222 protein-coding genes, 5 pseudogenes and 1 riboswitch (1 of these 228 running past the window's edge) are annotated in these 228440 nt (G+C 68.5%); of the genes and pseudogenes, 114 read left to right on the top strand and 113 right to left on the bottom strand.

All coding sequences use genetic code 11. The annotated features are described in order from the left end of the window. A protein-coding gene (locus H7K45_RS04820; protein ID WP_263994632.1) for an MmpS family transport accessory protein crosses the window boundary here: on the bottom strand, positions 1 to 410 show its 5' portion. The gene continues 34 nt to the left of window position 1, outside the view; only the first 410 of its 444 coding nucleotides appear in the window; it begins with the start codon at positions 408 to 410; its stop codon lies beyond the left edge, outside the window. Positions 411 to 694: 284 nt separating this feature from the next. Here H7K45_RS04820 and H7K45_RS04815 point away from each other — a divergent pair, with 284 nt between their 5' ends. Then, entirely contained in the window at positions 695 to 1174 is a 480-nt protein-coding gene (locus tag H7K45_RS04815; protein WP_263994631.1) for a MarR family winged helix-turn-helix transcriptional regulator, read from the top strand. Positions 1175 to 1266: 92 nt separating this feature from the next. Here the strand turns inward: H7K45_RS04815 and hchA are convergent, their stop codons facing one another. Then, positions 1267 to 2148, bottom strand: coding sequence for a glyoxalase III HchA (gene hchA, locus H7K45_RS04810; RefSeq protein WP_263994630.1), 882 nt, complete (start codon positions 2146 to 2148; stop codon positions 1267 to 1269). A 173-nt stretch (positions 2149 to 2321) separates the two neighbouring features. On the opposite strand from hchA, the gene H7K45_RS04805 reads away from it, so the two are divergent. Together H7K45_RS04805 and H7K45_RS04800 are read left to right on the top strand one after the other, a co-directional pair. Continuing rightward, positions 2322 to 2483, top strand: coding sequence for a hypothetical protein (locus H7K45_RS04805; protein ID WP_263994629.1), 162 nt, complete (start codon positions 2322 to 2324; stop codon positions 2481 to 2483). Between the two features lie 147 nt (positions 2484 to 2630). Beyond that, positions 2631 to 3851, top strand: a complete 1221-nt coding sequence (locus H7K45_RS04800) for an adenylate/guanylate cyclase domain-containing protein (RefSeq protein WP_263994628.1) — start codon at positions 2631 to 2633, stop codon at positions 3849 to 3851. Positions 3852 to 3902: 51 nt separating this feature from the next. Here H7K45_RS04800 and H7K45_RS04795 read toward each other — a convergent pair whose 3' ends face one another. Beyond that, a complete protein-coding gene (locus H7K45_RS04795) occupies positions 3903 to 4919 on the bottom strand; it encodes a helix-turn-helix transcriptional regulator (protein WP_263994627.1) in 1017 nt (338 codons plus the stop codon). Between the two features lie 78 nt (positions 4920 to 4997). Here H7K45_RS04795 and H7K45_RS04790 point away from each other — a divergent pair, with 78 nt between their 5' ends. Beyond that, a complete protein-coding gene (locus H7K45_RS04790; RefSeq protein WP_263994739.1) occupies positions 4998 to 5414 on the top strand; it encodes a VOC family protein in 417 nt (138 codons plus the stop codon). A 142-nt stretch (positions 5415 to 5556) separates the two neighbouring features. After that, positions 5557 to 6714, top strand: a complete 1158-nt coding sequence (locus tag H7K45_RS04785) for an AI-2E family transporter (RefSeq protein ID WP_263994626.1) — start codon at positions 5557 to 5559, stop codon at positions 6712 to 6714. On the opposite strand, the gene H7K45_RS04780 is transcribed toward H7K45_RS04785, so the two are convergent. Continuing rightward, the gene (locus tag H7K45_RS04780; protein WP_263994625.1) at positions 6715 to 7863 is read right to left on the bottom strand and encodes a hypothetical protein; all 1149 of its coding nucleotides are present in this window, start codon (positions 7861 to 7863) and stop codon (positions 6715 to 6717) included. Between the two features lie 407 nt (positions 7864 to 8270). Here H7K45_RS04780 and H7K45_RS04775 point away from each other — a divergent pair, with 407 nt between their 5' ends. Both H7K45_RS04775 and H7K45_RS04770 read left to right on the top strand, forming a co-directional pair. Next, on the top strand, positions 8271 to 8912 hold the full coding sequence (locus H7K45_RS04775) for a GAF and ANTAR domain-containing protein (protein ID WP_263994624.1): 642 nt from the start codon (positions 8271 to 8273) through the stop codon (positions 8910 to 8912). A 54-nt stretch (positions 8913 to 8966) separates the two neighbouring features. Further along, the gene (locus H7K45_RS04770) at positions 8967 to 10922 is read left to right on the top strand and encodes a SpoIIE family protein phosphatase (RefSeq protein ID WP_263994623.1); all 1956 of its coding nucleotides are present in this window, start codon (positions 8967 to 8969) and stop codon (positions 10920 to 10922) included. 11 nt (positions 10923 to 10933) lie between these two features. On the opposite strand, the gene H7K45_RS04765 is transcribed toward H7K45_RS04770, so the two are convergent. Beyond that, on the bottom strand, positions 10934 to 11203 hold the full coding sequence (locus tag H7K45_RS04765; RefSeq protein WP_263994622.1) for a hypothetical protein: 270 nt from the start codon (positions 11201 to 11203) through the stop codon (positions 10934 to 10936). Between the two features lie 96 nt (positions 11204 to 11299). On the opposite strand from H7K45_RS04765, the gene H7K45_RS04760 reads away from it, so the two are divergent. Next, positions 11300 to 12538: a cytochrome P450 gene (locus tag H7K45_RS04760; RefSeq protein WP_263994621.1), complete on the top strand. Its 1239-nt coding sequence runs from the start codon at positions 11300 to 11302 to the stop codon at positions 12536 to 12538. Beyond that, on the top strand, positions 12538 to 13149 hold the full coding sequence (locus H7K45_RS04755; protein WP_263994620.1) for a TetR/AcrR family transcriptional regulator: 612 nt from the start codon (positions 12538 to 12540) through the stop codon (positions 13147 to 13149). Before H7K45_RS04760 ends, H7K45_RS04755 begins: the two co-directional genes overlap by 1 nt. Here the strand turns inward: H7K45_RS04755 and H7K45_RS04750 are convergent. Beyond that, positions 13097 to 14239 (bottom strand): acyltransferase family protein, encoded by a 1143-nt coding sequence (locus tag H7K45_RS04750; protein WP_263994619.1) that lies wholly within the window; start codon positions 14237 to 14239, stop codon positions 13097 to 13099. The genes H7K45_RS04755 and H7K45_RS04750 overlap by 53 nt on opposite strands. After that, on the bottom strand, positions 14236 to 15906 hold the full coding sequence (locus H7K45_RS04745) for a DEAD/DEAH box helicase (protein ID WP_263994618.1): 1671 nt from the start codon (positions 15904 to 15906) through the stop codon (positions 14236 to 14238). The genes H7K45_RS04750 and H7K45_RS04745 overlap by 4 nt, the downstream gene beginning before the upstream one ends. 84 nt (positions 15907 to 15990) lie before the next feature. On the opposite strand from H7K45_RS04745, the gene H7K45_RS04740 reads away from it, so the two are divergent. The 3 genes from H7K45_RS04740 to H7K45_RS04730 are packed head-to-tail and all read left to right on the top strand — an operon-like array spanning position 15991 to position 21431. After that, complete coding sequence (locus H7K45_RS04740) at positions 15991 to 16557, top strand: LppP/LprE family lipoprotein (protein ID WP_263994617.1); 567 nt, start codon at positions 15991 to 15993, stop codon at positions 16555 to 16557. Between the two features lie 42 nt (positions 16558 to 16599). Beyond that, positions 16600 to 20070 (top strand): TM0106 family RecB-like putative nuclease, encoded by a 3471-nt coding sequence (locus tag H7K45_RS04735; protein WP_263994616.1) that lies wholly within the window; start codon positions 16600 to 16602, stop codon positions 20068 to 20070. Beyond that, positions 20067 to 21431: an FAD-binding oxidoreductase gene (locus tag H7K45_RS04730; protein ID WP_263994615.1), complete on the top strand. Its 1365-nt coding sequence runs from the start codon at positions 20067 to 20069 to the stop codon at positions 21429 to 21431. The genes H7K45_RS04735 and H7K45_RS04730 overlap by 4 nt, the downstream gene beginning before the upstream one ends. Here the strand turns inward: H7K45_RS04730 and H7K45_RS04725 are convergent. Beyond that, positions 21428 to 23419 (bottom strand): MFS transporter, encoded by a 1992-nt coding sequence (locus H7K45_RS04725; protein WP_263994614.1) that lies wholly within the window; start codon positions 23417 to 23419, stop codon positions 21428 to 21430. The two genes, H7K45_RS04730 and H7K45_RS04725, sit on opposite strands and share 4 nt — an antisense overlap. A gap of 142 nt (positions 23420 to 23561) precedes the next feature. Continuing rightward, positions 23562 to 24854 carry a multidrug effflux MFS transporter gene (locus H7K45_RS04720; RefSeq protein ID WP_263994613.1) on the bottom strand — a complete coding sequence of 431 codons (1293 nt, stop codon included), beginning with the start codon at positions 24852 to 24854 and terminating at the stop codon, positions 23562 to 23564. Positions 24855 to 25006: 152 nt separating this feature from the next. Here H7K45_RS04720 and H7K45_RS04715 point away from each other — a divergent pair, with 152 nt between their 5' ends. The 3 genes from H7K45_RS04715 (at position 25007) to H7K45_RS04705 (ending at position 30610) form a co-directional block, all read left to right on the top strand. Continuing rightward, a complete protein-coding gene (locus H7K45_RS04715) occupies positions 25007 to 25750 on the top strand; it encodes a hypothetical protein (protein WP_263994612.1) in 744 nt (247 codons plus the stop codon). A gap of 220 nt (positions 25751 to 25970) precedes the next feature. Beyond that, positions 25971 to 29702: a multifunctional oxoglutarate decarboxylase/oxoglutarate dehydrogenase thiamine pyrophosphate-binding subunit/dihydrolipoyllysine-residue succinyltransferase subunit gene (locus H7K45_RS04710; protein WP_372512509.1), complete on the top strand. Its 3732-nt coding sequence runs from the start codon at positions 25971 to 25973 to the stop codon at positions 29700 to 29702. A 77-nt stretch (positions 29703 to 29779) separates the two neighbouring features. Further along, positions 29780 to 30610, top strand: coding sequence for an SDR family NAD(P)-dependent oxidoreductase (locus tag H7K45_RS04705; RefSeq protein WP_263994610.1), 831 nt, complete (start codon positions 29780 to 29782; stop codon positions 30608 to 30610). 3 nt (positions 30611 to 30613) lie between these two features. Here H7K45_RS04705 and H7K45_RS04700 read toward each other — a convergent pair whose 3' ends face one another. Further along, complete coding sequence (locus tag H7K45_RS04700) at positions 30614 to 31450, bottom strand: glycine betaine ABC transporter substrate-binding protein (protein WP_263994609.1); 837 nt, start codon at positions 31448 to 31450, stop codon at positions 30614 to 30616. A gap of 134 nt (positions 31451 to 31584) precedes the next feature. On the opposite strand from H7K45_RS04700, the gene corA reads away from it, so the two are divergent. After that, a complete protein-coding gene (corA, locus tag H7K45_RS04695) occupies positions 31585 to 32688 on the top strand; it encodes a magnesium/cobalt transporter CorA (RefSeq protein WP_263994608.1) in 1104 nt (367 codons plus the stop codon). A 58-nt stretch (positions 32689 to 32746) separates the two neighbouring features. Here corA and H7K45_RS04690 read toward each other — a convergent pair whose 3' ends face one another. The 6 genes from H7K45_RS04690 to H7K45_RS04665 form a co-directional block, all read right to left on the bottom strand. Continuing rightward, positions 32747 to 33340 (bottom strand): suppressor of fused domain protein, encoded by a 594-nt coding sequence (locus tag H7K45_RS04690; RefSeq protein WP_263994607.1) that lies wholly within the window; start codon positions 33338 to 33340, stop codon positions 32747 to 32749. Next, on the bottom strand, positions 33337 to 34509 hold the full coding sequence (locus tag H7K45_RS04685; protein WP_263994606.1) for an ABC transporter ATP-binding protein: 1173 nt from the start codon (positions 34507 to 34509) through the stop codon (positions 33337 to 33339). Before H7K45_RS04685 ends, H7K45_RS04690 begins: the two co-directional genes overlap by 4 nt. A gap of 3 nt (positions 34510 to 34512) precedes the next feature. After that, positions 34513 to 35337, bottom strand: coding sequence for a carbohydrate ABC transporter permease (locus H7K45_RS04680; RefSeq protein ID WP_263994605.1), 825 nt, complete (start codon positions 35335 to 35337; stop codon positions 34513 to 34515). 4 nt (positions 35338 to 35341) lie between these two features. Beyond that, entirely contained in the window at positions 35342 to 36229 is an 888-nt protein-coding gene (locus tag H7K45_RS04675; RefSeq protein WP_263994604.1) for a carbohydrate ABC transporter permease, read from the bottom strand. Next, a complete protein-coding gene (locus H7K45_RS04670) occupies positions 36226 to 37623 on the bottom strand; it encodes an ABC transporter substrate-binding protein (RefSeq protein ID WP_263994603.1) in 1398 nt (465 codons plus the stop codon). Before H7K45_RS04670 ends, H7K45_RS04675 begins: the two co-directional genes overlap by 4 nt. Positions 37624 to 37733: 110 nt before the next feature. Next, positions 37734 to 38246 (bottom strand): general stress protein, encoded by a 513-nt coding sequence (locus tag H7K45_RS04665; RefSeq protein ID WP_263994602.1) that lies wholly within the window; start codon positions 38244 to 38246, stop codon positions 37734 to 37736. A 136-nt stretch (positions 38247 to 38382) separates the two neighbouring features. On the opposite strand from H7K45_RS04665, the gene H7K45_RS04660 reads away from it, so the two are divergent. Beyond that, positions 38383 to 38628, top strand: coding sequence for a DUF4190 domain-containing protein (locus tag H7K45_RS04660; protein ID WP_263994601.1), 246 nt, complete (start codon positions 38383 to 38385; stop codon positions 38626 to 38628). Next, positions 38625 to 39260, top strand: coding sequence for a DUF4190 domain-containing protein (locus tag H7K45_RS04655; RefSeq protein ID WP_263994600.1), 636 nt, complete (start codon positions 38625 to 38627; stop codon positions 39258 to 39260). Before H7K45_RS04660 ends, H7K45_RS04655 begins: the two co-directional genes overlap by 4 nt. Here H7K45_RS04655 and H7K45_RS04650 read toward each other — a convergent pair. Further along, on the bottom strand, positions 39254 to 40213 hold the full coding sequence (locus H7K45_RS04650; RefSeq protein WP_263994599.1) for an HpcH/HpaI aldolase/citrate lyase family protein: 960 nt from the start codon (positions 40211 to 40213) through the stop codon (positions 39254 to 39256). The genes H7K45_RS04655 and H7K45_RS04650 overlap by 7 nt on opposite strands. Before the next feature lie 25 nt (positions 40214 to 40238). Between H7K45_RS04650 and H7K45_RS04645 the strand changes: the two genes are divergently transcribed. The 4 genes from H7K45_RS04645 (at position 40239) to H7K45_RS04630 (ending at position 44650) form a co-directional block, all read left to right on the top strand. Beyond that, entirely contained in the window at positions 40239 to 41567 is a 1329-nt protein-coding gene (locus tag H7K45_RS04645; RefSeq protein ID WP_263994598.1) for a magnesium transporter MgtE N-terminal domain-containing protein, read from the top strand. Further along, entirely contained in the window at positions 41564 to 42103 is a 540-nt protein-coding gene (locus H7K45_RS04640; RefSeq protein WP_263994597.1) for a DUF1003 domain-containing protein, read from the top strand. Before H7K45_RS04645 ends, H7K45_RS04640 begins: the two co-directional genes overlap by 4 nt. A 108-nt stretch (positions 42104 to 42211) precedes the next feature. Then, a complete protein-coding gene (locus H7K45_RS04635; RefSeq protein ID WP_372512502.1) occupies positions 42212 to 43468 on the top strand; it encodes a lytic transglycosylase domain-containing protein in 1257 nt (418 codons plus the stop codon). Between the two features lie 24 nt (positions 43469 to 43492). After that, positions 43493 to 44650: an Mrp/NBP35 family ATP-binding protein gene (locus H7K45_RS04630; RefSeq protein ID WP_263994595.1), complete on the top strand. Its 1158-nt coding sequence runs from the start codon at positions 43493 to 43495 to the stop codon at positions 44648 to 44650. On the opposite strand, the gene tatB is transcribed toward H7K45_RS04630, so the two are convergent. The 4 genes from tatB to sigE form a co-directional block, all read right to left on the bottom strand. Continuing rightward, positions 44647 to 45051: a Sec-independent protein translocase protein TatB gene (gene tatB, locus H7K45_RS04625; RefSeq protein ID WP_263994594.1), complete on the bottom strand. Its 405-nt coding sequence runs from the start codon at positions 45049 to 45051 to the stop codon at positions 44647 to 44649. The two genes, H7K45_RS04630 and tatB, sit on opposite strands and share 4 nt — an antisense overlap. A gap of 4 nt (positions 45052 to 45055) precedes the next feature. Beyond that, a complete protein-coding gene (gene htrA / locus H7K45_RS04620) occupies positions 45056 to 46555 on the bottom strand; it encodes a serine protease HtrA (RefSeq protein WP_308206383.1) in 1500 nt (499 codons plus the stop codon). A gap of 68 nt (positions 46556 to 46623) precedes the next feature. Next, positions 46624 to 47019 carry an anti-sigma E factor RseA gene (gene rseA, locus H7K45_RS04615; RefSeq protein WP_263994593.1) on the bottom strand — a complete coding sequence of 132 codons (396 nt, stop codon included), beginning with the start codon at positions 47017 to 47019 and terminating at the stop codon, positions 46624 to 46626. Positions 47020 to 47108: 89 nt separating this feature from the next. Beyond that, positions 47109 to 47879, bottom strand: a complete 771-nt coding sequence (gene sigE / locus H7K45_RS04610; protein ID WP_263994592.1) for an RNA polymerase sigma factor SigE — start codon at positions 47877 to 47879, stop codon at positions 47109 to 47111. Between the two features lie 176 nt (positions 47880 to 48055). Here sigE and H7K45_RS04605 point away from each other — a divergent pair, with 176 nt between their 5' ends. The 7 genes and pseudogenes from H7K45_RS04605 (at position 48056) to H7K45_RS04575 (ending at position 54256) form a co-directional block, all read left to right on the top strand. Beyond that, entirely contained in the window at positions 48056 to 48736 is a 681-nt protein-coding gene (locus H7K45_RS04605) for an O-methyltransferase (protein WP_263994591.1), read from the top strand. A gap of 71 nt (positions 48737 to 48807) precedes the next feature. Further along, positions 48808 to 49431: a TetR/AcrR family transcriptional regulator gene (locus H7K45_RS04600; protein ID WP_263994590.1), complete on the top strand. Its 624-nt coding sequence runs from the start codon at positions 48808 to 48810 to the stop codon at positions 49429 to 49431. A gap of 3 nt (positions 49432 to 49434) precedes the next feature. Further along, on the top strand, positions 49435 to 50361 hold the full coding sequence (locus H7K45_RS04595) for an ABC transporter ATP-binding protein (RefSeq protein ID WP_263994589.1): 927 nt from the start codon (positions 49435 to 49437) through the stop codon (positions 50359 to 50361). Next, positions 50358 to 52001, top strand: a complete 1644-nt coding sequence (locus H7K45_RS04590) for an ABC transporter permease (protein ID WP_263994588.1) — start codon at positions 50358 to 50360, stop codon at positions 51999 to 52001. The genes H7K45_RS04595 and H7K45_RS04590 overlap by 4 nt, the downstream gene beginning before the upstream one ends. Before the next feature lie 8 nt (positions 52002 to 52009). Next, the gene (locus tag H7K45_RS04585; protein WP_263994587.1) at positions 52010 to 52684 is read left to right on the top strand and encodes a methyltransferase family protein; all 675 of its coding nucleotides are present in this window, start codon (positions 52010 to 52012) and stop codon (positions 52682 to 52684) included. A gap of 36 nt (positions 52685 to 52720) precedes the next feature. Beyond that, positions 52721 to 54059: pseudogene (locus tag H7K45_RS04580) on the top strand (HNH endonuclease). 20 nt (positions 54060 to 54079) lie between these two features. After that, the gene (locus tag H7K45_RS04575; protein ID WP_263994586.1) at positions 54080 to 54256 is read left to right on the top strand and encodes a hypothetical protein; all 177 of its coding nucleotides are present in this window, start codon (positions 54080 to 54082) and stop codon (positions 54254 to 54256) included. On the opposite strand, the gene glgC is transcribed toward H7K45_RS04575, so the two are convergent. After that, positions 54253 to 55467 (bottom strand): glucose-1-phosphate adenylyltransferase, encoded by a 1215-nt coding sequence (glgC, locus tag H7K45_RS04570; protein ID WP_263994585.1) that lies wholly within the window; start codon positions 55465 to 55467, stop codon positions 54253 to 54255. The genes H7K45_RS04575 and glgC overlap by 4 nt on opposite strands. A 145-nt stretch (positions 55468 to 55612) precedes the next feature. Here glgC and glgA point away from each other — a divergent pair, with 145 nt between their 5' ends. Next, entirely contained in the window at positions 55613 to 56782 is a 1170-nt protein-coding gene (gene glgA / locus H7K45_RS04565) for a glycogen synthase (RefSeq protein ID WP_263994584.1), read from the top strand. A gap of 18 nt (positions 56783 to 56800) precedes the next feature. Here glgA and H7K45_RS04560 read toward each other — a convergent pair whose 3' ends face one another. From H7K45_RS04560 to log, 7 genes are all read right to left on the bottom strand, one after another. Continuing rightward, the gene (locus H7K45_RS04560) at positions 56801 to 56968 is read right to left on the bottom strand and encodes a DUF3117 domain-containing protein (RefSeq protein ID WP_069392118.1); all 168 of its coding nucleotides are present in this window, start codon (positions 56966 to 56968) and stop codon (positions 56801 to 56803) included. 144 nt (positions 56969 to 57112) lie between these two features. Continuing rightward, the gene (locus H7K45_RS04555; protein ID WP_263994583.1) at positions 57113 to 57730 is read right to left on the bottom strand and encodes a DNA-3-methyladenine glycosylase I; all 618 of its coding nucleotides are present in this window, start codon (positions 57728 to 57730) and stop codon (positions 57113 to 57115) included. Beyond that, the gene (locus tag H7K45_RS04550) at positions 57727 to 58101 is read right to left on the bottom strand and encodes a DivIVA domain-containing protein (RefSeq protein ID WP_263994582.1); all 375 of its coding nucleotides are present in this window, start codon (positions 58099 to 58101) and stop codon (positions 57727 to 57729) included. The genes H7K45_RS04555 and H7K45_RS04550 overlap by 4 nt, the downstream gene beginning before the upstream one ends. A gap of 51 nt (positions 58102 to 58152) precedes the next feature. Further along, positions 58153 to 59103, bottom strand: coding sequence for a glucosyl-3-phosphoglycerate synthase (locus tag H7K45_RS04545; RefSeq protein WP_263994581.1), 951 nt, complete (start codon positions 59101 to 59103; stop codon positions 58153 to 58155). Continuing rightward, the gene (gene folP / locus H7K45_RS04540) at positions 59100 to 59975 is read right to left on the bottom strand and encodes a dihydropteroate synthase (RefSeq protein ID WP_263994580.1); all 876 of its coding nucleotides are present in this window, start codon (positions 59973 to 59975) and stop codon (positions 59100 to 59102) included. The genes H7K45_RS04545 and folP overlap by 4 nt, the downstream gene beginning before the upstream one ends. 72 nt (positions 59976 to 60047) lie before the next feature. After that, complete coding sequence (fadD6, locus tag H7K45_RS04535) at positions 60048 to 61868, bottom strand: long-chain-acyl-CoA synthetase FadD6 (RefSeq protein ID WP_263994579.1); 1821 nt, start codon at positions 61866 to 61868, stop codon at positions 60048 to 60050. A 30-nt stretch (positions 61869 to 61898) separates the two neighbouring features. Continuing rightward, positions 61899 to 62498, bottom strand: a complete 600-nt coding sequence (log, locus tag H7K45_RS04530; protein ID WP_263994578.1) for a cytokinin riboside 5'-monophosphate phosphoribohydrolase — start codon at positions 62496 to 62498, stop codon at positions 61899 to 61901. Between the two features lie 94 nt (positions 62499 to 62592). Between log and H7K45_RS04525 the strand changes: the two are divergent. The 3 genes and pseudogenes from H7K45_RS04525 to H7K45_RS04515 all read left to right on the top strand — a co-directional run. Beyond that, positions 62593 to 63831, top strand: a pseudogene (locus H7K45_RS04525) (AAA family ATPase); the annotation flags it as partial. Positions 63832 to 63878: 47 nt separating this feature from the next. Further along, entirely contained in the window at positions 63879 to 66182 is a 2304-nt protein-coding gene (locus tag H7K45_RS04520) for a TPR repeat domain-containing protein (protein ID WP_263994577.1), read from the top strand. Positions 66183 to 66187: 5 nt separating this feature from the next. Continuing rightward, positions 66188 to 67099 (top strand): hypothetical protein, encoded by a 912-nt coding sequence (locus tag H7K45_RS04515; RefSeq protein ID WP_263994576.1) that lies wholly within the window; start codon positions 66188 to 66190, stop codon positions 67097 to 67099. Positions 67100 to 67315: 216 nt separating this feature from the next. Here the strand turns inward: H7K45_RS04515 and H7K45_RS04510 are convergent, their stop codons facing one another. Then, a complete protein-coding gene (locus H7K45_RS04510) occupies positions 67316 to 68542 on the bottom strand; it encodes a sensor histidine kinase (protein ID WP_263994575.1) in 1227 nt (408 codons plus the stop codon). Positions 68543 to 68754: 212 nt separating this feature from the next. On the opposite strand from H7K45_RS04510, the gene H7K45_RS04505 reads away from it, so the two are divergent. Beyond that, entirely contained in the window at positions 68755 to 69561 is an 807-nt protein-coding gene (locus H7K45_RS04505; RefSeq protein ID WP_263994574.1) for a type VII secretion target, read from the top strand. On the opposite strand, the gene H7K45_RS04500 is transcribed toward H7K45_RS04505, so the two are convergent. Next, positions 69558 to 71165, bottom strand: a complete 1608-nt coding sequence (locus H7K45_RS04500; protein WP_263994573.1) for an ABC-F family ATP-binding cassette domain-containing protein — start codon at positions 71163 to 71165, stop codon at positions 69558 to 69560. The two genes, H7K45_RS04505 and H7K45_RS04500, sit on opposite strands and share 4 nt — an antisense overlap. 111 nt (positions 71166 to 71276) lie before the next feature. Next, a complete protein-coding gene (gene dapE / locus H7K45_RS04495) occupies positions 71277 to 72338 on the bottom strand; it encodes a succinyl-diaminopimelate desuccinylase (RefSeq protein ID WP_263994737.1) in 1062 nt (353 codons plus the stop codon). A 65-nt stretch (positions 72339 to 72403) separates the two neighbouring features. Here dapE and dapD point away from each other — a divergent pair, with 65 nt between their 5' ends. Continuing rightward, entirely contained in the window at positions 72404 to 73354 is a 951-nt protein-coding gene (gene dapD / locus H7K45_RS04490) for a 2,3,4,5-tetrahydropyridine-2,6-dicarboxylate N-succinyltransferase (protein ID WP_263994736.1), read from the top strand. 3 nt (positions 73355 to 73357) lie between these two features. Here dapD and H7K45_RS04485 read toward each other — a convergent pair whose 3' ends face one another. Then, positions 73358 to 74608, bottom strand: a complete 1251-nt coding sequence (locus tag H7K45_RS04485) for a glycoside hydrolase family 27 protein (protein WP_263994572.1) — start codon at positions 74606 to 74608, stop codon at positions 73358 to 73360. A 526-nt stretch (positions 74609 to 75134) separates the two neighbouring features. Between H7K45_RS04485 and H7K45_RS04480 the strand changes: the two genes are divergently transcribed. Next, positions 75135 to 78458, top strand: a complete 3324-nt coding sequence (locus tag H7K45_RS04480; protein ID WP_263994571.1) for an Ig-like domain-containing protein — start codon at positions 75135 to 75137, stop codon at positions 78456 to 78458. Between the two features lie 6 nt (positions 78459 to 78464). Here H7K45_RS04480 and H7K45_RS04475 read toward each other — a convergent pair whose 3' ends face one another. Then, complete coding sequence (locus H7K45_RS04475) at positions 78465 to 78809, bottom strand: VOC family protein (RefSeq protein ID WP_263994570.1); 345 nt, start codon at positions 78807 to 78809, stop codon at positions 78465 to 78467. A 2-nt stretch (positions 78810 to 78811) separates the two neighbouring features. Beyond that, positions 78812 to 80218, bottom strand: coding sequence for an acyl-CoA synthetase (locus tag H7K45_RS04470; protein WP_263994569.1), 1407 nt, complete (start codon positions 80216 to 80218; stop codon positions 78812 to 78814). 37 nt (positions 80219 to 80255) lie between these two features. On the opposite strand from H7K45_RS04470, the gene H7K45_RS04465 reads away from it, so the two are divergent. Then, positions 80256 to 80810, top strand: coding sequence for an NUDIX domain-containing protein (locus tag H7K45_RS04465; RefSeq protein ID WP_263994568.1), 555 nt, complete (start codon positions 80256 to 80258; stop codon positions 80808 to 80810). Next, positions 80777 to 81607 carry an endo alpha-1,4 polygalactosaminidase gene (locus tag H7K45_RS04460; RefSeq protein WP_263994567.1) on the top strand — a complete coding sequence of 277 codons (831 nt, stop codon included), beginning with the start codon at positions 80777 to 80779 and terminating at the stop codon, positions 81605 to 81607. Before H7K45_RS04465 ends, H7K45_RS04460 begins: the two co-directional genes overlap by 34 nt. A 7-nt stretch (positions 81608 to 81614) precedes the next feature. Here H7K45_RS04460 and H7K45_RS04455 read toward each other — a convergent pair whose 3' ends face one another. Together H7K45_RS04455 and pruA are read right to left on the bottom strand one after the other, a co-directional pair. Further along, positions 81615 to 82610, bottom strand: a complete 996-nt coding sequence (locus tag H7K45_RS04455; protein WP_263994566.1) for a proline dehydrogenase family protein — start codon at positions 82608 to 82610, stop codon at positions 81615 to 81617. A 3-nt stretch (positions 82611 to 82613) separates the two neighbouring features. Further along, the gene (pruA, locus tag H7K45_RS04450; protein ID WP_263994565.1) at positions 82614 to 84254 is read right to left on the bottom strand and encodes an L-glutamate gamma-semialdehyde dehydrogenase; all 1641 of its coding nucleotides are present in this window, start codon (positions 84252 to 84254) and stop codon (positions 82614 to 82616) included. Positions 84255 to 84391: 137 nt separating this feature from the next. Between pruA and H7K45_RS04445 the strand changes: the two genes are divergently transcribed. Further along, positions 84392 to 85924 (top strand): PucR family transcriptional regulator, encoded by a 1533-nt coding sequence (locus H7K45_RS04445; protein WP_276069569.1) that lies wholly within the window; start codon positions 84392 to 84394, stop codon positions 85922 to 85924. Between the two features lie 203 nt (positions 85925 to 86127). Further along, complete coding sequence (locus H7K45_RS04440) at positions 86128 to 86988, top strand: PDDEXK-like endonuclease domain-containing protein (RefSeq protein ID WP_263994563.1); 861 nt, start codon at positions 86128 to 86130, stop codon at positions 86986 to 86988. Between the two features lie 49 nt (positions 86989 to 87037). Here H7K45_RS04440 and dapC read toward each other — a convergent pair whose 3' ends face one another. From dapC to H7K45_RS04400, 8 genes are all read right to left on the bottom strand, one after another. Next, positions 87038 to 88144 carry a succinyldiaminopimelate transaminase gene (gene dapC, locus H7K45_RS04435; RefSeq protein ID WP_263994735.1) on the bottom strand — a complete coding sequence of 369 codons (1107 nt, stop codon included), beginning with the start codon at positions 88142 to 88144 and terminating at the stop codon, positions 87038 to 87040. Next, entirely contained in the window at positions 88141 to 88467 is a 327-nt protein-coding gene (gene fdxA, locus H7K45_RS04430; protein ID WP_263994562.1) for a ferredoxin, read from the bottom strand. The genes dapC and fdxA overlap by 4 nt, the downstream gene beginning before the upstream one ends. A 205-nt stretch (positions 88468 to 88672) precedes the next feature. Beyond that, positions 88673 to 89326 carry a class I SAM-dependent methyltransferase gene (locus H7K45_RS04425; protein ID WP_263994561.1) on the bottom strand — a complete coding sequence of 218 codons (654 nt, stop codon included), beginning with the start codon at positions 89324 to 89326 and terminating at the stop codon, positions 88673 to 88675. Between the two features lie 35 nt (positions 89327 to 89361). After that, on the bottom strand, positions 89362 to 90447 hold the full coding sequence (locus H7K45_RS04420) for an alpha/beta fold hydrolase (RefSeq protein WP_263994560.1): 1086 nt from the start codon (positions 90445 to 90447) through the stop codon (positions 89362 to 89364). Between the two features lie 98 nt (positions 90448 to 90545). Further along, a complete protein-coding gene (locus H7K45_RS04415; RefSeq protein ID WP_263994559.1) occupies positions 90546 to 91094 on the bottom strand; it encodes a YceI family protein in 549 nt (182 codons plus the stop codon). A 70-nt stretch (positions 91095 to 91164) separates the two neighbouring features. Next, the gene (locus tag H7K45_RS04410) at positions 91165 to 92334 is read right to left on the bottom strand and encodes a DmpA family aminopeptidase (protein ID WP_263994558.1); all 1170 of its coding nucleotides are present in this window, start codon (positions 92332 to 92334) and stop codon (positions 91165 to 91167) included. Between the two features lie 38 nt (positions 92335 to 92372). Further along, on the bottom strand, positions 92373 to 92834 hold the full coding sequence (locus tag H7K45_RS04405; protein ID WP_263994557.1) for a DUF2231 domain-containing protein: 462 nt from the start codon (positions 92832 to 92834) through the stop codon (positions 92373 to 92375). Positions 92835 to 92922: 88 nt separating this feature from the next. Continuing rightward, positions 92923 to 95514, bottom strand: coding sequence for a bifunctional FO biosynthesis protein CofGH (locus H7K45_RS04400; protein ID WP_372512501.1), 2592 nt, complete (start codon positions 95512 to 95514; stop codon positions 92923 to 92925). 189 nt (positions 95515 to 95703) lie between these two features. Here H7K45_RS04400 and H7K45_RS04395 point away from each other — a divergent pair, with 189 nt between their 5' ends. Then, positions 95704 to 96891 carry a hypothetical protein gene (locus H7K45_RS04395; protein ID WP_263994556.1) on the top strand — a complete coding sequence of 396 codons (1188 nt, stop codon included), beginning with the start codon at positions 95704 to 95706 and terminating at the stop codon, positions 96889 to 96891. On the opposite strand, the gene H7K45_RS04390 is transcribed toward H7K45_RS04395, so the two are convergent. Beyond that, positions 96888 to 97319, bottom strand: a complete 432-nt coding sequence (locus H7K45_RS04390; RefSeq protein WP_372512500.1) for a hypothetical protein — start codon at positions 97317 to 97319, stop codon at positions 96888 to 96890. The two genes, H7K45_RS04395 and H7K45_RS04390, sit on opposite strands and share 4 nt — an antisense overlap. A gap of 117 nt (positions 97320 to 97436) precedes the next feature. Then, positions 97437 to 98318: an N-acetyl-1-D-myo-inositol-2-amino-2-deoxy-alpha-D-glucopyranoside deacetylase gene (gene mshB, locus H7K45_RS04385; RefSeq protein WP_263994554.1), complete on the bottom strand. Its 882-nt coding sequence runs from the start codon at positions 98316 to 98318 to the stop codon at positions 97437 to 97439. A gap of 22 nt (positions 98319 to 98340) precedes the next feature. Here mshB and H7K45_RS04380 point away from each other — a divergent pair, with 22 nt between their 5' ends. Next, the gene (locus H7K45_RS04380) at positions 98341 to 99570 is read left to right on the top strand and encodes a chloride channel protein (RefSeq protein WP_263994553.1); all 1230 of its coding nucleotides are present in this window, start codon (positions 98341 to 98343) and stop codon (positions 99568 to 99570) included. Here H7K45_RS04380 and H7K45_RS04375 read toward each other — a convergent pair. After that, entirely contained in the window at positions 99557 to 101455 is a 1899-nt protein-coding gene (locus H7K45_RS04375; RefSeq protein ID WP_372512508.1) for an ABC transporter family substrate-binding protein, read from the bottom strand. The genes H7K45_RS04380 and H7K45_RS04375 overlap by 14 nt on opposite strands. A gap of 37 nt (positions 101456 to 101492) precedes the next feature. Further along, positions 101493 to 103394, bottom strand: coding sequence for a translational GTPase TypA (gene typA / locus H7K45_RS04370; RefSeq protein ID WP_263994552.1), 1902 nt, complete (start codon positions 103392 to 103394; stop codon positions 101493 to 101495). Positions 103395 to 103467: 73 nt separating this feature from the next. Here typA and H7K45_RS04365 point away from each other — a divergent pair, with 73 nt between their 5' ends. Next, a complete protein-coding gene (locus H7K45_RS04365) occupies positions 103468 to 103635 on the top strand; it encodes a hypothetical protein (protein WP_263994551.1) in 168 nt (55 codons plus the stop codon). A 166-nt stretch (positions 103636 to 103801) separates the two neighbouring features. Here the strand turns inward: H7K45_RS04365 and H7K45_RS04360 are convergent, their stop codons facing one another. Then, on the bottom strand, positions 103802 to 104209 hold the full coding sequence (locus H7K45_RS04360) for a (deoxy)nucleoside triphosphate pyrophosphohydrolase (protein ID WP_263994550.1): 408 nt from the start codon (positions 104207 to 104209) through the stop codon (positions 103802 to 103804). A 25-nt stretch (positions 104210 to 104234) separates the two neighbouring features. Here H7K45_RS04360 and H7K45_RS04355 point away from each other — a divergent pair, with 25 nt between their 5' ends. After that, positions 104235 to 104516 (top strand): 4a-hydroxytetrahydrobiopterin dehydratase, encoded by a 282-nt coding sequence (locus tag H7K45_RS04355; RefSeq protein WP_263994549.1) that lies wholly within the window; start codon positions 104235 to 104237, stop codon positions 104514 to 104516. Here the strand turns inward: H7K45_RS04355 and H7K45_RS04350 are convergent. Beyond that, positions 104497 to 105654, bottom strand: a complete 1158-nt coding sequence (locus tag H7K45_RS04350) for a mannosyltransferase (RefSeq protein WP_372512507.1) — start codon at positions 105652 to 105654, stop codon at positions 104497 to 104499. The two genes, H7K45_RS04355 and H7K45_RS04350, sit on opposite strands and share 20 nt — an antisense overlap. A gap of 212 nt (positions 105655 to 105866) precedes the next feature. Here H7K45_RS04350 and H7K45_RS04345 point away from each other — a divergent pair, with 212 nt between their 5' ends. Further along, a complete protein-coding gene (locus tag H7K45_RS04345; RefSeq protein WP_308206382.1) occupies positions 105867 to 106463 on the top strand; it encodes a hypothetical protein in 597 nt (198 codons plus the stop codon). 47 nt (positions 106464 to 106510) lie between these two features. Continuing rightward, positions 106511 to 107542, top strand: coding sequence for an Rv1157c family protein (locus H7K45_RS04340; protein ID WP_263994547.1), 1032 nt, complete (start codon positions 106511 to 106513; stop codon positions 107540 to 107542). Between the two features lie 81 nt (positions 107543 to 107623). Here H7K45_RS04340 and H7K45_RS04335 read toward each other — a convergent pair whose 3' ends face one another. Both H7K45_RS04335 and H7K45_RS04330 read right to left on the bottom strand, forming a co-directional pair. Continuing rightward, positions 107624 to 107773: a DUF1059 domain-containing protein gene (locus tag H7K45_RS04335; protein ID WP_079922554.1), complete on the bottom strand. Its 150-nt coding sequence runs from the start codon at positions 107771 to 107773 to the stop codon at positions 107624 to 107626. Between the two features lie 4 nt (positions 107774 to 107777). After that, on the bottom strand, positions 107778 to 108362 hold the full coding sequence (locus H7K45_RS04330; RefSeq protein WP_263994546.1) for an HhH-GPD-type base excision DNA repair protein: 585 nt from the start codon (positions 108360 to 108362) through the stop codon (positions 107778 to 107780). A gap of 56 nt (positions 108363 to 108418) precedes the next feature. Between H7K45_RS04330 and H7K45_RS04325 the strand changes: the two genes are divergently transcribed. The 7 genes from H7K45_RS04325 to H7K45_RS04295 all read left to right on the top strand — a co-directional run bounded on the left by H7K45_RS04325 (position 108419) and on the right by H7K45_RS04295 (position 115899). Beyond that, positions 108419 to 109618, top strand: a complete 1200-nt coding sequence (locus H7K45_RS04325; protein WP_263994545.1) for a sensor histidine kinase — start codon at positions 108419 to 108421, stop codon at positions 109616 to 109618. Continuing rightward, entirely contained in the window at positions 109615 to 110412 is a 798-nt protein-coding gene (locus H7K45_RS04320) for a LytR/AlgR family response regulator transcription factor (protein ID WP_263994544.1), read from the top strand. Before H7K45_RS04325 ends, H7K45_RS04320 begins: the two co-directional genes overlap by 4 nt. Beyond that, positions 110405 to 110770, top strand: coding sequence for a hypothetical protein (locus H7K45_RS04315; protein ID WP_263994543.1), 366 nt, complete (start codon positions 110405 to 110407; stop codon positions 110768 to 110770). The genes H7K45_RS04320 and H7K45_RS04315 overlap by 8 nt, the downstream gene beginning before the upstream one ends. Then, positions 110767 to 112533, top strand: coding sequence for a sodium/solute symporter (locus H7K45_RS04310; protein ID WP_263994542.1), 1767 nt, complete (start codon positions 110767 to 110769; stop codon positions 112531 to 112533). The genes H7K45_RS04315 and H7K45_RS04310 overlap by 4 nt, the downstream gene beginning before the upstream one ends. A 143-nt stretch (positions 112534 to 112676) precedes the next feature. Next, positions 112677 to 113018 carry a DUF485 domain-containing protein gene (locus H7K45_RS04305; RefSeq protein ID WP_263994541.1) on the top strand — a complete coding sequence of 114 codons (342 nt, stop codon included), beginning with the start codon at positions 112677 to 112679 and terminating at the stop codon, positions 113016 to 113018. Continuing rightward, the gene (locus tag H7K45_RS04300; protein ID WP_263994540.1) at positions 113015 to 114643 is read left to right on the top strand and encodes a monocarboxylic acid transporter; all 1629 of its coding nucleotides are present in this window, start codon (positions 113015 to 113017) and stop codon (positions 114641 to 114643) included. Before H7K45_RS04305 ends, H7K45_RS04300 begins: the two co-directional genes overlap by 4 nt. Positions 114644 to 114699: 56 nt before the next feature. Further along, positions 114700 to 115899 (top strand): MFS transporter, encoded by a 1200-nt coding sequence (locus H7K45_RS04295; protein ID WP_263994539.1) that lies wholly within the window; start codon positions 114700 to 114702, stop codon positions 115897 to 115899. A gap of 10 nt (positions 115900 to 115909) precedes the next feature. Here the strand turns inward: H7K45_RS04295 and H7K45_RS04290 are convergent, their stop codons facing one another. Next, positions 115910 to 116683, bottom strand: a complete 774-nt coding sequence (locus H7K45_RS04290) for an IclR family transcriptional regulator (RefSeq protein WP_263994538.1) — start codon at positions 116681 to 116683, stop codon at positions 115910 to 115912. Between the two features lie 143 nt (positions 116684 to 116826). Between H7K45_RS04290 and H7K45_RS04285 the strand changes: the two genes are divergently transcribed. The 9 genes from H7K45_RS04285 (at position 116827) to H7K45_RS04245 (ending at position 127272) form a co-directional block, all read left to right on the top strand. Next, positions 116827 to 117789, top strand: coding sequence for a hypothetical protein (locus H7K45_RS04285; RefSeq protein ID WP_263994537.1), 963 nt, complete (start codon positions 116827 to 116829; stop codon positions 117787 to 117789). 23 nt (positions 117790 to 117812) lie between these two features. After that, positions 117813 to 118754, top strand: coding sequence for an acetaldehyde dehydrogenase (acetylating) (locus tag H7K45_RS04280; RefSeq protein WP_263994536.1), 942 nt, complete (start codon positions 117813 to 117815; stop codon positions 118752 to 118754). Then, on the top strand, positions 118751 to 119755 hold the full coding sequence (gene dmpG, locus H7K45_RS04275; protein ID WP_263994535.1) for a 4-hydroxy-2-oxovalerate aldolase: 1005 nt from the start codon (positions 118751 to 118753) through the stop codon (positions 119753 to 119755). Before H7K45_RS04280 ends, dmpG begins: the two co-directional genes overlap by 4 nt. Before the next feature lie 69 nt (positions 119756 to 119824). Continuing rightward, the gene (locus H7K45_RS04270) at positions 119825 to 121375 is read left to right on the top strand and encodes an APC family permease (protein ID WP_263994534.1); all 1551 of its coding nucleotides are present in this window, start codon (positions 119825 to 119827) and stop codon (positions 121373 to 121375) included. 97 nt (positions 121376 to 121472) lie between these two features. Next, the gene (locus tag H7K45_RS04265) at positions 121473 to 122048 is read left to right on the top strand and encodes a TetR/AcrR family transcriptional regulator (protein WP_263994533.1); all 576 of its coding nucleotides are present in this window, start codon (positions 121473 to 121475) and stop codon (positions 122046 to 122048) included. 2 nt (positions 122049 to 122050) lie between these two features. Next, positions 122051 to 123487, top strand: a complete 1437-nt coding sequence (locus tag H7K45_RS04260) for an aminobutyraldehyde dehydrogenase (protein ID WP_263994532.1) — start codon at positions 122051 to 122053, stop codon at positions 123485 to 123487. Continuing rightward, entirely contained in the window at positions 123487 to 123807 is a 321-nt protein-coding gene (locus H7K45_RS04255) for a RedY/HapK family protein (RefSeq protein ID WP_263994531.1), read from the top strand. Before H7K45_RS04260 ends, H7K45_RS04255 begins: the two co-directional genes overlap by 1 nt. Then, positions 123800 to 125518, top strand: coding sequence for a phytoene desaturase family protein (locus H7K45_RS04250; RefSeq protein ID WP_263994530.1), 1719 nt, complete (start codon positions 123800 to 123802; stop codon positions 125516 to 125518). Before H7K45_RS04255 ends, H7K45_RS04250 begins: the two co-directional genes overlap by 8 nt. 2 nt (positions 125519 to 125520) lie before the next feature. Continuing rightward, a complete protein-coding gene (locus H7K45_RS04245) occupies positions 125521 to 127272 on the top strand; it encodes a dihydroxy-acid dehydratase (RefSeq protein ID WP_263994529.1) in 1752 nt (583 codons plus the stop codon). Between the two features lie 7 nt (positions 127273 to 127279). On the opposite strand, the gene H7K45_RS04240 is transcribed toward H7K45_RS04245, so the two are convergent. Together H7K45_RS04240 and H7K45_RS04235 are read right to left on the bottom strand one after the other, a co-directional pair. Next, entirely contained in the window at positions 127280 to 127450 is a 171-nt protein-coding gene (locus H7K45_RS04240) for a DUF5302 domain-containing protein (RefSeq protein ID WP_263994528.1), read from the bottom strand. Positions 127451 to 127469: 19 nt separating this feature from the next. Further along, complete coding sequence (locus H7K45_RS04235) at positions 127470 to 127916, bottom strand: PPOX class F420-dependent oxidoreductase (protein ID WP_263994527.1); 447 nt, start codon at positions 127914 to 127916, stop codon at positions 127470 to 127472. Positions 127917 to 127986: 70 nt separating this feature from the next. On the opposite strand from H7K45_RS04235, the gene H7K45_RS04230 reads away from it, so the two are divergent. From H7K45_RS04230 to H7K45_RS04220, 3 genes are read left to right on the top strand one after another with little or no spacing between them, the layout of a single operon-like run. Further along, entirely contained in the window at positions 127987 to 128838 is an 852-nt protein-coding gene (locus H7K45_RS04230) for a class I SAM-dependent methyltransferase (protein ID WP_263994526.1), read from the top strand. Further along, positions 128835 to 129359: a DUF1697 domain-containing protein gene (locus H7K45_RS04225; RefSeq protein ID WP_263994525.1), complete on the top strand. Its 525-nt coding sequence runs from the start codon at positions 128835 to 128837 to the stop codon at positions 129357 to 129359. Before H7K45_RS04230 ends, H7K45_RS04225 begins: the two co-directional genes overlap by 4 nt. Then, positions 129356 to 130177 (top strand): class I SAM-dependent methyltransferase, encoded by an 822-nt coding sequence (locus tag H7K45_RS04220; protein ID WP_263994524.1) that lies wholly within the window; start codon positions 129356 to 129358, stop codon positions 130175 to 130177. Before H7K45_RS04225 ends, H7K45_RS04220 begins: the two co-directional genes overlap by 4 nt. Here the strand turns inward: H7K45_RS04220 and H7K45_RS04215 are convergent. Next, positions 130174 to 130539, bottom strand: a complete 366-nt coding sequence (locus H7K45_RS04215; protein ID WP_263994523.1) for an Rv1152 family transcriptional regulator — start codon at positions 130537 to 130539, stop codon at positions 130174 to 130176. The genes H7K45_RS04220 and H7K45_RS04215 overlap by 4 nt on opposite strands. A gap of 36 nt (positions 130540 to 130575) precedes the next feature. Here H7K45_RS04215 and H7K45_RS04210 point away from each other — a divergent pair, with 36 nt between their 5' ends. Beyond that, complete coding sequence (locus H7K45_RS04210; RefSeq protein ID WP_263994522.1) at positions 130576 to 131289, top strand: NAD-dependent deacylase; 714 nt, start codon at positions 130576 to 130578, stop codon at positions 131287 to 131289. A 4-nt stretch (positions 131290 to 131293) separates the two neighbouring features. On the opposite strand, the gene H7K45_RS04205 is transcribed toward H7K45_RS04210, so the two are convergent. Continuing rightward, positions 131294 to 131602, bottom strand: a complete 309-nt coding sequence (locus H7K45_RS04205; RefSeq protein WP_263994521.1) for a hypothetical protein — start codon at positions 131600 to 131602, stop codon at positions 131294 to 131296. 315 nt (positions 131603 to 131917) lie between these two features. Between H7K45_RS04205 and H7K45_RS04200 the strand changes: the two genes are divergently transcribed. After that, complete coding sequence (locus H7K45_RS04200) at positions 131918 to 132355, top strand: hypothetical protein (RefSeq protein WP_263994520.1); 438 nt, start codon at positions 131918 to 131920, stop codon at positions 132353 to 132355. Here the strand turns inward: H7K45_RS04200 and H7K45_RS04195 are convergent. Together H7K45_RS04195 and H7K45_RS04190 are read right to left on the bottom strand one after the other, a co-directional pair. After that, a complete protein-coding gene (locus H7K45_RS04195) occupies positions 132352 to 133026 on the bottom strand; it encodes a TetR/AcrR family transcriptional regulator (RefSeq protein WP_263994519.1) in 675 nt (224 codons plus the stop codon). The two genes, H7K45_RS04200 and H7K45_RS04195, sit on opposite strands and share 4 nt — an antisense overlap. Position 133027: 1 nt before the next feature. Next, positions 133028 to 135352, bottom strand: coding sequence for an MMPL family transporter (locus H7K45_RS04190; RefSeq protein ID WP_263994518.1), 2325 nt, complete (start codon positions 135350 to 135352; stop codon positions 133028 to 133030). 125 nt (positions 135353 to 135477) lie between these two features. Here H7K45_RS04190 and H7K45_RS04185 point away from each other — a divergent pair, with 125 nt between their 5' ends. The 3 genes from H7K45_RS04185 (at position 135478) to H7K45_RS04175 (ending at position 136584) form a co-directional block, all read left to right on the top strand. Next, positions 135478 to 136026: a DoxX family protein gene (locus H7K45_RS04185; protein WP_263994517.1), complete on the top strand. Its 549-nt coding sequence runs from the start codon at positions 135478 to 135480 to the stop codon at positions 136024 to 136026. Positions 136027 to 136110: 84 nt separating this feature from the next. After that, positions 136111 to 136233 (top strand): hypothetical protein, encoded by a 123-nt coding sequence (locus tag H7K45_RS04180; RefSeq protein ID WP_142271112.1) that lies wholly within the window; start codon positions 136111 to 136113, stop codon positions 136231 to 136233. Positions 136234 to 136461: 228 nt separating this feature from the next. After that, positions 136462 to 136584 carry a hypothetical protein gene (locus H7K45_RS04175; protein WP_263994516.1) on the top strand — a complete coding sequence of 41 codons (123 nt, stop codon included), beginning with the start codon at positions 136462 to 136464 and terminating at the stop codon, positions 136582 to 136584. 70 nt (positions 136585 to 136654) lie between these two features. Here H7K45_RS04175 and H7K45_RS04170 read toward each other — a convergent pair whose 3' ends face one another. From H7K45_RS04170 to H7K45_RS04160, 3 genes are read right to left on the bottom strand one after another with little or no spacing between them, the layout of a single operon-like run. Continuing rightward, positions 136655 to 137644, bottom strand: a complete 990-nt coding sequence (locus H7K45_RS04170; RefSeq protein WP_263994515.1) for an NAD(P)H-dependent flavin oxidoreductase — start codon at positions 137642 to 137644, stop codon at positions 136655 to 136657. A 9-nt stretch (positions 137645 to 137653) separates the two neighbouring features. Then, positions 137654 to 138418, bottom strand: coding sequence for a 3-hydroxyacyl-CoA dehydrogenase (locus H7K45_RS04165; protein ID WP_263994514.1), 765 nt, complete (start codon positions 138416 to 138418; stop codon positions 137654 to 137656). A 44-nt stretch (positions 138419 to 138462) separates the two neighbouring features. Then, positions 138463 to 139554, bottom strand: coding sequence for a CaiB/BaiF CoA transferase family protein (locus tag H7K45_RS04160; protein ID WP_263994513.1), 1092 nt, complete (start codon positions 139552 to 139554; stop codon positions 138463 to 138465). Between the two features lie 105 nt (positions 139555 to 139659). Between H7K45_RS04160 and H7K45_RS04155 the strand changes: the two genes are divergently transcribed. Together H7K45_RS04155 and tet(V) are read left to right on the top strand one after the other, a co-directional pair. Further along, the gene (locus H7K45_RS04155) at positions 139660 to 140469 is read left to right on the top strand and encodes an enoyl-CoA hydratase (RefSeq protein ID WP_263994512.1); all 810 of its coding nucleotides are present in this window, start codon (positions 139660 to 139662) and stop codon (positions 140467 to 140469) included. Between the two features lie 67 nt (positions 140470 to 140536). Beyond that, positions 140537 to 141814: a tetracycline efflux MFS transporter Tet(V) gene (gene tet(V) / locus H7K45_RS04150; protein ID WP_263994511.1), complete on the top strand. Its 1278-nt coding sequence runs from the start codon at positions 140537 to 140539 to the stop codon at positions 141812 to 141814. An 8-nt stretch (positions 141815 to 141822) separates the two neighbouring features. Here tet(V) and H7K45_RS04145 read toward each other — a convergent pair whose 3' ends face one another. The 4 genes from H7K45_RS04145 to H7K45_RS04130 are packed head-to-tail and all read right to left on the bottom strand — an operon-like array spanning position 141823 to position 145193. Beyond that, a complete protein-coding gene (locus tag H7K45_RS04145; RefSeq protein ID WP_263994510.1) occupies positions 141823 to 142521 on the bottom strand; it encodes a CPBP family intramembrane glutamic endopeptidase in 699 nt (232 codons plus the stop codon). Next, entirely contained in the window at positions 142518 to 143654 is a 1137-nt protein-coding gene (locus H7K45_RS04140) for an NAD(P)H-binding protein (RefSeq protein WP_263994509.1), read from the bottom strand. Before H7K45_RS04140 ends, H7K45_RS04145 begins: the two co-directional genes overlap by 4 nt. Before the next feature lie 34 nt (positions 143655 to 143688). After that, positions 143689 to 144213: a gamma carbonic anhydrase family protein gene (locus H7K45_RS04135; RefSeq protein ID WP_263994508.1), complete on the bottom strand. Its 525-nt coding sequence runs from the start codon at positions 144211 to 144213 to the stop codon at positions 143689 to 143691. A gap of 23 nt (positions 144214 to 144236) precedes the next feature. Then, positions 144237 to 145193, bottom strand: coding sequence for a GlxA family transcriptional regulator (locus H7K45_RS04130; RefSeq protein WP_263994507.1), 957 nt, complete (start codon positions 145191 to 145193; stop codon positions 144237 to 144239). Positions 145194 to 145232: 39 nt separating this feature from the next. On the opposite strand from H7K45_RS04130, the gene H7K45_RS04125 reads away from it, so the two are divergent. Further along, a complete protein-coding gene (locus tag H7K45_RS04125; RefSeq protein ID WP_372512499.1) occupies positions 145233 to 146654 on the top strand; it encodes an MFS transporter in 1422 nt (473 codons plus the stop codon). Positions 146655 to 146738: 84 nt separating this feature from the next. Continuing rightward, the gene (locus H7K45_RS04120; RefSeq protein WP_263994505.1) at positions 146739 to 147467 is read left to right on the top strand and encodes a fasciclin domain-containing protein; all 729 of its coding nucleotides are present in this window, start codon (positions 146739 to 146741) and stop codon (positions 147465 to 147467) included. 84 nt (positions 147468 to 147551) lie between these two features. On the opposite strand, the gene H7K45_RS04115 is transcribed toward H7K45_RS04120, so the two are convergent. From H7K45_RS04115 to H7K45_RS04105, 3 genes are read right to left on the bottom strand one after another with little or no spacing between them, the layout of a single operon-like run. Then, the gene (locus H7K45_RS04115) at positions 147552 to 148694 is read right to left on the bottom strand and encodes an acyl-CoA dehydrogenase family protein (RefSeq protein WP_263994504.1); all 1143 of its coding nucleotides are present in this window, start codon (positions 148692 to 148694) and stop codon (positions 147552 to 147554) included. Between the two features lie 19 nt (positions 148695 to 148713). Further along, positions 148714 to 149514 (bottom strand): crotonase/enoyl-CoA hydratase family protein, encoded by an 801-nt coding sequence (locus tag H7K45_RS04110; protein WP_263994503.1) that lies wholly within the window; start codon positions 149512 to 149514, stop codon positions 148714 to 148716. Continuing rightward, positions 149511 to 150656: a thiolase family protein gene (locus tag H7K45_RS04105; RefSeq protein WP_263994502.1), complete on the bottom strand. Its 1146-nt coding sequence runs from the start codon at positions 150654 to 150656 to the stop codon at positions 149511 to 149513. The genes H7K45_RS04110 and H7K45_RS04105 overlap by 4 nt, the downstream gene beginning before the upstream one ends. A 165-nt stretch (positions 150657 to 150821) precedes the next feature. On the opposite strand from H7K45_RS04105, the gene H7K45_RS04100 reads away from it, so the two are divergent. Further along, complete coding sequence (locus H7K45_RS04100; RefSeq protein ID WP_263994501.1) at positions 150822 to 151622, top strand: FadR/GntR family transcriptional regulator; 801 nt, start codon at positions 150822 to 150824, stop codon at positions 151620 to 151622. Here the strand turns inward: H7K45_RS04100 and H7K45_RS04095 are convergent. Next, positions 151612 to 153351, bottom strand: coding sequence for a DUF3556 domain-containing protein (locus H7K45_RS04095; RefSeq protein ID WP_263994500.1), 1740 nt, complete (start codon positions 153349 to 153351; stop codon positions 151612 to 151614). The two genes, H7K45_RS04100 and H7K45_RS04095, sit on opposite strands and share 11 nt — an antisense overlap. A gap of 73 nt (positions 153352 to 153424) precedes the next feature. Between H7K45_RS04095 and H7K45_RS04090 the strand changes: the two genes are divergently transcribed. Then, positions 153425 to 154024 (top strand): TetR/AcrR family transcriptional regulator, encoded by a 600-nt coding sequence (locus tag H7K45_RS04090; RefSeq protein ID WP_263994499.1) that lies wholly within the window; start codon positions 153425 to 153427, stop codon positions 154022 to 154024. Here H7K45_RS04090 and H7K45_RS04085 read toward each other — a convergent pair. After that, a complete protein-coding gene (locus H7K45_RS04085) occupies positions 154021 to 155295 on the bottom strand; it encodes a WSD1 family O-acyltransferase (RefSeq protein WP_263994498.1) in 1275 nt (424 codons plus the stop codon). The two genes, H7K45_RS04090 and H7K45_RS04085, sit on opposite strands and share 4 nt — an antisense overlap. A gap of 23 nt (positions 155296 to 155318) precedes the next feature. On the opposite strand from H7K45_RS04085, the gene H7K45_RS04080 reads away from it, so the two are divergent. Beyond that, the gene (locus H7K45_RS04080; RefSeq protein WP_263994497.1) at positions 155319 to 156122 is read left to right on the top strand and encodes an SDR family NAD(P)-dependent oxidoreductase; all 804 of its coding nucleotides are present in this window, start codon (positions 155319 to 155321) and stop codon (positions 156120 to 156122) included. On the opposite strand, the gene H7K45_RS04075 is transcribed toward H7K45_RS04080, so the two are convergent. Together H7K45_RS04075 and H7K45_RS04070 are read right to left on the bottom strand one after the other, a co-directional pair. Next, on the bottom strand, positions 156119 to 157024 hold the full coding sequence (locus H7K45_RS04075) for an alpha/beta fold hydrolase (RefSeq protein WP_263994496.1): 906 nt from the start codon (positions 157022 to 157024) through the stop codon (positions 156119 to 156121). The genes H7K45_RS04080 and H7K45_RS04075 overlap by 4 nt on opposite strands. Before the next feature lie 45 nt (positions 157025 to 157069). Further along, positions 157070 to 157543: a VOC family protein gene (locus H7K45_RS04070; RefSeq protein WP_263994495.1), complete on the bottom strand. Its 474-nt coding sequence runs from the start codon at positions 157541 to 157543 to the stop codon at positions 157070 to 157072. An 89-nt stretch (positions 157544 to 157632) separates the two neighbouring features. Between H7K45_RS04070 and H7K45_RS04065 the strand changes: the two genes are divergently transcribed. The 4 genes and pseudogenes from H7K45_RS04065 (at position 157633) to H7K45_RS04050 (ending at position 161446) form a co-directional block, all read left to right on the top strand. After that, entirely contained in the window at positions 157633 to 158502 is an 870-nt protein-coding gene (locus tag H7K45_RS04065; protein ID WP_263994494.1) for an alpha/beta fold hydrolase, read from the top strand. 5 nt (positions 158503 to 158507) lie between these two features. Next, positions 158508 to 158881 (top strand): annotated as a pseudogene (locus H7K45_RS04060) (limonene-1,2-epoxide hydrolase family protein). 264 nt (positions 158882 to 159145) lie between these two features. Beyond that, positions 159146 to 160507, top strand: coding sequence for an HNH endonuclease signature motif containing protein (locus tag H7K45_RS04055; RefSeq protein WP_263994493.1), 1362 nt, complete (start codon positions 159146 to 159148; stop codon positions 160505 to 160507). Between the two features lie 171 nt (positions 160508 to 160678). Beyond that, positions 160679 to 161446 carry an adenylate/guanylate cyclase domain-containing protein gene (locus H7K45_RS04050; protein WP_263994731.1) on the top strand — a complete coding sequence of 256 codons (768 nt, stop codon included), beginning with the start codon at positions 160679 to 160681 and terminating at the stop codon, positions 161444 to 161446. Between the two features lie 5 nt (positions 161447 to 161451). Here the strand turns inward: H7K45_RS04050 and H7K45_RS04045 are convergent, their stop codons facing one another. Further along, positions 161452 to 161613 (bottom strand): hypothetical protein, encoded by a 162-nt coding sequence (locus H7K45_RS04045; RefSeq protein ID WP_263994492.1) that lies wholly within the window; start codon positions 161611 to 161613, stop codon positions 161452 to 161454. 36 nt (positions 161614 to 161649) lie between these two features. Between H7K45_RS04045 and H7K45_RS04040 the strand changes: the two genes are divergently transcribed. Beyond that, positions 161650 to 162342, top strand: coding sequence for a guanylate cyclase (locus tag H7K45_RS04040; protein WP_263994491.1), 693 nt, complete (start codon positions 161650 to 161652; stop codon positions 162340 to 162342). A gap of 29 nt (positions 162343 to 162371) precedes the next feature. Then, positions 162372 to 162629, top strand: coding sequence for a hypothetical protein (locus H7K45_RS04035; RefSeq protein WP_263994490.1), 258 nt, complete (start codon positions 162372 to 162374; stop codon positions 162627 to 162629). Here H7K45_RS04035 and H7K45_RS04030 read toward each other — a convergent pair. The 5 genes from H7K45_RS04030 to H7K45_RS04010 form a co-directional block, all read right to left on the bottom strand. After that, positions 162622 to 163608: an FAD binding domain-containing protein gene (locus H7K45_RS04030; protein WP_263994489.1), complete on the bottom strand. Its 987-nt coding sequence runs from the start codon at positions 163606 to 163608 to the stop codon at positions 162622 to 162624. The two genes, H7K45_RS04035 and H7K45_RS04030, sit on opposite strands and share 8 nt — an antisense overlap. Continuing rightward, entirely contained in the window at positions 163605 to 164132 is a 528-nt protein-coding gene (locus tag H7K45_RS04025; RefSeq protein WP_263994488.1) for a (2Fe-2S)-binding protein, read from the bottom strand. The genes H7K45_RS04030 and H7K45_RS04025 overlap by 4 nt, the downstream gene beginning before the upstream one ends. Further along, positions 164129 to 166330, bottom strand: coding sequence for a xanthine dehydrogenase family protein molybdopterin-binding subunit (locus H7K45_RS04020; protein WP_263994487.1), 2202 nt, complete (start codon positions 166328 to 166330; stop codon positions 164129 to 164131). Before H7K45_RS04020 ends, H7K45_RS04025 begins: the two co-directional genes overlap by 4 nt. Before the next feature lie 65 nt (positions 166331 to 166395). Then, positions 166396 to 167574 (bottom strand): FAD binding domain-containing protein, encoded by a 1179-nt coding sequence (locus H7K45_RS04015; RefSeq protein ID WP_263994486.1) that lies wholly within the window; start codon positions 167572 to 167574, stop codon positions 166396 to 166398. Positions 167575 to 167650: 76 nt separating this feature from the next. Continuing rightward, complete coding sequence (locus H7K45_RS04010) at positions 167651 to 169426, bottom strand: helix-turn-helix domain-containing protein (RefSeq protein WP_263994485.1); 1776 nt, start codon at positions 169424 to 169426, stop codon at positions 167651 to 167653. A 103-nt stretch (positions 169427 to 169529) separates the two neighbouring features. On the opposite strand from H7K45_RS04010, the gene H7K45_RS04005 reads away from it, so the two are divergent. From H7K45_RS04005 to H7K45_RS03985, 5 genes are read left to right on the top strand one after another with little or no spacing between them, the layout of a single operon-like run. Further along, on the top strand, positions 169530 to 171008 hold the full coding sequence (locus H7K45_RS04005) for an aldehyde dehydrogenase (RefSeq protein ID WP_263994484.1): 1479 nt from the start codon (positions 169530 to 169532) through the stop codon (positions 171006 to 171008). Positions 171009 to 171046: 38 nt separating this feature from the next. After that, positions 171047 to 172414 carry an MFS transporter gene (locus H7K45_RS04000; RefSeq protein WP_263994483.1) on the top strand — a complete coding sequence of 456 codons (1368 nt, stop codon included), beginning with the start codon at positions 171047 to 171049 and terminating at the stop codon, positions 172412 to 172414. Continuing rightward, complete coding sequence (locus H7K45_RS03995; RefSeq protein ID WP_263994482.1) at positions 172411 to 173601, top strand: FAD binding domain-containing protein; 1191 nt, start codon at positions 172411 to 172413, stop codon at positions 173599 to 173601. Before H7K45_RS04000 ends, H7K45_RS03995 begins: the two co-directional genes overlap by 4 nt. 28 nt (positions 173602 to 173629) lie before the next feature. Continuing rightward, positions 173630 to 174076, top strand: a complete 447-nt coding sequence (locus H7K45_RS03990) for a cupin domain-containing protein (protein WP_263994481.1) — start codon at positions 173630 to 173632, stop codon at positions 174074 to 174076. Positions 174077 to 174084: 8 nt separating this feature from the next. Next, positions 174085 to 175173, top strand: coding sequence for an NADH:flavin oxidoreductase/NADH oxidase (locus tag H7K45_RS03985; protein ID WP_263994480.1), 1089 nt, complete (start codon positions 174085 to 174087; stop codon positions 175171 to 175173). Here the strand turns inward: H7K45_RS03985 and H7K45_RS03980 are convergent. Then, positions 175170 to 175358, bottom strand: coding sequence for an Rv3202a family protein (locus tag H7K45_RS03980; protein ID WP_263994479.1), 189 nt, complete (start codon positions 175356 to 175358; stop codon positions 175170 to 175172). The two genes, H7K45_RS03985 and H7K45_RS03980, sit on opposite strands and share 4 nt — an antisense overlap. A 116-nt stretch (positions 175359 to 175474) precedes the next feature. On the opposite strand from H7K45_RS03980, the gene H7K45_RS03975 reads away from it, so the two are divergent. Together H7K45_RS03975 and H7K45_RS03970 are read left to right on the top strand one after the other, a co-directional pair. Next, positions 175475 to 175825 (top strand): hypothetical protein, encoded by a 351-nt coding sequence (locus tag H7K45_RS03975; RefSeq protein ID WP_263994478.1) that lies wholly within the window; start codon positions 175475 to 175477, stop codon positions 175823 to 175825. Positions 175826 to 176149: 324 nt separating this feature from the next. Continuing rightward, positions 176150 to 176407, top strand: a complete 258-nt coding sequence (locus tag H7K45_RS03970) for a hypothetical protein (protein ID WP_263994477.1) — start codon at positions 176150 to 176152, stop codon at positions 176405 to 176407. Between the two features lie 25 nt (positions 176408 to 176432). Here the strand turns inward: H7K45_RS03970 and H7K45_RS03965 are convergent, their stop codons facing one another. After that, positions 176433 to 177458 (bottom strand): cation diffusion facilitator family transporter, encoded by a 1026-nt coding sequence (locus tag H7K45_RS03965; RefSeq protein WP_263994476.1) that lies wholly within the window; start codon positions 177456 to 177458, stop codon positions 176433 to 176435. Beyond that, entirely contained in the window at positions 177458 to 177850 is a 393-nt protein-coding gene (locus H7K45_RS03960) for an ArsR/SmtB family transcription factor (protein WP_263994475.1), read from the bottom strand. Before H7K45_RS03960 ends, H7K45_RS03965 begins: the two co-directional genes overlap by 1 nt. Before the next feature lie 151 nt (positions 177851 to 178001). On the opposite strand from H7K45_RS03960, the gene H7K45_RS03955 reads away from it, so the two are divergent. Beyond that, complete coding sequence (locus tag H7K45_RS03955) at positions 178002 to 178808, top strand: class I SAM-dependent methyltransferase (RefSeq protein ID WP_263994474.1); 807 nt, start codon at positions 178002 to 178004, stop codon at positions 178806 to 178808. On the opposite strand, the gene H7K45_RS03950 is transcribed toward H7K45_RS03955, so the two are convergent. Beyond that, positions 178805 to 179206 carry an ester cyclase gene (locus tag H7K45_RS03950; RefSeq protein WP_263994473.1) on the bottom strand — a complete coding sequence of 134 codons (402 nt, stop codon included), beginning with the start codon at positions 179204 to 179206 and terminating at the stop codon, positions 178805 to 178807. The two genes, H7K45_RS03955 and H7K45_RS03950, sit on opposite strands and share 4 nt — an antisense overlap. 23 nt (positions 179207 to 179229) lie before the next feature. Then, positions 179230 to 179544, bottom strand: coding sequence for a DMT family transporter (locus H7K45_RS03945; RefSeq protein ID WP_263994472.1), 315 nt, complete (start codon positions 179542 to 179544; stop codon positions 179230 to 179232). A 9-nt stretch (positions 179545 to 179553) separates the two neighbouring features. Continuing rightward, positions 179554 to 179619, bottom strand: a riboswitch (guanidine-III (ykkC-III) riboswitch). A 453-nt stretch (positions 179620 to 180072) separates the two neighbouring features. On the opposite strand from H7K45_RS03945, the gene H7K45_RS03940 reads away from it, so the two are divergent. Continuing rightward, positions 180073 to 180282: a hypothetical protein gene (locus H7K45_RS03940; protein WP_263994471.1), complete on the top strand. Its 210-nt coding sequence runs from the start codon at positions 180073 to 180075 to the stop codon at positions 180280 to 180282. A 257-nt stretch (positions 180283 to 180539) separates the two neighbouring features. On the opposite strand, the gene H7K45_RS03935 is transcribed toward H7K45_RS03940, so the two are convergent. From H7K45_RS03935 to ychF, 4 genes and pseudogenes are all read right to left on the bottom strand, one after another. Further along, on the bottom strand, positions 180540 to 181328 hold the full coding sequence (locus tag H7K45_RS03935) for a hypothetical protein (protein ID WP_263994470.1): 789 nt from the start codon (positions 181326 to 181328) through the stop codon (positions 180540 to 180542). Beyond that, a complete protein-coding gene (locus H7K45_RS03930; protein ID WP_263994469.1) occupies positions 181325 to 181945 on the bottom strand; it encodes a TetR/AcrR family transcriptional regulator in 621 nt (206 codons plus the stop codon). Before H7K45_RS03930 ends, H7K45_RS03935 begins: the two co-directional genes overlap by 4 nt. 99 nt (positions 181946 to 182044) lie before the next feature. Continuing rightward, positions 182045 to 182335: pseudogene (locus H7K45_RS03925) on the bottom strand (helix-turn-helix domain-containing protein); the annotation flags it as partial. Between the two features lie 168 nt (positions 182336 to 182503). Next, on the bottom strand, positions 182504 to 183577 hold the full coding sequence (ychF, locus tag H7K45_RS03920; protein ID WP_263994468.1) for a redox-regulated ATPase YchF: 1074 nt from the start codon (positions 183575 to 183577) through the stop codon (positions 182504 to 182506). A 95-nt stretch (positions 183578 to 183672) separates the two neighbouring features. On the opposite strand from ychF, the gene H7K45_RS03915 reads away from it, so the two are divergent. Beyond that, positions 183673 to 184872 (top strand): DUF6542 domain-containing protein, encoded by a 1200-nt coding sequence (locus H7K45_RS03915; RefSeq protein WP_263994467.1) that lies wholly within the window; start codon positions 183673 to 183675, stop codon positions 184870 to 184872. Here the strand turns inward: H7K45_RS03915 and H7K45_RS03910 are convergent. Next, complete coding sequence (locus tag H7K45_RS03910) at positions 184869 to 185879, bottom strand: 4-hydroxy-3-methylbut-2-enyl diphosphate reductase (RefSeq protein ID WP_263994466.1); 1011 nt, start codon at positions 185877 to 185879, stop codon at positions 184869 to 184871. The two genes, H7K45_RS03915 and H7K45_RS03910, sit on opposite strands and share 4 nt — an antisense overlap. 65 nt (positions 185880 to 185944) lie before the next feature. Between H7K45_RS03910 and H7K45_RS03905 the strand changes: the two genes are divergently transcribed. The 10 genes from H7K45_RS03905 (at position 185945) to H7K45_RS03860 (ending at position 195700) form a co-directional block, all read left to right on the top strand. Continuing rightward, the gene (locus H7K45_RS03905) at positions 185945 to 186535 is read left to right on the top strand and encodes a lipid droplet-associated protein (protein ID WP_263994465.1); all 591 of its coding nucleotides are present in this window, start codon (positions 185945 to 185947) and stop codon (positions 186533 to 186535) included. A 56-nt stretch (positions 186536 to 186591) separates the two neighbouring features. Continuing rightward, on the top strand, positions 186592 to 187770 hold the full coding sequence (gene xseA, locus H7K45_RS03900; RefSeq protein WP_372512506.1) for an exodeoxyribonuclease VII large subunit: 1179 nt from the start codon (positions 186592 to 186594) through the stop codon (positions 187768 to 187770). Next, entirely contained in the window at positions 187757 to 187969 is a 213-nt protein-coding gene (locus tag H7K45_RS03895; protein WP_263994463.1) for an exodeoxyribonuclease VII small subunit, read from the top strand. The genes xseA and H7K45_RS03895 overlap by 14 nt, the downstream gene beginning before the upstream one ends. Before the next feature lie 62 nt (positions 187970 to 188031). Next, positions 188032 to 189114, top strand: coding sequence for a 3-beta-hydroxysteroid dehydrogenase (locus H7K45_RS03890; protein WP_263994462.1), 1083 nt, complete (start codon positions 188032 to 188034; stop codon positions 189112 to 189114). An 84-nt stretch (positions 189115 to 189198) separates the two neighbouring features. After that, positions 189199 to 190740, top strand: coding sequence for an arylsulfatase (locus tag H7K45_RS03885; RefSeq protein WP_263994461.1), 1542 nt, complete (start codon positions 189199 to 189201; stop codon positions 190738 to 190740). Continuing rightward, positions 190741 to 191625: an HAD family hydrolase gene (locus H7K45_RS03880; protein ID WP_263994460.1), complete on the top strand. Its 885-nt coding sequence runs from the start codon at positions 190741 to 190743 to the stop codon at positions 191623 to 191625. A 36-nt stretch (positions 191626 to 191661) separates the two neighbouring features. After that, a complete protein-coding gene (locus H7K45_RS03875) occupies positions 191662 to 192573 on the top strand; it encodes a formylglycine-generating enzyme family protein (protein WP_372512498.1) in 912 nt (303 codons plus the stop codon). A 79-nt stretch (positions 192574 to 192652) separates the two neighbouring features. Continuing rightward, positions 192653 to 193729 (top strand): NAD-dependent epimerase/dehydratase family protein, encoded by a 1077-nt coding sequence (locus tag H7K45_RS03870; RefSeq protein ID WP_263994459.1) that lies wholly within the window; start codon positions 192653 to 192655, stop codon positions 193727 to 193729. Continuing rightward, positions 193726 to 194475, top strand: a complete 750-nt coding sequence (locus H7K45_RS03865; RefSeq protein WP_263994458.1) for an SDR family NAD(P)-dependent oxidoreductase — start codon at positions 193726 to 193728, stop codon at positions 194473 to 194475. Before H7K45_RS03870 ends, H7K45_RS03865 begins: the two co-directional genes overlap by 4 nt. A gap of 16 nt (positions 194476 to 194491) precedes the next feature. After that, positions 194492 to 195700, top strand: coding sequence for an AI-2E family transporter (locus tag H7K45_RS03860; protein ID WP_263994729.1), 1209 nt, complete (start codon positions 194492 to 194494; stop codon positions 195698 to 195700). A 1-nt stretch (position 195701) separates the two neighbouring features. On the opposite strand, the gene H7K45_RS03855 is transcribed toward H7K45_RS03860, so the two are convergent. Next, the gene (locus tag H7K45_RS03855; protein ID WP_263994457.1) at positions 195702 to 196505 is read right to left on the bottom strand and encodes a dienelactone hydrolase family protein; all 804 of its coding nucleotides are present in this window, start codon (positions 196503 to 196505) and stop codon (positions 195702 to 195704) included. An 11-nt stretch (positions 196506 to 196516) separates the two neighbouring features. After that, positions 196517 to 197149 (bottom strand): DUF4245 domain-containing protein, encoded by a 633-nt coding sequence (locus H7K45_RS03850; protein ID WP_263994456.1) that lies wholly within the window; start codon positions 197147 to 197149, stop codon positions 196517 to 196519. A gap of 53 nt (positions 197150 to 197202) precedes the next feature. On the opposite strand from H7K45_RS03850, the gene glpX reads away from it, so the two are divergent. The 3 genes from glpX (at position 197203) to H7K45_RS03835 (ending at position 200299) form a co-directional block, all read left to right on the top strand. Further along, positions 197203 to 198255, top strand: a complete 1053-nt coding sequence (gene glpX, locus H7K45_RS03845; RefSeq protein ID WP_263994455.1) for a class II fructose-bisphosphatase — start codon at positions 197203 to 197205, stop codon at positions 198253 to 198255. A gap of 41 nt (positions 198256 to 198296) precedes the next feature. Continuing rightward, entirely contained in the window at positions 198297 to 199712 is a 1416-nt protein-coding gene (locus tag H7K45_RS03840) for a class II fumarate hydratase (protein ID WP_263994454.1), read from the top strand. Positions 199713 to 199786: 74 nt separating this feature from the next. After that, a complete protein-coding gene (locus tag H7K45_RS03835; RefSeq protein ID WP_263994453.1) occupies positions 199787 to 200299 on the top strand; it encodes an EspA/EspE family type VII secretion system effector in 513 nt (170 codons plus the stop codon). Here the strand turns inward: H7K45_RS03835 and H7K45_RS03830 are convergent. From H7K45_RS03830 to H7K45_RS03805, 6 genes are all read right to left on the bottom strand, one after another. Continuing rightward, positions 200271 to 201464, bottom strand: a complete 1194-nt coding sequence (locus tag H7K45_RS03830; RefSeq protein ID WP_263994452.1) for a cation:proton antiporter — start codon at positions 201462 to 201464, stop codon at positions 200271 to 200273. The genes H7K45_RS03835 and H7K45_RS03830 overlap by 29 nt on opposite strands. A 10-nt stretch (positions 201465 to 201474) precedes the next feature. After that, entirely contained in the window at positions 201475 to 202350 is an 876-nt protein-coding gene (locus H7K45_RS03825; protein ID WP_263994451.1) for a polysaccharide deacetylase family protein, read from the bottom strand. Positions 202351 to 202445: 95 nt separating this feature from the next. Beyond that, positions 202446 to 203759: an RNA 5'-3' helicase PhoH2 gene (gene phoH2 / locus H7K45_RS03820; protein WP_263994450.1), complete on the bottom strand. Its 1314-nt coding sequence runs from the start codon at positions 203757 to 203759 to the stop codon at positions 202446 to 202448. Between the two features lie 201 nt (positions 203760 to 203960). Continuing rightward, positions 203961 to 204788 carry an acyl-ACP desaturase gene (locus H7K45_RS03815; protein WP_263994449.1) on the bottom strand — a complete coding sequence of 276 codons (828 nt, stop codon included), beginning with the start codon at positions 204786 to 204788 and terminating at the stop codon, positions 203961 to 203963. Positions 204789 to 204845: 57 nt separating this feature from the next. Next, positions 204846 to 206309, bottom strand: coding sequence for a glycine hydroxymethyltransferase (locus H7K45_RS03810; RefSeq protein ID WP_263994448.1), 1464 nt, complete (start codon positions 206307 to 206309; stop codon positions 204846 to 204848). A 32-nt stretch (positions 206310 to 206341) separates the two neighbouring features. Beyond that, positions 206342 to 207544 (bottom strand): DUF885 domain-containing protein, encoded by a 1203-nt coding sequence (locus H7K45_RS03805; protein WP_263994447.1) that lies wholly within the window; start codon positions 207542 to 207544, stop codon positions 206342 to 206344. A 30-nt stretch (positions 207545 to 207574) separates the two neighbouring features. On the opposite strand from H7K45_RS03805, the gene coaA reads away from it, so the two are divergent. Then, a complete protein-coding gene (gene coaA, locus H7K45_RS03800) occupies positions 207575 to 208513 on the top strand; it encodes a type I pantothenate kinase (RefSeq protein WP_263994446.1) in 939 nt (312 codons plus the stop codon). Here coaA and H7K45_RS03795 read toward each other — a convergent pair. The 4 genes from H7K45_RS03795 to H7K45_RS03780 form a co-directional block, all read right to left on the bottom strand. Beyond that, on the bottom strand, positions 208510 to 208914 hold the full coding sequence (locus H7K45_RS03795) for a hypothetical protein (RefSeq protein WP_263994445.1): 405 nt from the start codon (positions 208912 to 208914) through the stop codon (positions 208510 to 208512). The genes coaA and H7K45_RS03795 overlap by 4 nt on opposite strands. A 104-nt stretch (positions 208915 to 209018) precedes the next feature. After that, positions 209019 to 209429: a hypothetical protein gene (locus H7K45_RS03790; protein ID WP_263994444.1), complete on the bottom strand. Its 411-nt coding sequence runs from the start codon at positions 209427 to 209429 to the stop codon at positions 209019 to 209021. A 100-nt stretch (positions 209430 to 209529) separates the two neighbouring features. Then, positions 209530 to 210897 carry a hypothetical protein gene (locus H7K45_RS03785; protein ID WP_263994443.1) on the bottom strand — a complete coding sequence of 456 codons (1368 nt, stop codon included), beginning with the start codon at positions 210895 to 210897 and terminating at the stop codon, positions 209530 to 209532. Between the two features lie 19 nt (positions 210898 to 210916). Further along, positions 210917 to 211714: a (2Z,6E)-farnesyl diphosphate synthase gene (locus tag H7K45_RS03780; RefSeq protein WP_263994442.1), complete on the bottom strand. Its 798-nt coding sequence runs from the start codon at positions 211712 to 211714 to the stop codon at positions 210917 to 210919. A 56-nt stretch (positions 211715 to 211770) separates the two neighbouring features. Between H7K45_RS03780 and trhA the strand changes: the two genes are divergently transcribed. Then, on the top strand, positions 211771 to 212502 hold the full coding sequence (trhA, locus tag H7K45_RS03775; protein WP_263994441.1) for a PAQR family membrane homeostasis protein TrhA: 732 nt from the start codon (positions 211771 to 211773) through the stop codon (positions 212500 to 212502). On the opposite strand, the gene H7K45_RS03770 is transcribed toward trhA, so the two are convergent. The 4 genes from H7K45_RS03770 to mca are packed head-to-tail and all read right to left on the bottom strand — an operon-like array spanning position 212499 to position 216036. After that, positions 212499 to 212873: a nuclear transport factor 2 family protein gene (locus H7K45_RS03770; RefSeq protein WP_263994440.1), complete on the bottom strand. Its 375-nt coding sequence runs from the start codon at positions 212871 to 212873 to the stop codon at positions 212499 to 212501. The genes trhA and H7K45_RS03770 overlap by 4 nt on opposite strands. A 10-nt stretch (positions 212874 to 212883) precedes the next feature. Continuing rightward, on the bottom strand, positions 212884 to 214899 hold the full coding sequence (locus H7K45_RS03765; protein ID WP_263994439.1) for a thioredoxin domain-containing protein: 2016 nt from the start codon (positions 214897 to 214899) through the stop codon (positions 212884 to 212886). Beyond that, a complete protein-coding gene (locus H7K45_RS03760) occupies positions 214889 to 215173 on the bottom strand; it encodes a hypothetical protein (protein ID WP_263994438.1) in 285 nt (94 codons plus the stop codon). The genes H7K45_RS03765 and H7K45_RS03760 overlap by 11 nt, the downstream gene beginning before the upstream one ends. Beyond that, positions 215170 to 216036, bottom strand: a complete 867-nt coding sequence (gene mca / locus H7K45_RS03755) for a mycothiol conjugate amidase Mca (protein ID WP_263994437.1) — start codon at positions 216034 to 216036, stop codon at positions 215170 to 215172. Before mca ends, H7K45_RS03760 begins: the two co-directional genes overlap by 4 nt. A 132-nt stretch (positions 216037 to 216168) precedes the next feature. Here mca and H7K45_RS03750 point away from each other — a divergent pair, with 132 nt between their 5' ends. From H7K45_RS03750 to H7K45_RS03740, 3 genes are all read left to right on the top strand, one after another. Beyond that, positions 216169 to 216591: a DUF4307 domain-containing protein gene (locus tag H7K45_RS03750; protein WP_263994436.1), complete on the top strand. Its 423-nt coding sequence runs from the start codon at positions 216169 to 216171 to the stop codon at positions 216589 to 216591. 217 nt (positions 216592 to 216808) lie between these two features. Further along, on the top strand, positions 216809 to 217300 hold the full coding sequence (gene greA / locus H7K45_RS03745; RefSeq protein ID WP_263994435.1) for a transcription elongation factor GreA: 492 nt from the start codon (positions 216809 to 216811) through the stop codon (positions 217298 to 217300). Between the two features lie 6 nt (positions 217301 to 217306). Then, on the top strand, positions 217307 to 217969 hold the full coding sequence (locus H7K45_RS03740) for a GOLPH3/VPS74 family protein (protein WP_263994434.1): 663 nt from the start codon (positions 217307 to 217309) through the stop codon (positions 217967 to 217969). Here the strand turns inward: H7K45_RS03740 and H7K45_RS03735 are convergent. Beyond that, on the bottom strand, positions 217955 to 219133 hold the full coding sequence (locus H7K45_RS03735; RefSeq protein WP_263994433.1) for a cystathionine gamma-synthase: 1179 nt from the start codon (positions 219131 to 219133) through the stop codon (positions 217955 to 217957). The genes H7K45_RS03740 and H7K45_RS03735 overlap by 15 nt on opposite strands. A gap of 49 nt (positions 219134 to 219182) precedes the next feature. On the opposite strand from H7K45_RS03735, the gene H7K45_RS03730 reads away from it, so the two are divergent. Next, positions 219183 to 220349 carry an acyl-CoA dehydrogenase family protein gene (locus tag H7K45_RS03730; protein WP_263994432.1) on the top strand — a complete coding sequence of 389 codons (1167 nt, stop codon included), beginning with the start codon at positions 219183 to 219185 and terminating at the stop codon, positions 220347 to 220349. On the opposite strand, the gene H7K45_RS03725 is transcribed toward H7K45_RS03730, so the two are convergent. From H7K45_RS03725 to H7K45_RS03705, 5 genes and pseudogenes are all read right to left on the bottom strand, one after another. After that, positions 220301 to 220831 (bottom strand): RDD family protein, encoded by a 531-nt coding sequence (locus H7K45_RS03725; protein ID WP_263994431.1) that lies wholly within the window; start codon positions 220829 to 220831, stop codon positions 220301 to 220303. The two genes, H7K45_RS03730 and H7K45_RS03725, sit on opposite strands and share 49 nt — an antisense overlap. A 51-nt stretch (positions 220832 to 220882) precedes the next feature. Continuing rightward, positions 220883 to 221926, bottom strand: coding sequence for a DUF2189 domain-containing protein (locus H7K45_RS03720; RefSeq protein WP_263994430.1), 1044 nt, complete (start codon positions 221924 to 221926; stop codon positions 220883 to 220885). Between the two features lie 70 nt (positions 221927 to 221996). Continuing rightward, positions 221997 to 222320 (bottom strand): annotated as a pseudogene (locus tag H7K45_RS03715) (DUF4190 domain-containing protein); the annotation flags it as partial. 118 nt (positions 222321 to 222438) lie between these two features. Continuing rightward, complete coding sequence (locus H7K45_RS03710; protein ID WP_263994429.1) at positions 222439 to 223833, bottom strand: cystathionine beta-synthase; 1395 nt, start codon at positions 223831 to 223833, stop codon at positions 222439 to 222441. Between the two features lie 29 nt (positions 223834 to 223862). Continuing rightward, positions 223863 to 224915: an alpha/beta hydrolase gene (locus H7K45_RS03705; RefSeq protein ID WP_263994428.1), complete on the bottom strand. Its 1053-nt coding sequence runs from the start codon at positions 224913 to 224915 to the stop codon at positions 223863 to 223865. A gap of 195 nt (positions 224916 to 225110) precedes the next feature. Between H7K45_RS03705 and H7K45_RS03700 the strand changes: the two genes are divergently transcribed. Continuing rightward, positions 225111 to 226070: an SGNH/GDSL hydrolase family protein gene (locus H7K45_RS03700; protein ID WP_263994427.1), complete on the top strand. Its 960-nt coding sequence runs from the start codon at positions 225111 to 225113 to the stop codon at positions 226068 to 226070. 35 nt (positions 226071 to 226105) lie between these two features. Continuing rightward, on the top strand, positions 226106 to 227323 hold the full coding sequence (locus H7K45_RS03695; protein ID WP_263994426.1) for an acetyl-CoA C-acetyltransferase: 1218 nt from the start codon (positions 226106 to 226108) through the stop codon (positions 227321 to 227323). Positions 227324 to 227373: 50 nt separating this feature from the next. Here the strand turns inward: H7K45_RS03695 and H7K45_RS03690 are convergent, their stop codons facing one another. Beyond that, entirely contained in the window at positions 227374 to 228246 is an 873-nt protein-coding gene (locus H7K45_RS03690) for a hypothetical protein (RefSeq protein WP_263994425.1), read from the bottom strand. Positions 228247 to 228440 lie beyond the last annotated feature (194 nt).

The raw sequence follows: 228440 nt of genomic DNA, 5'->3' as shown, positions 1-228440 counted from the left end.
TCTTGCCGGGTGGTGGTCTGCTCGTCGCGGACGACGTCGTCGACCAAGATTCGGCACCCGACCTGGCCGCCGTGAACTTGGGCGGAGACGCTACCCGACACCACGCTGAGGTTGGTGGTCTCCACGTGGGACCACGGAAGCTCGGTGAGGTCCACGGTGTGGGGGTAACCGTCGACGTCGATGTAGGACAAGATGCCGCCGCTGCCGACGTCACCGGACAACTCGTAGGTCATCCGCTTGGGCGTGAATTCCTCCGGCGCCTGCGGCGGGTTGACGGCCAGTACCGGGCCGGGTGCTGAAGCCTGATGCGCCTTGTACATGCCCAGGCCCCCGACGGTGAGCGCCACGACGACCACCAGGGGCAGCCAAGTCCTTGCCAGTACCGCCCTGGCGGTCGGTCGTTGACTCATTGACTGACTCCTCGGGTTCGCTGCCAGGGCCTGGTACCGGGGCACTCGACGCGATGCTCGATCCGAACCGTTTGCCAGATTTTTATATCCCATACACGATAGATAGTTCAACCGCTAAGCCAATCGACGGCCGTTTCACAGCAGATCTCAAGGTTCAAAACGTAGTGCCCATCCACGAAATCGGTTGACCGGTAGCGCATGACGTCGCCAAGCCGAAGGAGGCGGAGAACGGTTCTGCGTCTCCGTTTATTCCCTAACCATCACGTGACTGATATAAATCAGTCATGGAACAACCGGTCGACTGCAGCGTCGAGTCCATCGCCGAGATGATCGAGCTGAGCACCGACCTGATGTGGCGATACCTGATCGACCGCGGAGAGCTCAGTGCGAGCGCCGCGCTCGTGGTCAACCGGCTGTACCGAGAAGGCCCGATGCGGTTGACCGCCCTCGCCGAGGCCGAGGGAGCCAGCCAGTCCGGTATGACGCAGCTCGTGCAACGACTCGAGCGCCAGGGACTGTTGGAGAAGCGAAGCGACCCCGATGACGGTCGTGCGTCGTTGGTGGTGCTCGGTGCAGCGGGAAGGCAGAACTGGAGCAGCAGGGCCACGGTGCGTCGGCAGCGAATCGCAGCGCTGTTACCCGAAGTGTCGCACGACGACGAGGTCGCACTGTGGCTTGCCGCCCAGGTAGTCAATCGCGTTCTCGGCCAGCTGCGCGAAAGCGCCGGGGCTCGCGACTGGCCCCCCGTCGACGGGTCGGAGTAAAGGGCCTCTCACGGTCGCCGAAAGTCCAACTCCTCCAAGGTCTCACGGCGGTTGACGACGGGCTCCGTCCGGAGCAACGTCCACCGCTTCGGTCAAGAACCGCCCTGCAGAGCGCCCACCAGCACGTCGGCAGCGAGGAGGCCGAGATCGTTGGCCGCCAACGGGCTGTCGCCGGTGAGCAACCTGCGGTCCTGGTGCACCCGACCGGTCATGTCGTCGTTGAGAACTGTCACGCCCTGGGCTTCGAGCGCCTCGGCCAGCAGCCACTGCAAGTGGCCGGGGAGATAACCCATGTCGACGTTTGCGCCCTTGTCGAGAGCGTCTGGGAACACGCAGATCGAGTAACCCCTGAACGGGGACTGCCGACCGTTCTGCCCGACCGACAGCAATGCGGCCGGGCCGTGGCACAGGGTGATGATGAACTTGTCGTTGGCCATCGCCCAATCCAAGGTCTGGGCCACCGCCTCGGCCACTGGCAGCCCGACGAGCGCGCCGTGGCCGCCGGGAACGAACACCGCCAGATAGTCCGAATCTGGGCCGAGGTCCTCGGCGACGACGTCGGCGAGCTTCTTGGGCTGCTTGAGTTTGGACTTCAAGGCGGCGTAGGTCTCGAGCACGGCCTGGTCCTCACCCGGCAGCGCCCATAGCTCGAATTTGGCCGGATAACCGGCGATCGTCGCGACGTCGACGTCGAAACCCGCCTGCATCAGGTGGTGCAGCGGCAGCAGCGTCTCGACTGGATGGTTGCCGGTGGAGAACATCTTCCCGTTCTGGCACAGCACATATCGTTCCTCGGTGGCGATTGCCAGGATCTTCCACCGACCCTCGGTGTAGGCGCCCTGATGCTTCACCCCGGCGAAGTCGGTCTTGGGCTTGGTGTATTGGGTCAGCGAATACGGGGAGGGGAAGTACGCGTTGTCCTCGGCCTCGTCCGGACGGGGGTCTCGGCTCAAGTCGTCGGTGGTCGTGCTCATCGGTGATCCCCTGTCGATCGGCTGCCATGGCGACCGTGGATACATGCCGTCGAACACGAGTATGAACCGACCTGCGCGGTACGTGTGGCTCTTCACCCCGGGCCCATCGGGAACGTGGGGACTGCGAGGCCGCGGTGGGGGCGTTGGGGAGCCCGCTCCCCCTACGAATCTTCGTGACGGCGACGTTCGGAGTCGACGACCTCGCGTTCGTGTTGGGTTCGCTGCTCGAGTTCGTCCTCGCTGAGGTGCTTGGGCTCCTTGGCATGCTCGCGGCGATCGGGATGCGCCTGCTCGGTGGGCACCATTACCTCGTTCAGGTCAGTTGCGTCGTCTGAAGTCATCCGGAGCCCATACCCACTCCCCCGTCCCGCAATCCCCGCCGCCGAGGCACGGCACGTCTAGCGGATGCCATGCCGGGTAGATGATGGACATCGGGGGTCGACGCCCCCGGAGGTACCAACGCTCGTGGCGGAAGGGCAAGCATGGACGTACTGTCTGGTGTCCGCGCGCCGTTGCGCGGAACGGTGCAGGTCGTCCCGAAGATGCTCGACGCCGGCAACACCGCACTGACACGGGATCGTGCCCGGCTCGGCGGGGACAGCCTTCTGGCTACCGTGTTGACCGCTTTGGGCGACACGTATGGCGACGACGTCGCGGTCGACGACGAGAGCGACGCCGGCGACATGACGTCTGCGGCGATTACTCGCGGCCTGTTGGCTGGGACGGGACGCTTCACTCGCACGGAGGTGCTCGACGCCGCGGGCATCCCCTTGGACGTGGGTCGCCGGTTGTGGCGGGCATTGGGATTCGCGGAGGTCGCCGATGATCAGCGCGTGTTCACCAGCGCCGACGCGGCCGCCTTGAGCGACGTCAGCGGAATGATCACCGCTGGCATCGTCGACGCCGACGGGGCGGTCGCCATGGCCCGCCCATTCGGCCAACTGCTCTCACGACTGGCGGCGGCTCACACCAGCTTCATCTCCGAGGTGATGGGCAAGCGCCTCGGCGAGGATTACTCCGCCACGGAACCCCCGTCGCCCGAACAGCTCTCAGCTCAAGCCGTGCAAATCACCCACGAGTTGCTTCCCGTGCTCGAGCGAACCACGCTCTACGTATGGCGGCGCCACATGGCTACCGCGGCCGGCCGGGCGGTGCTGTTGCCTTCTGCCGAGGAGATCGTCAACGGTGAGGACAGCCGGCCGATGGCAGTGGGTTTCGTCGACCTCTCGGGCTTCACACAACTGTCCCGAACCCTGTCGGTCGCCGAATTGTCCACCCTCCTCAGTGAATTCGAGGCGCAGGTCTCCGATACCGTCGTAAGTCACCACGGGCGCGTGATCAAGAACGTGGGCGACGAGGTCATGTTCATCAGCGACGACCCAGCCGCGGCGGCGGCAATCGCGATGGAGCTGGTGGAGCACATCGGCGCCGACGAACGGTTACCTGCGGCGCATGCCGGGCTAGCCTACGGCCCGGTACTGCAGCGCAACGGCGACGTCTTCGGCCCGGTCGTCAACATTGCCGCACGGATCACCAGCCTGGCGCGACGCGGGACGGTGCGCGTCGACGAGTCGATGACCGAGAGCCTCTCCAGCGCAATGCAATTCCAGGTGTCGCGACGAGCGCCGCGCCGGGTCACCGGCTACCCGCAGCTGCGCAGCTACCGCCTGCGGCGACGCACTTCACCCGCGGCGCGACGATAGAGCTCGTAGTCGCCCACCACCTCGCCACGCCGGATGGCCTTCGCAGCGCCGTCAGTCAAACCTTGGCCCCGATGAAGTCGACGCCTCGATCAGACGTTGCGTCAACGCAATGACTTCGTCCCTCAAGTCTGGTGGGGATTCGACGACGAACGGACGGTCGATGGCCGCCAGTCTGCCCGCGACCCATTCGAGGCGTTCAGCGTGCAGGGACACCCGGTGCCATCCGTCGCCGTCTTCGGCGGCGGGCAGTGGCGTGATCGAGGCAACCGTCTCGGGGATGAGGGTTCGCACGTGCGCGGCGTCGGCGCGGATGCGCACCGACACGGCATGTCGGTCCGGTGCCGCGGATAGCGGACCGAGGACCTGGTTTCGTGGGTCGGCGTCGGCTGGCCGCGTGAAAGTGCCTTCGAGCAGCCGCAGATCAGTCATTCGGTCGAGACGGAACGTGCGCGCCGACTGACGCATCACGTCGAACCCGGTGAGGTAGAGCAGGCCTCGGTGGGCGACCACACCATGCGGCTCGACCGTGCGTTCCTGATTTCGGCCTTGCCGTGTGGTGTATTCGAAGGCCACCGGACGCCGGCCTCGCACCGCCTTGGTCAGCTCGAGCAGCATGCGCACCGCGGAGCCGTCGTCACGGCGGCTCGTGTCGCGGGCATCCTCACCTGAGGATGGGAGGAAGTCGACGGTGTCCACCACGGTGTCGATCCGCGTACTCAGCGCTGTGGGCAGCACACGCCGCACCTTGGCCGTAGCCGTCTCCACCGCCAGCGGGGATGCCGGCCCGGTCCCCGAGGGGCCCGTGAGCAGCAGCCCCCAGATGACCGCGAGTGCCTCTTCGTCGCTCAACATCAGCGGGGGCATGCGCGAGTGGCGAGCCAATCGGTAGCCCCCGTAGCGGCCGCGTACGGATTCCACCGGAATGCCGAGCTCGCGAAGGTGTTCGACGTAGCGGCGCACGGTGCGCTCGTCCACGGTCAGACGACGCGCGAGGTCGGCCACGGTGCGCGTCCCACCTCCCTGCAGTAAGGCCAGAAGCGTCAACACTTGCGCGGTCGGACGTGCCACCTCACGAACCTAGACCGTCATACCGGGCGGATATCGCCCGGTATCACGGTTAACGTCTCCGCCATGACGACCAACACCATTCGCCTTGCCTCCGTACGCGTGATCACCCGCAACGTCCCACGCGCGGTGGCCTTCTACGAGGTGCTCACCGGGGCGACACCGAATTACCTGACCGAGGACTTCGCAGAGCTGGTGACGCCATCGGCGACACTCGCCGTCAGCGATGCCAGCCGGGTCCCGCTCATCGCCGGCGACACCCCAACCCCGGCGGCCAACGGCTCCATCGTCGAATTCTGGGTCGACGACGCCGAGGCCCTGTTCGAGACTCTGAAGAGTACGTATGGCGACGAGCTCGACGTCGTACAACCTCCGACCATGATGCCGTGGGGCAACCTGTCGGTTTTGATTCGCGACCCCGACGGCGTACTCGTCAACCTCTACACGCCCGTCACAGCCGATGCGCGGCGGCTACAGCAGAACCGCACCCCACGGTAGCCGCCGTGGGCCCGACGGGTCGACGTTCGGACGCCCCGTTCGTCACCAGAGTGCACATCGACGATCCCGACGACTAGTGGTTCGGAGCGCGGGTACGACCGTGCTCGAGGCGGCGACGCCGACGATCAGAGGTGGGAACACGATGACGAACACTCACACGGGCCATCATCACCTGGTAGCTCAGCCCCATACCGACGCCGAAGGGCCGATCGCCGACGCCGAGGTACGTGCTGCCCAGATGCGTTCCGAGGATCGACCACTCGGCCCTTCTGGCCCGCGGGCTGATTGGCGGTCACCGTTCTTCATCGGTCTGACCGGCGCAGCCGGTGTGGCCGTGACCTATGCGGCTGTGCGTGCCTTGATGTCGGTCTCGTCGATGTTGTTGCTCATCAGTGCCGCGTTGTTCATCGCGCTCGGCTTGGAGCCTGCCGTCTCCTGGCTGGTCCGCCGGCGCGCGCCTCGGTGGGCAGCGGTGACCGTCGTGCTAATCGCTTTGTTCGCGTTGGTGGTTGGGGCCATCGCCGCGGTCATCACACCGCTTCTCCAGCAGGCACGGCAATTCGTCGACCGGGCTCCGCAGTACGTCCAGTCGATACAGAATCATTCATCGTGGATCGGCAGCCTCAACGATCGGTTTGGCCTGCAGCAACGCGTCACCGACGCCGTTCACGGATCGGGGGGTTCGGCTGTCGGTGAAGTGGTCAAGGCGGGAAGCACCGTCGTCGGCGGAATCGCCGACATCTTCATCCTCGCCGTGTTGACGGTGTACTTCCTGATCTCCGTCCCGCGCATCCGTGCGACTGCGTACCGCCTCGCGCCCAACTCCCGCCGCCCGCGCGTCATCTTGATCGGTGACCAGATATGCGCGAAGGTCGGCGCCTATCTCCTTGGCAACGTGGTCATTTCGGTGATCACCGGGCTTGCCACCTTCGTCTGGCTCGTCGCCTTCGGGATCCCGTACCCGGTGCTCCTCTCCATCTTCGTGGCGCTTCTCGACCTCGTGCCGTTCGGGTCCACCGTGGCGGGGTTCATCGTCGCAGCGGTGGCGCTGACGGTGTCGTTTCCACTGGCGCTGGCCACGGTCGCGTTCTACGTGGTGCTGCGGGTGATCGAGGACTATCTACTGGTTCCCAAGATCGTCGGTCGTGCCGTCGACGTCCCCGCCGTCACCACGGTGGTGGCGGTACTGATCGGCGGGGGACTTCTCGGAATCGTGGGCGCGCTGGTCGCGATACCGGTGGCGGCCGCAATTCAGCTGATCGTGCGCGAGGTGCTGTTCCCGCGGTTGGACGAGCTGTGACTACCCGTGTCCAGCCGAGAAGGGGTCGGACGCGCCAGGTGTACCACTCTGACACTGCTTGCGTCGCTCCGTTTCCCGCCTGCCGTAAGCCGCCTGCCGGACGTCTTCCTCGGTCTCGAATCCCGTTCCCAACGCTCCCACCACGGAGGCGCCCACAGTGGCCATCCAGCTCAGCTTGAGGTACTCGACCACCCCGGGCGGCGATCCAAAGTGCTTGGCCAGCACGTTGTCCGACAGGACGAGATGTGACGCCACAAAGGTCACGACCAACAAGCCCAGGAAGGCGACGCTCAAGCCGATGGCAAACGTGATCACGGTGGATGCGTTGAACAAGAAGAGCTGCTGACGGTTCCCGACGTCCTTCGACACCCACAGGTGGTGATAGAAGATCAGCCACACCACCATCGCGGCGACGACACACAGCGAGATGCCCAGCAGGTCGTACCACGTGTGGTCGATCCCGAGATCCCACACCGTCGGATTGATCAGCAGCAGCAGCCCGAACGCCAGGGCCGCGACGACACCTCGCCGCAAGCCGCGCCACAGCCGCCATGGCCGGTTCACTCGAACCATGCCCGCCAATTGACGCCACAGTCCCCGAGTGGCTACCACCTGGGCGTCGATGCCGTCGTCATTCGGTACGACCAGTCGGAACGGCCCGGGAAGCCTGCGGCCGGTCAAGGAGGGAGTCGCCAGGTCGGTCGGCCTGGAATCACGCACTGGCGGCAGCAGTTCTTGCAGGATGTGCACCATCACCTCGGTGACCCGGCTGCGCAATCGAGGAGCGCCGAAGGCCGGCAGCGACAACACCGCGACGCCGCTGGCAAGGCTCACGTCGGCCACCAAGGGCTCGTCGTCTTCGCCGCACAACGGCAGGTCCGTGACGCACACCGCGGCGTCCCAGCCACGTCGGCTCTTCATCCGCCCCGCGTGATCGATCAACGAACGATGATTTCCCTGCGGGTCGATCGGAAGCCGCTCTCGGTGCAGCCGCAGGTCGAACCCTGCCGAACCACCACACGCCTCGTCGAGCAGCGTCGGAAGCACTCGGCAGAGATGTCCGGCGATCTCTGCGGGCGCGGCCTCGGGATCGCAGATGACGGCGATCGTGTGAACGGATGACTCGTGACGTGTCTGGTTTCGTCCCACACCCTCGATCCTCCCCATCGCCGCTCCCGATGGCATCGACTCAGTGGCACAACCCATCTGGCGTTTCTTGGCCCTCACGGGTCGAGACCCGTCGAGGCCACGGCTTGCCTGTCGCCAACACGGTTCAGTTTTGGTTTCATCTCCAAACTACCTGCCAACTCAGTGCGTTTGGCAGAGGATGAGGAGCATCATGGGCGGGTGTTCCCCGTCCGTTGGGGGCCCGCTCGATCATCGAGTCGTCGCGGGTGGTTTGGAGCGGGCGACGATGCACGTGTCGCCGACTCGGCAGGATGTAGAGGGGGAACGCCATGGGTCCCACGGACACCAGACGGTCATCTGAACGGCCGCGACGATATCTGGCGGACGAGTCCGTGCATTTGCAGGTGGTGCTGGACAGAGTCGAACGCATGCGAGAGCACGGACCGGACGATCTCGAGCCGGTGTTGCGCGAGGTCAACGAGTCCAACGTGGCGTTCGTGCCAGGGGCTCGGTATGCCGGCATCACGATCATGGACAGCTCGGGAACGGTGTCCACGCTGGGTGGCACCGCCCCCTGCGCCCGAGTACTCGACGACGTGCAACGCGACTTCGGCGAGGGTCCGTGCCTCTCTGCGGCCTGGCAGCAACACATCATCTTCGTCGACGACCTGACCGCCGAGCACCGCTGGCCCCGCTTCCGCGACGCGGCGCTCCATCGAACCCCAGTGCGCTCGACGATGTCGTTTCGTCTCGTCGCCGACGACCGGCAGATCGCGACGTTGAACTTCTACGCCGACACGGCGGGGGTGTTCGACGACGAGTCGATCGAACTGGGGTTACTGGCCGCAACGCACACGGCGGTGGCGTGGAACATGCTCCAGCGCGATCGTCAGTTTCGAAGCGCGTTGAGCAGTCGAGACGTCATCGGGCAAGCCAAGGGCATGCTGATGGAGCGTTACGGCATCGACGCGGTCGCCGCGTTCGAGCTGCTCAAGCAGCTTTCGCAGCAGACGAACGTCAAACTCACCGACGTCGTGGCACGACTGGTTGGCGATGACCGCCCGAGCTGACCGCGCAGCCAGGACTGAAACCGGCCATGGCGCACGTCGGATGAGGCGGCTGCCGTGAGTGTGCGCGATCCCCTCGATCATCTGATCGGTGATGCCGAGACCGTCCGCAGCGTCTTCGAGCAGGCGCCGGTGATGTTGACGGCCCTCGACGGGCCGAAATTGCGGTTCGCGGCAGCCAATGCCGCCTACCGTGCGGTCTACCCCAATCTCGAGTTGGGCGCCTCGGTGTGGGATCTGTTGCCCGATCTCGTCGACCAGCACCTCTATGAGCAGTTCGTGCGGGTGTACGAAACCGGTGAGCCGCTATCCGCCCGAGAGTGGCGCATGCACGTCGACCTCGACGGCGCGGGCACCAAGGAATTGTTCTTCGACATGGTCGTCACGCCGCGGCGTGACGCTGGCGGGACGATCATCGGTGTCCTGATCTCGTTGGACGAGGTCACCGGACGGGTCAGGGCTCGCCGTGCCGTCGAAGTCCGCGCCGAACGGTTGCAGGACCGCTACGAGGCGGTGCGCGACGCGGCGACGGTGATGCAGCAGGCATTGCTCTCCCCTGCCATTCCGGTGTTGCCCCACCTCGACGTGGCGGCGGCCTATCTGGTGGCCACCGAGGACACCGGGGCGGGCGGCGATTGGTTCGACGTCCTGCCCGGAGCCGACGGTGGCGTCCATCTGGTCGTGGGGGACGTCGTGGGCCACGGGGTCCGCGCCGCGGCGGTCATGGCCCAGTTGCGCACCGCAGTGCGCATGCAGCTGCACGCCGGCGCGGGAATCGTCGAGGCGTTGGATGCCGTCGACGACTTCGCCGCCGAGATACCGGGTGCGGCCTCGGCGACGCTCTGCCTGGCCCGCGTCGACCCCGACAGCGGCGACGTAGAGTACTGCACCGCGGGACACCCCCCACCGCTGGTCGTCGGCGTCGACGGGTCCGCCAGGTACCTGGAACCGACCAATGCCCGACCGCTGCGCTCCGGTAGCGAATACCTAACGCGGTCAACGCATTTGGAAGACGGCGACGTCATCGCGCTGTACAGCGACGGGCTCATCGAACGCCCCGGCCTGCGCCTGCCGGCGAGCACCGCCGAGGTGGCCGACGTCGCCGCGCGGGTACTGCACGGAACGGCCGGATTCGTCCTCGACGCGCAGCGAGCCCCCGTGCAGCGGTTGTGTTCTCAGGCCGTGGAAGTACTAGTCCGCGCTACCGGCTATGCCGACGACATCACCTTGCTCGCCGCGCAACGCCGTCCCGCCTCGCCGGCGCTGAACCTCGACGTGGCGGCTGACGAGCATGCCGAGCCCCAGGTGCGCGCACGGCTGCGCGCATGGTTCGACACCCTCGGCGCGGACTTCGTCAGCGGCCAGATCCTCGAGCACGCGGTCACCGAGTTCGTCGCCAACGCCGTCGAACATGCCTACGGGTCAACGGATTCGGGAACGGTGGCGGTTCGCGGGGTTCTCGACGACGGCGGCTTTGCCCGGGTGAGCGTGTCCGATCACGGACGGTGGCGCGATGCGAACGGCAACGATCCCCGTCGGGGTCGCGGTCTGTCCCTGGCCCAGGCAATGGTGGCCGACACCTCCGTCGTCAGGTCCCCCACCGGCACCACCGTGACCGCGGTTCACCGGTTGACCCGCGACGCCCACATCGTCGTCGACCCGCGCGCCGCCCGCACCGCCCCGCCGAACCCTGCCACCACATTCAACGCCGTCGTCGAGGACGACGGCGTGGTCATCGTCGCCGGAGACGTCGACAGCAGCGCCGCCGCGGCTCTAGACGGGATACTGTCCATCCACAGCCACGCCGGCACCGCACCCGTGACCGTCGACCTCAGCGCCGTCACTCATTTCGGATCAGCAGCAGTTGGCGTGCTGATCCAGACCAGCCGACGGGCCCACATCCACGGCAGCAGTTGCACGCTGCTCGCACCGCCCGGCGGGACCGCACACCACGTGCTGTCCCTTGCCGGACTCCCCACCGGCCCTGCAGAGACGTCCCCCGTCGACGACTGACGACACCCTCATCAGGCTGGGTTGATCAGCGTGTCCATCACCCGGTCCGCCAGATCACGTGGATCGATGTCTTGGGTGGCGATTCGATGCACCTGGTCGTCGGTGGCCATCCATCGGACGTCGGCGTGGTCGACGTCGGTTCCGAAGTAGATGCTGACCGGGATGTCGTTGATCTCGGTGTTGCAGGCGTACTCGTCGGCGCCGGCGCTCACGTTGGCGCGGATGTCGCGTCGTGCAAGCTCAGCGACGAGTGCGCTGGCAAGTTCCTTGGCTGAGGACATCATTGAAGGGTAGGGGTGAGTGCCGGGGACGCCGTGCCGAGGCCTCGACGCGGCGCATCCGTTGACATATTCGCCGTCATGTCGTACTCATGAGACATGACGACGCAGGTGTCTCACGCAGACGGGGTGCGGTTCCAGCTGGCCACCGCCGAGACCTGGGCGAACCCCTGGCCCGCGTACCGCGCCCTGCGCGACCACGACCCGGTGCACCACGTCATCCCCGAGGACGCACCGGAGCACGATTACTACGTACTGTCCCGGCATGCCGACGTCTTCGCTGCGGCGCGCGACCACCAGACCTTCTCCTCCGCGAAGGGCCTGACCGTCAACTACGGGGAGCTCGACCTCATTGGCATGGCGGACAACCCGCCGATGGTGATGCAGGACCCGCCCGCGCACACCGCGTTTCGCAAGCTGGTGTCCCGAGGATTCACGCCGCGACAGGTGCAGGCCGTCGAGCCCGAGGTCCGCCGCTACGTCCGCGAACGCGTCGACGCGTTGCGCGCCAACGGCGGTGGCGACGTGGTCGCCGAATTGTTCAAGCCACTGCCCTCGATGGTGGTGGCGCACTACCTCGGCGTGCCGGAGGCCGACCGCGACCGGTTCGACGGCTGGACCGACGCCATCGTCGCCGCCAACACCTCTGCCGACGGTATCGCCGGCGCCCTTGACACACTCGGCGACGCCCTCGGCGAGATGACGGCCTACTTCACCGCCCTTGTCGAACGCCGCCGTGACGACCCCGGCGACGACACCATCTCCCACCTCGTCGACGCCGGCATCGGGGTAAACGGCGACGTCTCGGGATTGCTGTCGATCCTCGCGTTCACCTTCACGATGGTGACCGGCGGCAACGACACCACCACCGGAATGCTCGGCGGCACAGTGCAATTGCTACACCAACGCCCCGATCAACGCCAGCTGCTGACCGCCGACCGCGAGCTGATCGGTGACGCCGTCGACGAGTTCTTGCGCCTGACCTCACCGGTGCAGATGCTGGGCCGCACCGCGACCCGCGACGTGACGGTCGGCGACACCACGATCCCCACCGGGCGGCGCGTCATGCTGCTCTACGGGTCGGCCAACCGCGACGATCGCCAGTACGGCCCCGACGCGGGTGACCTCGACGTCACCCGCCGACCACGAAACATCCTGACGTTCAGCCACGGTGCGCATCACTGCCTCGGCGCGGCCGCCGCTCGGATGCAGTCCCGCGTCGCACTGGAGGAACTGCTGGCCGGCATCCCGAACTTCGAGGTGGCCGAGGACGACGTCGTGTGGGCCGACGGGGCCTACGTGCGGCGGCCGCTCTCGATGTCGCTGCGGGTGGCGTGATGGCCGGCGACTGGCTGGCCGACAGTCGCACGGAGGTCGCCGCGGACCGCATCCTCGACGCCGCCGAGCACCTGTTCACCCGGCACGGCGCCGCGAACGTCGCGATGGCCGACGTCGCCACGGCGGCAGGCTGTTCGCGCGCCACGCTGTACCGCTACTTCGAGAATCGGGACGCCCTGTACACCGCCTACGTGCACCGCGAGACGCACCGGGTGTTTCGTGACGTCGGTGACCGCGTAAGCGGCGTCGCCGACACCGGCCGGCGACTGGTCGAGGCCGTGCTCGCCGCGCTGGCGATGGTGCGCGACAGTCCCGCCCTGGCATCGTGGTTCGCACCGAGCCAGCGCCCCATCGGCGGGGAGATGGCCGAACGATCCGAGGTGATCACGACGCTGACCGCGGCCTTCCTGCGAACCCTCGACGTCGACGACGCCGACCGCCGGGCGCGCTGGCTGGTGCGAACGATGGTGTCGCTGTTGACGTTTCCCGGTGGCGACGAGGACGACGAACGCGCGATGCTTTACGAATTCGTCGTCCCGGTCGTATTGCCGCGTCGAGCTACGTCCGCACTCTCGTCACCCGATGCAGCAGCCAGGCCAACGGAACGGTGACCATCAACGTCACCAGGAACAGCCACCACGTCGAGCCCGTGTAGATCGGAAACCGCAGGATTTCGACCATCACCAGTTCCATCGTGACCAGGTGGATCAGGAAGATCTCATAGGAGATCTCGCCAAGGAACACCATCGGCCGGCTCGCCATGAATCGCAGGTACCACCCCCGGACGTCATGGCCTCCGCGCAGCGCCACCGGCGCCACCACCAGCGTCGAGATCACGGCGTAGAACACCGTCTTGACCAAGCCCTCCCGCAATTCCGCGGGCGACGTCGTCGGCGCACCGGCGATCGGCGTCGAGACGATGAAGTAGCAGGCCAGTGCCAGCGGCAGGCACACCGCCGCATACGCCCGCACCCCCAGCGGCAGCAGGGCCGCGAGCAGCATGCCGCCGAGGAACCACGTCAGATAGGTCGGCAGCCACAACGGCGCGCCGTCGGGCAAGGCGTCGGTGGTGTGCACCAGTGTCAACCATGCCGGGCTGACGAGCGTCAACGCGAACAACCCGACGATCAGCCGGGCCGGATGCCACTGCCTGCGACACACCACCACCAGCAACAGGTAGGCCAGGAACGGCAGTGCGACGTAGAACGCAGCCTCCACAGCCAGGCTCCACATCTGCGTAAGGCCTTGGTGCAGGTACGAATACAGGTAGTCGTCGGTGTAGATCTGGGTCAGCGTGAGGTTGCGGAACAGCCCGATCCACGTGTGGCCGGGATTGGGCCCCGCCGTGCGGAAGTGGTACACCGCATACGCGGCCAACACGGTCACCACGTACGCCGGCATGATGCGTCGGACCCGGTGCCACGCGTAACGACGGACCGACGGCGGGGCAGTTCCGTCCGCAGCCGCCCGCACCCACGGCGCGAACAGCAGGAACCCCGACAGCACGAAGAAGATCGGCACGCCAATCTCCATGCGGGAGTAGATCAATCCCACGTAGCCGTGGGTGTACTTGCCCGTCGTATACGCCGCGTGGGTCAGCATGACGAGCAGCGCGGCCACCGCGCGGATACCGGTCAGTGCGGCGACTCTGCCCCGGCTCGCCGACTCCAGGCCGCCGACGTCGGTGTCGCGCTGGGTCACTTGTGCTTGTGGTGGCTCGGTCCGCGATCAGGGGTGAGGTCGATGAGCACACCCGAGATCCGGGTGTGCTCGAGCTTCTTGATCGTTTCGCGCGACAGCTTCGCCGGCAACTCGACCAGCGAGTGGTCCATCTTGATGGTGATGTGGCCGAAGTCGCTGCGGTGCAACCCACCCTCGTTGGCAATCGCGCCGACGATGGACCCCGGGCCGACCTTGTGCCGCTTGCCAACTGCAATGCGATAGGTCGCCAGATCGCTGCGCACGTTGTCCCGGCGCTTGCGGGGCGGCCCGTCCTCGCGGTCGGGGCGCTCGCGCCGCTTCTCCGGCGGCGGCTCGGTCATCAGGAATTCGCCGCCACCTCGGCTCTGCACGGCCAGCGCCGCGGCGATCTCCGCGGTCGGCACGTCGTGGTCGCGCTCGTAGTCCTCGATCAGCTTGCGGAACAACTCGATTCCCGGTGCGCTCAGCGCCTCGGTGATCGATTCGCGGAACTTCTCCACCCGCTTGTCGTTGACGTCGTCGACCGACGGCAGCTTGGCCTCGACGAGCTTCTGCCGCGAGACCCGTTCGATGGAGTTGAGCAGATGCTTCTCCCGCGGTGTGACGAACAGCACCGCTGCCCCGGAGCGGCCAGCCCGGCCGGTACGACCGATGCGGTGCACGTAGGACTCGGGATCGTGCGGGATGTCGTAGTTCAGGACGTGGGAGATGCGCTCCACGTCCAACCCGCGGGCCGCCACGTCGGTGGCGATCAGGATGTCGATCGTCCCGTCCTTGAGCTGGGAGATGGTGCGCTCCCGGACGGCCTGGGGGATGTCACCGTTGATCGCCGCGGCCGCGAACCCCCTGGCGCGGAGCTTTTCGGCGACTTCCTCGGTGGCCTGCTTGGTGCGGACGAAGACGATCATCGCCTCGAACGGCTCCACCTCGAGCAGCCGGGTCAGGGCGTCCATCTTGCGCGGCCCGGCCACCTGGATGTAGCGCTGCGTGATGTTCTCCGCCGTCGCCGTCTTCGACTTCACGGTGACCTGTACGGGATCGTGCAGGTACTTCGAGGTGATCTTGCGGATGGCCGGCGGCATGGTGGCCGAGAACAGGGCCACCTGCTTGTACTCCGGGGTGTCGGCGAGGATGCGTTCGACGTCCTCGGCGAAGCCCATCTGCAGCATCTCGTCGGCCTCGTCGAGCACCATGTAGTCCAGGTGCGAGACGTCCAGGCTGCCCTTCTCCAGGTGGTCGATCACGCGACCGGGCGTACCCACGACCACCTGAGCGCCGCGCTTGAGACCGGCCAGCTGCGGACCGTAGGAGGAGCCGCCGTAGACCGGCAGGACGTTGACGTTGAGATGCGCGCCATAGCGACCGAAGGCCTCGGCCACCTGCAGGGCCAGCTCGCGCGTCGGCGCGAGCACCAGGGCTTGCGTGGTGCGGCTAGAGGTGTCGATGCGGGACAGGATCGGCAGTGCGAACGCCGCGGTCTTGCCGGTGCCGGTCTGCGCGAGTCCGACGACGTCGGAGCCTGCCAGCATCGGAGGAATGGTCTCGGCTTGAATGGCCGACGGCGACTCGTAGCCGACGTCGGCGAGGGCCTGCAGCACCTTCGGGTGAAGCTGCAGGTCAGCAAAGGTCAATTCGGCGTTCGTCGCGCCGGGTTCTTCAGAGGTCATCGAGTTGGCAGTCTACGGGTAATCCCAGCTCCCTCCCCCATGTCGCACCGGGGATGACGCCGGGAGCCGGTACGGTGGCCCGGCGTGAGGGTGAAGCGACGGTTCCAGTGGTGGTTCGCGGTTCTGTGGGCGGTCGCGGCGCTGGCCGGCTGCGGGGCGAGCGACTCGACGGTGTCCAAGACTCCGCAGGCCACGGTGCCCCCGGCACGGACTGCCCCGCCGGCTCCGGCGCCCACCGTCGCCGCCGGACCGTCGCAGACCCCGGCGCCCGCCGACCCCTGCGCGGTCAACCTCGCCGCCCCGGAGATCGCCAAAGCCGTCTCGGAGCTGCCGCGTGACCCCCGCAGCGGCCAGCCGTGGAGCCCCGAGCCGCTGGCCGGCAACTACAACGAATGCGCGCCGCTGTCGGCCGTCGTCATCAAGGCCAACACCAACGCCGACAATCCGAACACCCGCGCGGTGCTGTTCCACCTCGGCAAGGTCATCCCCACCGGCGTACCGGACACCTACGGTTTCAACGGCATCGACGAGACCGCCACCACCGGCGACACGGTGGCGCTGGCGTACGTCAACGAGACCAGCAAGCTCAAGAGCGTCGTACGGTTCCGCTGGAACGGCAACGGCGTCGAATTGATCGGCAACACCGGATAGTTCGGCGCTTCGGCGTCGTAGCCCTGACCTACAGTCGACTCCGTGTTCGTCCTAGCCGATGCAGGCGTCGACCGCGTCGTCTACAGCGCCTCCGACCTCGCCGCCGCCGCCCGCTGCGAGTACGCGTTGCTGCGCGCCTTCGACCAGAAGCTGGGGCGCAGTCCCAAGACCGTCGTCGACGACGACCTGCTCGCCCGTACCTCCGCCCTGGGCGACGACCACGAGCGCCGTCAGCTGGAGGACTTACGGGCCGAGTTCGGCGACGTCACCGTCATCGGTCGTCCGTCCTACTCCGCCGCCGGGTTGCGCGCTGCGGCCGAGCAGACGATGCGCGCGGTCGCCGACCGCGCGCCGGTCGTCTACCAGGCCGCGATGTTCGACGGCCGCTTCGTGGGTTTCGCCGACTTCCTGATCCTCGAAGACGGTCTGGCCGGCGACCGATACGTCCTGCGGGACACGAAGCTGGCCCGCTCGGTCAAGGTGGAGGCGCTGTTGCAACTCGCCGCCTACGCCGACACTCTGACCCGTACCGGCGTTCCGGTGGCCGACGAGGTCGAGCTGGTGCTTGGCGACGGCACCGTGTCGGCCTACCGGGTCGACGAACTGCTGCCCGTCTACGTTCCGAGGCGCGCGGCGCTGCAGCGGCTGCTCGACGACCACCTCGCCCGCGACCGTCCGGTCAGCTGGGACGACGTCGACGTCCGCGCCTGCTTCCGCTGCCCGGAGTGCAGCGTCGAGGTGCGCGCCCGCGACGACTTGCTGCTCGTCGCCGGCATGCGGATCAGCCAGCGGGCCCGACTGCTCGACGCGGGCGTCACCACGGTGCACGACCTCGCCGAGCTCGACGCCTCGGTGCCCGAGCTGTCCCCACGGGCGACCAGGGCGCTGGTGGCCCAGGCGCGGCTGCAGGTCGCCGACAGGATCGTCGAGAACGGAAGTCTCAAACCGCCCTTCGAGGTGGTCGACGCCCAGCCCCTGATGGTGCTGCCCGACCCGAACAAGGGCGATCTGTTCTTCGACTTCGAGGGCGACCCGCTCTGGACTCTCGACGGCCGGGAGTGGGGCCTCGAGTACCTGTGGGGCGTGCTGACCGCCCAGGACGAGTTCACGCCCTACTGGGCGCACGACCGCCGCAGCGAGCGCACGGCGCTGGCGGACTTCCTGGCCATGGTCGCCAAGCGCCGCAAGCGCTACCCCGGGATGCACGTCTACCACTACGCCGCGTACGAGAAGAGCACGCTGCTGCGACTGGCCGGGCGGTACGGCGTCGGCGAGAACGACGTCGACGATCTGCTGCGCAACGGTGTGCTCGTCGACCTGTATCCGTTGGTGCGCAAGAGCATTCGCGTTGGCACCGAGAGCTACTCCATCAAGTATCTCGAGCCGCTGTACATGGGCAACGAACTGCGCGACGGTGAGGTGACCACCGCGACCGACTCCATCACGCAGTACGCCCGGTACTGCGAGCTCCGCGACGAGGGGCGGACCGACGACGCCGCGGTCGTACTCAAGGAGATCGAGGACTACAACCGGTACGACTGCCGCTCCACGCACCGACTGCGGGACTGGCTTGTGGCCCGCGCGATCGAGTCCGAGGTCCCACCCCGCGGTCCACAACCCGTCCGCGACAAGGCCGCCGAGGAAGCCGTCGACGTGGCCGACGCCCTCGAGCGCCGGCTGATGCGGTTCGCCGGGGAGGGCGTCGAGCCGCGCACCCCCGAGCAGACGGCCGTCGCCATGGTGGCTGCCGCCCGCGGCTATCACAAGCGCGAGGACAAGCCGTTCTGGTGGGCGCACTTCGACCGCGTCAACAGTCCCGTCGACGAATGGGCTTCCGACGGTGACGTATTCGTCGCCGACCGGCACGAGATCGTCGCCGACTGGCATCAACCGCCCCGGGCGCGTAAACCGCAACGTCACGTGCGTTTGTTCGGCGAGCTCGCCACCGGCGACCTGGCCCGCACCATGTACGCCCTCTACGAGCCGCCGGCTCCGGCCGGGTTCGCCGACGATCCCGACCGCCGTGGGTTCGCCAGCGTCGAGGTGATCGAATGCGACGACCCCGAGGCGCCCACCGAGGCACTGATCGTGGAGAAACAGCCCAAGGACGGCGAGACCTTCGACCAGGTGCCGTTCGCGCTGACACCGGGGCCGCCGATCAACACCAAGCCCATGCAGGAGTCCATCGAGGCAACGGCGTCCCTGATGGGTGCTGGCCTGCCCAACCTGCCCGCCGACCCCGTCGTCGACGTGCTGCTGCGCCGCCCGCCGCGCACGACGAGCGGCCGCCCGCTCCCCCGCACCGGCGACGTCGCCGCCGACATCACCGCCGCCGTGCTCGACCTCGACTCCTCCTACCTGGCCGTGCACGGGCCGCCGGGCACCGGGAAGACGTTCACCTCGGCCCAGGTGATCAGTCGACTGGTCGAGCAGCACCACTGGCGCGTCGGGGTGGTCGCCCAGTCGCACGCGGTGGTGGAGAATCTGCTGGGATGCGTCGTCGACGCGGGCGTCGACCCCGACCGGGTCGGCAAGAAGAAGAGCCCGAACGCGCCGTGGCGCGACGTCCCCGAGAAGGACTATGCGGCGTTCGTCGCCGACCCGGTCGGCGGCGTCATCGGCGGCACCGCATGGGATTTCGCCAACGCCACCCGCATCCCGCGCGGCGCGCTCGACCTGCTGGTCGTCGAAGAGGCCGGCCAGTACAGCTTGGCCAACACCATCGCGGTCGCCAGCGCCGCGCGCAATCTGCTGCTGCTCGGCGACCCGCAGCAGCTGCCACAGGTCAGCCAGGGCACCCACCCGGCACCCGTGGACCGCTCCGCGCTGGGCTGGCTGGTGGACGGTCACCACACGTTGCCGCCCGAACGGGGCTACTTCCTCGAGTTCTCCTACCGCATGCATCCCGACGTCTGCGGTCCGGTGTCGCGGCTGTCCTACGACGGCCGCCTCCGTGCGATGGAATCGGTCAGCGCGGCGCGCCACCTGGACGGCGTGACCCCCGGCGTCCGGGTGCTCGACGTCGACCACGACGGCAATTCCACCGACAGTCCGGAGGAGGCCGACGCCATCGTCAGCGAGATCCGCGGGCTGCTCGGCCGGTCGTGGACCGACGGATCGCAGACCACAGCGCTGGGCCAGGAACACGTGCTGGTCGTCACCCCGTACAACGCGCAGGTGGTCATGCTGCGACGCCGTCTGGACGCCGCCGACCTTGGCGACGTTCGGGTCGGCACGGTCGACAAGTTCCAGGGCAGGCAGGCCCCCGTGGTGTTCGTCTCGATGACGGCATCCTCGGCCGAGGACGTGCCGCGCGGAATCTCGTTCCTGCTCAACCGTAATCGCCTCAACGTCGCCGTGAGCCGGGCCAAGTACGCGGCGGTGATCGTGCGGTCTCGGCTGCTGACTGACTACCTGCCGCCCACCCCCGCCGGGCTGATCGAGCTCGGGGCGTTCCTGTCGCTCACCGCGTCGGCGGGCGCACCGTCCATCTGTGGTACACCCAGCCCGTGAGTGACGACCTGACCGACCTGCTCGCGGCGATCGTCGGCGCCAAGTACGTCAGCACCGATGCCGACGTGCTGGCCGGCCGCTGCGTCGACTACACGGGCCGCTACCGGGGCCAGGCGAGCGCACTGGTCCGGCCGGGAACCGACGAGGAGGTCGCGGCGGTCCTTCGGACCTGTCGCGACGCCGGGGCCTACGTGACGATTCAGGGTGGGCGCACGTCGCTGGTCGCGGGCACCGTGCCCGAGCACGGCGACGTGCTGCTCTCCACCGAGCGCCTCACCTCCGTCGGCGAGGTCGACGTGGTCGAGCGCCGCGTCCGCGTCGGTGCGGGCGTCCCCCTGGCGGTGGTGCAGCGCGCCGCCACCGACGCCGGTCTGGTCTTCGGCGTCGACCTCGCGGCACGGGATTCGGCCACCGTGGGCGGCATGGCGTCGACGAATGCCGGCGGGCTGCGCACGGTTCGTTACGGCAACATGGGCGAGCAGGTGCTGGGCCTTGAGGTGGCCCTCGCCGACGGGTCGGTGGTGCGCCGCCACAGCGAGGTGCGCAGCGACAACACGGGTTACGACCTCGCCTCGCTCTTCGTCGGCGCCGAAGGAACCCTCGGGGTGATCACTAGTCTGGACCTGCGCCTGCGCCCCACCCCCGCCCACCGGGTGACGGCCGTCGTGGGGTTCGACGACCTCGACGCGCTGATCGCCGTCGGGCGCGAGTTCCGCGACGTCGACGGGATCGCCGCCCTCGAGCTCGTCGACGCCAGGGCCAGCGCGTTGACCGCCGAACACGCCGGCGTCGGCCCCGCCGTCGACGGGGCATGGCAGCTGTTGATCGAGCTCGCAGGCGACGTAGACCCCACCGAGCGGCTGGCCGAGTTGCTCGAGAACGCCGAACTGACGGGCGAGCCCGCGGTGGGCGTCGACGCCGCGACGCAGTTCCGGCTGTGGCAGGTCCGCGAGGCCATTGCCGACGTGCTCGGCGTCTACGGGCCGCCGCTGAAGTTCGACGTGTCCCTGCCCCTGTCGTCGATCGGCGAATTTGCCTCTGCGGCAACGGCATTGGTGTCCGAACATGCACCTGAGGCCATCCCCGTGTTGTTCGGCCACCTCGGCGAGGGCAACCTGCATCTGAACCTGGTGCGCTGCGTGCTCGACGCCGACCGCGAACGGGCGCTCTACGCGGCGATGATGGCGTTGATCGCCGAGCATCACGGCAACGTCAGCAGCGAGCACGGCGTCGGCACCCGCAAGCGGGATTACCTGACGATGTCTCGAACCGATGCGGACGTCGCGGCGATGCGAGCCCTCAAGCGGGCCTTCGACCCCGACGGCAGGCTGAACCCCGCGGTGCTCTTCGGCGAGAGTTAGTCGCGGAAGCGCATCGAATGCTTGCCGTAGGTGCCGGCGTCCTCACCCGGCTGCTCCTGGCGGCGTGAATGCCGACCGGCCGACCCGCCGGTCGACGGTGCGACGAACCCGTCGAGCGGATCGTCGAGCAGATCGATCCACGGGGAATGCCCGTTGCGCGCGGGAATCGGTTCCGGAGCCCGGTACCGCGCGCCAAGGTCGATCAGTTCGGGCACCGTGTCGGGGTCGTCGTCGACGGCGGTCTCGTCAGAAGGCTCACCCATCGGGCCGTGTCCCACTGCCCACGTCTCGGGCGGGGCCGGCATTCGCGGCGCGGCGTGGACCGCGAGCGGCGAGGTGGCGCTGTCGTCGGCGGCGGGTGCGTCGCGCTCCAGCACCTCGGCGTGGCGCCGCACCGCGCGGTCGGAGTCGTCCCACTCCTCGTGGTCGTCGTCGGCGGACCATTCGACGGTGTACTCCACGTAGTCGTCGTCGTCGGGGAAGTAGTCGGGTTCGACCGCCCGAGCGGCATCCGGCTGCGGCTCGTCCAGTGCGGAGGGATCGCCGAAGCCGCGGAGGAATAGCGCGGCGATCACACCGAACAAAGCGATGAACGCGGGCAGCAGCAGCGACCGGGACAACGCCTCGGAGAACGGCTCGTGTAGGAAGCCCGGCAGTTGGGTGACCGCGCCCTGACCCGCCCCGGGATCGGACTGATCGGGCAGCGCCGCGCTGATCTGCGACGTCATCAGGGCGGCGATGCCCGCGCTGCCCAGCACGCTGCCGACCTGCCGGGTGGTGTTGTAGACACCCGAGCCCGCACCAGCCAACCGCGGCGGCAGGTTGCGGGTGGCGGTGGCCGCCAGCGGTGACCAGATGAAGGCCATCCCCACGCCCATCAGGGTCAACGGCAGCGCGAGCCGCCAGATCGGCGTCGTCGGCGTCATCTCGAACGACAGCCAGGTCAGCGCGATGGCCACCGCCGAGAACCCGAAACCGATGAGCGGTCGTGGGTGGGACCGGTCGACGAGCTTGCCGGCGAAGGGGGCGAGCGCTCCCGATGCGATCGCCATCGGCGCGGTCAACAGAGCCGACCGGGTGGGCGAGAGACCGCACACCGCCTGGGCGTAGAACATGACCGGCACGATCATCGCCGTCACGACGAAGCCGATCACCGCGATTCCGAGGTTGGACAGGCTGAAGTCGTTGTCCCGGAAGATCCGCAGCGGAATCAGCGGCTCGCCGGTGTGGATCGACTGCCAGTAGACGAAGGCGCCCATCGCGACGACGCCCGCCACCAACGTGCCCCAGACCCATGGGGCCCAGTGGTGCGACTGTCCCTCCTGCAGCGCGAACACGATCAGGAAGAGGGCCACCCCGGACAGGAGCACGCCGATGACGTCGTACCCGTGTTTCTCGGTCGGCAGCACCGGAACGAAGATCAGCGCCAGCACCAGACCCAGCACGCCGATTGGCACGTTGACGATGAAGATCCACTGCCAGCCGAGGCCGTCGACGAGGACGCCGCCGGCCAGCGGACCGACGAGGGTCGCCACCCCCGCCGTCGCGCCCCACACGGCCAGTGCGACGCCGCGCCGCTCCGGTGGGAACACCCGGGTGATCGTGGACAGCGTTTGCGGGGTCAGCAGGGCCGCGCCGACGCCCTGGACCACGCGCGCGGCCACCAGCGTCTCGATGCTGCCTGCCAATCCACACCACAGTGACGCCGCGGTGAACACCGCCAGCCCGACCAGGTAGAGGTTGCGGGGGCCGAACTGGTCGCCGAGGCGGCCGGCGAGCAGTAGGGGCACCGCGTAGGCCAGCAGGTAGGCGCTCGTCACCCAGATGACCGCGTCGTAGTCGGCGTGCAGGGCGTCCATGATCGACGGATTGGCGACCGAGACGATCGTCGCGTCGAGCAGGATCATGAAGAACCCGACCAGCAGTGCCCACAGGGCGTGCCACGGGTTTCCGGTGCGGGGCCTGAGCAGTTGGAGCGCAGCCGTCATCGGCGTGCCTCCGGCGCCATGACGGCGTGGGACATCGGCGGGGGGTTCGTCATTTGCGGCTTCTGTTCGACCAGGCGGTGCGCGGCTAGACCGCCGACGCTACGGATCAGCCGGATGGACGACAAGTCGCCTGGAAGGCGCCTCAGGCGGCGTCTGGCACGGCGCCCGCGGGCAACGCGCCGTCGTCGGCCGGCGTCGTCGACCCCACCGCGAGCAGGGCCAGCAGTGCGATCACCGAACCGGCGGTCATGACTGCGGCGAGGGCGAGTTCGTCGTTGCCGAGCACGCCGACCAGCGGCGCCACGGCCGCCCCGAGCCCGAACTGGCCCGCACCGAGCAGCGCCGCCGCGGTGCCTGCTGCGTCGGGATGCCGCGACAGAGCGACCGCCGGTGCGTTGGGGATGACGAAGCCCATCGCGGCCAAGATCGCCCATACGGGAAGGACGAACGCGTAGATGCCGCCGACACCGGTAGCGGCCAGCGCGACGAACACCGTTCCGGCGGCCACCGACGCGCCGAGCGCCCATACCGTGATGGTCTGCGGCGTGAACCGGCGCAGGAGTACGACGTTGAACTGGGTGGCTCCGATCAGCGCCACGGCACCGGCGCCGAACACCAGGGCAAAGCTCTGCTGGTCGAGACCGTGACGACCCTGCAGCACGAACGACGCGCCCGCGATGTAGGCGAACAGTCCGGACATGCCCAGCGCCGCCACCAGCACCAGGATCACGAAGCGTCGGTCGCCCAGCAGCTCGCCGTAGGTGCCGAGGATGCCGCGCACGCGCAGCGGGCGGCGGTGGCCAACCGGCAGGGTCTCGGGCAGGGCGAGTGCGGCCAGCAGCAGGAGCAGCCCGGCCAGCACCACGAGGACGGCGAACACCCAGTGCCAGGAGAAGCGCAGCAGCACCGCCGCGCCGAGGGACGGCGCGATGACCGGGGCGACGCCGAGGACCAGCATCAGCCGCGACATCACGGTGGCGGCGGTGTTGCCCGCGAAGAGGTCGCCAACGATGGCCAGGGCGACGACCATGGTGGCCGCCGCGCCGACGCCCTGCAGACCGCGCGCGACGCCCAGGACGGCGACGTTGGGCGCGACGAGGCAGATGAGCGACGCCAGCATGTGCAGGACGATGCCCGCCATCAGCGGGCGGCGGCGGCCTAGCGAATCCGACAGCGGACCGATCACCAGCTGGCCGAGTGCCAAGCCCGCCAGCGTGCCGGTGAGCGTCAACTGCACCACCGACGACGACACCGAGAGGTCCTCGGCGATCTGCGGGAGCGCGGGCAGGTACATGTCGATCGTGAGCGGCCCGAGGGCCACCAGCAGCCCGAGCACCACGATCACCCGGAGGCGGCTCGGCGTCTTGCCCTCACGAGACACCTCAGGTGCCTTGGATGCGGTGTTCTCGAGGTCCACGTATCCAAATGCTGCCATGGAAGTGGTTAGCAAGGGTCACGACGATTTTCTTCCCTGGGCGAATGGTGACCGCCGTCACCGCCGGGCACGCTGGTGCCCCACAGTGCGTTGGAGTAGCAGGACGACGGACTAACCTGGACGAGGAAGTCCGCGAATGGGGAGGCCCACGAATGAGCGCTCGCTCCGGTGCCAAGAGCCAGGTGCCCGCCAAGGTCGACGACGATCCCAGCGTGGCCGCGCGAGCGCTGTCGCAGATCATCGAACGCGGCGCACGGGTACAGGCGCCGGCGGTGAAGGCCTACGTCGACCGCCTCCGCGAGAGCAGCCCGGGCGCGACCCCCGCCCAGATCGTCGACAAGCTGGAGAGTCACTACCTCGCCGCCGTCATGGCTAGTGGTGCGGCCGTCGGCTCGGCGGCGGCGTTCCCCGGCATCGGCACGCTGGTCGCGATGTCGGCGGTCGCCGGTGAGACGGTGGTGTTCCTCGAAGCGACGGCGGTCTTCGTGCTCGCGGTCGCCGAAGTGCACGGCATCCCGGCCGATCACCGCGAGCGGCGGCGGGCGTTGGTGTTGGCGGTGCTCGTCGGTGACGACGGCAAGCGGGCGGTGGCGGACCTCATCGGCGCGGGCCGCACGGGGGGCGGCTGGTTGGCAGACGGTGCGGCGTCGCTGCCGCTGCCCGCGGTGTCGCAGCTCAACGGCCGGCTGCTGAAGTTCTTCGTCAAGAAGTACGCGCTCAAGCGCGGTGCCATCGCGTTCGGAAAGCTGCTCCCCGTCGGCATCGGTGCCGTCATCGGAGGCGTCGGCAACCGGGCGATGGGCAAGAAGATCATCTCCAATGCGCGCGGCGCGTTCGGCACTCCACCCCAGAGGTGGCCTGCGACGCTGCACGTTCTGCCGGGGTTGGAGAAGTAGGGCGCGCGTCCCCCATGGACGCGCGCAGGCCGCCACCGACGTCGGCTCCAGTTGAGTAGGGGCGTTGACCGTCGCCGGTCACCGGCGAAGCGTTAGCCTTCATAAGGCGATAGCGAGCGGCAAACGGCGCGCCCGCGGAGTTAGTAAGGAATCGAGGCGAGTAGCTGCCGTGAGCAGTTCACCTTCACCATTTGGACAGAACGAGTGGCTCGTTGAAGAGATGTATCGCAAGTTTCGCGATGACCCCTCGTCAGTCGACTCGAGTTGGCACGAGTTCCTAGTCGACTACTCCCCGGAGGCGTCGACCGAGTCGAGCTCTCCACCGTCGGCGAGTACGAACGGCAACGGGTCGGCCGCCACGAAGACCCAGCCCACGGCCGAGCCGAAGACCGAAGCCAAGGCCGAACCCAAGCCCGAGGCCAAGACGGACGCCACGCCGGAGGCCAAGACTCCGGCCAAGCCAGAGCCGAAGACCGAAGCCAAGAGCACGACCAAGCCCGCCTCGAAGCCCGAGCCGACGACGACCGAGCCCGCCAAGCCGGAAGCCGAGAAGGCCTCCGACGAGGACCAGGTGTCCGTCATCCGCGGCGCGTCCGCCGCCGTGGTGAAGAACATGAACGCCTCGCTCGCGGTGCCCACCGCCACCAGCGTGCGGGCCATCCCCGCCAAGCTGATGATCGACAACCGCGTCGTCATCAACAACCACCTCAAGCGCACCCGCGGCGGAAAGATCAGCTTCACCCACCTGTTGGGCTACGCGATCGTCCAGGCCATCAAGAGCTTTCCGAACCTCAACCGCCACTTCACCGAAGTCGACGGCAAGCCCAACGTCGTCACACCGGCGCACACGAACCTCGGCCTCGCGATCGACCTGCAGACCAAGAACGGTCGCCAGCTCGTCGTCGCCGCCATCAAGCGCTGCGAGACCATGCGCTTCGGTCAGTTCATCGCCGCCTACGAGGACATCGTGCGCCGCGCGCGCGACGGCAAGCTCACCGCCGAGGACTTCTCGGGCGTCACGATCTCGCTGACCAACCCCGGCACGATCGGCACCGTGCACTCCGTGCCGCGGCTGATGAGCGGCCAGGGCGCCATCATCGGCGCGGGCGCGATGGAGTACCCCGCCGAATTCCAGGGCGCCAGCGAAGAGCGAATCGCGGAGATGGGTCTCGGCAAGCTCATCACCCTGACCTCGACCTACGACCACCGCATCATCCAGGGTGCGGAGTCCGGCGACTTCCTCCGCAAGATCCACGAGCTGCTGCTCTCCGACGACTTCTTCGACGAGATCTTCCGTGAGCTGGGCATCCCGTACGAGCCCGTCCGGTGGCGCACCGACAATCCCGACTCGATCTTCGACAAGAACGCACGCATCATCGAATTGATTGCGGCATACCGCAATCGGGGCCATCTGATGGCCGACATCGACCCGCTGCGATTGGACAAGACGCGCTTCCGCAGCCACCCCGACCTCGACGTACTTACCCACGGGCTGACGCTGTGGGACCTCGACCGCGTGTTCAAGGTCGACGGTTTCGCCGGCGCCGAGTACAAGAAGCTGCGCGACGTGCTGTCGGTCCTGCGTGACGCGTACTGCCGCCACGTCGGCGTGGAGTACACCCACATCCTCGAACCCGAGCAGCAGAAGTGGATCCAGGAACGGGTCGAGGTCAAGCACGACAAGTTCACCGTTGCCGAGCAGAAGTACATCCTGAGCAAGCTCAACGCCGCCGAGGCGTTCGAGACGTTCCTGCAGACGAAGTACGTTGGGCAGAAGCGCTTCTCGCTGGAGGGCGCCGAGACCGTCATCCCGATGATGGACGCCGTGCTCGACCAGGCCGCCGAACACGGCCTCGACGAGGTGGTCATCGGCATGCCCCACCGCGGCCGGCTCAACGTGCTGGCCAACATCGTCGGCAAGCCCGCCTCCCAGATCTTCTCCGAGTTCGAGGGCAACCTGAACCCGAGCCAGGCACACGGCTCCGGTGACGTGAAGTACCACCTCGGCGCGACCGGCAACTACCTACAGATGTTCGGCGACAACGACATCGACGTCTCGCTGGTGGCCAACCCCAGCCACCTCGAGGCCGTCGACCCGGTCCTGGAAGGACTGGTGCGCGCCAAGCAGGACCTCGTCGAGCCGGCGGCCGGGCCCGACGGGCCCGAGAAGTTCACCGTGGTCCCGCTCATGCTGCACGGCGACGCGGCGTTCGCCGGGCAGGGCGTGGTGGCCGAGACGCTGAACCTCGCCCTGCTGCGCGGTTACCGCACCGGCGGCACGATCCACATCATCGTCAACAACCAGATCGGCTTCACCACCTCACCGCAGGACTCGCGCTCCTCGGAGTACTGCACCGACGTGGCGAAGATGGTGGGCGCGCCCATCTTCCACGTCAACGGTGACGACCCCGAGGCCGCGTCGTGGGTGGCGAGGCTGGCCGTCGACTTCCGGCAGAAGTTCAACAAGGACGTCATCATCGACATGCTGTGCTACCGCCGCCGCGGGCACAACGAGGGCGACGACCCGTCGATGACGCAACCGGAGATGTACGACGTCATCGACACCAAGCGCGGGGTCCGCAAGACCTACACCGAGGCGCTGATCGGCCGTGGCGACATCTCCATCAAGGAGGCCGAAGACGCCCTGCGCGACTACCAAGGCCAACTCGAGCGCGTCTTCAACGAGGTCCGCGACCTGGAGAAGCACGCCATCGAGCCCAGTGAGTCCGTCGAGTCCGATCAGCAGCTGCCCGCGAAACTCAGTACGGCCGTGGATAAGTCACTGCTCGCCAGGATCGGTGACGCGCACCTCGCCATCCCGGAGGGGTTCACCGTCCACCCCCGTGTCAAGCCCGTGCTCGAGAAGCGCCGCGAAATGGCCTACGAGGGCAAGATCGACTGGGCGTTCGGCGAGCTGCTTGCGCTCGGCAGCCTGCTCTCGGAGGGCAAGCTCATCAGGCTCACCGGTCAGGACACCCGCCGCGGCACGTTCACGCAGCGGCACTCGGTGGTCATCGACCGCAAGACCGGTGCGGAGTTCACCCCGCTGGAGCTGCTGACGCTCGACGAGAAGGGCGCACCGACCGGCGGCCGGTTCATGGTCTACGACTCGGCGCTCTCGGAGTACGCCGCGGTGGGCTTCGAATACGGCTACTCCGTCGGCAATCCCGACGCAATGGTGTTGTGGGAGGCGCAGTTCGGCGACTTCGTCAACGGGGCGCAGTCGATCATCGACGAATTCATCAGCTCCGGTGAGGCCAAGTGGGGCCAGCTCTCCGACGTGGTGCTGCTGCTGCCGCACGGCCACGAGGGCCAGGGCCCCGACCACACGTCGGGCCGCATCGAGCGGTTCCTGCAGGTGTGCGCCGAGGGTTCCATGACCGTGGCGATGCCGTCGACGCCGGCGAACTACTTCCACCTGCTGCGCCGCCATTCGCTCGACGGCATCCATCGACCGCTGATCGTCTTCACCCCGAAGTCGATGCTGCGCAAGAAGGAAGCCGTCAGCGACATCCGCGACTTCACCGAGCAGAAGTTCCGCTCGGTGATGGAGGAGCCGACGTATACCGACGGTGACGGCGACCGCGCGAAGGTCAAGCGCATCCTGTTGACCAGCGGCAAGATCTACTACGACCTGGCCGCCCGCAAGACCAAGGACGGCCGCGACGACGTCGGCATCGTGCGCATCGAGCAGCTCTATCCGCTGGCCAAGCGGCGGCTGCGGAACACCCTCGACCAGTATCCGAATGCCGAGGAGTTCTTCTGGGTGCAGGAGGAGCCGGCCAACCAGGGTGCGTGGCCGACCTTGGGCCTCGCGCTGCCCGAGCAGGTACCCGACAAGCTGACCGGCATCAAGCGCATCTCGCGGCGCGCGATGTCGGCGCCGTCGTCGGGTTCGTCGAAGGTGCACGCCGTCGAACAGCAGGAGATCATCGACGAAGCGTTCTCCTGACCCCTTTAGTCGGGACCAGCGGTACCGGTTAGGCTTCACGCCAAAGACACGCTCGTCGTCGAGAAGAGGGAGTGTTCATGGAAGGCTTCGCCGGTAAGGTCGCCGTCGTCACGGGCGCCGGGTCGGGCATCGGTCAGGCACTGGCCGTCGAGTTGGCACGCTCGGGGGCCAAGGTCGCGATCAGCGACGTCGACCTCGAGGGTCTGGCCGTCACCGAGGCCCGACTGAAGGCCATCGGAGCCCCGGTCAAGGCCGACCGCCTCGACGTCACCGAGCGGGAGGCGTTCGAGCTGTACGCCGACGCCGTGAAGGCGCACTTCGGCAAGGTCAACCAGATCTACAACAACGCGGGCATCGCCTTCACCGGAGACGTCGAGGCCAGCTCCTACAAGGACATCGAGCGCGTGATGGACGTCGACTTCTGGGGCGTCGTCAACGGCACGAAGGCGTTCCTGCCGCACCTCATCGAGTCCGGCGACGGGCACGTGGTCAACGTCTCGAGCCTGTTCGGCATCTTCTCGGTGCCCGGCCAGGCCGCCTACAACGCCGCGAAGTTCGCGGTGCGTGGATTCACCGAGGCGCTGCGCCAGGAGATGATCGCCGCCAAGCGTCCGGTCAAGGTGACGACGGTGCACCCCGGCGGCATCAAGACCGCGATCGCGCGCAACGCGGCGGCGGCCGAGGGCGTCGACGCCGAGAAACTGGCCCAGACGTTCGACAAGAAGCTGGCCAAGACCACCCCCGAGCGGGCCGCGGTGATCATCCTCGACGCCGTCCGCAAGAACAAGGCGCGCGTGCTCGTCGGCGCCGACGCCAAGGCCCTCGACGTCATCGTGCGCCTCACCGGGTCGGGCTACCAGCGGCTGTTCGCCTCGGTCATCGCCCGCACGATGCCGGGCGTGCACTAGCGGCTAGTGCCCCAGCGGGTGCGCCGACAGCCAATCGTCGGCCACCGCACCGGGATCCGCGCCCGTGGCGACCTTGCCCAGCATGTCGGCCAACGAGCCCGTGTCCAATTCGCCGGCAATCTCGTTGAGCGCCAACACCTGCCGCTCGTCGAGCTCGTTTCGACGGTAGAGCGGCACCACGTTCTCCGCGCGGATGGCCGAGGTCTTGTCGCTCAAGACCACCACGTCGTCCGGGGTCTGCGGCACCGCGGTCGACGTCCACGCGGCGGTCACGCGCCCCGACCGCAGCGCACCCACCATCGCCGAGGCCGTGGGGAATTCGACCGCCGCGGGTAGGCGGCACGTCGCGACCGCCGTCGGGGCGGGACCGTCGGCGACCTTGCCGACCGTCAATCCCTGGCAGCGGCGGGCCACCGCCGCCACGTCGCGCGAACCCCACTTCTGAGCCGTCGACTCGGTGACGCCCAGCGCGGGCTTGTCCTCGGCGGACTGCGCGTAGTCACCGGCGCCGATGCCCTCGGGCAGCGCCGAGATCATCGAGCGGTAGACCTGTTCGGGGGCCCGCGCCGTCGCGTCGGGATCGAAGCGAACCAGCAGCCGGCCGGTGAAACCGGGCACCACTTCAACGTCACCGGTGTCCAACTCGGCCAAGGGATCGGCACCCTGCTCGACGTGGGCCGCGCTTCCATAGGACCGCAACGCGGCCGCGTACAGGTGCGCCAACAACGTGGTGGCGGGATCGGGCCCGGTGCCCACCGCGATCGACGTGCCCGGTGCCGGCGTGCCACATCCCGCGACTGCCAGTGCGACGACCGACGCCAACACCCGTCGCAGGACCATCGCGCCAGGCTACTTCACCGCCGCGCACCGCCGACCGACCGCGTCATGCCGGCCCACAGGCTTGGGGCGTACGATTCGCAGCGGTCAATTAGGGGCTCAACGGAGCTGCTCCGCCCGCCGAGGGGAGGACGATCGTGCCGTCTTTTCGTACCTTGCAGCCGTCGATGCTGCGTCCGGCCAACCGGCGGATCCCCGATCCCGACGCCAGCGCGATCCACGTCCCGGTTGCCCGCGCCATGGTCGACTGCGGCGTCTACGCCGACGGCAAGCGCTTACCGGGCAAGTACACCCACGCCGCGGCGCTGGCGAAGGTCAGGGAGCTTCAGCGCGAGGACGTCAAGGCCTTCGTCTGGATCGGATTGCACGAGCCCGACGAGCGCCAGATGCAGTCGGTGGCCGACGTATTCGGCTTGCACGAACTCGCCGTCGAGGACGCCGTGCACGCCCACCAGCGACCCAAGCTCGAGCGCTACGACAACACCTTGTTCCTGGTGCTCAAGACGATCATGTACGTCGAACACGAGTCGGTGGCCAAGGCCCGCGAGATCGTCGAGACCGGCGAGATCATGATCTTCGTCGGACAGGACTTCGTCGTGACGGTCCGCCACGGCGACCACGGCGGTCTCGCCGCGGTGCGCAAGCGCATGGACACCACCCCGGCCAGTTGCGCGCTGGGGCCCTACGCCGTGCTGCACGCGATCGCCGACCACGTGGTGGACCACTACCTGGAGGTCACCGATCTCGTCGAGACCGACATCGACGCGATGGAGGAGAACGTCTTCTCCGCCACCTCCGAGACCGACATCGAGCACATCTACTTGCTGAAGCGCGAAGTCGTCGAGATGCGCAGGGCGGTGGGCCCCCTCAACCTCGCGCTTCAACGCCTCGGCACCGACCACAACGACCTCATCTCCAAGGAGGTCCGGCGCTACATCCGCGACGTCGTCGACCACAACACGCAGGCCTCCGACCGGGTCGCCAGTTACGACGAGGTGCTCAGCTCGCTGGTGCAGGCCGCCGTCGGCAAGGTCTCGATGCAACAGAACATGGACATGCGCAAGATCTCGGCCTGGGTCGCCATCGCGGCCGTCCCGACCGCGATCGCCGGCATCTACGGAATGAACTTCGAGCACATGCCGGAGCTGGCATGGACTTTCGGCTATCCCATGGTGCTGCTGGTGATGGCGGCGGTGTGTTCTGGCTTGTACTTCACCTTCCGCCGAAACCACTGGCTGTAGCGAGCATTAGGTTGGCGAGCTGGCCCGCCGCCTCAGGTTGGATTGGCGGCCCGCCGCCTCAGGTTGGATTGGCGGCCCGCCGCCGGGGATCCCGGACGTCGACCCCGTCCACCCGCCACGCCTCCCGCATCGCCTCGGCGCCCTTGAGCCGCACCCAGGCCGCCTCGGTCGGCGTGATCGGAGTCGCCGACAGGATCCGCACCGCCTCGTAGGGTGCCGGCAACTCCACGTCCTCGACGTCGTCGGGGCCCAGCAGCACCGCCGTGAACGGAGCTCCCTCCCACAGCGGGGTCTCGAGGTCGACCAGGGCGTCCGGCACCAGCACCAGACCCTCGACGGCCGGCGCGGCCGCGACGATCGCGATCGAGCGGGCCAGACCCACTGGCGTCGAACCGCGAAGCGCTACAACGACTTCCGCGCGCGGACCACTCGTCGAGTCGACGACCATCGACGTCGGGTCGAGCATCGGGTGTCGCGAACAGCCCAGCGACACGTGATACAGCGTGTCGTCGGCATCCGGCCCGAAGCGCAGCACGTCGATCGACTCGGCGCCGAGGAAGGTCACGCTGGCGACGGTGGGTTCGCGACCGGCACCGATCCGGTCGAAGTGCTCGGACAGCCGGGCGCGGACCGCGGCGAGGACGTCGCTCACTCGGCCGGCGGAATCGACAGGTTAGCGCCGGTGTCGGCGTCGAACAACGTCAGCTTGGAGGTATCGAAGGCGAGCTCGGCCGGGTGACCGGCAACGGCCTTCGTCTCGGCTGCAACGCGAGCCACGAATTGGTTGGCCCCGACGCCCGACTCGGTGCTCAGCTCCGCGAGCTGAGCGGACTGGGCACCTTCGCCCTCGGTGTGGAAGTGGACGTACTTATCCGCGCCAAGTGATTCGACGAGGTCGACGGTGACCTCGAAGGTCAGCGCCTTGATGCGGTCGTAGCTGTCGATCAGCGCCGCGTCCTCGAGATGCTCGGGCCGCACGCCGGCGATCACGTTGCGCGGCGTGGGGTGCTGGGCCAGCATGTCGTGCACGTCGCTGGTCAGGGTGACCTCGCCGAAGGGCAGTCGCACGCCGACGTCGGTCAACGTGGCGGGGAAGAAGTTCATCGACGGGGATCCTATGAAACCGGCGACGAACAGGTTGGCCGGGCGATGGTAGAGCTCGTCGGGCGTGCCGATCTGCTGGGCCACCCCGGCCAGCATGACCACCACGCGGTCACCGAGTGTCATGGCTTCGGTCTGGTCGTGGGTGACGTAGACGGTGGTGGTGCCCAACCGGTTCTGCAGCCGAGCGATCTCCGCGCGCATCTGCACCCGCAGCTTCGCGTCGAGGTTGCTCAACGGCTCGTCCATCAGAAAGGCCTTGGGGCTGCGGACGATTGCGCGTCCCATGGCGACGCGCTGACGCTGACCGCCGGAGAGCTGACCGGGCTTGCGATCCAGGAGCTCGGTGAGATCGAGGATCTTGGCGGTCTCCTCGACCTTGGTGGCGACGTCGGCCTTGGGGGTCTTCGCCAAGACCAGCGGGAAGGCGATGTTCTGGCGCACCGTCATGTGCGGGTAGAGCGCGTAGGACTGGAACACCATCGCGATGTCACGGTCCTTGGCGGCCTTCTCGTTGACGCGGTCGCCGCCGATGCGGAGCTCACCGGAGGTGATGTCCTCCAACCCGGCGATCATGTTCAGCGTGGTGGACTTTCCGCAGCCCGACGGGCCCACCAGGATGATGAACTCGCCGTCGGCGATCGTGATGGACAAGTCCTTCACCGCCGCCGTCCCGCCGGCGTAGCTCTTCGCCACGCGGTCCAACACGATCTCGGCCATGCCCTACCCCTTCACCGCGCCGGACGTCAGCCCGGCGACGATACGTCGTTGGAAGATGAGTACGAAGACGACGATCGGTACCGTGATGACCATCGCGCCCGCGGCAATCGATCCGGTCGGCTCCTCGAATTGCGAACTGCCGGTGAAGTTCGCGATCGCCACCGGTGCGGTGATGGCCCGCTGCGTGGCAGTCAGCGACAGCGCCAGCAGCAGGTCGTTCCACGCGAAGATGAACACCAGGATGGCCGCGGTGACGATACCGGGTGCGGCGAGCGGCGCGATCACCTTGCTGAACGCCTGCCACGGGGTTGCGCCGTCCATCTTGGCCGCCTTCTCCAGATCCCACGGGATCTCCCTGAAGAACGCCGACATCGTGTAGATGGCCAGCGGCAGCGCGAACGTGATGTACGGGATGATCAGGCCCGGCCAGGTGTCGAACAGCCCGATCGAGCGTTCGATCTCGAACAGCGGTGTCACCAGCGAGATTTGAGGAAACATCGCGATCAGCAGTGCCATTCCCACCAGCACCCGTTTGCCGGGGAAGGCCAACCTGGCGATCGCGTAGGCCGCCATGCCGCCGACGACGACGGCGATCACGGTGGTGATGAGTCCGATGCCGATGGAGTTGACCAGGGCCGAGCTGAAGGTGTTGCCCGAGAAGATGGCCTCGTAGTTGTCGAACGTCACCTGGGTGGGAATCAGGTTGCCGTCCTTGACCGTCGAGGTCGGCTTCAGCGACAACGACAGTATCCACAGCACGGGGAAGAGGGCGTAGAGGACGACGACGACGTTGACGACCGTCCACCCGGTGGCGCGCCTCGAACTCACTCGCTCACTCATCGCGCGCCCCAGGTGCCGCCGCCCCGAAGACCTTCACGTAGACGAAGGCGATCACCGCGACGGTCAGGAAGATGAGAACGCTGATGGCCGAGCCGAGTCCGAGGTTGAAGGCCTTGAACAGGTTGTCGTACCCCAGGATCGACACTGAACCGGTGTCGTTCGCACCGCCGGTCAGAACGTAGATGTTGTCGAAGATCCGAAACGCGTCCAGGGTGCGGAACAGCAGGGCCACCAGGATCGCCGGTTTGATCAGCGGCAGAATGACTCTCGTCAGCCGCTTCCATGCTCCGGCACCGTCCATCTGAGCGGCGTTGAGCAGGTCTTGGGGCACCAGCGCGAGACCGGCGAGCAGCAGCAGCGCCATGAACGGGGTCGTCTTCCAGACCTCGGCGAGCACCACGATGCCCAGTGACGGGAGTTGCTCGGTCAGGGGTGCGACGCCGGTCGGAAGGAGGTTGGCCAGATACCCGGTCCCCGGCGTCCACGCGTAGTACCAGCTGTACGACGCGGCCACCGTGACGATGCCGTAGGGGATGAGGATGGCCGTGCGGACGACGCCCCTGCCGAAGATGGTGCGGTGCATCACCAACGCGAGCGCCATGCCGAGTACGAACTCGACGGCCACCGAGACCACGGTGATCGCCAGCGTGACGACGAACGCCGTCCACCAGTACCGGTCGCCGAGGATGGTCGCGTAGTTGTCGAACCAGACGAACGTGGTGTCGTCGGGAGCGGCGAGGTTGTAGCGCTGCAGGCTCAGCCAGACGGCGTAGACGATGGGATAGGCGGTCACCGCGAGCATCAACACGACGGCGGGTCCGATCAACCAGAACGCCAGGCGGCGTTCGGACGTGCGGTCGTCACGAGCGGGCGCGGTCACGGGATGAGTCCCTTGCCGTCGACGGCCTTCCGAACCTGCTCGGCGAGTTCGTCGGCGGTACGTTCGGGGTCGACGTTGGTGATGGGGGCCAGCGTCGCCGAGATGCGGGTAGACACCGACTGGTAGACCGGCGTCGCAGGCCGCACCGCGGCGTTGGTGAGCTGATCGCGGATGATCGCGTACTGCGGATACTTCTTCTGGAATTCGGGGTCGTCGTACAGCGACGTGCGGACGGCGGGCAGGCCGCCCTCGACCGACGTGTACCGCTGGTTCTCGACGCTGCGCAGACAGCGGATGGCCTCGAAGGCCTCGGCGCGGTGCCGGGTGTTCTTGCCAACGGCGAGGTTGAGACCGCCGAGGGTGACCTTGGCCTGCTGCCCTGGCACCACGCCCGGATAGTTGGCGAAGCCGAACACCGCCTTGCTGGCGTCGTAGGCGGCGTCGAACTGTTCGTCGCTGGGTTTGAACGTCCCGACGTCGTCGATGCTGCCCGTGAGATCGTCACGCTCGTCGAGGCGCAGGAACGGCACGCCGCCCTTGACGGCGTTCTCGAGCATCGAGGGAAGGACGAAGGGCCAGTTGACCTCGAGGGCGGCCTTGCCCTGTTCGAGGGCGAGCCGGGCAGAAGCCTCGTCGGTCTGGGTGATCGACGGGTCCGCGCCCGGGGCGGTGGCGACGGCCTTGATGATCTGCAGGGCCTTGACCGTGGCCGCCCGGTGCTCGGGGGTGTCGGTGAGCGTCACCGTCTTGCCGTCGTCGGAGAGCACCTGACCGCCGGCGCTGGCGAGCAACGTGTTGAACCACACCACCAGACCCTCGTACTGCTTGGCCTGCAACGCAATCCAGCTCGGCTTGCTCTCGTCGTGCAGGCGGGTCGCCTCGCCGACCACGTCGTCCCAGGTTTGCGGTGGGTTCGGCATCAAATCGGCCCGATACCAGAGCAATTGGGTGTTGGTGGTGATGGGCGAGGCATAGAGCACGTCGCGCCACGTGGCGGTCTGCAACGGTCCTGGCAGTGTGTCGGCCCGGGCATCGGCCTCGGCTTGGCCTGCCGGATCGTCGGACAGCGGCAAAGCCCAACCCGCCTCGGCGAATTCGGCGGTCCACACCACGTCGAGGGCCATGACGTCGAGCGAGGCGTCGTTGCCCGTGAGGCGGCGGGCCAGCTGCAGCCGTTGGTCGTCGGCACCCTTGGGCAGACTGATCTGCTTGATGGTGAAGCGGCCGCCGAACTCGTCGTTGCAGCGCTTGGCCACCGCGGTGAAGGTGGCCATCTCGTTGGCCGGGGTGTAGTAATTGACGACTACGCCGCCGCTGGCGGCCCCGCATGCCGACACGAGCGACGCGACCGTCAGCCCAGCCAATGCTGCAGCACCCAGCCGCCCAACCCGCACGCACGAACCGTAGAGCGAGTCACGCGCGATGCGCAACACTCGTGCATCATCGCGTCCAGATCGTGATGCCACGTTGACCTTGGCGCGCTAGGGCGCCGCGTCGAGCCTCCCTAGATGGTCAAGCGCGCCAACAGATCCCGACCCTGCTCGGCGCTCTGCGGGTCACACAGCACGTCGTAACGCCCGGCGACCAATTGCATCGTGGAGCTGAAATCCCTTGTGCCCCGCGAGATCGCATACTGCAACCCCGAGGTGATCAGGCCGAAGAACACGCCCGCGATCAGACCGGCAATCAGCGATCCCCAGGGGCTCGGACCGAAGAAGCCCAAGACCAGTCCGATGAACAAGCCCAGCCAGGCGCCGGTCACGGCGCCACCGCCGAGCACGCGCGGCCAGGTGAGCCGGCCGGTGACCCGCTCCACCTGCATGAGGTCAACGCCGACGATCGTCACCTGCTGCACCGGGAATTCCTGGTCGGAGAGGTAGTCCACGGCGCGCTGCGCCTCGGCGTAGGTCGGATAGGAGGCGATCGGCCAGCCCTTCGGCGGCGTGGGCAGCGACGCGAATCCCCCACGGCCCTGGTTCTGTCCGGCCCGCCCCGGATTCTGAAGTGGGTTCGTCATCGTCTGTGTCCTCGTTCTGTCGTGTCGTCGTGGTCGAGGGTCGTCCCTCCTGCCATTCTCAACGTTCGACATGGCCAATGAGTGCCGTCCCGGCAAGGAAGTCTGGCAAATGCGCGCTCCGGTAGTCTTGGACCCCATGACACCGCCCACCACGACGGCGAGGCGCAGGAATCGGACGGCCGTCGCGTCACTGGCGGCCTCGGTGGTGACGGTGTTCGGAATCGGGTCGATCGTGGGAATCGCACTGGGCGTGTTCGCCCTCAACCAGATCGTGGTGACCAGCGAGCGCGGTCGCGGACTGGCGACCGCGGGCATCCTCGTCGGCGCCGTCACCCTTCTGTTGAGCATGATGGCAATCGTGATGGGACTGAGCACGCTATGAGCACTGGATCCGACGAACCCAACCGCGGCCGGGAACATCCCTCGCTGGAGAACTCCCCGCAGCAGGGTGATCCCTATGCGCCCGTGGACTATCCGACCGAGTCGGCCCCCCCGCCGCACGAGTACGGCCCGCCCGCCGACTACCCGCCGCCCGGCGCCCAGCAGCCTGGTTACCAGCAGCCTGGTTACCAGCAGCCCGACTACCCGCAGCCCGGCGCCCAGCAGCCCGGCTACCCCCCGCCGGCCTACCCCCAGCCCGGATATCCGCCGCCCGATTACCCGCAGGGTGGTTACCCGCCGCCGGGCTACCCGCCGCCGAATCAAGGTGGCTACGGCTCCCCTTACTACGACCCCTACGCCCCGACGCGACCGGTGGGCACCAACGGCAAGGCGATCGCGGCACTGGTGACGTCCTTGGTTGGCCTGTTCTTCTGTGGCGTGCCTGCCATCTTCGGACTGATCCTCGGCGTCCTCGCGATGCGCGAGACCCGGCGCACGGGGCAGGAGGGCCACGGCATGGCGCTGGCGGGTGTCATCGTCGGCGCCCTGGCCGTCGCGGGCTGGGTGATCTACGTCGTCGTCGTGGTCCTCCTGGCCCTCGCCGTCGGCACCACTCCGACGTACGGCTACTGACCCGGCGGCACGAACGAGGCCGACGTCCGCGCCATACCCGCGGCCCGGCCCTTGCCGGCGACGACCAGCGCCATCTTGCGGCTCGCCTCGTCGATCATCTCGTCGCCGAGCATCACCGCTCCCCTGGCGCCGCCGGCTTGCGACGTGTGCCATTCGTAGGCGTCCAGGATCAGCTCGGCGTGGTCGTAGTCGGCCTGCCGGGGACTGAACGTCTCGTTGCCCGCCTCGATCTGGTCGGGGTGCAACACCCACTTGCCGTCGAAGCCGAGCGCTGCGGCGCGCCCCGCCACCCGCCGGAACGCCTCGACGTCGCGAACTTTGAGGAACGGCCCGTCGATCGCGTTGATCCCCCGCGCCCGGGCCGCGACGAGGATGCGCATGAACACGTGGTGATGCGCGTCGCCGACGTCGTAACCCTCGGGCTGCTCGCCGACGACCAGGGTGCGCATGTTGAGGCTCGCCATCATGTCGGCGGGCCCGAGCACCAAGGCCTGCACCCGCGGCCCCGCCGCGATCGCGTCGACGTGGGTAAGCCCTTCGGCATTCTCGATCTGCGCCTCGACACCGATGCGCCCCACCGGCAACCCATGAGTCATCTCGAGCTGAGTCAACAGGAGATCCAAAGCCTGGACGTGCGAGACGTCGGTCACCTTCGGCAGGATGACGACGTCCAGGACGCTGCCCGCCGTCGCGACGACTTCGATCACGTCGGCGTGCGTCCACGGCGTCGTCCAGTCGTTGACGCGCACCCCGCGCAGCTGCCCGGCCCACCCGTTGGAGGCCAAACCGGCAGCCACTTGAGTACGCGCCTGCGCCTTGGCATCTGAGGCCACCGAGTCCTCCAGGTCCAGGAACACCTGATCGGCGGGTAGTTGCTTGGCCTTCTCGATCATCTTGGAGCTGCTGCCGGGAACCGAGAGGCACGTTCTTCGGGGGCGATAGAGGTTCTCCACGAGATCACTCTCTACTCTTTGACCCATGGTGGCGGTGAACAGGGTCTATGCGGCCCGACTGGCGGGGCTGTTGGTGCTCGGGCCAGACGGTGAGTCCGTCGGCCGTGTCCGCGACGTGGTGATCAGCATCGGCATCGGCCGCCAGCAACCGCGCGTGCTGGGCTTGGTCGTCGAATTGCTCACTCGCAGAAGGATATTCGTAGGCTTACTGCGGGTCACCGCCATCGAACCCAATGCCGTCACGCTGAATACGGCGAACGTCTCGCTGCGGCGCTTCGCCCAGCGACCCGGAGAGGTCCTGGTCTTCGGCCAGGTGCTCGACACCCGCGTGCGCGTGCAGGATCCCGAACTCGAAGAGCTCGCCGGCGTCGACCTGGTGGTGGTCGACCTCGCCATCGAACAAATTCGCACCAGGGACTGGGTGGTGACCAGGGTCGCGGTCCGCAGCCACCGCCGACTGGGACGCCGCACCTCCGTGCACATCGTCGACTGGCAGAACGTCACCGGGCTGACGCAGTCGGCGATGTCGCTACCCGGCCAGGGCGTGGCCTACCTGCTGGCGCAGTTCGCCGGCCAACGCCCCATCGTGGTCGCCGACGCCATCCGCGACCTCCCCGCCAAGCGGCGCTACGAAGTGGTCAACGCCCTCGACGACGAACGCCTCGCCGACATCTTGCAGGAGCTTCCCGAAAGCGAGCAGGCCGATCTGATGGAGCGGCTCGAACCCGAGCGGGCCGCCGACGTGCTCGAGGCCATGGATCCCGACGACGCCGCCGACCTCCTGGGAGAGTTGGGTGCCTCGGCCGCCGAAGCGCTGCTCGCCCGCATGGACCCCGAGGACTCCGAATCCGTGCGACGGCTGCTGCAGCACTCCCCAGACACCGCCGGCGGTCTGATGACCTCCGAGCCGGTCGTGCTGGGACCCGGCACCACCGTCGCCGAGGCGCTGGCCCGGGTGCGCGACCCCGAACTGACCCCGGCGCTCTCGTCGCTGGTGTTCGTCGTGCGCCCGCCGACGTCCACCCCGACCGGTCGCTACCTGGGCTGCGTGCACCTGCAACGACTGCTGCGCGAACCGCCGGCGGCGCTGGTCAGCGGCATCATGGATTCCGATCTGCCCAGCCTCGATCCCGAGACCACGCTGGCGGCGGTGACGCGATACTTCGCGGCCTACAACCTGGTGTGCGGTCCGGTGGTCGACGACGAGAAGCACCTGCTGGGTGCGGTCACCGTCGACGACCTCCTGGACCATCTGCTGCCCCACGACTGGCGGGTGCGCTCCGACGACCCCGAGCTGCCCGGTGAGGACGAGCTCACCGATGCCGCCGCGCCCTCGGCCGGGGGTCCGTCGTGAGTGACCTGTCATCGCGTCAGCGGCTCGACACCCCGCGCACCAGCCGCCGCCGCTTCACCCCGAGGGTCGACATCGAGGCGGTCGGTCGCATCAGCGAGTCGATTGCCCGTTTCCTCGGCACCGGCCGATACCTTGCCATCCAGACCGTTCTGGTGGTGGTGTGGATCGCGTTCAACCTCATCGCGGTGTCGTTGCGCTTCGACCCCTATCCCTTCATCCTGTTGAACCTTGCGTTCTCCACGCAGGCGGCCTACGCCGCCCCCCTGATCCTGCTGGCGCAGAACCGCCAGGAGAATCGCGACCGGGTCGCGCTCGAGGAGGACCGGCGCCGGGCCGAGCAGACCAAGGCAGACACCGAGTACCTCGCGAGGGAGCTCGCCGCGCTGCGCATCGCCGTCGGCGAGGTGGTGACGCGTGACTATCTGCGCCGCGAACTCGAAGAGGTACGCGAGCTGCTCGACGAACTCAAGGCTGCCAAGAAGCCCAAGAAGAACGTTCCAGCCAAGCCGACCCGGGACTGGGACGAATCCGTCTAGTCAATGCCGTAACACGAGCAACACCAGATCGGTATGGTGGCGTGGTTCACAACGTTTGCCATGATGTGCCAGGGGCGGCGTTTGGTCACCTGGATCGAGGACGGTCGAGTGCAAGTTCGAGGCGGGTCCGCGTACGCGGCGGTGCGGCGGCACGTGCGCCGCGTGAAGGCCAGACCCGCCGTCGGCGCCGCGGTACTGGCCCCGCTGATCCTTCTGCTGGCCGTCGGGGCGTCGGCCCCGACCCCGAGGCACGCCGTCGCCGACGACGGCATCACGCCCCTGGCGGCGGTGGCCAGTACCGGTGACGACGCGGGCGTCGTGGTCGTCGCGGCCCCCCGGCCTCCGACCCCGTTCCGCTTCGCCGTGGCCACCCTCTCGGCGCCCCCGCCGCCCATCGTGGTGACTTCGCCTGGCAGCCTTGGCATTCCCGCCGTCGCACTGAGCGCCTACCGCAACGCCGAACGCATGATGGCGTCGGCATATCCCGGCTGCGGGGTCAGCTGGAACCTGCTGGCCGGCATCGGTCGCATCGAGTCGGGACACGCCAACGGCGGCGCCACCGATGCCAAGGGCAATCCGGTCCAGGGCATCTTCGGCCCCGCGCTGGACGGCACGCTCGCCGGCAACGAGGTCATCGTCCAGAGCGTCGCGGCGGGACGGGTGACCTACGCCAGGGCGATGGGACCGATGCAATTCCTGCCCGGCACGTGGGCGCGGTACGCCTCCGACGGCAACGGGGACGGCAAGGCCGACATCCAAAACGTCTACGACGCGTCGCTGGGCGCCGCCAGGTACCTCTGCAGCGGCAACCTGAATTTGCGCGACCGCTCCCAGGTGCTCTCGGCGATCCTGCGTTACAACAACTCGATGGCCTACGCGCAGAACGTGCTCGGCTGGGCGGCTGCCTACGCCACCGGCGTCGCGCCGGTGAACCTGCCGCCCATCGGCGTCGCCCCGCCGATCGGTGACGCTCATCTGGCCACCAGCCCCGAAGGCCTGGGCCCGGGGATCGGGCTGCCGGCCAACGATCCGCTCGCCGCCACGAACGTGACCGACCTGAGCGGGCAGAACCAGCTGGGCATTCCGCCCGGCCCTGGTGCGGGCGTTCCGCCGGCGCCGCAGCAGAACTGTCAGGTCTTCTGCCTGACACCTCAGGCCCCGGTCGCGCCGCCGGTGAACTGCCAGGTGTTCTGCCTGACGCCGCAACCCGCCGCAGCTCCCCTGCCCCCGGCGCCCGTGCCGCCGGCGCCCATGCAGTTCCCGTTCGGCGGACCGCCCGCGGAGCCACTGCCGTCCCCACCACCGGCACTGCCACCTGCGGCACCAGGGCCACCGCCCGGACCGATGCCCGGTCCGATCGGCTAGCGGCTGCGCCTACACTCGCGGGTGATGTCTCAGCAATCGCTCCACGATTCCGACGCGCTGGAATCGGCCGTTCGCTCGGCGCTGTCCAAGGTCGTCGACCCCGAACTTCGCAAGCCGATCACCGAGGTCGGCATGGTCAAGAACGTCTCCGTCGACCCCGCCGACGCCGCCGTCCACGTCGAGATCTACCTGACCACCTCGGCCTGCCCGAAGAAGACCGAGATCACCGACCGCGTGAAGCAGGCCGTCGTCGACGTGCCCGGCACCGGCGCCGTCAAGGTGACCCTCGACGTGATGAACGACGAGCAGCGCGCGGAACTGCGCAAGCAGCTGCGCGGCGACTCTCGCGAGCCGGTCATCCCGTTCGCTCAGCCCGGCTCCCTCACCCGCGTCTACGCCGTCGCCTCCGGCAAGGGCGGCGTCGGCAAGTCCAGCGTGACGGTCAACCTGGCGGCCGCGCTGGCCGCCCGCGGTCTGGCCGTCGGCGTGCTCGACGCCGACATCTACGGTCACTCGGTGCCTCGCATGATGGGCACCGAGGAGCGGCCCACGCAGGTCGACTCGATGATCCTGCCGCCGGTCGCCCATGACGTGAAGGTCATCTCCATCGCGATGTTCACCCAGGGCAACACGCCCGTGGTGTGGCGTGGACCGATGCTGCACCGCGCCCTCCAGCAGTTCCTGGCCGACGTGTACTGGGGCGATCTCGACGTCCTGCTGTTGGACCTGCCACCGGGTACCGGCGACATCGCCATCTCGGTGTCTCAGCTCATTCCCGGCGCCGAGATCCTGGTGGTGACGACGCCTCAGCTGGCGGCCGCGGAGGTCGCCGAGCGCGCGGGTGCCATCGCGCTGCAAACCCGCCAGCGCATCGTCGGCGTGGTCGAGAACATGTCCGGTCTGACCCTGCCCGACGGCACCGTGATGAACGTCTTCGGCGAGGGTGGCGGCAAGAAGGTCGCCGAGAGCCTTACGCGCTCCATCGGCGCCGACGTGCCGCTTCTGGGCCAGGTGCCCCTCGACCAGGCACTCATGGAGGCCGGCGACGCGGGCGTGCCGCTGGTGCTCAGCGCGCCGGACTCGGCTGCGGCGAAGGAACTTCGCTCGATCGCCGACACGCTGACCACGCGCAAGCGCAGCTTGGCCGGGGTGTCGCTCGGACTGAACCCGATCGGCCGCTAGGTCGCGTCGCTGTCGAACGGCGTGACGCCGGGCGTGCGCGGCGGTTCGGGTGCCGGGGTGGGCGGCTGCGGTTGCGGTTGGTTGTCCGACACCGGCTTGACGGGCTTGTCGAAGTTCCCGGTCAGGAACGAGTCGTCGCCGTCGAGAAGGTGCTTGGTGAGCGCGGCGCGCGGGGTCATGCCACGCAGCTTCTGCAATTCGCTCAACGGCTGGCGCAGGTCCTCGAATTCGGGCCCCAGATCTTCTCGCAGCTGACTGGTCGCGCCGCTGAGGTACTCCCTGGCTTGCCGCACGGTGCCGGTCGTCCAGCGGATGGCACCCGGAAGCCGTTCCGGCCCAAGGATCACGAGGCCGGCGACGACGAGCACCAGCATCTCGCCCCAGCCGATGTTGCCGAACACGGCGTCAGGCGGCGGGGTTGTCGGAGCCGGGGGTGACCGTCAACGTGACGGGCCGCCCGTCGCGCAGCACCTCGATGGGCGCGTCGACGCCGATCTTGAGCTGACGCACCGCCACGACCATCTCGTCGGCGTCGGCGACCTTGCGGGTGCCCACCTTGACGACGACGTCGTTCTCCTTGACCCCGGCCCGGTCTGCGGGACCACCGGCGACGACGTTCTTGACCAGCGCGCCCGAGGCGACGTCGTTGCTCACCGACACGGCGTTGAGGCCCAGCGTCGGGTGCGACATCTTGCCGTCCTTGATCAGGCCCTCGACGACTTCCTTGACCTCGTTGACGGGGATCGCGAACCCGAGACCGCTTGCACTGTCGGACAACGACTTTCCGGCCGTGTTGATGCCGATGATCTCGGAGTTCATGTTGATCAGCGGACCACCGGAGTTGCCGTGGTTGATGGACGCGTCGGTCTGCACACCGTCGATGACGGTGTCGGTGTCGGACCCGTCGCCGGACAGCGGGACGGGCCGGTGCAGGGCGCTGATGATGCCGTGGGTGACGGTGCTGCGCAGCCCCAGCGGAGCGCCCGCCGCGATCACCTCTTCACCCACCCGTAGCTTCTCGGAGTCGCCGAAGCGGGCGACGACGAGGTTGTCGACGTTGTCGACCTTCAGCACGGCGAGGTCGGTCTTCTGGTCGCGGCCGACGAGGTTGGCGGGCACCTCGTGACCGTCGTTGAAGACCACCGAGATCTGATACTCGGCGGGGTTCTTCGCGGCGTCGGAGATGACGTGGTTGTTGGTCACGATGTAGCCGCGGCCGTCGACCACGACGCCCGAGCCCTGGGACCCCTCGCCCTTGCTGGTCGCCTCGATGGTGACGACCGAGTCGGCGACGTTGGCCGCGACTTGGGCGAACCTGCTGGTCGGCTCCTGTTCGTCGGTGGCGCCGGTCTGCAGGGTGACCTTGGAGGTGGTGAAGGCGGGGACGATCTCGGCGGTCTTGTTGCCGATGACGCCACCGATGGCCCCGATGACCAGGGCGACGATCACGATGGCGCCGAGCGCCACCCAGGACACCCGACCGCCGAAGAACACGTCACGGACGCCGAGCTTGCCGGTCGGGGTGGTGTCGACCATCGCCTGCGCCGGGGCCGGCTGGGCCGGCACGCCGAGGGACGGGGTGGCCGCGGGATCACGCCACGGATCCGGCGGAACGTCGGCGTCGCGGTTCTGCTCGGCTTGGAGGGCTCCCGCGTCGGCGGGGTGACGTTGCAGGGTGTCGCTCACCCCGTCAGGGCGGCCGAAGGCGTCGGCGAGCACCGGGTCGGGAGCTTGGTCCCGGGGGGTGTAGTCACCCTGGTCGCGGTGTTGGTCGGCGCCGAGGAACGAACCGCTGACGCCGTCGGGCCGACCGAACGCTCGGCTTTGCGCCGGGTCGACCGGCGGGCGCGAGACGGGCTTTGGTTCCATCCGTGGGCGACTGTCGAACTGGTCCTGGTTGGTCACCCGTGTTCACTCTCCGTTGGAGCGCACGCCGTCAACGACGCGCGCCTCTACCTGGGACAACTCTTAGACTACCGGCGCTTGCGGCGAGAACGCGTCTCGCCGGTGAGGAACCGGGCCGCCGCGTCGTCGACCGGTGTCTCCGGCCGTGCGTGGTGGGGGATCTCCGACAACGCGCCGAGTAGCGACGACGGAATGCTGATCGGACAGGAGTCGCGCAGCGCGGAGCGGGCCTGCCCCTGCGCGTCCACCTCGGCCGCACACTGGGGACACATCGACATGTGGTGGGCGGCCCTCAGGTGCGCGCTCATCCGCAACTCACCGTCGACGAAGGCCGCGATGGCCTCGGTGGACAGATGCTCGGTCGAGCCGAATCGGCGTGGCCCGACCGGATGATCGCTCTGGGAGGCCAACTGGGTCGGGAGCCAGGAAAATGCACGACGGAACACGTGTCCCGGGTCCACCATCGACCTGCTCCTCTCCACGACTGCGTCAACCAACACATTCGAATGTAGCGCGGCCGACGAGATTGATCACGCTCGTGACGGCATCGAGATCAGGCGGAACGCGCGACTCCCTCGGCGAGCGCGTCGGGGTGGCTGGCCAGGTAGTCGCGCAGCGCCTGACGGCCGCGGTGAATACGGCTGCGGACGGTGCCCAGCTTCACGCCGAGCGTCGCGCCGATCTCCTCGTACGACAAACCTTCGATGTCGCAGAGGACGACGGCGGCGCGGAACTCCGGCGCCAGCGAGTCGAGCGCCGCCTGAAGATCCGGGCCCAACCTGGAGTCGTGGTAGATCTGCTCCGGGTTCGGCTCGTCGGCAGGCACCCGGTCGTAGTCCTCCGGCAGCGCCTCCATGCGAATACGACTGCGGCGGCGAACCATGTCGAGGAAGAGGTTGGTGGTGATGCGGTGCAGCCACCCCTCGAATGTGCCGGGCTGGTAGTTCTGCACCGACCGGAACACGCGGATGAACGTCTCCTGCGTCAGGTCCTCGGCGTCGTGCTGACTGCCCGACAACCGGTAGGCCAGGCGGTAGACGCGGTCCGCGTGCTGCCGAACCAACTCGTCCCAGGACGGCATCGTCGTCTTGTCGCCGGTGGCGTCGAATACGGCGGTGCCCGCCAGCTCGTCGGCTGGCTGCACCCAGTCGCCGTCGCCGGCCTGCTCGAAGTGGGCCATGAATACTGGGGACGTACTGGTAGTGGTCGTCGGATCCTCCGTGTCGCTAGTGCCGATGCCGGGAGCTGTTCCCGTACCTGCACCCGCGGAAACTGACTCGTGAGCATCAATATTCCCGGGGTCCCGGCCTCCGCGACTTTCCATGCAGTTACCTTTTCCGACCCCGTTAGGGTCCGCATATGAGCAATCTGAGCTTTCCCTGAGAATGTCGTCCTCCCACCACGCCAACTGCGCAAACGGCGGAATTCTCCGTCGATCCCGCAATGCCGCGCGGGCGTGTCGGGGCGGCGTGCGCTCGGCCTTCGCTCTACGCTGCGGGCATGACCAGCAGCGATGATTCGACGGGTCAACCCGAGGGCGGCACACCGCGGCCAAGCCGGGCCGAAGCGATCGTCGCGCACGCCGAGAATTCGATCTCCGAGGACTCGTTGACGGCTGCGGCCAGGGAACGCGCCGACGACAGCGGCGCGGGTGCCGTGACTCCCGCGGTTGGCGCCCTTCTGAGCGTGCTGGCGAAGATCGCCAAGGCCAAGGCCGTCGTCGAGGTCGGCACCGGGGTCGGCGTCAGCGGGCTGTGGCTGTTGTCCGGCATGCGTGACGACGGCGTGCTCACCACCATCGACGTCGAGCCCGAGCATCAGCGGCTCGCCAAGCAGGCGTTTCTGGAAGCCGGCATCGGGCCGTCGCGCACCAGGTTGATCAGCGGGCGGGCCCAGGAGGTCCTCACCCGCCTCGCCGACGAGTCCTACGACCTGGTGTTCGTCGACGCCGATCCGGTCGACCAGCCTCAGTTCGTGTCCGAGGGCGTGCGCTTGCTGCGCTCCGGCGGTGTGATCGTGATCCACCGCGCGGCCCTTGGCGGCCGGGCGGGCGACGCGAACGCCAACGATCGTGACGTCACTGCCGTCCGGGAGGCCGCTCGACTCATCGCCGAGGACGAGCGGCTCACGCCCGTGCTGGTCCCCTTGGGTGACGGTCTGCTGGCCGCCGCGCGCGACTGACGCCCCTGTCCTTCGCTCCTCTCGCACTTCGTCGTTGACGGACGACTAAACGCGCGTTTAGCATGTTGAACATGCGTTCAGAGGACCTGACGACCACGGCCCGCATCCGCGATGCGGCCGTCGAGCAGTTCGGCGAACACGGATTCGACGTGGGCTTGCGCGTCATCGCCAAGGCTGCCGGGGTCAGCGCGGCCCTGGTGATCCATCACTTCGGCTCCAAGGAGGGCCTGCGCAAGGCGTGCGACGACTTCGTCGCCGAGTCCATCCGGGCGTCCAAGAGCGAGTCCATTCAGTCCTCCGACCCCGCCTCCTGGCTGGCCCAGCTGGCCGACATCGAGTCCTTCGCACCCCTGATGGCCTATCTGGTTCGCAGCATGCAATCCGGCGGCGACCTGGCAAAGTCCCTGTGGCGCAACATGATCGACAACACCGAGCAGTATCTCGACGAGGGCGTCCGAGCTGGCACCGTCAAGCCAAGCCGAGACCCCAAGGCGCGGGCCAGATTCATCGCGATGTCCAACGGCGGTGGCTTCCTGCTCTACCTGCAGATGCACGACAACCCCGGTGACATGCGCGCCGTCCTGCACGACTACGCGCGGGACTCGGTACTGCCCGCCCTTGAGCTCTACACCGAGGGGCTGATGACCGATTCGACGATGTTCGACGCCATTGCGGCGGCGGCGAAGGAGGAGTGATCGATGGCCACTGACAACGGCAACGTCGCCGTCGAGGTCCGGAATCTGCGGAAGGACTTCGGCTCGGTACGCGCGCTCGACGGACTGAACCTCGATGTCGCCAAGGGCGAGGTGCACGGCTTCCTGGGCCCCAACGGCGCAGGCAAGTCCACCACCATCCGAATCCTGCTCGGGCTGGCGCGAGCCGACTCGGGTACCGCCCGACTGCTCGGCGGAGATCCGTGGACCGACGCGGTCGCCCTGCATCGCCACATCGCCTACGTGCCAGGGGACGTCACCTTGTGGCCGTCACTCACCGGCGGCGAGACCGTCGACCTGCTGGGACGGATGCGCGGTGGCGTCGACGAGAAGCGGCGGGCCGAACTCGTCGAGCGCTTCGACCTCGATCCGTCGAAGAAGGCGCGCACCTACTCCAAGGGCAACCGCCAGAAGGTGTCGCTGGTGTCCGCCTTCGCCTCCCACGCGCGGCTGCTGTTACTCGACGAGCCCAGCAGCGGCCTGGATCCGTTGATGGAGAACGTCTTTCAGCAGTGTGTCACCGAGGCCCGCGACCGCGGCGCCACGGTCTTGCTCTCCAGTCACATCCTCGCCGAGACCGAGGCTCTGTGCCAGCGCGTCACCATCATCCGGGCTGGACGAACCGTCGAGAGCGGCACGCTGGAGTCGATGCGCCATCTGTCCCGCACCTCGATCACCGCAGAGATGATCGGAGACCCCGGCGACATCAGCCGTCTCCCCGGCGTCGAGGACGTCACCGTCGACGGCCACACCCTGCGCGCCCAGGTCGACGGTGCCAGCCTCGGTGAGGTCGTCAAGCTGCTCGGCAACGCCGGAGTGCGCAGCCTCGTCAGCCAGCCACCGACGTTGGAGGACTTGTTCCTGCGCCACTACGGAGTCGACGACGAGTCCTCGACGCGGGTGAGCGCATGACGATCCTGGAACGCCCGCGTCACCCCGCCCACGAGGCGCCGACCCGGGGGTCCAACCTCACGGGAACCGTTGCGTTGCTGCGTCTCTACCTTCGCCGCGGCCGCATCGTCCTGCCCGCGTGGGTGCTACTGCTGTCCGTGCCGTTGGGCACGGTGTACGTCGCCAGCATCGCCGCGGTCTACCCCACCACCGCCGACCGCGCGAACCTCGCCGCGACCATCATGGCCAGTCCGGCGCAGCGTGCGCTCTACGGCGTCGTCTACGGCGACAGCCTCGGCGCGACCGGCATCTGGAAGGCCGGCATGTTCCACGTGCTGATCGCCGTGGCCGTCATCCTGACCGTCGTGCGGCACACCCGCGCCGAGGAGGAGTCCGGACGTACCGAACTCGTCGACTCCACGGCAATCGGACGCTACGCAAGCCTCACCGCCGCAATGCTGTTGGCCGCGGGCGGATCGGTCGCCGCCGGGGTCATCGGCATCGTGGGACTGCTGCCGTTCGACGTGCCCGCCGGTGGCTCGGTGGCCTTCGGCCTTGCGCTCGCCGGAACGGGCCTCGTGTTCACCGCCGTGGCCGCGGTGACGGCGCAGCTGTCGCCGAGCACGAGATTCGCCCGTGGGGCGGCATTCGCCGTGCTGGCGGCGGCGTTCACGCTCCGGGCGGTCGGCGACGCGGGGGCGCACGCCGAATTCCTGTCCTGGCTCTCCCCCTTGGGATGGTCGTTGCAGGTGCGCCCCTACGCCGGTGACAGGTTCTGGATCCTGCCGATGCACGTGGTGCTTGCCGCGGCGCTGGTCGCGATTGCCTATCGATTTCTGGCCCGGCGCGACGTCGGTGCCGGCATGATCGCCGAGCGCCCGGGCGCGCCCAAAGCCGGTCGGGCCCTCCGCGGGCCGATGGCACTGGCGTGGCGGCTCAACCGTGCGTCGACCGCGCTGTGGACGGCGGGGCTGTGTCTCTACGGTCTGTTGATCGGCAGCGTCGTCCACGGGGTCGGTGGTGAGATCGGCGACAGCCAGACAGCCCGCGACGTCGTGGCGCGCCTCGGCGGCACCGACCAGCTCGAGCAGGCGTTCATCGCCGTGGCGTTCGGAATGCTCGGCATGGTCGCCTCGGCATTCGCGATCTCCCTGACCCTGCGGCTGCATCAGGAGGAGACGACCCGGCGCGCCGAGATGGTGCTGTCCGGCGCGGTGAGCCGAAGTCGTTGGCTGGCAAGTCATGTGCTGTGCGCCGTCGTGGCCACCACGATGGCCCTCGTACTCTCGGCGGTGGTGGCGGGACTGACCTACGGTGCGGCCGCCGGTGACGTGACCGGCAAGCTGTCGGCGGTCGTCGGGACGGCGGCGGTGCAGTTGCCCGCGGTCTGGCTCTCGATCGGCGTCACGGTTGCCCTGTTTGGCCTGGTGCCGCGGTTCACGCCAGTGGCGTGGGGCGTCTTGAGTTCGTTCATCGCGCTCTATCTGCTTGGCTCCCTCGCTAATTCACCTCGATGGCTGGTGAATCTGGAACCGTACGTCCACGTGCCGCGCGTCGGATCGGGCGCGTTCGACGCCGCCCCGCTGTGGTGGCTGCTGACGATGGATGCGGTCTTGGTTGCGGTGGGCGTCATCGCCTTTCACCGTCGAGACCTGCACTGAGGGTCATCGTGAAACTTGCCGTGCAGCTGCTCGCGTCGTTCCTCTTCAGCGTCGTGTTCTTCGGCCTGGCTCTGTTCCTGCCGGCCGGGACGTTGGACTACTGGCAGGCCTGGGTGTACCTCGTCGTGTTCGTCGCGGCGACGCTGCTGCCTAGTCTCTACCTCGCGGTGAAGCACCCGGCGGCGTTGCAGCGCCGCATGAAGGGTGGTCCGACCGCCGAGACACGGCCCGTGCAAAGGGTCGTGATGGTGGCGACGGTCCTCGCGGTGCTGGCGCAAGTGGTGGTGAGTGCACTCGACCACCGCTTTGGCTGGTCGTCGGTGCCCGTTCCCGTCGTCGTCCTCGGCGACGTGCTGGTGGGCGCCGGCTTGCTGCTCGCGCAGTGCGTCGTCATCCAGAATGGCTACGCCGCGGCGACGATCACCGTCGAGGCCGATCAGCCGTTGGTCTCCACCGGTCTCTACGGTCTGGTGCGCCACCCGATGTACCTCGGCGCGCTGGTGATGATGGTCGGCGCTCCGCTGGCGCTCGACTCGTACTGGGGCCTGGCCCTGGTGTTTCCCGGGTGCCTCGCGCTCGCCGTCAGGATCGGTGACGAGGAGAAGATGCTTCGCGACGAATTGGTCGGATACGACGATTACGTGCGGCGGGTGCGCTTCCGGTTGGTGCCGGGCGTGTGGTGACGACCCGTGTCGGTGGGCCGCGGTACAGTCGAACACATGTTCGATACGGTGGACGAGGCGGGGCTGGTCGACCGCATCGCCGCACTCGAGCGCGCCAAGTCCGCGGCCGCCGCCGAGCAGGCCGTCCTCACCGCCACCCTGGACCAAGCCCGTCGGGCTCGGGAAGCCGCCGCCGGAATCCCCACCGCGAAACGCGGCAAGGGATTGGGCAGCGAGATCGCCCTGGCCCGCCGCGACTCCCCCAACCAAGGAGGCCGCCACCTCGGATTCGCCCGCGCTCTGGTCCACGAAATGCCCCACACCCTGACCGCGTTGCGCGCCGGGGCGCTCTCGGAATGGCGGGCCACCCTCATCGTCCGAGAATCCGCCTGCCTCGACGTCACCGACCGCAAGATCCTCGACGCCCGGATGTGCGCGGATCTGGAGCGTTTGGACGGCAAGGGTGATCAGCGGATCACCGCCGACGCCAAGGCCATCGCCTACGAACTCGACCCGCACGCCGTCGTGGACCGGGCCGTGCGCGCCGACACCGAACGCTCGGTCTGGGTCCGCCCCGCCCCGGATGCGATGACCTACGTGACGGCGCTGCTGCCCATGACCCAGGGCGTCGCGGTCTACGCCACCCTGCGGCGGGAAGCCGACACGTGTGGTGACGGACGCTCCCGGGGTCAGGTCATGGCCGACACCCTCGTCGAACGCGTCACCGGAAGACCCGCCCGACACGTGTGGTGACGGACGCTCCCGGGGTCAGGTCATGGCCGACACCCTCGTCGAACGCGTCACCGGAAGACCCGCCGAGGTTCCCGTGCCCATCGCGGTCGAGGTCGTCATCACCGACGACACCCTCCTGGGCGGGGACACCACACCGGCCCGGGTGCCCGGGTACGGACCCATCCCCGCCGCCATCGCCTGCCAACTCGTCGACCGCGCCGCCACCGACGACCGATCCACGGCCACGCTGCGCCGGCTCTACCGCCACCCCGACTCCGGTGCGTTGATCGCGATGGAATCCCGCGCCCGGGCGTTCCCGAAGGGATTGGCCCGGTTCATCGCCGTCCGCGACGACACCTGCCGCACCCCCTACTGCGACGCCCCCATCCGGCACACCGACCACTCGGTCGACCACGCCGCCGGCGGTGCGACCACCGCGCTCAACGGTCGAGGCACGTGCGCGGCGTGCAACTACGCCAAGCAAGCCCCCGGCTGGCGCATCTCGAACCACCGCGACCGGGACGGCACCCACCGCAGCGACGTCACCACCCCCACCGGCGCCCGCCACCACTCGACGGCGCCACCCTTACCCGGCCCACGCCGACGCCCCAGTGACGTCGAGATCGCCTTCGCCGACCACCTCGCGTGGCCTGACGCCGCCTGAGGACGCCTCATACTGATCGGGTGACGGTAGACAAGACCTGCGTCGGTAGCGGCAAGCCGTGGACGGTGGACATCGCGGGCAAACCGATCTGTCCGCGCTGCCGCCGATCGCTGTCGACCGTCGCCGGCAAGGGAAAGACCGTCACCAACACGCCGAAGGTGCCCCGCCACGATCGGCCGGGCCGCTACCAGCGCTAGATCCAGATGCCCTTGCCGACAGCGACGACGCCGCCGGCACTGATCGCAAACCGTTCCCGATCGCGCTCGAGGTCCACCCCGACGTGCTCCCCCGGCCCGACCACGACGTTCTTGTCGAGGATCGCGTGGCGAACCACCGCACCACGCCCGATGCGGACGCCCGGCATGATCACGCTGCCCTCCACGATCGCCCCGTCGTTGATCACGACGTTCGACGACAGCACCGAGTTGCGCACCGAGGCGGCTGAGACGATGCTGCCCGCCCCGACGACCGACTCCTGCGCCGAGCCGCCGTTGACGAACTTGGCGGGAGCGAGGTTCTCCGGTTCCCCCCGGATCGGCCAGCGACGGTTGTACAGATTGAAGATGGGGTGCACCGACACCAGGTCCATGTGCGCGTCGTAGAAGGCGTCCAACGTCCCGACGTCACGCCAGTACCCGTGATCGCGCTCGGTCGACCCGGGCACTTCGTTGTCGTTGAAGTCGTAGACCGCGGCCATGCCGTCGGCGACCAGACGCGGGATGATGTCGCCGCCCATGTCGTGGTCGGAGTCGTCGTCGTCGGCGTCCGCGCGGATCGCGTCGACGAGGACCTTCGTGGTGAAGATGTAATTGCCCATCGACGCATACGTCTGCTCGGGATCGTCGGGCGTACCGGGTGGGTCGGCCGGCTTCTCGACGAACGCGCGGATCATTCCGGATTCGTCGGCGTCGATGCACCCGAATGCCGTTGCCTCGGAGCGCGGCACCCTGATGCCCGCGACCGTCGCGCCCGCTCCACTCTCGATGTGGAACTGCAGCATCTGCTCGGGGTCCATGCGATAGATGTGGTCGGCGCCGAAGACGACGACGTAGTCGGGGTCCTCGTCGTAGATGAGGTTGAGCGACTGGAGGATCGCGTCACCGGAGCCGGTGTACCAGCGCGGGCCGAGGCGCTGCTGCGCGGGAACGGGGGTGATGTACTCCCCGGCAAGCCCCGATAACCGCCAGTTCTGCGAAATGTGGCGGTCCAGCGAATGAGACTTGTATTGCGTCAGAACGCAAATCTTCAAGTAGCGGGCGTTGACCAGGTTCGACAGGACGAAGTCGATGAGCCGGTAGGCGCCGCCGAAGGGAACCGCGGGCTTGGCCCGATCCGCGGTCAGCGGGTACAACCGCTTGCCTTCGCCGCCTGCCAGGACGATGCCCAAAACGGTTGGCAGTTCCCTCATGCGTCAAACCTATCGGCCCTTAGGGGTCGCGGCTAGCCATTCACGCTATTCCGACACGATTGACCAAAGTGCTGTCGGGCTGTCGGTCAAGACAATTGGGTCCGAGTCGCTCACGGCTCGGTGACGGTGAACTACCGTCGTCCACATGCGAGTGGCGATGATGACGCGGGAGTATCCACCGGAGGTCTACGGCGGCGCGGGGGTGCACGTCACGGAATTGGTTGCCCAGCTCAAGAAGATGTGCGACGTGGACGTGCATTGCATGGGTGCGCCGCGGCCCGGCGAGCCCGACGTTCACGTCGCCGCGCCAGACCCGGCACTCGACGGCGCCAACGCCGCCTTGACGACGCTGTCCGCCGACCTGGTGATGGTCAACGCCGCCTCAGGGGCGACCGTTGCGCACTCGCACACCTGGTATGCCGGGCTGGCCGGTCATCTCGCCGCGTTGTTGTACGGCATCCCACACGTCTTGACGGCGCACTCGCTGGAGCCGATGCGGCCGTGGAAGGCCGAACAACTCGGTGGCGGCTACCAGGTCTCGTCGTGGGTGGAACGCACCGCGGTCGAGGCCGCCGCTGCGGTCATCGCGGTCAGCTCGGGCATGCGCAAGGACGTGCTGGCCACCTACCCGGCGCTGGACCCCGACCGCGTCCACGTGGTGCGCAACGGCATCGACACCGAGAAGTGGTACCCCGACACCGAGGGAGCAGCAGGCACGCTCGCCCGCATCGGAGTCGACCCGGCGCGGCCCATCGTGGCGTTCGTCGGGCGCATCACGCGACAGAAGGGTGTCGCGCACCTGGTCGCCGCGGCACACCACTTCGCCCCCGAGGTGCAGCTGGTGTTGTGTGCGGGCGCCCCGGACACCCCGGAGATTGCCGCGGAGGTAGGGGGTGCGGTCGAGGAGCTGGCGGCGTCACGCGACGGCATCTTCTGGGTCCAGGACATGCTGCCCACCGACCAGATCCGCGAAATATTGTCCGCGGCAACGGTCTTCGTGTGCCCGTCAGTCTACGAGCCACTGGGCATCGTCAACCTCGAGGCGATGGCATGCTCGACGGCCGTCGTCGCCTCCGACGTCGGCGGCATTCCCGAGGTCGTCGACGACGGTGAGACCGGTCTGCTGGTCCACTACGACGCGTCGGACGCCACGGGCTTCGAGGCCCGCCTCGCCGACGCGGTCAACTCGTTGGTCGCCGACCCCGACCGTGCCGCCCGATTCGGACGCACCGGCCGTCAGCGTTGCATCGACGAGTTCTCCTGGGAGCGCATCGCCGAGCAGACGCTCGAGATCTATCGGAAGGTCTCCGGCTAGCGGAGCACCCGACGGCGATTACGCGGTGACGTTCTTCAGTTCGTCGCCGAGCGCGGCGGCTTCATCGGGAGTCAGTTCGACGACGAGGCGCCCACCACCCTCCAGTGGTACTCGCATCACGATGCCCCGCCCCTCCTTGGTTGCTTCCAGAGGACCGTCGCCGGTCCGGGGCTTCATCGCCGCCATCGAGTGCTCCCTTCCGCGTGCTCCGTTCCGCGTGCGCGAAACGGGTCGGGGCCGAGACTGCCCACTCGGCGACAGCACTCGGCACTGAACTGATCTTTCGACCATTGTTCCCTATCCAGGCCAGTCAGTGTGCAAAGACCCGGGTTAGGCGCCGAGTTGGTCGCTTCCCGCGGCGGTTTCCACCCAGCAGGTCGCCAGGTGGTCGTCGACCATTCCGGTCGCCTGCATCAGGGCATATGCGGTCGTCGGACCGACGAACTTGAAGCCGCGCCGCTTGAGTTCCTTGGCCATCGCCTTGGACTCGGGCGTGACGGCGGGCACCTCGGACATGGCGGTCGGGCGTGGCCGCGGCGGCGGGGCGAACGACCACAGCAACTCGTCGAGCCCGACGTCGAGGTCGGCGACGGCTCGCGCGTTGGCAATGGTCGCCTCGATCTTGGCGCGGTTGCGCACGATCCCCGCGTCGGCCATCAACCGCTCGACGTCCCGGTCGCCGAACCGGGCCACCTTCTCGGCCTCGAAGCGCCGAAACGACCGCCGAAACGCCTCCCGCTTGCGCAGGATGATGAGCCACGACAGACCGCTCTGAAAGGCCTCCAGCGTCAACCGCTCGAACAGTTCGCGGCCCCCGCGCAGCGCTTGACCCCACTCGGTGTCGTGGTACTCGCGGTAGAGCACCGAATCGTCGGTTGCCCAGCGCTCCCCCGTGAAATCGGCCCAGCCACAACGGATTCGGCCGTCGTGGCCGACGACGTCGCTCATCGTTCGTCGCGCGCGTCGGCCGCCACCGCGCGCTCCTCGACGAGGAGGTCCTCACCCGGCCCCGGAGCGAAGTCGTCGACCCCGTAGGCGGCACGAAGCGCCGCAACCTGACCGCGCAGCTGGTCGACTTCCTGGCCGAGCCGGTCGAGCGCCCAGTCCACCTCGGCGACCTTGTAGCCGCGAAGCGTCTGACTAAATTTCAGCGCCTCGACGTCGGCGCCGGTGATCTCCGAGGCAGGCAGCATGGTGGCGGTGGTCGCGCGGGGCAGCGGTGGCAACCGTTCCCCGCGCCCGAAGAGCACGCTGCCGACGCCGAACAGCACGACGGCGACCAGGATGAGGACCACCAGGTACAGGAGGATCAACGTCACGACGTCGATACTGCCTGACCGCTACGACACGTGCCGTGACGGCCCGCAGGCTTAGCGCGGACGCAGGGTCGCCATCGGCGGGCGGTCGGCCAGCGACACCGTCGAGGTGCGGGCGGTGTAGTCCTCGCCGTCGGCGAAGAACTGGGTCAGCCCCACCCCGGAGTCGGGCACCCCGCACCGGGACAGCAGCGTCGCGATGACCTGCCGGCTCATCGCGGCCAGCTCGGTCAGCGGACGGTTGCGGTGGGTGCGAACGCCGAGGTTCACCTGGGCGATGGCATCCAAGCCCAACCGGTCATAGGTGTCGATCAGCAACCCGATCTCGACGCCATAGGCCGGTGCGAACGGCAGCGCCGTCAACAGTTCACGGGTGCCCGCATACTCGCCACCCAGCGGCTGAAGCAGGCACGTCAGCTCGGGGCGCAGCGCGGCGAGGAGGGGTCGCGCGACGAGCTCCGTGACCCGGCCGCCACCGTTGGCGTCCTCGCTGCCGCTGACCTTGAGCGGCCGACGGTAGAAGCCCTTGACCAGGTGCACGCCGTCGGCGGTCAGCAGCGGGCCCAGCAGCTTGGGAACGAACATCGGGTCCGGGTCGATCAAGTCGGAGTCGACGAAGACCACCAGGTCACCCGTCGTCGCCGCCAGCGACCGCCACAGCACCTCCCCCTTGCCGGGCTGCGGCGCCACCTCGGGGAGCGCCGCCTCACGGCTGACCACCCTGGCGCCGGCGGCGACCGCGCGGATCTCGGTGTCGTCGGTCGAGCCGGAGTCCAGGACCACGATCTCGTCGACCAGCCCGCCGAGCAGCGGGGTGATGGTGTCGACCACCGAGGCGACGGTCTCTTCCTCGTTGAGCGCGGGAAGCACGACGGAGACGGTCCGGCCTGCCTTGGCGGCCTCCAACTCCGCAACGGTCCACTGCGGCCGACGCCACGTGTGGTCCGACAGCCAGCGGTGGTCTGCGATGGCCTCTACGGCGTCGAGTTCAGGTGTCAGACTCATGCAAGTCCCCTTACGGTCCGCGTCGGTGGACGCTTGCCCTGGATCGACGCGACCATTTCCAGGACGCGTCGCGTGGACCCCACCTCGTGAACCCGGAACATGGCAGCACCCGCCTGCGCGGCGAGCGCGGTCGCGGCCAGAGTTCCCTCGAGGCGTTCGGTCAAGCCCACTCCCAGAGTCTCCCCGACGAAATCCTTGTTGCTCAGGGCCATCAGGACAGGCCATCCAGTGTTTACAAGGTCTTTTACGTGGCGCAACAAACTAAGGCCATGGTGAGTGTTCTTACCGAAGTCATGCGTGGGGTCGATCAAGATCGCATCTCGCGCGACGCCTGCCGCGACCGCCCGCTCGGCGGCCGAGGTGACCTCCGCGACGACGTCGTCGACCACGCCTCGTTCGGACAATCCGTAGTTCACCCGGAACGGTCGTGTCCGCGGGACGGCGCCGCCGGTATGCGAACACACCAACCCGGCCCCGAACTCGGCGGCGACGCCGGCGAGATCCGGATCGGAGCCGCCCCACGTGTCGTTGATGATGTCGGCGCCCGCCGCGCACGCCTGCTTGGCGACGGTGGCGCGCCACGTGTCGACGCTGATTAGCTGGTCCGGGTACGCCCCGCGCAGCCACTCGATGAACGGGACGACGCGCGCGATCTCCTCGTCGGCGTCGACGGCATCCCCGGGGCCCGCCTTCACACCGCCGACGTCGACCACGTCGGCGCCTTCCTCGACGACCCGGTGCACGGCCGACTTGGCGGCCTCGTCGGTGAAGTTCGCACCCCGGTCGTAGAACGAATCCGGCGTCCGGTTGACGATCGCCATGATCATGGCGCGATCGCCCGCCACGGGGCGGCCGAGGAACGTCGACTGCATGCATTCCAGGCTAACCGCGCACGCGGTGGGCGTGATCAGCCGCGCTGGGCGTGACCGATCACGGAGAAGCCGTCAGGACTTGGGGTGTTTGCCGTCCACGACCTCGGCCGGGTACTCGTCGTAGAACTCCACATAGCCCTCCTCACGACCGGCCAGCACGTAGATCGGGTCGTCCAGGTCGGCGGTCTCGCCGGCATCCTCGTCGCCCTCGCCGGTGTTGCCGCCATAACCCTGCTTGCGCAGGTCGCCCTTCTGACTCTTAAAGGTGGAGGTGTGGGCCAGTTCGGAGGTGATGCGGACGAACAGCGGGACGGCGTACGCGGGAAGGTGCTCGTAGACCGCCTTGGCGAGCGCCTTCCCGTCGAAGTCCTTGCCCTCCTTGAGCTGAATGGCCGCCATGCCGGCCTTGCCACCCGCACCCTCCACCTCGACGCCGAACACCGTGGCTTCCTCGACCTGCGGGTCGGTGGACACCGCGGCCTCGACCTCAGTGGTGGCGACGTTCTCGCCCTTCCACCGGAACGTGTCGCCGAGACGGTCGGTGAAGGCGGCGTGGCCGAAGCCCTGGGACCGCATCAGATCACCGGTGTTGAACCAGACGTCGCCCTCCTTGAAGGCGTTGCGCACCAGTTTCTTCTCGGTGGCTTCCTTGTCGGTGTAGCCGTCGAACGGCTGGAAGCTGCTGACCTTGGACAACAGAAGGCCCGGCTCGCCGGTCTTGACCTTGTGCACCCGGCCGTCGTCGCCCCGCGCCGGCTCGCCGGTCTCCTCGTCGTACTCGACGAAGGCGATCGGCGACGGGCAGATCCCCGTCGTCTTGTCGACGTTGAACACGTTGAGAAAGGCGGTGTTGCCCTCGCTGGCGGCGTAGAACTCGCACACCCGCGAGATGCCGAAGCGCTTGGTGAAGTCGTCCCATATGGTCGGGCGCAGGCCGTTGCCCGCAATCACCCGCACGCGATGCTTGCGGTCGGTGGGCTTCTCCGGCTGGTTGAGCAGGTAGGCGCAGACCTCGCCGATGTACACGAACGCCGTCGCGTCATGACGGATGACCTCGTCCCAGAACTTCGAGGCCGAGAACGACTTGCCGAGGGCGATGGCCGACCCGGAGTTCAGCACCGACGACAGCGCGACCGTCAACGCGTTGTTGTGATAGAGCGGCAAGCAGCAGTACAGCGTGTCGTCACTGGTCAACCGCATGCCCAGCCCGCCGAAACCGGCCAGGGCCCGCAGCCAGCGGTAGTGGGTCATGACACTGGCCTTCGGCATCCCGGTGGTGCCCGAGGTGAAGATGTAGAACGCCTTGTCCTTGGCCTGGACCGCGCTGGTCGTGACGGGGTTGGTGGCGGGCGCCGAGGTGGCCTGCTGAATCAGCTCGTCCAGCGTCATGAGCCCGTCGGTGTCGGCCTCGCTCTCTCCGATCGGATCGACGAAGTCGTTCTCCGCGACCACGACCTTCGCGTCGAGCAGGCCGATGCTGTGCGCAAGCACCTTGCCGCGCTGGTGGTAGTTGAGCATTCCCGCGACGGCACCGCACTTGACGATGGCGAGCATCAGGAGCACCGAATGCGGGGAGTTTCGCAGCATCGCGCCGACCACGTCGCCGGGGCCGACCCCGCGCGAGGCCAGTACCGCTGCGTAGCGGTTCACGGTCTCGTTGGCCTCGCGGTAGGTCAGCCGCTCGTCCTCGAACTTGATGAAGGTCTTGTCGGCGTAGCGCGCGGCGCGGTCCTGAAACACCTTGCCAATGGAGGTCTTGGCCGTGGGACGGGCCAGGAATCCGGTGACGACGCCACGGGCGATGACCGGCGCGTCCTTGATCAGTCCGGGCAACCTCGGCGCGATGTCGAGGAGGCCGACGTTACTGCGGGTACCGGATTTCTCGTCGCTCACGCCGCAACCATAACCGCGTCGTGGCAACCGTCACACAGGTGGTACGTCGCGACCGTTCGTCGGCGCGCACGCGTCGAGTGCCTCGTCGACCTCGGTGGCGACGATCAAGCGGTCCAGCGCGGCTGCCCCGACGTAGCCCGTGCCCACCAAACCCCTCAACCACACCAGCAGTCCGTCATAGTGGCCGAAGGGGTCGAGCATGACCAACGGCTTGTCGTGCATGCCCAGGTAGCCCGCCGTCCAGGCCTCGAAGAACTCCTCCAGCGTGCCGATGCCGCCGGGCAGCACCAGGAACGCGTCGGCCCGGTCCTCCATCACCTGTTTGCGCTGACGCATCGTGTCGGTGACGACCAGTTCCTCGGCGTCCACGTCGGCCAGCTCGCGGTGCACGAGGGCCTTGGGAATCACGCCGATGGTGCGACCGTTGTGCGCCCGTGCAGCACCCGCCACCGCGCCCATCGCCGAGACGTTCCCGCCGCCCGACACCAGCGTCCAGCCGCGGTCGGCGATCGCCTCGCCGACGCCGGAGGCCAACGACAGCAACTCTCGATGGGTGGGACCGGAGGCGCAGTAGACGCAGACCGCCCACGGGCCGCGAGATTCTGGGGCATCTGAGGATTCAGCGGACACGGGAGCAAGGTACCCCGCGCCTCTGGTCGCCGATTTGGCCGATGGCGGCGGCTCGAACCGCCATACTGCGGCGGTGTCCGACGGACCCGATGGGGCGAACGCAGCCGACGAGGCGCTGGAGCGGGGCGACCTCGCCGCCGCCGAGGAACTGGCCCGGCGTGCGCTGCACGACGACGGGTCGTTGGCAGCCCGGTTGACCCTCGCCCAAGCGCTCGCGTGGCAGGGCCGGGGACGCGACGCCGATGCGGTGATGTCGGAGGTCGACGAATCGTCGTTGGACGACGCCGATCTGGTGGCATGGGCGTTGCCGCGGGCGGCGAACCAGTTTTGGATGCTGGACCAGCCCGAGCGGGCGACCGCGTTCTTGAGGACCGTCCGTGGGCGGGTTCGCACCGCCGGCGCCGGGGCGACGTTGGACGCTCTGCTCGGCACGTTCACGATGAACGCCGGCAGCCCCGTCCGTGCGGTCGCACTGGCACGCGACGTGCTGGATTCGCCGACTGCTGACGAGCAGGCCATCGGCTGGGCCGCTGCCGCGGCCGCCCTGTGCCACGCCAGGATGGGCGACTTCGACGACGTCGACGCGCTCGCCGAGCGGGCGATCGCCGCGGGCCACCCTGGGTTGCTGCGCTTCACCAGCGCGTTAGGGCAGACGACGGCGCTCGTGTTGTCGGGGCGGCTCGACCGGGCGCGCGAGCTGGCCCAGGGGTTGCTCGACTCGACACCGCCGTCGCAACCGAGCCGGGCGATCGCAGGACTCCTCGTAGCCGACGTCCTGATCGCCGCGGGCGACGCCGAGACCGCAGTGCCGTTGCTGGAGGATGCCGCGGCGAGGCTCGCCCCGACGGGCTACTCGTGGGGGCCGTTGGCGTGGATGCTGTTGGCACGGGCGTTCGGTCAGCTTGGACGGGCCGCCGACGCCGGCCGTTCGCTGGCCAAGGCCGAGTCGCGCCACGGCCTCAAGTCCATGTTGTTCGCACCCGAGCTGTCACTGGCGCAGGCGTGGACGGCGGCCGCGCAGGGTGACGGGCCTGCCGCAATCGGTGCGGCGCGGGAGGCGGCACGCGCGGCCGAACGCGGCGGTCAGTCTGCGGTCGCCCTTCGTGCGTTGGTCGACGCGGTGCGGCTGGGTGACGCCCGGGCGGCCGACGCGATCGAGCGGCTCGAGGTGCGCTGCGCCGTCGGTCCCGTGGCCCTGAGCCATGCCAGGGCGTTCGCGGCCAAGGACTGCGACGCCCTGGAGTCGACAGCACGTGACTTCGAGGAGTTGGGCATGCGAGGCGTCGCCGCAGATGCGTTGCGGCAGGCGCAGAGTTGCCGCGCTGGCGGGTAGCCGAGCCGACTTAGAATTGGGCGTTCGAGTGATCAAGGGGGCAGTCGGTGAGTGTGCTGGACGGTTTCCTCGCGACGTGGTCCAACGCGCGCGACACCTTCGGCCAAGGCGCTCCCGCCACGGGTGAGCAATTCGACCAGAGCGGCCCCCTGACGACGATGCAGTCGCACGTGCAGTCGGCCACACCAGGGTCGCGCTGGACCGGCGCCGGCGCCACCGCCTATGACACCGCCAACGCCGACCACGGCAAGGTCTTCGGAAAGCTGGCGGCACTGGATCAGCAGTTGAGCAGCCACGTCAACGCGTCGTCTCAAGTAGTCGCGGCCGGCCGGCAGAATCTCGAGACGATCCGCAAGTGGGTGCTCGATTCCGCGGCGGCCGTCCCACCGGGCAAGAACCATGACCAAATGGTCATGCAGATCGTGAACAAGGGATTGGGGCGACTCAGCGAGATCGTCACGAAGTCCAACGGGGATCTCGCCACCATCGGCGAGAAGATCCGCGGGCTCGGCGGGCAGTACGACGCGCTGGGGAATCAGAAGTTCGCTCCGAAGGAGGTGGTGGGTGACGGCGTTCTCGGGGAGGACGACAAGAAGGATGAGGAGAAGAAGAAGAACGACGACAGCGGTGAACAGGGACGCGAGGACGGCGATTCGTTGGCCGACGGCACGCTGTCGCCCGAAGAGGAGAAGCGGTTGCAAGAGGCAACCACTCTCACACCCGAGCAGAAGATTGCCCTTGACCAGGGCAATCTGACCATCCCCCCCGAGCGGATGGCGTACCTGAACGGCCTCTCCGACTCGCTGGACGGCAAATCGCCCGGCGAGATCAAATCAACTCTTGACAGCCTTCCGCCGGCGGACGCCAAGGCGGTGTCGAACGCGTTGCACTTGGTCGGTTCCGACGTCGTCAAGACCTCTGTCGACCCTTCGATCAAGCCTGGAGATGCCGGCTATGTCCCGCCGACTGGCGGTAAGGAAAACCTGCCGACAAGCATCCAAGAAGTCTTCGACGCCCCGCTCAAGAATTCAGCGGTGCCCGAGCAAGTCATCGGCCCTGACGGCAAGCCCCGGATCGAATTGCCAGATCCGAACAGGCCATACAAATTCCTCGACGAATATCGAGACATCGCCGCGATCTCCAACTACGGAGACCACGATCTACAGCGCAGCAGCGCCCTGAACGAGGGCATGCTCGCCGAATCCCGTGAACTCTTGAGCGACTACGACAGCGACCACCGGCCGAATCCGGGGCTCGGCACCGCCTGGGGCCACGAAAATGTGGATCCGACACTGCAGGAACTTCTCTCGGCGTCATCGCACGACCCGATTGCCGTGCACGATGCGTTCGCCGGCGTGGACGGCCACTCGCCGAATGACGACTTCATACGTGACGTGTACCAGCACGACTGGGCCGACGACGGTAAGGCAGCCGGTGAGCTGTTCCCCTCCACCACAGACCACTCGGTTCGGGCCGGCCAGACCATGCACGCGTTCGATGCCTACGCCGGCGACAAGTACCAAGACCTACTCAACATGAACGGGGGCCGGGAATCTCTCGGGGAGGTGAACCCGAGTCTGGTGCAGTCGTTGGGCGACGCGAACAAGCCCTATATCGACGACATGGTCGGCGCTAACCTCGATGGCACACAGGGTTTCGACAAGCTCGACACTGGGGCAAACGCCAACAACATGCGCGGACTGTTTGCCGTAATCGACTCAGATCTCACGGCTGAGAAGAGCTTCAATGATCACGCGACCGCGACGTGGCGCGACATCGTTGCCAACTACTCGCAAAACCTTGCAGGATCAGGCATTCCCGACGGGGACCTCTTGGCGGCCGCGGGCAAGCTCACGGGTGCGCAAGACATGGGCGAGTACATCCACCAGCTAGATATGGGCAAGAGCGAATACGAGGCCTCGCTGGAGGCGTGGAACAAAAGGGGCGAGTGGTACGACAGCCTCCACGACATCGGGGCAGCGATCCCCGGTTTGCAGGACGCCGTCGACGTCTACGACGGCATTCCGGGTGACCCGCTCAAAGATCTGTTCGTCGGTGAGCAGCCGACACAGAGCACGATTACTCCGATGCCGCTGCGCAATCTCGACGAGATCACCCATCCGATCGTCGCCTACCTTGTCAGCCAGCAAGTAGGCGATCTGGGCGACTTGGCGCCGTACGTGCGTGACGGCGTGCTGGACGCAGACGCCCCGACGAGGTACGTAGACGATTATCTTTCGAGAGTTGGAGGCGGCAACGAGCTCCCCTATGTCGAGTGGGCGAATGCCTACCAGACCTCGATCTACGTGTCCGAAGGCGAGTTCGACAAGATCAAGCCGCCGGAAGGATGAGAGCGTTGTCGAAGTTCAGCGTATGGATCCTGTTCGCCGTGACGATCTCAGTCGTCGTCAGCGCATGCCATTCCACACCCGCCCCGCCGCCACCGACGTCCGGTCCCGCGCCGCAACCCGCGGACTGGCCGGAAAACCTGACCGACTTCCGCTTCCGCTGGAGTGCGGATCCCGGATTTGCCCTAGACACCGGCTGGGCGGTGCCACTACGGGCCTATGTCGAGTCGCTTCGGGTCATCTTCTACACCCGAGACCCAGACGCCGGCTATCCAGGATTGGAGCGTGTGACTCCTGAGTCACCGGCGAAGTTCTCGTCGGAGTGGAAGAAGCTAGCATTGCCGCAGCGAGATCTTCGCGGCACCGGGGGAAGAGTGGACGTCGAGAACCCGCGGAATCGTTTCGCAGGCAATGAGGAGTTGTATGTCCTCAAGGCCGAACCTATCGCGTCCGGTTTCCGCGCGTTCGTGTGTGACTCGACCTTTGGCGTGTACAAGGGCACCAATGGCTCCCAGTTCAGTCCATGGGGCCTCGAGTCGGTCACGCAAGGCTTCGATCCCGACTTCACCAACATGGCGGTGTGGCGAATCGAATTTAGCGACCAAGATCCGCGCGCGGCGGTACCGGCACCGCTATCGCCGCAGACGGCGCAGCGGGGACCAGAGCCCGCACCACGTGGGGACGTGTTCGGTCCGTGGTTCGTGATCGGCGCCGCCGAAGTCGGCGCCTGGTATGACGTCGATGCGCCGAGCCCTCCCGTTATCGAGGAAGCGCGTGCCGCCGAGACTGCGATGAGGGATCAATGCCTCGCGAAGTATCCGCTTACTACCGAGCAGCGCAAGAAGATTTCTACGACGCCGATCGCCACCCTCCCTGAGGTGAAGCCAGCCGCGCCCGGTTGGCCCTCCGCTCCGAAGTAGTACCGCCGCAGGCGAACTACCGATCCAATCCATCAGCCGCAGGCAGACTTGCTGCGAGCGGTGCGCGCAAATAATCCTGTGGCGAGTGGTATCCGCAAAACAAGATGCGCGAATGTCACCCGACGACGCGGCGTGCTCTTTACACGGGCACCCACGACGCACCCCCACCGCACGGCGACGCCATACCCGGCTGGCCCGCAGAATCGAATTAGCTACTCACGACAGCGGGATCCGGATCGTGATGCGGGTCCCCGGCTGACCGAACCCGACGTCGAATTCCCCACCACAGGCGAGCACCTTCGTACCAATGGACGCCAATCCGATGTGCCCCTCGTCCTGACTCTTGGTGATGGCGGCCTGCGAGAGTCCGACCCCGTCGTCGGCGACGGTCAGCACCGCAGTCGCGGCATCGCGCCGCAGCGTGATCCAGATCGTCTGGGCACGAGCGTGTTTGACGGCGTTGGTCACCATTTCCCGTGCGGCACCGAACAGTACGTAGTCGGCGTCGAAGCGCTCGTCGTCGGGCCAGTCGTCCACGTCGACCTTCACCCCGACATCCGGCCGCTCGGCGACCCCCGCCGCCAAATGCACGAGCGCCGCCTTCACACCCAGTCGCGCGAGGACCTCCGGGTGGAGCTCGCGTGCGACGTCGCGGAGCAACCGGGAAGCCTCGACGAGGGCGGACTCCACCCGGTCCACCGCATCGGCCTCACCGGCGCGGACGTCCTCCATGTCTTGCCGGGCGACGAGGACGTATTGCAGAGCGCCGTCGTGGACGCGTTCGGCGACTTCTTGGCGTTCGTGCTTCTCGACTGCCAGCAGCTCGTGAAGCAACTGCGTGCGCTGCTGCGCGAGTTCGGCGATCAGCTTCACCTTCGTCAACTGGATGCGCGACAGCGCAACCGAACCCGCGGCCAGACCCGCCAAGATGGCGGCGCTCAACGAGATCGACGCCCACGGTTCGGCGTTGGCCGACTGGGTGATCCAACCAACCGCGACGAACGCCACCACGGTCGGGGCCGCCACCACGGTGCTGATGTAGGGACTCAACTGCGCGGCGGCGATGAGCGGGATGAGGAACAGGCCGTTGCGCAGGACGTCCGACGTCCAGTCCTCCTCCGACGTCAAGCCCGTCAGCACCGACAACACGCCGACCACCGCGATGTCGACGCCGAGCACGAGCAGCGTCACCTGATTGACGTGTCGCGACCCAGAATCGGACCTCGTCGTCCGAACGACCCATGCGACCCAGCACGCGACGGCCACGACGTACGCCGCGCTGACGCCGACGTAGACCCACCTGCCGTGGTGCGGCGGCTCCAACAGCGCGGTGACGGCGACGAAGACGATGAGCAACCCGCGCAAGGCGCCCTGCATCAGCGAACCGTGCAGAACGTGCGTCGTCCCCGGGCGGTCTACCGCCGCCAAGCTCACATCGGTCACGGAACCGTCCCCTCCCCCTGCCGACATGCACCTCGTGACTCCGACGACTCAACGGCGATCGTAACGACGGCCACGCGCTGTTTCCTGGAAACGCCAGTCGGGAACGCTGACCAACCCGCACCGCGGCCTCGATCCTCGACTGCCGCGGATGGGCCCGTCCACGCGGCCATAGAATCGTGTGGTCGACATCGACCGCGCGAAGGGGACCAATCATGGGCGGAAAGTTCACGCTCGACGGTGCAGGCCTGACACCGCTGGCCGAGATCCACTCGCAGGTCGCCGAAGGTCTGGCGCAGCTGACCGGGGCGGGCGCTCCGCAGGCCGCCGACGTGGCCCGGTCCTTCGGCAACATCGCCTCCTCGGTCAACGACGCGCTCGCCGGCGTGACCCAAAGTCGGGGCAACACATTGCAAGCCACCAAGGGCTCCAGCGACACCATCGCCGAACTGCTCGCCAAGGCCCATCAGCTGTACACCGAGGGCGACCAAGAAGGCGCGGCCAAACTCCGCGCCGCGGCCGAGACGCTCGAGGGTTCCGAAGGCCCAGGCGGGGCCGGCGGGACGGCGGGGTCCGGCGGCACTGCGGGCGCTGCCGGAGCCGCCGGCGGCGGCGGAAGCGAGATGGCCGGCCAGATGGCCAGTCAGGTCGGGCAGCAAGTCGGCCAAATCGCCCAGGGCATCGCACAAACCGTGCAGGGACTCGCCCAAGGGCTCACCCAGCTGCCGCAGCAGATCATGCAGGGCATCCAGGGCGCGGCGGGGACGGCTACCGGGTCGGAGGCCGAATTGGCCAAGGCGGCCGAGACGACCTCGGACGAGGACCGCGACGCCGACGAGCGCACGCGCGAGGAGGACGCCGCCAAGCGCGCCGACGAGGATCGCGACGACACCCGACCGCCCACCACGGCCGACGGCGCACAGTCCGGCCGTGTCGCTGACGCCGGGCCCGCCCCCGTGGCACCGCCTGCACCGGAACGTCCGCAGCCCGCACAGACACGGCCGCAGCAGGTCTCGCGCTAGGACAGCACCCCGTGCGCCAGGTGCAGCCGGCGCCGAACACCAATCGAGGCCAGGAAGGCCTCGTCATGGCTGACCACCACGAAGGCTCCGCGATACGCGTTGAGCGCCGTCTCCAACTGACCCGTGCTGACCAAGTCGAGGTTGTTGGTCGGCTCGTCGAGGAGGAGCAGTCGAGGAGCCGGCTCGGCGTTCAGCACGCACGCCAGCGTCGCCCGCAGCCGTTCCCCACCCGAGAGCGCCGCCACGGGGAGGTCGGCATGCTCGCTCCGAAACAGGAACTGCGCCAACAAGTGCATGCGCCGGGTGTGCGTCAGCCCCGGTGCGTACGCGGCGAGGTTCTCGCCGACGGTGCGACGAGGGTCGAGCACGTCGAGCCGTTGTGACAGGTAGGCGATCCGCTCGTCGGCACGACGCACCTCCCCGCGCTCGGGCAGCAGGTCACCGCCGAGCAGCCTCAGCAGCGTCGACTTGCCCGTCCCGTTGGCCCCGGTCAACGCGATTCGTTCCGGGCCGCGGATGTCGAGGTCTATTCCGTTGTGTGCGAACAATTTTCGGTCCCCCACCCGCACCTGCAGACCGCGGGCGGTCAGAAGCGTGCGACCGGCCGGCACGTCGGTCTCGGGCAGGTCGACGACGATGACGTCGTCCTCGCGCACCGCGCGCTCGGCGTCGTCGAGCCGACTCCGCGCGTCACCGACGCGTTTGGCGTGGACGTCGTCGGCCTTGGCCGCCGATTCCTGGGCGTCGCGTTTGAGCTTGCCAGCCACGATCTTCGGCAGGCCGGCGTCCTTGACGTTGCGCGCCGCGGTGCTCGATCGCCGCGCCGCCCGCTCCCGGGCCTGTTGCATCTGGCGGCGCTCGCGCTTCAACGACTGCTCGGCCGTGCGCACGTCGGCCTCCGCGGAATGCCTCGCCGCGTCGACGGCCGCCTCGTAGTCGCTGAAGGCGCCGCCGTAGAACCGGATGTCACCCCGATGCAGCTCGGCGATGCGAGTCATCCGGTCGAGCAGGATGCGGTCGTGGCTGACGACCACCAGTGTCCCGGCGAAGTCGTCGAGCGCGGCGTACAGCCGCTCGCGGGCCTCGAGGTCGAGGTTGTTCGTCGGCTCGTCGAGCAGCAGCACGTCGGGACGTCGCAGCAGTTGCCCGGCCAGTCCCACCGACACCACCTCCCCACCGCTGAGCGAGCTCAGGCGCCGATCCATCGCCACGTGCCCAAGGCCCAGGCGGTCGAGTTGGGCCCTCAGCCGCTCCTCGACGTCCCACTCGTCACCGATGGTGGCGAACACCTCCTCGGAGGCGTCACCGGCGGCCAGCGCGTCCAGCGCCGCGATGACCGGTGCGACGCCGAGCACCTCGGCGACGGTGCGCCGGGCCTCGAACGGCAGTGTCTGCGGGAGGTACCCGACGGTGCCGTCGACGACGACACCGCCGGAGGTGGGAAGTAGCTCTCCGGCAACGAGTTTGAGCAGAGTGCTCTTGCCAGCCCCGTTGGGGGCGACCAAGCCGGTGCGACCGCCAGCGACGGTGAAGGTCAGGTCGGAGAACAGCGGCGTGTCGTCGGCCCAGCCGAAGGACAGACGTGACGAGACGATGGAAGACATGGCTGAGAGCTTTCTCAATGGTGCCCGAGGCACGGGCAGGCGACGACGGAAGAACGTGCTCCGAGCTATCCGGAGAGGTCGTCACCCAGCATGAGTTCCATGGTATCGGCGTCAGTCAACCAAATATTGGCGCAGCATCTCCGTGGCCGCGGTGATCTGGCGGACGTCCACCCGTTCGTCGACCCGGTGGGCCATGTTCGGATCGCCCGGCCCGAAGTTGACTGCCGGAATGCCGAGCGCGGCGAAGCGTGCGACGTCGGTCCACCCGAACTTGGCGCGCACCTGACCCCCGGCCGCGCGCACCAGTGCCGCGGCGGCGGGTTCGGTCAACCCGGGCAGCGCCCCGGCGGCAGCGTCGGTCCGTTCGATCTCGACGTCCAGACCGTCGAGCACCTCGCGCACGTGCGCCTCGGCCTGCTCGACGCTACGGTCGGGCGCGAAGCGGAAGTTCACCGTGACCGACGCCGCGTCGGGGATGACGTTGCCGGCAATGCCGCCCTCGATGCGCACCGCGGACAACCCCTCCCGGTACGTGCAGCCGTCGATCTCGACGCTGCGTGCCACATAGGACGACAGCCGGTCGAGCACGGCTCCGAGTTTGTGAATCGCGTTGTCGCCCAGCCAGGATCGCGCCGAGTGCGCCCTGGTGCCCGAGGCCCGCACCACGACGCGGATGGTGCCCTGGCAGCCGGCCTCGATGAAGCCACCGGAGGGTTCACCGAGAATCGCGACGTCGGCCCGCAGCCAGTCGGGCAGCTCGCGCTCGATGCGGCCGAGTCCGTTGGCGCTGGATTCGATCTCCTCGCAGTCGTACATCACCAGCGTGACGTCGTGCGACGGGTTGGCGACCGTGGCGGCCAGGTGCAGGAAGACCGCGTCACCGGACTTCATGTCCGACGTGCCACAACCGAACAGTTCGTCGCCGACGCGACGGCTGGGCACGTTGTCGGCGGCTGGGACGGTGTCGAGATGACCGGCCAGCAGCACCCGCGTCGGCTTCCCCAGGTTGGTGCGAGCCAGCACGGCGTCGCCGTTGCGGATCACCTCGTAACCGGAAGCCTGGGCGTGCAGCGCGGCCTCGACCTCGTCGGCGATGAGCCGTTCGTGCCGCGATTCGCTGGGGATGTCCACCAGGGCAGCGGTCAGTTCGATCGGATCGGCTCGCAAGTCCAGCGATGAGCCGCGTGCGCGAAGAGCCGAAGGAGGGGCCACGATGTTCGAGGCTAGTCCAGTAGCCTCTGAGCGTGACTTCAGCATCAGGTGTGGGCGTGGCAACCATCACGGCCGAGGGGACGGTTCTCGACGCGTGGTTCCCCGAGCCCGAACTGGACGCCGACGGGGACACCGGCACCGTTCGCCTCTCGGTCGCCGAGGTGAGCGCCGAGCTCGGTGAGCTGGAGACCCGGGACGCCGAACGCGACGTCGACGTCGTGATCGTGCGCACCACCATCGCCTCTCTGGAGGACAAGCCCGTCGACGCCTTCGACGCCTACCTGCGGCTGCACCTGCTGTCGCATCGACTGATCGCTCCGCACGGCGCGAACATGGACGGCATCTTCGGCGTGCTGGCCAACGTGGTGTGGACCAACCACGGCCCGTGCGCGGTGGACGGTTTCGAGCTGACCCGCGCTCGACTGCGCCGGCGTGGGCCGGTGACCGTGTACGGCGTCGACAAGTTCCCCCGGATGGTCGACTACGTGGTGCCCACCGGCGTCCGGATCGCCGACGCCGACCGGGTGCGCCTCGGCGCCCACCTCGCGTCGGGGACGACGGTCATGCACGAGGGTTTCGTGAACTTCAACGCCGGCACGCTGGGCACGTCGATGGTGGAGGGCCGCATCTCCGCGGGCGTGGTCGTCGGCGACGGCTCCGACGTCGGCGGCGGCGCGTCCATCATGGGCACCCTGTCCGGTGGCGGCAAGGAAGTCATCTCCGTGGGCCAGCGTTGCCTGCTGGGCGCCAACTCCGGTCTCGGGATCTCCCTGGGCGACGACTGCGTCGTCGAGGCAGGCCTCTACGTCACCGGCGGCACCAAGGTGACCACCTCCGACGGTCAGACCGTGAAGGCGAAGGATCTCTCCAGCGCCAACAACCTTCTGTTCCGGCGCAATTCGGTGTCCGGGGCCGTCGAAGTGGTCTCCCGCGACGGCACCGGCATCACCCTCAACGACGCACTGCACGCCAACTGAGGTCTACCGGCACCTCGACACGCGCATCATCGCGACGCCGTGCGCCGGAACGGTTTGGGCCACGTCGCCTCTGGTCGTGACCTCCGAGTGCTGCCACAGGTCACGCACCGTGAAGCACTGACTGCCCGACAAACCGACGGCATGGGCGTCGGTGCGAATCGCCACCGGCTCGGCCCCGGAATTGAACAGCGCTACCGCCACCGATCCGTCGACCAGAGGTTTGACGATGATCCGCGGATCGGCCAGCAGCGGTAAACCCTGCAGCACCAAGGGATCCTGGTCGACGGCGATGACCTCGCGATTGGTCAGGATGGCTCGGGTCTGCTCGTCCATCGACCGCACGTCGTTGCCCGCGAGCAACGGCGCCGCCAGCATCGCCCACAACGAGAAGTGCGCGCGCTGTTCGACGTCGGTCAGATCGGGTCGCTGGGAGCCGAGCGCCATCGTGGGGTGTCCGAGGGCGAACTGCGACCACCCGATGCCGACGACCAGCATGTCCGGGTCGTTGACGTGCCTCGGCCCGTCATGGGGCGCACTGGGGCCGGCGGCCGCGAACGCCTGCGTGACGCCGGCCAGCCCTTCGGCCCACAGCTCCTGGTCTCCCCAGGCCGGCACCAGGTCCATGGCGTCACGACTGACGTCGGCGATGCGTGACCAGTCGTATTCGGTGCCGGCGTCGGTGTCACCCGAACTGTTGGGGTTGATGCTGTAGACGATGTGACGCCCGCTGGCCCGCAACGCATCTCGCATCGCAGCGAAGTACTTCACCTGATCGGTGTGGCCGGCGTCGAGGCGGCACCAGTCGTACTTCAGATAGTCGACGCCCCACTTGGCGAACATGCGCGCGTCGGCTTCTTCGTGTCCGGCACCGCCGATGCGCGGGTCCTGACCGCACCCCTGGTTGAAGGGGCTGTGATAGATGCCCAGCAACATGCCCCGCTGGTGGGCGTACGCGGCGACCGCCGCGATGCCGTGCGGGAACCGGACGGGGTCGGCTCGCAGATCGCCGTTGGCGTCACGGGTGGACGCGGCCCACCCGGCGTCGAGGTTGACGTAGCGGTAACCGGCGTCGCGCATGCCCGATGCGACCATCGCGTCGACGGTGTCATCGACGGCTTGCTCACTCAGGGGAATGCCGGAGTTCCACGAGTTCCATCCCATCGGCGGGGTTTGCGTGGGGCGCGACGCTGGGCTGGGCGACGAGCACGCGGCCAGCACGGCGACGCATGCCACCAAGCCCCACAGTCGTCGCACGCGACGATAGTGACATCGCCGTCTGCGAGAAGGCATCGAAATACCTGTGGGTTGGACGTCCGGGCGCCAACCGCACCTGTCCGACTGGCGACCGGAGGGCCCACTTTTCTCGGCGACGCAAATTCAAGATCACATTCGGGATGGACGGACACCAATAAGACAATTGTCAGTGGACGACACAATTACAGTTTGCGGAACCAACCCGTCCTTCGTCACGATCTTCGAGGGTGCGGCCGCACGTCGCCGCATTGGGTGGAGCCACCGCGTTAGCCAGTTCGACGGCTGGTGGTCGAACATGCTGGCTGCGGCCAGATTTGAACGGCATCCAAGCGAAGCTGGAGAATCCGACAAGCATCCGCACCGCGCCTTCGCGACCACCGGTCAAGCCTCATTGACCCGAACGTCGAATTCGCGAGTTTTGCCAGCAAATTGTTTTACGAGGGCGTAAGTTGCTCCTTGCGCGACTCTGACGAATTCCCGTTGCAGCGCCTCGCAACATCACGCCAGTAGAGAGGTGGGTACCCCCATGCCCTCATCAGCCAGCCGTCGCGCCGCTCAGGTCCGTGCACGACACCGCAAGGACGGTCGACGCGCCCAGGCCGTGTACCCGACCTTCCGCCTCGAGGGTCCGTCGCCCCTGAACGCACCGTCCGGACAACCCGCCTTCGCGCGGCACGTCGGGCGCGTGGGTGCACTTGCGGTAGCCCTCGGCGTCGGCGTCGCGGTGGCCACTGCCACCGGCGCCGGCCTCGCCGCCGCCGACGAAGGCGCAACGGACTCACCGGCGGGCTCGACCGGTGCGTCGGGTGCATCGTCCTCGACGGCTTCGGCTTCGGCTTCGGCGGCGACCTCGGCGACGACTGACTCACCCCCGGCCGGGTCCAGCACGTCGACGTCGCCCACCGAGACCGCGACCACGGCGGGATCCGGCGCGGCCTCGACTCCACATGGGGACACCGGTTCCACCGTTCCCGAGATGGTGGTCAGCGCCTCCGGCGGCGCCAATACGTCGGTGGGCCAACGACCCGTCACCTCGAGCTCCGCATCGGCCGACTCCACCTCGGTCGCCTCATCGGGCACAGCCCCGAAGCACGACCGGCCGACGACGCCAGCCGCGTCACCCGGAGCCTCCTCAGCGGTGGCCGCGTCGGTCACCACCACCACCCCGCTTCGGGAGGCCTCGACCAGAGCGGTGGCGCCTGACACCGTCGACGCCGGCACCCATGCCGTGGAGACCCCGCAGAGCAGCGTCACCCCGGTCGCCGACGTGCCGACATCCGAACTCGTTGCGCCAGTGCCGAGTCCGTCGACGACCGCCCTCACCGTGGTGCCGGCACCGCCCGACACGCCCGGGCCCTCGGTTCCCGTCCAATCGCCGTTGGCATGGACCTTGCTGGCCTGGACGCGTCGCGAGGCTCAGCGAAGCGTCGACGCGACGACGACCACGGTGTCCAACGACATCTACGCCACCTTGGTGGACACCGCGGTCAGCGGCAGTGTGCTGGACAACGACACCGCCCCCGCGGGTGATTCGCTCGTCGTCGATTCGCACACCGATCCAAGCCACGGCAGCGTCACGATGCAGTCCGACGGAACGTTCACCTATCAACCGCAGCAGGGTTACGTCGGGCCCGACGAATTCGACTACACGGCAATCAGTGTCGGCACCGGGTCGTCTGCATCCACCGTGGTGAGCATCGCGGTGCTGCCGAACCAGCCGCCGACCGCCGTCGACGACTCCTTCACCACGTCGAGGACGCCCTTCACCACGTCGGCGACGTCCAACGACTCGGGTTCTCAGGCGGGCTTCGTCGTCGTCGCTCACACCGACCCGGCCAACGGCTCGGTCACGATGGACGAGACGGGCGTGTTCACCTACACGGCGCACCCGGGGTTCCTCGGCGAGGACTCGTTCACCTACACCATCGCCGATTCGCGCAACCAGACGGCGACCGCCACCGTCACGATCACGGTGGTGAACGCCGGATACACCCCACCACCGTTCGTGGTCGGCGATGCCGTATTCACCCCCGTCGACACCGCGGTGTCGATTACGGTGCTCGCCAACGACTTCGGCTTCTCGGGCAACCCCTTGACGGCGACCGTGGGCAACCAGCCACGCTCCGGCGTCGTCTCCGACGACGGCACCGGCACCTTCGTCTACACTCCCAACGCCGGATTCGTGGGCGTCGACTCGTTCACCTACGCCGCCGCCGACGGTGTGGGTGGCTCCTCGACGGCCACCGTGACCGTGAACGTGGGACGCTACTTCAACGACCCGTTGGTCGGCCGCGACTACTACGACGCGACCAAGGACACCCCTCTCGTGGTGAGTCCCCAGTGGGGGGTGCTGTCCAACGACTTCGACCCTGACGGCGACTCGATGACCGCGGCGGTCACCCAGCAGCCCGCGTACGGCACCGTCGTGATGGCGTCCGACGGCTCGTTCGTCTACACCCCTGCGGCCGGGTTCCTCGGCCAGGACGTCTTCAGCTACACCGCAACCGATTCCACGATGGCGGCCAACACGACCACCGTGACCATCACCGTCAAGGTGGCGCCCAACCTTCCCCCGCAGGCGAACTTCGACGGATATCAGACCTACGTCGGCGTACCCGTCACGCTGGATCTCCTAGCCAACGACTCCGATCCCGAGGGCGCCCCGCTGACCGCCCGCATCGTCACCAAGCCCACGTCGGGCACCGTCACCACCAACTCCGACGGAACGTTCACCTACACGCCCGCAACCGGTTTCGTCGGCACGGTCGAGTTTCGGTATGCGGTGTCCGACGGCGTCAACGAGGCCGAGGCGAACGTGATGGTCACGGTGGTCGAGGAGAATCATGCACCCACCGCCAACGACGACGCCGTGACGTTTCCAAACGGCATTCAGGTCATCGTCGACGTGCTTGCCAACGACACCGACCCCGAAGGAGATTACCTGTACGTGTCGGACTACGGCACCCCCGCTCACGGTACGACGGGCGGAAACCTCGGCGGCACCATCGAATACACACCCGAGCCCGACTTCTCCGGCACCGACCAGTTCACGTATCAGATCAGTGACGCCTTCGGCAACACCAGCACCGCCACCGTCACCGTCACGATTCTGCCCCCGAGGATCCCGCCGACGGCGAACGACGACACGGCCGTCACGGCGATGGACACCCCGGTCGACATAGACGTCCTGACCAACGACTCCAATCCCAGCAACGACGTCCTGACCGTGGCCATCGACACGCCGCCCGACCGCGGTCAGGCGAGCGTCGCCCAGGACGGCACGCTGCACTACACGCCGCCGCCCGGATTCACCGGAATCGACTACGTCAGTTACACGATCACCAACGCCGCGGGCATGGTCAGCTTCGCCAGCGTCACGATCACCGTCACCGGTTCCGACGACGGAGGCAGTCCGTCCGAACCCGGCGCAACCCGGTTCACCGTCTCGACGGGCACGACGCTGAGAGTGACCGCGGCGAAGGGCGTCGTCGGCAACGACTACCTCGCTCAGGGCGCCAGGGCCGGCCTCGTCGACGGACCGACGCACGGCACGCTGAGCCTGAACGGTGACGGAAGCTTCGCCTACACCCCGGCGACGGGATTCGTCGGGACCGACTCGTTCACGTACTACATCGGCACCAGCGAATGGGGTGACGGGCCCTTCACGGCGACCGTCGAGGTCACCCCGTCCGCGGGCGCCGTCGTCGGCGTGCCGACGGTCGAGGTGGCCTACGGCAACGGCGGGCTGCCGTCATGCCAAAGCGCTTGGCTGCCAGGCATATATCAGCAGGATGACGTCTGGCCGCTGTGCTCCCAGCCCGAGGTCCGGCGACTCTCCGACCGCATGTGAGGGGAGTCAGTCCCTGCCAGAGAGGACGCAGAATTCGTTGCCCTCGGGGTCGGCGAGCACCACCCATGATTGATCGCCCTGGCCGATGTCGACCCGGCGGGCGCCAAGGGCGAGCAACCGACGCACCTCGGCGTCCTGGTCGTCGGGGGTGAAGTCGAAGTGGATGCGGTTCTTCACCGCCTTGCCCTCGGGCACCGCGAGGAACAACCAGTCCGGCCCGGCATTCGTGCGCAGCAGCACGTCGCCGTCTTCGTCGGTCTCGGCGGGCCAGCCCAGCGCTTCCGACCACCATCGGGCCAGCGCCTCGACGTCGTCGGCGTCGATGCAGATCTCGGAGAACCTCAGACCCATCGTCACTCCCCTCGCGTCAGTTCCTTCTTCATGACCTTGCCCATGGCGTTGCGGGGCAACGCGTCGACGATCCGCACCTCGCGCGGACGCTTGTGCACCGACAGTTGATCGGCAACGTAGTCGATCAGCGCCTCCGGCCGTGCCGATCCGACGACGAACGCGACGATCCGCTGGCCGAGATCGTCGTCGGGCATCCCGACCACCGCGACCTCGGCGACGCCGTCGTGTCCGAGCAGCGCGGTCTCGACCTCGCCGGCCCCCACCCGGTAGCCACCCGACTTGATCAGGTCGACCGATTCCCGCCCGACGATCCGGTGCATGCCCTCGTCGTCGACGACGGCCACGTCACCCGTGCGGTACCACCCGTCGGCATCGAACGCCGCCGCGGTGGCGTCGGGCAGGTCGAGGTACCCGTCGAAGAGCATGGGACCCCGAACCTCAAGGCGCCCAATCGATTCCCCGTCGTGCGGGACCAGCGTGCCGTCGTCGCCCGTCAAGCGGGTCTGGACGCCCGCCAGCGGAAGTCCGACCCAGCCGGGCCGCCGCTCACCGTCGGCCAGGGTGCTCAGCGTGATCAGCGATTCGGTGCTGCCATAGCGTTCGACCGGCGCGTGACCCGTCAACGTGGCCAGCCGTTCGAAGACGGGGACGGGCAGCGGCGCACTGCCCGACACTAGTAGCCGCGCCGAGGACAGCGCCAGCGCGGCGTCGGCGTCACCCGCGATGCGCGACCACACCGTCGGGACGCCGAAGTACAGCGAACCGGCGGCCTCGGCATAGGCGGCCGGAGACGGCTTTCCCGTGTGCACGAAGCGGTTTCCGATGCGCAGCGACCCCAGCAGACCCAGGATCAGCCCGTGGACGTGGAACAACGGCAGGCCGTGGACCAGGGTGTCCTCGGGCGTCCACGACCACGCCGCGGCGAGGGCGTCGACGTCCGCCGCGATCGCGCGCCGACTGATGAGCACGCCCTTGGGCGGGCCCGTTGTGCCGGAGGTGTACATGACCATGGCGGTGGCGTCCGGCGACGGCTCGGCGTAGCGGTGCCACGACCGGGCATGCAACCGCACCGGCACGTGCGGTAGCCCCTCGGTCTCCTCCGGCAGCTCTCCAAGCCAGGCCTGCGCACCGGAATCACCGAGAATGTGGCGGCGTTCGGCCTGGCCGACGTCAGCGGGAACGGGGACGACGGGCACGCCTGCAATCAGGCAGCCCGCGATGGCGAGCACCGTACTGGCCGACGGCGTGGCGAGCACCGCGATGCGACGGGCTCCTCCGACACGTTCGGCGACCGAGGTCGCGGCGCCGACGAGGTCGCTGCGGCTCAGGCTCACCCCACCGATGCGCACCGCGTCGGCGAGGTCGCGGCCGGCAGCGACGGCCGACGGGTTCAGAGAGGCCAACAACACACGCGCGACGCTACCGTGGGCGGGCAATACTGGTCGCGTGGATCCCATAGAACGCGTCAGCTCACGCCAGGTGTACCGAAACGCATGGATGGCCGTCCGGGAGGACGACATCCGACGACCCGACGGCAGCCTCGGCATCTACGGGGTCGTTGACAAGCCGACCTTCGCGCTGGTGATCGCGCGTGAGGACGAGGGGGGTCGCTACCGGCTCGTCGAGCAGTTCCGCTACCCCATCGGGCTGCGGCGGTGGGAGTTCCCGCAGGGCACCGCCCCCGGAACCTTGGACGGCGACGAGCCGCCGCCGGCCGACCTCGCCGCCGACGAACTGCGGGAGGAGACGGGCCTGCGCGCGGAGTCGATGCAGGTGCTCGGCCAGCTCGACGTCGCCCCGGGAATGAGCAGCCAGCGCGGCTGGGTCTTCCTGGCCACCGGCATCACCGAGGGCGAGCACGAACGGGAGCTGGAAGAGCAGGACATGCACAGCGAGTGGTTCACCGGCGACCAGATCGACCAGATGATCGTCGACGGCACCATCACCGACGCCCAGAGCATCGCGGGGTGGATGCAGCTGCGGCTCGCCGAGCGTCGGTGATCGGCCGGCTGGCCGGGGTGCTGCTCGCGACGGCCGTGATCGCGGGATGCACGGCCCCCGTCGCGTCCGCCGGTGTGCGGCTGCCTCCGACCACGGGGGCGTTCGACTACCAGCTGGGCGGCACAGCCGACACCCCAGGGTTGGCGGTCGTCGCCCGCGACGCCACCGCCACACCCATGCCCGGGGCCTACAACGTCTGCTACGTCAACGGCTTTCAGACTCAGCCCGGCGAGGGTCAGCGATGGCTGCGGGAGCACCCCTCGGCGGTGCTGCGCGACGGTGGCGAGCCCGTCACCGACCCCGACTGGCCCGACGAATACGTCCTCGATCCGTCGAGCGCACCGCAGCGGGCGGTGATCCTCGGTGTCCTCGGTCCGGTCGTGTCTCGTTGTGCGGACCAGGGTTTCGACTCCGTCGAGATCGACAACTTCGACACGTTCACCCGCTTCGACGGCGTCGACCGGGCGGGTGCGCTCGAACTGGCGCGCGCCTACGCCCGCATCGCTCACGACCGCGGGCTGGCGATTGGGCAGAAGAACGCCGCGGAGTCCACCGAATCGGGCCGTCACGACGTCGGATTCGACTTCGCCGTCGCCGAGGAGTGCGCGACCTACGACGAATGCGGCCGCTACCGAACGGTGTACGGCGACCACGTCTTGCAGATCGAATACGTCGACGATCTGCCATCGCCCTTCGACGCGGTGTGCGCGTCACCCGAGCGCGCGCCGTTGACGATCCTGCGGGATCGCGACCTCGTCGCCAGGGGCACCAAGGGTTTCGTCTACGCCCAGTGCTGATTGACCGTCAGTGCCGCCGCTCGGCCAGCGCCCGCAGGAAGAACGTCAGATTGGCGGGCCGCTCGGCGAGCCGACGCACGAAGTAGCCGTACCACTGCGTGCCGAAGGGCACGTACACCCGCACGTGGTTGCCCTCCTCGGCCAGCCGGCGCTGCTCGGCGTCGCGGATGCCGTAGAGCATCTGATACTCGAAGTCGTCGACGCCCAAGCCGAATTCACGTGCCATGGTGGGCACGGCCTCGACGATGGCGGGATCGTGCGACGCCACCATCGGGTAGCCCTCCCCCGCCATCAGGATCCGCAGGCAGCGCAGGTAGGAGTCGGTGACCTCGTCGGCGTCGCGGTACGCCACCGCGGCAGGTTCGTCGTAGGCGCCCTTGCACAGCCGAATCCTGGCACCGGCTGACGAGCGCTCGCGCGAGGAACCGACCCTGGAGCCCGCGAACTCCCGGCAGTCAGCTTCGGTTCGCTTGAGGTAGGCCTGCAGAACCGTTGCCAGCCAGGGGAAGTCGCCGCGCAGCTCGCGCACGATCGACAGCGTCGAGTCGGTGGTCGTATGGTCCTCGGCGTCGACGGTCACCCAGGCACCCGCCGCCTGCGCCTTGGTGCAGATGAGGTGGGCGTTCTCGAGGGCGATCTTCTCGCCGTCGCGGGGCAGCGCCTGCCCGAGGGCCGACAACTTCAGCGACACCTCGAGCTGGCGGGGTCCCGCTTGGTCCTCGCCACGCTGACCGAGGGCGTCGAGCAGATCGGTGTAGGCGCGCACGGTGGCGTCGGCCGCGTCGGCGTCGGTGACGTCCTCGCCGAGGTAGTCGACGGAGACGAAGCGGCGCGAATCACGAAGTCCGGCAACCGAAGTCAAGGCGTGCTCGACGGTCTCCCCTGGGACGAAGCGGTGCACCACCTCGCGGGTGACGGGCATCCGCTCGGCCGTACGGCGCAGCCCGTCGGACTTGGCGGCGGCCAGGATCACCGGACGCGCGAACTGCTGGAAGACGCCCATCGGTCAGCCCTGCATGTGGGGGTAGTCGTGCGTCACGGGGGCCACGAAGGTCTCCTTGATCGACCGTGCCGAGGTCCACCGCAGCAGGTTCATCGGCGAGCCGGCCTTGTCGTTGGTGCCGGAGGCGCGGGACCCGCCGAAGGGCTGCTGCCCCACGACGGCCCCGGTGGGTTTGTCGTTGACGTAGAAGTTGCCCGCCGCGTGGCGGAGTCGCTCCTGGGCGGTGAGCACCGCGGCACGGTCGTCGGCGATCACCGCGCCGGTCAACCCGTACTTCGAGCCGGAGTCGACGACGCCCAGCACGTCGTCGTAGCGGTCGTCGTCGTAGACGTGCACCGCCAGGATCGGACCGAAGTACTCATGGGAGAACGCCTCGTCGGTCGGGTCATCGGACAGGAGCACGGTCGGCCGGACGAAGTACCCCTCGGCGTCGTCGTATTCACCGCCGACGGCGATGGTGACCCCGGCGGCGCCCTTCGCGCGTTCGATGGCGGTGACGTTCTTGGCGAACGAGCGCTCGTCGATCAGCGCTCCGCCGTAGTTGGTCAGATCCGATACGTCCCCGTAGCTGAGCTGGTCGACGGCGTCGAGGAAGTCGTCGCCCATCTGCTGCCACACCGACCGCGCGACGAAGGCGCGTGAGGCGGCCGAGCACTTCTGGCCCTGATAGTCGAACGCACCCCGAATCATGGCCGTGCGCAACACGTCTGGGCGGGCTGAGGAATGGGCGACGACGAAGTCCTTGCCGCCGGTCTCGCCGACCAGCCGGGGGTAGGTGTCGTAGCGGTCGACGTGGGAGCCCACCTCGCGCCACAGGTGCTGGAACGTCGCGGTCGAACCGGTGAAGTGGATGCCGGCCAACCGGGGGTCGGCCAGCGCGACCTCCGAGACGGCGAACCCGTCGCCGGTGACGAGGTTGATCACGCCGGGCGGCAGTCCGGCCGCCTCGAGCAGCTGCATGGTCAGGTATGCCGAGAACGTCTGTGTCACCGAGGGTTTCCACACCACGGTGTTGCCCATCAACGCCGGCGCGGTGGGCAGGTTGCCTGCGATCGCGGTGAAGTTGAACGGGGTGATCGCGTAGACGAAACCCTCCAGCGGGCGATAGTCGGTGCGGTTCCACACCCCGGGAGAGCTGACGGGCTGCTGGGCCAGGAGCTGACGGGCGAAGGCGACGTTGAACCGCCAGAAGTCGGCGAGCTCGCAGGACGAGTCGATCTCGGCCTGGTAGACGCTCTTGGACTGGCCGAGCATGGTGGCCGCGGCGAGCTTGGCGCGCCACGGTCCGGCGAGCAGGTCGGCGGCGCGCAGGAAGACCGCGGCGCGCTCGTCGAACGGAGTCGCCTCCCAGTCGCGCTTGGCGGCCGTCGCGGCGTCGACTGCCGCGCTGGCCTCGGCGTGACCGGCGTTGGTCAGGGTGCCAAGTACTGCGCTGTGGCGGTGCGGCTGGACGACGTCGACGCGCTCACCGTCACCCATCCGGTGCACCCCGCCGATGACGTGCGGCAGGTCGACGGGGTCAGCGGCATTCACCGCGCCAAGCTCGGCGAGGAGCGTGGCGCGCTCGGGGCTGCCGGGCGCATACTCGCGCACCGGCTCGTTGGTGGGGGCGGGCACGTCGGTGACGGCGGCGAAGGCACTCATGTGATCAGGGTCTCTCATCACCGACCGTCGACCTTTGGCCGATCGGATAAGACTGACGGCCGCGACCAGTAACATCGGCCAATGTGAAGCCTGCCCGCGTCGGACTGGGTCAGCTGCTGCTCGCCCTGGACGCGACCATGGTCACCCTGGTGGAGGCGCCGCGTGGGCTTGACCTGCCGGTCGCGTCGGCCGCACTGATCGACGCCGACGACGTCCGGCTCGGCCTCGCGGTCGGCGCCAGCTCGGCCGACGTCTTCTTCATCCTCGGCGTCGGTGACGACGAGGTGTTGTCGTGGTTGACCTCGCAGACGTCGCGGCGCATCCCGGCGGCGATCTTCGTCAAGGAACCCTCCGAGGCGGTGGTCGCCCGCGCGGTCGCAGTGGGCACGGCCGTCGTCGCGGTCGAACCGCGAGCCCGCTGGGAGCGGTTGTACCGGTTGGTCGACCACGTCTTCGACCATCACGGCGACCGCGCCGACCCGACGTACGACCCCAGCACCGACCTGTTCGGCCTGGCGCAGTCGATCGCCGACCGCACCCACGGCATGGTCAGCATCGAGGACGTCTCGTCGCACGTGCTGGCCTACTCCGCCTCCAACGACGAGGCCGACGAATTGCGGCGGCTGTCCATCCTCGGCCGGGCCGGCCCGCCCGAGCACCTGGCGTGGATCGGGCGGGCCGGCATCTTCACCGCGCTGCGCGCGACCGGCGACGTGGTCCGCGTCGGCGCCCGGCCCGAGCTCGGCCTGCGACCGCGCCGCGCCGTCGGCATCCACCACGTCGGTGCGGACCGCCGGCGTGGCCCGGTATTCGCGGGCACCATCTGGCTGCAGGAGGGTTCCCGGCCGCTGGCCGAGGACGCCGACGACGTGCTGCGCGGCGCAGGCGTGCTGGCGGCGAGGATCATCTCCCGCCTCGCCGCGACGCCGTCGACCCATGCGATTCGAGTGCAGGAACTGCTGGGGCTGCGCGACGCCTCCCTCGACGAGGCGCAGGTGTCGGCCCTGGCTCGCGAGCTGGGCATGGTCGTCGACGGTCGGGCCGCGGTCGTGGGGTTCGACGGATCCACCGATGCCCCGACCCGGCTCGCCGACGTTCTCGCCCTGAGCGCCAGCGCGTTTCGGCGCGACGCCCAGGTCGCCGCGGGCAGCTCACGGGTCTACGTGGTGTTCCCGCACTCCGGCAAGGCCTCGGCGGTGGCGTCGTGGACCCGAGGCGCCATCGGTGCGCTACGCAACGAGCTGGGCCTCGAGCTGCGAGCCGCCATCGCCTCTGCGGCAACGGGGTTGGCGGACGTCGCCGCAGCACGGGTCGAGGTGGACCGCGTGCTCGACAGCGCCGAACGCCACCCCGGGTCCATCGGTCGGGTCACGTCACTGGCCGAGTCGCGGACCACGGTGCTGCTCGACGAGATCGTGACGATGATCGCCGCCGACCACCGGCTGGTCGACCCACGCGTCGCGGTGCTCCGGGCCAAGGACCCCGTCCTGGTCGACACGCTGCGGGCCTATCTGGACGCCTGCGGCGACGTGGCCGCGGCGGCGTCGGGTTTGCACGTGCACCCCAACACCGTGCGATACCGGGTGCGACGCATCGAGGAGATCATCGACGCGTCGCTACTGGATCCCGATGTGCGATTGCTGCTCTCGCTGAGCCTGCGGGTGGGCTGATTCCCATTCCCCCGAGTGTGCAGTTGTGTCACGCAGACTCGCGTGGTGACGTGACACGAGCCCACACTCGGCGGGCCGTACACAGGTGACGGTTCATCCACGAGACGGCGCCGGCGGCGTCCCCGATCGGGGAGAGCGAGTGCCGGGCATGGTTCCGTCATTGCGTGCATCCGATCAGCGGACCCTTCGTCGGGACGGAAGCCATGGCTAGGGGGCATTTCACCCGGCGGACGTTGCGCAGTCGAAACCAGATGATTCATCGCAACGTGTTCCTGCCCGCCGGCCACGAAGTCACCGCTCGAGACAGGGCCGTCGCGGCATGGCTGTGGTCAGGTCGACGCGCCACGGTCGCCGGGCTGTCGGCCTCGGTCTTGCACGGCTCGCAGTGGGTCTCTCCCACCGAGCCCGCCGAGCTGACGCGGACCGAAGCCAGCTCGAACGGCATAGTCGTGCACCGCGAGACCCTGTTCGACGACGAGGTGACGGCGGTCGACGGAATGTCGGTCACCACACCAGCCCGGACGGTCTTCGATCTTGGCCGTCGGAAGGGCTTCGAGAAGGCGGTGATTCGAGTGGACGCACTCGCCAACGCCTGCGGCGTCAATGCCGCGCTGGTGGGCCCGTTGCTCGAGGCACACCGTGGGGCGCGGGGGCTCGTGCAGCTGCGCGAGGTCCTCGACGTGATGGACGGCGGAGCCGAATCACCGCAGGAGACGCGAACTCGGCTGTTGTTGAGGAGAGCGAACTTTCGCGCGCCGCGCACACAAATCGAAGTCGTCGACGACGTCGGATACCCCTTCGCGCGCATCGACATGGGATGGGAGGAATTTCGGGTCGGCGTCGAGTACGACGGGGCGCAACACTGGACCGATCACGCCCGCTTCGCTCGTGACATCGACAGGCACGCCACCCTCGCCGCCCTCGGCTGGCGAATCGTTCGCGTCAGCGCCGACCTGTTGCGCCGCCGCCCGAGGGTGATCCTGCAACGAGTGTTCGCCGCGCTTGAGGCCTCGGGGTGTCCGTGGCTCGACGAATGTGCAGAAATGCCACGGCTGCGGGCATGACGACGTAGCAGAAGTCCACACTCGGCGGTCAGGAGAGCCGGGAAATGGCCTACGACACGAGGCGGCTCGCCGCCGCGTCGATCCGCTCGTCGGTGGCCGTCAACGCCATCCGGACGTGCCGGGCACCGCGGAGACCGTAGAACTCACCGGGAGCGACCAGGATGCCGAGTTCGGCGAGCGCGGCGACGGTGTCGCGGCACGGCTCGCCGCGGGTGGCCCACAGGTACAGGCCCGCCTCGGAGTGCTCGACGGTGAAGCCGGCGCCGCGAACCGCGGCCAGCAACACCTCGCGGCGGCGACGGTAGCGCTCGCGCTGCACGGCTTCGTGTTCGTCGTCGTCGAGGGCGGCGACCATGGCGGCCTGGATGGGCGTCGGCACCATCATCCCGGCGTGCTTGCGCACGGCGAGCAGTTCGGCGACCACCGCCGGGTCCCCCGCGACGAAGCCCGCCCGGTAGCCGGCCAACGACGAGGTCTTCGACAACGAATGGATCGCCAGCAGTCCGGTGTGGTCGCCCCCGCACACCGAGGGGTGCAGCACCGACACCGGCGGTGCGTCGGGGTTCCAGCCGAGACCGAGGTAGCACTCGTCGGAGGCGACCAGGGCACCTCGGGCCCTGGCCCACTCGACGACCTTGCGAAGGTGGTCGACGCCGAGGACCGCGCCCGTCGGATTGCTCGGCGAGTTGACGAAGATCAGCTTGGGCGCCCGCGGTCCGAGCTGGGTCAGCGAATCGGCGGCCACCACCTCGGCACCGGCGAGCCGAGCCCCGACGTCGTAGGTCGGGTAGGCGAGTTCGGGCACCACGACGACGTCGTCGCGGGTGAGGTGCAGCAGCGTCGGCAACCAGGCGATGAGCTCCTTGGTGCCGATGACGGGCAGTACGGCGTCGTCGGCCACGCCCGTGATGCCGTAGCGGCGGTGCAGTGCCGCGACCGCCGAGGCCCGCAACGCGGCCGTTCCGGCCGTCGTCGGGTACCCGGGCGCCGAACTGGCGGCCGCGAGCGCGTCGCGGATGACCGGGGCCACGTCGTCGACAGGCGTGCCGACCGACAGGTCGACGATGCCGTCGGGGTGGGCCCGGGCAGTCGCGGTGACGTCAGCCAGGGTGTCCCAGGGGAAGACCGGGAGCGACGCCGAGAGGCTCGCGCTCAGCTTTCCTCACCCTGGGGGGGCATGTCCTTGATCGCCTGCGGGTCGTTGTCGGTCTGGCCGACCTTCGACGCGCCGCCGGGCGAGCCCAGCTCGGCGAAGAAGTCCGCGTTGTACTGGGTGTAGCCGCTCCACTGATCCGGGACGTCGTCCTCGTAGTAGATGGCCTCGACCGGGCAGACCGGTTCGCAGGCGCCGCAGTCCACGCACTCGTCGGGGTGGATGTACAGCATGCGTGCGCCCTCGTAGATGCAGTCGACGGGGCACTCCTCGATACATGCCTTGTCTTTGATGTCGACGCAGGGTTCGGCAATGGTGTACGTCACTGATGTCTCTCCTGTCCAGTGGGCTGCTGGGTCGGTTGGGACCTTGGTCGGACCACCGAGAAGGCAAGTATGCGGTGCCCGTACCTGGACGCCTGTCTCAGTGTGTCCTAACTTCACCCGCCATCCCCAAAGGTGGCGCGCGGTTACTGATACTAGACGTTGCAGATACAGCTCGACCAGTGCAATTCTGCGTGTCGGCTGCGGGTCAGCGGATCGCCCTACCGACGGCGAGCGGACCGACGATGGGAGGCGCGCCGCGCCATACGGCGTCGTCGGCCGAGACGGTGAATCCGCCCGCGCGCAGCAGGTCGAGGGTCGCCCGGTTGCACCGACACCCGGCGGCGAAGTGCAGCCACGGGCGCGCCAGTCTGTCCTGCCACGCCGCCAGCCGCGGCGACCGCGCACGCACGTGTTCGATGAACAGCAGCTGGCCGCCGGGGCGCAGCACGCGCGCGATCTCGGCCAGCGTGCGTTCGGGGTCGTCGACGGTGCACAGCACGAGCGTCGAGACGACGGTGTCCACCGACCCGTCGGCCAGCGGCAGGGACTCGGCCGCCGAGTCGACGACACGCGCGACCCGCCCGTGGCGCGCGAGCTGCCGTGCCAGTCGTCGTCGCATGCCGGCGTCGGGCTCGCTGAGGACCAGGTCGGCGAGTCCGTCGGGATAGTGCGCGACGTTGAGACCGGTGCCCGCGCCGATCTCCGCGACGCGGCCGCGCGCACTGCGCAAGAGCATGCGCCGCCGACGACTCATGCCCGCGATCTCACCGAGCCAGAGCAACGGGTCGTACACGAGGGCGAACACCGGCCGCCACAGGACGTCCGCGCGGCTCACCCGGTATTCGGTCGTGTCGGTCATGGTCCAACGCTAGGAGCGCGTGCGGCTCCCCCGCATCACCCGAATGCGCCATCTTCGGCGCCTGGCGCGTCATCATCGCCGAGCAGACCACGACGGGCGGCCTCGGCGACCGCCGCCGTGCGCGAACCGCCACCAAGCTTGGTGCGAATGTTCGCGACGTGCCGGTGGACGGTGTGCGGGCTCAGGACGAGGCGCTCGGCGATCTCGCGATCGTTCAGACCCCGCGCCACGCAGTCGAGCACCTCCCGCTCCCGGTCGGTCAGCCGAGCCCACTTCGGTGGAGTGTCCGCGCGGGGCGTCGCGTGCGCCGCCCCGAGACTCCGGCAGCAGGCGCTCACCACCGACTCGACGTCGCCGTGCCAGGGAAAGTGCGCGCTGCCCGGCAGCGGGGTGAACGTCGCACCGCCGATCGCGGCGGCGACGTCACACCCCAGGCGGTAGGGCACGGCGCGGTCGTCGCGGCGGTGGAGGACCGCCGTCGAAACGCGCACCGCGCGCAGCCGCGCGCGAACGTCGAGGGTGTAGACCATCTTCAGCACTGCCGCAGCGGTGTCGGCCGTCGCAGCCTCTCGCTGAATGCGTGCGAAGCCCTCGCGCTGGGCTGCGTCGGCCCGGCCGAGGAACATGTCGCCGAGCAAGCGCGAGCCCAGCCCCCAGTGCGCGCGGACCGCGCCGAGAATCGCGTCGGCGACGCCGGGAGGGGTCAGTTCTGCGCCGTCTGCATACGACCCGTAGAGCAGGAGACGGTCGACGCGCTCGGGATGTGCTGCGGCATAGGCGATTGCGGTGCAGCTCCCGCTGGATCCGCCGATCAGCGTCACGCGCTCGAGCTGCAGTTCGTCGAGCAGCGCGCTCAGTGTCGCGACCTCGGCGTCGAGGGTCAGATCCGACTCGTACACCGTGCGGTCGGACATTCCGACACCGAGCCGGTCGTAGCGGACCAGCGTGTACCCGTCGGCGAGTCCCTGCCAGAACGTCCTGAATCCGGCTGTCTGCCAATCGAGTTCGAGGTGACTCACCCACCACGCCGGTGCGACCAGAACCGGCCCGTCGCCGCGGACCTCGTAGGCCAGGCGGCGGGAGCCGAGGGGGAGGAACCGCATCTCGGGCTTCGCCATCATCGCCCGTCAGCCTACGACCGCAGCCACGTGGTGAGCACCGAATGTGACGCCACTGCGACCCGTCTTGGCCCAGGTCGCAGTGGCGTCACGTTCGCGAATCAGGCCTGCTTGAGCGCCTCGATCTCGAGGGTGATGGTCACCTTGTCGCCGATGACCGTGCCGCCGGTCTCCAGCGGCATGTCGACGTCGACGCCGAAGTCCTTGCGGTTCAGCACGGCCGTCGCGGTGAAGCCGGCCACCTCGCCGTGGCCCATGCCCGGGTTGACGCCGTTGAATTCGAGCTTGAGGTCGACCGGCTTGGTGACGCCCTTGAGGGTGAAGTCGCCACCGAGGACGTAGTCGTCACCGTCGGCGCGCACGCCGGTCGAGACGAACGTGGCGGTGGGGTGGTTCTCGACGTCGAAGAACTCAGCGGCCTTGACATGTGCGTCGCGCTGTTCGTTGCCCGTGTTCACCGAGTCGACGGCGATCTCCGCGGACACCGAGGGCGTGCCGTCCTCGGCCACGGTGATGGCACCGCTGAACGTCTCGAACGTGCCGCGCACCTTGCTGACCATCAGGTGCCGCACGGAGAACCCGATCGACGAGTGAGCGGGGTCGATGGCCCACGTGCCGGCGCTCAGTGCGTTCGCTACCGATGCAGTCATGTCTGATCTCCTTGACTTGGGGCCGGCCCTCCCGGCCACTCTCCAAGCATAAACGGACTACGGTCCGATTTCATTCCCCGGTGTCGGCGAACAGGGCCGACACCGCGTCGACCGGCAGCCGCGGCGTCCGGTGTCCGTCACGGCCCACCATGTCCTCGTTGACCACCAGCGCGTTGAGCACCGCCTCCTCCACCGACTGCACGACGGCCTCGTAGAACGGATCCATCCGGCCCCACGGCAGGAACCGCAGCGTGCCGAACTCGTCGTCGGCGGGCGGCCCGAGCGGGAAGGCGCTTGCCAGACCGTCGGCGTCGGCGGTCGAGAAGGCCAGGAAGATGTCACCGGAGAAGTGGCTGCCCGTCGTGCCGGTCCTCGCCAGCCCCAGCGGCACCCGGCGGGCCAGCGCCTTGCACTGACCGGGCAGCAACGGAGCGTCGGTGGCGACCACGACGATGACCGAGCCCGCCCCCGGCGGCGGCCGCACGCCGAGATCGGCGGCGAACCAGTCGGAGTCCATCGGGTTCTCGACGTCCAGCAGCGTTCCGACCTGGTGGCCCGCGACGGTCAGCTCGTGTCGGGCGCCGAAGTTCGCCTGCACGAAGGCCGCCACGACGAACTCGCGCGCTCCGTAGGAGACCAACCGTGACGCGGTTCCGTTGCCGCCCTTGAACTCGTAGCAGTTCATCCCCGTGCCACCGCCGACCGAACCCTCCGGCACCGGGCCCGACGCCGCCGAATTCAGCGCCTGCTCGACGTGTTTGGGCCGCACGTGCGCGCCGTTGATGTCGTTGAGGTAGCCGTCCCAGGTCTCTCCGCAGACCGGCAGCAGCCACTGCCGCGCCAGCTGCGGCCGCACGTCGTTGACCCAGCTGACCACCCCGGTGTGGCAGGCACCCACGGCGTGGGTGTTCGACAGCACGACCGGCAGGTTGAACGCGCCCGACTCCTCGATCCAGGTGGTGCCGGTCAGCTCGCCGTTGCCGTTGAGCGAGTGCCAGCCGGCCGCGCACGGTCGCCCGACGCCGTCGCGCCCCCGGGGCAGGATCGCGGTGACGCCCGTGCGCACCGGGCCCGAACCGACCCGAAGCGGACCGTCACCCTCGACGAGCGTGACCTGACCGACCTCGACGCCGGGAACGTCGGTGATGGCGTTGAACCGCCCGGGCCGACCGGTCAACGGGATCTGCAGACCGCGGGCTCGAGGCCGGCCGTCGGTGGTGTGGGTCTGAGGTGAGGTCACACCGTAGGAGTAGCACGCCCGCGGCCTGGGCGCGCCGATCAGCCCCGCTCGCCCCACACCGCTTGCGCGCCCGCGTCACCGATCCGGACGACCGTGACGACCGACGACACCCCGACTGCCAACGCGACCACGGCGACCAGGATGGTTGCGACCTTCTTGGGCGGCTTCGACCGGGTCTCCAGGACGTGCAGCACCGCGAGCGCGATCGCGACCACCAGTAGCGCGACCGAGAAGTAGATCATCCAATCGCCACGCTCGGCGTGCTCGATCAGGATCGGGCGGGGCGAGCCACCCTGCTTGATCAGCCACTCGCCGGCCTCGGTGGTGATGGGCGTCAACACCAAGTTGACGGCGGCCAGGGCCACCACCAGCCACACCAGGCGGCGACGGGCGGCCGGCCAGAAACCACAGAGGATTTCGAGCAGGGCGACGAGCGGTACGAACACCACGATGGCGTGGACGAGCAGGGCGTGGGCAGGGATGCCGGCGATGGTGGTCAAGGTTGCTCCTCGGTCTGGGGCCGTCCTCAGGTATACGTGGCAAACCTGGAACGGGTTCACCGGTTCGCCATTTCGCCCCGGACCGAACTCAGGCGGCGAGGGCCTCGTACGTCGTGGTGCGTTGGCGCGCGGGACGTCCGATGCCCTCGGCGATGCCGACCAGTTCGGCGACGGACTTGGCCGAGCCGTTCTCCGAGCCCGCCATCCGGGAGATGGTCTCCTCCATCAACGTCCCACCCAGATCGTTTGCGCCACCGCGAAGCATCACCTGGGTGCGCTCGACGCCCAACTTCACCCAGCTGGTCTGGATGTGATCGATCCTGCCGTGCAACATGATTCGGGCCAGTGCATGCACGGCCCGGTTGTCCCGGTGGGTCGGCCCGGGGCGCGCGCCACCGGCCAGGTACAGCGGGCTGGACTGATGAACGAACGGCAACGGCACGAACTCGGTGAAACCGCCGGTGCGGTCCTGGATCTCACGCAACACGTTGAGATGCCCCACCCAGTGCCGAGGGGTGTCGACGTGGCCGTACATCATCGTCGACGACGACCGCAGACCCACCTCGTGGGCGGTGCTGACGATGTCGATCCACGCCGAGGTCGGCAGCTTGCCCTTGGTCAGCACCCACCGCACCTCGTCGTCGAGGATCTCCGCCGCGGTACCCGGGATCGACCCCAGCCCCGCCTCGCGCAGAGCGGTCAGCCACTCCCGAACGCTGGTGCCACTCTTGGTCACGCCGTTGGAGATCTCCATCGGACTGAACGCGTGCACGTGCATCGAGGGCACCCGCGCCTTGACCGCGCGCACCAGATCGGCGTACCCGGTCACCGGCAACTCCGGATCGATGCCACCCTGCATGCACACCTCGGTCGCACCGGCGACGTGTGCCTCCCAGGCCCGGTCGGCCACCTCGGAGTTCGACAGCGAGAACGCATCCGCGTCACCCTTGCGCTGAGCGAACGCGCAGAACCGGCACCCGGTGTAGCAGATGTTGGTGAAGTTGATGTTGCGGTTCACCACGTAGGTGACGTCGTCGCCCACCACGTCTCGACGCAACGAATCCGCAAGGGCGGCAACGGCGTCGAGCGCCGGGCCGTCGGCGGTCGCCAACGCCAGGTACTCGTCGTCGCTCAGCCCGGCCGGGTTGGCCTCCGCCGAACGCAACGCCGCCAACACGTCGGTGTCGACGCGTTCGGGGGCCCGCGCGGCCAGTTCGGCCACCTTGTCCCTGATCGACTCCCAGTCGCCGAACGCACTTCCCAGGTCGCTGCGCGTCTCGGTCAGCCTGCCCTCGGAGTCGATGGCCGTGTGCAAATCGGTGCGGCCCAGCGACTCGGTGGCCTCGTCGGGCTCCTGCCACGGCCGTCCCACCGGGTTGACGTCACGGGCGAACCCGGTGTCCGGATCGGCCAGCGCGTCGACGTGGCCCCGCACGCGTGGGTCGATCCAGGCCGCTCCGGCCTGCACGTATTGGGGTTGGGCGGTCAGGCGCTGGACGAGGTCGTAGCCGGCCTCGGCGGTCACGGCGGCGAGCTCGTCGAGCGCAGGCCACGGGCGTTCGGGGTTGACGTGATCCGGGGTCAGCGGCGACACCCCACCCCAGTCGTCGACGCCCGCGCCGATCAGCGCGAGGCACTCCTCGCGCGAAACCAGATTGGGCGGTGCCTGAATCCGCATCTTCGGGCCCAACACCAACCGGGTCACCGCGACGGTGGCCAAGAAGTCGTCGATGCCTGCGTCGGGGGTCTGGGCCATCGCCGTGTGGTCCTTGGCCCGGAAGTTCTGCACGATCACTTCCTGCACGTGACCGAACTCCTTGTGCGAACGGCGAATCGCATGCATCGTCTCGGCACGCTCGCGGAGGTTCTCCCCGATGCCCACCAGCAGCCCAGTCGTGAACGGCACCGACAGACGTCCCGCGTCGTCCAGCGTGCGCAACCGCACCGCAGGATCCTTGTCGGGACTGCCGTAGTGCGCGAGACCCTTCGTCTCGTACAACCGCCGCGAGGTGGTCTCCAGCATCATGCCCATCGAGGGCGCCACCGGCTTCAGCGAGGACAGCTCCGACCAACTCATCACCCCGGGGTTGAGGTGCGGCAACAGACCCGTCTCCTCCAACACCCGGATCGCCATCGCGCGCACGTACTCCAACGTGGAGTCGTACCCGCGCTCGTCGAGCCACTGCTTGGCCTCCGGCCACCGCGCCTCCGGGCGGTCACCCAGGGTGAACAAGGCCTCCTTGCAGCCGAGTTCGGCCCCGCGACGCGCCACGTCGAGGATTTCGTCGGGCTCCATGAACATGCCCTTGCCCTGCGCGCGCAGCCGGCCGGGCACGGTGACGAACGTGCAGTAATGGCACGTGTCGCGGCACAGGTGGGTCACCGGGATGAACACCTTGCGCGAATAGCTGACGGGCAACTTGCCCGTCGCACCACGACGACCGGCGGCTTCCAGACCCGCGTCACGCACCCTGGCCGCACTGGCCATCAGATCCGCCAGATCCTCACCGCGCGCCGTCATCGCGACGGCGGCTTCGTCGACGTTCAGCGCCACCCCGTCGCGCGCGCGGCGCAACACGCGCCGCAGTGCAGCAGGCGACGGCGGCGCACTCGACTCCGCCGGAGCGGCCGGCACGACGGGAAGGGGCAGATCGGCACCACGCTGGGGGTTCAGAGCCACTCCCCTGTAACCCCGGAGTCGCCCGGAATCATCCGCGCATCCCACGTTCTGAAACCGCTGCCCGACATACCGGCCACAGTAGCGCCAGAACGACCTCGGGCTGCGGCTGCCATCTCGCTCCGCTCGGACGCGCAGCGGCGTACCTTGACCGAGCAACGGCAGCACTGACGGAGCTCGGGGGATGGCGACATGGCTGGGTGGGTTCGTTCGTGTCTTGGCCTCGGCGTTGCCGCAGTGACCGCCGCGGCGGTCGTGGGAATTGCGCCCACTGCCGTCCCTCGGCAACCGGACGTGCACCCCGTACAGTCGCAGGCCGCACCGCGGGTCGACCTGGCTGCGTCGGAGCGAGCGCTGGTCGCGACGCCGCCGGACCCCGGGCACTTCGCGGCGGCCACGACCGCGATGGCGCGACTAGATCCGGAACGCACCTCCGCGGTGGTTCAGGCTGCCCCGGCTCCCCAAAACGCGGCATCCGACGCCATCGTCTCCGGGTATCAATTCCTGCGGTACTGGGTGACGTACGGGGTCCAACTCGCCGACTACGTTCTCGGCTTCGTCCCGTTCGGATACGCCATCGCCGATCAGGTCGACATCTTCTACTACAACCTGATCCTGCCGATCTCCGACAGCGTGGTCTATAACCTGATCGTCCCGGTGGTCAACGATCCCCTGAACCTGGCGGCCTACGTCAACGGCGCGATCGCCGTGGCACAGACGTCGATCAACGCCGCGATCAACACCGGCGTCGCGGAATTCAACTACTTCTTCGGCTGGTTGATCCCGCCGCTGCCACCTCGCCCGCTCGCGGCGGCGACGGAAGTGACGCCCGTGGAGGAAGGGCCGGTGAGCGCCGAGGTTCAGGACGTCGCGGCACGCCACGACGCGTCGGCGACCGACGCCGAACCGTCACCGACGCCCGAGCCCACCAAGACGGTAGACCCCACGAAGTCCCCCGAGCCGACCCAGACCGTCGACCCCACGAAGACCCCCGAGCCGACCCAGACCGTCGACCCCACGAAGACCCCCGAGCCGACCCAGACCGTCGAACCCGCCAAGACCGTCGAACCCACGCAGACCCCTGAGCCGACGACGATCGAAACGTCCTCGATCCAGACCACGTCCGCATCGGCTCCCAAGCCACCGACCACGACGGCGGCCGGCGCCGTCGCGGCCCAGGGTGAGGTGCGCGGCCCGACGACGACCACCGGGACGACCACCATGACCACCAGGACCACCACGACGACGACCGGAACCGCGACCACCGGAACGGGTACGACCTCCGACCCGAAGATCTCCACCGCGACCGACACACCCGCCTCGAACCCGCACACGTCCGGGGACGACGCCACCGGTCCCTCCGCGGACGGTGAGAACTAGGTGGGAACTCTCGACGTCAGCCGCCACAGGTAGTAAGCGGGCGGACCGCCGCCGAGTACCACGAAGATCACCGGCGACAGCTGCATGATCCCCGCGCCGCTGAGCACGATGTCGTCACCCGGGCCTCCGAAGGTCAGACCCAGCGTGGTCACCACCCACGCCCACAGGGGCAGGGCACCGAGCCGGGGTGAGGACGTCCACTGCAATGCCGCCCACACCAATGCGACGTTGACGAGACCGCTGATCATCCCGCTGACGGGAAGCGGCACGGACCCAAGATAGATCGGAAGGAAGAAGGCGCCGGCGATCGCCGACAAGACCCCGTCCAGCGCAAGCACGGCCAGCACGGCGAACCGCGGCCAGCCCGGGAAGTGAGCGGTCAGGTGGGAACGCTGTCGAGCAGGCCGACCAGCGAGCCGACGACCCACTGAAAGCTGTCCAGGCGGTCCTGCCAGTGCTGCAGGTTCGGATCCAAATCGGGGTCCATCGCCATCCCTTTCTCTGGGCCGCTGACTGTGACGCAGCGTACCCCGTCGAGGCATTTGCTATCCCAGGTTCACGCCGGCGAGTAGGTCGATTTCCCACCCTCGGTCGTCCCGGGGTCCGGCCGTCCCACCGACCAACACGTAATGCTCGTTGGCCGAGATCGGCAGCGCGACGAGGTTGGACAGCGCACAAGCCCGGCCACCCGGGTCGACGGTCACCTGGGTGGCGTGGGCGCGCAAGGCGGCCACCTTCGACCCGTGACTCTCTGGTGCCTCGACCACCGCGTCCACGTCGGCGTCGTCGACCGCGAAACCCAGGTCGTCGACCGACACCCTGATCCAGTCCGGCGGCAGGTCCGCGCCGGCGAGGTCCCGCATGGCGGCCTCGGCCTCGCCACGCGCCGTGACGGTCCAGTAGAACTTGGGCACCTGCCACGGCCGACCGGGGTGTTCGGTGCCGGCCGCGGCCGCCACCGCAGCCGTCGTCACCTCGTGGGCCCGGATGTGGTCGGGGTGTCCGTAGCCGCCGTTGGGGTCGTAGGTGACGACGACGTGGGGCCGCAGGTCACGGATCACCGCGACGAGCTCGGCGACCGGTTCGGCCGGATCGGCGTCGACGAACCTTCGCCGTCCCCTGGCCTCGGTGCCGGCCATTCCGGAATCGCGCCACCGGCCCGCGCCGCCGAGGAAGCGCGGGCCGTCGACCCCCAATTCCCTTAGCGCCGCGGTGAGTTCGCCGATACGGTAGCCGCCCAGCTGGTCGGCGGCGTCCGCGGCGAGCTGCGCGTAGGTGTCACCGATGACCTCACCCTCCTCGCCGAGGGTGCACGTCACCACCTGAACCTCGGCGCCACGGGCGACGTAGTGCGCGATGGTGGCGCCGGTGGTCAACGTCTCGTCGTCGGGGTGCGCATGGACGAACAACAACCGTGGATTCTCCATCCCCACAAGATAGGTTCACCGCGTGACGCGGCGCACCGTTGAGTACGGCTGCGCCGTCGTGGTGATCGGCCTGTGCGCCGGCCTCGCCGGGGCCGCGACCACCGTCGTCCTGCACTGGGTCGAACATCTCGTCTACCACTACTCCTTTGGCACGCTGCTGACCGGCGTGGGTGCCAGCAGCCCGGTGCGGCGGGCCGTCGGCCCGATGGTCGGCGGCGCCCTGGCGGGCCTCGGGTGGTGGCTGCTGCGTCGTGGCGGTGACGTTCCCGGGCTGACGGCGACGATCGCCGCGCACCGCCACATTCCCAGGTGGCGTACGTCGTTCGACGCCGGGCTGCAGGTGCTGCTCGTCGGCGCAGGGGCGTCCCTGGGTCGGGAGGGAGCGCCCCGCCAACTGGCCGCGGCGCTGGGTGACCTCGGCATCTCGCGGTGGTCCCTGACCCCGCGGGACCGCGAAATCCTGCTGGCATGCGCGGCGGGCGCCGGTCTCGGCGCGGTGTACAGCGTGCCCCTGGGCGGGGCGCTGTTCGCCGTGCGGATCGTGCTCGGCACCTGGCATCCCCGCGCGGTGGGGACGGCGCTCATCACCTCGAGCCTGGCGGTTGCGGTGTCCTCGCCCGTCACCCACTTCGAGCACGCACTGGTGTGGCCGGACGCCCGACTGTCGTACCTGTTCGTCCTCCTCGCGTGTGCCGTCGCCCCGGTGGCCGTCGTCGTGGGCCTGGCGTTCGAGGCACTGACGACGCGCGCCCGGCCGCGGCCTCAGCTGCGGTCCTGGGTGCTGGTTCCGGCGGTCGCCCTGGCGGGTCTCGCGACGGGCGTCTGTTCCATCTGGTGGCCGGAATTGCCCGGCAACGGCCGCAGCATCCTGACCGTCAGCGTCGACGCCGGCCTGACCCTCGGCGGGGCCGCGGTGCTGGTGATCCTCAAACCCCTTCTGACGGCGCTGTTCCTGCGGGCAGGCGCGGTCGGCGGCCTGATCACCCCGGCGCTGGCGACCGGTGCGGCGGCAGGCACCGTGGTCGCGTTGACGCTGAACCAGTTGGCGGGCACGCACTTCGAGGTCGCCGCGGTCTCGCTGGCCTGCGCCGCCGGCGTGCTGGCCGTCACCCAACGCGCGCCCCTGTTCGCGGCGCTCTTCGTCTGGGAACTCGCGCGGCCGCCGCTGTGGCTGTTCGTCGTCTTCGCCGCCGCGGCCTTCACGGCGCACGGGTTGACGGTCGCGCGTCGACGGCGGGCTAGGGCCCCTTGACCCAGTCGCCGGCGTCCCCGACTATGCCGACGGGTACGGCACCGGACAGACTCACGTTCTGCACGTTGGGGGCCGCGGCCACGATCGTGGTGTCCTGCAGGATTGGCAGCACGGTCGCCATGTTCCACAGTCTGGGCTCGACGGCGGTGAGCACGTCGCCGATCGGCTGGGTGCCGTCGAGGGCTGCGTCGATGTTGGGCTGGATGCTGCGGTCGCAGATGCCCGTCAGGTTGCTGGGAGCCTGGACCAGCTGATCGGGATCCGACGGGTCCGGCGGCTGCGTCGCCGTTGGCGTCGTGGTGGGCGACCGCGGCGGCACCGAGGACGGCGTCGTCGGATCCGTCGACGAGCTCGGCGTCGGGGTTCCGCCGGGCGGGGCGGTCGGAACGGCGGTGGCCTCCAGTGCCGGGCAGCCGAAACGCGAGGCCAGCGCCGTGGCGAGGTCTCCGCCCGCCTGATGCCAGCCGACGATCGCGTCGACGCGGTTCTGGGACAGCGCATCCCCGTAGAGGGTCGGCGGGTCCAGGGCCAGCACCGAGGCGGCGATGCCGACGCTGCGCAACTGATCCGCGGCGGTGTTGGCCACGGCGACCGACGTCGGGTCGTTGGCCGCGACGCCGATCACGAAGCGCAGTTGCGCGCCGTCCCTGCTGATGCGGCCCCGGGTCGGTGGCGGCGAACCGGGGGTCGGCGTCGGCATCGGGCTCGTCGAGGACACCTCCTGTTCGACGGTGTACCCGCTGGCCTTCAGGAGGTCCAGCGCAGCCTCTCGAGGAAGGGCGGGCGGCGCGGTCGGGACGTAGCCGGGATCCGACGGCGAGCGCACCTGGGCTTGGGCCAGGGTGACGGTGTTGTCGCTGCCCGCGCCGACCGCGGCCAGCAGGTCCACGTCGAGCAGACCCAGGATGGCCTTGCGCACCTGGGTGTCCTGCAGTTCCGGTTGCTGCGCCCGCAGCGTGACCTGCATGACGCGCGGGGTGACGATCCGTGCGGTCCGCACGTCGGGGATGGCGCCGAGCTGGATGAACGCCGCCTGCCCGCCGTGCACCTGCGCAACCTGGGTGTCGCCGTTGCGGATCGAGTCGGCGAGAACGGCAGGCGCGCCCCCGCGGCGGAACAGGATCTGATCGGGTTTGGCCGGTCGGCCCCAGTAGCGGTCGTTGCGCGCGAGCAGGATCTCGTCGCGCTGAGGGTCGATGGAGTCCACGCGGAACTGGCCACCGGTCACCGGCAGCGCGCGGAGCAACCCGGCCGAGAACCCGCCGGGAACGTCCTTGACGATGTGCGCGGGCAGGATGTCGTTGAACAGCTCCCGCCACGCCGGGTAGGGCTGGGAGAAGGTCACCACCGCGGTCTTGCCGCCCGCCAGCGACTGCACCCCGGTGATGAGGTCGTAACCCGCCGGGTCGACGACGCCGGGCTCGCTGACCATCTGGCGCCACAGGTACCAGTAGTCGTCGGCGGCGATCGGCGCGTTGTCCGTCCACTGCGCCTCGGGGCGAATCTGGTAGGTGACGGTGAAGGGCTCCTCACTCGTCACGTCCGCCGAGATCAGCATCGTCGGGTCGAGTTCCCACCGCGAACCGGTCGGCGAGTTCGGATCGGGTATGGGCCGAAAGGAACTGGGCAGCACCAGGGACGCGATGGACGCGTTCACCGGTGACTGGTCCGAGAGCAGGTGCGGGTTGAACCCCGGCCCGATCGAGTCGATCGCCATGATGATCTGCGACGCCTTCAGCGGCGGCGGGGGTGTGCTCTCGGTGGTCTCGGTGCTCTGCGGCGCGGGCGGCGGGCTGACGGTACACGCCGCCACCAGCGCCAACGTCGTGGTCAACGCCCCGGCGACGGAGAGCAGTCGTCTTGACGTCGTCGGCACGCCGTTCAGGTTATCGGCACGCAAGCCGTGACCCGGGTACGCCGCGTCAGCCGCGAGCCTTGGCGCGCGACTTCGAGCGGGCACGCGCGCTGGCCGCCAACTCCACCTTGCGCACGCGCACGACCTCGGGTGTCACCTCGACGCATTCGTCCTCCGCGCAGAACTCCATGGCCTGCTCGAGACCCATCTCGAGCGGACGCGCCAGCGTCTCGAAGACGTCGGCCGTCGAGGACCGCATGTTGGTGAGCTTCTTCTCGCGGGTGGCGTTGATGTCGAGGTCCTCGGCGCGGGGGTTGATGCCCACCACGTGGCCCTCGTAGGTCTCGTCACCGGGCTCGACGAAGAACTGTCCCCGGTCGGACAGCTGGGTCATCGCGAACGGGGTGATCTTGCCGGAGCGGTCGGAGACCAGCGAGCCGGTGTGGCGTGCCCGGATCTCGCCGGCCCAGGGGCGGTACCCCTCGAACACGGCGTTGGCGATGCCGGTGCCGCGCGTCAGCGTCAGGAAGTCGGTGCGGAACCCGATCAGCCCACGGCTGGGCACGATGAAGTCCATCCGCACCCACCCGGCGGCGTGGTTGGCCATCTCCTCCATGCGGCCCTTGCGACCGGCCATCAGCTGCGTGACCGCGCCGACGAACTCCTCGGGGCAGTCGATGGTCATGGCCTCGAAGGGCTCGTGCACCTTGCCGTCGACGGTCCGGGTGACCACCTGCGGCTTGCCGACGGTGAGTTCGAAGCCCTCGCGGCGCATCTGCTCGACGAGGATGGCCAGCGCCAACTCACCTCGGCCCTGCACCTCCCAGGCGTCCGGGCGGTCGATGTCGACGACCTTGATCGACACGTTGCCGACCAGTTCGCTGTCCAGACGCGCCTTGACCATGCGTGCGGTCAGCTTGTGTCCGGACACCTTGCCGGCCAGCGGCGAGGTGTTGGTGCCGATGGTCACCGAGATGGCGGGCTCGTCGACGGTGATGCGGGGCAGCGCGTGCGCGTGCTCGGTGTCGGCGAGGGTGTCGCCGATCATGATCTCCGGCATGCCCGCGACGGCGACGATGTCACCGGCGACGGCCTCGTCGGTGCTGGTGCGCTCGACGCCCTCGGTGGCCAGCAGCTCGGTGATCTTCGCGTTGGTGATGACGGGATGCCCGTCGACCTCACGCATCCACGCGACCTGCTGCCCCTTGCGCAGCTTGCCCTTGTAGATGCGGACCAGGGCGAGGCGGCCGAGGAAGGCCGATGCGTCGAGGTTGGTCACCAGCGCCTGCAGCGGCGCCTCGGGATCGCCCTGCGGCGGCGGGATGTGCTCCATCAGGACGTCGAACAGCGGGTCGAGGTTCTCGCCGTCGGGGTTCTCGCCGTTGGCGGGTTCCTCCGTGCTGGCGATGCCTGCGCGACCCGAGGCGTACAGCGTCGGCAGGCCCAGTGCGAACTCGGCGGCCTTCTGGGCTTCCTCGTCGAGGTCGGAGGCGACGTCGAGGAGCAGGTCGTGGCTCTCGGAGACGACCTCGGCGATGCGGGCGTCGGGGCGGTCGGTCTTGTTGACGCAGACGATGACGGGAAGGTGCGCGGTCAGTGCCTTGCGCAGCACGAAGCGGGTCTGCGGCAGCGGGCCCTCCGACGCGTCGACCAGCAGCAGCACGCCGTCGACCATCGACAGGCCGCGCTCGACCTCGCCACCGAAGTCGGCGTGGCCGGGGGTGTCGATGACGTTGATGACCGTCATGGTGCCGTCGGGGTTGTGGCGATGCACGGCGGTGTTCTTCGCCAGAATGGTGATGCCCTTTTCCTTCTCCAGGTCACCGGAGTCCATCAACCGTTCGACGGCGTCGTCACCGCGGTGCGACAGGGCCCCGGACTGCCGAAGCATGGCGTCCACGAGCGTCGTCTTACCGTGGTCGACGTGAGCGACGATGGCGACATTTCGAAAATCCGGGCGAGAATCCACCTCCAGATTGTCGCAGCGTAGGTATGCAATCGCGAAAACGGCGGGTTTGGCCCGTGCTCGTGGAGAGGCAGAAGTGAAGGCGTCGGAGTTCGCATCGGTCAAGGCGAAGAAGAAGTGTTGCCGCAGCAAGCCGCGGTGCAAGCGCTGCCCACTCGTTCTCCACAAGGTGCACAAGGCCGAGTTGTCAGGGATCCGCGGCAAGGAACTCGAGAAGGTGTTCAAGCGCGCCAGAAAGGCCTGATCAACTGCCGTTTCGTGGGGCCAGTCGCCCGTGATCGCCCACGGACTCGGCGATCACCTTCCCGGCGGACCGCCCAGGAGCGGTGGCGTCGCGGCGGCGTGGCGCGGGCACGGGGTGTCGGCCGCCGACGGCCCGTGGGGAACCCGTGGCCGGGGTGTGCGGGATGTCACGTAGGCGACGCGCCGGCAGAGCGCAGCGCGGCGGCCAAGTCCGGCAGCCACGCGCGGTCGGCGGGCACCCAGTCCAGCGCGTCGAGATCGGCGACCGTCACCCAGCGCAGGGCGCGATGGTCACGCGCGGACGCTGTTCCGCCAATCAGGGTGACGAGGTAGGCCCGCAGTGTCATGCCACCGTCGAGGTCGACGTCGGCACCCAGTTGGGCACCGACGCTGACCGTGACGCCGAGTTCCTCGTCGAGTTCGCGCGCCAGCGCAGCGGCGTCGGTCTCCCCCGGCATCGCCTTGCCGCCGGGCAGTTCCCACCGTCCGGCGAGCCGTGGCGGCCGGTCCCGTTGCGCGACCAGCAGTGTGGCGCCGTCGATCAGGGCGCCCGCGACGACGATCTGGTTCGGCACGGTGCGACGGTATAACGTGCCAGGCATGGCCGTGTTGACCGATGACCAGGTGGACGCCGCGCTGGCCGACCTGCAGGGCTGGTCGCGCACCGAAGGGGCCCTGCGTCGCTCAGTGGACTTTCCCGGCTTCCTCGACGGCATCGACGCCGTGCGTCGCGTCGGCGAGCACGCCGAACGTCAAGACCACCACCCCGACATCGACATCCGTTGGCGCACGGTCATTTTCGCTCTCGTCACGCATTCCGAGGGTGGCATCACCGACAAGGACGTCGCGATGGCGGGCGACATCAACCGGATCGTCGGCTGACCACGGCGAGGTAGGCCATCGTCGCAAGCGCCGCCAGCACGTACAGCGAACCGAAGAGGTCGGCGTACCACGGCCGGCCGGTCATCCGGCCGGTGTCGCCGGCGAAGGTCACCAGCCACGGTGAGCCGAGGTAGGCCAGCACCACCCAGCCCCAGCCGACGATCCGGGATCCCGGGCGCGCCGGGCCGAGCACCAGCCACATGGCCAGCGGCAGCAGCCACACCCAGTGATGGGTCCAGCTGATCGGTGAGATCAGCAACCCGAACACCATCACCACAACGATGCGGCCGAGCGCGTCGTCGGGTCCGACGCGCCACCAGGCTGCCACGCTCAGGACGACGGTGAGTGCCACGGCGGCGAGCATCGGTGGGCCGTAGCCGACGTCACGGCCTGCGACGTAGCCCACGACGCCGCGCAGCGACTGGTTCATCGGCGTGTCGACGACGCCGATCCGGTTCGCGTTGCCGAGCAGGTCGGTGAAGTAGAAGCGAGATTGCGCCCCGCCCAGCGCGATCGACGCCGCCACCGTGGCACCGAACACCACGACGGAGACGACGACGACGCCCCAGCGCCGAGCACCGGCGAAGTAGGCGCCGGCAACCGCGGGGGTCAGCTTCATCCCGGTGGCCAAGCCCACCAGCAACCCCGAGAGCCACCATCGGGTGGAGTACACCGCGTAGAGCACCGCGACCATGAGCAGCGCTCCGACCTGCCCGAGTTCGAAGAGGTGCCGCATCGGCTCGCACCAGATGGCCAGTGCGGTCCACGCCATCGCCTGCCGCGCGCCGGAGCGCCCCAGCAACCTCAGGGCGAGCACCGCGGAGCCGTAGAGCGCGGCCACGGTGGCCAGTAGCCAGCACAGGCCGACGACGGAGAACGGCAGGAAGTGCAGGGGGTAGAACACCACGGCGGCGAACGGCGGGTAGGTGAACTGCAGCGGCAGCGGCGGGATCACCGGGCGGTAGACGAAGTCGTAGAGACCGCCGTCCCGCATCGCGGCCGCGCCGTCGACGTAGACGTGCAGGTCGACGAAGTTGGTGCCGTTCGGCGCGAGGTAGGTCACGGCACACCGCGCGACGAGGCTGAGCGCGAGCAGATACGGCGCGGCGCTCGCGATTCGGGCGGACTGACTGGTGATCCGTCCGACTCTAGGTTCCGGCTTGCCCGGCGAGTGATTCGGTCACCGTCGACCGTCATAGCCGTAACGGTTGCATAAATGCCACACGTGTCACTTGAGTCCCACCAGTAACTCCGTAGCTTCGGTTTCAGACGCCTCACCAACCGATCGGGAGAACCATGCACTTCGCCAGAAAAGCCCTTGCTACCAGCGTGATCGCGGCCGCTTGCGCCGTGCCGGCAGCACTGCTGCTCAGCGCCACCGCGTCGGCCGACCCGATTCCGGCCCCGGCGCCCGCCATGCCGAACATCCCCTTCCTCAGCAGCCTTCCGGGCAGCGCGCCTCAGATGCTGCAGGGTCTGGCGTCGGCGTTTACCGGAACCGGCGCTCCGGCCGCCGCACCCGCCGCCTCACCGGCCCCGGCTGCCACCGCCTCGGTCACCCTTCCGCAACCTGCCGCTGCACCCGCCGCCGCACCCGCGGCGTCTCCCCTGCCGGGGCTCCTGCCCGCAGCGGCCGCGCCTGCCGCCGCGCCCGCCGCACAGCCGGCCGGCTTGGTCCCCACCGCCGAGGTTCAGATCCCGCAGGTCGCCAACAGCGCGCTGCCGTTGCCCAAGGAGCTGAACTTCCCGGGCGACCTGACCTCGCTGCTGCCCCCGGGTCTGCCGCTGGCCGGCCTGCTGCCGAAGTCGCCTGCCGCCGTCCCGGCCGCCACCGCCGTGGCGCCCGCCGCGGTCGCCGCCGTCCCGGCTGCGGTCACCCCGGCGCTGCCTGCCGCCGCCGACAGCGCGCTCGTCCCGCTGTTCTTCCCCACCTCCGCCCTGCCGTGACGCTGACCGCGTAACGCCGCACCACTCATCGACATCACGGGAGAGTCATGCCATCGCCACGTTCGCTTCTGGTCGCACTCGGTGCGACGGCCGCGCTCGCGCTCAGCGTCCAACCGGTCGCCCATGCGGAGCCCGCGCCGCCGCTGCCCTTGCCGCTGCCGATCAGCGGCCTTCAGGCACCGGGTCTTCCCGCGATGGAGAGCCTGGGGCCTGCGATCCAGCAGGCCGCTGCCGATCCGACGAACGCGGCGTCGATGTTGATGGCCGCGGCGGCGGCGTTCGCGGGCAACAGCGCGGCGCCGTCGGGGTCGAAGAACGTTGCGGCCGCGGTCAACCAGTTCGTCGCCGATCCTCAGGTGGCGCACGTCCCCGCGGCAGGTGCCGTCCCCGGCGCCGAGGCGCACCTGCCGCAGGGGATCGACCCGGCGAACGCCGTCGGCCCCGCGCCCGACGCCGCGCCGCTGGCGGCCGTGCCCGCTCCCGAGGCCGCCCCGGCGCCGGCACCGGAGGCCGTGCCCGCTCCCGCGCCTGACGCGGCGGCCGTTGCCGTTCCCGCCCCCGCGCCGGCTCCCGATGCCCCTGCGGCACCGGCGCCCGACGCCGTGCCCGCCGCGGCCACCGTCCCCGGCCCGGACGGTGCGCCCGCACCGGCACCAAACTTCGGTCCGGACGCGCCGACGACGCAGGACTTCATGTATCCGTCGATCGGCAACGGGTGCGCGGCGGACGGCGGAAACGTTCTGGCGGCGGCGATCTCGGTCGCGGGCCCGGCCTCGATTCCCAAGCCGGGGCCTGCCGCCGGTCAAACCGCCTACGTGTTCACCGCGATGGGCACACCCGGCCCGGCTGCCGTGCAGAAGCTCCCGCTCAACGTCACGTGGGTCAACCTGACCACGGGCAAGTCCGGCACCACGACGCTCAAGCCACAGGCCGACATCAACCCGGCCGGGCCGACCACGCTGACCGCCATCGCCGACACCGGTTCGGGCAGCATCATGTCGACCATCTTCGGTCAGGTCACCACCACCGAGAAGCAGTGCCAGTTCATGCCGACGATCGGTTCGACCGTCGTCCCGTGATCCCTCCTCGAGACAGCACTGGCTGTCGTCAGGCCTGGGCCATGACGACAGCCAGTGCTGTTTCGTGGGGTGTGAGGGCCCTCAGTAGGCCATGAAGAGGATCATCTCGCGGTCGTACTCGCGGCCGGGGTGGGCCTCGGAGAGATGCGACTGAGCCTTCTCGACGAGGTCGTCCTCGTCGGTGCCGACAATGGCCTCACCGCAGGGACAGCTCAAGTGTGTTTTCGCCATGTCGCTACGATCCCACAGCCCCGGACTTCGCCGCCGCCTTGGCGGCCTTCTTGTACGAGCGCACCTTCTCCAGCGAGCCCTGGTCGACCACGTCGGCAACCGACATGTAGGTGCCGGCCGTGCCGTAGTCGCCCGCTGCCGCGCGCCATCCCTCGGGGGTGACGCCGTACTGCTTGCCCAGCAGCGCGAGGAAGATCCTGGCCTTCTGGTCGCCGAAGCCGGGCAGGGCCTTGAGTCGGCGCAAGACTTCGGGGCCGTCGGGATCGCCCGCAGTCCACAGCGCGACGACGTCACCGTCGTAGTCGTCGACGATCGCCTGGGCCAGCGTCTGCAGGCGCTTGGCCATCGACCCCGGGAATCGGTGCACCGCAGGCTTTTCGGAGAAGAGGGCGACGAAGGCGTCCGGGTCGTAGTCGGCGATCGTGCGGGCGTCCAGACCGCCGATGCGTTCGGCCAGCTTCTGCGGGCCGGCGAACGCGACCTCCATCGGAATCTGCTGATCCAGCATCATCCCGACCAGCAGCGCAAGGGGATTGGACTCGAGCAGTTCGTCGGCCGCGGGATCTTGCACTAGCTGCAGCTTTGCCATCGCCTCAGTCTAAGGTGACGTGCACTCCCGCAGACCCTCCGACCGGGCGAGGTGACATGCCTGCCGAGATCGCGATCGCCTTGGCGGCAGCGTTGCTCCTGGCGATCGCCGCGGCCGTCGTCGCGGTCCGCACCCGCCGCGTCGTGGCCACCCCCACCGAGCGCGCCACCCACGCCGCGCTGCACACCGCCTCGCTGGCCGCCCACGCGCTGCGGCCCGGGCTCGACGAGGACTCCGCGCGCCGTGCCGCGCCGTTCCTGCGCCAGCTCACCGGCGCGGACGCCGTCGTCGTCTACGACGCGGACGGCGAGCACCTGGCCCACGACCCCTCCGAGTTCGCCGACGCCCTCGACGCGGCAGGCACCGTCGCCGCCGAAGCCCTGACCGGCCGACGCCGCGTCATGTCCGGCCACCGCGCTGGCGCCATGGTCGGTCAACCGCTGCTGACCGGCGACGGTGACGCCCTCGGCGTCCTGGTCGCGATCACCTCGCGGGAACCGGGCCCCGGCATGGTCGGCGCCATCGGCGAAGTCGCCGGGTACGCCGCCAGCCAGCTGGAGCTCGCCGACCTCGACGCGTCACGCGCCCGCCTCGACCGAGCCGAGGTGCTCGCCTTGCGCGCCCAGATCAGCCCGCACTTCATCTACAACGCGCTCAACACGATCGCGTCGTTCGTCCGCACCGACCCCGACCGTGCCCGCGAGCTGGTCCTCGAATTCGCCGACTTCACCAGGTACTCGTTTCGCGCGGCCGGCCAGTTCACGACGCTGTCCGACGAACTGCGCAACATCGACCGCTATCTGACGCTGGAGCGGGCACGCTTCGGCGAGTCGCTGACCGTCCGGCTCCAGGTCGCGCCCGAGATGCTCGCGGTCGTCGTCCCGTTCCTGGCACTGCAACCGTTGGTGGAGAACGCCGTCCGGCACGGCCTGGCCGACCGTGGTGGTGGCACCGTCGAGATCGTCGCGCGCGACGACGGGACGGACTGCGTCATCACCGTCGAGGACGACGGCGTCGGCATGGATCCCGAGGCCCTGCGGGCCGGCCCGGCCGACGCGCTCGCCGACGGGACGTCGGACGGCGGTGGTCACTCCGCGCACGTGGGGCTGACCAATGTCGACCATCGCCTGCGCGCGGCGTTCGGCAACGACTACGGTCTGGTGGTCGAGACGGCCGTTGGCGCGGGCACCAAGGTCCTCATGCGGGTCCCGAAGTTCAGGTCGGGCGTACGGGCCGGCGGAGGTGCATTCGGATGAAGTCACTGGTGGTGCTGGCGGTCGACGACGAGGCACCCGCCCTCGACGAGTTGGCGTACCTCCTCGACCAGCACCCCGACATCGGCCAGGTGCTGCGGGCCGGAGATGCGACCTCGGCGCTGCGGGAGCTGAACCGGCGGCCCATCGACGCCGTGTTCCTCGACGTCAACATGCCCGGCCTCAGCGGGCTCGAACTGGCGGGGGTGCTCGCCAACTACTCCTACCGTCCCGCGGTGGTGTTCGTGACCGCACACGACGACAAGGCCGTCGAGGCGTTCGACGTCGGTGCCGTGGACTACCTCCTCAAGCCCATCCGTCAGAGCCGGCTCGACGAGGCGGTTCGCCGGGTGCTGGCCGCACCCGTCGAGCAGGGCCGCGACGGCGACGACCCCGCCGACGACCACGACGTCCTGCCCGCCGAGCTCGGCGGCATCACCCACCTGATCCCGCGCGACACCATCGGCTGGGTGGAGGCCGAGGGCGACTATGCGCGGCTGCACTCCGAGTCCGGGGCGCACCTGGTGCGCATCCCGTTGAGCACGCTCGAATCTCGTTGGCGCGAGCGGGGATTCCAACGGATCCACCGTTCGTATCTGGTGGCGCTGCGGATGGTCACGGGGTTGCGGACGACCGACGGCGCCGTGCTGGTGCGGTTGCGAGCCAACGGTGCGTCACCGGCGATCGAACTGCCGGTGAGCCGTCGACAGGCCCGCGAACTGCGCGACCGGGTGGTCCGCGAACCGATGCGACAGCTCCGGCCTTCGGCGACCGGGGAATCGGCCGACGATGACTAGACCGCAGCGCGAACGGGTGGTGCTGGCCAAGCGCCGGGGCGCCCGGGTGATCCGCACGCGGGTGGAGGTGCAGGAGCAAACCGAGGTCGGCGACGCGCTGGTCCGCGGCCTGATGCGCGCGCAACTGGGGTTGGCCCTGCGCCTGGCCGCCGTCACCGTCTGCGCGGTCGCACTGATTCCCCTGGCGCTTGGGCTGTTTCCTCAGATCGACGACGTCACCGTCGCCGGCATCCGACTGAATTGGCTGATCCTCGCGGCCCTGGTCTACCCGGTGCTCTACGGGGCGGGCCGTCTCTACGTCCGCCTGGCCGAGCAGGGTGAGCGCGACTTCGTCCGGGTCGTCGACGGCGACCGATGACGGGTGCCCCGCTCACCGCGGCCGCGTTGCTCGCCGCGGCCATGGCCACCGTCGGCATCGGCGTCTACGGCACCCGGCTGTCGCGGACCACGTCGGACTTCCTGGTGGCGTCGCGCAGCATCGGCCCGCACTGGAATGCCGCCGCGATCTCGGGTGAATATCTCTCGGCGGCATCGTTTCTCGGGGTGGCGGGGCTGATCGCGAAGTACGGAGCCGACGCGCTGTGGTACCCGGTCGGCTTCACCGCGGGCTATCTGGGGCTGCTCCTCTTCGTCGCCGCACCGCTGCGACGCTCCGGGGCCTACACCGTGCCGGACTTCGCCGAGTTCCGGCTGGGGTCGGCCCGGCTGCGCAAGGTGGCGATGCTGGTGGTCGTCGTCATCTGCGTCTTCTATCTCGTCCCCCAGTATCAGGGTGCCGGCCTGGCACTGAAGACCCTTCTGGGACTTCCCGTCTGGCTGGGACCGGTCGCCGTCGGCGCCATCGTGATCGTCAACGTCGTCGGCGGCGGCATGCGGTCCATCACGTTCGTCCAGGCCTTCCAGTACTGGCTGAAACTCACCGCGATCGCCGTTCCCGCGCTGGCCCTGCTGGCGTTGTTCATCGGCGACTCCGCGACGTTGTCGGGCCCGATGCCACCGGCCGTGCAGCAGCAGACCACGGTCACCGTCGAGACCGACGTCGTCGTCCAGGTCGCCGAACCCGCGGGCGTGACCGTGACCGGTGACGTCGACGGTGCACGGGTCGACGGAGCGCAGCTCCCGACCGCCGGCCGATACACGCTGAGCCGAGGCACCACCCTGACGCTCGCCGCGGGTGCGGCGACGCCGGTGGTCGCGGGGGCTCCCAGCTCCGGGGACGACTGGCTGTCCTCGGGCCGTGGGCTGGGTGGCAGTCATCCCCTCTACCAAGTCATCTCGATCATCGTTGCCACGTTCCTCGGCACCATGGGCCTGCCCCACGTGCTGGTGCGCTTCTACACCAACCCCGACGGCACGGCGGCCCGGCGGACGGCCCTGGCGGTGATCGCCCTGCTGTCGCTGTTCTATCTGTTCCCCGTCCTGCTCGGCGTGTTCGCCAGGCAGTTCGTTCCGCAACTGCTCATCACGGGCACCGCGGACGCGGCCGTGCTGCTGCTGCCGAGCGTCGCGATCGGCGGCGGCGTGGGCGCGGCGTCATCCCCCGTCGCTTCGCTCGCCCCGGTCTTGGCAGCCCTGGTGGCCGCCGGCGCCATCGCCGCCTTCCTCGCCACGTCGTCGGGCCTGCTGGTCAGCATCGCCGGGGCGCTGTCGACCGACGTGCTGCGCGGGCGCGTGCGTGACTTCCGGGTCGCAGCGGCCGTCGGCGGCATGGTGCCCATCCCGTTGGCCCTGCTCGCATCGTCGCTGGAACTCTCGCGCAGCGTCGGACTGGTCTTCGCCGTCGCCGCGTCGACGCTGTGTCCGCTGCTGGTGCTTGGTATTTGGTGGCGTGGGCTCACCAGCGTCGGCGCGGCGTGCGGTCTCGTCGTCGGCGGGGTCGTCTCGGGTGCGGCGACGACGCTCGCCGTCGTGGGAGGCGTCGACGACCGGTTGCTCGGCGGCTGGCCCGCGGTGGTCGTCGGCTACCCCGCAGCGGTGACCGTTCCGCTGGCGTTCCTGACCATGGTCGCCGTCAGCCTGCTGACCGCTGGGTCGAGGCCGCCCGACGTCGCCAGGATCTTCGCGCGCATGCACGTGCCGGAACGCCTCGGGATGGGAGTGGAACGGCTGCCCCGCGAGTGAGGTGGACCGTTCGTCGCCATGGGCCAACCGCTCGCCGCAGGTCGTCCCTGCTTCGTCGTCCGATCCTGCGAATCTGCTGAACGTGTGACGTGAGTCTCAATAGGCTCGAGGCCGATCTCACTTCCAGCGTCAGGAGCACCGCGGTGGCGACCACCGATAGGCCGACGGCCAACACGGCCCAACAGTTCGTGGACATGCAGTCCAGCCCCGAATTTCAAGAGTTGCGAAGCCGGCTGCGCCGGTTCGTGTTCCCGATGACGGCGTTCTTCCTCGTCTGGTACGCCACCTACGTGTTGCTCGGGGCGTTCGCCCACGACTTCATGGCCATCCGCGTGTTCGGCAACGTCAACGTGGGTCTGTTGATCGGCCTCGGGCAGTTCGTCAGCACCTTCGTCATCACCGGTCTGTACGTGCGGTTCGCCAACCGCGAGCTCGACCCGCGGGCCGCTGCCATTCGGGCCGAGATGGAGGGCACGCAGCGATGAACTACCTCGCGGCAAGCGCGACGGTCGGCAACCCGGTCGCCAACATCGGCATCTTCGCGCTGTTCGTCGTCATCACCATGATCGTGGTGATCCGTGCCAGCAAGAAGAACGCCACCGCCGACGAATTCTTCACTGGTGGCCGCGGTTTCAGCGGACCCCAGAACGGCATCGCCATCGCCGGTGACTACCTGTCGGCGGCCAGCTTCCTCGGTATCGCCGGCGCCATCGCCGTATACGGGTACGACGGTTTCCTGTATTCGATCGGCTTCCTCGTCGCGTGGTTGGTGGCATTGCTTCTGGTCGCCGAATTACTGCGCAACACCGGCAGATTCACGATGGCCGACGTGCTGAGCTTCCGCTTGAAGCAACGCCCGGTCCGGATGGCTGCGGCCACCTCGACCCTGACCGTGTCGCTGTTCTACCTCCTGGCACAGATGGCAGGCGCCGGTGGGTTGGTCGCTCTGCTGCTCGACGTCAAGAGCAAGAGCGGCCAGTCGATCGTCATCGCGGTCGTCGGCGTCCTGATGATCGTCTACGTCCTCGTCGGCGGCATGAAGGGCACCACCTGGGTGCAGATCATCAAGGCCGTGCTGCTGATCGCCGGCGCCGGACTGATGACCGTCATGGTGCTCGCGAAGTTCGGCCTGAACTTCTCCGAGATCCTCGGCGTCGCGCAGACCGCCGTCTCGGGGTCGGCCGACAAGGCCGTCGCCGCGCGCGACGTGCTCGCCCCAGGCGCGCAGTACGGGGCCAGCACGACCTCGAAGATCAACCTGTTGTCGCTCGGCCTCGCGCTGGTGCTGGGCACCGCCGGTCTGCCGCACGTGCTGATGCGGTTCTACACCGTGCCCACGGCCAAGGAGGCCCGTCGCTCGGTGGTGTGGGCCATCGCGCTCATCGGCGGCTTCTACCTCTTCACCCTGGTCCTCGGGTACGGCGCGGCGGCCCTCGTCGGACCGGACCGGATCCTGGCGGCGGCCGGCGGCGTCAACTCCGCCGCTCCCCTGCTGGCCTTCGAGCTCGGCGGCGTGGTGCTGCTCGGCGTCATCTCGGCGGTCGCGTTCGCGACGATTCTGGCCGTCGTCGCCGGCCTCACCATCACCGCCTCGGCGTCGTTCGCCCACGACATCTACGCCAGCGTGATCAAGAAGGGTCAGGTCGGCGAGCGCGAGCAGGTCAAGGTCTCGCGCATCACCGCGGTGGTCCTCGGCATCTTCGCCATCGCGCTGGGCATCCTGGCCAACGGCCAGAACGTGGCGTTCCTGGTGGCGCTCGCCTTCGCGATCGCCGCGGCGGCCAACCTGCCGACCATCGTCTACTCGCTGTACTGGAAGCGGTTCAACACCCGGGGCGCGCTGTGGAGCATGTACGGCGGGCTGATCTCCACGCTCGTACTGATCGTGTTCTCCCCCGCGGTGTCCGGGGCCAAGACGGCGATGATCCCGAGCGCCGACTTCGCCTGGTTCCCGCTCGCCAACCCCGGAATCGTGTCGATCCCGCTGGCGTTCCTGCTCGGCGTCGTCGGAACCGTGACGTCGAAGGTGCCCGGCGATCCGGTGCTCGACGCCGAGATGGAGGTCCGCTCGCTCACCGGCGTCGGTGCGGAGAAGGCCATCTCGCACTAGTCGGGAAGGCTGAGCGTGCCGGGCGCGTTGACCGGCAGGTGCCTACGATCAGCCAAGTGACCGAGCAAGAGCCCACGCGCGTGCGCCAGCGGTTCGGCTTCGCTCTGCTGGCGTACGCGTTTGCGGCGATCATGGTCGGTACCACCCTGCCGACGCCGATGTATGCGCTGTACTCCAACCGCATGCACTTTCAGGTGCTCACCACCACGGTCGTCTTCTCCACCTATGCGGTGGGTGTGCTCGCCGCGCTGTTGGTGTTCGGCCGGTGGTCCGATGCGCTGGGTCGACGCCCGGTACTGCTGGCCGGCGCGGGGTTCGCCCTGGCCAGCGGGGTGGTGTTCCTGTTCGCCGACGACGTGCCCCTGCTGCTCCTGGGCCGGGTGCTCTCGGGACTGTCGGCCGGCGTCTTCACCGGTACCGCGACGGCGGCGATCGTCGAGACCTCGCCGCCCGAACGGCGCGACCAGGCGACGACCATCGCCACGGTCGCCAACATCGGCGGCCTTGGCGCCGGACCCCTGTTGGCCGGTGTGCTCGTGCAGTACGCACCCGACCCGTTGCAGCTGTCGTTCGGCGTGCACATCGTCCTGGTGGTCCTGGCCGTCGCCGCGATCGTGGCCGCCCCTGAGACGTCGTCGCGCACCGGAACGCTTGGCCTGCAGCGACTCTCGGTGCCCGCCGAGATGCGGCCGGTCTTCCTGACCGCGGCGACCGCCGCGTTCGCCGGCTTCTCCGTCACGGGCCTGTTCATGGCGGTGGTGCCGACGTTCGTCAAGTCGGTCGTCGGCATCGAGAACCACGCCGTCGCCGGTCTGGTGGCGAGCTCCATCTTCGTCGCCTCGGCGGTCGTCCAGTTCGCGGCGCGGCGCATCCCACCGCGACGAGCCGTCGCGATCGGCTGCGCGATCCTGGTCGTCGGGATGGTGATTCTGGCCGTCGCGCTGCATCTGCCGTCGCTGCCGCTGCTGGTCGTCGCGGGCGTCGTGGCGGGCATCGGGCAGGGCATCAGCTTCAGCCGCGGCCTTGCCGCCGTCGCCGAACTGGCACCCGCCGACCGCCGCGCGGAGGTGAGCTCCACCTACTTCGTGGTGGCCTACGTGGCCATCTCGGTGCCGGTGATCGCCGAGGGCTTTGCCTCTCAGCACCTGGGGCTGCGCACCGCCGGGGTCGGTTTCGCCCTCGCGACCGCGGCACTCGCCGCCGTGTGCCTCGTCGCGATCGTGCTGCAGGAACGTCGGAGCGCCGCCACTCGGTGACGGCGGTCCGTCACGGCAGTTTGGCCGCGATCTCCCGGGCGCCCGCGACCACCTGGGTCCCCGCGTGCGCCAGGCTCTCGGCCGTCAGCCGGTGGGTCAGGAAGCTGATGCTCAGCGCGTAGCGCGACGGCGCACCGTTGGGAGTGGGCACGGCGGCCGCCACGCAGGTGAGCTCCTCGGCGGCCTCCTCCCGGTCGACCGCGAAGCCCTTCGCGCGGATGTCGGCGATCTCACCTGCCATCTTCTTCATCGACGTGATGGTGTGCGCGGTCAGCTCGGGGAGCCCCGCCGAGGCGACGACGTCATGCCAGACGCTGTCGGGCATGGTCGCCAGGAGGGCCTTGCCCAATGCGGAGGCGTGCCACGGATCGGTCTGCCCGACGTCACTGACCTTCTTCACCGCGCGCCTGCCCTCGACGACTTCGAGGATGACGACGCTGCGGTCCTTGTGCACGGCGAAGTTCACCGTCTCGTTGAACTCGTTCACCAGCCGCTCCATGGTCGGGATCACCGCGTCGGAGGGAACCTGGTTGGAGAAGGCTCGCTGTCCAAGTCGGAAGATCTCCCACCCCAGTCGGTACTGGTTGGCGTTGAAGCGTTCGACGTAACCCAGCGAGGACAGGCTGTTGAGGTAGCGCAACACCGTCGCCTCGTTTAGCTCTGTGCGCCTTGCGATTTCGGTCAGATTGCCAACCTCGGAATCCGCCACGGCGGTCAGGATTCTGGCCGTCCGTTCGACGCCGATCAGGCTGGAGGACTTGTCCGATGTCGCAGCTGTTTTCACTCAGTGAAGGTTACCAGTACCCAGTGATTCTCCCGTTCCTGTTGACAGCAGCGGTCGCTACTCCTAGATTTTCATTCAGCGCAGTTCTATATCACTCAGTGAAATTCCGGATGATGCGCCATCCGGCCGCCGAAGGAGAAGCGATGCCCACCGCAGCCGACAGCCGTGTGTCCAAGGTCGACGGGGCCAGCATCCTGGCCGCGCAAGACCTCATGACGGCCGACGACTACGCCCTCACGCCCTCGACGAAGGCATTCGACGACGGCGGCAAGTACCGCTTGGAAATCTCTGGCGTCGAACGACTTTCGACCTTGGAGGCCATGCTGGACGAGGCCGACGAGCAGGGCGTCTTCATCCACCGCGTCATCGCCTTCGGCGGCGGCACGACGTTGCTCAGGACCGGGGAACTGTCCGACGTCGCCGCACTGGCGGCCGAGCGCGGCATCGAGTTGATCGCCGTTCCCGGACCGCGCACGGGGTGGGACCTCGGCCGCCAGGCGCTGAGCACGGAGGGTCAGGCCGGTGGGCGACGCGTCCGCGGCCTCGACAACATCCGGTACCTGCTCGACGACTACCTTCGCATCTTCTCCACCGGCATCCGCGGCGTATTGGTCTGGGACGAGGGCGTTCTCGACATCCTGAACAAGGCTCGCGACGCCGGCCACATCCCGGCCGACGCCAAGTTCAAGATCTCGGTCTACGCGGGTCACGCCAACCCCGCCTCCATTCGCATCCTGCAGGACCTCGGCGCCGACAGCGTCAACCCCGTCGGCGACCTGTCGCGCCCCATGCTCGCCGCCATCCGCAATTCCGTCGACGTTCCGCTCGACGTCTGGGCCGAGACCTTCGAGTCCTTCGGCGGCATGAACCGGCTGTGGGAAGCCGGCGACATCGCGCGCGTCGCGGGGCCGGTCTACTTCAAGATCGAGCCCGGTGAGTCCGAAGCCGTCATGTACAACGGCTGGGTGCGCCCCGAGTTCCACTCCGACCTCGTTCGCCACAAGGTTCGCCACGCCGCCATCCTCAACGAGCTGGTGCACACCAGCGCTCCCGACGTCGCGGTGTCACCGAAGCCACGTCCCGTTGCCCACGCCCACACAAACTGACACCCCGGCGAAACGGAGAAGTGATGACTCGACGTCATCGAGCCGCCATCATCGGGTCGGGCAACATCGGCACTGACTTGTTGATGAAGCTGCGCCGCTCGAGCGTGCTCGACGTCGCGGCCATGGCCGGGATCGACTCGGCCAGTGACGGTCTCGCGCGTGCCGCCGCGCTGGACGTGGCGGTCACCGCCGACGGCGTCGACGGCCTGCTGCGACTCGGCGCCTTCGACGACGTCGAGGTGGTGTTCGACGCGACCAGCGCCGGCGCCCACCACGTGAACGACGCGGCGCTGCTGAATTCCGGCCGAAGGATCGTCGACCTCACGCCCGCCGCGATCGGTCCGTTCGTCGTGCCTGCGGTCAACATGGCACGCCTGGCGAGTCAGCGGAACCTCAACATGGTGACGTGCGGCGGCCAGGCCACCATCCCGATCGTGGCGGCGCTCGCCAGTGTGACCGACGTGCACTACGCGGAGATCGTCGCGTCCATCTCGTCGCGCTCGGCAGGTCCGGGCACCCGGGCCAACATCGACGAGTTCACCGACACGACGGCGCGCGCCATCGAGATCGTCGGCGGGGCCAGCCGGGGCAAGGCGATCATCGTCCTCAACCCGGCCGAGCCGCCAATGCTGATGCGCGACACCGTCGCCGCACTGGTGTCGACGGCGGACGAGGCCGTGATCGACTCCGCGGTCACCTCGATGGTCGCCGAGGTGAGTCGCTACGTGCCGGGTTACCGTTTGGCGCAGAAGGTTCGACTCGACCCGGTTCCGGCGAAGGATCCACGCCGTCGCCTGGCCGGGGCCGCCGGCCAGCTCGACCTGACTCACGTCACCGTGTTCCTCGAGGTCGAGGGGGCCGCCGACTACCTTCCCGCCTACGCAGGCAACCTCGACATCATGACGGCTGCCGCCGTTCGGGTCGCCGAACACCTGCTCACCCACGCCCCCGAGCCGGTCCGATGACCACCGAAATCTACGTCCAGGACGTCACGCTGCGCGACGGCATGCACGCCGTCGGGCACTCGCTGAGCCTGGACGACGTGAGACGGATCGCCGGCGCGCTCGACGCCGCCGGTGTCGCGGCGATCGAGGTGGCGCACGGCGACGGTCTGGCCGGCGGCAGCCTGACGTACGGAGCGGGGGCACACGACGACGGAGCCTGGATCGCCGCCGCGGCCGAGGTGGTCCAGACTGCGCGTCTGACAACGCTTCTCATCCCCGGCATCGGAACGGTCGACGACCTGCGCGCGGCCGCCGACCTCGGCGTCACCTCGGTGCGGATCGCGACCCACTGCACCGAGGCCGACATCGCCCGCCAGCACATCGGCACCGCCCGCTCGCTCGGACTCGACGTCGCAGGCTTCCTCATGATGTCGCACCTCGCCCCGCCGGACCGGCTGGCCGCGCAAGCCAAGATCATGGAGGACGCCGGCGCGGAGTGCGTCTACGTGACCGACTCGGCGGGCCGGTTGACGATGACGGGCATCCGCGATCGGGTGCGCGCCTACCGCGAGGCCCTCGCACCGGAAACCTCGATCGGGGTGCACGCCCACCACAATCTGGCGCTGGGAGTGGCCAATTCGTTGGTGGCGGTCGCCGAGGGCGCGCATCGCGTCGACGCCTCGCTCACCGGTCTTGGTGCAGGCGCGGGCAATTGCCCGCTGGAGGCCTTCGTCGCCGTCGCCGAACTCGAGGGTTGGCGACACGGGTGCGATCTCTACGCGCTCATGGACGCCGCCGACGACGTCGTCCGACCGTTGCAGCAGCGGCCCGTCCGGGTCGACCGCGAGACGCTGACGCTGGGCTTCGCCGGGGTGTACTCCAGCTTCCTACTGCATGCCGAGCGCATCGCCGCCGACGTCGGCGTCGACACCCGCGATCTGCTCGTCGAAGCAGGCCGCAGGTCGATGGTCGGCGGCCAGGAAGACCTGCTCCTCGACCTCGCCCTCAGCACGAGGGGGTGACGGACCGCCGCGCCGCCCGGTCGCCCTGCTTCAAGCACACACGCCCAAAGACACGAAAGATGAACGACTATGGAGAACGTCACCTCCTCGCTACCCCCGCGGCGGCCCGCCTCGACGCCGCCGACCGGTTCCTCGCCCGACACGTCGCCACCTGCCGGGCGGCGCAACCACGGCCTGAAGGAGAACAGCCTCGGTGTGCCGAGCATCTTCTTCTACATCATCGCCGCGGCGTCGCCGCTGACCGTCGTCGTCGCGCTGTACCCCATCATCATCGGCTCGGGCAACGGCGTCGGGATGCCCGGTGCGTTCGTCATCGCCGCGGTGGTGTTGATGATCTTCGCCGTCGGATACGTGGCGATGAGCCGCCACGTCACCAACGCGGGCGCGTTCTACGCCTACGTGACCTTGGGCCTCGGGCGCATCGCCGGACTGGGCTCGGCGTTCCTCGCGATCTTCGCCTACAACGCGATTCAGGCCGGGCTCTACGGCGGCTTCGGCTACTACGCCGCGGAACTGATCAATCCGCGGCTCGGCGTCGAGATTCCCTGGTGGACATACGCCTTCGTCGGCCTGCTGCTGTGTCTGGGCCTAGGTGTGCAGGGCGTGCACTCCGGCGCGAAGGTCCTCGGCGTGTTCATGACGCTGGAGGTCACCATGATCACCATCCTGAGTGCGTTCAGCCTGTCCGGTGACGCGGTCCCCGTGTCTCAGTTCTCCTTCGAGCCGTTCTCGCCCAGCGTCGTGCTGGGTGGCGCGCTCGGCGTCGCGCTGATGTTCGCGCACGCCTCCTTCATCGGCTTCGAGGGCTCGGCGATCTACGGCGAGGAGGCGCGCGATCCGGCGCGCACCATCCCGCGGGCCACGTACCTGTCGATCGCGTTCATGGGCATCCTGTACGCCGTGTCGGGCTGGTTGATCATCAACGCGCTCGGCATCGACCAGGTCGTCGGAATCGCCACCGAGACGGGCGGCAACTTCATCTTCGTGGCCAGTGACACCATCATCGGCCACAACATCTCCTTGATCTTCCAGATGCTGATCGTGAGTGCGACGTTCGCGGCCATCGTCACCTTCCACAACAACGTCTCGCGGTACACGTTCTCCCTCGGGCGCCAAGGCTTGATCTGGAAGCCGCTGGGGTGGACGCTGCCCAGCCGCCAGACACCCTGGGTTGCCTCGATCGTTCAGAGCGTGACCGTCGGCATCGTGATCGCGCTGTTCGCGCTGTTCGGCCAGGACCCGTTCGCCACGCTCTTCACCTGGGCGACCGGTATCGGCACCGTCGGGGTGATCCTGTCGCAGTTGGTCGCCGGCGTCGCGATCTTCACCTTCTTCCGCAAGTCCGACGTGGACAAGCGGCCGTGGAACACCGTGATCGCACCCCTTCTCGCGATCGTGGGCCTCGGCGGGTTCTTCGTCCTGACGCTCGACAGCCTCGACGTGCTGCTCGGCGTGCAGGGCACGGTGGCCGCCGTCATGCTCTCGCTGGTGTTCATCGCGTTCCTGGCGGGGGCGGCGTACGGCCTGTACCTCAAGGTCGCGGCGCCGGCGAGGTACGCCCTGGTCGGTCAGGCGCTCAACGAGCGGGAGCTGGACGACCCCGCCCCAGAAGCGCAATAGCTCAACCACTTTCACGATTCGCCGCGCGCCTGCGCCCAACGTTACGTACATTTGTCCGCAACGATGCGTACAAATGTTCTCAAGCGAAGGAGTGGGCATGGGATCCGCACCGCGGCGGGCACGTCGACACGACCCGGACAGAAAGGAGCGCATCGTGGCCTCGGCCCTGGAGGTTCTCGCTCGTGACGGAGTAGCCGGCATCACCCACCGGGCCGTCGCCACCGCCGCCGACGTGCCACTGGGCTCGGTGACGTACCACTTCGCCACGCTGGCCGACCTCGTCCAGCACGCGTTCGAGGCCCACGTCGACGCGTTGGCCACCCGATTCGAGGCCCGCCTGTCGTACTGCGTCGACGGGGACGATCTCGTCGACGCCATCGCCTCGGCCATCACCGACGACCTCGCAAGCCATCCCAACGAACTCGCAGTCACCTACGAGCTCTACGGAGACGCGGTGCGCAGACCCGAGATCCGGCACCTGACCCAGCGCTGGATGGAGCGCGCCGAGGACGCTCTCGCCGAACACTTCGACCGCACCACCGCACGGCTCGTCGACGTCGTCGTCGAGGGCCTGATGGTGCACACGTCCATTGCCCAACGACCCATGTCCAAAGACGAAGTTCGCGCCCTGCTGACCATCGCGGTCGGCGGCGCACCCACCACCGAGGAGTGAGCATGACCTTCCATACCAAGATGTTCGTCGACGGCACCTGGACCGAGGCCGCCGACGGCGGCGTCGACCAGGTGTTGGCCCCCACCACCGGTGAGGCCTTCGCCGACATCGCCCGCGGCGGCGCGGCCGACGTCGACCGAGCGGTCGCGGCCGCCGAGGCCGCGTTCCCCGGCTGGGCGAAGACGCCGGTGGGCGAACGTGCCCGGGCGTTCCTCACCCTGGCCGACCGGGTCGAAGCCGACCAGCGCACGCTGGCCGAGATCGAGTCCCGCAACGTCGGCAAGCCCATCGGTCTCGCGCTCGAGGAGATGGAGATGATCCCCGATCACCTGCGGTTCTTCGCAGGCGGCGCCCGCACCATGGAGGGCCGCGCCGCGGCCGAGTTCGTGCGGGGCAAGACGAGCATCATCCGGCGTGACCCCCTCGGTGTCGTGGGTTCGGTCGCCCCGTGGAACTACCCCCTGCTGATGGCGATCTGGAAGATCTCACCCGCGCTGCTCACCGGAAACACGTTGGTGCTCAAGCCCTCCGAGCACACCCCGTATTCGGTGCTGCGGCTCGCCGAACTGGCCGAGGATCTCTTCCCGGCGGGCGTGTTCAACGTGGTGACCGGCGACGGCAAGGACGTCGGCGCCCGACTCGTCTCCCATCCCCGGGTGCGCATGTCCTCTCTGACCGGATCGGTCGCGACGGGACGGGCGCTGATGCACGCCTCGGCCGACTCGAACCTCAAGCGGCTGCACCTCGAACTGGGCGGCAAGGCACCGGTGCTGGTGTACTCCGACGCCGACGTCGCGCTGGCGGTCGCCAAGATCACCGACGGCGCGTTCTGCAACTCCGGGCAGGACTGCATGGCCGCGTCCCGGCTCTACGTCCACGACTCCGTGCACGACGAATTCGTCGCCGGCCTCGAGAAGGCGGTCAAGGGACTGAATCTGGGCGACACCGCCGACGAGAACACGTCCATGGGGCCGGTCATCACCGCCGCGCACCGCGACCGGGTCGAGGGCTTCGTCGAGCGGGCCAAGGCCACCGGGCACGTCGAACTGATCCAGGGCGACAACCCGGGGACCGGCTTCTACACCGCGCCCACGGTCGTCGTCGGCGCGCGTCAGGGCGACGAGATCGTCACCAACGAGGTGTTCGGTCCGGTCACGTCGGTGACGCGATTCGGTGACGGCGACGACGTCATCGCCTGGGCCAACGACACCGAATACGGCCTTGCCGCATCGGTGTTCACCAACGACCTCTCCAAGGCGATGACCGCGTCGAGCGACCTGCAGTTCGGCACCGTCTGGGTCAACGACCACCTGCCGGTCACTCCGGAGATGCCGCACGGCGGCTTCAAGCAGTCCGGCAACGGCAAGGACATGTCGGTCTACGCCCTCGAGGAGTACACCGAGGTCAAGCACGTCATGATCAACCGCGAGATCGCCTGATGCCGGTCAGCGCGGTCAACACCTTTCGCCTGCGATCGGGTGTCGAGGTCGCCGACTTCGAACGGTTCTCCGCCGAACTCGACCGGCCCACCTGCCTCTCGTTCGACGAGGTACTCGGCTTCGAGGTCTACCTCTCGGACGACGGCACCGTCGTCGAAATCATGACCGTCTCGTCGTGGGCGGAGTGGGAGACGGTGCGCGACGGCGCACCCGAACTCGAACCCGTCGTCGCCCGCTTCGACGAACTGGTCGAACCCGGCAGCGTCACCACCGTCTTCACCCGCCACTCCCCACTGCCCCAGGAGATTCGACATGCCTGAGTACGACTCGATCATCATCGGCGCGGGCCACAACGGCCTCGTCACCGCCAACTATCTGGCCCGGGCCGGTCAGCGGGTGCTGGTCCTGGAGGCCCGCGACCTGGTCGGCGGAGCCTGCGTCACCGAGGAATTGATTCCCGGCAGCAAGTGGTCGTCGTGCGCGTTCATCGCGGGACTGCTGCGGCCCGAGATCATCGCCGATCTCGAGCTGGCCCGCTTCGGTCTCGACCTGTACCAGGGAGATGCGCTGTCCTTCAGCCTCTTCCGCGACGGCACCTCGTTCACGATGTGGAAGGAGACCGACCGCACCCTGCGCGAGTTGGAGAAGATCAACAAGAAGGACGCCCAGGCCTTCCTAGACTTCGGGGTGCGGCTGCAGCGCTTCGCGGGGCTCGTCACTCCCTACCTGCTGTCGCCACCACCGCAGCGCTCGGAGGTGTTCGCCGCGTTCGAGGCGGCCGGGGAGCAGACGCTGTTCGACGAGTTCACCCTGCTGTCGGTTCGGGACCTGCTCGACCGGTACTTCGACGACGAGCGACTCAAGAGCATGCTGACGTTCTTCGGCATGGTGTCGATCTTCGGCGGACCATCCACGCCCGGCACTGCGTACACGTACGGGCATCACTCCTGGGGCGAGTTCAACGGCAACTTCGGCCAATTCGGCCTCGCCCGAGGCGGAATGGGCGCCATCAGCGAGGCACTGGCCGCCGCCGCGCGGCACCACGGCGCGACCATCCGCACCTCCACGCCGGTCGACGTGGTGGTGGTCGAGCGGGGCAAGGCCACCGGCGTACGGCTCACCGACGGTACCGTGATCACCGCCGCCCGAGTGATCTCCAACGCCGACCCCAAGCGCTCGCTGCTCACGCTCGTCGAGCCGGGAGTGCTGCCGGCCAAGCTGGTTCGTGACGTCGAGAACATTGACACCCGCGGCTCGATGGCGAGGATCCATCTCCTGATCGACGAACTGCCGCAGTACCTTCCGTTCCCCGACGCCACCGAGGGGCCCCAGCACCACGGACACCAGCTGCTCGGCCCCAGCCGAGAAGCGTTCGAGGAAGCCTACGAGGCGCAGCGCCGCGGGACCTTCCCGAGCACCTTCGTCATCGAGGCCGTCACGCAGTCGGTGACCGACGATTCGCTCGCCCCCGCCGGACTGCACACCATGACCCTGGGCATCCAGCAGCTGCCCTCGGAACTGACCGGCACCACGTGGGCGGCCGAGAAGGAGAAGTGGGCCGACCTCGTGCTCGAGGATCTGTTCACCTACGCGCCGAACCTGCGCGAGCACATCCTGGATCGCGTCGTCATCACCCCCGACGACCTCGACCACGAGTACCTGATCACCGACGGGAACATCTTCCACGGCAGCATGATGCTCGACCAGCTGTTCGGAGCGCGGCCGTTGCCCGAGCTGGCCAATTACCGGACGCCCGTCGACGATTACTACCTGTGCGGGTCGGGCACCCACCCCGGTGGTGGCGTGATGGGGGCCAACGGCCACAACGCGGCCCAGGTCGTCCTCGCCGACGCGGCAGGCACGGCCCCCTCGGCCCGCGTCGGCAAGCGGGTCGGCGGCACCAAGGCACCGTGGCAGCAACGCGTCGTCGGCGGTCTGATGTCCACCAGGCCCGGACGCTGGGTGGGCTACCGGGCGGCGCGCCAACCGGCGCTGCGCAAGGTCACCGCATACGCGGCCCGGGTGCGCTGACCGTGACGACGCCGGCCGGCGGGTTGCGCAGCGCCAAGTGGTTCGCCGGCAAGGACGTGCCGGGCTTCGTGCACCGCTCGGCCATGCGGGCGTCGGGGTTCTCCCGGATGGCCTTCGAGGGCAAGCCCATCGTGGGCATCTGCAACTCGTGGTCCGAAGTCGTCAACTGCAACATGCACTTTCGCGGTCTTGCGGACTCCGTGCGGCGCGGGGTGTTGGCCGCGGGCGGCTTCCCGCTGGAGTTCCCCACGATGTCACTCGGCGAGCAACTGATGAAGCCGACCACCATGCTCTTCCGCAACCTGATGGCGATGGACGTCGAGGAGTCGATCCGCGCCTACCCCTTCGACGCCGTCGTCCTGCTCGGTGGTTGCGACAAGACCGTTCCGGCACAGCTGATGGGGGCCGCCAGCGCCGACGTCCCCGCCATCGCGCTGACCGGCGGGCCAGCCGCACCGGCGGTCTTCCGGGGCAAGCAGCTCGGGGTGGGCACCGACCTGTGGGAGTACGTCGACGACGTGCGGGCAGGCCGAATGTCGATGGCCGAGTACGAACGATTGGAGGCCGCGGCCGGACCGTCGCGGGGGCACTGCCCGGAGATGGGTACCGCGTCCACGATGGCCACCATCGTCGAGGGCCTCGGCATGACCCTGCCCGGCAGCGCCGCCATCCCCGCGATGGACTCGCGCCGCCTGCAGGTTGCCGAGGAGATCGGCGCACGGGCGGTCGGTTTGGCCGTCGAACGGTTACGGCCGTCGCAGGTCATGACGGCCGAGGCGTTCGACAACGCGATCACGTTGATGCTCGCCGTCGGCGGCTCGACCAACGCGATCGTGCACCTCCTCGCCATCGCCGGCAGGGTGGGAGTTCCGTTGTCGCTGGACCGCTTTCACGAACTCTCGGCGCGCACGCCGCTGGTGGTCAATGTGCGCCCCGCCGGTGAGCACCTCGTCGAGCAGGTCTTCCACGCCGGCGGCATACCTGCGGTGATGAAGTCGCTCGAGTCGCTGCTACACACCGACGCCGTCACCGTCACCGGCAAGACCGTGGGCGACGAGCTTCCCACGGCCGCTGCGACCGAGGCCGTGGTCATCGCGCCGGTGGACGCGCCGTTCCAGCCCCCGGGCGGCCTCGCGGTGGTGCGGGGCAACCTCGCGCCCGGCGGCGCGGTGATCAAGTGCAGCGCGGCCAGCCCCGAACTCCTGGTCCACCGGGGACCGGCCGTGGTCTTCGAGGACATGAACGATCTGATGCGACGGTTCGACGACCCCGACCTGGAGGTGACGCGTGACTCGGTGTTGATCCTGAGGTCGGCCGGACCGCGCGGCGCGCCGGGCATGCCGGAATGGGGGCAGCTGCCCATTCCGAGCAAGCTGCTCGCCGACGGCGTCACCGACATGGTTCGCATCTCCGACGCCCGGATGAGCGGCACCGCGTACGGCACGTGCGTCCTGCACGTCAGCCCGGAGTCTGCGGTGGGCGGCCCACTGGCCCTGGTGCGCGACGGCGACGTCATCGCGCTCGACGCCCGTGCGGGGACGCTCGACATGCTGGTGCCCGACGACGTGCTGGCCGCACGCCGGGCGGACCTGACTCCCCGTCCGTCACGTCACACGCGTGGATACGCCTCGATGTACGTCGAACGCGTCCTGCAGGCCGACCGCGGCTGCGACTTCGACTTCCTCGTCGGCCGGTCGGAACGTCCCGACGAGGAGCCCGACGCCATCTTCGAGGGCTGGGTCGGCGGGTGGTGACCCCGAGCTAGCCGCTCTTGCGACGGAACTCGCGGTGGGCCTCGGCGGGAGCGGTCGAACGCGGACCGTGCTTGCGGCCGCCGTCCTTGTGCTCGGACCCGCCACCGGCATTGGCCTTCTTGCGCTCGAGCGCCTCGCGGAACTTGCGCTTCTGCTCGTCTTCGGGTCGCTCGGCCATGGCTCGAGACTAGCGCGTGTCAGCGCATCCCAGGCGGCATGCCGTAGAGATGGGAGATCGGCAACGTCATCAGCACCCGTCGGTCGTCGACCATCGCCCGGCGGTAGTCGTCCCAATCCGGGTGCTCCTTGCCTGCGATCTTGCGGTACAACGCGATCAGCCCCTCGACGGTGGCGTCGTGGGGATCACTTGCCGGCGGCGTGAGGCTCGCGTTGCCCTCCGCGACCGCGTAGGCCCAGCCGTCGTCGGAGCTCACGTGGATCGAGGCCCGCGGGTCGCGGCGCATGTTGCGGGTCTTGGCGCGCGGCTCGGTGACCGAGACCGAGACGGTGAGCTCTCGGGAGTCGAAGTGGTAGGAGACGTTGGACAGCTGCGGTCTGCCGTCCCTCTTGACCGTGGCGAGGACACCCAGCGAGTTGCCGCCGATCAGCGCCAGCAGCTTGTCGTCGAACACGTCTCGGGTCATGGTGGCCAGCCTACGACTGACGTGGCGGTGGGCGACCTACTTCCGCGCGCCCGGCTCCTACGATGGTGCGGTGACCCAGGCAGATCCCCCGTCGCTCCGCTCGCCCCAGATCCACGGCACCACATTGGACGGCGTCTCCGCCACCACCCTGTGGACGTTGCACAACCGCGGCAGCGAGGCCAAGCGCTCCGACGGGCTCATCCGCGATCCCTGGGCGGTCGTGTTGCTCGACACGATCTCCTACGACTACCTGAAGTTCGGCACGCCCAATCAGTCCCACGCCGTACGCGCGATCGCCTTCGACGCCGCTACTCGCGACTACCTGACGAGCCACCCCAAGGCCTCGGTGGTCGCACTGGCCGAGGGGTTGCAGACCAGCTTCTGGCGCCTGGACCGCGACGGTCTGTTGGCCCAATCCACCTGGTATTCCATCGATTTGGAGCCGGTGATGGAACTCCGCAACCGGTTGCTGCCAGCCGACGACAGAATCGTCGGCCTGGCCCAGTCCGCGCTGGATCGCAGCTGGATGGACCGGGTCGACTCGACCGAGGGCGTGTTCATCACCGCCGAGGGACTACTGATGTACCTCGAGCCCGAGGAAGCCCTCGGACTGATCGCCGACTGCGCCGCCCGCTTTCCCGGGGGCCGGATGATGTTCGACTCGGTACCCCGGTGGTTCAGCGCCAGGACGCTCAAGGGGGTCAAGCTCTCGTCGCGCTACCTCGTGCCCCCGATGCCGTTCGGTCAGTCCGTCGACGACGCCGTGGCCTTGGCGGACGTCATCCCCGGTATTCGGGCGGCGCACGACGTGCGGTCGCCGCGGGGCCGGGGATGGTGGCGGCTGGCAGCCGCCCCCGTCCTGGATCGCATCGGACCGCTCAGGAGGAGCCGGCCGAGCATCACCCTGCTGGAGTTCGGATGACGCGCTACGTGGCGTTCCTGCGCGGCGTCAACGTGGGCGGGGTGAACCTGAAGATGGCCGAGGTCGCCGGCGCGCTGACCGACGCCGGTTTCACCGACGTCGAGACGGTCCTGGCCAGCGGCAACGTCCTCCTGACGAGCCCGGCCACGGTCGACACCGTACGCGCCACGGCCGAGACGGCGTTGCGCGACGCGTTCGGGTACGACGCCTGGGTGCTCGCCTACGCACGCGACGACGTCGAGGCGATCTCGGGGGCGTTCCCCTTCACCCGCGAGGTGCCCGACCACCACTCCTACGTCACCTTCGTCACCGCGGCCGACGTGCTTGACGAATTGGTGGCACTGGCCGATGACGCCGGACCGGACGAATCGATCGAACGCGGCGAGGGCGTCGTCTACTGGCAGGTCCCCAAGAGCGGCACGCTGGACACGACCATCGGAAGGACGATGGGCAAGAAGCGATACAAGTCCTCGACCACCACCCGCAACCTCCGAACCGTCGAGAAGGTGCTTGCCAAGTGAAGGTGAACGTCGACCTCTCCGGGGTCTCCGAGACCGCGTTGCTGACGTTGCAGGTGCGCGCCCACGAAGCTCGCCGACCCGACGGCATCATCGACGACCCGATGGCCGTGACGTTGGTCGACTCGATCGAGTTCGACTTCGCCAAGTTCGGCTACACCCGGCGCCAGGACATGGCGGTGCGGGCCCTGGCCTTCGACGGCGCCACCCGCGACTTCCTGCGTGGGCATCCCTCGGCGACCGTCGTCGCGCTCGCCGAGGGGTTGCAGACCAGCTTCTACCGACTCGACGACGGCGCGGTCGGCCACGAATTCCGTTGGCTCACGGTCGACTTGCCGCCGGTGATCCAGGTGCGCGAGAAGTTGCTGCCATCCGCCGACCGGGTCGCGGTGTGCGCGCAGTCGGCGCTGGACTACGGCTGGATGGACCACGTCGACGCCGACGACGGAGTGTTCATCACCGCCGAGGGCCTGCTGATGTACCTCGAGCCCACCGACGCGATGGGTCTCATCACCGAGTGCGCACGGCGTTTCCCGGGCGGTCGGATGATGTTCGACCTGCCGCCGTCGTGGTTCGCCGTGCTCGCGCGCCGGGGTGGGTTGTGGACGTCGACGCGCTACCGGGTGCCTGCCATGCCATTCGGCATGTCGCCGTCGGAGGCCGCCCGTCTCGTCGACGTGGTGCCGGGCGTCCGGGCAGCGCACGACGTGCCCTACCCCCGGGGGCGCGGTCGCGTGCTGAACGCGGTCATGGGGGCCGTGCAGCGCATCCCGCTGCTCGACCCCGTACGGCCGTCGCTCACCTTGCTCGAATTCGGCTAGGTGAACGCCGTTTCGACGTAGCGCAGCGCGTCGGCCTTGCCGATGCCGAGCGCCTTGGCTGCCGCGGCGAAGGTGTGTGCCGCCGTTGCCATCGCGGCGTCCGCGGGATCGATCCGTGCCACGAAGGTGCCGAATCTGCCTCGGGTCTCGAGGAGACCGGCCGCCTCCAGCTCGCGATACGCCCTGGCCACGGTGTTCACCGCCATGTTCAGTTGATGCGCCAACTCCCGCACCGTCGGCAGCCTCGTACCGGGCGGCAGCCTGCCGTCCCGCACGCCCGCGATGATCTGCGTGCGCAGCTGGTCGAACAGCGGCCTGGCCCCGTCCGGGTCGACTCGAACCCACTCCCCCAAATCCCCCACGTGCCCAGTATCACAAAAAGCGGCTACTTTGGTGGCGTGCGAGTGACGGTGCTCAGCGGAGCGGGGATGTCCGCGGAGAGCGGCGTTCCGACGTTTCGCGACGTCGAGACGGGTCTGTGGGCCAAGGTCGACCCCTATGAAATCTCCAGTTCCGACGGCTGGCGCCGGCACCCGGAGAAGGTGTGGGCGTGGTATCTCTGGCGTCACTACATGATGAAGTCGGTGGGGCCCAACGACGGGCACCGAGCGGTGGCGGCCTGGCAGGACGGGGCCGAGGTGCACGTCGTCACCCAGAACGTCGACGACCTGCACGAGCGGGCCGGCAGCGGCCAAGTGCACCACGTGCACGGCAGCCTCTTCAGCTTTCGCTGCGACCGGTGCGGGGTGCCCTACGACGGCCCGCTGCCCGCGATGCCGGAACCGGTGGAGAGCGTCGACCCGCCGCAGTGCCGGTGCGGCGGCCTGATCCGCCCCGACGTGGTCTGGTTCGGCGAACCGCTGCCGTCGGACCAGTGGGACAGGTCGGTGGAGGCGGTCAGCCGAGCCGACGTCGCAGTCGTGGTGGGCACCTCGGCGGTCGTCTACCCGGCCGCCGGCCTGCCCGATCTGGCGCTGGCCCATGGCATTCCCGTCATCGAGGTCAACCCCGAGGAGACCCCGCTGTCGGACCGGGTGACCCTGTCGCTGCGGGAGACCTCGGCGACGGCGCTGCCCGGCCTGCTGCAGCGCTTGCCCGCCCTGCTGGGCTGAGCGCCTACGGACACTGCCCGTTGTTGACGCACCCGGGTGCCGCGGTCGCCTTGTAGGTCGGCGCGGCCAACGCCGTCGCCAGCGTCGTGGGCGCCTCGTCGTTGGTGGTCTCCGGGGCCTGGACGACCGTCGCAGGCAGCTTCATCCCCGACGCCGTCGGCTGCACGTAGGACGTGGTGGTCGACGAGTCTCCGGATCCCCCCGCGACGTCATGGGACGGTGCACTGGTGCCGAACCCGGACACCACGGCGGCGGCGACGACGGCGGCTCCGCCAAGGGTCGCGCCGAGGAACTTGATGCGTTCGACGGTCATATCTCCTCCAACCATTTTCACGGTCGAGTGATCCGACCGCTCGTGGAACGAGTCAACCGCTGCGACGTACCGCAGTCCAGCGGCTCCAACGATTCGGGAGGGCATTGTCAGGATTCGAACATATTGGGGGGCAACATGTTTCACGATGAATGACGGCGTCGCCCGCTCCGCGTGACCCGCGGCGGCGACATACCGCTCCGCCAAGTGGAAACGTCGACGACCATCGGTTCATTCCCAGGGGCGGCCACTTTTGGCCGTTGCGCTGCGAACCGGGGAGATATCGCACAGAATGCTGGCCATTGCGATGGAGGAATCATGGCTATGATTCGCGGACTGGCGGCGACGCTGCTCACCGCCGCCGTCTCGGTAGGACTGGCCGGACCGGCCTCGGCCGACGACTTCAGCGGTCGCTACGCGCTGAACCTCTACGGCGCCGCGGCGCACACGTCCTGGATCGCCAAAACCAGCTGTCCACCCTCGGGCGGCTGCGTGGCACACATCACCAGTTCCAGCGGCTGGAGCGGTGACGCCCACCTGGCGGGCGGCCGCTGGACGATGACGGTCGACCGTCCCGACGGCCACAGCTGCCCCGACGGCACCCGCGGCGCCGAGATGCAGACGTGGAGCTGGGACGCCGACACCCTCGTCGGCCAAGTCGGCGGCGTGTCCGCACAATCCGCCACCTGCCCGGTCGGGCCCGCCAACGGCTTCGCCCTGAGCAAGTCGGCGCCCGACGGCGGCACCCCCGTCTAGATCACCAGTCCCTTGATCCTCGCGACCGCCTCCACCGGCGGTAGGTCCGGACCCAGCATGCCAGTCACGATGTGCCCCGTACAGGCCGCTCTCATCACCCGGTCGGCGAAGGTCTCGACGTCGCCGAACGGCAGGTACGGCCTCGAAATGGCCAGCGCCGCAACGCCGTGGGCCACGGTCCACAGTTCCAGCGCCGCCGTGGTGGAGTCGCCCGCCGGGTAGACGCCCTCGTCGATCAGCGCTTCGACCGACGCCCTCATGTGGACGAACGCCGAGCTGTTCAGGGTCAGATCCACGTTGCTGCCGGGCCTGCCCTCACCCATCGTGGCGATGCGGTACAACTCGGGGTTCACCAGGGCGAAGCGCACGTAGGCCAGTCCCTGCGCCCGCAGCCGGTCGATGGCCGTCGGTTGGTCCACGGCCACTTGCTGCATCACCTGGTCGAGCGCCTCGAAGTACCTGGCGCACACCGCGTCCAGGAGGGCGTCCTTGTCGTCGAAGTGCAGATAGATCGACGGCGGCGTGACCCCGACCCGTTCGGCGACCGAGCGGATGGACACCGCCTTGGCGCTCCCGGTCTCCATCAGCAGATCGGTTGCGGCGTCCAGGATTTCCTCGCGGAGGTGCTCACCGGACCCCCTGGCGGCGCGGCGTCGCTTGAGCGGGCTCACGTCAGCGGCCGTCTGCCGAGGCGACCATGCCGCGGTCGGAGCTCGGCCGGGGCGCGTCGTGGTCACCGGATCCGCCTTCGGTGATGCCGATGCGTTGGTGCAGCCACACCAACGGCCGTGGCGCCCACCAGTTCCACCCGCCCATCACGTGCATGAACGCCGGCACCAGCACCATCCGTACCAGGGTCGCGTCGACCAGCACCGCCAGCGTCAAGCCGACGCCGAACATCCGCATGAACGACACCTCGGCGGCCATCAGCGCGGCGAACGATATCGACATGACCAGCGCGGCCGCGGTGATCACTCGACCGGTGCGGGCCAAGCCGAGGGCGACGGCCTCGTCGTTGTCCTCGCGGGCCGCGGCGATGGCCCGCAGACCAGACGGCGTCGCGTCACCGTTGCTCCTCAATCCCAGCCAGTACTCTCGGATGCGGGCGACCAGGAACACCTCGTAGTCCATCGACAACCCGAAGGCGATGCAGAAGAGCAACACCGGCATGTTCGCCACCAGCGTTCCGGTCGGCGTGGTGCCCAAGGCGTTCAGATGACCGTCCTGGAAGATCCAGACCAGCGCCCCGAACGCCGCGGTCAGCGAAAGAACGTTCAGCGCAACGGCTTTCAAGGGCAGGGTGACGCTGCCGGTGAGCAGGAACAGCAGACCGAAGGTGATGACGGCGATGAGGCCCAGCACCCAGGGCAGTCGGGTGGTGATCGCCTGCACGCTGTCGCGGTTGATCTGGGCCACCCCGCCGAGCGCGACCTCGCGGCCGCCCGGCCCCGAGACGGCGTGCAGCGCGTCGAGCTGATTCTCCGACGCGTCGGAGAACAGCGGTGCGGTGCTGGCGACGCTGAGGAACGCGCTGCCGTCGGCCACCCCGGTGGCCGCCGACGGTGGGCCGACCCGGGCGCCACCGACGAACGTCCCGGTCGGCGCCGACACCGAGGCGACGTCGGGCACCTTGGACAGGTCGGCGGCGTAGCGCCCCAGCGCTTCTGGTGCGAGCCCCGTGGCGTCGGGGATCACGACGGCCACGGTGGTCGACGAGTCCTCGGCGTAGTCGGTGCGGAGCTGGTCACCCACCTGATGTGCCGACGCCGAGGTGGGGAGCACCCGCTCGTCGGGGAATCCCCATCGGACGCCGAGGAACGGCGCGCCAAGCGCGAGCAGGAGAACCACCACGACGAGTCCGACGGGGACGGCGTGCCGCGTGACCGCCTTGGTGGACCGATACCAGAAGATCCGTTCGACCGGCGTCACCGCGGGCTCGCCGCGGCGGAACAGCCGGCGCAGCGGCCGGCGCACGTCGAGGCCGTCGAGCCGGTCGCCGAGCAGCCAGATCGCGGCGGGGGTGACGATCACCGCCGCGGCGGCGGCGAACCCGACGGTGGCGACGCCCGAGTAGGCGAAGGACTTCAGGAAGTACATGGGGAACAACAACATCGCGGCCATCGACAGCGCGACGGTGGTCGCCGAGAACAGCACGGTTCGCCCGGCGGTCGACATCGTCCGGATCAGGGCTTGGTCACGCGGCACGCCGTCGGCGAGTTCGTCGCGGTAGCGGCTGAGGATCAGCAGGGTGTAGTCGATGGCCAGGGCCAGGCCGAGTGCGGTCGAGAGGTTGAGGGCGAAGATCGACACGTCGGTGCCGAGCGTGATGAGCCGCAACACCGACATCGACCCGACGATCGCCAAGCCGCCGACGACCATCGGTAGGGCTGCGGCCACCAGCCCGCCGAACACCCACACCAATACCAGGAAGCTCAACGGGATCGCGATCGACTCCATCAGCAGCAGGTCGCGCTGGGTCTGCGAAGTGATCTGGGCGTAGACCATGGCGAGGCCGCCGGTGCGCACGGTGACCCCCTCGCGGTCCTGGGTGAGGGCGTCTGAGAGTTCCTGGGCGTACTTCTGGGCGTCGGTCTCGCCACCGGTGATGCCGGCGACGATCAGCCCAGACGTGCCGTCCTTGCTGGTGAGTTGCGCGGCGGCGGCCGGGGGCAGCGTCCACGCCGAGGTGACCTCGGCGACGTGTGGGGACTGCTTGAGCCGCGTCACGACGTCGGCGGCGACGTCGGCAGCCGCAGGGCTCCTGACGCCGGCCGGGGCGGTCACGGTGAGCAGCATCTGCATGTCGCCCTGGCCGAACTTGTCGGTGAGCAACCGACCCGCCTGAGACGACTCCGCGTTGGGGTCTTGAAAGCCGCCCGCCGAGAGGCTCTTGGCCACCGGGATGCCGAAGACTGCGGCGGCGACCATGACCAGGGCGGCGAGCACCAGGATGCGGCGCGGCGCGGCGATCGCCGACCGTGCGATTCGATGCAGCACGTGGTCGCCCTTCCCTCGAGTAACGGCGGTAACTTATCAACGTTAACCTCGGCCGGTCAACCCATCCCCCTTCATGCCACGACGGGGGCGGGCGAAACGTTCAACGCACCCCTAGGGTGGTCGCCATGGCGACGACGGACGTGCTGAGACGACGGACCGGGCGGTCCCCTTCGTCTCTCGCCGACCTGGGCATCCTGACGCTCCGCATCGCGGTCGCGGCGACGGCGCTGCACGCCGGCATCACCAAGGCGCTGAACTTCACCAGCACCGCACAGTTCATGGCCGACGACGGCTGGCGCCCGCCGACGTTCGCCGCCTACCTGGTGACCGCCACCGAGATCGCCGGCGGCCTGGCACTGCTGCTCGGATTGCTGACGCCGCTGGCGGCGTGCGGCATCATCGCGGCGATGATCGACGCCTGGGCGGCGACCGCGTCCGGTGCCGTCGTGTGGTCGGACCCCTTCAACGTGCCCTTCCTCATGGCGTTTGCCGCGACCGCCCTGCTCTTCGTCGGGGCTGGCGCGCATTCGGTGGACGCGCGAATCTTCGGCCGGCCCAGCTGGCCGGGCGCCGTCACGATCCCGTTCTTCCTGGTGGCGGTGGTCGCAGCCGTGGCCACATGGGTCCTGCTGAACGGCGTCAACCCGCTGCATCTGAGCACCCCGACGGGCTGAGACCCTACTTCGAGGTAACAATTGCCAGGGTTTTCCGAATCGTGACTCAAAGAACTCTTAAAGGTGATGGTTACTGTCCAGTACATGTGGATCGACGACACCAGCGCAGATGTCATCAAGGTTGACTTCGAGGCCTTCTACCACGGGGACTTCCTAGTCGAGGGTGACTGCTCCGAGCAGTTCCCCGACCTCGCCCAAGCAGTCTGATCGTTCGCGGGTCCTCCCGCGCTCGACGGAGTCACCGGTGTGCGCCGCTAGGTGCCTCTGGCCGCGTCATGACGACGCACCCGTAGCCGCCGACGTCATCGTCGGCGGCTTCTTCCGTCCGAGGGCTTGTTCGCGTCGCAGAGCTGAACCTACTTCTCGGTAACATTGCCACCAATTTCAGAAGGCGGCCTCAGAGTTCTCTCACAGCCCGAAGTTACCGTTCAGTACATGTGGATCGACGACAGCAGCGCAGATGTCATCAAGGTTGACTTCGAGGCCCTCTACCACGGGGATTACCTCGTCGAAGGGGACACTGCCGAGCAGTTCCCGGATCTCGCCTACGCCGTCTGAGAAGACGCGCGCCTCACCCGTACGCGACGAGCCGCCGACCATGGGTCGGCGGCTCGTCGTCGTCTAGGGGTCAGGCGCCGACCGTGGCCGACACCATCGCGCCCAACCGTGCCGAGATGATTTCCTCGGCCTCGGCGACGATGCGCGAGATCAGCTCGTCGCAGGTGGGGATGTCGTCGATCAAGCCCATCACCGTGCCGACCGTCCAAATACCCGCGTCCAAGTCACCGTCGTCGAAGACCTTGCGCCCGCGCACGCCGGCCACCAGATCCTTCACGTCCTCGAACTGACCGCCCCGCTTCAAGACGTCGACCACTTCCCGCGAGACCACGTTGCTCGCCACGCGGGCGGTGTTGTGCAGGCTGCGGAAGATCAACTCCGTGCCCCGCTCGTCGCCGGCGACGATGGCGTCCTTGACGTTCTGATGAATGCACGACTCGACGGTGCACATGAACCGCGTGCCCATGTTGACCCCGTCGGCCCCCAGAGCCAGCGCCGCGACCAGACCCCGCGCGTCGCCGAACCCGCCGGAGGCGATCATCGGAATCTCGATCTGCTTGGCCGCCGCCGGAATCAACACCAGCCCCGGCACGTCGTCCTCACCGGGATGACCGGCGCATTCGAAGCCGTCGATGCTGATGCCGTCGACGCCGAGCCCCTGAGCCTTCACCGCGTGGCGTACCGAGGTGCACTTGTGCAGCACCTTGATGCCGTGGTCGTGGAACATCGGCAGATGCGGTGCCGGGTTCGATCCCGCGGTCTCGACGATCTTGACACCCTCGTCGACGATGACCTGCCGGTACTCGTCATACGGCGGCGGATTGATCGACGGCAGGATCGTCAGGTTGACCCCGAACGGCTTGTCGGTCAGCTCGCGGGTCTTGGCGATCTCGCGCGCCAGGTCCGCGGGCGTGGGTTGGGTCAGCGCGGTGATGAACCCGAGACCGCCCGCATTGGCAACGGCGGCAACGAGTTCGGCGCGGCCAACCCACTGCATGCCACCCTGGGCAATCGGGTGCTCGACACCGAAGACCTCGGTGAACTTCGTCGTGATAGTCATCGGTGCCTTCTACCTCGGCGCCATCCGGATGGCGCCATCCAACCGGATGACCTCACCGTTGAGCATCGGGTTCTCCACGATGTGCTGCGCCAGCGCGCCGTACTCGTCGGGATCACCGAGGCGGGCGGGGTGGGGCACCTGAGCGCCGAGCGAGCGCTGCGCCTCCTCGGGCAGCGAGCCGAGCAGCGGGGTCTTGAACAGACCCGGTGCGATGGTGCAGACGCGGATCAGTTCGCGGGACAGGTCGCGGGCGATCGGCAGGGTCATGCCGACGACGCCGCCCTTGGACGCCGAGTACGCCGCCTGTCCGATTTGACCGTCGAAGGCCGCGACCGATGCGGTGTTGACGATGACGCCGCGTTCGGGGCTCGATTCGGGACCGATCGGTTCGGTCTTGGCGATCCGCTCGGCCGCCAGGCGGATCACGTTGAACGTGCCGATGAGGTTGACCTCGACGACCTTGCGGAATCCGTCGAGCGGGAACGGACCGTTCTTGCTCACGGTCTTCACGGCGTTGCCGATGCCGGCGCAGTTGACGTTGACGCGCAGCGGGCCCATCGATTCGGCGACGTCGAGCGCCTTGGCCACGGCGTCCTCGTCGGTGACGTTCGCGGTGACGAACTTGGCGCGGTCACCCAGTTCCGCGACGACCTCCTCGCCCTTGAGGTCGATGACCACGACACTGCCGCCGGCGTCCAGCAGGCGCTTGACGGTGGCCAAGCCCAGGCCCGACGCACCTCCCGTGACGACCGCTACCGAGTCCTTGATCTGCACTGATCGTTTCCCTTCGTTTGGCTCAACCGACTAGTTGGTTGGGACTATACCCAGTCGCGTAGGACGGCCTCGGTATCCGCACCCTTCTCCCCGGGCGGCGTCGGGGTGGGAGGCACGCTGCGGGAGAAGCGAGGCGCGGGCGCGGGCTCGAGATCGTCGCCGTCGCGAAAGAAGGTGTCACGCTCGGTGATGTGCGGCTCCGTCTCGACCTCGCCGAAGCTCAGGACGGGGGTGACGCATGCGTCGGTGCCGTTGAACACCGAGGCCCAGTGGTCGCGATCATGCCGCAGGAACGCCTCGGTGAACGCCGCGCGCAATTCGTCGGCGCGCGACGCGTCGTGCTGACCGGGCAGGTCGGCGGCGTCGAGCCCCAGCCCGGCGAGCAGTTGCGCGTAGAACTGCGGTTCGATCGCCCCGACGGCGACGTACTTGCCGTCGGCCGTCTCGTAAGTGTCGTAGAAGGGCGCACCGGTGTCGAGCATGTTGACGCCACGTTCGTCACTCCACATGCCGCCCGCACGGAAGCTCCACATCATCTGGGCCAACACGCTGGAGCCGTCGACCATCGCCGCGTCGACGACCTGACCCAGCCCGGAACTCTGGCGCTCCCACAGCGCCGAGAGGATGCCGACGATCAGGAACATGGACCCGCCGCCGAAGTCACCCGCGAGGTTCAGCGGCGGCACGGGCCGCTCGCCCTTTCGCCCGATGGCATGCAGCACCCCGTTGAGCGAGATGTAATTGATGTCGTGGCCGGCCTGCTGCGCACGCGGGCCGGTCTGCCCCCAGCCCGTCATGCGGGCGTAGATCAGTCGCTCGTTGACCTCGGCGCAGTCCTGCGGACCCAGGCCCAGGCGTTCGGTCACCCCGGGGCGATAACCCTCGATGAGCACGTCAGCTTTCGAGATCAGCCGCAGCACCAACTCCCGGCCCTCGTCACTCTTGAGGTCCGCGGCCACCGACCGCCGGTTGCGGAGCATCGAATCTCGGCCGCCGACGGGCACGCCACCGTTCTTGCCTGGCCGCTCGACGCGTACGACGTCGGCGCCGAGGTCGCCCAGGATCATCGCGGCGTGCGGTCCGGGACCGATGCCCGCGAGCTCGACGACCCTCAAGCCGTGCAGTGGACCAGTCATCGTTGACACCCTTCATCGGTTCGACCCAGTTGACCGCGACATAGCTTACTTGTATAACCAAGTCGAACGATGGCGGGCCTCGTGCTCGCCCAACCGAAGGCGGGCATGACCACTACCGAGTCCTACACCGGCATCGACGATCTCACCGTGACGCTGCACGACGGGGTCCTCGCGGTGACCATCAACCGGCCCGACAGCCTCAACTCGCTGACCGCGGCCATGCTCGACACCACCGCCGACGCCCTCGAGCGTGCGGCCACCGATCCCGCCGTACGCGTCGTGCGACTGGGCGGCGCGGGGCGTGGCTTCAGCTCCGGTGCGGGCATCGGTGCCGACGACCGCGGGGACGCGGATGCGGGTGACGGGACCGACGACACGTTGGCCGCGGCCAACCGAGCGGTGCGCGCCGTCGTCGCGCTGCCGAAGCCGGTGGTGTCGGTCGTGCAGGGTCCCGCCGCCGGGGTCGGGGTGTCGCTCGCGATCGCCGCCGACATCGTGCTGGCGTCGGAGAAGGCATACTTCCTGTTGGCGTTCACCAAGATTGGGCTCATGCCCGACGGGGGCGCGTCGGCATTGGTCGCCGCGTCGATTGGCCGTGCCCGCGCCATGCGGATGGCCCTGCTCGCCGAACGACTGTCCGCACACGATGCGTTCAGCGCGGGATTGGTCAGCTCGGTGCACGCCGCCGACGACCTGGAGGCCGAGGCAAACGCCGTGATCGAGCGATTGAAGTCCGGTCCCGCCGCGGCGTTGCGCAAGACCAAGGCCGCCGTGAACGCCGCCACGCTGACCGAGCTCGACGGTGCACTCGAGCTCGAGACCGAGGGGCAGCTGACGCTGCTGTCCTCCCGCGACTTCCGCGAGGGCATCAGGGCCTTTCAGCAGCGCCGGTCGCCGAACTTCACCGACGACTGATCGGAAGCGGTTGCACCACGGCCGATAATCGTTCGACTCGGCGGGACCGATCGGCGACCATCGTGTGGTGAGTACGCACGTCGACGTCGACCAGCCGGTACCGGGCACCGGCGGCTGGCGCGTACTCGCACCGTTCCGATTCCGCGAGTATCGCCTGCTGATCGGCGCATTGTCGATCTCCATCTTCGCCGAGGGCATGTGGGCCGTCGTGATGGCGATGCAGGTGATCGCCCTCGACGACGACCCGGCGTCGCTGTCGTTGGTCGCCACGTGCCTGGGCACTGGCCTGGTCGCCTTCGTGTTGATCGGCGGGATCGCCGCCGACCGCCTCGACCAGCGCACGATCATCATCGCCGTCGAGGCGGTCAACGTCACCGTCGTCACCATCGTCGCGGTGCTGAGTTCGACTGGCGTGCTGCGGATCTGGCACATGGCCGTTGCTGCCGGCGCCCTCGGAATCGCGGCGGCGTTCTTCTTTCCCGCCTACAGCGCCATGCTGCCCCGCATTCTGCCCGCCGAGCAGCTCCTGGCCGCCAACGGAGTCGAGGGCGTCGTGCGTCCGGTGTTCGAGCGCGCCGTCGGCCCCGCCGTCGCCGGCGTCCTGGTGGGCATGACCTTCCCGGCCCTCGGGGAGTTCACCGTTGCCGGTCTCTTCGCGGTGGGCCTGATCCTGCTCGTCGCCACCCGGCCCGCGAGAGGCGTTGCGGTGCAACGGGAGAAGACCCACGTGGTGCGCGACATGCGCGAGGGCGTGCACTTCATGGTGCACACCCCGTGGCTGCTGTGGACGCTGCTGTTCGCGTGCATGCTCGTGCTGGTCGTCCTCGGCCCCATCGAGGTGCTGCTGCCCTTCATCGCCAAGGATCGCTTCGCCGACGGCGCTCGGATGTACGGCTTCGTGTTGGCCGCCTTCGGCGTCGGCAGTGCGATCGGGGCGCTGGCGGTCTCGTCGCGCCGGCTGCCGCGTCGCTATCTGACGGTGATGATGGTGATGTGGGGCGGGGGCTGTCTGCCGCTGGTGGTCGTCGGTGCCACGTCGTCGTTTCCGTTGATGGCCCTGGCGACGTTCTTCGTCGGCGTCACCGACGGTGCGGGCAGCGTGATCTGGGGGACGCTGCTGCAGCGCCGGGTGCCGCGAGAGATGCTGGGTCGCGTGTCGAGCCTGGACTTCTTCGTGTCGTTGGCGTTCCTGCCGGTGTCGTTCGCCATCGCCGGTCCACTGTCGAAGGTGGTGCCGATGGAGACGATCTTCACCGCGGCCGGGGTGATCCCCGTCCTGCTCGCGGCCGTCTCGATGGTGGCGGCGCGGATGACGCGCGACGAGATCGCCAACCCGCTGCGGTAGCGGCCGCGCTACACGCCGAACATCGGCGGCAGGGCCAGCACCATGACCAGACCCCAGAAGAAGTGGGTCAACATGGGCGCGAGCACGCCGCCGGTGATTCGGCGTTCGTAGGCGCAGACCGCCCCGAGGATGATGCCCGCGAACCCGAGCATCGGATTGCCCGCCGCCGACACCGCAATGGCGTAGACGATGGTCGACGTGACCACGGGTCGGTACGTGCCCAGTGCGGTGAACAGTGCGCCGCGGAAGAACAACTCCTCCGCCACGCCGTTGACCACGGTGATCAGGGTGACCAACCACAGGGCGCCGTAGTTCGCGTAGTTCAAGACGTCGACGATGTACTCGCGGACGGGACCGATCTCGCGGGCCACCAGACCACCGACGATGAACACCCCGCCCAGCAGCAATCCCGTCACCGTGCCCGTGATCACGGGACGTCGATTCTTGCCGCGAAACTCGACGCTGCCGATGTGCAACGGTCCCGACAGCCGCGCGCCGATGGCCCACACCGCGGCCAGGGCGACGGTCAGCACGTAGAACGACGTGCTTCCCGGTGTGCGGGTGAGGGATACGCCGAGCAACGTCGCTCCGAGCAGCAGAACCACCACGACGACGATGCGGCGCGTCCGCACCATCGTCGCCGACTCCTGGTGCGGCGCAGCCGGCGTCGAGACGAGCGCGCCGATTTGCGAGAACAGTCTCGTCACGACAACCCCTTGGGCGCCAGTCCAATCACGGTGTCCAGGCCGGTCCGAACCCATCCGGCGACGGGTCCGGGAACGGCGCAGAGCAGTCCGAGCGCGGGGTGCGTGACCGCCGGAGTCACCGCCGACGCGAGGGTGCGGATGCGGGTCACGTCGCCGCCGGCCCATTCAGGATCGGTGTCTGCGAGGTGGTGCGGGTCGGCCAGTTGGTCGACGGGCAGCCGCCGGTGCCCCGACAGGGACAGCTTGATGGCGTCCTCGATGCCGACCGGGCCGCCGGGTGGGTCGGGCACCAGGCCCGCGAGGCCGTCGTTGGTCGCCGTCATCGGATAGTCAAGGGATTGAACGAGATCCGCGGCGAGCGCTCGGGGCACCGGGACGAACAGTGCGGCCACCTGTGACACCAGGTCCATGTTGACGTCCGGCACGGGGACGCCACTGCGCCGCAGCCCCGACACCCGCGCATAGGTCAGCAGCAGGTCGCCGTAGGTCGTCGTCTCCGGGCCCTTGATGTCGTAGGACCCCGGCGGCACGCGCTCGGAGTCGGCGGCCGCAATCAAGTAGTAGATGACGTCGCTGATCGAGATCGGATCGAGCGCGTTGTTCGCCCACGGCGGCATGGGGATCAGCAGGAAGCGGTCGCCGACGGCCCGCAGCATCTCGAACGACGTCGAGCCCGCACCGATGATGATCGCGGCACCCAGCCACACCACCTCTGGTCCGCCGTCGAGGGTCAGCGCCTCGGCCACCTCAGCGCGGCCTCGCAGGTGTTCGGACAGCTGGTCGGCGTCGGGGACGAAACCACCGAGGTAGACGATGCGCTTGACGCCCGCAGCCTTGGCGGCTTCGGCGACGTTGGCCGCGGCGGCGTTGTCGGCTTCGCGGTAACCGGGTTGGCCGATGCCGTGCACCAGGTAGTAGACGACGTCGACGGGACCGCCGACGCCGAAGGCGCTGTGCACCGTTTCAGGGTCACCGGCGTCCAGCAGTACGGGCGTGACGTCGTCGATCCAACCGAAGTCGCCGAGTCGTTCGGGGTTGCGGCTGCCGACGACCACCTCGTGCCCCTCGGCGAGCAGGGCGGCGACGAGTCGGGACCCGATGTAGCCGGTCGCTCCGGTGACGAGTGCGCGCATGGATTTCACGGTAGGTTAGGTACCCGCAGGAGGGCTATTCCACCGCGGTGCGGTGGACGTCACTCAAATGCTGGTAGACCTGCGCGTTGAGGCGGTTGTGCCCAATTTCGTCGGCGGTCAGTTCGCGCTTGACCTTGCCCGGCACGCCCGCGACCATCGATCCAGGTGGGATCACGGCGCCCTGTCCGACGACGGCGCCCGCCGCCACCAGGGTGCCGGCTCCGATGCGGGCGCCGTTGAGGATCACCGCACCCATTCCGATCAGACAGTCGTCCTCGATCGTGCAGCCGTGCAGGACGGCGTTGTGGCCGACACTGACGCCCGCACCGATGCTGGCCGGGAACCCCGGGTCGACGTGCACGGTCACGTTGTCCTGCAGGTTGGCGCCGTCTCCGACGTGGATGGGCTCGAATTCGGCACGTAGCACGGCGCCGTACCAGACGCTGGCCTTCGCGCCGAGGGTCACGTGGCCGAGGACGGTGGCATTGGGCGCGATCCACGATTCCGGGTGTAGCTGCGGCTCGTGGCCGTTGACGGACAGGATCAGCGGCTCTGGCATGGCCGAATCCTAGCCGGGCGGGTTCACGTGCCCTGGAACACCTTGCGGTATCCCGAGGGGGACACCCCCAGCCCTTGGCGCAGTTGGTGGCGCAGGTTGCCACCGGTGCCGAGGCCGGCACGGCGGGCGACCTCGTCGACGGACAGGTCACCGGATTCGAGCAGTTCTCGGGCCAGGTCGACCCGTCGCTGGCGGATCCACGTGCCGGGCGCCTGCCCCGTCTCCTCGCGGAAGCGGCGGTTGAAGGTGCGCAGGCTCGTATGCGCGTGCCTCGCGAGGCGCTCGACGGTGAGGTCCTCGTGCAGATGGGCTGCCGCCCAGGCCCGCGTCGCCGCGGTGGAGGCGTCGTCCTGAACGGGGAGATGTCGGTCGATGAATTGGGCTTGGCCGCCTTCGCGCCACGGCGGCACGACACAGTGCCGGGCGACCGCGTTGGCGATCTGAACGCCGTGGTCGGAGCGAATCACGTGCAGGCACAGGTCGATCCCCGCCGCGAGGCCCGCCGAGGTGAGCACGTCGCCGTCGTCGACGAACAGCACGTTCTCGTCGACGACGACCCGCGGATGGAGCCGCCGCAGGTCGCCGGCGAACTTCCAATGCGTCGTGGCCCGGCGACCGTCGAGCAGTCCCGCCGCCGCCAGGACGAAGGCGCCGGTGCAGATGGACACCATGCGGGTCCCGGGCCGGATCGAGTCGAACGCGGCCCGTGCGGCGGGGGTCAGGATGCCGTCCCTGCGGGCCGACTCGAAATGCGTGCCGGGGACGACGACGGTGTCGGCGGTCGCCAGCGCCTCGGCGCCGGCCGTAGGCACGATGCCAAACCCGCCGGTGCTCGTCACCGGGTCTGCGTCGAGCCCGCACACCGTCACCTCGTAGAGCGGGCGTCCCTGCCCGTCGGCGGCTTCGCCGAACATCAGCGGGGCGATGGCGGCGTCGAAGCCCACGACTGGCGGCAGCAACAGAACGGCGACGCGGTGCATCACGCCAGTTTGGCACGTTCTTGACGCTATGTGTCATTCATGCCACTAGCGGAACGGTCCCCGCCCGGCCATCGTGTCCTGGTGACGATCGCCAATCCCGACCTCCGCCGCCGACCCCGCCTGCACCGAGCCTGGGTGATCGCGGCCGTCAGCTTCGTCGCCATCCTCGGTGCCGCCGGCTTCCGCTCGGTGCCCGGCGTGATGATGAACCCGCTGCACCACGAGTTCGGCTGGTCGCACGGCACGGTGGGGCTGGCGATGTCGGTCAACATGACGCTGTTCGGCCTCACCGCCCCCTTCGCCGCCGCGCTGATGGACCGGTTCGGCGTCCGGCCGGTGCTCGCGGTGGCCCTGCTGCTGGTCTCGGCGGGGTCGGCGTTGTCGGTCACCATGACCACCAGTTGGCAGCTGATCCTGCTGTGGGGCGTGCTGGTCGGCGTGGGCACCGGGTCGATTTCGATGGGCTTCGTGGCGACCGTCGCCACCCGTTGGTTCGAGCACCGCCGGGGTCTGGTCACCGGGGTGCTGACCGCGGCGAGCGCCACCGGACAACTCATCTTCCTGCCGGTGGTCGCGGAGGTCACGACCCGCCACGGGTGGCGGTGGGCGTCGCTCATCGTGGCGGCCGCGGCGCTCAGCGTGGTGCCGTTGGTGCTGGTGTTCATGAGGAACTACCCGCGGGACGTGGGGCTGGCTGCGTACGGGGCGAGCGAAGCGACGGGGGAAGGCACAGGGGCGAGCGAAGCGACGGGGGAAGGCACAGGGGCGAGCGAAGGGAGCGAAGCAAGCGAACCCGCCGTGGTGCCCGCCGGCAGCTTCCGGGCGGCGTTCGACGGTCTGCGGCTCGGGATTCGCGTGCCGGCGTTCTGGCTGCTCGCCGGCAGCTTCGCCATCTGCGGCATGACGACCAACGGACTCATCGGCACCCACTTCATCCCCGCGGCCAACGACCACGGGATGCCGAGCACCCTCGCCGCCGGGCTGCTCGCCACGATCGGCGTCCTCGACGTCGTCGGCACGATCTTCTCCGGCTGGCTGACCGACCGCGTGGATCCACGCGTGCTGCTCGTCGTCTACTACCTGGGCCGTGGCATCTCTCTGCTGCTGCTGCCGTCGCTGCTCTCCCCGCACGCCGAGCCCAGCACGTGGGTGTTCGTCATCTTCTACGGCTTGGACTGGGTGGCGACCGTGCCGCCGACGATCGTGCTGTGCCGCCGCTACTTCGGCGCCCGCACGCCGGTGGTGTTCGGCTGGGTGTTTGCCTCCCATCAGGTGGGAGCTGCCGTCGCCGCCGCCGGGGCCGGGTGGTTGCGCGACCTCGAGGGCGATTACGACCTGGCGTTCTACCTGGCATCCGGCCTGTGCGCCGTGGCAGCGCTGCTGTGCCTGAGCATACGGAAACCCCAGGTCAGCGCTGCTGCAGCGCCCGTGGTGCAGGGCGCTGACTTTGCCGATTCGTGATCGGAGCCCTTACGCTTCCCTTGGCGTCGCCACGAGAGTCGGGCTCTAGGCGGCGCGATTCAACCACGCTGAGGAGCCGAAAACGTGAAGACTCGCACCAGTCGAGCCATTGGAATGTCCGCCGCGATCGCCGCGATCGCCGTGTCGCTGCCCCTGGCGATCACCGCGCAGGCCGACCCGTCGCCGACGCCGACGGCCGACGTCAAGCCGCTGCCGGACTGGCAGGGCAACTGCGACCCGCTGCGCGCCGAGTTGGCGCCCAGTGGTGTCACCAAGGAGAACCTCGCCACTCTGCCGGTGGGGCAGGCCCTGGCCAAGATCCCGTCGCTGAGCACGTTCACCTCCGCCGTCGACGGTGGCCTCAACCCCGCCGTCAACGTCGTCCCCGTCCTGGAGAACGGCCCGTACGTCGTCTTCGCGCCCAACAACGACGCGTTCGCCAAGCTGGACCCGGCCGCGTTGGACGCCATCAAGGCCGATCCCGCCGCGCTGACCAAGCTGGACTACTACCACGTCTTCCTCGGCCTGCTCGGCCCCGGTGACATCGCCGGCCAGCGGCCCACCCAGGAGGGTGCCGAGGTCAAGGTGACGGGCAAGGACGGCGACATCAAGGTCAACGACACGGCCAAGGTGATCTGCGGAGGCATCCAGACCGCCAACGCCCGGATCTACATCTTGGACACCGTCCTCGACCCCAACTCCCCGCCGGAGCCGATCACCCCGACGACGTCGTTCGCCGGGACGGGCAAGCCGGCCACGCCGACGAGCACCACCGCGACGTCGACCGAGCCCGCGCCCGCGCCCGCCGGCTGACCCGCCCCCGACGCGACTTCGGCGCGTTCCCGTCTCTGTCGAGAACGGGAACGCGCCGAATTTCGTTGCGCAGCAAGCCTCGTACTAGAGGCCGAGGTCCTTGCCGATGATCTCCTTCATGATCTCGGTGGTGCCGCCGTAAATCGTCTGAATGCGCACGTCGACGTAGTCACGCGCCACCTTGTACTCGTTCATGTAGCCGTAGCCGCCGTGCAACTGCACGCAATGGTCGACGACGCGCTTGGCCAGCTCGGTGCACCACCACTTCGCCTTGGACGCCTCGACCGCCGTCAGCTCGCCGTCGACGACGGCCCGAAGACACCGGTCGACGTAGGACTCCGCGATCTCGAGTTCGGTGTCCATCTCGGCCAAGACGAACTTGTTGTGCTGGAAGCTGCCGATCGGCTGACCAAAGGCCTTGCGGTCCTTGACGTATGCCAAGGTGTCGTCGAAGGTCGCACGGGCTCCGGCGACGGCCGCGATCGCTATCGACAGGCGCTCGGACGGCAAGTTGGTCATCAGGTGGTAGAAACCCTTGCCCTCCTCCCCCAGCAGGTTGGCCCCGGGCACGCGGACGTTCTCGAAGTTCAGCTCGGCGGTGTCGGCGAAGTGCTGACCCATCTTGTCGAGCTTGCGGCCGCGGGTGAAGCCCTCCATCCCACGTTCGACGACGAGCAGCGAGAAACCCCGGTGGCCGGCGTCGGGATCGGTTCGGGCCACCACCACGACGAGGTCGGAGTTGATGCCCGCGGAGATGAACGTCTTGGCGCCGTTGAGGATCCAGTCGTCACCGTCGCGGACCGCAGTGGTCTTGATGCCCGCGAGGTCACTGCCCGCACCGGGTTCGGTCATGGCGACGGCACCGATGAGCTCACCGGTGATGTAGCCCGGCAGCCACCGCGCCTGCTGCTCCTCGTTGGCCAGGTTGGCGAAGTACGGGCCGACGATGTCGTTCTGCAAGCTCAGTCCCGGCGACGGCAATCCGTACCTGGTGAACTCCTCGACGATCACCGCGTTGAACCGGAAGTCGTCGACGCCGCCGCCGCCGAACTTCTCGGGCAGATTGAACCCGATCAGCCCGTACTTGCCTGCGGCGACGTAGGCGTCACGGTCGACGATGCGCTCGCTCTCCCACTTCTCGGCGTACGGCGCACATTCCTTCTCCAGGAATTGGCGTGCGGTGGCGCGCAACTGCTCGTGTTCTTCGTCGAAGACCAATCGCTTCATGGTGTCTCTCCTCGTTCGCTTACTTCGCCTGCCACACGGGCTGTCTCTTCTCCGCGAACGCCAGTGGTCCCTCCCTGGCGTCCTGCGAACGTAGTACCGTGCCCATCTCGCGCATGGTCCTGCTCCATCCGGGTTCCTCCGCGGCGACGGCGCCGTCGTCGATGCCGGCGGCGACGCGCTTGCTGGCCCACACCGCCAGCGGTGCGTTGACGGTGATCCGTTCGGCCAGCGCCAAGGCGGCGTCGACCACGGTGCCGTCGGGCACGACCTGGTTGACCAGTCCCCACTTGAGGGCGTCGGCCGAAGTCATCGGCTCACCGGTGAACAACAGCTCCATCGCCACCTTGCGCGGCAGTTGCTCGACGATGCGGAACACCCCACCCGCCGCCGCGATCAGACCGCGCTTGACCTCGGGTAGGCCGAACTTGGCGCTCTCCTCGGCGACGATCAAATCGCTGGCCAGTGCGAGTTCGGTACCGCCACCCAGTGCCGTGCCGTTGACCGCGGCGATGGTCGGCTTGTCGACGACGTGTTGCACGTACCCGGCGAAACCCCACTCCGCCCGTTCGGGGTGGTAGATGTTCTCCCGGCGGGAGATGGCCTTGAGATCGGCTCCGGCGCAGAACGACTGGCCCGCGCCGGTGACGACGACCGCACGAATCTCGGGGTCGTGCTGGGCCTCGTGCAGCGCGTCGCCCACCCCGGCGCTGACGGCAGCGTTGACGGCGTTGCGCGCCTCCGGCCGGTTCAGCGTGACCAGCAGGACGTTGCCGCGCCGCTCCGTCAACACAGCGGGGACATCCGTCTTGCCCTCGGTCACAGGAGCTCGAGTATCGTGGCGTTCGCCTGACCGCCGCCTTCGCACATGGTCTGCAGGCCGTACTGGATTCCCTTGTCCTGCATGTGATACAGCATCGTGGTCATGATCCGCGCACCCGAGCCGCCCAACGGGTGGCCAAGGGCGATGGCGCCGCCATTCGGGTTGAGCTTCTTCTCGTCGGCACCGATGTCCTTGAGCCAGGCCAACGGAACCGGAGCGAACGCCTCGTTGACCTCGAAGACGCCGATCTCGTCGATCGACAGGCCGGACCGCTTGAGCGCCTTCTGCGTCGCCGGGATCGGCGCGGTCAGCATGATGACCGGATCGGCACCCGCCAGCACTGCGGTGTGCACCTTGGCCAGGGGCTTGAGGCCCAATTCCTTGGCCCTCTCGGCCGACATGAACAGCAGCGCGGCCGAACCGTCGGAGATCTGGGAAGCGTTGCCCGCGTGGATCACCCCGTCCTCCTTGAAGGCGGGTTTGATTCCTGCCATCTTCTCGACGGTGCCGCCGCGGCGGATGCCCTCGTCCTTGAGCACCGCGTTCCCCTCCTGGTCCGTGATCGCCACGATCTGGTCGTCGAAGGCTCCGGAATCCTGAGCTGCGGCGGCCTTTTCGTGCGATCCGAGGGAGAACTGGTCGAGCGCGGTGCGGTCGAAACCCCACTGTTCGGCGATCATCTCGGCGCCGACGCCCTGGTTGGGGGTCTGGGTGTAGCGGGCGCGGAACGCCTCGGGGTATGGGTGGCCGCCGTTGGCCAGTGAGGCGCCCATGGGCGTCCGCGACATCGACTCGACGCCGCCTGCGACGACGACGTCGTAGTGCCCGGCGACGACACCGGCGGCGGCGAAGTGCACCGACTGCTGGCTCGACCCACACTGCCGGTCGACGGTCACGCCGGGCACGCTCTCGGGCCAGCCGGCGGCCAGCACCGCGGTGCGGGCGATGTCGAGCGCCTGCTCGCCAGCCTGCATGACGCAGCCCCAGATGACGTCGTCGACCAGGGCGGGGTCGACCCCGGCGCGCTGCACGAGTCCGTTGAGCACCTGCGCCGACAATTCACCGGGGTGCACGCCGGACAGTCCGCCGTTGCGCTTGCCGACTGGTGAGCGAACCGCTTCTACGATGACGGCTTCAGCCATGGACATCTCCTTTGACGTGACGATCGGGCAGGCTGCCTGACATGATTTCGAAGGTAGATGAGTAGGTTTACTAGGTCAACCTACTGGTTGGTAGAGCAGCCACCGCGCCGTGGCGCCACATGGTTTACTGAGTTCGACAACAGACGCGCACCCGCAGGAGAAGCCGTGACTCGCAACACGCCGCTGGCACCCATGATGGGGCCGGATGCCGTGGCGCGACGGGGCACCGGCACGACGGTGCGCTCCCCCAAGACCGCCGAACTGGTCGCCGGGACGCTGCGTCGCATGGTCGTCGACGGCCAGCTCAAGGAAGGCGACTTCCTGCCCAACGAGGCCGAGTTGATGACGCACTTCGGGGTCAGCCGCCCGACGCTGCGCGAGGCGGTCCGGGTGCTCGAGTCCGAACGCCTGGTCGAAGTGCGCCGCGGCTCGCGAACGGGTGCCAGGGTCCGCGTGCCCGGCCCGGAGATCGTCGCCCGGCCGGCCGGTCTGCTACTGGAGCTCTCCGGCGCGACCATCGCCGACGTGCTGGTCGCCCGCTCGGGCATCGAACCCCTCGCCGTGCGCCTGCTGGCCACCAGTGCGTCGGAGACCGCCTTCGACGAACTGGACGCCATGCTCGCCGACGACATCCCCGCGGGCTGGGAGTCGGGGCGGTTGGCCGAGGCCACCGGCGAGTTCCACCGCAGAATGGTGGAGCTGTCGGGTAACGCCACCCTGACGATCGTCGCCGGGATGCTGCACGAGATCACGGTGCGCCACACGGCCTTCGCCATCAAGGAGCACCGTGAGGTGTCCAAGGCCGACTACGACAAGTTGATGCGGTCCTACCGCCGCTTGATGACCCTGCTGCGCGCCGGCGACGGAGCGGGCGCCGAGACGCACTGGCGCAAGCACCTCGACACGGCCCGCATCCTGCTGCTGGCCGGTTTCGAGGACGTCAAGGTCCGCGACGTCATGCAGTAGTGGCACCTGCCGACCACGTCACGTGCACGGGCACGTCGTCGGCCCACGGCTGTCGCGTCACCATGTCGGCCACCTGCACGTAACCGCGTTCGAATTCGCCGGTGGCCGCGTCTACCAGGCGGTATTCCTGCCGCTGGCGGTGGATGGGCTGAGCGTCGAGCAACACCACCCGCACCTCGCCCGGCTCGAAGCCACACCGCTCCTGCATCGCGGCGATCAGCTGCTCGTTGTGCATGTGTCCGTCACCGAAGTTCCACCCAATCGCCGTGCTGCACAGCCGTTCTCCCTCGGTGACGACGTAGTCGGCCTCGTCGCCGTCGGCCATCGCCCGGTGCACCAGCGTGAACAGTGCCCGGCCGTGGGTGTTCATCGCCCGGAAGGCGTAACCGGAGTGCAGCATGACCAACGCCTGCTCGGGACTGCCGTAGATGCGCTCCACCTGCGACTGCGGCATGCTCGCGATCGCGACCAGCCCGGCCTTGATCTTCTCCTCCGCCGAAGGCTTCATGCACCACTGCGTGGTGTCCCAGTTGCCCGCGTAGTAGCGCATGCCCGGCAAGAAGGAGACCTTGCGCGGGAACAGGTTTCCGGTCGCCACCGTGGCGACCAGCACGGCGAACAGCACGAGTGGCAGCGGGCTGGTCAGGTCACCGAGACCGATCCCCGGATGCCCGACGAACAGCGCGAGCACGCAGAACATCATGAACACGTTCCACTCGAGCGGTACGCCCATCGGGATGGCCGACAGGATGCCGAAGTGGAAGACCAGCATCACGAATGCCGCGACGGCCGTCACCCAGCCGCCGTGGCTGAAGAACAGCACCAAGGGCACCAAACCCTCGACGGCGGTGCTGAAGTGGGCGACGATCCGCGAGATCCGTCCCGGTCGAAGGTCGTCGGGAAACTTCTCGAAGAAGGCCCGCTTGAACGCCTTGGTACGCACCAGGGGGCTGTTCGACATCATCGTGGAGATGACGAACGGAAAGTGCTTGTTGAGCTTCGAGGTGGCCGCGCCGATCCAGATGACCAGGCACACCAGTTTGGCGGCGATGATCATGTCGACCCCGCCGAACAGGAACGCCACCGTGAACGACGCGTAGACCTCGCCTCGGGCGGCCAGGAAGATCACCTTGTCGCGCAGTCCCGCGACCGCCAGCAGCCCCAGGATCGTCCAGATCTGCCACACCGGGAGCACCCCGACCGTGGTGTCGAGCGCCGGAATCGGACCAGTGCCGCCCGACAGCAAGGCGACCAGCAGCACCACCAACAGCGCCCCGTACAGCGCGGCGTCCAGCGGGGTGCGGGCCGAGCCGCGCGTCAGCGGGAGTCGCGTCGGCCAGGGCGGCAACCGGATCGTCCCCGGCCGCAGCCAGTAGAGGATCGACCCCATCGGCGGGAAGAACCGGTTGTTGAGCGGGCCGAAGCCACACCCCAGCCCGACCACCTCGAAGAGCATCGTGAACAGGACGACCTTCTGGAACACGATCGGTTCGTCGTACCAGGCGGTCACGTCGGTCAGGCCGCCGAGCCCGGTCGTGCTGGCCGCGAACAACGCCCCGGCCAGGACGTAGAGCAGGATCTTGACGACGTAGAACAGGTGCAGCACCACGGGCGTGCCGAATCCCACCTCGGCCCAGTGGCCAGCCAGCGGACGGATCCTCTCGGCGCGGGTGCCCTTGCTCCACTCGGCGAAGTCGACCACCGGCAGGTCGGGCTTGAGAAATCCCATAGCGCAGAGACTAGAACGTGTTCTAGATCTTGCGGGCCACTTTCTCACGGCGCGTGCCGTAAAGTTTGGACCCGTGAGTCCAAACGCCACGGCCAAGCTCACCCCCAAGGGCCGTGCCACCCGCCAGCGGATCGTCGACGGTGCGGCCGCCGAGATTCGCGTCCGCGGCGCGGTCGCCACCACGCTCGAGGACGTGATGGCTCACACCGAGACCTCCAAGAGCCAACTGTTCCACTACTTTCCCGGCGGCAAGGACCAGCTCCTGCTGGCCGTCGCCGAGCAGGAAGCCGAACGGGTCATCAGCGACCAGCAACCGCACCTCGGCGCCCTGACGTCGTGGGCGGCCTGGCAGCGGTGGCGTGACACTGTCGTCGACCGCTACCGACAGCAGGGCCAACTCTGCCCCCTGTCCACCGTGATGTCGGAGATCGGCCGCACGCCCGGCGCTCAGGCCGTGACCACCACGCTGATCGACCGGTGGCGCTCGGAAATCGAGACCGGCGTACGGGCCATGCAGGCCCAGGGCAAGGTCGACACCGGCGTCGACGCGTCGCGCGCGGCCGCCGCGTTGCTCGCGGGCATCCAGGGTGGGGTGCTGGTGCTGATGAGCACCGGCGATCTCGGGTACCTCGAGGCAGCACTCGACGTCGGCATCGCCGCCCTGCGCGGCTAGGACGCCGCCAGCGCGGCGTCGAGCCTCGCCACGTACCGGTCGAGCCCTCCCGCGCCACCCAGAGCCGACTCGGCGGCGTGCACCCCGATGGTGACGGTGTCACCCACACCGCCGACGACGTGGGTCAGGCCCATCATCGGCGACAGTCCGGCCAACGCGGTCGCGAACACCACGGGTGCTCCCCCGAAGGCGAAGTCGGCGGCCCCGAACTTCACGCTGGAGACGACGGTGTTGCCGGTCACCGCCGCCGATCGGACGCTGGGGTCGAATCGTCCCATCCCCCAACGCAACAGCGTCGCCGGCGTCGCCGCGAAGGCCAGATCGTCGGCGCGCATCGCAGGATGGGCCGCACGCAACCGCCTGGCCGCGAGGTCCTCGGCGATGGCGGTCGGCCGTCGCTCCGACGACAGATCGGGGTACAGCCCCACTCCGACGTTGCCAAAGTGGTTGTACGCCAACCGCGGTGGCGGCTTGGTCATGGGCACCTCGGCACCCAGCGCCGACGGGTCGTCGCCGAGGGCCCGAAGTTCCGCGGCCAGTGCGACCGACACCGCGGACAGGGCGGCCACCGTCACCGTCGTCGCGGCCAGTTCGCGACGGTGCCGCGTCACGGTGCGAACTGCCCGCACCCCCGTGGGTCGGTCGTTGGTGCGCAGCGGCGGACGCAACCGGGCCTGCGCGGGCACTGCCGCTGCCTCGACGTCGGCCGTCAACGCGCGGTGCGCCCGAGCGGCGCGAAACCCGGCCAGCGCCAATGCCGCAGGCCCCACCGGCGCGGGACGAATCTCGGGCAGGACGACGCCGGACCTGCCGAACAACAGCGCCGCGTGCGCCGACGTACGCCCGCCGCCGCCAAGGGCATGCGAGATCTGCAGCACCGCGACCACGCCGGGACCGTCGACCCCCGGGACGTCGAGCACGCCGGCGAACAGGTGCAGCCGCCAGGCCGTGTCCGTCGCGTCCAGCGGTCGTTCGACCAGCGCCGCGATCGCCGCCAGGCAGGCCTCGTAGGTGCGCTCCGGCAGATCGTGCACCACGAACTGCGACCGGTCGCCCCCGCGGTGAACCCACCGCGGGTAACCCCGCGACCCGTCGTCGATTCGCCACGCCAATTCCGGACACCCTGCGGCGCGGGCTTCGACCTCGGCGAGCGCGCGCTCGAGGTCGGCGGGTACTCCGGCGAAGCCAAACATCAGCACGGTGTCGTTGGGAATCTTGGCGGCCAGCCAGAACGTCTGCGCGTCGAAGGGCGTCAGTCGGTTCGCCGTCATGCGGCCAAGGCTAGGCTGCGGGCATGCTCCCAGCGCCCAGCGCCGACGGAACCGTGCTCGTCACCGGCGCCTCGTCGGGCATCGGCGAAGAACTCGCTAGGGAATGGGCCCGCCGTGGCCGACACGTGGTGCTCGTGGCTCGGCGTGCCGACAAGTTGCACGCCCTGGCCACCTCGCTCGGATCGGCCGCCGACGTGCTGGCGGCCGACCTCGCCGACCCCGACGAGCGCGCCGCATTGCCCGCCCGGGTCGCCGAACTGGGCCGGGTGGTGGACGTGTTGGTCAACAACGCCGGCCTGAGCACCTCAGGTCCGGTCGCGACGTCGGACCCCACCGCGGAACTCAACCTCGTCGAGGTGGACGTCGCCGCCGTCGTCGACCTGTGCAGCCGCTTCGTCCCCGGCATGGTGTCCCGCGGGCGGGGTGCGGTGCTCAACGTGGCGTCGGTCGGGGCGTTCGGACCGTTGCCGGGACAGGCCGCCTACGGCGCCGCCAAGGCCTTCGTGCTGTCCTACAGCCAAGCCCTCGGACAGGAGTTGTCCGGCACGGGCGTCGCCGTGACGACATTGTGCCCGGGTCCGGTGAAGACGGGTTTCGGTGCGACGGCGGGCATTTCCGACGCCGACGCCGAGGCCGCGTTGCCGAAGGCCATGTGGGTCACCGCGGCCGACGTCGCCGCCGCGGCGGTCGACGGTGTGGCCGCGGGCAAGTCCGTCGTCGTCCCAGGAGCGTTCAACAGGGTCGGCGCAGCGGCGTACCGGCTCCTGCCTCGCCGGTTGCTGTTGCCGATCCTGGCGCGCACCCACCCGGCGCTGAAGAACCGTTAGGGGCCGACGAAGTCGAGGATGCGGCGCGCCACGTCGTCCGACCGGTCCAGCTGCATGAAGTGCCCTGCGCCGTCGACGATCTCGGCTCGGCTGCCGGGCGGCAGGGCAGGTTCAACCCACCGCGAATAGTCGGCCGAAGCACAGCCGTCGGCGGAGCCGTGCAGGTACAGCGTCGGCAGGCGCAGGGGGGCCAGCCAGTGCTCGTGCAGGTCGGCGTAGCGCGGCGGGGGTGCGCTGCCGCGGATGGTCGCCCGGTAGTAGCCGAGGGCAGCACGCCAGTTCTCGGGCGTGCCGATTGCGTCGAGTACCAGCGCCACGTCCGCCGTGGCGTCGTAGCTGGGCGACCACTGCCGCCACAGCCGTGGCACCACCCACTCGGCGGAACGCTCTGGCAGCAACGGCAATTGGAAGTACATGATGTACCAGCTCCGCAGCAGCTGCCGGGGCAGCATGGTGGCGAGCTTGCCTGCGTCGGGCACGCGGCCCAGCGGCCGGAAGCTACCCGCGGGCGGCACCGACATGATGACGGCCTTGTCGAACGGGCTGTCGGGCATGGCCGCCAAACCGGCGCCGGCAATGGCACCCCAGTCGTGTCCGACGAGCACGTCGCGACCGGTCGGGCCCGCCGCGTCGAGCACCCGCAGCGCATCGTCCATCAGGGCCCCGACGTGATAGCTCCCGTCGGCCGAGGTCGAGGACGGCGCGTACCCGCGCATGAACGGTGCCACGACCCGCCAACCGGCGTCGACGAGTGTGGGTGCGACCTTGCGCCAACCGTGGGCGGTGTCGGGAAAGCCGTGCAGACACAACGCAATCGGGGCGCCCTCCGGACCCCAGGACAGCGCCTTGAGGTGGACGTCCGGAGTGGGGACGTCGAGCCAGCGCGGCTCCTCGTCTGCCATGTTCGCTCCTCGAGTAGCCGCGTGCGTCGCCTCAACGTACCTGGCTCACACCTTGCGTACGGCGGCTTCCAGGTCGGCGACGACGATCTTGCGCATGCCGAGCATGGCCGTGGTCGCGGCCGCCGCACGGGCCGGGTCGGGGTCACCGAGTAGCTCGTGGAGCCGGTCGGGAACGATCTGCCAGCTGAGCCCGAAGCGGTCCTTGAGCCAGCCGCACTGGGACTCCTCGCCGCCGTCGACCAGTCGACTCCAGTAGTAGTCGACCTCGTCTTGGTCGGCGCACTGCACGACGAACGACACCGCCTCGCTGAAGGAGAACACCGGGCCGCCGTTGATGCCGACGAACCGCTGCCCGTCGAGGACGAACGTGCCCGAGACCACCGAGCCCGGCGTGCCAGGGCCCGCGTCGGTGTAGCGGGTGAATCCCTCGATCGACGAGTTGGGGAACACCGAGGTGTAGAACTCGGCGGCCTCCTCGAGGTCGTCGTCGAACCACAGGGACGGGGTGATCGCCGGCATGGAAGTGTCCTTACGTCGGAGGAGCGGTCATGGGGGCAGACCGGCGGACCCCGCGAAAGTCATCGGCACGCCGTGGGTAACGTGCGGGGATGGCGAGTAACGAGGCGACCAGCACGTCGACGACCGTGGAGTTCCGCGGCACGGACGACCTCACCCTGGTGGCCGACGAGTGGAACCGCGACGCCCAGGCGGCACCCGAGCGGCCCGCCATCCTGATGCTGCACGGCGGGGGCCAGAACCGGCACTCCTGGAAGAAGACGGGCCAGATCCTCGCCGACGCCGGATTCCACGTGGTCGCCCTCGACAGCCGAGGGCACGGCGACAGCGACCGCTCCCCCACCGCCGACTACTCCGTCGACGCGCTGTGCGCCGACACCCTTAGGGTCATCGAGCAGATCGGTGCGCCGACGGTGCTCATCGGCGCCAGCATGGGCGGGCTGACGGGCATCCTCGCCGCGCACCAGGCGGGTGCCGACGTGGTGGTGAAGTTGGTGCTCGTCGACGTCGTCCCGCGATTCGAGAAGGACGGCAGCGCCCGGATCCGCGAGTTCATGTTCAGCGGGGTCGACGGGTTCGACTCGCTCGAAGAGGCGGCCGACGCGGTGGCGGCCTACCTGCCGCACCGTCCCAAACCGCGCAGCGCGGAAGGGTTGAAGAAGAACCTGCGGCTGCGCGACGGCCGGTGGTACTGGCACTGGGATCCGGCGTTCCTCACCAAGCCTGCCGACGACCCGTTCGTCCGGATGGACGCACTCGAGCAGTCGGCGATAGACCTGGAGATCCCAATCCTGTTGATCCGCGGCAAGTTGTCCGACGTGGTGAGCAGCGAGGGCGTGCAGGACTTCCTCGCCAAGGTGCCGCGCGCGGAGTTCGTCGAACTCTCCGACGCGGGACACACCGCCGCAGGCGACGACAACGACGCCTTCACCGAGGCCGTCGTGGCGTTCGTGGATCGGTGAGTCGAATGACGACCGATCCTGCCGAGCTGGTGGCTGAATTCTGCGCCCTGTGGGTCACGCCAGACGTCGAGACCATTCTGAGCTACTTCACCGAAGATGCGATCTACCACAACATTCCGATGGCACCTGCGAGGGTCTGGCGGCGATTCGTGATCTCCTTCCCATGATGCTCGACGGCATGGAGGGCATCGACTTCATCATTCATCGGCAAGTGGCCCACGGCAATCTCGTGATGAACGAACGCACCGATGTCATGCGCCGAACGAACGGTGCGCGGATCGAACTTCCCGTGATGGGCGTCTTCGAGGTCCGCGACGGACGCATCGCCGCGTGGCGGGACTACTTCGACCTGGCGACGGTGACGGCGGGGTTGGCGTAGCCACTGCCGAATCCCTTGCATCACGGCATCACGGCATCACGGCATCACGGCATCACGGCATCACGGCATCACGGCATCACGGCATCACGGCATCACGGCATCACGGCATCACGGATAAGGATTCTTAGCGGGACGGCAGCCCGTCGCAAGGGTTGTTGCCCGCCTCTGAGCGAATTGGCTATAGCTCTAAAACTCCTGTGTCACAGGGGTTTCAGGAGTCACATCGTCGGATTTTCTGTCGGTGGGTCGTACTAGTGTTCGGGTATGAGTTCGGATCGGGTCACCGCAGCAGTCGCGGGGATCCGGGCTGCCGTGGCCGAACTCATCGAGATGGACTGTGACCAGTTCACCCACCTCGAACTGGTCGAGTTGTTGGGCGAATTGGAGACCGCCACCTGGCAACTCCCCACCGTCGGGCACCGGGTGATCGCCCGGCTGCACCGCGAAGCCTCGCCAACCGAATTGGGCGCCAAATCGCTCGGCGATGTGCTGACCCAACGGTTGCGCATCTCCAACAAGGAAGTCCGGAGGCGGCTCCACGAGGCAGAAGATCTCGGGCCACGCGCGACCGTGACGGGGCAGCCGCTGCCACCGAAGCTCGCACCGACCGCCGACGCCCAAGCCGACGGGGTGCTGGGGCCCGAACACGTGTCGGTCATTCGGGGCTTTCTGGACAAACTGCCCACCTGGGTGGACCCCGAGGTTAGGGAACTCTCGGAGAAGACGTTGGTGCACATCGGGTCCGGCACCGGACCAGAAGAACTGGGCAACACGGCCAAGAAACTCATGACCGCCATCGACCAGGACGGGCCCAAACCCGACGACGTCGAACGGGCCCGCAAGCGGTTCCTGCGACTGGGAAAGCAACAGGCCGACGGGATGACCCCGTTCACCGGGCTGTTGGACCCTGAAGCCCGCGCGACGATCGAGCCGATCCTGTCCAAATTCGCCGCCCCCGGGATGTGCAACCCCGCCGACCACGAACCCCGCACCTCCGGCACCCCGACGCAGGAACAGATCGACACTGACGACCGCACGGCGACCCAACGCAACCACGATGCGTTGATCGCGATCGGTCGAAGCGTGTTGTCCTCTGGTGAGTTGGGTCAGCACAACGGGTTACCGGTCACCGTCATCGTCTCCACCACACTGCAAGACCTCGAATCCGGAACCGGGTCCGGGGTCACCGGCGGGGGCAGTCTGTTGCCGATGGCCGACCTGATCCGGATGGCCGCCCACGCCCACCATTACCTGGCGGTGTTCGACAAGCATTCCAACGAAGCCCTGTACTTGGGCCGGACGAAGCGGTTGGCCTCAGTGGGGCAGCGGATCGTGCTGCACGCCCGCGACCGCGGCTGCACGAAACCGGGCTGCACCGTCCCCGGCTATGGCACCCAGGTCCATCACATGACGGGGTGGGCGAAGAACGGGTTGACCGACGTCGACGACGTCACCCTGGCCTGCGGCGGGGACAACCGCCTGGCCGAGAACGGATGGACCGTGCAGCTCAAGGATGGGGTGGTGCAGTGGATCCCACCCCCGGAACTCGACGTGGGCCAAGCCCGCGTGAATTACCTCCACCACCCCGAGCGACTCCTCGCACCTGACGACGAGAGCGCAGCCTGAGGGAGTTGCCGTGGGGCCTACGGTCGGCGTCAGGAGTCGGTGCGGCGACGACGACCCGCGATCGCAGAGTGGTGCCGGCGGCGTGGCGTACCGCCCGGTCGGGCGCAGCGCCATGGGGCCTACGGTCGGACACGAACGCCCCATGCCGATAATCGACCCGTGTCAGTACCAATGATCGCGATCTATCTGCTGCTCGCCGTGGCCGTCGCGGAGGCCTGCGCCGTTGCGGTCCTGTGGCGGCGGGTCAAGACGCGGGACGAGGAACTCGCCGAGCTGCACCGTCGTCTGGACACCCGCGCCAACCTGCTCACCGGCGGACGCGAGGCCGTCAAGACGGTCTGGCAGACCGCAAACATCCTCCGCAAGGAAGGATTTGGCGCCGCCGTCAGATCCAACATCGAAGACCTCGCCGACTGGGCCGAGGTCGAACGCCCCGACCTGGCCCGACTGACCCCCAACGGTCGGGTCGCCATCATGTTCTCCGACATCGAGGGATCGACGGCCCTCAACGAGCGCATCGGCGACCGCGCCTGGGTGCGCCTCATCGACCGTCACGACAAGATGGTGAGCCGCCTGGTCAAGCGTCACTCGGGCTACGTCGTCAAGAGCCAGGGCGACGGCTTCATGATCGCCTTTGCCCAACCCGAGCAGGCCGTGTGGTGCAGCATGGACCTGCAACGTCAGCTGGCCAAGCGGCCCAACGGGATTCGCGTGCGCATTGGCATACACAGCGGCAAGTCGGTGCGCCGCGGCGACGACCTGTTCGGCCGCAACGTGGCGATGGCCGCCCGGGTGGCCGCGGCCGCCGAGGGCGGTGAGATCCTCATCAGCGAGTCCGTCCGCGACGCCCTCGGCGACGACGTCACCGTCGACGACGGCAGGGACGCACAGCTCAAGGGCTTCAACGGCACTCACCGGCTGTACTCGGTGGCCGTCTAAGGCGACTACTCGCCGGCGCTGGACTCCGCCAGGCGCTGGTGCAGCTTCGCCCGAATGTCCTCGGGGGTGTAGGCCCGTCGCTTGCGCTGGTCGCGTGCAACCAGCGCGCCACCCGCCACCACCCCGGCGACACCGGCCAGCCCGACCCACTTCCAGATGCCTCGCATCGCCATATTCTGCCCGCCATTACCTAAGCTGCCATCGTGACTGCGAACACCGTGACGCTCGACCGCGCGCTGGCCGAGACGCGCACCGGTGACATCTGGCTGTTCCGCGGCGAGTCCGGCCCCGACCGCGCCATCCAGACCATGACCAACGCGCCGGTCAACCACGTCGGCATGACGGTCGCCGTCGACGATCTCCCACCACTGATCTGGCACGCCGAACTCGGCGACAAACTGGAATGCCTCTGGAGCGGCGGGCACCACCGCGGCGTGCAACTCAACGATCTTCGGCAGGCCGTCGAGCGCTGGATGCTCACCTACGGCCAGCGCTGCTGGTTGCGTCAGTTGACCCCGTACGCCACCCGTCGACAAGAGGACGACCTGCTCCGGGTGATCGCCCGGATGGACGGCACCGCCTTCCCGACGACGGCCAAGCTCACGGCGCGATGGTTCCGCGGCCGGATCCCCACCCTGCACGACTGGACCAAAGGCATCCCGATCCTCGACGACCGGGTTCAGCGGATCACCGGGCGTAAGCGGGAGCGACGCCAGAAGGTCGGGCTGGAGACCGCCTACTGCGCGGAGACCGTGGCAGTGACCTATCAGGAGATGGGTCTGCTGGCCACCGACAAGGACACCAACTGGTTCGACCCCGGCAAGTTCTGGAGCGGTGACACCCTTCCCCTCGCCCCGGGTTACGACCTTGGTGACGAGATCTCGGTCGTCCTCTGACCCACGGCTGAGTACCGTAGCGTCGAGGCATGTACCGAACCGTCGCGGTGTTGGCCGCCATCGGCGTTGCGCTCGCGGGGTGCGCGGGGATCGGCGACGAGTCGACCACCTGTCACGACTACACCGGCATGAGCCAGGACACCCGCAGCGCCACCATCGCGAACGTCCTCAAGGCCCGCAACGGGCGCAACGCCTCCACGTCCGACGTCGCCGCACGCGTCGAGGCCACGCTCGAATTTTGTGCCAAGGACGCCAACCGCGACAAGACCGTCGGCGACGTCAGCTGACCCGCAGGGCCGTCGACAGCGCGCGCACCACCGAGTGCTTGCCGAGGTCGACCTTGAAACCGTTCTGGCTCAACGGTCGAGCCCCCGCCATGACCCGCTCCGCGGCCCTCCGGAAGACGGCGTCGGTCGGCGGCTGACCGATCAGCCCGGCCTCGGCGTCGGCCACGCGCCACGGCATCGGGGCGACCCCGCCCAATGCCACCGCGGCGGCGCTGATGAGGCCGTCCTCGACGCGCAATCCGGCTGCCACGGACACCAAGGCGAAGGCGTAGCTGTGCCGATCGCGGACCTTGAGATACCAGGAATGCTCGGCGAACGGCGAAGGCGGGAGCTCGACGCCGACGATGAACTCCGCCGGGTGCAGGGTGTTGTCGCGGTGCGGCTCGTCCCCCGGTAGCCGGAAGAAGTCCTTGATCGACACCGTGCGACGACCGTCGGGCCCGTGCACGTGGACTACTGCGTCGAGGATGGCCAGCGCGACCGCCATGTCGGACGGGTGGATCGCGACGCAGGACTCGCCGACTCCGAAGAGAGCATGCTCGCGGTTGAAGCCGTCCTTGGCCGCGCATCCCGAGCCGGGATTGCGCTTGTTGCACTGCGCGAAGGCGGTTTCCATGAAGTACGGGCACCGGGTCCGCTGCAGGAGATTGCCGCCGACGGTCGCCATGTTGCGCAGCTGAGTCGTCGCACCCGAGAGGATCGCCTGCGACAACACCGGATAGCCAGTGCGGATCAAGGGGTGGTTGGCCAGCGCGCTGTTGGTGACGCCCGACCCGATGAGCACGCCGCCGGATTCGGTGGCGGTGACGTCGCGCAGCCCCAGCCGCCTAACGTCGACGAGCGCCGGTGGTGCTTCGACCCCGCCCTTCATCAGGTCCAGCAGATTCGTCCCGCCGGCGTAGTACTTTCCGCCCGTCGCGACGACGCGGTCGACGGCGCCTTCGACGGTGCTGGCGTGTTCGAACTCGAAGGTCTTCACGTCGTCTCCTCCACCACGACCGCGATGGCGTCGACGATGTTGGCATATGCGCCGCAGCGGCAGATGTTGCCTGCCATGCGCTCGCGAATCTCGTCGTGGGACAGCGCCTTCGGGCCGTGGCACACCGCGGCCCGGCCCGCCTCGAACGACGCGGTGGACAGGTCGCCCCTGGCGTATTCGGTCAGCATGGCATGCGCCGACGAGATCTGCCCCGAGGTGCAGAAGCCGCATTGGAAGCCGTCGCAGTCGACGAACGCCTGCTGAACCGGATGCAACCGGTCACCGTCGGCGAGTCCCTCGACGGTGAGGACGTCGCTGCCGTCGACCGATGCCGCGAGAGTCAGGCAACTGACCACCCGCTCGCCGTCGACCGAGACGGTACAGGCGCCGCAGAGCCCATGATCGCAACCCTTCTTGGTGCCGGTGAGGTGCAAGGTCTCCCGGAGCAGGTCGAGCAGCGTCGACCTGACGTCGGCGGTCACGGTGCGCGTCTCCCCGTTGACGGTGAGCGTGACGTCTCTCATGGGGTGCCTCCGTCGGCGTCGAACGGTGTCATCAACTGCTCCAGGGTGATCGGCAAGTCGCGCAGTCGTTTGCCAGTGGCGTGGAAGATGGCATTCGAGATCGCCGCGGGCACACCGCAGGTGCCGATCTCGCCGATCCCCCGCACCCCGACCGGGTCGAGGCCATAATCGGGCACGTCGACGAAGCCGATGTCGAATTCCGGTCGGTCGGCGTGGGTGGGCAGGTAGTACTCGCCGATGAGTTGCGCCGTGTGGACGTCGTAGGGCACCTGCTCGAGCAGAGCCATGCCGAGCCCAAAGGTGATGCCGCCCATCACCTGGTTGCGCGCCAGCTTGGGGTTGAGCACCCGGCCGCAATCCATCATCGCGACCCAGCGGGTCACCGAGACGCGGCCAATCTCCTCGTCGACGGTGACCTCGCAGAAATGCGCACCGAACGACTGGGATGTCGCACCGCCCTCTGCCGCGCCCTCGCTGGTCGTGATGAAGGTCAGGGTCTCGAGTTGACCGGCGGTCAGGCGGTCCAGCCGGCCGCCCATGTCGTCCAACCGCCGTCGCCACTCCGTGGCGGCCTCGTACACCGCCGACCCTACGGTGGCCGTCGTCTGCGAGGCTCCGCTGTAGGGCGCGTCGGGGAACAGCGAGTCGCCCGAGTCGAAGCCGACGTCGTCGACGTCGAGGCCCGCCGCGTCGGCGGCGAGCTGGGTCATCACCGTGCGGACCCCGGTACCGACTTCGTGTGTAGCAGAGGCGAACCGCACCCTGCCGGTGGCGTCGGTCGTGACGCGGCAGCTCGCCGGCATGCGCCGACCGGGGTAGGTGGCGGTGGCCATTCCCCAGCCCACTCGGAGACCGTCGCGGTGCAACGACCGCGGGGCCATCGGCCGTTCGTCCCACCCGAAGCGCTCGGCGCCCTGCAGGTAGCACTCGCGTAGGTGCTTGCCCGACCACGGCTTGCCACTGGCTTGGTCGCGGTCGGTGCCGTTGCGCAGCCGAAGTTCCATCGGGTCGACGTTCGAGGCGTAGGCCAGCTCGTCCATTGCGACCTCGAGGGCGAACAGGCCGGGGGCTTCACCCGGACCACGCATGAAACACGGTGTGGGATGGTTGATTCGGGCGACGGTGTGGGAGACGACCAGCCGTGGCGAGTCGTAGAGGAACCGGGCAGACAGACCGACGGGCTCGCAGAAGTGCGCGACGGTGGACGTCTCGGTCAGGGTGTGCTGCTCGGTGCTCAGGATGTGCGCGGCGTCGTCGGCGACCAGGGACAGGTGCTGTTCGGTGCGTGGGCGGTGGCCCGTGGAGGAGAACATCTGATCGCGGGTGAGGACGAGCTTGACCGGACGCCCGACGTCCCGCGCGGCGACGGCGCACAGCGCGACGTGCATCCAGAGGAAGCTCTTCGAGCCGAACGCGCCGCCGACGAGGGGAGACAGGATGCGGATCTTGGCCTCAGGGATGCCGAGGTAGGCGGCCAGTGCCATGCGCTCGCCGGTGATCCAGCGGGTCGTGTCGTGGACGGTGAGGACGTCGTCGTCCCACTGCGCGACCGTCGCCGACAGTTCGATCGGGTAGTGCGTGTTCAGCGGGGTGGTGTACGTGGCCGAAACCCTTGCGGCGCCCAACGGTTCGTCGGCGGCTCCCCGGCTGTCCTGCAGCTTCTCCTCCTCGAGCTTGACGAAGTGATCGGGCTGGTAGACCCCGTGACGAACGGCCCCGTCGCCGATCCCGAATCCGTCCGCGTCGCCGAGCACGTCGCGCGCGCTGAGCTGGGGTTGGGCCCTCTCGTAGACCAGTTCGAACGACGCCGCCGCGGCCGTGGCGTTCTCCAAGGTGTCGGCGACCACCAGCGCCATGTGTTGCCCGACGTGTTGCACGGTCAGATCGGACAGCGGCGGGCGACGCTCCAGCGGGAGGTCGTCGCTCATCTGTCGCGGCGGGGCATGCAGCGCAGGACTATTCAGCGGCGTGAGGACGTGCAGCACTCCCGGCGCGGCCAGGGCGCGCTCGGTGCTCGCCCGTAGCGAGTCGGCGGTCACGGTGCCGTGCGGGATCTCCGATTGCACCAGAACGGCGTACGTGATTCCCGGGACGACGACGTCGGCGGTGTAGATCGCCTGGCCGGTCACCTTCTCGACGCCCTCGACTCGGTTCATCGGCGTGCCGACGACCATCGTTGCGTCCCCCGTCGCCCTCATGTCGTCCACCTTCGCCTCTCACCACGTTCCACGTCGACGCTGCTGGCCACCATCACCAATACCGGTTAGCGGGTATCGGCGCATGCCGAATGATCGGGTCCTGCTGGGCCGAGCAGTGATTGGTCGGCCAACCGGATGCCCGCCCGCGCGATCGATTCCAGGTGCGTGAGCCGGTGCGCCTCCCAGGATGCGAGTCGCCGTCGGGGCAGGCTCGCGGGCGGCGTCCACCCCTGCAGGGCATCGGCCAGGGTGGCGGCGTCGCCAAGCGCCTTGGACGTGCCGGAGGCGGTGTGCGGTCGCACCGTTCCGGCCGCGTCGCCGAGCAGCATGACGCGGTCGGCGACCATCCGGGACGGCGGCAGGTCGAACACCGGTTGCATGAACACGCGCGACCGCCCGACCAGTTCGACGAAGGGGCCGGGCAGCGTCCGCTCGGCCAGGGTGCTGACCTCGGTCAGATTCTCCGCGGTCAGCTCCCCCGGCGGCAGGAAGTTGTCGTAGCGCCGGCCGGACGTGCCGGTCAGGAACCGCTCGAGGCAGCGCTCGGCGGTGTTGACGTACCAGACCCAGTTGACGCGTCGCGAGCCGCGCTCGAGCTCTCCGTTGGCGCCGGGAACCAGATAGCACAGCATCTGCATTCCGGGCGCGCCGAAGGAGGTGAACCGTTCGGCGAGCAGGTCGACGAGGTGACCGGGCAGGGCGCCCTCCGGCTCCAGTCCGCGCCACGCGACGTAGCCGGCGTAGGAGACGTCCCCCGGCAGGTGCAGCAGGCGACGGGTCGTGGACCCGACACCGTCTGCGCCGATGACGAGGTGGGTGGTCGTCCTGTAGCCATCGTCGAATGTGGCTGTGACACCTACGTCTTCGGCACTCAGACCCTCGAGTTCACTGCCAAGTCGGTAGCAGACCTCGCCGAGCGGCACCCGCAGCGTGGCGTCGAGGGTGTCCCACGCCGTCATCCACTGCGGCGCGTCGTATCGGCCGATCCGGCCGTCGCGGTGCAGCTGTTGACGTTCGCGCAGTCGAACGCTGACCGACGGCACCGTGACGCCGAGACGGGACAGCAGCGATTCGACCTCGGGCTGCATGACGATGCCTGCGCCACGGGGCTGGGTGCGGTCGACCGAACGCTCGTAGACCGTGACGTCGGCACCGATGGACCGCAATTCGTGGGCGGCCGCGAGTCCGCCGACGGACCCGCCGACGATCGCCGCCGTGAACGTGTGGGCGGCGGCAGTGGTCATGACGGCCAGCGTCGTCGGCATGGTCGCGCGCGGCAATGTCGGCGCGCACATACTTTCTCCAGAAGCATGTTCTCGACTACACGCTCGCCACGTCGAGCACCGTCAGCGCGGCACTGAATTGCAACGCCACCGCCGGGTCTGCGAGGTCGGCGTCGCAGAGCTGTTCGATGCGGCGAAGCCGTTGCGCGACGGTGTTCGGGTGAATGTGCAACGCGGCGGCCGTTCGGCTGCGGTCGAGCTTGCAGGCGAAGTGGGTGCGCAGCGTCTGGACCAGGTCGGTGCGGTGGGCGGTGTCGTAGTCGTGCAGCGGATCCAGCGTGCGCCCCGCGAACGCGACCAACTGCGTGGAGTCCTCGAGCTGGAGCAGCAGGCCGAGGACGCCTAGCTCCTCCAGTCGCACCACGGTGTTGGTGCGCCCGGCGCGCATGGCGATGTCCAGCGCGCCCTTCGCCGTCCGGTACGCCTCGCTGTAGCCGTGCTCCCCCGGTGCCGAGACCGCGACCGTCGCGTCCGCCGACCGGGACACCGAACCCATTGCCCGGCGGATCAATTCGGCCGCGTCCTCCCCCGATTGACCGTCCGCCGGCCACAGCGTCACGACGTTGCCGCGATGCATCGCGGTGAGGGGCCGCGGCCGCCGCGAGTGCGCGAGTTCGGCGACCAGGGTCAGCGACCGTTGATAGATCCGGCTGTCGGCGGGCTCGTCGGCGGAGCCAAGTGCTCCCACCACCACCACGTGGGGTCGCGTCGGGTCGTGACCCAACCGCTGAGCGCGCTGCACCAGCTGATCGGAGATGCTCGGCCCGCTGCTGAACAACTCGGCCAGCAGCTCACCGCGCAGTCGGTGCTCCACTTCGGCCGCGGTCCGAATGCGCAACAGCTCGAGCGAGATCACGATCGACGCGTGTTCGACGGCACGGACGCCGACCGGATCGAGTGCCGATTCCCCCCGGGGGAACCAAATTCGGGCCACCGCGTCGTCACCCAGCCGGGCGACGGAGACGAAGTACGCCGAACCGTCGGGGCCGTCGAGCAGCACCGGAGCCGACGCCACCGACGCGTCGGCGACGGCCGTGGCGCGCCAGTCGTCGTCGGGCAACTCTGCGGCGTCACCGGCGGTGGCGAGGACGACGTTGCGGGCGTCGTCGATCAGCACGGGGCGCCCGATCAGCTCGGCGACGACCGCGGCGATGCCGCTGAGACCGCCCGACCGCAACGTCACCGACAGCAGGCGCTCGTGGATCTGCTCCGACCGGGTCAGCGCGTCGCGTTGTTCGCGCAGCGACTCGTTGAGTTGGCGCAGCTGGTCGAGCCTGCTGGCCGACGTCAGCGCGATCGCGGCGTGGTTGGCCAGCAGGGTCAGCCGTTCCACCTCGCTGCTGGTGAAGGTGTGCACGGGGCCGTAGTACCCGTTGAGGGTGCCCAGGATCTGGTCACCGGCGACGAGCGGCACGCAGATGATCGCGCGGTACCCCTGTTCACGGGCGACGCCACCCCACGGGGTGAACTCGGCTTCGGCGTCGATGTCGCCGATGGCGACGGGCTGGCCGGTGTCGAAGGCTTGGCTCGACGGTGAGCCGCTGCCGAGCCGGACCGGTCGGTCGGTGTTGACGCGATTCACGTAGTCGTCGGACAGTCCGCTCCACCCCTTGATGACGAGGGCTTCCCCGGCCGAGTTCGGAGTCAGGACGCCGCAGAAGTCATAGCCAAGAAGCGATCTCGCCGTGTCCGCGACGAGGTCGAGCACGTGGCGAAGGTCGCCAGCCGACGTCGACGCCGAACTCAGCTCCCGCAGCGCGCTCAACCACGTCACCAGTTCGGCCGCCGGCCGCCGCCCCGCATCCACCGCCATGCCAACCAGCATTCCACGGGGGTGTTCTCGAACACACAGCATTCGCCAGATGATGTGTTCGTCGACATTGAGGGCCACGCGGGCTGTGACGACACTCATAGTCATGACCAGCACCGTCCCCGGCGCCAACGCCACCAGCGCCGACGTCCGCGACATCCTCAACCCCGCCACCGGCGCCGTCATCGCGACCGTCGCCGAGCACGGCGCCACCGGCGTCGACGCGGCCGTCGCCACGGCCAAGGCGGCCTTCGACAGCGGGCCCTGGCCCGCGATGGTGCGCAGCCAGCGAGCGCGCCTGCTGTTGCGCATCGCCGACGCGATCGAGGCCAACGCCGACCGGCTCTACACGCTGGAGGCCGAGAACAACGGGCGGCCGATCACCGAGACCCGCGCGCAGTTGTCCCGGGTGCCGGAGTGGTTCCGTTACAACGCCGGACTGCTGGCCGCCCAGCGCCAGGCCGTGCTGCCCGGCGACGGCCCGTACCTGACCTACCAGGAGCGCCGCCCGCTCGGCGTCTGCGGCATCATCACGCCCTTCAACCACCCTCTGCTGATCCTGGCACGCAGCGTGTCCGCCGCTCTGGCCAACGGCAACACCGTCGTGGTCAAACCCTCGGAGCTGACACCGCTGACGACACTCGTGCTGGCCGACGTCATGGCCGAGGCCGGCCTGCCCGACGGCGTGGTCACCGTGGTCACCGGCGCCAGGGAGGCCGGCGCCCGGCTCACCCAGCACCCCGACGTCGCGAAGATCACGCTGACCGGCGGTACCGAGGCGGGCCGCGCGGCGGCAGTCGCTACGGCGTCGCGCTTCGCGCGCGTCACCGCCGAACTCGGCGGCAAGACTCCCGTCATCGTGTTCGGCGACGTCGACCCCGTGGTCGCCGCCGAGGGAGCGGCGTTCTCCGCGTTCGTCGCCGCCGGGCAATCTTGCGTTGCCGGCTCGCGATTCCTGGTGCAGCGCAACGTCTACGACCGGTTCGTCGCCACCCTGTCGGCCCGCGCCCGGGCCATCCGCATCGGTGATCCCACCGACGCCGACACGCAGCTCGGCCCGCTGATCAGCGCCCGCCAGCGCGACAAGGTTCAGGCCCTCATGCGCGCCGGCGTCGACGAAGGCGCCCGACTCGCCGCTGGCGGCGGAGTGCCCGAACTGCCAGAAGCGTTGCGGGACGGCTTCTTCCTCGAACCCACCGTGATCGCCGACGCCACCATGGCCAACACCGTCGCCATGGAGGAGATCTTCGGCCCGGTCGCCGTCGTCATCCCGTTCGACGACGAGGACGAGGCCGTACGGATGGCGAACGACAACCGCTACGGTCTCGGCGCCGGAGTGTGGACCACCGACGTCGGCCGCGCTCATCGCGTCGCCTCCGCCATCGTGGCGGGGATGGTCTGGGTCAACGACCACCACCGCCTCGAGCCGTCCCTGCCCTGGGGCGGCGTGAAGGAATCCGGCCTGGGCAAGGACGCCGGATCCGAATCGTTCGACGACTTCTCCTGGATCAAGACCGTCGTCGTCCGCACCGCCGCCGATCACGTCGATTGGTACGGCGGTGGGGAAACCACCCGGTTGAACTGATCCGACATCGAATCACTCGTCGCACGAAGGGAATCCGCATGACATCGAGTACCGCACCACCGACGGGGTGGCGCAAGGAGATCACCCGGACCCAGTGGCTGGTCCTCGCGGGCACCACGCTGGGCTGGGGTCTCGACGGTTTCGCAGGCAGCCTCTACATCCTGGTCCTCGGGCCGGCGATGAGCGAGCTGCTGCCCAACAGCGGTCTGCAGGCGGGTCCCGCCACGATCGGCTACTACGGCGGCATGACCGTGGCCCTGTTCCTGATCGGGTGGGCGACGGGCGGAATCCTGTTCGGCGTCCTGGCCGACTACTTCGGCCGCACCAGGGTGCTGTCGCTGGGCATCCTCACCTACGCCGTGTTCAGCGCACTGGCGGCCTTCGCCGACACCTGGTGGCAGCTCGGAATCCTGCGGTTCGTCGCGGGATTGGGCTCCGGAGTGGAGGCACCCGTCGGTGCCGCGCTGATCGCCGAGACGTGGCGCAACCGGTACCGGGCCCGTGCGGGCGGAATCATGACGTCGGGCTATGCCGCCGGCTTCTTCGCCGCGGCCGCGGCCTACGCCCTGTGGGGTAGCCACGGCTGGCGACCGATGCTGGCACTGGCGGGCCTGCCCGCATTGGTGGTGTGGTTCATCCGCCGCTATGTGCCCGAACCTCCCGAGATCAACGCCCACCTGACCGCGCGCCGGGAACGAAGGATCAACGGCACCAGTACCGATGCGGACCAATTCGTGCTTCGCAGGCTGCTGGTCCCGCCGTTCCGCAGGCCGATGCTGATCTGCACGGCGCTCGCATCCGGTGCACTCATCACGTTCTGGAGCGTGTCCACCTGGTACCCGCAGATCATCCGTCAGCTCACCGCGGCCGAACATCTGCCGACCGGCCTGGCCGATCACCGCGTGGCCACCGCCGCCATGCTGTTCAACGCCGGCGGCATCGTGGGGTACGCCTCCTGGGGCTTCATCGCCGATGCGATCGGCCGTCGCAAGGCCTTCCTGGTCAGCTTCGGCGTCTCGGCGGTGACCGTGGCGTGGACCTTCCCCTTCGACCGCGGTTACACCGAATACCAGTTCGTGATGCCACTTCTCGGCTTCGGTCTCTTCGGCGCTCTGTCCGGGACGTTCATCTACGCCCCGGAACTGTTCCCGCCTAGCGTTCGCGCCACCGCCATCGCCGTGTGCAACAGCGTGGGCCGCTACGTCACCGCCCTCGGGCCGCTCGCCGCAGGCGCCATCGCCACCTCGTGGTTCGGCGGCAACCTCGGCGTCGCCACCGCGGTGGTGGCCGCCTTCGGCCTGATCGCCGTCGTCGGCCTGGCGTTCTGCAGGGAGACTCGCGGAGAGGCCCTGCCCGCAGATTCCATTCCTGCACAACCCCTTCAGTCCGAGAAGAGCACCTCGTGAGCGACTACGCCAATTCGCATGCCATCGTCGTCGGAGGCTCGATCGGCGGACTCACCGCCGCGCTGCTGCTGCGCGACCTTGGGTTCACCGTCGACGTGTACGAGCGCACGCCCACCGCGCTGGACGGCCGAGGCAGCGGCATCGTCCTGCAGCCGGACACGGTGCGCTGGTTCACCGAGCGCAGCACCCAGAACCTCGCCGACCTGAGCACGTCGACCTCCGCGGTGCAGTACCTCACGCCGGAGGGTGACGTGGAGTATCGCGAGGAGTGCACCTGGACCTACACCTCGTGGGGCACGTTCTACCGGGCGCTGCTCGCCGACTTCGGCACCGAGCGTTACCACTACGGCGAATATGCCTGCGGCTTCGGCGAAGACGAGGACGGCGTCACCGTCCGCTTCGTCAGCGGTCGCCGCGAAACGGCCGACCTGGTGGTGTTCGCGGACGGCGTCACCTCGGTGGCCCGGCAACGGTTCGACCCCGAATCGGGACTGCACTACTCGGGCTACGTCGGGTGGCGCGGCACCGTCGCGCTGCGCGACCTCGACGCCGCGACGCGGGAGGTGCTGCAGGACGCCATCACCTACCAGGTGATCCCCAACTCCCACATCACGATGTACCCCATCCCCGGGGAGCGCAGCCTCGACATCGAAGACCGGCTGATGAACTACGTCTGGTACCGCAACGTGCCGGCCGGACCCGACCTCACCGAAATGCTCATCGACAAGCGCGGTTTCGCCGGCTCGGTGTCGGTGCACCCCGGCCAGGTGCAGGACCGCTACGTCGACGAGATGAAGCAGACGGCCGCCGAACGCTTGGCACCGGCGATCGCCAACGTCATCCAAGCCACCGAGACCCCCTACCTGCAGGTCGTCTCCGACAGCCGGTCGGCGCGGATGGCCATGGGCCGGGTGGCGCTGATCGGTGACGCCGCCTGCGCGGCTCGTCCGCACGCCGCGGCGGGAACGGCCAAGGCCGCTGCCGACGGGTGGGCGTTGGCCGCCGCACTCTCCGAGGCCGGCGGTGACGTCGCCGCCGCCCTGGTGAAGTGGGAGCCCGCCCAGCTCCAGATGAGCGACGCCCTACTGCGCCGCGTCGTCGCCATGGGCGAACGCTCGCAGTTCACCAACACCTGGACACCCGGCGATCCCGACCTGCGCTTCGGACTCTACGGCCCCGGCAAGTAAACGATCCCCAAACCCAAAGGACGACACCATGACCGACAGCAGCTTCCTGTCCGACCTGCCCCTGGCCGGCAAACTCATCTCCACCAACTTCGACAGTTGGCCCGAATGGCTCAAGGCGGAGTTCAAAGAGCACTCCCACGACGGCGAGGTCGGGTCACGACTCCTCAGCGAGAACGACCGGGTGCGGGTCTGGGAGATCCGACTTGCGCCTGGCGAGCGCTGGCACGCCCACCGGCACGTGTTGGACTACTTCTGGACGGCGGTCAACGCTGGCCGCAGCAGGCAGCACACCTTCGACGGGACCGTGCGGGAGGTGTCCTACGAGGCCGGTGAGACGCGCCACTTCCACTTCGGTGCCGGAGAGTACCTGTTGCACGACATCGAGAACATCGGCGACACCGAGCTGATCTTCAGCACCGTCGAGCACCTCGACAGTGCCAACGCGCCGCTGCCGCTGAGCACCGGCCGAAAGTAGGAAACGTCATGCCGCACTTGTTCACTCCGCTCGTGTTGCGCGAGGTGACCTTCGCCCACCGGGCCTGGATGTCGCCGATGATGCAGTTCGCCGCGGTGACCGACGGCGGGGACGTCGGGTCGCCGTCGGATTGGCACCTCGCCCACCTCGGTTCGAGGGCCGCCGCGGGGGCCGCCCTGGTCATGGTCGAGGCCACCTCGATCCACCCCACGGGCCGCAGCAGCGTCTACGACACTGGATTGTGGAACGACCGGCAGGCCAGGGCATTTCGGCGCATCACCGACTTCGTCTCGGCGCAGGGATCCGTGCCAGGCATCCAGCTGGTGCACGCCGGCCGCAAGGGCTCGACCGGGCGGCCCTGGCCCGACGAGAGTCGGGCGCCCGAGTCGTGGCAGACGGTCAGCGCGAGCACGTTGCCGTTCGGCCGGTTGGAAAGTCCCGCCGAGCTGACCGTCGACGAAATCGGTTCACTCGTCCAGTCATTCGCGAACTCGGCCCGCCGGGCCGCCGACGCGGGTTTCAAGGTTCTCGAACTGCACGGGGCGCATGGGTACCTGATCCACCAGTTCCTCTCCCCCCACTCGAATGCCCGCACCGACCAGTACGGCGGCACGCTGGAGAACCGCATGCGCTTCGCACTCGAGGTCACCACGGCAGTACGCCAGGCCTGGCCCGACGAGCTGCCGCTGTTCTTCCGCGTCTCGGCCACCGACTGGCTCGGTGGCGACACCGACGACGAGCGCCCAGGGTGGACGGTCGCAGAGACCCTCGAACTCGCGTCACGGCTCAAGGTCCTCGGCGTCGACCTGATGGACGTCTCCAGCGGCGGTTCCGCGCCGGACGCGAAGATCGTCGTCGGGCCTAGCTACCAGGTCCCGTTCTCTGCCCGGGTCCGCAAGGAGATCGAGATCCCCACGGCCGCAGTCGGACTGATCACCGAGGCGGAACAGGCCGATTCGATCATCGCCGACGGGGACGCCGACGCGGTGTTCCTGGCTCGCGTGCTGCTGCGCAATCCGAGCTGGATCAGCCAGGCTGCCGCCGAACTGGGCGCGACGCTGGCGCATCCGCCGCAGTACGCGCGGGCCTTCCGCTAGGCGCGCTCGTCGTCGGGCAACGGGACGTCGACCGCCTGTTCGACGAGGTCGCCCTCGTCGGCCTCGGCGTCGCTGCGGTCCTGCAGGTAGTCGACGTCGAACACCGGTTCGTCGGCGGAGTCGACGGGTGTGCGCTGCTCCGCCAGGTCGGCTTCCGGCACCTGGTCGTCCAGGGGGTTGGTCATCTTCGCCTCCTTCGCGTGTGGGCCGCCCGGCGGGTACCCACCCCTCGCGGGTCGACACCTCCGATCTTCGCGCTCACCCCCGGCGCCGTCCAGCCTCGGCTGCTAGCGTGCGACCGATGGGCAACCCGGGCGGCGTCGAAATCATCGTGATGGACGGTTCGACCGCCGCCACTCTGTCCCAGATCCTGCCCCTGTTGCTTCTCACCCTCATCATCGAGTTGCGGCGAAGCGCGTTGCACCAGAGGGTTTCTCGGACGTTGTTCGGCCTGTTCTTCCTGGTGTTCGGCATCATCGAGACTGTGCTGGTGCTGTCGATCGACGGCACCCTCTACCCGTTCCAGTGGGGCGATCTTCTCTCTGCCCTGGCCATCTTCACACTGCTCGCGATGATCTTCGTCATCTCGTTCATCGACCCGGGTCCGCGCCGTGAGGGCCCTCGGGGCCGCCGCGACGGGGGCGACCGGTAGGCGGCCGGCAGCCGCAGCAGGTAGAGCAGTCGGTCGATTCGCCGCCGCCGCGCGCGCAGTTTCAGGGCAACGCGGATCCCGACGACCAGGGCCGCCGACACGACGCCGATCCACAGGATCGCGGCAATCGACACGATCACCTCGACGGCAGACACGACCTCGAGCCTTCCCGGTCGCGATCCCGCCCAGGTCACGGTGAAGCCACACCTCGGCCACCGTTCCGGTTAGCTGCAATACGGAATGGGTGTCAGCGCCGATTCCGCCGCGAGCTCTCCGACGCAGGATTGAAGTCGTCACATCGACCGACTCACACCAGGAGCCATCATGAAGTTCTTCAGCTACGTCATCCCGGGCTTGGCCGCCGTCGCCGTGGGCAGTGTCGTCGCCCTCGCCCCCGTCGCCAACGCCGCGCCGCTCGCGGCGCCGGCCACCCATTCCGTGATCGTCTCCGCCAGCGGCGGGGGCACCGATCCGCTGGTGCCCTACGGCACCGAGCCGCAGGAGCCAGCCCACCTCGGTTACGTGGACTCCAACCACGACGAGGCCAACACCACCAACGGTCAGGTCGACCTGCCGTTCTGACGTTCGGGTGTGACGGGCGGCCCGGTCAGGACCGCCCGCTCCCGGCGTGTTCGGGATAGGCGTGGACCAGGGCCGAGGCCAGCCGCGGAACGGCGTGCGTCAGCGCGTGTTCGGCGTCGTGGGCGATCCGGTGGGCGTCGGACAAGCGCAAGCCAGGGTCGACGTCCAGTTCGGCGTCGGCATGCAGTCGGTGCCCGATCCACCGCATCCGCACGCTGCGCACCCCGGTCACGCCGGGTTCGGCCGCCAGGGCCGCCTCGGCCGCGTCGACGTAGGTGGGGTCGACGCCGTCCATCAGCCGACGGAAGACGTCCCTGGCCGCGGTCCGCAGGACGGCGAGGATCGCCACGGTGATCACCAAGCCGATGACGGGATCGGCCAGGGGAAAGCCGAGCGCGACGGCGCCGGCCCCGAGAAGCACCGCCAGTGAGGTGAAGCCGTCCGTCCGGGCATGCAGACCGTCGGCGACCAGGGCTGCCGATCCGATCCGGCGACCTACCCGAATCCGGTATACGGCAACGACTTCGTTGCCGAGGAAGCCGACCAGGCCGGCGAGGGCCACCCATCCGACGTGCTGCACTGGGACGGGGTCGAGAAGACGGCGGATCGACTCGATTCCGGCGACGACGGCCGACGCGGCGATCATCACCAGTACGAACAGTCCCGCGAGATCCTCGGCGCGGCCAAAGCCGTAGGTGTAGCGGCGGGTGGCGGCCCTGGTGCCCAGCGCGAACGCGATCCACAGCGGGATGGCGGTCAGCGCGTCGGAGAAGTTGTGGATCGTGTCGGCCAGCAACGCGACCGAGCCGGAGACGACGACGATGACGATCTGGGCGATCGCCGTCGCACCGAGGGTGAGCAGGCTGATCTTCACGGCCCGAATGCCGGCGGCGCTGGACGCCAGGGCGTCGTCGACGGCGTCGGCGGCGTCGTGGCTGTGGGGTGCGAACACCTCCCGGACGGCCGACCCGAGGGCCCCGCCCCGGCCATGGTGGTGGTGATGGTGACCGTCGTGGAGATGGTCGGGTGTCTCGGTGGGTTGATGGGACATCAGGCGTGCTCCGCGGTGTCGGGATGAAGGGCGCGCAGCTCGGTCGCGCCGGCGTGGTGTCCGGGCACGCCCGGACCCGAGTGCTCGGCGTTGAAGACCGCATCGGTGACCAGTTGCGCGACGTGGTCGTTCTCCAGGCTGTAGTAGATCGTGGTTCCGTTGCGGCGCGGTCGCACCAGCCGCGCCATCCGCAACTTGGCCAGGTGTTGAGACACCGACGGTGCGGGTTTGCCGACGTGCTCGGCCAGGTCGTTGACCGACATCTCGCGGTCCACGAGCGCCCAGAGAACCTGGACACGGGTCGGGTCGGCGAGCATGCGGAACACCTCTACGACGAGACCCACTTGATCGGCGGGCAACCGGCGACGGCATTTACCCGTACCTGCATTCATACGCAGATAGTGCACGATCGGTGGCTACCTTGTCGAACCTGGGAGATTCCGTAGATGTGGCTGGGAACTTTGCCACATCGGGTTTGCGATGAGGATTGTCCACTACCGTGCCCATGTCGAGATCGTCAAATAGTTAGCACAGGGGGGCCTGATGACCATTCAACCGCGCCGTGAGATCGCCCGCGTCGTGCGGCGCCGCGCCAGCCAGTTGCGTCGCGTGTCCGATCACGTCCGGCCGACGCCGCCCGTCGACCGCGTCGTCGACGACGCAGCCGACTACTGGACCGGCCGTGACGCCGACCCCGCATGGGAGGGCAACGCACACTGGCGTTCCGGGCTCGGCGAAGAGCACTGGCGCACCGTCGGGGCCGAGCACCTGGCGATCTTCGACATGTTCGCCAAGGCGCTCGACCTGCCGGCGACCCCCGGCGTCGTCGTCGAATGGGGGTGCGGCGGTGGCGCCAACGCGGTGGCGTTCGCCCCCACTGCCCAGGAGTTCATCGCCGTCGACGTCTCCGCCGACAGCATCGCCGAGTGCGTGCGCCAGCTGGGCATGGTGTGCGACACGCCCGTCACCCCGCTGCAGGTCGACATCCGCCATCCCGAATACGCGGCCGACGGACGCGAGGAGAGCTGCGACACGTTCATCTGCCTTTACGTCGTGGAGGTGCTGCCCAGCGTCGAGGACGTCAAGCGCATCCTGCGCGTCGCCGAGCGGATGTTGCGCCCGGGTGGCATCGCCTTCGTACAGATGAAGTACCACACCGCCGACTGGCGGCCCCGGGCCTACAAGCGAGACTACGCGCGCAGCCTCTCCACGATGACCACGTTCGGCATCGACGAATTCTGGTCGCTCACAGCGGAATGCGGCCTCACGCCGCGCCTGGTGACCCTGGTTCCCGAGAATCACCTCGACACCCGCTATGCCTATTACGCCCTCACCAAGGACGCCGGCTAGGGGTTTAGGCTGCGCTCGAAACCCTGCCGGCTGATGGCATCTCGGTCGATCACCGACCACACGCGGACGATCTTGCCACCGTCGAACCGGTAGAAGACGTTCTCGGCGAACGACACTCGTCGTCCCGTCGCCTCGAACCCGAGGAACGGGTGCCGCGGCGTGCAGTCGAAGGCCAGCCGACACGACACGACGCGGTCGTCGGCGAGCAGGATCTCCGGCACGAAGCGCAGATCGGGGATCGCCTCCGTGTCGGCCTCCAGCATCGCGCGATACCCGGCGAGTCCGAGCGCCCGGTCGTTGTGCACGACGGCGTCGGCGACGTAGTGGTCCAGATCGGACCATCGCCGATCGTTGAGGCACGACAGGTAGTCCCGGTAGACGTTCAGCAGGTCGCTCACGGGTCCATCATCGTCGGCGGCCGTCAATGGGCCAGCTTGAGGCCGGCGACGCCCGCGACGATGACGAGCGCACAGCCCACCTTGAACACCGATGCCGCCTCCTCGCCGGTGGCCATTGCATAGCCCACGGTGAGGACGGCGCCGATGCCGACCCACACGGCGTAGGCCGTGCCGACCGGCAACTCCCGCATCGCGACGGCCAGGCCCACCATGCTGGCGACGATGGCGACCAGGAACACGACACTGGGCGCCAGCTTGCTGAAACCGTCGGACTTACCCATCGCGGTGGCCCACACCGCTTCGAGGACGCCGGACAAAGCCAGGATCAACCACGACATGACGCTTCTCCCGGGCCGTCTTGTCGCACACCGGGTACGGCACCCATCGTCCGGAAGCCAACGTTTCGGCTCTGTTACGAAGTTCTCACACGGGCCGACTAGGGGCAAGGTCAGATTCGTCACCAGGACCCAGATTATGGCGAGTGACGCCGTGCAATGTCGGGCTGAGACCGCCGCCGTGGATATATGCGCGTCGACGAGCTCTCAGCCTGACATTGGGGTCGGCCGCACGAAGGAGTCCGTCGTCGGGCGCCGCTATGCCGAAGTTTCTGACGTCTACACCCGGATGTTCGGCGGCGTCGCGTTCCTTGAACGAAACCTCGGGGGATGTAGCGGGACGGTCCTCGATGCCGGTTGCGTACCCGGTCACTTGACCGACCTAGGCCTCGCGGCACGGGGGATGTATTGGTGCCCGCGTTCATCCGAAGCGCCCGCGCGAATTGGCCTGAGCGGGATTCTCGCCTGGTACTCGCTGATCCACTACGAACCCGACGCCATCGGGGATGTTCTTCGAGCCTACGTACGGCGTTGTCCGACAACGGGACTCTCGCCGTCGGATTCTTCGAGGGCGACGAGATTGAGTCCTGCGAGCACAGCGTCACCACCGCCTACCGCTGGCCCGTCGACGCGATGGCGGAGACGCTGTCAGCGGCCGGGTTCGCGGAAGTCGACCGCCTTCGACGACCGGGTGCGGATCACGGCAGACCGCACGCTGCTCTCGCCCTGCGCGTCGACTGACATCGGGACGATCGACGGCACATCGGCTTACACGTTGAAGCGGAACTCCATGCTGGGCGTTTGCCGCAGTTGACGGCGTTGGCTTCGTTAACTCTTAGCAGGTCAGACGGTTGGCGGCGTTGACTACGGTTTGCGGCGAACTGAACTGCTGCGGACGGGCTGCGGACGCGGACCTCAAACCGATCTGCCAGAGAGAGAGCAGGCGCTGGCAGTACGAGGCGGAACCGGAGTGGCGCAAGGAGACACCCCCCACCCCCTTACCGTTGGTTGCGCTGCTGCCGGAAAGCGTCGATCCAGTTGCCGAACTCGGTGGCCAGGTGCCAGCGGTGTTCGGTGATCATTCTGGATGGGAATAAGCGTGGGAACTCGACAGTTAAGAGCGCTTCCATCGCGCCGTTGACGTCGCGGAACTGGTGGCGGACACCGCCGACGACGAGACCGTCATCAAGGACGGCTTGACCAGCGATCTGGACTGGATAGTCGGGATTGGTTGGTATCGACGCGTTCCTGCCGGTGGTGTAATCGACGAGGAACCTTGTGGGCGTTGGTGATCCGCCAGTGGTTTCGACGACCTCTTGGCGTCCGTCTGGTAGTCCGCGCAGGAGGTAGTGGTCGGGGCAGGCTGCGATCATGTCGGTTTCGGCGTCGGTGGCAGTGAGGTCGTCGAACCAGGCTCCGAACTCCGAGGCCGAGCAGTCGGCGGCGACGAGCCGAATCCCGCAGTGGGTGCTGCCGCCACGACTCGCAGTGACGGCGATGCGTGCGATGCGATCAGAGAGAGCCAGCTCGCGCTTCAAGATGGCGTACAGCCCAGCATGGCCCAGGTTCGATTTGAGCGTGACCAGCACGTCGCGCACCGCTCGCGGGTCGGTGGTATCCAGCGCGGAGAGATCAACGCCGGGTAGGAGTTCGGCCACGCCGAGCGCGCCCACTCGCGCCGTCAGTTTCTTGAGGACTGCCTGCGCTCGCCGGGCTTCCCAGCTTTGCACGGCGGATGGTGCGACGAGCTGACCGTCGATGTAGGTGTCGATGGCGTGTGCGGTCATGGCTTCTGCTTCCTAGTGTTGGTGGAACGCGGCAGGATGCCGTCGAGAACGAGGTCGGTGAGGCGGTCGCACAGGTCGCGGTCGAATGGCTCGCGGGTGGCCAGGGTGCGGAACTGCAAGGGCGCAATGAGGGTTTCGAGCAGCAGCCGTGCGTCGGTGTTTGGCGGCACCTCTTGGCGTTCGATGGCTCGGTCAACTATGGAGCGGGCCAGTTGCAATCGTGTGGTCCAGAAGTCGAATCGGACTTTTTCCCAGCGTGTTTCGTCGCCACTGAACGCCAGTGCGTGGCTCATCGCCTTGCCGATGGGCGTCGAGAGGTAGTCGGCGACGGCGGCGAGAAGCTCCCGCAGATCGGTTCTGATGGACCCGGTGTCAGGGACGGGGATGAGCCGTTCGCTGTAGGCGAGCAGTGTTTCGGCGATGAGGTTCTCGCGGCTGCCCCATCGGCGGTAGATGGAGGTTTCGTGGACGCCCGCCCGCATAGCCACGTCGGTGACGGTGAAGTCGGCGAGCCCCTTCTCGGCCATAACGGTCAGGGTTGCGTCGGCGACCGCCTGAGCGATGCGTGCGGATCGACCGCCGGGTCGGCGGCGGGCTTCCTCCGTCACGATGGCCACAGCCGAACTAAACGCAAGTCGATCATGCGTTTAGCTTCCATCAAACGCGGTCGCTAACGCAAGTCTTACTAGCGTTAGTACCGTCACACCAGGAGGGCGCTACTCGTCAGCGGCGGAAAGTACCCGGTAGACCGTGGCGCGGCTGACGCCTAGTGCGGCGGCGATGGTGCCGGCGGACTCTCCGCTGGCGTGCATCCGCTGCACTAGCGCCACCTTCGACTGATCCAGCGCCTTGGGGCGACCTATCGCCTGTCCGCGCGCCCGCCTCACGTCTCGCGACGCCGCCCGACGCTCACGCCCGAGTTCAAGCTCAAGCTCAGCCAGGCTCGCCAGCACTCCCGCGACCATCCGGTCTGCCGCGTTCGACGTGTCGATGCCCTCTCGGAGCGAACTTGGGCACTCGTCGCCGAGCGTCCCGCTAAACACCTACGCACACCTGTGGCCCAACGCCACCGACCGGACGCGGAATGCCGCTGGACGGCTGTTCCAAGCAGCGCTTTAGTCCGCTGCGGACGAACTGCGGACGGACAGTCGATAAATGCCTGCTGAACAGGCTATTTACACGTTGAACCGGAACTCCACCACGTCGCCGTCGGCCATCACGTAGTCCTTGCCCTCGATGCGCACCTTGCCCGCCGACTTCGCCGCGGCCATCGAACCCGCCGCGACGAGGTCGTCGAAGGACACGATCTCGGCCTTGATGAAGCCCTTCTCGAAGTCGGTGTGGATCACCCCGGCCGCCTTGGGCGCCGTGTCACCCCGGTGGATCGTCCACGCCCGCGACTCCTTGGGCCCGGCGGTCAGGTACGTCTGCAGCGCCAGGGTGTGGAAGCCGGCCCGCGCCAATGCATCCAGACCCTTCTCCGTCTGGCCGATGGACTCCAGCAGCTCCGCGGCCGACTCGTCGTCGAGCTCCTGGAGCTCGGCTTCGATCTTCGCGTCGAGGAACACCGCGTCGGCAGGCGCCACCAGCTCGCGTAGCTCGGCCTTCTTCGCCTCGTCGGTCAGCACCGACTCGTCGGCGTTGAACACGTAGAGGAACGGCTTGGTGGTCATCAGGTTGAGCTCGCGCAGCAGGGACACGTCGGCACCCGCGGCGAACAGCGTGACGCCTCCGTCGAGGGTGGCCTGGGCGGCGACCGCCGCGTCGTACACCGGCTTGCGGTCCTTGTGGGTGCGCGCTTCCTTCTCCAGCCGCGGCACCGCCTTCTCCAAGGTCTGCATGTCGGCCAGGATCAGCTCGGTCTCGATGACCTCGATGTCGGACCGGGGGTCGACCTTGCCGTCGACGTGCACCACGTCGTCGTCGGCGAACACCCGGACCACCTGGCAGATCGCGTCACACTCGCGGATGTTGGCCAGGAACTTGTTGCCAAGGCCCGCACCCTCGGAGGCGCCCTTGACGATGCCGGCGATGTCGACGAACGTCACCGGCGCGGGGACGGTCTTCTCCGAACCGAAGATCTCCGCGAGCTTGTCCAGCCGCGGATCCGGCAGCGCGACGACACCCTCATTCGGCTCGATCGTCGCGAACGGATAGTTCGCCGCGAGCACGTCATTGTTCGTCAACGCGTTGAACAGCGTCGACTTTCCGACGTTGGGAAGTCCGACGATTCCAAGATTGAGGCCCACGGATCGAACAGTCTAGGCGTCGGCCGCGCCGGGTCCGTGGGCGCGCCAACGCGCGCTGGCAGTGCACTGGTCGGTATTGCCGGTACGGTCGACGTGTGTCAGGACTGCGCGGACGGTCGGCGGTGGCCGTCGACCATCGATCGGCGCTGCCCCATGTCCCCGGAATCCCCTGGTGGGGAGCCGCGCTCGTGGCAGTCGCCCTCACGACGATCGGTGTCGTGTTCGACGCCGGCGACACCAACAGCGCGCTCGGTGGCGCCTTCGCCGCGTGTTACGTCCTTGGCTGCCTGGCCGCCGTCCTCGCCGTGCGCCAATCGGGCATCTTCACCGCAGTCATCCAGCCCCCGCTCATCCTGTTCGTCGCCGTGCCCTCGGCGTACTTCGTGTTCCACGGCAGCACGTTCACCGGCATCAAGGACACCCTGATCAACTGTGGGTACCCGCTGATCGAGCGCTTCCCGCTGATGTTCTTCACCTCCGCGACGGTGCTCGTCGTCGGTCTGGTCCGCTGGTATTTGGGGACCCTGGCCACAAGGGCGTTGCCCAAGGACGGCGAACAGGCCGCGGAGCCGCTGGACGACGTCGCGGCCGCCGCCGACGAGTTGGCCGCCAAGCCCCGCCGCAGCGCTCGAAGCACCAGCGCCAGGGCGGCCCGCGGCACGGCAGATCCGTTGGAACCGATCGAGGACGACGCCCCGCGGCCACGGCGCGCGCGGACGTCGAGCACCGGGTCGGAGAGGCCGAGCGCAGCTGGCGAACGGCGTCCACGGCGTCCACGCGCCTCGGGACCGGCCGAGACCGAGATCATCGAGCCCGTGCTCGATCGGCCGCGTCGGCGCAGCACCGCGCCGGAGGATTCCCCTGCCGAACCGCGCCGGCGGCCCCGCAGCACCGAGGCGCGTACCCGTGAACCGCGCGAGGCGCGCGAGCCCCGCGAACGGCGACCCCGGCCCCCGGTGGAACGCCGAGCCAGCTCGGCGGACCGCGACCGTCCCGACCGGGAACGTCCCGACCGCGAACGTCCCGACCGTGACCGCCGCGAGCGTCCGCAGCGTCGAGAACGGCCCGAATCCTTCGAGCGTCCGGAACGTCGACGCCCCCGCTCGACTGACTACGAGCCCTATGAGCCCTACGAGCCACCGGTCACTCGGAGCAGCGCGGGCACCGGCACGCACCATCCGATCTCGAGGGTGCGCTACCGCGGATCCGAGGACGAGGACTCACGCACCGAACACCGCACCCGACCGCGTCGGCCACGCCATTCGGCACCCGACTCGTGGGAGTACGACGCTTAGTTCGAGGTGCTGCGCTTGGCGCGGATCGCCTTGGGCAGCGTGAAGACCAGCGTCTCGTTGGCGGTCGTCACCGGCTGCACCGTGCCGTACCCGTGCTCGGCCAGACGCTCGAGCACGCCCCGCACCAGCACCTCGGGCACGGACGCACCGGAGGTCACGCCGACCGTGGTAACCCCGTCGAGCCAGGACGGGTCGATGTCCTCGGCGTAGTCGACCAGGTAGGCCGCCCCGGCCCCGGCGCCGAGGGCCACCTCGACCAGGCGCACCGAGTTCGACGAGTTGCGCGAACCGACGACGATCACCAGCTCACACTCCGGCGCCATCACCTTCACCGCGACCTGACGGTTCTGGGTGGCGTAGCAGATGTCGTCGCTGGGCGGGTCCTGCAGCGTCGGGAACTTCTCCCGCAGCCGGCGCACCGTCTCCATGGTCTCGTCGACGCTCAGCGTCGTCTGCGACAGCCAGATCACCTTGTTCGGGTCCCGGACGGTGACCGCGTCGACCGCGTCCGGGTTGTCGACGACCTGCACGTGGTCGGGGGCCTCGCCAGCAGTGCCGACGACCTCTTCGTGGCCCTCGTGGCCGACGAGCAGGATGTCGTAGTCGTCGCGCGCGAACCGCTTGGCCTCGTTGTGCACCTTGGTCACCAGCGGGCAGGTCGCGTCGATGGTCGTCAGGTTCCGCTCGGCGGCCTCGACGTGCACCGTCGGCGCGACGCCGTGGGCGGAGAACACCACGATGGCACCCTCGGGCACCTCGTCGGTGCGCTCGACGAACACCGCCCCGGCCTTGGCCAGGGTCTCCACGACGTAGCGGTTGTGGACGATCTCGTGACGGACGTACACGGGAGCGCCGTGCTTCTCCAACGCCCGCTCGACGGTCTCGACCGCGCGGTCGACGCCAGCGCAGTATCCGCGGGGCTCGGCCAGCAGGACCCGCTTGCCCTCCACCGGCGCGACGACGGAAAGGGTCGCGCCCGGCATACCCATGTTGATCGTCTCCGGCATGGGTCCAGGGTACTTACCGTCGGCCTACCGGCACCACCTGTGCGCGCGCCCGTACTCTTGCACCCATGGCTACTGCCCCGTACGGAGTCCGTCTGCTGGTCGGCGCCGCGGTGACCGCGCTGGAGGAAACTCGCAGGCTGCCGCAGACCGTCATCACCTACCCGATGACGATCGTCAGCCAGTTCGCGCAACTGGTGATGAAGATGCAGCAAGACGTCGCCGACCTGGTGAACCGGGGTGACGAGACACTCGAGCACCTGTTCCCGCCCAAGGACGAGCAACCGGAGTGGGCCACGTTCGACGAGGACGACGACGAGTCGGCCGAGGGCCCCGACCAGGCTGGCGACGAGACGGCCCGCAACGGCGAGCGGCTGACCGAGGGCAGGTTCGCCCTCTACAGCACCGGAGAACCCGAGTCGCGTGAGCCCGCGCCCGCCCCCGCGCCGAAGGCGCCCAAGCCCGCCGCCCCGGCCGACGGCGTGGTGGCCGAGCTGGACTACGAATCCCTGACGCTGGCCCAGCTTCGGGCCCGGCTGCCTTCGCTCAAGGTCGCCGACCTCGAGGCGCTGCTCGCGTTCGAGGAGGGGACGAAGGCGCGCGCGCCGTTCCAGACGCTGCTGGCCAACAGGATCACCCGGGCGTCCGCCAAGTCGTGACAGACACCGCCCAGGGCAAGTCCGCCGAGAATCCGTGGCCGGTCCGCTCGGTCGCGATGATGGTCAAGGATTGGATCGACCGGCTCGGCACGGTGTGGGTCGAGGGACAGATCGCCCAGCTCAACGTGCGCCCCAACTCCTCGACGGCCTACATCACCCTGCGCGATCCGGCCGCGGACATGTCATTGCAGATCACCTGCCCGCGCGACCTGGTGTTCAACGCACCGGTCAAGCTGACCGAGGGCACCCAGGTCATCATGCACGGCAGGCCCAACTTCTTCGTCGGGCGGGGATCGTTCTCGTTGCGCGTCAACCAGATTCGCGCGGTCGGCATCGGGGAGCTGCTCGCCCGCATCGAGCGGCTCCGCCAGTTGCTCGACGCCGAGGGCCTCTTCGATGCGCGCCTGAAGCGGCCAATCCCGTTCTTGCCCACCACGATCGGCCTCATCACCGGCCGCGCGTCGGCGGCCGAGAAGGACGTCGTGTCGGTGGCGCAGGCGCGATGGCCCGCCGTGCGCTTCGCCCTGCGGAACACCATCGTCCAGGGTCCAAGCGCGGTACCCCAGATCGTCGAGGCGCTGCGCGATCTCGACGCCGACGCGGACGTCGACGTCATCGTGCTGGCCCGCGGTGGCGGCAGTGTCGAGGACCTGCTTCCGTTCTCCGACGAGACGCTGTGCCGCGAGATCGCCAAGTGCACGACACCGGTGGTGACCGCCATCGGACACGAACCCGACAATCCGCTGTGCGACCTGGTCGCCGACGTCCGCGCCGCCACACCCACCGACGCCGCGAAGCGGGTGGTGCCCGATGCCGCAGCCGAGCAGGCGCGGGTGGCCGACCTGCGCGAGCGCAGCGCCAGGGCGCTGCGCAGCTGGGTCCACCGCGAGCAACGCACACTGGACCAGCTCCGCAGCCGCCCCGTGCTGGCCCAGCCGCTCGCGGTGCTCAACGCCCGCGTCGACGAAGTTCACCGGGCCCGGTCGACGGCGCGCCGCGACATCGCACGGTTGATCGAAGCGGAGTCCCGCCACGTCGGCCACCTGTCGGCTCGCCTGGCCACGCTGGGGCCGGCAGCCACCCTGGCCCGCGGGTACGCGGTCGTCCAGATCGCGTCGGACTCCCCCTCGATATTGCGGTCCACCACCGACGCACCGGCGGGCACCCGACTTCGCATTCGCGTCGCCGACGGCGCGTTGACCACGGTGAGTGAGGGAATCGATGAAGCCCATTAGTCAGCTCGGCTACGAGCAGTCCCGTGATGAACTCATCGAGGTGGTGCGCCAACTCGAGGAGGGCGGTCTCGACCTCGATGCGTCGCTCAAGCTGTGGGAAAGGGGCGAGGAGCTGGCCAAACGGTGTGAAGAGCACCTCGCCGGAGCGCGCGAGAAGGTCGAGCGGGCGCTGGCCTCCCGGGACGACGCCGAGGCCTGACCCCAGCACTTCCACCCGCCTCGAGACTCGAAACTGGAACACGTTTCAGTTAGTCTCGTCGCATGGGTGACTCATCTCTGACCACTAGTCTCGGCCGCGTGCTCGTCACCGGCGGCTCCGGTTTCGTCGGCACCAACCTGGTCACCGAGCTGCTCGACCGCGGCCACGCGGTGCGCTCCTTCGACCGCGCGCCCTCACCGCTGCCCGCGCGCGCCGGGCTCGAGACCGTCGTCGGCGACATCACCGACGCCGACGACGTGGCCAGGGCCGTGGACGGCGTCGACACCGTGATCCACACGGCCGCGATCATCGACCTGATGGGCGGCGGCTCGGCCCCGGCCCGCGAACGCAGCTTCGCCGTCAACGTCGGCGGCACCAAGAACCTCGTGCACGCCGCGCAAACCGCGGGTGTCAAGCGATTCGTCTACACCGCCTCCAACAGCGTGGTGATGGGCGGTCAAGCCATCACCAACGGTGACGAAACCTTGCCCTACACGACGCGATTCGCCGACTTGTACACCGAGACCAAGGTCGTCGCCGAGCAATTCGTGCTCGGCGCCAACGGCGTCGGAGGCATGCTCACCTGTAGCATCCGCCCCAGCGGCATCTGGGGTCGTGGCGATCAGACCATGTTCCGCAAGCTGTTCGAGAGCGTCCTCGCCGGCCACGTCAAGGTGCTCGTCGGCAGCAAGGACGTCAAGCTCGACAATTCGTACGTGCACAACCTGATTCACGGCTTCATCCTCGCCGCCCAACACCTGGTGCCCGGCGGCTCCGCCCCCGGGCAGGCCTACTTCGTCAACGACGGCGAACCGGTCAACATGTTCGAGTTCTCGCGGCCCGTGATCGAGGCGTGCGGGCACCGCTGGCCGCGCCTGCGGGTGTCAGGACGGCTGGTCCACGCGGTCATGTCGGCATGGCAGTGGCTGCACTTCCGCCTCGGACTCCCCCGCCCGCTGCTGGAACCCCTTGCGGTAGAGCGTGTCTACCTCGACAACTACTTCTCTACGGCCAAGGCCGAGCGCGACCTCGGGTACCGGCCGCTGTACACCACCGAGGCCGCCATGGCCGACTGCCTGCCGTACTACGTCGACCTCTACGCACAACTGAAGGGCGCCGGGTCACCCGTCCCGACTCCCGCGTGAATATTTGACGCAACCGCTGACAGGGCGCCCCTGCCCGCCTAGCGTCTCCCTCGCACCGTTCGGATCGAGCGAGGGAGTCCCATCATGCCCGGCGGCAAACCGAACATCCTCGTCATCTGGGGTGACGACATCGGCATCTCCAACCTGAGCTGCTACAGCGACGGCATGATGGGCTACCGCACGCCCAACATCGACCGGATCGCCAATGAGGGCATGCGGTTCACCGACTCCTACGGTGAGCAAAGCTGCACCGCCGGTCGGGCGGCCTTCATCAGTGGCCAGAGCGTGTACCGCACCGGAATGAGCAAGGTCGGCGTCCCCGGCGTCGACATCGGTTGGGCCGCCGAGGATCCTACGATCGCGGAGCTGCTCAAGCCGCTCGGCTACGCATGTGGACAGTTCGGCAAGAACCACTTCGGCGACCTCAACAAATACCTGCCGACGGTGCACGGGTTCGACGAGTTCTACGGCAACCTCTACCACCTCAACGCCGAGGAGGAACCCGAGCAGGCCGACTACCCACACAAGGACATGTTCCCGCGGCTCTACGAGTTGGCGCTGCCGCGCGGCGTCCTCGACTGCAAGGCCCTACCCGAGGACTCCACCGAGCCCGACGACGAGAAGTTCGGGCCCGTCGGCAAGCAGACCATCACCGACACCGGTCCGCTGACCGCCAAGCGCATGGAGACCATCGACGACGACATCGCCGACCGCACGGTCGAATACATCGCCCGGCAGCACGAGGCGGACACGCCGTTCTTCGTGTGGTGCAACTTCACCCACATGCACCTCTACACCCACCTGAAGCCGGGCAGCAAAGGCCAGGCCGGGCTGTGGCAGTCGGAGTATCACGACGCGATGATCGACCACGACCGCAACGTGGGCACGGTGCTCGACGCACTCGACGACCTCGGGATCGCCGACGACACCATCGTCATCTACTCCACGGACAACGGGCCACACCGCAACAGCTGGCCAGATGCCGGCACCACGCCGTTCCGCAGCGAGAAGAACACCAACTGGGAGGGTGCCTACCGGGTGCCGGAGATGATCCGTTGGCCCGGAAGGATCAGGGCGGGCAGCATCTCCAATGACATCATCCAGCACCACGACTGGCTGCCGACGCTGCTTGCTGCGGCGGGCGATCCCGACGTCAGCGAGAAGCTGAAGAAGGGGTACCGCATCGGCGAGACGGAGTACAAGGTCCACGTCGACGGTTTCAACCTGCTGCCGTACCTGATGGGCGAGGTCGAGAACAGCCCGCGGCGCGGCTTCTTCTACTTCAACGACGACGCGCAACTGGTCGGCATGCGCTTCGAGAATTGGAAGATAGTGTTCGCCGAGCAGCGGGCGCCGGGCACGCTGCGAACGTGGTCCGAGCCGTTCACCGAACTTCGGGTGCCCAAGCTGTTCAACCTGCGCACCGACCCGTTCGAGTACGCCGACATCACGTCGAACACCTACTACGAGTGGTTCCTTCGCCGCGACTTCTTCGTCATCTACGCCACGGCGATGGCGTCGATGTTCCTCGACACCTTCAAGGAGTTTCCGCCCCGCCACCCACCGGCCAGCTTCAGCATCGATCAGATCGTCAAGAAGCTCGACGAATTCCTGGCCTCCGATTAGATGCTGCGATCCTGGCATGACGGGCCCACCAAGTCGGCGATCGTGGACTTCGTCGACTGGGCGGCGACCAACGTCCCACCCGAGGAACGCGTCGCGGTCTTCGACAACGACGGCACGCTGTGGTGCGAGAAGCCGATGTACGTGCAACTCGACTTCCTGCTGCGCCGCTTCAAGGAACAGGCCGACGACGACCCGGCCTTGCGGGAGAAGCAGCCGTACCGGGCCGCCTACACGGGTGACCTGACGTGGTTCGGCGACGCCGTCACCAAGCACTACCAGGGTGACGACGTCGACTTCAAACTGCTTCTGGCAGAAGTCCTTTCGGCACATCACGCGATCACCGTCGACGAGCACGCCAGCCGGGTCAAGGCCTTCTTCGCCGAGGCCACGCATCCGACGCTGGGGCGGCCCTACACGTCGTGCGGATACACCCCGATGGTGGAATTGCTGCGCTACCTGGCGGACAACGGCTTCGCCAACTACGTCGTCTCCGGCGGAGGACGCGACTTCATGCGTCCCGTCACGTGGCAGATGTACGGGATCCCCCCGGAACGGGTGGTCGGCAGTTCGGTGGGTCTGACGTACCGGGACGCCGACGTCTTCATCACCGCCGAACCGGAATTCCTCGACGACGGACCGATGAAGCCCGTGCGGTTGTGGAGCCGGATCGGGCGACGCCCCATCCTGGCGGCGGGGAACTCCAACGGTGACGTCGAGATGCTGGAGTTCACCCGCGGCCTCCGGCTGCTCGTCCGCCACGACGACGCCGCCCGCGAATTCGAGTACGCCACCGGGGCGGAGAGGGCGCTGCAGCACGCCGCGGCGAGCGACTGGACCGTGGTGAGCATGCGTGACGATTGGAGGACGGTCTTTGGCTCCGGCTGACCATCGCGTGTGCGCACAGATCGCGAAAGTGACCCGATGCCCGATCTCCCAGCACACTCGATGACGGGGAGCGACGGCATGGCGTGGATCCCGCCGCAGACCGCCACGCTGGGCTCCGACGCCCACTATGCCGAGGAGGCACCCGTCCGCCAGGTGACCGTCGACGGTTTCTGGATGCAGACCCACCAGGTGACGAACGCCGAATTCGCCACGTTCGTGGACGCCACCGGCTACCGCACCGTGGCCGAGCGGCCCCTCGACCCCGACGACTATCCGGGTGCTCCGCCGGAGAACCTGCACCCCGGGTCGATGGTCTTTCACCGCACCCCCGGCCCGGTCGACCTTCGTCATCTGAGCCAGTGGTGGACCTGGACGCCGGGCGCGTCCTGGAACCACCCACGCGGACCGCGGTCGACGACGCGCGGACGCGAGCGGCACCCCGTCGTCCACGTCGCCTTCGAGGACGCCGCCGCCTACGCCGACTGGGCGCACCTCAGCCTGCCGACCGAGGCGCAGTGGGAAGTCGCCGCCCGCGGCGGACTGGTCGGCGCGACCTACACCTGGGGTGACGAGCCGGAACGGCCCGGCCAGCGGCTCGCCAACTACTGGCACGGCGAGTTTCCCTACCTGCCCGACACCGGCTACGGGACCACCCTCCCCGTTGGCAGCTTCGCGCCCAACGGGCACGGCCTCTTCGACATGGCGGGCAACGCCTGGGAATGGACCACCGACTGGTGGTCGGACATCGCCGACGTCGAATCTTGCTGTGCAGCAGACAGTTACGACCCGGCACAGCCGCAGTTCGCACGCGGGCGAAAGGTCGTCAAGGGTGGGTCGTTCCTGTGCGCGGACGCATACTGCCTGCGATACCGTCCCGCGGCACGTCGCCCGCAGACCGTCGACACCGGGATGAGCCACATCGGGTTCCGATGCATCCGGACACCGTGACGTCACCCGGATGCTCTGGTGGGAACCGCCGGTCTAGGCAATGATGCCTGCAACACGTTCCAGTCGACGAGGGAGTTGCATGACGGACGCCGTACTGGTGACGGGGGCCTTCGGGCTGGTGGGATCTTCGACGGTCAAGCGGCTCGCCGCCGACGGCCGACGTGTGGTGGCCACCGATCTCGACGTCCCCGCCAACCGCAAGGCCGCCGAGAAGCTCCCGCCCGGCGTCGAGGTGCAGTACGCCGACCTGACCGATCCCGCTGCGGCCGAGGCACTCCTGGCCAGCGTCGCGCCGGCGGCCGTCATCCACCTCGCCGCGATCATCCCGCCGTTCATCTACACCCGTAGGATCCTGGCCAAGAAGGTGAACGTCGACGCGACCGGGTCGCTGGTGACCGCCGCGCAGAAGCTGCCCACACCACCGCGGTTCGTACTCGCCTCCAGCGTCGCGGTCTACGGCGCGCGCAACCCGCACACCCACCCCGACCCCTTGACCGCCGACACTGCACTGAACCCGGCCGACGTCTACGGCGCCCACAAGGTGGCCGCCGAGGCACTGGTCCGGGCGTCGACCTTGGACTGGGTCATCCTGCGTCTCGGCGGGGTGCTGACCGTCGACCCCGCCGCCTACATGAAGCTGGACAACCTCTACTTCGAGGGCCTGCTGCCCGTCGACGGACGGATCCAGACGGTCGACGTCCGCGACGTGGCCCGCGCGTTCGCGACCGCCACCACGGCCGCCGCCGTCGGCGAGACCTTGCTCATCGGGGGCGACGACAGCCACCGCCTCGTCCAGGGTGACGTGGCACCCGCCATGGCGGCGGCGATGGGACTGGTCGGGGGGCTTCCCACCGGGCTCAAGGGTGACCCGGCCAGCGACGCCGATTGGTTCAACACCGACTGGATGGACACCACCCGGGCGCAGCAAGTGCTGAAGTACCAGCACCATTCGTGGCCCGAGATGCTCATCGAGACCGCCAACAAGGCGGGCGCGACCCGCCACCTGCTCCGTGTCGCCGCACCTCTGACGAAGGCCGTCTTCACGCGCCGCGCGGGGTACTACGGTCGCACCGAGCCCTACGCCGATCCGTGGGGAGCGATCGCGACGAAGTGGGCCGACCCTCGACCCGACGTGGTCGAGGAACTGGAGCGATGAAGAACGCGATCGTCGCCGGCGGGGCGTCGGGCATCGGCTGGGCGTCGGCGCGGGCGCTGGCCGCCGACGGATACCGGGTCGTCGTCGCCGACCTCGACGGTGACGCCGCCGGCACCCGAGCGGCCGAACTGGGCGACCCACACCTCGGACTGTTCGTCGACGTCGCCGACGAAGCCTCCGTCGCCGCGCTGTTCGAGACCGTCGGCACCTGTCACGCGGTGGTCAGTTGCGCAGGCTTCTCCACCCTCGGGCCGATCGTCGACCTGCCGGTCGAGCAGTTTCGCTCAGTCGTCGACGTGTGCCTGACGGGAGCGTTCATCGTCGCCAAGTACGCGGGCCGCCATCTCGTCGACGGCGGTTCGCTGGTGTCGATCTCGTCGCTGAACGCCCGTCAACCGGCGGTCGGCATGAGTGCCTATTGCTCGGCCAAGGCTGGCCTGTCGATGCTCACGCAGGTCGCCGCGCTCGAGCTCGCCCCGCGTGGTATCCGGGTCAACGCCGTCGCACCGGGTTTCGTGAACACCCCGCTCACCGCGGGCGCGGCGTTGGTGCCCGGCGTCGTCGAGGAGTACGTCGAGAACACACCGCTTGGCCGGGCGGGCACCCCGGAGGACGTGGCCGAGGCCGTGGTGTACCTGACCAAGGCGCCGTGGCTCACCGGCGAGGTTCTGGACCTCAACGGCGGCGCCCACCTCAAGCGCTACCCCGACATTCTCGGACACGTCGCGAAACTCGCCGCGCCGTAGGCTCGTCGCCGTGGCGATGCAGACGGAGTTCACCGAGACCCAGAAGCGCGCGCTGGCCGTCGCGGTCGTCGTGGCCCTGGCCTTCGGCGCCTACTTCCTGCGCGGCTACTTCATCCTCGTCGTCGTGGCGGCGGTCGCGGCGTATCTGTTCAACCCGCTGTTCGACTGGTTCCTGCGTCGGTTCAACCGCGGCCTGTCGGTGACGTTCACCCTGTTGGCGGCGATCTTCGCGGTGATCGTCCCGGTGGGCCTGCTCATCTTGCTGGCCGTCGTGCAGATCAGCGCCATGGTGCGCAGCGTCTCGGATTGGGTGTCGCGGACCGACCTCAACTCCCTCGGCGAACACGCGCTGAGGTGGACCAACGACGCGATCGACAAGATCCCGTTCCTCGGCGACGTACAGGTGACACCGCAACTGCTGCAGGAGAAGATGAGCACCGTCGCCCAAAGCGCGGGCGAGTACGCCCTCGGGGCGGTGCAGGGTGCCGTGGGCAGCCTGGCCGGAGTGCTGACCGCCGCCGTGCTGTTCGTGTACGTGTTCATCTCGTTGCTCTCCAACCGCGAGAACGTCCAGATGCTGATCCGCAAGCTCAATCCACTCGGCGAGGACGTCACCGACCTGTACCTGGAGAAGATGGGTGCCATGGTGCGCGGCACCGTCTTCGGGCAGTTCGTCATCGCGCTCGCCCAGGGCCTGGCCGGTGCGGTGTCGATCTACCTCGGTGGCTTCCACGACGGCTTCTTCATCTTCGCGATCCTGCTGAGCGGGCTGTCGGTGATCCCGCTCGGTGGCGGCGTCCTCAGCATCCCGTTCGGCATCGGAATGATTCTGTACGGCAACGTCTTTGGCGGCATCTTCGTCATTGCGTGGCACCTGATCGTGGTGACCAACATCGACAACGTGTTACGACCGATCCTGGTCCCCCGCGCGGCGCGCCTCGACTCCGCGCTGATGTTGCTGGCCGTGTTCGCGGGCATCACGATGTTCGGCTTCCTCGGCATCGTGATCGGGCCGGTGCTGATGATCGTCATCGTCACCACGGTCGGCGTCTACCTCGCGGTGTTCAAGGGCATCCCCGTCGACGACCACGAGGACGACGACCGGGACGACGAGCCCGGCCCCGTCGCGCGGCTCGTCGACAGGGCGCGCGCCCGCATGTGGAGCCACCGCGATCGGCGACGGCGGGATGCTCAGGCGGCGGTCACGCCGCCTCCCGCCTCCTGACCTACGCCGCGGCCAGCCGCTCCTTCAAGAACGCGACGACCCTCTTGCGCGCCTCATAGGCCGGGTGACCGTCGACCTCGCGCACCTCGAGCGTCAGCACCGAGTGCGCCATCCGGCCGAAGCCGTGCTCGTTGCCCTTCTTCGAGTCGATCTCGATGACCTCGAAGGCGTCGCCGAGGCGGGCCTTGAGAGTGCTGAAGCGCGCGGCGGGCGACATGGGATCCTCGCTGAAGCGCAGCGCGAGGGCGCACAGGCCCTCCTCGGCGACGCGGCGTTCGACGATCTTCAGCTCGGCCTCCGACAGCCCGGGGTCCGCCTTCTGCTTGGCCGTCAACCCGATTGGCAGCGACGGCTGACTCAGGACGGGCGCCAACACGCTGTCGTCGACCGCCGCGGCCAGCGCGAACCCCCCGCTCCAGCATTCACCGATGACGCCGACGCCCTTGCCCGGCGTCCGCGCGTTGAGGTCGCGGGCCAGCGCTCGCAGGTAGTGGGCGACGGGCCGGTCGGCGTTGGTGGCGAACGCCGCGAATTCCTTGGCCACACAGCCCTTCACCATCACCGGCACCGCGCCAGGCCTGATGCCCGGCGCTCCCGGGGTGCCGTAGAGCGACGGCGCGGCGACGGTGAACCCGTTGTCCACCAGATGGTTTCCCAGCGCCAGCACACCGGGGTGCAGGCCGGGCATCTCGGGTATGAGCACGACGCCGAAGCCCTCGCCCTTGCGGTAGACGTCGTAGGTGAAGCCCTCGGCGGTGAAGGGTTCGGCGGTCCAACCGGTGAGGTCTGCTTCCGGTCCTGGCATCGGGGGCGCTCCTAGACGGTGGGCAGCGGTGGCTGCGACTGCGTGGCCGCCGCCAGCGTACGGTACTCGTCGGTACCTGCAGGTCCCGTTACCGCGATTTGCGCCGGGCCGGTGGGCCCCGTCAACCGCGTGGTCCACACCGGACGGGACTCGTCGCCGCCCTCGTAGACGATCCACCTCACCCCGTCGACCTCCTGCGTCCCGGTGGGCACCACGTCGGCGTCGATCCACCGCACCAGGCTTGGTTCGTCGGCGTCGCTCTGGATGAGGCTGATGAACATCCCCGTCGGCGCCAGGAAACCCGTCCGCGAGATGACCGCACGCGCCGGTCGTCCGTTCTCGGTGCGGCCCCCGTCGATGCTGGCCCGCGAACCCGAGTTGGCGTTCCATCCGTCCGGCAGTCGGGGCAAGCGAATCGGAATCTTCAAGGTCTGCGCGTCCGCGTTGAGCGCCGCGGCGGTGTCGTAGGGCATCACGGGACCCTGACCTGGGCCGTTGGGCGCAAACGAGCACATTCCGAGCACCCCGGCCAACAGGATGCAGATCAGGACGAGCGGCGCCATCGACCAGAACATGTCGCGGCCGTCCTGCAGGAGCCGTGACTTCGCTGGCTTCGGCTCCGGAGCCGCCTGGGGTGTGGTCACACTGCCAGTATCCCAGCTCCCCAAGCGGGAACCGCTAATGAAAGAATCTGGTCATGACATCTACCGATGCCCCAGGCGCCCCGAGGTCGCGACGCGAGGCCCCCGATCGCAACCTCGCCCTCGAACTGGTTCGGGTCACGGAGGCAGGCGCCATGGCCGCGGGCCGCTGGGTCGGCAGGGGCGACAAGGAGGGCGGCGACGGAGCCGCCGTCGACGCCATGCGGGAGCTGGTGAACTCGGTGTCCATGCGCGGCGTCGTGGTCATCGGCGAGGGCGAGAAGGACAACGCGCCGATGCTCTACAACGGCGAGGAAGTCGGCAACGGCGACGGACCAGACTGCGACTTCGCCGTCGACCCGGTCGACGGCACCACCCTGATGGCCAAGGGCATGCCCAACGCGATCTCGGTGCTCGCCGTCGCCGAGCGCGGCGCGATGTTCGACCCGTCCGCGGTGTTCTACATGAACAAGATCGCCGTCGGCCCTGACGCGGTCGACGTCATCGACATCACCGCGCCGATCGGCGAGAACATCCGCAAGGTGGCCAAGGCCAAGAAGTCCAGCGTCGCCGACCTCACGGTCTGCGTGCTCGACCGGCCTCGCCACGCCCAGCTCATCAACGACGTCCGCGAGGCCGGCGCACGCATCCGCCTCATCAACGACGGCGACGTCGCGGGCGCCATCTCCGCGTGCCGGCCCAATTCGGGCACCGACCTGCTCGCGGGTATCGGCGGCACGCCCGAGGGCATCATCACGGCGGCCGCCATCCGCTGCATGGGCGGCGCGATCCAGGCCGTCCTCGCTCCGACCGACGACGCCGAGCGGCAGAAGGCCGTCGACGCAGGCCACGATCTGGACCGGGTGCTGTTCACCGAGGACCTCGTCTCCGGCGAAAACGTCTTCTTCTCCGCCACCGGCGTCACCGACGGCGATCTGCTCCAGGGCGTCCGGTACTCGGGCGGCGGTTGTACCACCCAGTCGATCGTCATGCGCTCCAAGTCCGGCACGGTCCGGATGATCGAGGCCTACCACCGGCTGACGAAGCTCAACGAATACTCAGCGGTCGACTTCACCGGCGACACGTCCGCCGCATATCCCTTGCCGTAGAACGCCTCTCACACCCCACCACCAACCGAATCAGGGAGCAGATGTCCGCCGACAGCGCAGTCGAGACCGAGTACCGCATCGAACACGACACCATGGGCGAAGTCCGGGTGCCCAAGAGCGCGCTGTGGCGCGCTCAGACGCAACGTGCGGTGGAGAACTTCCCGATCTCGTTCCGGCCCTTGGAGCGCACCCAGATTCGCGCCCTCGGCCTGCTCAAGGGCGCCTGCGCGCAGGTCAACAAGGACCTCGGGCTCCTCGACGCCGAGAAGGCCGACGCGATCATCGCCGCGGCCGCCGAGATCGCCGACGGCAGACACGACGACCAGTTCCCCATCGACGTCTTCCAGACCGGGTCGGGCACCAGCTCCAACATGAACGCCAACGAGGTCATCGCCTCGATTGCGAAGGCCAATGGCGTCGAGGTCCACCCCAACGATCACGTCAACATGTCGCAGAGCTCCAACGACACCTTCCCCACCGCGACGCACATCGCGGCGACCGAAGCCGCCGTGCGACACCTGATTCCGTCGCTGGAGGTCCTGCACGAGTCGCTGACGGCCAAGGCCAGGCAGTGGCGCACCGTGGTGAAGTCCGGTCGCACCCACCTGATGGACGCCGTGCCGGTGACGCTGGGCCAGGAATTCGGCGGGTATGCCCGCCAGGTCGAGGCCGGAATCGAACGGGTGAAGGCCACACTCCCCCGGCTCGGTGAACTGGCCATCGGCGGCACGGCCGTCGGCACCGGCCTCAACGCGCCCGACGGATTCGGCGCCAAGGTCGTCGACGTCCTGGTCGACCAGACGGGCATCGCCGAATTGCGCACCGCCGCTGACTCGTTCGAGGCCCAGGCAGCTCGCGACGGGCTGGTCGAGGCGTCGGGCGCGCTGAAGACGATCGCCGTGTCGCTGACCAAGATCGCCAACGACGTCCGCTGGATGGGGTCGGGGCCGCTCACCGGCCTCGGCGAACTTCAGCTGCCCGATCTTCAGCCCGGCAGCTCGATCATGCCAGGCAAGGTCAATCCCGTTCTGCCCGAGGCCGTTACGCAGGTGGCCGCTCAGGTGATCGGCAACGACGCCGCCGTCACCGTCGGCGGCCTGTCGGGAGCCTTCGAACTCAACGTGTACATCCCGATGATGGCGCGCAACGTCCTCGAGTCGTTCACGCTGCTGTCCAACGTGTCGCGGCTGTTCGCGGAGCGATGCATCGACGGCCTCGTCGCCAACGAGGAGCACCTGCGTGAGCTCGCCGAGTCGTCCCCGTCGATCGTGACGCCGCTGAATTCGGCGATCGGCTACGAGGAGGCGGCGAAGGTCGCCAAGGAAGCGCTCAAGGAGCGCAAGACGATTCGGCAAACGGTGATCGACCGCGGCCTGATCGGCGACAAGCTGTCCGAGGAGGAACTCGACAAGCGCCTCGACGTCCTCAAGATGGCGAAGGTCAAGCAGGGCGACTGATTTTGCCGCGCAGGCGCCACCCGCCTCGGCCCTAAACTCGCATCGAGTGGTCACTGGGCTGAAGGGGACGGCGGATGGGGCTGGTCGACGCGTTCGACGCGACGTGGTCTGCGGCAGTGGCGACCTTCGGTGAGGGCGCTCCCCGTGACGGGCTCGAGTTCGAGGACTCCAGTCGGCGGCTCGGCGAGATGGGCGAGGTCGTGTCCGCCGCAGGGCCGCGTGACGGGTGGACCGGTCCGGGTGCCGACGGCTACACCATCCTCAACGACGCCCAGGCAAAGGTGTTCGACCACCTGTCGAGCCTCGACCGGCGGCTCGCCGACGAGATCGCCCGCTCGGCTGCCGTAGTCGTCGAGGGCCGCCGCGATCTCGACGCGGTGCGCGCGTCGGTCCACGCCGTCGCCTCGGCCCTGCCGTCGACCGCGCGTGGCGATCAGCTGCTGATGCACACGGTGCGCCGCGGGTTCGACGACATCGGTCGCGTCATCCGGCGTGTGCACGACGAGGCGAGCGCCATCGCCCGCCGCATCGTCGACCTCGGCGAGGAGTACCGAGCGCTCAGCGCGAGTTCCCCAGCAGTGCCTTGATCCCGGGCCACGCCGTCAGGCTGTGCACGAGGACGCTCAAGGACACGGTCACCGCGACCACCTCGACGATGAGTGACTCCTGCTCGATGCTGCCGCGCTCGAGAACGATCAGGCCCAGCACCACCGTGCCGATACCGCGCGGACCGAACCAGCCGATGAACACCCGCTCTCGCACCGGTACGTCACTGCGCAGCAGCGCCAGACACACCGCGACGAGACGCACGCCGAAGAGCGCCACGATCGCGAACACCACGACCTGCCAGCTCGTGTCGCGCCATCCCACGATCACCGCGTAGCCACCGAACAACGCGAAGACGGTCAACTCGAGGAGTTGTCCGGCGGCGTCGGACACCTGCGTCTCGGGCCGCGAGCCGGCACGGCGCGCCGAATGGGCGAATGTCAGGCCGCCGGCGAATGCCGCGACGAAACCGCTGCCGTGCAGCATCTCACCGATCTGGAAGCAGACCAGCGCCACGGCCAATGTCGCGAGCTGCGCCCACACGTCGCTCATCCAGCCGCGCTGGCGCGACCGGCCGATCACCCACCCGCCGGCGGCCCCGACGAGGAGACCGACGACGACCGACAGCACTTCGGTGCGTAGCAGGAAGAAGCCCCAGTGCACGTCGGACGTGTTCCGCTCCGAGGCGAATGCCACCGCAGCGAGAAGGGCAGCCAGGGCGAAGCCGTCGTAGAAACCGCTCTCGGTCGACAGGGCGTGGCGGATGCGCACGGGGACGCGGTCGTCCTCCAGGAGGGCGTCGATCAGCGCGACCTCCGTCGGCGCGACGATCGCCGCCAGGCACACCGCCTCCCACGTCGGCATCACCGGGAACAGCAGCAGCGCCGTGCCGACGCCGAGTGCGATGGCCAGCGGGATGCCGATCACCAGCAGCCGGAACGTGACCTCGCGGCGTCCGACGACCGCCGACAGGTCGAGCTCGGCGGCCTGGTTGAACAGGATCACCGTCAGGGCCAGCTGAGCCAGCACCGCGAACGTCGAGGTGTCCGGACCGCTGTCGAGCACCGCGAAACCGAAGGGCCCCAACGCCATTCCGCACAGGCCGAAGATCAGCGCCGGCGCCAGGTACCACTGCTTGACCAGTCCCGAGACGACCGCGTACGCGAGCACCAGCGAGGTCAGGACGAGCGCGGTCTCCGACGTCATTGCGGGGCCGTCACGCCCCGTTGTTGGAACCGCCCGAGTTGGCGCCCGGGATGTCGGTGATGGGGATGTTGGGCATCGGTGGCGGCGACGGCGTGTCGGGCAGCGACGGGATCTCCCCCGGCGGGATGTCGACCAGACCGTTGACGGGCGGGCCGTTGTCGCGGCTGCCGTAGGTGCTGCCGGGCTCGCGCTCGCCGATCATCTGCGTGACAGTCACCATGTGGTAGCCGTTGGCCTTGAGCACGGGGAGGAACTGCTGCACCAGGTCGACAGTCGACGAGTAGGTGTCGTGGAAGAGCACCACCGAATTCGGCTTGATCTGGCTCATCAGCATGTAGCGCGTCGCGGCGGTGTTTCCGTCGTTGGCCCAGTCGAACGGAATGACGTCCCAGTTGATGTCGGCGAGGCCTTGCTTCTTGGCCTCGGCCAGCACCTGGTCGTCGATCAACCCGCCCGCGGTGCGCACCAGCTTGGGCCGCTGACCCGTCGCCGCCTCGATCGCGTCGCTGGCCTTGCTGAACTGGGCCGGGATGTCCTCCGGCGGAATGGTGGTCATGTTGGGGTGCTCCCAAGTGTGCTGCCCGAGTTCCATCCCCGCCTCGACGACGCGCTTGGCGCCCTCGGGGTTGGCCGCGACCTTGTTGCCGATCTCGAAGAACGTGGCCTTGGCGTCGTTGTCCTTGAGCACCTGCAGCAAGCGGTCGGTGTAGGGGCTCGGGCCGTCGTCGAAGGTCAGCGCGATGCACTTGTACTGCGCGCAGTCGACCTCGTCTGCCTTGGCGACGTGTCCGGTCCAGCTGCCGACGACGACGATGGCCACGCCTGCGCACACGCCGATGACGGTCCGCCAGTAGGCCCAGGCCGGCTTTTCAGGGCGCTTTCGCACCAGCACACCTTACCGACCCTCCCTGACCGTCGCGTGTGCTGTGGGATCGCTGAGTCGCGTCGATCTGCGATCCCACAGCACACTCGATGGCTAGATCAGGGAAGGGCGCCGGGGCTGAACTCCTCCAGCATCTCGGTCACCAGCGCGGCGATCGGCGACCGCTCACTGCGCAGCAGCGTGATGTGGGCGAACAGCGGGTGTCCCTTGAGCTTCTCGATGACGGCAGCGACGCCGTCGTGACGGCCCACCCGCAGGTTGTCGCGCTGGGCGACGTCGTGGGTGAGCACCACCCGCGAGCCGGCACCCAGCCGGGACAGCACGGTCAGCAGCACGTTGCGCTCCAGCGACTGCGCCTCGTCGACGATGACGAAGGAGTCGTGCAGCGAGCGACCGCGAATGTGGGTCAGCGGCAGCACTTCGAGCATGCCGCGGGCGTGCACCTCGTCGAGGACCGCCGGGCTGGCGAGCCCCTCCAGGGTGTCGAAGACGGCCTGCGCCCACGGGCCCATCTTCTCGCTCTCGCTACCCGGCAGGTAGCCGAGATCCTGCCCGCCGACGGCGTACAGCGGCCGGAAGACCACGACCTTGCGGTGAGTGCGGCGTTCCAGCACGGCCTCGAGACCGGCGCACAGTGCCAGCGCCGACTTTCCGGTGCCCGCCTTGCCACCGAGGGACACGATGCCGACCGACTCGTCGAGGAGCAGATCCAGGGCGACGCGCTGTTCGGCTGACCTTCCCCGGAGGCCGAACACCTCCCGATCGCCGCGGACCAGCTGTACCCGCTTCTCGGCGTTCACCCGGCCGAGCGCGGAGGAGTTGCCGCTCAATAGCCGAACACCGGTGTGGCAGGGCAGGTTTCGGGCCTCTTCGAGGTCGACCTCACCGTCGGCGAACAGCACGTCGATCTCGTCGGCTGCCACGTCGACCTCGGCCATGCCGGTCCAACCCGATGCGACGACGTCCTGGGCGCGGTACTCGTCGGCGGGCAGACCGACCGCACCGGCCTTCACGCGCAGCGGGATGTCCTTGCTGACGAGGGTGACCAGCTTGCCCTCGGCGGCCAGGTTCGCCGCGCAGGTCAGGATCCGGGCGTCGTTGGTGCCGGTGCGAAAGCCCAGCGGCAGCACCGACGGATCGCTGTGGTTCAGCTCGATCTGGAGCGTACCGCCCTGTGTGCCAATGGGAATCGGTTGATCCAAGCGCCCGTGTTCGAGTCGAAGGTCGTCGAACATCCGCAGGGCCTGTCGCGCGAACCAGCCCAGCTCGTGGTGGTGCCTCTTGTCCTCCAACTCGCTGATGACGACGAGGGGGACGACGACTTCGTGCTCGGCGAACCGACTGCATGCCCAGGGATCGGACAGCAGCACTGAGGTGTCGAGCACATAAGTCCGAACGGCCAAATCAGTCACGTGGCGCTCCTAGGCCCGTGCGGCACCGCACGAACTCCCTCGGTGGATACCGCGGTACCAGGACCGGGGCCGGTCCCTTCGTCGAAACGACGGGTACCGCCCGGACAGCAGAGCATGTCGGCCATCGAAGCCGACGCTACTCCCGTGCCGAGGATTGCGCCCCGCAGGCGCGCCGTGGCCCAAGTGTGACCACGCGGTTAACTATTTGGCGACGAATTCCGCGAGCTCGGGGGCGTCGGCGACACCCCACGCCTCGATGCGATCCGACAGCACCTGGCGGCGCGCTGCGTCGTCGAAGATGCCGGCGTCGGCGACGACGCGGACCTTGTCGGCGTAGGCGTCGATGTCGGCGCCGATGGTCTCGAACTCCGCGGCGCGGCTGGCGATCGCGGCGATCGTCTCCTCGCGCTGAGTGGTCAGGCAGTGGGCGACCAGGTTGGCGAAGAACTCCTCGTGGCGCGACTCGTCCTTCGCGATGCGGCCGATCATCGACGCCAGGATGGGCTCGGTGATCTGCGCCTGCAGATTGCGGCTGAACACCGCGTGGGCCCGCTCGAAGAAGGACATGAAGACGAGCGTCTCGATTTGGCTGAAGTGGTTGGCCCGGTAACCCTTCATCACGTGTGCGACGCGCACGTCTTCGTTGGCGGTGGGATCGATCTCGCGCGTGACCACCAGGTAATTGCGCAGCGCGACGGCGTGCAGGTGCTCTTCGGCGGTCCAGCGGCCCAGCCAGCGGCCCCACTTCTCGTCGAGGATGAAGTGCTCGACGAGTTCGCGGTGATACCCGGCCAGGTTGTCCTTGACGATGAGCAAGATCTCCAGCGCGTCGGTCACCGGCTTGGGCAGGGTCACCGACGACTCGTCCCAATCCGTGCCGCCGAGGAACGCGAAGTTCTCACCCTTGTCGAAGGGGACGAAGTCGTGGGCGTACCACATCTCCTCGGTGGCGACGTGGCGCGCGAGGTTCTCCTCGACGACGGGCTCGAGTTCGAGGGTCAACGCGTTGGCTACGGGCTTGACTGCCATGAAACTAACTGTAACCCGTGGACACACGTTCCCCGAAATTGGCTGACGGCGTGTCTCCTAGAGCTCGAGCCCGGGGTACAGCGGGTTCGCGGCCAGCAACTCGGCCGACGCACTGCGCACTCGCGCCGCCACCCCGTCGCCCAAGACGTACTTCGCCTTCGACGACCCGTCGGGCTGGGTGTTCTTCAGCACCTCGACGACGAGTTCGGCGACCCGGTCGAAGTCGTCGGGACCGAAGCCGCGGGTCGTCAACGCCGGCGTGCCGAAGCGGATGCCGCTGGTGTACCAAGCCCCGTTCGGGTCGGCCGGAATCGAGTTGCGGTTGGTGACGACGCCGGCGTCGAGCAGCGCCGACTCGGCCTGGCGACCCGTCAGACCGAACGAGGTGACGTCGAGCAGCACGATGTGGTTGTCGGTGCCTCCGGTGACCAGGCGGGCGCCGCGCGTGAGGAAGCCGTCGGCCAGTGCCTTGGCGTTGTCGGCGATGCGCTGGGCGTACTCCTGGAACGACGGTTGCCGAGCCTCGGCGAACGCGACGGCCTTGGCGGCCATCACGTGCGACAGGGGGCCGCCGAGCACCATGGGGCAGCCCTTGTCGACGGCTGCGGAGTACTCCTCGGTGGCCAGCACCAGACCACCGCGCGGGCCGCGCAGGGACTTGTGCGTCGTCGTCGTGGTGACGTGGGCGTGCGGCACCGGGTCCTCGTCACCGGTGAACACCTTGCCGGCCACCAGGCCCGCGAAGTGAGCCATGTCGACCATGAAGGTGGCGCCGACCTCGTCGGCGATCTCGCGCATCTTGGCGAAGTTGACCCGGCGCGGGTAGGCCGAGTACCCCGCCACCAGCACCAGCGGCTTGAACTCCCGCGCCGCCGCCGCGATCGCGGAGTAGTCCAGCAGACCGGTCTCCGGATCGGTGCCGTAGCTGCGCTGGTGGAACATCTTGCCGGAGATGTTGGGCCGGAAGCCGTGTGTGAGGTGTCCGCCGGTGTCCAGCGACATGCCCATCAGGCGCTGGTTGCCAAGCTTGGCGCGCAGCTTCTCCCAGTCCGCCTCGGACAGGTCGTTGACGTTCTTGGCGCCCAGCTCCGCCAGCTCGGGTGCCTCGATGCGGGTGGCCAGGATCGACCAGAACGCCACCAGGTTGGCGTCGATGCCGGAGTGCGGCTGCGCGTAGGCGTACGGCGCGCCGAACAGCTCACGGGCGTGCTCGGCGGCCAGGGCCTCCACGGTGTCGACGTTCTGGCATGCCGCGTAGAAGCGGTGGCCGATGGTGCCCTCTGCGTACTTGTCGGAGAACCAGGTGCCCATGGTCAGCAGCACCGCGGGTGAGGCGTAGTTCTCGCTGGCGATGAGCTTGAGCGAGTCGCGTTGGTCGGCGAGCTCCTGGCGCGTCGCCGCGGCGATGCGCGGTTCGACGGACTCGATGACCTTCAGAGCGGCCGCGTAGGCGGTGCTTGCGGTCTCGGCGTACTCGGCGCCCTGCGCAGATGAAGACGTGGTCACGGGCTCAGCGGTCATGGGACCAGCTTAGTGGCCTGGTCCGCCCCTACCTAGACCGCCCGCAGCGCCGACGGCACCAACGGCTCGTCGAGCAGCCGACCGAACCGCTCGGTCAGCGTGACCTCCGCGGGCCGGGCGTCGAGCCACCCGCGCAGTAGTCGGTACCCCTCCACGTAGGTGCTGGTGTAGGCGCGCCACAGCGGGGAGGACAGGAAGCGAAGCGACTGGCGGGCCCTCGTCTCGCTGGTCAGCTGCCAGCGTTGCAGGAAGGCGACCACGTCGTCGACGTCGCGGTGCTCGTCGTGCAGCATCAGCGCCGCGTCCTGCCGGACATCGGCGAGTAGCAGCCCAGCGTTCGCTATCGCCACCGCCCGCTCACCGTCGAAGCGCAATCCGAGGTCGGCGTAGATCTCGGTCGCCCAGGCCCCCCACTCCGGTCCGACCGCCGCATACAGAGCCAGGTCGGCGAGCCCCTCGGCCATCAGGCATTGCGGGGTGTTGACCAGGAAGATGGTCTGCTCGGTCTGACCCTGCCCCTCGACGAGACCGGCTTCTTTGCGGCAGTGCTCGGTGTGGTGCCCGGGATAGGACTCGTGGGCGACGAGACGCGGCAGCCCCGACATCTGCTGTTTGAGGTCGGCGTTCACCGCGACCGTGGAGCGGTAGTCGCCCTCGTAGTAGTTGAAGCCCGACCACGGCTTGTCGGTGACGATCTCGTAGTTGATGGTCTCGGCGTCGGGCAGTGGGAAGTCGACGCGCACCCGGTCACGCAGCGCGCTGGAGAACGCGTGGATGCACTCCTCCAGCCGTTCCGGCGGGATCTCCTCGCCGGTGCGGTAACTCTGCATGCGCTCGGCGAGGTCGCCCGTGCCGCCAACGGCTTCGTCGAGCTGGCGATGCGCCTCGCGGTAGGCGTCGGGATCCCCCTTGGCGATGTCCACGTCGAAGTAGTCGTGCACTTCCTGCACGAACCCGATGTCCTCACCGGCGAACTTCCGGCCCGCGCTGGCCAGCGCGCGTAGATGCGCGGCGATGTAGGCCGCCCGCTGGTCGTCGAGGCCGTCGGCGCCGGGCACCTCGGCGGCCAACCGCTGTGCCTGACGCGCGAGATCGGCGGGATCCGGCGGCGGTTCGGCGGCCACGACGGCCTTGAGTGCGGGGTCGCCGGTGTAGGAGTCGACGTAGCCCTCCTCGATGCGGTCGAACCGCAAGCCGAGGAGCAGGTACTCGCGAATGACGGTGGGGGCGTCCATGGCTGTAACGGTAAATGCAAGACTTGCCCCATGGCGCGGACGAGCGAGCCGAGTCCCTACGTCGAATTCGACCGGAGTGAGTGGCGTTCGCTGCGGATGTCGACCCCGTTGAAGCTGACGGAGAGCGAGGTCCTCGGACTTCGCGGTCTCGGCGAACAGCTGGACCTGCTCGAAGTCGAAGAGGTCTACCTGCCGCTGGCGCGGTTGATCCACCTTCAGGTCGCGGCCCGTCAGCGCCTCTTCGCCACGACTGCCGAATTCCTCGGCGAGCCGCACCAGAATCCGGATCGACCGGTTCCGTTCGTGATCGGCGTCGCGGGAAGCGTGGCAGTTGGCAAGTCGACTACCGCTCGCGTGCTGCAGGCGTTGCTGGCTCGGTGGGGTCACCATCCCCGCGTCGACCTCGTCACCACCGACGGCTTCCTGTATTCCAATGCCGAGCTGCTGCGTCGAAACATCATGCATCGCAAGGGTTTTCCCGAGAGCTATGACCGGCGGGCGCTGATGCGGTTCGTCACGGCGGTCAAGTCGGGATCCGATCAGGTGTCCGCGCCGGTGTACTCGCACCTGCTCTACGACATCGTCCCCGGCGAGCAGATGACGGTGCGCCACCCCGACATCCTCATCCTCGAGGGTCTCAACGTGTTGCAGACCGGCCCGGCGTTGATGGTGTCGGACCTCTTCGACTTCTCGGTCTACGTCGACGCGCGCATCGAGGACATCGAGGGCTGGTACGTGTCGCGGTTCCTGGCGATGCGGGCCGGCGCATTCGCCGACCCGCAGTCGCACTTCCATCACTATTCGACGTTGACCGACGAGCAGGCGGTGTTCGCGGCGCGAGACATCTGGCACTCGATCAACCGGCCCAATCTGATCGAGAACATCCTTCCCACCAGGCCGCGCGCCACGCTGGTGCTGCGCAAGGACGCCGACCACGCGATCAACCGGCTGCGGCTGCGCAAGCTTTAACCCCGGAGCCTCCGCAGACCCAGGTACTGCAGATCGGCCATCACCAGCGTGAAGACGCCGCTGCCGAGGGTGAGCACGATGCCGGTGGTGGTGAGCGGCCATATCCCCGCCAGGACGATGGCGACCGCGCCGACGGTGAACACGACGTTCCCGATGGTCACCAGGACGCCGGGCGTGCGCACGCGAGCCACCCGCGACAGCGCGAAGACGACGATTCCGTAGGCGACGAAGAACGCGGCCACCGAGTACTCGAGCGCCGCGGTCGTGCCGGACATCTCGGCGACGCGGGGCGCGAGGGCGAGGCCCGCGACGCCGACGACAGCGCTGACGACGGCGTCGATCCGCATGGCAAACCTCAGGAACGAGTCCTTGGTGTGGATGGGGGCGTCGATGGTGGTCATGAGAGTTCCCTTCGTGGTGGTGTGTTCGGGGTACTGCCGACCGATGCGGGGCCGCCCGCGGTGACCTCTCGCCGCGCGCGACCACGCATCGGAACTCGAGGGGGTCACGCCAGCCGGCGGACTCCGAGGTACTGCAGATGGGCCAGCCCGAGGATGGCGGCGACGGTGGTCAGCATCATCGCCACGCCGGTCCCGGTGAGGGGCAGCAGACCGGCCGCGACGACCAGGCCGAGGACGACCGCGGCGATCACGTTGGCGACGACGATCCCGACGCCGACACGGCGGATCAACGGGACCGCGGCCAGCACGTACAGAACGCCGCCGTACACGACGAGGCCGGCTCCGGTCAGCCACTCCGCGGTGGGTGACAGACCCGAGAGCCGCGAGAGCGGGTCGGCGGCGAAGGCGAGCATCAGGCCCAGCCCGGCGCACAGGGTGGCGTCGGCCCGAATGGCGAAGCGCAGCAGGCTGTCGGAACTGTCGGACAGTGGTCCGTGCGCAATGGTGGCGGTCATGGCGGCTCCTCGTCGTTGAGGGGGTGAGACACCTCCGACGATGCTGGAGAGGCCGCTGCCAGATCGACGCCGAACGCTGCCAGTTACTGCCAGCCGCAGGTCAGGGGCGTTCGGTCCCCGCCACCACCCGAGTGCCGCGCAGGTCGGCGGCGATGACGCGGGCTGCCGCGTTCTGCCAGTTGTGCAGCGAGCGCTGCGGAACCTCGGTGACGAACCATTGCCACGCCTGCTTGGCGACGGGATCCAGCCCGGCGGCCGTCGCGTTCTGGGCGTACGCGCGCACCCCGACGACGTACGGGAAGTACAGCGAGTTGTAGTGGCGCCACTGCTCGGTGGTGCCGAACTCGCCGCCGTCGCGTGGCCGCAGCGCGGCGATGCGGTCGGCGAGCAGCGCCCGCAACTCGTTGGCCCGCTCCAGCGGCTGATCGGGAGCGCCGCGGCGTGCGAGCCGTTCGTCGACGGCCGGTAACGCCGTCAGCGGGCTGGCCACCAATTTGGACAGGTCGCCGTAGTGGCCCAGTGCCCGGCGGGTCAACCGCACGAAGGTCTCGTCGTCGACGCCGTCGAGCGGACCGGTCGACCGCAGCGGCAGCGCCGACTCGGTGCGGCGCAGCGCGGCCCGGTCGGCCCGTAGGTCCGGTGAGCGGGAGAAGGCGAGCCGGTCCAGCACGCCCGCCAGCGGGTCGGCCATCGCGTTGATGCCGATCGCCACCGCCAGGCTGGTGAACAGCAGCACCGAGAGCGCCGAATGCTGGTCGGTGACCGCCATCCCGACGAGCACCTGACCGCCGAACAGAACCCCGACGACGACGCTGCCGGTGAACGACCGCAGCATGTCCGCCCGCAGCGCGTGACCCTCGTCGAACGAATCCCACAGGGCCACGGCCACACCCAGCAGCAGGACGTCGAACCCGGTGGACGCCAACGCCAACCAGCTCGGCACCAGCCCCAGCGGAATCACCAGGATCGCGTTTCCCAGCGCGAAGAACAACGTGGCCAGTACCACCGACCCCGTCACCGAACTCGGCCGTCGCCCGCTGGCCAGCATCCTGGTCATCGCGCCAAGCGTCGCCGACGACACGACGGCGAACATCACCCAGTGCCCGGCCCGCAGCGGGCCGTCCACCGAGCCCGCCATCGACGCACCCACCAACGCCAGCGCGGCGACCACCGCGACGACCCCGATCTCCCCCACGCGGCCGCGCCACGAGTCGCCGGGCCGCGTCAGCTCCAGCAGTACTGCGAACCAGGCCACCCCCGGCACGACGACGAGGTACACCTCGACGTGGCTGAGCAATGCGGCGTGCGTGGAGCCGAGGTGGCGTACGGCGTCGAGCGCCACCACGACCGCGAAGCTCGTCAACCCCAGCGCGGCAAGTACCAGCACGGGTTTGCGGGGGTCGCGCGCCAGCAGATACAGCCCGAGCCACCAGCTCAGGCCGAACACCACCGCGGACATCGCCGCCACGGGTTCAGTCTGTCACGCCCTAGTGGCCGTAGCGCCTGTGCCGCAGCGTGTAGTCGCGCAGCGCGCGCAGGAAGTCCACGCGCCGGAACGCCGGCCAGTGCGCCTCGGTGAACCACATCTCCGAATACGCGCTCTGCCACAGCAGGAACCCCGACAGTCGTTGCTCGCCGGAGGTCCGGATCACCAGGTCGGGGTCGGGTTGGCCGGAGGTGTAGACGTTCTCGGAGATGGCTTCGACGGTGACCGAGTCGACGAGCTGTTCTGCCGTCGCCCCGTTGGCGAGCTCCTTGCTCAACACCGCGCGGACGGCGTCGGCGATCTCCTGGCGTCCGCCGTATCCGACGGCGACGTTGACGTGAAGGGCGCCGGCGGGTGCCGTCGCGGCGGTGCCGTCGACGGCGTCGCGGAGGCGTCGCGCCGATTCCTGCCCGAGCAATTCCAAGTCGCCGACTGTACGGACGCTCCAGTGGTTGGCGGGGGCGCAGATCTCCTCGACGACGTCGGTGATGATGGCGATCAGCGATGCCAGCTCCGCCGGGTCGCGCTGCAAGTTCTCGGTGGAGAGCAGATACACGGTGGCCATCTCGACGCCGATGTCCTGGCACCAGCGGAGCATCTCGGCGATCTTGGCCGCACCCATCAGATAGCCGTAGCTCACGTCCGCGTGACCCGCGTCACGCGCCCAGCGGCGGTTGCCGTCGCACAACACCGCGATGTGCCTTGGCAGTTGGGATTTCGACCGCGCGAGCTGATGCCGCAGCCGTGCTTCGTAGACCCGGTAGGCCGGTTCCTTGAGCCGCGGGGGAATGAGTTCCACGAGGATCCAGACTACTGTGATGTCCAGGCTCACCCATGCCAGATGGCGGAGGCGACATGGCTACTTCGATCGACACGACCGACTCCGATCCACCTCCCGTCGGCCACCGCGAGGCGGAGGATCTGCCCGAGGCCGTTGCGCAGTTCCTCGGCAAGCCACGGGCGCGCGGCTGGATTCATCTGTACTCCGCGATCGTCGCCACCGTGGCGGGCGCCGCGCTGGTGTCGGTGTCGTGGGCGTCGGAGGGCACCCGAGCAGGGTGGGCCACCCTGCTCTACACGCTCACGATCGTGGCGATGTTCGCCGTCAGCGCGACGTACCACCGGGTGACCTGGGTGTCACCGACCAAGCGCAAGTGGATGAAGCGCCTGGATCACTCGATGATCTTCCTGTTCATCGCCGGCAGCTACACACCGTTCGCGCTGCTGGCGTTGCCGTCCAACCAGGGCATGCTGCTGTTCTGGATCGTGTGGGCAGGCGCGCTGGCCGGCGTCCTGCTCAAGATGTGCTGGCCGTCGGCGCCGGCGTGGGTGGGCGTGCCGCTCTATCTGCTGCTCGGATGGGTGGCCGCGTTCTTCATCGTGCCGATCATGCACGGCGCCGGCGTCGCGGCACTGGTGCTGCTGGTCGTCGGCGGCGCGCTCTACAGCGTCGGCGGGGTCTTCTACGCCCTCAAGTGGCCCAACCCGTGGCCGACGACCTTCGGTCACCACGAGTTCTTCCACGCCTGCACGGCGGTCGCGGCGATCTGCCACTACGTCGCGATGTGGTTCGCCGTCTTCCACTAGACCTGGCTGAAGTTCTCCGGGCCCCAGTACGCCTTCATCGCCGTGATCTTGCCGTCGCCGTCGAACGCCATGACGCTGAGGATCTCCAGGCGCGTCTTGCCGCCCTCGCCACCGTCGATGATCAGCGCCCACAGATAGGCCGCCTCGTGTCCGAGCGCGCGCAGCGTGATCACCTCGGTCTCGGCCTTCAAGCCAAGCATCCCGGAGTAGAAGTTGTGGATCGCCGTGCGCCCGATGTGCACCTCGCCGCCGACCGGATCCTCGACCGTGGCGTCGTCGGCGTACAGCTCGGCGATGTCGTCGGCCTTCGCCTCCCCGACCAGTTCGAGGTAACGGTGGACGTTCTGCTTCATCAGCTCGGCACTGGGCATGCGCCGCACGCTACACGGGTGCGACGAGGGCGGCAGCCAGATCTTCCGCCGTCGTGACGGGCAGGTCGCAGACGTTCCCGCGGCACACGTAGGCGGCGTCGCGGCCGCCGATTCGATCGCGCCCGCGCAGCAATTCCGACGAGTCCAGCGCCCCTCCCACGACCATCGCGCCACCCGGCGCCAACCGTCGCGCTGCGACCAAGAGCTCCGAGTCGGTCGGGTCGCAGGCCACTGCAATCTGCAGCGGGCCACGCACCGCCGCCTCCGCCACGGCCAACCAGTGCCCGCCCGAGCGTGGCATCTTGGCCAGGATCGGGGTCGCCGCCGCGAGCGACGCGCGGGCCGCCGCGCCGTACCGCTCGGACCCGGTCAGGTGCGCGGCGAGTTGCAGCGCCTCGGTGATCGACGAGGCCCCCGACGGCGTCGCACCGTCGAGCGGATCCGACGGCCGAACCATCAGCCGCTCGGCGTCGTCGGCGGTGTCGAACCAGCGGCCCTCGCGGTCCGGATCGGCGAAGTGGTCGAGCGCGAGGTCCAGCAGCCCGGTGGCCGCCGTCAACCAGTCGGGATCGCCGGTCAGCTGGTTCAGCACCAGCAGGCCCGTCGCCAGCGCGGCATGATCCTCGAGGATGGCCGCGCTCTCCCCCACCCGAGCGCCGAGGCTCGCGCGCCGAAGCCGGCCGTCGACGACGTGCAGCTCGAGGACTGCCCGAGCGCAGTGGATTGCCGCATCGAGCAGTTCGGGCCGATCCAGCGCCACCGACGCCTCGGCCAGCGCCGTGATCGCGAACCCGTTCCAGGCCGTCACCACCTTGTCGTCACGCGTGGGTTGCGCCCGACCGAGGCGCGCGGCCAGCAGCATCGTCCGCGCCCGGGCGAAGCGGGACGCCGAGTCAGGATTCTCGCGAAGCTGCAACACCGAGCCGCCATGCTCGAACGTACCGGCATCGGTCACCCCGAAGACCCTTGCCGCCCAAGCTCCGTCGTCGTCGCCGAGCACCTCCCACAGCTGCGCCGGCGTCCACGCGTAGGTGAGTCCCTCGACACCGTCGGCGTCGGCGTCCAGGGACGAGGTGAACATGCCACCTGCGCCGAGGTCTCGCAGGAGGAACGTCGCCGTCTCGTCGGCGACCTTGCGCGCCAACGGTTCTGCGGAGCGTCGCGCCCAATGCGCGTACACCCGCAACAGCAAGGCGTTGTCGTAGAGCATCTTCTCGAAGTGCGGCACCACCCACGACGCGTCGACGCTGTAGCGGGCGAAGCCACCCGCCAGCTGGTCGTAGATGCCGCCGCGCGCCATCGCGCCGAGCGCCCTCTCGACGGTCGCGAGCGCGCCGGCGTCCGCGGTGCGCTCGACGTGGCGCAGCAGCGCCTCCAGCAGTGCCGAGGGCGGAAACTTGGGGGCATTGCCAAAGCCGCCACGGGCGACGTCCTCGTCGGCCAGCACCGCTGCGACGGCCCGGTCGCACACCACGGGCTCCAGGGCGGGGCCACCGCCGGGCAGACCCGAGACCATCGCCGCAAGCTCACCGGCGATGTCGTCCGACGCCCGCTCCACCTCGTCGCGCCGCTGCCGCCAGGTGTCGGCGACGGCGGCCAACAGCTCCAGGAAGTTCGCCTTCGGGTAATAGGTGCCGCAGAAGAACGGCCTGCCGTCGGGGGTAAGGAAGCACGTCATGGGCCAGCCGCCCTGGCCGGTCAGCGCGACCGTCGCGGTCATGTAGACGGCGTCGAGGTCGGGGCGCTCCTCGCGGTCCACCTTGATGCAGACGAAGTCCGCGTTCATGGCCGCGGCGACCTGATCGTCGGCGAAGGACTCGTGGGCCATCACGTGACACCAGTGGCAGGCCGCGTAGCCGATCGACAACAGGATCGGTACGTCGCGCGCCGCCGCCTCCGCGAGCGCCTCGGTGGTCCACTGCTGCCAGTGCACGGGATTGTCGGCGTGCTGACGCAGGTACGGGCTGGTGGCCTGGGCGAGCGAAGCGACGGGGGGATTGCCGGGCCGGAGGGCGTTACCCGCCACCGTCTGGACGACCGCCCTTGGCCAGCCCCGGATCACCCGTGTCGACCACGGTGCCGTCGTCGACGGCCTGATCGGGCTCGGGATGCTCGGGGTCGAACGACTCCGGCAGCTTCTTGAGGTGCTTGTTCATCGACCACACCAGCAGGAAGGTGCCGATGAGCAGGATCACGATGACCACCAGACCGAACGGACTGGCCTTGCCGAAGTCGGGGCCGGTGTCGCGCGGAGTCTCGTCGGCGAGCAGGCCGACGACCAGGAGCAGCTGGTCTGTCACGGCTCGATCCCGGCGAACAAGTCGTCCTCGGGAAGCGACACCGGAATGCGCGACCGCGCCAACTCGTAATCCTCGGTCGGCCACAGTCGCTGCTGCCACTCCATCGGAGTGCTGAAGAAGAAGCTCTTCGGATCGATCTGCGTGGCATGCGCGATGAGCGCCTCGTCGCGCTGCGGAAAGTACTTCGCGCATTCGACGCTGGTGGTGATGCGGCTGGCGACGACGTCGAGCTCCGGGTCCCAGTCCTTGAGCCACTTCTCGTAGGGCCCCACCTGGTCGTGCTTGGCGAACTCGTCCTGGAAGGCCTGCATGCGACTGCGCAGGAAACCGTGGTTGTAGTACACCTTGGACACCGCCCACGGCTCGCCCGCATCGGGGAACAGCCGGTAGTCGGCGGCGGCCTCGTAGGCCGCCATCGACACCTGGTGGCAGCGGATGTGGTCGGGGTGCGGGTAGCCACCGTTCTCGTCGTACGTGGTCAGCACGTGCGGCCGGAACTCACGGATCGAGCGGACCAGCCGCTCGGTGGCCTCTTCCAGCGGCACCAGGGCGAAGCAGCCCTCGGGCAGCGGGGGCAGCGGGTCGCCCTCCGGGAGCCCGGAGTCGACGAACCCGAGCCACTCGTGCTCGACGCCGAGAATCTCCGCGGCCTTGGCCATCTCGTCGATGCGGATCTCGTGGATTCGGCCGCGCACCTCTGGCAGGTCCATCGCGGGGTTCAGGATGTCGCCCCGCTCGCCGCCGGTCAGCGTCACCACCTTCACGCGGACGCCCTCGTCCACGTACTTGGCCATCGTGGCGGCGCCCTTGCTCGACTCGTCGTCGGGGTGGGCGTGGACCGCCATCAAACGCAGTTCGCTCACGTGTGCCTAACTTGCTCTCGTGCCATGGTCGTCACCGTTCAACCACTTTGGTAACCCCTATAGTTCCAGTCCTAGTCCAATCGGCCGAACCCAGACCCATGCCGACTGCCCACGGGAGGGGTGAACCGCCGCGTGATCGAGCGCCCAGCCGCCCGCTACGGGCGCCAACGGTTGGCCGTCGGCTCCCGCCGCCGCCTGGTCGCGGTGCTCTTCGTCGTCATCGTGGCCGTCGGCGTCGCATTGGCACTCGTCGCCTATCAGCGCCTCGGCACCGGCGAGGTGAAGGGCGACCTCGGTGGCTACCGGCTGGTGGGCGACGACGGGGTCGAGGTCACGATCAGCGTCACGCGGCAGGACCCGTCACGGCCCGTCGTGTGCATCGTGCGCGCGCGGTCGGTCGACGGTGCCGAGGTCGGTCGGCGCGAGATCCTGGTGCCACCGTCGACCGCGGAGACCGTCCAGGTCGAGGCCGTGGTCTCCGCCACCCGCCCGCCCGTCGTCGGCGACGTCTACGGCTGCGGTACCGAGGTGCCGGGCTACCTTCGCGCGCCCTGACGAAGTTTGGTCAGACGGGGCCCTGGGCAACCGGCGGGAGAACGCCGAACAGCCAATACGTGAAAGACGGCTGTCCACGCGGTGCTAACATGGACGGCGTACACGGTTCCTACTGGAGCCGTGTTTGCTGCTTTATTGCGCCCTCAGCGCCTGCGATCAAGGCATCCGCCGGGAACATCCCGCTGACAGCGCGAGACGACGACAGGAGCGCGACGACATGACCGATACCCAGGTCACCTGGCTCACCGAAGAGGCCTTCGACCGGCTCAAGGCCGAGCTCGACCAACTCATCGCCAACCGGCCCATCATCGCCGCCGAGATCAACGACCGGCGCGAGGAAGGCGACCTCCGCGAGAACGGCGGCTACCACCAGGCCCGTGAGGACCAGGGGCAGCAGGAGGCGCGCATCCGGCAGCTGCAAGAGCTGCTGAACAACGCCAAGGTCGGCGAGGCCCCCAAGCAGTCCGGCATCGCCCTGCCCGGCTCGGTCGTCAAGGTGAAGTTCGTCGACGGCGGCGACGTCGAGACGTTCCTCATCGGCACCCGCCAGGAGGGCGTGACCGACGGCAAGCTCGAGGTCTACTCGCCGAAGTCACCGCTCGGCGGCGCGATCATCGACGCCAAGGTCGGCGAGAAGCGCAGCTACGTGGTGCCCAACGGCAGCACCGTCGAGGTCGAGCTGCTCAGCGCGGAGCCGTACCACTCCTAGTCGCCCATGGCGCAGATCGCCGAGGATCTCTTCCTCCTTCTCGTCGACAACGCCACCACCCAACTCGCGCTGGAACGGAATCGGCGCGAGAAGGTGCTGGCCGCAGGCGTCCTGCTCGACCTCGCCTGGGCGTGCCGCATCCGCCCGTCGTCCCCCGGTGACGCCGTCGACCAGGGTCGGCTCGTCGCTCTCCAGGCAGGCGTGACGTCGGATCCAATTGTCGAGCCCGCCTTCGCGCTGCTGCACGAGCGTCCGCTGACCCCCGCTCGAGCCGTCGCCAAGGTCGGCAAGGGCGTCGAGGCAGCAGTCGCACGGCACCTGGAGCGCCGTGGTGACATCAGCCGGGTGCGGATGCCGTCCACGCGGGTCAACCCCCGCTACGGCTGGCCGCTGGTCCGACGCGACCGGGTTACCGCCGCCCGCACCGACCTGCTGTCGGCGCTCTTCGACCGGCGCCCGCCGACTCCGCCGACCGCGGCGATCGTCACCGTGCTGCACGCGGCCGACGGACTCGGTGCGCTGCTGAGCCTCAACGACCGGGGCTGGCGGTGGGTACACACGCGGGCCACCGAGATCGCCAGCGGCAGCTGGGTCGACGAATACCCGACGTCGCTGGCGGAGGTCAACCTGGCGGTCACCGCGTCGGCGCTGCGATCAGCCCTTACCTAGAGCCTGCTCCAGGTCGCCCAACAGGTCGGCGACGTCCTCAATGCCGACGGACAACCGAACCAGGTCGGCGGGCACCTCGAGCTGCGACCCGGCGGTGGAGGCGTGGGTCATGGCACCGGGGTGCTCGATGAGCGACTCCACCCCGCCGAGGGATTCGGCCAGGATGAAGATCTCGGTGCGAGCGCACAGTTGGTGCGCCGCCTCCCGGCCACCCTTGAGCCGGGCCGACACCATCCCGCCGAAGCCGGTCATCTGCCGGGCCGCGACGTCGTGGTTGGGGTGGCTCGGCAGGCCGGGGTAGAGCACCGCGTCGACGGCGGGGTGCTCGGCGAGGAACTCGGCGACCCGGGCGCCGTTGGCGCTGTGCCGTTCCATTCGCAGCGACAGCGTCTTGAGCCCGCGCATCGTCAGGTAGGCGTCGAAGGGGCCGGGGACGGCACCCGCACCGTTCTGCAGGAACGCAAACGCCTCGTCGAGTTCCTCGTCGTCGGTGAGCAGCGCCCCGCCGACGACGTCGGAGTGCCCTCCGATGTACTTCGTCGTGGAGTGCAAGACGATGTCGGCGCCCAGCGCCAGCGGCTGCTGCAGGGCGGGTGAGGCAAAGGTGTTGTCCACCAACACCTTTGCCCCGGCTGCGCTGGACAGCTCGGCAATGCCTGCGATGTCGGCGATCGACAGCAGCGGGTTGGTGGGCGTCTCGACCCAGACCAGCTTGGTGGCCGGCGTGATCGCGGCACGCACGGCGTCGAGATCCGACAGGGGTGCAGGCGTGTGCGTGACGCCCCACTGGGAGAAGACCTTGTCGATCAACCGGAACGTGCCGCCGTAGGCGTCATCGGGAATGACGACGTGGTCGCCGGGACGCAGCACGGCCCTCAGTGTGCAGTCGGTGGCCGCCATGCCCGAGCTGAAGGCCCGTCCGAAGGTGGCACCCTCCACCGCCGCCAGGCTCGCCTCCAGTGCCGCGCGTGTCGGATTGCCCGTTCGCGCGTACTCGTATCCGCTCCGCAGCCCGCCGACGCCGTCCTGGGCGAAGGTCGAACTCGCGTAGATCGGCGCGTTGACCGCGCCGGTTTGCGGATCGGGCCGGTATCCGGCGTGGATGGCCTTGGTCGCGGGACCGTAGGCGCGGTACGCATCTGCCTTGGAACGCTGCTCACTCATCACCGTTCAGGGTAACGGTGATGACCACCTCTGGTGTAGAACGAAGGTTATGGCCACGACGATCGAAAGTCTTCTCGACCTCGACACGCTGCTGACATCCGAGGACCTCGAATTGCGCACCATGGTTCGGGAGTTCGGCGAGTCCCGTCTGCGCCCGCACATCCCCGAGTGGTTCGAGACCGGTGAGGTTCCGGTGCGCGACCTCGCCGTCGAGATCGGCAAGCTGGGCCTGCTTGGCATGCATCTGGAGGGTTACGGGTGCAGCGGATCCTCGGCGACCGCCTACGGGCTGGTGTGCCAAGAGCTCGAAGCCGTCGACAGCGGTCTCCGGAGCTTGGTGTCCGTCCAGGGCTCCCTGGCGATGTTCGCCATCCACCGCTGGGGCAGCGAGGAACAACGAGAACAGTGGCTGCCGGGCATGGCCGCAGGCGAGCTGATCGGCTGCTTTGGTCTGACCGAGCCGGACTTCGGTTCCAACCCCGGCGGCATGCGGACGACCGCCCGCCGCGACGGGTCGGACTGGATTCTGAACGGATCCAAGATGTGGATCACCAACGCCTCGATCGCCGACGTCGCCATCGTGTGGGCGCGCGCCGAGGAAGGCGTCATCGGGTTCGTGGTCCCCACCTCGACTCCCGGCTTCTCCGCGCGGGCGATGACCCACAAGATGTCGCTGCGCGCCTCGGTCACCTCGGAGTTCAGCCTCGACGACGTCCGACTGCCGGACGACGCCAAACTGCCGGGCGCGCGCGGACTGTCGGGTCCGTTGGCATGTCTGTCCGAGGCGCGGTTCGGCATCGTGTTTGGATCGGTCGGCGCAGCCCGTGACTGCCTGGAGACGACGTTGGACTACGTCGGCACCCGTGAGGTCTTCGACAAGCCCCTGTCCGGATATCAGCTCACCCAGGCCAAGATCGCCGACATGGCAGTCGAATTGGGCAAGGCGCAGCTCCTGGCGTTGCACCTTGGCAGGCTCAAGGACGACGGCAAGATCAAGCCGGAACAGGTCAGTGTCGGCAAGCTCAACAACGTGCGCGAGGCGATCAAGATTGCCCGACAATGCCGAACCTTGTTGGGCGCCAACGGAATCACGCTGGAGTACCCGGTGATCCGGCATGCCAACAACCTGGAATCGGTGCTCACCTACGAGGGCACCTCCGAGGTGCATCAGTTGGTGATCGGCGAAGCGCTCACCGGGGTCAGCGCGTTCCGCTGAACGACCGTCGAGGCCAACTTGTCGGAGAAGCTCTGCCGCCTGCGATCCCACAGCGGCCACAGCACCCCGAGCAACAGGGGTACGACGTCGGCGACGTGGGCGAGCAGGCGGACCGTCGATCGCGTGAACCCGATCGGCTGCTGCGTCGTCGCGTCGAGCACCCGGATGCCCAGCAGGCCCTTGCCGAGGCTTGCGCCGCCTCGTCCCTGTCGCAGGCCCAGGTTCCACACGGCATATCCGACCATCGCCAACCAGCAGGCGACGAAGCTCCACCAGCCCAGCGGCGTCGAACCGGCGTCCCCACACTGCGACCCCAGATCGCGAATGGAAGGATCGCCGTCGCACAAGGGGTTTCGCGTCACCCAGGCCAGCGCGAGAGCCACCAGCGCCAGAACCACGACCGGGACGACGTCGACCATCGCCGCCACGATCCGCCGCCACCAGGGCGCGTAGGCGGGCTGCCCGGGTTCGGAAGGTCGCACCACACGACCGTACCGAACGAGCCCATCAGCAGGGGACGCAGATGGTGGTCGCTACGGCGTCCTCGGCGCGACTTGACCGCCGGTCAGCTTGCGGTAGGCGTACACCAGGATGAGACCCGCTAGCGGCGCGCCGACGAGCAGACCGACGAAGCAGACGATGGCGCCTACCACGATCAAGAGGAGCGCCAGGAGATACGCCAGCACGGCCGAACCGAAGTTCGACCTCACCAACTGAAAGCTCTCCTTGATCGCCTGGATCGGCGGGGTGTCGCGTTCGACGATCAACACGGTCGTGAACATCGTGAACAGACCGATGACCACACTGAAGATGAAGCAGAAGCTCAGTATCGACGACACGACGCCGATGATCAGGCTGGCGACGAGCACCCGGCCCACGTTGCGCGGCTTGAAGAAGGACCCGGCTGACACCTGCTGCCCGTCGGCGATGTCCAGGAGCCCGCCGTAGTAGGCCGAGGTGATGGCACCCGCGAGCACGAAGGTCAGGATGCTCCCGAGGAACACCACGAACAGGCCTGCGGCGCTCAGTCCCGACGTCATCGAGTAGCTGAAGCTGGTGTCGTCGGTGGAGTAGGTGCTCACCGCATCTGGCGACACCGCGATGGCCAACGAGTAGACGCCAATGCCTACGAGGAACAGCAAGACGGCGTAGACCAAGGTCGGCACGATCAGCGCGCCGGCGTTCTTGCTGAACTTGTTCCAGGCCCAGCCGAACCCGTCGCCGAGGTCCAGTTGCCCGCCGGCGGCCGGCGGGTAGCCCCCGTAACCACCTTGTGCCGGGTAACCACCCGGTGCCGGATAACCGCCCTGTGGGGGCGCGTAACCGCCGGGAGGAGGCGGAGCGTAGCCGCCCTGCGGGGGTGGTGGCGGCGGGTAGCTGCCCTGCGGGGGTGGCGGTGGCGGGTAACCGCCCTGCCGGGGCGGCGGGTAGCCACCCTGCGGGGGCGGCGGGTAGCCACCCTGCGGTGGCGGCGGGTAACCGCCCTGCGGCGGTGGCGGATAACCACCCTGCGGGGGCGGCGGGTAGTTGCCTTCGTTCGGATGGCCACCCTCGGGCGGCTGCGGCGGGTTGGTCATGTCACGTCCTAGTGGGTTCGGACAGCGAAACCCGTCTGCCGACGGGCCGGTGTGATCGTGGGACTGGCGGTCAGTTCGAGAAGAAGACGAAGTACCCGATGAAGCTCAAGACGAGGGAGGCCGCGCCGACGATGACACCGGCCAAGGCCAAACCGTGGCCCGCTTGCCCCGTCTTCTTGATCTGGTTCATGGCGACGATGCCGAGGACGATCCCGACGATCGCACCAATGCCGCAGAAGAGACCGATCACCGAGCAGACCAAGGAGGCCACGGCGAGGTTGTTGTTCCCCTGCGGGGGCGCGGGCTCATAACCCCCGTATCCCCCGTATCCCCCTGGCGGCGGATAACTTCCAGGCGGCGGTGGAGGCGGGTAATTCCCCGGAGGCGGCGGCGGATACTCGGTCATGAACGCCTTCCAGTGATCGATTTTGCTGGTCTGAGCGCTGTTACCCTACCCGAGAACTAGCTGAAAAAGGTCAGCAAGAAGTCATCAATCCGGCACTGCGCCATCGCTATCGGCGGGAGCTGCCATTCGACAGGAAGCCCAGCAGGTCGTGCCGGGTCAGCACGCCCACCGGCTTGCCCTCCTCGACCACCATCACGGCGTCGATGTCGCGCAGTTCCTTGGCTGCGGCACTGACCAATTCGCCCGCACCGATCAGCGGCAGCGCCGGGCTCATGTGCTCCGACACGGCGTCGGCGAGCTTGGCCCGGCCCTCGAACACCGCCGACAGCAGTTCCCGCTCGGAGACGCTGCCGGCCACCTCGCCCGCCATCACGGGCGGTTCCGCGCCGACGACCGGCATCTGGGACACCCCGTACTCGCGAAGGATCCCGATGGCGTCACGCACCGTCTCCGAGGGGTGGGTGTGCACGAGGTCCGGCAGCGCACCTGACTTGCCGCGCAACACGTCTCCGACGGTCGTCTGTTCCACCGAACCGTCGAGTCGCTCCCGGAGGAAGCCGTAGGACGACATCCAGGAATCACTGAAGATCTTTGAGAGATAACCTCTTCCGCCGTCGGGCAGCAGGACCACGATGACGGCGTCCGGCCCGGCGCGTTCCGCCACCCGGATGGCGGCGACCGTCGCCATCCCGCACGACCCGCCGACCAACAACGCCTCCTCACGCGCGAGACGACGCGTCATCTCGAAGGAGTCGGCGTCGGAGACGGCGATGATCTCATCGGTGACGGTGGGGTCGTAGGCCGACGGCCAGAAGTCCTCGCCCACTCCCTCGACGAGGTAGGGCCGGCCGGTGCCGCCCGAGTACACCGACCCCTCCGGGTCGGCGCCGATGATCTTCACCGCGCCCCCGGACACCTCCTTGAGGTATCGACCCGCGCCGGTGATCGTCCCGCCGGTGCCGACCCCGGTGACGAAGTGGGTGATCTTGCCCTCGGTGGCGGCCCAGATCTCCGGACCGGTCGTCTCGTAATGGCTCGCAGGGCCGTTCGGGTTCGAGTACTGGTCGGGCTTCCAAGCACCGTCGATCTCGCGGACCAACCGGTCGGAGACGCTGTAATAGCTGTCGGGGTGGTCCGGCGGCACCGCGGTCGGAGACACGACGACCTCGGCGCCGTACGCGCGCAACACGTTTCGCTTGTCCTCGCTGACCTTGTCGGGGCAGACGAAGATGCACTTGTAGCCGCGCTGTTGGGCAACCAGGGCCAGTCCCACGCCGGTGTTGCCCGAGGTCGGCTCCACGATCGTGCCGCCCGGCTTGAGCTCGCCGCTGGCCTCGGCGGCGTCGATCATCTTGATCGCGATGCGATCCTTGGAACTGCCCCCTGGGTTGAGGTACTCGACCTTGGCCGCGACGAGTCCGGCGCCTTCGGGCACAACGGAGTTCAGCCGGACGAGAGGCGTGTTGCCGATGAGCTCACTGACATGACCCGCGATTCGCATGGGTCCATCGTGTCAGGCGCGCGGTTCGGTTACCAGGTCGCCTCTCGGATGTAGTCGCCGATCTGCTTGAGCGACCGGGTCGCTTCCTTCACGTGCGGCGCTCCCAGCTGGAAGACGTGCATCTGACCAGGCCAGACGTGGACTTCGACGGGCACCCCGGCCGCGGCGAGCATGTGCGAGGCCTTTCTGGCGTCGTTGAGCAGAACCTCCGAGCCCGACACGTGAATCAGGGTCCGCGGCAGACCGGTCTCGACGTGGTCGAGCGGTTCGTAGACTTCCTCGGGCTTGCCGTCGACGACGTGGCGCTTGGCCGCACGCTCGATGTAGTCGACCAGCATGTCGAAGGCCTTCGACGGGAACATCGCGTCGGAGTGGGCGTTCGGGTGCTGGGCGCGGCCCTCGTTGTCGATCTCGAAGAGGGGCGACATCGTGACCATCGCCGCGGGCAGCTCGCCCTCCAGGTTGAGCCGCTCGGCCAGTGCCAGCGACAGGTAGCCGCCCGCCGAATCCCCCGCCAGCACGATCTGCGACGGGTCGTAGCCCTTGAGCCGCAACCACCGGTAGGCGTCGTAACAGTCGTCGACGGCCTCGCCAATGGAGTGCTTGGGGATCATCCGGTAATTCACGGCCAGCGCGGGGCTGTCGGCGAACCGCGACAGTGCGGTCACCAGGCGACCGTGGGTGTTGGCACCGCAGGTGAGGAACGCGCCGCCGTGCATGTAGAGGATGACGCTGCGGGTACCGTCGGCGGGCAGCACGCCCGCCGCCCGGACCAGCTGCGCGGTGCAGTTCGGCAGACCGATGGTGGCGCGCACCGTGCCGGGGGCGGGCCGCAGCACCCGGGCAGCGAAGTCGACCACGCCGAAGGGCCACGGCATCCGCGGCAAGTAGCCGCCCACGGCGAGGGTTGGCTTGATCGTCATCATCGCGCCAAGAGCAAACAACCGACCGGCTAGGCTCGGGCCGTCCTCGACCACCTCGAGCGGAGCACCGTCACTGACGGGGAATCGTCGTGTCTTGCGCGATCTACCAGCGCCAACGGTGGTTCCATACGAACGGGATACGTCACTTGGTGCGGTCATCGTCACCACTTCCCTACGCCGATGTAGTGCCCGAGGCCCGTTAATGCTTAGCCAACCCCAGGTAACTTAGCTTGAACCCTTTCAATTGTTCAACGAATGGGAAACCCGATTTCGTACCGCAGTCGATATCGCACCGTGACCGGCCGTGACCGCTACCACGCGGATATCCCGTCGGGACCGTCCTAAACTGGCCGCGTGGGCAATCGTGCACCGCGACGTTCGACCGTTGCCCTGGCAGCGGCGGCGACGCTCGCGTCGACGGGTTCGGCGTATGTCGGTGCCAGGAACCTCCTTCAGGTGCAGGCTGACCAGGCCCGTCAGGTCATTCCCAAGTCGTGGGACGTTCCGCCGCGGGCCGACGGCGTCTACTCTGCGGGCGGCGGCCCGTTCGAGAGGTGGCACCGCGGCGTGCCCTTCGACGTCCATCTGATGGTGTTCGGCGACTCGACGGCCACCGGCTACGGCTGCATGATCGCCGACGAGGTGCCAGGCGTGTTGATCGCGCGCGGGCTCGCCGAGCAGTCCGGCAAGCGGATTCGGTTGAGCACCAAGGCAATCGTCGGGGCCACGTCGAAGGGGCTCTCGGGACAGATCGACGCGATGTTCGTGGCGGGTCCGCCTCCCGACGCCGCGGTGGTGATGATCGGCGCCAACGACGTCACCGCCCTCAACGGCGTCGGGCAATCCGCGCGGCGGCTCGGTGCCGCGGTCCGCCGGTTGCGGGGCAGCGGAGCGGTCGTCGTCGTCGGCACCTGCCCGGACTTCGGCGTCATCACCGCGATTCCGCAACCGCTGCGCACCGTCGCGCGCACCATCGGTCTTCGACTGGCCCATGCGCAGGCCGCCGAGGTGCGCGCTGCGGGCGGCGTGCCGGTGCCGTTCTCGGAACTGCTGGCCTCGGAGTTCCAGCAGGCCCCGGAGGAGTTCTTCTCCCAGGACATGTTCCATCCGTCGGCGGCCGGCTATGCGTTGGCCGCCCAGCAGCTGCTGCCCGCGCTGTGCAAGGCGCTGGGTGAGTGGAGCGCCGACGCCGACGTCGAGCCGGCCCTCGAGGCGCGGGGCGACTCGTTGCTGGCCCGCCTGGGCGGCGTCACGCAGTTCTGGCGGCGCACGACGGGCGTACCCGCGCCGATCGTCGCCACGGTCACGGGTTAGGTTCGGTCTAGCCGTCCCCTATCGAGGAGTTCGCCATGCCCGAAGCCGTCATCGTCTCCACCGCCCGATCGCCCATCGGCCGCGCCAACAAGGGCTCGCTGGTGGACATGCGTCCCGACGACCTGGCTGCGCAGATGGTCAAGGCGGCCCTCGACAAGGTGCCCGGGCTCGATCCGCGTGACATCGACGACCTCATCATGGGCTGTGGCCAGCCCGCCGGCGAGGCAGGTTTCAACGTCGGTCGCGCGGTTGCCGTTGAATTGGGCTACGACTTCCTGCCCGGCACCACCGTGAACCGGTACTGCTCGTCGTCGCTGCAGACCACCCGGATGGCGTTTCACGCGATCAAGGCCGGCGAGGGCGACGCCTTCATCTCCGCCGGCGTGGAGACGGTGTCGCGCTTCGTGAAGGGCAGCGCCGACGGCTGGCCCGACGCCAAGAACGGTGCCTTCGCGGACGCGCAGGCCCGCTCGGACGAGGCCGCGACCGGAGCGACGGAGTGGCACGATCCCCGCGAGGACGGGTTGCTGCCCGACGTCTACATCGCAATGGGTCAGACGGCCGAGAACGTCGCCCTGTTCACCGGCATCAGCCGCGAGGATCAGGACCACTGGGGCGTCCGCAGCCAGAACAAGGCCGAGGAGGCCATCAACAGCGGCTTCTTCGAGCGGGAGATCTCGCCGGTGACCCTGCCCGACGGCACGGTCGTGTCCAAGGACGACGGCCCACGCGCGGGCACGACGTACGAGAAGATCAGCCAGCTCAAGCCCGTCTTCCGGCCCAACGGCACCATCACCGCCGGCAACGCGTGCCCGCTGAACGACGGTGCTGCGGCCCTGGTGATCATGAGCGACGTGAAGGCCAAGGAGCTGGGGCTGACGCCGCTGGCGCGCATCGTGTCGACCGGCGTGTCGGGGTTGTCGCCGGAGATCATGGGCCTCGGCCCCATCGAGGCGTGCAAGCAGGCGCTCGCACGGGCCGGCAAGTCGATCGACGACATCGACCTCTACGAGATCAACGAGGCGTTCGCCGTGCAGGTGCTGGGCTCGGCGCGCGCACTCGGGATGGACGAGGACAAGCTCAACGTCTCCGGCGGCGCGATTGCGCTCGGCCACCCCTTCGGCATGACCGGCGCCCGCATCACCGCCACGCTGCTGAACAACCTGCAGACCCACGACAAGACGTTTGGCCTGGAGACCATGTGCGTCGGCGGCGGCCAGGGCATGGCGATGGTGATCGAGCGCTTGAGCTAGGCGCGCCTCCGCCGACTCTGCTGCATCGGGTGTGCGCACAGATCGCAGACTCACGACTCTTCGCGATCTGTACGCACACTCGATTGCCACGCCCGTTGCACCCGGGCGAGAACGTCCGCCGTTCGGTTGGCCTTCGCGACTCTGATGACCTGCCAGCCAAGTTGGTGGGCCAACTCGATGCGGACGATGTCCTTGGCGAACTGCACCGGGTCGGTGCGATGGTGGTCTCCGTCGTACTCGACGGCGAGCCGACGTTCCTCCCATCCCATGTCGAGGTAGTACGTCGGCTGCCCGTATCCACCGCTCACCGGAATCTGGGTGCGGGGCCGCGGATATCCCGCTCGAATCAGCAAGAGCCGCAACCACGTTTCCCTCGGCGACTCCGCACCTGGGTCGTAGAGGTCCAGCACCGCAGGCAGCTTGCGAACCCCTGGTGATCCCGGGTGCCGCCGCGCCACCGCCAAGACGGAGTCGACGTCCAATCCCGTTGCACGACCGAGCGCGTCGATGCGCTCCACGCACGAACCCACCGGACCACGACGGCCGAGGTCGAACGCCGTCCTGGCCGCCGTGGTCACCCACATGCCGTCGAGTGTTTCGAACTCGTTGCCCAGCAGTCGATCTCGTCGGGTCTTGACGCCGCGAGGCGGCCGCGCGTTCGGCCAGATGAGTTCAACGGGCACGTCATCGGCGATCCAGCGACTGCCGTGCATCGCGGCCGCCGCCAATCCGCAGATGACACCGTCACCGTAGGTCCACTGCCATGCGCCCCGCGTCCGCTGCCGCAGCGTCGGCTGGACGCCGGCGGGCAGATAGATGTCGGGCAGGATCGCCTGATGCGCCTTGCGCAATTGGTACTTGTTGGCCACCCGCCCGTTGACGAGGGCCTCGCTGCCGATGAAGGGTGTCGTGTCGTCGTCCACGGTTGGCAGCGTCGGCCTAGGAACCGACACTCGCACCGATCGAGTGTGCGCACAGATCGCGTTCTGTGGACTTGGATTCAGGCGGTCGCTGCAACGTATGTGGACGGATTCGAGAGTAGTCGGTGGAGTTCTTCGGCTGGGGTTGCCCAGTTGTGGCGTTTGCGGGGTCGGGCGTTGAGTTCGGCGGCGACTTC

The organism is Mycobacterium yunnanensis (genome assembly GCF_025823185.1).
GTDB lineage: Bacteria > Actinomycetota > Actinomycetes > Mycobacteriales > Mycobacteriaceae > Mycobacterium > Mycobacterium yunnanensis.
Note: the sequence above shows the minus strand (reverse complement) of the source record. Positions and strands in the feature narration are given on the sequence as shown.

Excerpts from the sequence above, each read along its gene's own strand:
- H7K45_RS04815 (WP_263994631.1), top strand. The coding sequence starts at position 695 with ATGGAACAACCGGTCGACTGCAGCGTCGAGTCCATCGCCGAGATGATC.
- hchA (WP_263994630.1), bottom strand. The coding sequence starts at position 2,148 with ATGAGCACGACCACCGACGACTTGAGCCGAGACCCCCGTCCGGACGAG.
- H7K45_RS04800 (WP_263994628.1), top strand. The coding sequence starts at position 2,631 with ATGGACGTACTGTCTGGTGTCCGCGCGCCGTTGCGCGGAACGGTGCAG.
- H7K45_RS04785 (WP_263994626.1), top strand. The coding sequence starts at position 5,557 with ATGACGAACACTCACACGGGCCATCATCACCTGGTAGCTCAGCCCCAT.
- H7K45_RS04775 (WP_263994624.1), top strand. The coding sequence starts at position 8,271 with ATGCGAGAGCACGGACCGGACGATCTCGAGCCGGTGTTGCGCGAGGTC.
- H7K45_RS04765 (WP_263994622.1), bottom strand. The coding sequence starts at position 11,203 with ATGTCCTCAGCCAAGGAACTTGCCAGCGCACTCGTCGCTGAGCTTGCA.
- H7K45_RS04760 (WP_263994621.1), top strand. The coding sequence starts at position 11,300 with ATGACGACGCAGGTGTCTCACGCAGACGGGGTGCGGTTCCAGCTGGCC.
- H7K45_RS04755 (WP_263994620.1), top strand. The coding sequence starts at position 12,538 with ATGGCCGGCGACTGGCTGGCCGACAGTCGCACGGAGGTCGCCGCGGAC.
- H7K45_RS04745 (WP_263994618.1), bottom strand. The coding sequence starts at position 15,906 with ATGACCTCTGAAGAACCCGGCGCGACGAACGCCGAATTGACCTTTGCT.
- H7K45_RS04725 (WP_263994614.1), bottom strand. The coding sequence starts at position 23,419 with ATGACGGCTGCGCTCCAACTGCTCAGGCCCCGCACCGGAAACCCGTGG.
- H7K45_RS04720 (WP_263994613.1), bottom strand. The coding sequence starts at position 24,854 with ATGGCAGCATTTGGATACGTGGACCTCGAGAACACCGCATCCAAGGCA.
- H7K45_RS04715 (WP_263994612.1), top strand. The coding sequence starts at position 25,007 with ATGAGCGCTCGCTCCGGTGCCAAGAGCCAGGTGCCCGCCAAGGTCGAC.
- H7K45_RS04710 (WP_372512509.1), top strand. The coding sequence starts at position 25,971 with ATGTATCGCAAGTTTCGCGATGACCCCTCGTCAGTCGACTCGAGTTGG.
- H7K45_RS04705 (WP_263994610.1), top strand. The coding sequence starts at position 29,780 with ATGGAAGGCTTCGCCGGTAAGGTCGCCGTCGTCACGGGCGCCGGGTCG.
- H7K45_RS04700 (WP_263994609.1), bottom strand. The coding sequence starts at position 31,450 with ATGGTCCTGCGACGGGTGTTGGCGTCGGTCGTCGCACTGGCAGTCGCG.
- H7K45_RS04685 (WP_263994606.1), bottom strand. The coding sequence starts at position 34,509 with ATGGCCGAGATCGTGTTGGACCGCGTGGCGAAGAGCTACGCCGGCGGG.
- H7K45_RS04665 (WP_263994602.1), bottom strand. The coding sequence starts at position 38,246 with ATGACGAACCCACTTCAGAATCCGGGGCGGGCCGGACAGAACCAGGGC.
- H7K45_RS04660 (WP_263994601.1), top strand. The coding sequence starts at position 38,383 with ATGACACCGCCCACCACGACGGCGAGGCGCAGGAATCGGACGGCCGTC.
- H7K45_RS04655 (WP_263994600.1), top strand. The coding sequence starts at position 38,625 with ATGAGCACTGGATCCGACGAACCCAACCGCGGCCGGGAACATCCCTCG.
- H7K45_RS04645 (WP_263994598.1), top strand. The coding sequence starts at position 40,239 with ATGGTGGCGGTGAACAGGGTCTATGCGGCCCGACTGGCGGGGCTGTTG.
- H7K45_RS04630 (WP_263994595.1), top strand. The coding sequence starts at position 43,493 with ATGTCTCAGCAATCGCTCCACGATTCCGACGCGCTGGAATCGGCCGTT.
- rseA (WP_263994593.1), bottom strand. The coding sequence starts at position 47,019 with ATGGTGGACCCGGGACACGTGTTCCGTCGTGCATTTTCCTGGCTCCCG.
- sigE (WP_263994592.1), bottom strand. The coding sequence starts at position 47,879 with ATGGAAAGTCGCGGAGGCCGGGACCCCGGGAATATTGATGCTCACGAG.
- H7K45_RS04605 (WP_263994591.1), top strand. The coding sequence starts at position 48,056 with ATGACCAGCAGCGATGATTCGACGGGTCAACCCGAGGGCGGCACACCG.
- H7K45_RS04600 (WP_263994590.1), top strand. The coding sequence starts at position 48,808 with ATGCGTTCAGAGGACCTGACGACCACGGCCCGCATCCGCGATGCGGCC.
- H7K45_RS04595 (WP_263994589.1), top strand. The coding sequence starts at position 49,435 with ATGGCCACTGACAACGGCAACGTCGCCGTCGAGGTCCGGAATCTGCGG.
- H7K45_RS04590 (WP_263994588.1), top strand. The coding sequence starts at position 50,358 with ATGACGATCCTGGAACGCCCGCGTCACCCCGCCCACGAGGCGCCGACC.
- glgC (WP_263994585.1), bottom strand. The coding sequence starts at position 55,467 with ATGAGGGAACTGCCAACCGTTTTGGGCATCGTCCTGGCAGGCGGCGAA.
- glgA (WP_263994584.1), top strand. The coding sequence starts at position 55,613 with ATGCGAGTGGCGATGATGACGCGGGAGTATCCACCGGAGGTCTACGGC.
- H7K45_RS04560 (WP_069392118.1), bottom strand. The coding sequence starts at position 56,968 with ATGGCGGCGATGAAGCCCCGGACCGGCGACGGTCCTCTGGAAGCAACC.
- H7K45_RS04555 (WP_263994583.1), bottom strand. The coding sequence starts at position 57,730 with ATGAGCGACGTCGTCGGCCACGACGGCCGAATCCGTTGTGGCTGGGCC.
- H7K45_RS04545 (WP_263994581.1), bottom strand. The coding sequence starts at position 59,103 with ATGAGTCTGACACCTGAACTCGACGCCGTAGAGGCCATCGCAGACCAC.
- folP (WP_263994580.1), bottom strand. The coding sequence starts at position 59,975 with ATGCAGTCGACGTTCCTCGGCCGCCCCGTGGCGGGCGATCGCGCCATG.
- H7K45_RS04505 (WP_263994574.1), top strand. The coding sequence starts at position 68,755 with ATGGGCGGAAAGTTCACGCTCGACGGTGCAGGCCTGACACCGCTGGCC.
- H7K45_RS04500 (WP_263994573.1), bottom strand. The coding sequence starts at position 71,165 with ATGTCTTCCATCGTCTCGTCACGTCTGTCCTTCGGCTGGGCCGACGAC.
- H7K45_RS04480 (WP_263994571.1), top strand. The coding sequence starts at position 75,135 with ATGCCCTCATCAGCCAGCCGTCGCGCCGCTCAGGTCCGTGCACGACAC.
- H7K45_RS04475 (WP_263994570.1), bottom strand. The coding sequence starts at position 78,809 with ATGGGTCTGAGGTTCTCCGAGATCTGCATCGACGCCGACGACGTCGAG.
- H7K45_RS04455 (WP_263994566.1), bottom strand. The coding sequence starts at position 82,610 with ATGGGCGTCTTCCAGCAGTTCGCGCGTCCGGTGATCCTGGCCGCCGCC.
- pruA (WP_263994565.1), bottom strand. The coding sequence starts at position 84,254 with ATGAGTGCCTTCGCCGCCGTCACCGACGTGCCCGCCCCCACCAACGAG.
- H7K45_RS04445 (WP_276069569.1), top strand. The coding sequence starts at position 84,392 with ATGGTCACCCTGGTGGAGGCGCCGCGTGGGCTTGACCTGCCGGTCGCG.
- H7K45_RS04440 (WP_263994563.1), top strand. The coding sequence starts at position 86,128 with ATGGCTAGGGGGCATTTCACCCGGCGGACGTTGCGCAGTCGAAACCAG.
- H7K45_RS04425 (WP_263994561.1), bottom strand. The coding sequence starts at position 89,326 with ATGACCGACACGACCGAATACCGGGTGAGCCGCGCGGACGTCCTGTGG.
- H7K45_RS04420 (WP_263994560.1), bottom strand. The coding sequence starts at position 90,447 with ATGATGGCGAAGCCCGAGATGCGGTTCCTCCCCCTCGGCTCCCGCCGC.
- H7K45_RS04415 (WP_263994559.1), bottom strand. The coding sequence starts at position 91,094 with ATGACTGCATCGGTAGCGAACGCACTGAGCGCCGGCACGTGGGCCATC.
- H7K45_RS04395 (WP_263994556.1), top strand. The coding sequence starts at position 95,704 with ATGGCTGGGTGGGTTCGTTCGTGTCTTGGCCTCGGCGTTGCCGCAGTG.
- mshB (WP_263994554.1), bottom strand. The coding sequence starts at position 98,318 with ATGGAGAATCCACGGTTGTTGTTCGTCCATGCGCACCCCGACGACGAG.
- H7K45_RS04355 (WP_263994549.1), top strand. The coding sequence starts at position 104,235 with ATGGCCGTGTTGACCGATGACCAGGTGGACGCCGCGCTGGCCGACCTG.
- H7K45_RS04340 (WP_263994547.1), top strand. The coding sequence starts at position 106,511 with ATGCCATCGCCACGTTCGCTTCTGGTCGCACTCGGTGCGACGGCCGCG.
- H7K45_RS04335 (WP_079922554.1), bottom strand. The coding sequence starts at position 107,773 with ATGGCGAAAACACACTTGAGCTGTCCCTGCGGTGAGGCCATTGTCGGC.
- H7K45_RS04330 (WP_263994546.1), bottom strand. The coding sequence starts at position 108,362 with ATGGCAAAGCTGCAGCTAGTGCAAGATCCCGCGGCCGACGAACTGCTC.
- H7K45_RS04325 (WP_263994545.1), top strand. The coding sequence starts at position 108,419 with ATGCCTGCCGAGATCGCGATCGCCTTGGCGGCAGCGTTGCTCCTGGCG.
- H7K45_RS04320 (WP_263994544.1), top strand. The coding sequence starts at position 109,615 with ATGAAGTCACTGGTGGTGCTGGCGGTCGACGACGAGGCACCCGCCCTC.
- H7K45_RS04315 (WP_263994543.1), top strand. The coding sequence starts at position 110,405 with ATGACTAGACCGCAGCGCGAACGGGTGGTGCTGGCCAAGCGCCGGGGC.
- H7K45_RS04310 (WP_263994542.1), top strand. The coding sequence starts at position 110,767 with ATGACGGGTGCCCCGCTCACCGCGGCCGCGTTGCTCGCCGCGGCCATG.
- H7K45_RS04300 (WP_263994540.1), top strand. The coding sequence starts at position 113,015 with ATGAACTACCTCGCGGCAAGCGCGACGGTCGGCAACCCGGTCGCCAAC.
- H7K45_RS04285 (WP_263994537.1), top strand. The coding sequence starts at position 116,827 with ATGCCCACCGCAGCCGACAGCCGTGTGTCCAAGGTCGACGGGGCCAGC.
- H7K45_RS04280 (WP_263994536.1), top strand. The coding sequence starts at position 117,813 with ATGACTCGACGTCATCGAGCCGCCATCATCGGGTCGGGCAACATCGGC.
- dmpG (WP_263994535.1), top strand. The coding sequence starts at position 118,751 with ATGACCACCGAAATCTACGTCCAGGACGTCACGCTGCGCGACGGCATG.
- H7K45_RS04270 (WP_263994534.1), top strand. The coding sequence starts at position 119,825 with ATGGAGAACGTCACCTCCTCGCTACCCCCGCGGCGGCCCGCCTCGACG.
- H7K45_RS04265 (WP_263994533.1), top strand. The coding sequence starts at position 121,473 with ATGGGATCCGCACCGCGGCGGGCACGTCGACACGACCCGGACAGAAAG.
- H7K45_RS04260 (WP_263994532.1), top strand. The coding sequence starts at position 122,051 with ATGACCTTCCATACCAAGATGTTCGTCGACGGCACCTGGACCGAGGCC.
- H7K45_RS04255 (WP_263994531.1), top strand. The coding sequence starts at position 123,487 with ATGCCGGTCAGCGCGGTCAACACCTTTCGCCTGCGATCGGGTGTCGAG.
- H7K45_RS04250 (WP_263994530.1), top strand. The coding sequence starts at position 123,800 with ATGCCTGAGTACGACTCGATCATCATCGGCGCGGGCCACAACGGCCTC.
- H7K45_RS04240 (WP_263994528.1), bottom strand. The coding sequence starts at position 127,450 with ATGGCCGAGCGACCCGAAGACGAGCAGAAGCGCAAGTTCCGCGAGGCG.
- H7K45_RS04235 (WP_263994527.1), bottom strand. The coding sequence starts at position 127,916 with ATGACCCGAGACGTGTTCGACGACAAGCTGCTGGCGCTGATCGGCGGC.
- H7K45_RS04225 (WP_263994525.1), top strand. The coding sequence starts at position 128,835 with ATGACGCGCTACGTGGCGTTCCTGCGCGGCGTCAACGTGGGCGGGGTG.
- H7K45_RS04205 (WP_263994521.1), bottom strand. The coding sequence starts at position 131,602 with ATGACCGTCGAACGCATCAAGTTCCTCGGCGCGACCCTTGGCGGAGCC.
- H7K45_RS04200 (WP_263994520.1), top strand. The coding sequence starts at position 131,918 with ATGGCTATGATTCGCGGACTGGCGGCGACGCTGCTCACCGCCGCCGTC.
- H7K45_RS04185 (WP_263994517.1), top strand. The coding sequence starts at position 135,478 with ATGGCGACGACGGACGTGCTGAGACGACGGACCGGGCGGTCCCCTTCG.
- H7K45_RS04180 (WP_142271112.1), top strand. The coding sequence starts at position 136,111 with ATGTGGATCGACGACACCAGCGCAGATGTCATCAAGGTTGACTTCGAG.
- H7K45_RS04175 (WP_263994516.1), top strand. The coding sequence starts at position 136,462 with ATGTGGATCGACGACAGCAGCGCAGATGTCATCAAGGTTGACTTCGAG.
- H7K45_RS04170 (WP_263994515.1), bottom strand. The coding sequence starts at position 137,644 with ATGACTATCACGACGAAGTTCACCGAGGTCTTCGGTGTCGAGCACCCG.
- H7K45_RS04160 (WP_263994513.1), bottom strand. The coding sequence starts at position 139,554 with ATGACTGGTCCACTGCACGGCTTGAGGGTCGTCGAGCTCGCGGGCATC.
- H7K45_RS04155 (WP_263994512.1), top strand. The coding sequence starts at position 139,660 with ATGACCACTACCGAGTCCTACACCGGCATCGACGATCTCACCGTGACG.
- H7K45_RS04140 (WP_263994509.1), bottom strand. The coding sequence starts at position 143,654 with ATGCGCGCACTCGTCACCGGAGCGACCGGCTACATCGGGTCCCGACTC.
- H7K45_RS04135 (WP_263994508.1), bottom strand. The coding sequence starts at position 144,213 with ATGCCAGAGCCGCTGATCCTGTCCGTCAACGGCCACGAGCCGCAGCTA.
- H7K45_RS04130 (WP_263994507.1), bottom strand. The coding sequence starts at position 145,193 with ATGCACCGCGTCGCCGTTCTGTTGCTGCCGCCAGTCGTGGGCTTCGAC.
- H7K45_RS04125 (WP_372512499.1), top strand. The coding sequence starts at position 145,233 with ATGCCACTAGCGGAACGGTCCCCGCCCGGCCATCGTGTCCTGGTGACG.
- H7K45_RS04115 (WP_263994504.1), bottom strand. The coding sequence starts at position 148,694 with ATGAAGCGATTGGTCTTCGACGAAGAACACGAGCAGTTGCGCGCCACC.
- H7K45_RS04105 (WP_263994502.1), bottom strand. The coding sequence starts at position 150,656 with ATGGCTGAAGCCGTCATCGTAGAAGCGGTTCGCTCACCAGTCGGCAAG.
- H7K45_RS04095 (WP_263994500.1), bottom strand. The coding sequence starts at position 153,351 with ATGGGATTTCTCAAGCCCGACCTGCCGGTGGTCGACTTCGCCGAGTGG.
- H7K45_RS04085 (WP_263994498.1), bottom strand. The coding sequence starts at position 155,295 with ATGACGGCGAACCGACTGACGCCCTTCGACGCGCAGACGTTCTGGCTG.
- H7K45_RS04080 (WP_263994497.1), top strand. The coding sequence starts at position 155,319 with ATGCTCCCAGCGCCCAGCGCCGACGGAACCGTGCTCGTCACCGGCGCC.
- H7K45_RS04075 (WP_263994496.1), bottom strand. The coding sequence starts at position 157,024 with ATGGCAGACGAGGAGCCGCGCTGGCTCGACGTCCCCACTCCGGACGTC.
- H7K45_RS04070 (WP_263994495.1), bottom strand. The coding sequence starts at position 157,543 with ATGCCGGCGATCACCCCGTCCCTGTGGTTCGACGACGACCTCGAGGAG.
- H7K45_RS04065 (WP_263994494.1), top strand. The coding sequence starts at position 157,633 with ATGGCGAGTAACGAGGCGACCAGCACGTCGACGACCGTGGAGTTCCGC.
- H7K45_RS04055 (WP_263994493.1), top strand. The coding sequence starts at position 159,146 with ATGAGTTCGGATCGGGTCACCGCAGCAGTCGCGGGGATCCGGGCTGCC.
- H7K45_RS04050 (WP_263994731.1), top strand. The coding sequence starts at position 160,679 with ATGATCGCGATCTATCTGCTGCTCGCCGTGGCCGTCGCGGAGGCCTGC.
- H7K45_RS04045 (WP_263994492.1), bottom strand. The coding sequence starts at position 161,613 with ATGCGAGGCATCTGGAAGTGGGTCGGGCTGGCCGGTGTCGCCGGGGTG.
- H7K45_RS04035 (WP_263994490.1), top strand. The coding sequence starts at position 162,372 with ATGTACCGAACCGTCGCGGTGTTGGCCGCCATCGGCGTTGCGCTCGCG.
- H7K45_RS04025 (WP_263994488.1), bottom strand. The coding sequence starts at position 164,132 with ATGAGAGACGTCACGCTCACCGTCAACGGGGAGACGCGCACCGTGACC.
- H7K45_RS04020 (WP_263994487.1), bottom strand. The coding sequence starts at position 166,330 with ATGAGGGCGACGGGGGACGCAACGATGGTCGTCGGCACGCCGATGAAC.
- H7K45_RS04015 (WP_263994486.1), bottom strand. The coding sequence starts at position 167,574 with ATGACCACTGCCGCCGCCCACACGTTCACGGCGGCGATCGTCGGCGGG.
- H7K45_RS04010 (WP_263994485.1), bottom strand. The coding sequence starts at position 169,426 with ATGGCGGTGGATGCGGGGCGGCGGCCGGCGGCCGAACTGGTGACGTGG.
- H7K45_RS04005 (WP_263994484.1), top strand. The coding sequence starts at position 169,530 with ATGACCAGCACCGTCCCCGGCGCCAACGCCACCAGCGCCGACGTCCGC.
- H7K45_RS04000 (WP_263994483.1), top strand. The coding sequence starts at position 171,047 with ATGACATCGAGTACCGCACCACCGACGGGGTGGCGCAAGGAGATCACC.
- H7K45_RS03990 (WP_263994481.1), top strand. The coding sequence starts at position 173,630 with ATGACCGACAGCAGCTTCCTGTCCGACCTGCCCCTGGCCGGCAAACTC.
- H7K45_RS03985 (WP_263994480.1), top strand. The coding sequence starts at position 174,085 with ATGCCGCACTTGTTCACTCCGCTCGTGTTGCGCGAGGTGACCTTCGCC.
- H7K45_RS03980 (WP_263994479.1), bottom strand. The coding sequence starts at position 175,358 with ATGACCAACCCCCTGGACGACCAGGTGCCGGAAGCCGACCTGGCGGAG.
- H7K45_RS03975 (WP_263994478.1), top strand. The coding sequence starts at position 175,475 with ATGGGCAACCCGGGCGGCGTCGAAATCATCGTGATGGACGGTTCGACC.
- H7K45_RS03970 (WP_263994477.1), top strand. The coding sequence starts at position 176,150 with ATGAAGTTCTTCAGCTACGTCATCCCGGGCTTGGCCGCCGTCGCCGTG.
- H7K45_RS03965 (WP_263994476.1), bottom strand. The coding sequence starts at position 177,458 with ATGTCCCATCAACCCACCGAGACACCCGACCATCTCCACGACGGTCAC.
- H7K45_RS03960 (WP_263994475.1), bottom strand. The coding sequence starts at position 177,850 with ATGAATGCAGGTACGGGTAAATGCCGTCGCCGGTTGCCCGCCGATCAA.
- H7K45_RS03955 (WP_263994474.1), top strand. The coding sequence starts at position 178,002 with ATGACCATTCAACCGCGCCGTGAGATCGCCCGCGTCGTGCGGCGCCGC.
- H7K45_RS03945 (WP_263994472.1), bottom strand. The coding sequence starts at position 179,544 with ATGTCGTGGTTGATCCTGGCTTTGTCCGGCGTCCTCGAAGCGGTGTGG.
- H7K45_RS03935 (WP_263994470.1), bottom strand. The coding sequence starts at position 181,328 with ATGACCGCACACGCCATCGACACCTACATCGACGGTCAGCTCGTCGCA.
- H7K45_RS03910 (WP_263994466.1), bottom strand. The coding sequence starts at position 185,879 with ATGCCGGAGACGATCAACATGGGTATGCCGGGCGCGACCCTTTCCGTC.
- H7K45_RS03905 (WP_263994465.1), top strand. The coding sequence starts at position 185,945 with ATGGCTACTGCCCCGTACGGAGTCCGTCTGCTGGTCGGCGCCGCGGTG.
- xseA (WP_372512506.1), top strand. The coding sequence starts at position 186,592 with ATGATGGTCAAGGATTGGATCGACCGGCTCGGCACGGTGTGGGTCGAG.
- H7K45_RS03895 (WP_263994463.1), top strand. The coding sequence starts at position 187,757 with ATGAAGCCCATTAGTCAGCTCGGCTACGAGCAGTCCCGTGATGAACTC.
- H7K45_RS03890 (WP_263994462.1), top strand. The coding sequence starts at position 188,032 with ATGGGTGACTCATCTCTGACCACTAGTCTCGGCCGCGTGCTCGTCACC.
- H7K45_RS03885 (WP_263994461.1), top strand. The coding sequence starts at position 189,199 with ATGCCCGGCGGCAAACCGAACATCCTCGTCATCTGGGGTGACGACATC.
- H7K45_RS03880 (WP_263994460.1), top strand. The coding sequence starts at position 190,741 with ATGCTGCGATCCTGGCATGACGGGCCCACCAAGTCGGCGATCGTGGAC.
- H7K45_RS03875 (WP_372512498.1), top strand. The coding sequence starts at position 191,662 with ATGCCCGATCTCCCAGCACACTCGATGACGGGGAGCGACGGCATGGCG.
- H7K45_RS03870 (WP_263994459.1), top strand. The coding sequence starts at position 192,653 with ATGACGGACGCCGTACTGGTGACGGGGGCCTTCGGGCTGGTGGGATCT.
- H7K45_RS03865 (WP_263994458.1), top strand. The coding sequence starts at position 193,726 with ATGAAGAACGCGATCGTCGCCGGCGGGGCGTCGGGCATCGGCTGGGCG.
- H7K45_RS03860 (WP_263994729.1), top strand. The coding sequence starts at position 194,492 with ATGCAGACGGAGTTCACCGAGACCCAGAAGCGCGCGCTGGCCGTCGCG.
- H7K45_RS03855 (WP_263994457.1), bottom strand. The coding sequence starts at position 196,505 with ATGCCAGGACCGGAAGCAGACCTCACCGGTTGGACCGCCGAACCCTTC.
- glpX (WP_263994455.1), top strand. The coding sequence starts at position 197,203 with ATGACATCTACCGATGCCCCAGGCGCCCCGAGGTCGCGACGCGAGGCC.
- H7K45_RS03840 (WP_263994454.1), top strand. The coding sequence starts at position 198,297 with ATGTCCGCCGACAGCGCAGTCGAGACCGAGTACCGCATCGAACACGAC.
- H7K45_RS03835 (WP_263994453.1), top strand. The coding sequence starts at position 199,787 with ATGGGGCTGGTCGACGCGTTCGACGCGACGTGGTCTGCGGCAGTGGCG.
- H7K45_RS03830 (WP_263994452.1), bottom strand. The coding sequence starts at position 201,464 with ATGACGTCGGAGACCGCGCTCGTCCTGACCTCGCTGGTGCTCGCGTAC.
- H7K45_RS03815 (WP_263994449.1), bottom strand. The coding sequence starts at position 204,788 with ATGGCAGTCAAGCCCGTAGCCAACGCGTTGACCCTCGAACTCGAGCCC.
- H7K45_RS03810 (WP_263994448.1), bottom strand. The coding sequence starts at position 206,309 with ATGACCGCTGAGCCCGTGACCACGTCTTCATCTGCGCAGGGCGCCGAG.
- H7K45_RS03805 (WP_263994447.1), bottom strand. The coding sequence starts at position 207,544 with ATGGACGCCCCCACCGTCATTCGCGAGTACCTGCTCCTCGGCTTGCGG.
- coaA (WP_263994446.1), top strand. The coding sequence starts at position 207,575 with ATGGCGCGGACGAGCGAGCCGAGTCCCTACGTCGAATTCGACCGGAGT.
- H7K45_RS03795 (WP_263994445.1), bottom strand. The coding sequence starts at position 208,914 with ATGACCACCATCGACGCCCCCATCCACACCAAGGACTCGTTCCTGAGG.
- H7K45_RS03790 (WP_263994444.1), bottom strand. The coding sequence starts at position 209,429 with ATGACCGCCACCATTGCGCACGGACCACTGTCCGACAGTTCCGACAGC.
- trhA (WP_263994441.1), top strand. The coding sequence starts at position 211,771 with ATGGCTACTTCGATCGACACGACCGACTCCGATCCACCTCCCGTCGGC.
- H7K45_RS03770 (WP_263994440.1), bottom strand. The coding sequence starts at position 212,873 with ATGCCCAGTGCCGAGCTGATGAAGCAGAACGTCCACCGTTACCTCGAA.
- greA (WP_263994435.1), top strand. The coding sequence starts at position 216,809 with ATGACCGATACCCAGGTCACCTGGCTCACCGAAGAGGCCTTCGACCGG.
- H7K45_RS03740 (WP_263994434.1), top strand. The coding sequence starts at position 217,307 with ATGGCGCAGATCGCCGAGGATCTCTTCCTCCTTCTCGTCGACAACGCC.
- H7K45_RS03735 (WP_263994433.1), bottom strand. The coding sequence starts at position 219,133 with ATGAGTGAGCAGCGTTCCAAGGCAGATGCGTACCGCGCCTACGGTCCC.
- H7K45_RS03730 (WP_263994432.1), top strand. The coding sequence starts at position 219,183 with ATGGCCACGACGATCGAAAGTCTTCTCGACCTCGACACGCTGCTGACA.
- H7K45_RS03720 (WP_263994430.1), bottom strand. The coding sequence starts at position 221,926 with ATGACCAACCCGCCGCAGCCGCCCGAGGGTGGCCATCCGAACGAAGGC.
- H7K45_RS03710 (WP_263994429.1), bottom strand. The coding sequence starts at position 223,833 with ATGCGAATCGCGGGTCATGTCAGTGAGCTCATCGGCAACACGCCTCTC.
- H7K45_RS03705 (WP_263994428.1), bottom strand. The coding sequence starts at position 224,915 with ATGACCGCACCAAGTGACGTATCCCGTTCGTATGGAACCACCGTTGGC.
- H7K45_RS03695 (WP_263994426.1), top strand. The coding sequence starts at position 226,106 with ATGCCCGAAGCCGTCATCGTCTCCACCGCCCGATCGCCCATCGGCCGC.